We start from the raw sequence: 230686 nt of genomic DNA on the forward strand, positions 1-230686 counted from the left end.
TCCACAAGTAATCTGGCTTGGACTCGCTCCCGTTTTTATGGGATTCTTCCAGGTCGTCTGGCACGGCATTGTTGTTAATATCAAAGCAAAAACCTTATATAATCCTGGCCTGGTTACAGCGCTTCTCGTCCATGTTCCCGTCGGAATTTGGTATATTCATGAAGTGGTAAAGCACGACATGTCAACCGGAATGGACTGGATATTGGGAACGATTTACTTTGTTCTTGCTGTATATATTTTCATCATTAAAGGGAATATGTGGTTGAAGAGAGAGGACTCCCCTTACTCTTTTTCTAAACAACAATTGGGAGCTTACATTCGTAAATAGTGTCTACAATTAAGTCGTTTTCGTCACAATGACAGAAGCGACTTTTTACAATGGCGTTGCATTTTTATGAGAGGATGTTTATACTTATATCAGTAATTGATTAATCACTTATCGGAAATTCTCGATAAGTAAAAAGGATGAATAAGTCATGGCTAAAACTACGTCAACATCAATAAATCGCCCAAACGAAATCATATCCGCTGCTATTGAAGTGTTTGCAGAGATGGGCTACTATCGAGCTACAACAGCTAAAGTGGCAGAACGGGCCAATATTTCCCAGCCGTATGTTTTCCGCTTTTTTGCTACCAAGGAAGCATTACTTGTCGAGGCTCTGAAGGTTTCCTTTGCGCGCATCCAAGAATCCTTTCAGCAGGTTATTCATTCGGCCCCGTCTGAACAGCTAGAGCAGGAGCTGATTACGGCTTATTCGCAAATTATGACGGAATACCGCAATGAGATACTTTTACAAATGCAGGCGCAGACCATCGGGGAGGATGTGGTTGTGAGCGTGATGCAGCAGGGATTCCGTGATATTCATTCGATCGTATTTGGTGCATTTCGTCATGCAGGTATTGAACATGCATCGCAAAGAACGATGCTCTTTCTTGCCAGAGGGATGCTCTGTAATATCTCGATGTCTCTGGATCTACCGGAACTGATGAAAATAGACGATTAATTTTGGTTTATGCAAACTGGAGTCGCGCCTTGGCGCGGCTTTTTTTGCTTGTGAGCATAAACCGCTAAATAGGTTGACAATAGGAGTGAGCTTCGTTATCTTTATACATATAGGGGTATATGTATATACGAATTGAATCAATACCCGTTCAAAAATAGGAGGTATACACAATGTCATCAAATAGCATCCAAGCAGACTATATTCTTGATTGTAAAGGCCTGGCTTGTCCTATGCCTATTGTAAAAACAAAACGGGCTATGAATGAGCTCAATCCAGGGCAGGTTATGGAAGTTCAGGCAACTGACAAGGGTTCATTAGCCGATTTTCAGAGCTGGGCACAGAACACCGGGCATCAATATGTAGGCACGCTTCAAAAAGGAGATGTAATACATCATTATCTGCGCAAATCGAATTCTGCACAAGTGAAGGCAGAACTAATGCTTCCTTCAACAATTAGCCACGAAGAGCTGCAGACGAAATTGTCCGGAAAGCAGAACATATTACTGCTGGATGTTCGGGAATCTGCGGAATTTGAGCTTCGACATATTCCTGGATCAAAATCCATCCCTCTCGGTGAACTGGAGAACAGGCTCAACGAGCTGAATCTGGATGAAGAAATCGCAGTGATTTGCCAAGCTGGGGGACGCAGTGAAAGAGCTTGCCAGTTATTAGCAGCTAAAGGCGCTAATAACGTCAAATCTGTGCTTTTAGGCATATCCGAATGGACAGGAGAGACGAAGGGGCGCCAATCCATATGATTACAACAGGAGGAAATGTTGCGATGAATCAGGAGCATGCCCAGCAAAAAACAACGATTGTATTATTCAGTGGGGAGCTGGATAAGGCGATTGCTGCATTCATTATTGCGAACGGGGCGGCGGCATATGATCATGAAGTAACTATATTTTTTACGTTTTGGGGTCTAAACATGCTGCGTAAAGATGAACTTGTACGAACGAAAAAGGGATTGCTCGAAAAAGCCTTTGGCTGGATGATGCCCCGCGGCCCTCAAAAACTTGCATTGTCCAAAATGAATTTTGCTGGACTCGGCCCACGGATGATTAAACATGTCATGAAAAGGCATAATGCGCTATCCCTTCCACAGCTTATAGAGCTGGCGCGAGAGCAGGGGATTAAGCTCATAGCCTGTACCATGTCAATGGATCTGTTAGGACTGCAACAAGAAGAGTTAATTGACGGTTTGGAATATGCCGGAGTTGCCGCCTACCTGGGTGAGGCTTCGCAAGGGAAGGTAAATCTATTTATCTAGGGTGTGCTATTTATTTTTTTGGTTTATAATATACCTATACGTGTATATGGTAAGTCAAAAAAGGAGTTGCATTGCTTATGGATTACAATTATAGTGATGAACTGAAAACACGCCTGAGAAGGATTGAGGGTCAGGTACGTGGAGTACTTCGTTTAATGGATGAGGGAAAGTCATGCAAGGATGTAGTCAGCCAGCTATCAGCTGTACGCAATGCATCAGATAAAGCGATTGCTCAAATTGTGGCAGAGAATCTGCAGCGTTGTATTTTGGAAGAGCAAGAGGCTGGAGGGGATACGGATAAGCTGGTTAAAGAAGCCATTCAGCTACTTGTAAAAAGCCGCTAATCATAATAAAAATGTTTATTTGTTATTTAAAGTGAAAAAATTTATGCATCGTAAATGGTGTTGACAAAAAAAACCGTTGTAAATATAATGTTTACAACGGAAGGTGATCCTAATGCAAATTAGCAGCCGATTTTCAATTGCAGTTCATATGCTGTCCCTTATACACGTACGTGCTGATTATCTTACTTCTGACCAAATTGCCGATAGCGTAAATACAAACCCGGTGATTATACGGCAAATAACCCGATTACTTAAAAAATCCGGATTAATCGGTGTTCGCAGAGGAACTGGGGGCTCGTTTCTATTAAAAGAAGCGGCTGAGATCTCCTTATATAATGTGTATAAAGCAGTAGAGGCTATTGAGAATGATCAATTGTTTAATACTCATGAAAATCCTAATCCCAATTGTTGGGTTGGTGCTAATATCAATCAGGTTCTTGAGCTTATACTCATTAAAGCTCAACATGCGATGGAAAGTATATTGCAAAATGTTTCTATACAAGAAATCACTGAGCTTATCATTCAAAAAAATCATGCTTCTTAATTAGGAGGCATCTTTTTTTATAACTGTTGTAATGATTATCATTACAACGTCGACTATGATGAAGATTTTCGATCTTGGAATGTTGAAGAACATTATAGGAGGTGAGGTAAATGTGACTGTAAATAAATTAATTAAAAGAACGAATCTCAAAAATGTTCTTCATGAGGAGGATTAAACAGATGATAAATAACAGTAAAATTAAAGAAGAAGTAAAAGAGCTGCGTTGGGAAGAGGAGGTGAACTCTTACATACAATTCATTCCGAATATAGAGTTCTCCAATGCCGAAGGTAATTCATTGAAATTAAATCTGTTGATTTACCGTGACCCTATGGACGAATTATTCAACAGAGAGGGAAATCAGGAGAAATATCCCTTGATTATATATTTACAAGGTTGTGGATGGGGGTGGTCAAAACAGGATACCTTTGCTTTTGTGCCACAGCTGAGCGAATTTGCAAAAATGGGATATGTTATCGCAAGTGTGCAGTATAGAACCAGTGACAGTGCTATATTTCCGGCTCAAATTCAAGATGTAAAAGCAGCTGTACGCTTCCTGAAGGCTAATGCGTCTTTATATAATATCGATCCAGAAAGAGTAGGCGTATGGGGAGATTCATCTGGCGCCCATCTTGCACTACTGTTGGGATTAACAGAAGGTAATGAAGAGTTTACAGGAGACAGGGAATACCCAAATGAGTCCAGCAGTATTCAAGCAGTTGCAGACTGGTTTGGTCCGACGGATTTTCTGACCATGAGCCAGTATCCATCCGTTTTTGACCACGATTCACCTCATTCTCCAGAGTCCAAGCTAGTGGGAGGCGCTATTCAGGAGAACAAAGATAAAGCAAGAAAGGCTAGTCCAATGCAATATATTCACTCGGAAGCACCACCTATTTTAATTATGCACGGGGATCAGGATGACGTGGTTCCTTACGAACAAAGCTTGGAGTTCTACCGAGCACTTAAGCAAGCGGGTAATGATGTCACCATGTACAAAATTACGGGAGCTGGACACATTGCCTTTACTCAGCCACATACATTAGATGTGGTTAAGAAGTTTTTTGATAAACATCTAAAAGACTAGGATCATGTAATAGCCGTAATACAAAAGTTCGCTACCTCTAGTGGTAGCGGGCTTTTTTTACTGTTTACTTATAGAACGCATTCACTAGCATGAAAACGAAAGCATGGATGCAATATAACGAAGCCATGCTTTCGTTTTTTTTGTCGTCTCTCGCTGCAATTGCTTGCTAAGGAACTATAGGTGGGAGCTACTCTTTCTCGCTTGTTTGTAAACCATATTAAAAAGCTCATTGTAATTCCGGTCTTTAGTAGAAGAGGAGGAAGATAGAACTTTAAGCTGCCTTGCTATTCCTTCACAAATGCTCCATCTAATACGAGGGTTTTGACATTCGTCCAAAATAAAGTCGATTAACTCTTGTTCTTCAGAAGCTCGATCCGTATCTTCTTGAGCTAATAGATTTCTAATGTGTGCTACAACTACCTCTTGATCTTCAGCGTTATTTTCAATATGAAATGGAAAAAGTACATGCTTATGCTGCTTGGTTATTTCTATATTTTTTTCTAACCGAACGATATTGTAAGACAGTATATCTGAACTATTCGTGTCCAGGCTCATCTGATTGGAATATCTGAACTGGTATCCGATTCCCCCGATGAAATGAGTGGATAAATCCATAGCACTGGCTTCAATTTCAACACCATAAACCTCGATTAAACGTCTGGCTAACCAGTTTAGCTCCTTATAATGACTTGTCACTATATATTTTCTTAACGCTTCGTCATTCTCGGCCATCGAAATATTGTACAGCTCCAAAATATTTTCTCGGCTATAAATAGCGTGCTTTAGCCCCAACTGGGAATATAAAATCTCCTTGCTGTGAGGATCGCCCTCTGCCAGTAACTGTTTCTGCTGTTCTTCCACTTTTGCATCGACATTTTGAATGATATTAAGTATCAGTTGAGGTTTAGAAGAAAAATAATTATAAAAAGTGCCTTTTGAGACACCCGACTTCTCCAATATATCCTGGATGGAAGTATGATGATAACCAATGTCACGGAATAAGGACTTGGCAGCTTCAATAATTTGTTCTTTTTTGGTCATATATCTGTTTCTCCTACCAAACAATTTGACAGTAATTTTATATCGCTTTATTATAGCATTAAAATAAATAAACTCGAGTATAAAAAAATATACATAAGTACATATCTATTTATTATATACACGCAAGAAACTACTTTATGAAGAAAGAAGAGGGCATCATCGTGTATAACATGGAACAGGAATACAATAGAGCACAGCGAGGTGATCGTGAGGCATTGATTCAGCTATGTCGGAGGCTGGAGTTTGAGCTTTACGGCTTGGCAAAAGCTATTATCGAACATGACGAAGATTTTATGATTGCTTTTCAAAAAACGATTCTTCAAGTCTATAGAGGCATGCATTCTTTACGGGGAACAGATACTATTAAAGAATCACCCCACGACTTCGAAAAATCTACTCAAGCTGTGAATGTCCAACAGATGAAGTTGCGAGAGGCGGTCAACCAGCTGGAAAAGGATTTTCGGATTGTGATTCATCTTTCTTATTTTCAAAAGTTATCGATCAAACAAATCTCTTATGTACTTAATATAGATGAAGCTGAAGTTAAAATGCGATTGCACAAAGCACGTGAACTATTAACAGAATGGAGTTTAAATTCAAGGTTGATCATCAGTAGCCAAGTGCACAGCTCAATACATTGGCATAATATGTTAAATTTACTCGATAAAGCCTAACTTTCAGAGGTGAGTTGGAATGTTGGAACGTTGGAACGTTCTATGGAGAATACATGGGAATTGAACAAAGGAAAGGGAGTGATATTTTAATTTCATTTTCCTTGATCATAGGGGATTTGGAAAACCAACCAGAGCTTTAAAAGCGGAAGACTATACTTTGGATAAAGTCATCAATGATATAGAAACAGCAAGACAATGCCTTCATTTGGATCACTTTATTATATTAGGTCATTCCGGGCACGCTTTTATGGCCTTGGAATATGCCAAACAATACCCTGATCATGTTCACAAAGTAGTGTTATTAAATTCAGCACCTACGAACAGCGAAGAGAGACAGCGCCAAAGCTTTTTGTTTTTTAATGAGACAGCCTGTTCAGAAAGAAAGGCGCGTTTTGAAAAGGATATTGTTTTATTGGAGGAAGATATCAAGAGAGATCCTGATAGACGATTTGTTCATATGTGTATACGTATGGGTGCGCAAAGCTTTTATGATTATACCTTTGATGCGGCTTACATGTGGAATGATGTCTACACGAATATGCCCATAATCGATTATTTATGGGGAGAAGCATTCGGACAGCTTAATCTGATACAATCCTTGGCTGATATCCATAAACCAGTTTTTATAGGTTTAGGAAGGTATGATTATTTGGTCGCGCCTGTTTCATTATGCGATTCGATTGACTACTCCTATGAAAACGTGAAGAAAGTTATTTTTGAGCATAGTGGTCATAACCCGATGTATGGTACAAAAATGGCAGCTGGTCTCATACTACACCCGAACAAAGCATATATCGAGGTCAAGGTTCAATTGTATAACCCTTCATCAGAATCGTAAACGTCTTTGTGGTGGAGCTAGGTGGTAATGACCATACGTTACAGGCAGGACTGCGCATGTAGCCAACCATCATATTTCCCCAGGCAAAAAACAGTGGTTAACAGTCATACAACAATGGCTGGCTGGAATGAAAAGGCAGAGCAGCCCATAGCTAATATCAAGTCTGTTAGCATGTTCTCGTATATGAAATTCCCATTCGTTATATGAAATAAACGAAAAAGACTAGAGGATGGCGATTCTCAGGCTACTAAAAATGGCTATCCTCTGGTTTTTCATCATTCCGTTCTAATTCCTTGAAAGGCTGAATCCACTAATTTGTGTATATACACATCGTCCAATAGACCGCCGGTGACCAGCAATCGATAGAAAATCGGCCCATATATGAGATCAATACTTAATTCGATATCAAGATCCCCCCGTAATTCCCCACTCTGAACTCCCCGTTCCAAAAGCTGCCGGGCCTCAAGTCGGCGTGGATGGATATATCGAGTTTGGTATGCCTCAGCCAGCCCTGCATCAAATTGCCCTTCACCAATCAGCTCCGCAATGATTTTTCCCTCACGGCTAATCATAAATAGAGTTACATTGGTAGCATGGATGAGTATGTCCTGGAAAGCCGTACCCGTGTCGGGTATGGGCAGCCTGTCTGCAGCCGCAGCCAGGAAGCCGTCGATGACCACAGCGGCCTTATTAGGCCACCATTTATAAATTGTGGCTTTGCTCACTCCAGCGCGTTCCGCAATTTTTTCTACAGTGACCGCGCCAAAGCCATTTTCCAGCAACAAATCATAGGAAGCGGACAGTATAGACTTGTGCGTTTCAACATTCCGTGGCCGTCCTCTTTTGCGTTGCATAAAAATCCTCCCCTCTAATAAAAACGATACGTTCAGTATACTAAAATTCGAACGAAAATAAAATAAATTGAAATTACCTATTTACAAAACGATACGTTCAGTATATTATTTGTTTATCGAATTACTGAACTTAACGTTTAGTAAATAATTGTTGGAATGCGGCAAGGTCTAACATGTTATTCTGTCGCACATTCGTAAACAAAAGAGGAGAATGATGATCATGCAAAAAAGTTCATTCAATGAGAGTAAAGGGATTTCTAAGTGGATGATGTTCCTGTTGGCATCAGCATGCGGTCTTATCGTTGCCAATTTGTATTATGCCCAAACATTGGTCGGTCCTATTGGTGCCGCGATGGGGCTTTCTTCTGCAGTAGCTGGATTAATTGTGACCTTGACCCAAATCGGTTATGTTGCAGGATTGCTGTTTATTGTGCCACTTAGCGATATCATTGAGAATCGGCGTCTGGCGGTTGTGTCTCTAATCGTGGTGGTATGTGCTTTGCTGACAGCAACATTTGCCCCCGGCGGAGCGTTATTTCTGATTGCGTCACTGTTTATTGGACTGGGTTCAGTGGTAGCTCAAATCCTGGTACCTTATGCCACCTATTTGGCAGCCGAGGAGCAGCGCGGGCGTGTTGTAGGTAATGTGATGAGCGGACTTTTGCTCGGAATCATGTTTGCCCGGCCGGTAGCTAGTTTAATCACCAGCATCTGGGGCTGGCAGGCTGTATTTTCCTTATCAGCCATTGTTACCACACTGCTGGCGATTCTGTTGTCGCGCACTCTTCCGGAGCGTAAGCCTACGCCTACGATGAACTACGGTGAATTAATTTTCTCATTGGGAGCTCTTTTCAAACAAACACCTGTGCTGCGTCGTCGTGCTTTTTACCAAGCTTGTTTATTCGGTTCCTTTAGCCTTTTTTGGACGACAGTCCCTTTACGATTGGCAGATGACTTCGGGATGTCTCAGCAGGGTATTGCATTGTTCGCTTTAGTTGGCGTGGGTGGGGCAGTCGCAGCACCAATTGCCGGTAAACTGGCGGATAAGGGCTTGACCAGATTGTTAACTGGATTGGCTATGGTCATAGCAACGATCTCCTTTTTGATGATTTATCTTTTTCAAGACCATTCGATCGTTGCCCTCGTGATACTGTTTATATCAGCAATTACGCTGGATATGGCCGTATCGGGTAATCTTGTGCTTGGACAACGTGCCATTTATTCATTGGGAAGTGAGGCAAGAGGTCGTCTGAACGGTCTGTTCATGTCCATATTCTTTATTGGCGGAGCTGTTGGTTCCTCTTTGGGAGGATGGGCCTATGCTTATAGCGGCTGGAGTTTCACAGCACTTCTTGGGGTTGCTTTACCACTGTTATCTCTGCTGTACTTCTTCACTGAAAAAAAACATTGAGGAGGTCGATTGCAGCATGGACTGTATTGTCAGGTAATTATGAAAATATTCTGGTTCTACTGTCCGTGACTTGACGGCTCAACCAGGTTCTGTATAATAACCGGGAGATCAAACTACATTTCTAGTTTACTCCCGGTTTTTGATGCTTCCAGCTGGAACAGCTCTAAGGAACGGTAACTGAATAATATAGTAAGGATAATATAATGAGGGAATGGCATGGAGGTAATCATGAAATACGAAGTTATTTTGTTTGATGTGGACGATACACTATTTGATTTTAAAAAAGCAGAGCGTCATGCACTACAGAACACTTTTACCCAATTCGGCTTGCCGGAAGGGGCCACTGAGTATAAGGCCAGCTATGATGAAATCAATAGTGCGCTGTGGCGGGAAGCAGAGGAAGGACATATTAGCCCGGCGGATCTGCGAGTGGAGAGATTCAAGCGATTGTTTGCTGTTCATGAGCTGGATTTCAATCCGGATGCCTTTAGTGCTGCTTATTTACGTTATTTGGGTGAAGGAGCCTTTTTGATTGACGGAGCGGTTGAAATATGTGAGAAGCTGTCCGACCGTCGCTTGGCGATCATTACGAACGGAATCAAAGAGGTGCAAACCTCCCGAATTCAGCTTTCGCCACTGCGTAGTGTGTTTGAACAGGTGATTATTTCCGAGGAAGTGGGTTGCCAAAAACCACAAGCCGCTATTTTTGATTATGCATTTACCAAGCTGGCTATTTCGGATAAAAGTAAAGTTCTTATGATCGGTGATTCTCTGACTTCGGATATCCAGGGAGGGAACAATTACGGAATTGATAGCTGCTGGTTCAACCCTAGCGGGAAAACAAACACATCTGAAATTCAACCAACCTATGAGATAAAAAATCTGATGGAGCTAGAGAATATTATACTTTCAGAAGGTCATGTATTGAAGAATTTCTAATATATAGTGAAAGTCATCAGATTTGTATGTATAACACTAGAGGCTGTGATGAAAATTTTCATCACGGCCTTTTTGCGAGCAATAACCCACCACCTCGAAAGCTATGATTGGAAGTTAGAACCGCTGTATTGATGCAGATATGAATCGATATTTAAACAAGAAGCCCTTGCGGAGCTCCGCCTTTTAACGATTAAAAGTGTGATTACTCAAAACGCTCATTTTTAATCGTAGTTATTAATTGTTCCATAAAAATACGGCTGGCCGCGCTTAAATATTTGTTTCTTCGGTAAACGACACCGATTTGTGTGGTTAATGCTGGGTTCTGAATCGGAATTGTTTGAATATGCTGGTTGTCAATGTAATCGAGATATGCCTTCGGTAGAATAGTGACGCCAATACCTTTGCTGACCATATTGACGATCGACTCCATGGTTGTCATTTCCAGTACCGGTTGGGGCGTAAAATCATACGAGCTACACTTTTCATTAATCAGTTGTCTCATGAAATACGTACCCGGCAATAGGACGGAAGGAACTCGCTGGAGGATGTCAAGCGTTACAAAAGGTTGCTGGGCAACGGGATGATCGACAGGGGCCGCAAGGGCAAGGTCTTCTTTGTAGAGAGGGATCGATTCCAAGCCATCATGCTTCATCGGTAACATTACGATACCTAAATCAAGCTCATTTTGAAGCAGCGCGTTGTATATATCTCCGGTTCGTAGGCCAAAGATAGACAGCTCGATATTAGGATATTTACGGTGAAACTCAATAACTGTCGGTGGAAGCAAATAATTGACAACCGTCTGTAGAGCACCAATTTTCAACGTACCTCTTTCTAGTCCCTGTAGTTCGCTTATCGCGGTACGTGCCTGCAAAAGCTCATGAAGAATGTTATAGCCATGACGCTGCAACGTTTTTCCTGCTTCTGTTATAACGGTCTTCTTACCTATACGATCAAATAGGGGAGTTCCAATTTCGTGCTCCAGTAAACGAATTTGTTGGCTTAGAGAGGGCTGGGCAATGCCGAGTTTCTCGGCCGCGCGGGTAAAATGCAGTTCCTTGCATACGGCCATAAAGTACTCCAACTGTTTCAATTCCAAGGGTCTTCCTCCTTCACGTTCTATAACAATAGGCTATTTGAATCATTGTAAGATAAATCATTTAAAATATCTAATGGAATTGGATTACACAAATTCAATAGTGGTAGCAATTCCATAGGTAAAACCAATCATTATCAGTAAAAATATGAAATTGAACTGACTTAGGGGGGGGGAGATAAGAGAGGGAAAGACTAACTTTCCCTCGGAAGAAATGAGGAATAAAAGGGTTGATGACCATTGGAAAATTGTCGGCCAATCAAGACGAAGTAAGAAGCTGTTTTCGTTTGCTGAAATCGATTTATTAATTGTGCTAGGTGGCCGTTTGCTTGGGAGCACAGCTCATCGGGGAGGCTCTGGGAGCGAAGCATGAGCATAGTCCAGAAAAGGAAATAGGCTGCCATCTGGAGTTTAATCACGAATTGGTAGAGCTTCTAATCGGGAATTCGGAAGCTGAACTATCTGAACATAGCAACCACAGATTCATTTCCCAAAATAAAATGTCTCTTTTGTTCCTTATTATTATATTAACTTACACTTATATTATATTTAAAGGCGAAACTTAAGCAATTATAATGACATTATATTTATAGTAAGCTCTAGTTAATCCAAATGGAGGAGTGCATATGAGTGATAATTTGTTTCAACCAAAAGTAAGAGAAAAATTGAGATGGATGAACGAACCTGAGCACTGGGAGTACACCAAAGAGGATGGATTGATCATTGATGCATCGGCTAAAGTTGATTTTTTCAAGGATCCTGGTGGAAAACATGTAGCTCATTCGGCTCCTTTTCTACATCTCCAAGTTGATTCATCTTTTCAGCTTACAACACAGCTTCAGGTAGACATGCGCCATCTTTATGATTCAGGGTGCTTGATGTTGATGGCTGACGAGAACAATTGGGCTAAATTATGTTATGAGTTTAACGGTGAATATGCTACGATTGTATCTGTTGTCACCAAGAATGGCTCCTCTGATGATTGTAATTCTGAGCGTGTTGTGGTCGATAACCCACATTTGAGGATCACGAAGATTGGAAGGACTATTTCTTTTTATTATTCACCTGATGGTGAGGATTGGAAGTTAATCCGTTACTTTGGAATGGAACATTCTGCTCAGTTTATTGCTGGTGTTGTAGCCCAGTCACCGATGGGATCAGGTTGCAGTGTCAATTTCAAATATTTAAACTTAACACTTCCCGATGAGGATAGCAGGTTTTAAGCATATAAGAGGTCGCCATATCGGCGGCTTTTTTGTTTTAACAATATAAGCTTCTTCTCCAAGCCTGAGGAAAGAGCTTCATTTCATCAAAAAAACTTGACATGTAATGCGTTACACAAATTACAGTGTAATTGTAGAACATAACAACAACCATCTCATTAATACATCATTCGTTGAAACAAGGGAGACAGCACACTAATGGATAGAGCTACTCAGAAAATTGTGTTTATTGATATAGACGGAACACTTGTTGGTGATGACGGCATGGTGCCTGATTCGGCACAAAAAGCCTGCAAAATAGCACGCGAGAATGGTCATCTGCTATATCTGTGCACAGGTCGTTCGAAAGCTGAAATTTATGACGCCATTTGGGATATTGGATTTGATGGTCTCATTGGTGCAGGAGGGGGATATGTAGAATTCGGTGATGAGATTCTTTATCATAAAAAAGTCACACCTGAGGGTGTTCGATATATGGTGGATTTCTTTAATACACATGGGATTGATTTTTATCTGGAGTCCAATTCGGCACTTTATGCCAGCCAGAATTTAAAACCTCATCTGGAGAGAAGAATCTATGGAGATGTTGAGAACGACCCTGTGGCCAGAGAAAAAATGGAGCGTTCCCCTCACCCATTTATCGCGGGTTTGACATATGGAGAGGCTGATCTATATAAAGACGATGTCAATAAGGTTTGCTTTCTGGAAAGTGATGTCCCCTTTGAACGCATTAAGGCTGAATTCCAGGGAAAATTTGAGGTCATCCAGTGCACCGTTCCGATTTTTGGTAAGGACAGCGGGGAAATGATGATTCCTGGCATTCACAAGGCCATTGCCATTGCTGATTTGCTAAACTATTTGGGTCTACCTCGGGAACAGACGATTGCCATTGGAGACGGAATGAACGATGCCGAGATGCTCGAATATTGCGCTGTAGGCATTGCTATGGGCAATGCAAAACCAGGTTTGATGGAAATTGCAGATGATATTACAGACCACGTTGAGGCAGACGGACTTTATAAAAGCTTTTTAAAATATGGTTTAATATCTGTCTATCTCAAGTGATGATTGTGCAAAATTGGGGCGTGGGTAGTCGCCTTTACTCCGTAATTGCTAGTCATTTGTGATACAATCAAGATGTGGAAGGGAATGGTAAAGGAGGATCTAGCACGTGTTCAAAAACATGATAAATTGGGAGACAGGCAAGTGGATTAACCAGCCTTTGTCAGTGCGGCAAGAGGGCAACCATCTAAAGGTTGTACCGGAAAAGGGAAGAGATTTTTGGAAAAAGACATTATACGGTTTTGAATTTGAAGATGGTGCTGCTCTGTTAGCTGATTGGCAAACGGACAACGCAGTGGAGGTGTCGTTTCTGCTGACATCCTTTACAGAGCTTTATGATCAAGCGGGTATTTTATTATATCAGGGACCAGAGCAGTGGATTAAAGCAGGAATTGAAATCAACGATGGAGTTCCTCAGCTGTCTGCAGTGGTAACGGACGGTTATTCCGACTGGTCTTTGACTGCTGTACCGGAATGGAAGGGGGAAGAGGTGACCATCCGCGCTTCTATTATGAAGGATGCTGTGATTATTCGGGCACGCACGGAGAACCACGGATGGAGAACCATTCGAGTAGCCCGTTTCCCGTATAATTCCGGTAATCAAGCAGGGCCCTTTACTTGTTCACCGACTCGAGACGGCCTGGAAGTTACCTTTACCCGCTGGGTTTTCACTGAAGCAGACCAGGATTTGCATGTAAATCCTCTAATGTAAGTAGTGGAGTTGGTTACTTTGGCTGTTAATGAAAGGATTAATTAAACGCATATGTTGTTCCGTGAAGCTTGAGGGCAAGTCCTCAAGCTTTTTTCGTAGGGACTACAGCTAGCATTTTGATATTATTCTTGCAGATTACACTCGGACTATTTATAATATATGAATAAGTGCTCATATATTAATTTGAAATGTGTATCACCAAAATTTACAAAGAAGAGAGGCATGTAGATGAATAAGAAGAGTCACCCGCATAACCATAATACGGCATGCGAACATGATTCCAACCAGCATCATCAACACGATCATTCTAAAGGCAGTAAGCATTCAGATGCTCACGGACATGGGCACTCCCATAGCCACGGGCATTCTCATGGACATGGAGCGAACAAAAATGCTTTGAAGTTATCATTTTTTCTAATTGCTGGTTATATGATCATTGAATTTATTGGTGGATTACTGACTAATAGCCTGGCGCTGTTATCTGATGCGGGGCATATGCTCAGTGATGCGGGTGCATTGGGGTTAAGTTATCTGGCGATGACCTGGGGACAACGGCAAGCAAGTAAGTCAAAGACGTTTGGCTACAAGCGCTTTGAAGTACTGGCCGCTTTTATCAATGGCTTAGCGCTTGCCCTGATATCGATTTATATTTTCTGGGAAGCTTTCGAACGGCTCTCTGACCCACCTGGAATCATGACTTCAGGAATGCTGACCATCGCAGTGCTTGGCCTGCTCGTCAATATAGCTGCTGCTTTGATTCTAATGAGAGGAGATACATCTGAAAATCTCAATATTCGCAGTGCTTTTCTACATGTAATAGGGGATCTGTTAGGCTCTGTAGGTGCGATTGTAGCCGCACTGTTGATTATGTTCTTTGGCTGGAATTTGGCTGATCCGATTGCCAGTATATTGGTCGCGATTCTGGTAATTATCAGTGCTTATCGGGTGACCCGGGACTCCATTCATATTTTGATGGAAGGTACGCCGCTGAATATGAACACAGATCAAATTAAGCAATCCCTGCTTGATCTTGAGCATGTTATTGAAGTGCACGATCTTCATGTATGGGCGTTATCCTCGGATGTTCCGTTGCTGAGTTGCCATATTATCATTCAAGATCCAATCTACAGCAGTGTTGTGATGGAACAGGCACAGAGGTTGTTGAATGAACAATACGAGATCAAGCATATTACAATACAGATTGATAGACCGGGATTCCAGTGTCATATTGAACATCATTAACAAAAAAGTCAAACAGCTTCTTCGAAAGGCTTCTTGACAGCACGGTAGTATAATAGTTATCATGGATACATTAGATCTGTAATACATTTCCGTAAATAAGTCCTTAGCTTTAGAATGCTTGAGCTTACGAATCAAGCTGCATGGTCCTTGTGCTTGCAAAGGACCATGCCAAGCTTTGGTTATTTGTAGATAACATGTATCTGCAAAGTCTTTATAATATTTGTGTAAAAGGAGACTGAAACTATGTGCAGCAAACCCTCTACCAATCACTGGAATACGGGAACGAATGATGATAGGCTGCATTTAGTAGCCGGCCTGGGAGCCGGGCTCTTGTCCTTACTGCAGCCCCGAGCCGGAGAACGAATCCTGGATGTAGGCTGCGGGAATGGGGACTTGACCGCCGAGATTGCAGCCGCCGGAGCAATACCCACAGGTCTCGACCTGTCGGAGGAGATGGTGATGCGGGCTAAACAGAAGTACCCTTTTCTGAATGTCCAGGTGGAAGACGCTTGTCATTACCGGACAAATGTCCCCTTTGACGCTGTGTTCTCGAATGCAGTTTTGCACTGGATCAAGGATGCTGAAGCTGTCGCCCGCTCCATCTGGCTGGCCCTCCGGGAGGGTGGGCGATTCGTGGCCGAATTCGCGGGCAACGGCAATGTCGCCATGCTGACTACTGCCATGCAGCAGGCGCTGGAGGCGCATGGTTATACATGGGCGGGACGGAATCCGTGGTATTTTCCCACCATTGGGGAATACGCCAGCCTGCTGGAGCAGACCGGCTTCCGTGTCACGTTGGCACAACACTTCGACAGACCCACTCCGCTCAAGGCAGATACTGGGCTGCGGGACTGGCTGGACAAGTTTGCTGATTATTTCTTCTCGGACGTCACCTCCGCCGACAAAGCATCCATCTATCGCGCCATTGAGGCAAAGGTTAAGCCACAACTTGACCAGGGAGGTCAATGGATGGCCGACACCCGTCGATTGCGCATCGTAGCCATCAAACCAACAGAGGTCACCGCTTTTACTTAATGATTGCGGTCCCATTCGCTTGCTGTGAGCGGCCCTTAAGCCTGTGCGTACTCATTGCCCCTGCCGGTTGAAGAAAGATGTACGCAGCAGGTTTCGGGTTGCCATTCATGTTGGTAGCGACATCGATGAAGGGTATCCTCTCTATATGTATTAGCCAGTTCATGTAACTTGAAAAAAGGTACGATGCATTCCAAATTTGATATTATCCATAATTATATTTGCCACATCTTTTGGAGTCATATTGGGTGAATATTCGTACCACCATTTAACCGTTGTCATTGCAGATGATGCAAACAAGCGAGTTAATAGCTCCTGTTTTTCTGAAAGTTCCTTCCTCGTAATTTCTGTTCCATTGCTATTTTCACGAAGACATTCCCCGGTTCTCCTTTCAAATATACGTGCCATATCTTCATATACATATAACTCCATATTTTTATTCCACAATATGAGGTACCAGTCTTTATGATCATACATAAATTGGAGTTGTTTTCTTAACGCCTCCAAAGATTCATTCATTTTATTATTTTCCAAATTAAAAGATGCCAGATTGATATTGTTTGAAAGTTCTTCCAAGGTCGATTTTATCAGTGATTCTCTTAGTTGATATTTATCCTCGTAATATTTGTAGAATGTAGAACGATTAATTCTCGCCGCAGTAGTAATATCTTTTACGGAAATAGATGAGAAGGTTTTTTGACTAATACATTTAGTAAAGCCATGTTTTATATTTTCGAGTGTTTTCACAACACGTAAGTCTGTTATCTCATTCAATATTTGTCACACTCCAATTCATTCATTTAATTAGTATTCATTTATTTGAAAACAACAAAAGCTATTGGAACTGTTGTTTAAGCAACATTCAGGGTAAAGCTTACTGATATTCTGGGTCTTTTTTCTTTATTATAATCTTAATATAAAAAGTGTTTTGTTTAAAATGGTATCCACGTTGATCACAAGATACTGTCGACACTCTAACGCCAAAAAAGAAAAACATAGTATGAAAAGGAGAATCTTTCATGTCAAACAATCGTTTATGTAAAGTTTTAGGGATTGAAAAACCAATTATTCAAGGACCTATGGCTTGGGTTTCAACAGTACCATTAGTTGCAGCGGTTTCTGAAAGTGGAGGTCTTGGTGTATTAGGAGTAGGATTTGCTCCATTAGATTTTATAAGGGACCAGATTATTGCTACAAGAAATATGATGAATAAACCCTTTGCAATCAATGTAATTATGACTTCTGAATTATTAGATCATGTAACAAAAGTTGCTTCAGAGGAAAAGCCACCAGTCATTTATGCAGATACGCTCGTGGGCCTTGATTTAGAGTTATCCCAAAAATACTTTTCTATATGGCATGAATTAGGAATAAAAGTAATCGTTAAAGCAAGTACAATTCAAGATGCCATTACTGCGGAGAAGGCTGGTGCAGATGCAGTTATTGTAAAAGGCTGGGAAGGTGGCGGACATACTACTTATGAAGCAACAACGGTTCTTGTTCCACAAGCAGCGAACTGCTTATCTGTACCAGTGATCGCCTCTGGTGGTATTGCAGATGGAAGAGGAATGGCAGCAGCTATCGCTCTTGGTGCTGATGGCATTGAAATGGGAACCATTTTTATGTGCGCAGAGGAAACAGTAGTACATGCAAATGTAAAAGATGCCATGTTAAAAGCTGGTGATATGGAGACTGTCATAACAGGGTATTCTACTGATGAGCCATGCAGACAATTGAAGAACAAGCTTTCGGAGGAAATGACTGAAATTGAAAACAAATATAGCAAAAGAGAGGCCGCAGTAAAACTAAAAGAAGTTGCTGAAAGTTCTTTAAAAAAGGCAATGCTGGAGGGCGACGTTGAAGAGAAGGGCGCTGTTATGGTGGGGCAAATAGTACCACTAATAACTGAGATTAAGAGTGTAAAAGATATCATAAATGATGTATTAGAAGGCTACCATGAAACAATTTCTAAGATAACTAAGTTTGAAGTTTAATATTAAACATAAAGGGAATAAAGATAAAAATTATGAAGATTCCGAGTATAGGAGAGGGCCATAAATCTTTGAAATAGGAGGAGAATGATGATAAAACTATCGAAGAGATTGTGAATCATCTATATAACGTTGGTCGTATTTAGCGTGAAGTCGTGACCCAAGCCTTTTTCTAAGCTGAGGAATCAACTGAGGAACGTATTCGATTCAGTCAGACCAATTCGATGTAAAGCACGCCCCTTAGAGTACACACAGGGCAGGATAAATGATATTCTCCAGTGTGTATTCCAAGGGGCATTATTATGCCTTCTGGTGCATTTCGACTCTTGTTTTTAGCAGGCAGCTGCTCCTCGAATGGCAGGCCCTCTTTAATCGCCCACAGGTCGTCATAGCTGATAATTCGGCGATCGGCTCTGGACAGGTCCTGCTGGCCCGAGCCCGGGTTATGGAAGCCGATACAGCGCATGCCCGCACTCTTGGCTGCCTGGACACCGTTCCGTGAATCCTCAATAACGATGCAATGGGCCGGGGCAATACCAAGCTGCTCGGCGGCATGTAGGAAAATATCCGGGGCCGGCTTACCCTGCGACACTTCTTCTCCAGTGATTCGAATATTGAAGTAGCGGCCAAGCCCTGTCTTTTCCATGATGAGATCAATCAGTGCCCGCGGAGAGGAAGAGGCCACCGCGACCGGAATCCCATTCTCCTGCAGCCAGTCCAGCCACCGCTCAAGTCCGTCGATCGCCACAAGACCTTCGTGTGCAGTCATCGTCTGCATCACATTTTTCCGGTGATAGGACAGCACCTCTTCCACCGAATTGGTGAGACGATGTCTGTCCAGTACTTGACGCCACATGGATTCGAGTGTCACTCCGACATAGGTGTGGTGCTCTTCTTCCGTCATGGGCGCACCGAAATGGGCAAAGGAACTGCGCTCGATCTCAAAATAAATCGGTTCGCTGTCTACCAGCACCCCGTCCATGTCGAAAATGACTGCCTTGATCGGAACGGATGCTGATGGGCTTCTTACGGATTCGTTATTCGGCTGTGCATCATGATGAATGGTTGTCATGTCCAATATCCCCCTTGTTAGTACCCGGATTAGTTACCGGAGCCGTTCGATTGCAGCACAACCTTGATCGCCTGTGAAGAAGGCTGAAGTGTCCGCTCGTTGATATTGCATCCGAGGGTTAAAAAGGCCTCCTGGTAGTCTTCCAGCGGATAGGAGTGGGTAATGATTTTTTTGGCAGGAACGATTTGCTGCTCAATCAGGTAATGAGCAGTGGAGAACGTGCCCAGGGAGTCAATCGAACCGATGATTTTAAGGCTACGGTCAACTACCTCCTTCGGATTAAACGAGCTTGTCCCGTCTCTTAGTCCCACCAGCATCAGATATCCGCCGCTCGTAAGGCGGGATAGTACCTGGGTGCCAACTACGCCTGTGGTATCTACAATCATATCTACCTGATTCTTTAGCGGTGCCAGCTCATGAATGGCTGACTCCAGTGTGGCGTGCACGGACCACCGCTCGGGGGCAACGGAATCTGCTATGGCGAGCCGCTCCTTCGAGATGTCAACAAGGCAGCCAGTTACGCCTTTGGAAGCAAGAGCATAACTGTACAGAATCCCAATCGGTCCTGCGCCCAAAATGACGGTTGTAAAGTTTGGCAGCAGGTGAATCTGGTTGATTCCGGTTAGCATGCAGCTCAGCGGTTCGGTCAGTGTCGCTTCTTCGTAGCTGATATGATCCTTCAGCTTGTAGAGAAACCGATCCTCGGTCACATAATAATCAGTGAACGTGCCGTCGGCGCTAACTCCAGTCTCCGTTACGGATTTATGTGTACAATGGTTCTGTCTTCCTGTCCGGCACATATCGCATTGACCGCAGTAGTACGTCGGATCAATCACCACCCGGTCCCCAGGCTTCATTGAACTGACGGCTGATCCTACAGCGATCACTTCCCCCGCTGATTCGTGGCCCAGGATAGTGGATGGCACGGCATGATATTTGCCGCTGATGATGCCTAGATCCGTACCGCATACACCTGTCGCCCGAATCCGGACGAGAACATGGTTATCCTTGGTAATTTCCGGGACGGGTCTTTCCTCAAGAGCCACATCCCAGGCTGATTTGTATACCAGTGCAAGCATGAATAGTCCTCCTTTTGCCTGTTCGGCAGATAGTTAGTGAAGGGTGGCCAAAACGGCGTCAAGCCGCTTGACAATTTCGACAATCTCGTCTTCCGTAACTGTGAGAGAAGGTCTCACTTTGACCACATTGCCGTAACCATAACGGGAACCTCTGAGAATCAGCTGTTGTTCTGCAAAAGCTCGGTCGATAATCCCATTGCACTTGATTGCGTCCGGGGCATCATCCTTGTCGACAATCTCCAATCCCCACATCAGTCCGACGCCGCGAGCCTCCCCGATGCAGTCATGCTTGTCGGCCAACTCTGTCAGCAGGGTCCCGAGCAGGCTTCCTTTCGAGCGAACGGCTTCCAGAAAACCAGGCTCGGACACAACCTCCAGCGTGGATTTGGCTGCCGTGACTGAGATCAGATTGCTGCCCGAGGTGAATGAGTGCTCGTGTTTCTCCAGAACATTGAGACGAGACTGCATCAGTACTGCTGCAACCGGAACACCGATGCCGCCCAGACCCTTGGCGAGGGTAATGATATCCGGCTGGATATCAAACAGCTCACTTGCGAACATGTAGCCTGTCCGCCCAATCCCTGTCTGTACCTCGTCAGCGATCAGAATCAGCCCGTACTCGTTGCACAACTGACGGAGACGCTTGAAATATCCCGGAGGAGGGATGATATTGCCTCCATTGCCTAGGATGGGTTCAATAATCATGCAAGCCACAGAGCCTGAGCTTGCATATTCAATGGCATCCGATATGGCTTCGACGCATTGATGTCCACATTTGTCAGGTGAAGAATTAAACGGGCAGCGATAGCAGTAGGGAGCAGGCACATGGAGGGAGTTTGCTGCAGCCGAGTTGGGAAATTTCCTCCGCCGGAAGGCGTTACCGGATATGCCTGTTGCAAACTGGGTCTGCCCATGATGAGAAAGATACAGGCTGATTATATCCAGTTCTCCGGTATATTTCTGGGCGAGCTTCACAGCACATTCGTTCGCCGTGGAGCCGGTAATATCTCTCATCCATCCCGCGTCGATGCCGTTCGGCGTATACTGGATCAAATGATCCAGGACCTCCTCGACGTAAGGCTCGGTAAAGGATGAGGACATATGGGCAAGATTGGCGACTTGTTCCTGTACTTTGGTAACGACATGAGGGTGATTATAACCGAGCGACAGGTTGAAGGTGCCGGATACACCATCCAAATACTCCTTACCTGAATCGTCAATCAGAGTAATGCCATTTCCGTATCTGAAGCGTTCTTTGGTTAAGGTTTGCACAATACTTTCCCTCCATATCAGATATACATTTCTCATATAAGTACATCTTTAAAAGTACAGCCCCTGTTGCAGCGAAACGCAGCAGACATCACCTCCCCCAATAACAAAGCGATCTCAGCCTTTGTTGCAGTATGACGCGGCAGGCCTCACCTCCCCCAAAGATAAAATGATCTCATCCTTCCTTGCCCTGATGACCAAGGGATTCAACTACCCGGCTGCTCCTGCCATTCCACAGATGTGAAAGAATAACCGCAAGCAGTAGAATTAGACTAAAAGCCCCAAGAATCCAGAGGGTAGCAGTCACCGGCCATTCGCTCATGCTCCAGCCTATTACATATTGAAGCACCGAACCGCCAATTCCGCCCGAAGCAATTAGAATGCTGGTGGTTCGCTCGGTCATTCCGGGAATCAGCATGTTCGCATAGACAAGCGCGATACAGAAGAGACCGGACATGAATAACCCTGCACCAAAAACCAGAAGATATGTAGCCCACTGGTTGGTTACAAACACCATGGCAACTAAGAAGCAGAAAGTTCCGATTACGCTCCACAGCAGGAAAGGAATATATCCTGATGACTCTGCAATCCTTCCTGAGAACATACGGCCGATGATCATTGCAATCCAGAGCAGGCTGACACCCAGCGAGGCTACGGATTCCCGAAGCTGCAGCGTCTCGATCAGAATAGAGGGCAGGAAGTTCATGAGCCCCAGTTCAAGACCCATATATACAAAGAAGAATACAATGAAGATGCCCAGCAACATACGGTGCTGTCCCGAGTACCGGGCTTGTTCGACAGAACGTTCAGAGGTTCGGAGATCTGCTTGGGCAAGATGGGAAGAGGAGGAGGCAGGCATTGTAAGCCAGAACAGCGCTATGATAAGCGTTAGAAGGGAGATGGTGTAGAAGGTCAGATACCACATTCCAAGCCAGATATACAGGCTTACTACTGCCGGAATGAGCAGTGCACCAAGTGCAAAATAAACATCCAGCTTGGACATGGCCACGGCTTTCTGCTCCTCAGTGAACTCAATCGTGAATGCTCCGATGGATGATTCAATGATACCTGAGCCGAAGCCAACCCAGATGGTCATTACGATGACCCAGGTCCATGAGGGAAGTAGACCCAGGATGGCACAAGCTGTTAAGATACTGACCAGAGCAATGGACAGCACCGACTTGCGACCGATATGCAGAGCCATCAAAGGGGAGAGGAGAACGCCGACAAGGAATCCGAAAAACTGCAGAAACAGCAGTAATCCGCCATCGCTGTATCCCCGTCCATAGTGAGGCAGCAGAACCGGCAGTAATGCTCCTAGAAGCACGCTGGTGACGCCGATTAACAGATAGAAAGCACAACTTAAAGCGAATAGTCTCTTCAAGGCCTCTCCCTCCATAGTTATATTTAATGAATGCTGTCCTCTTACTAGATTATACCATTTATATGGAAAAGTATATATGTATTTATATAAAAAATGTAAAAAAAATTGTCATATTTTTATGAATACCAATTGTTTTTGCTTGATAGTAGCTGTAACTATTGTGATGGAAAAAAGAATATAAAACGCTTACAATTCAAAGGGGAGAGAATTGAGAAGAGAATTTTTTTGAATTAATTTTACGACAAAAGGAGTCTACCAAAATGAATTTGTACTTAGAGATTCCGGAGCTTGATAGACATTTTCCTTTCCGGAGTTTTATTAATAAAGGCGACGTGCTATGTGATCCTCATTGGCATAAAGAAATTGAAATTATTTATGTCACCCAGGGAACCTTGGATCTGGGAATTAACGATATTTCGATACGTATGAAACAGGGCGAAGTACAATTTATAAATGGTGGTGATGTTCATTATTTTTTGGCTTCTCCTGACAGCGAACGGGTGGTTATTCAATTTGATTTGAGCTTTTTTCAGGAGGTATCCACATTAAGGGATCAGAAGCGCTCTCTTAGATCTATATTTACGGAGATGGAACAATCGAGTTGGAAATGGTCAAAAGAAACAGCAGCTAAGATGCTTCCGCTGATTCAAAGTATTTATGATGAGAATGTCCGCCGCCGAGAAGGTTATGCCTATATGATCAAAGCCAAACTGTTTGAGATGTTGACTCTTATTTTGCGGGAAGTACCGAGAAGAGTGACAAGACTTCCCGCAATCTCTGAAAGAAACTTAACACAATCTAAGGACATGCTTTACAAACTGGAGCGTATTTTTGAATATGTGGAATGCCATTTTCATGAAACCATTTCGCTGAGGAATGTAGCTGAATATATGGGGTTCAGTCCCCATTATTTCGCTAGGCTGTTTAAGAAGAATACGGGGATGACCTTTGTATCATTTTTGAATGAATACAGGCTGAATAAGGCCAAATGGATTTTGCTGAATGAAAACAATCCGATCACCGAGGTTGCAGAGGCTGCAGGTTTCAGCAGCGTGAAGACATTTCATCATCTTTTTAAGGAAGCAACAGGCACATCACCATTGAAATACCGCAGGACAATATTCGGGAATAAAACGGCAAGAAATGAGGAAGAAAGCTTTTCATGAGATTTGTATGATAGAGCTATCCACGAAGTGAAAGGAGATCTACGATGACATAATCAAAGCTTTGCGGATTTATGGGCATATTATATTGCAATCAATCTACAATCGTTTTCGATCCGTAGCAACCGCTTGATATCTGGTGGGCTAATTCAGGAGTGAAAGGAAAATGAAAATGGAAAATCGGATATATAATGTAGTCATTATCGGTTATGGAGGCATGGGAAGCTACCATGTTCAACTGATCGAACCTGTTCAGCAACTTGCCATAGCCGGTGTGTATGATATTGTCGACTACCGTATGGAATTGGCGGCGGCTGCCGGCTATAAAACCTACGCCAGTCTGGATGCCGTTCTGACCGATCAGGCTGTGGATATTGTTTTGATAGCAACGCCTAATGACGTGCATAAAGAAATCGCAATCCAGGCACTGCAAGCCGGAAAGCATGTCATATGTGAAAAGCCGGTTACGATAACGAGCGCGGATTTTCTGGACATTGTCGAGGTGGCGAAGAAAGAAAACCGCGCGTTTACGGTTCACCAGAACCGCCGATGGGATGAAGATTTCCGGATTATCAAAGATATAATCAGCAAGAAGAACGTGGGTGAGCTTTTCCATCTGGAATCACGGGTTCAGGGGGCAAACGGTATTCCAGGGGATTGGCGGCAACTAAAGGCTTATGGAGGAGGAATGCTGCTGGATTGGGGAGTTCATCTGTTGGACCAGCTGCTTCTGATTACAGATAGCCAAATAGAGAGCGTTACTGCAACCTTAAGCTATATTTTGGGGACCGAAGTGGATGACGGCTTTACCAGCTTTATTGAGTTCAAGGACGGTCTGACAGCAGTCATTGAAGTGGGGACGACCAATTACGTAAAGCTGCCACGTTGGTATATTAAAGGAACCGAAGGGACCGCAGTGATCAGGGATTGGGATTTAAGTGGAGAAATCGTCACCCGAAATCCCGATGTTGCTCATGTGGAACCCAAACCGATTCGAGCAGGTCAAGGATTGACAAAAACGATGGCGCCACCGTCTGAGGAATCCACCCTTAAGTTCCCGATTCAAGAATTAACTGCTGCAACAGAAAGCTTTTATGAAAATTTTGTCTCCTCTATCGAAGGAAAAGCCGAGCTTGCGATCAAAAGCGAAGAAGTACACCGTGTGCTGGTGTTGATTGAGACGATTTTTGAGGCGGCAGCAACCAAAAGCGTGATTCAAAGAACGATTTAAATCAGCTCTATTTTTAGTTCTGCCACAAGAGAGATATATAGCGGATCTGAACAGAAATAAAACAAAAAGATCGATATTTTCCACCAAAGCAGATAATAACATCCTCCTTTTTTGGATTTTTTCTCTTTATAATGGAGACGCATCCATAACGATTAAAGGAGTTGATATGTTTTGACACGCAACAAACGCTTAAGAAAATTGTCCACCGCCATGTTAACGGTGCCTATGCTCATGATGTTCGCTTCAGGTGCAATGGCCGAGCAGGAAATGAACGGGCATAAGCCTCCAGTTTCTACTGGAAGCGGCGTGTTTTATGAAATTTATATTAATTCTTTTTATGATTCGAATGGAGACGGGCATGGTGACTTGAAAGGGATTACACAAAAGCTTGATTACCTAAACGACGGCAAGCCAAGCTCGGGTCAGGATCTACAGATCAGCGGTCTCTGGCTCATGCCACTCAATCCGTCCCCAAGCTACCATAAATACGATGTAACCGACTACTATCAAGTGGATCCTCAGTATGGAAATCTGAATGATTTCCGCACCTTGATGAAAGAAGCGCACCGAAAAGGCATCAAGGTGATCATGGATCTTGTTATCAATCATTCGAGTAGCGATCATCCTTGGTTCAAGGAGGCCAGCGCCAACCCGCAAAGCAAATATCGCGACTATTACGTATGGGCAGATAAGAACACTGATCTAGATGAAAAAGGCTCATGGGGACAACAGGTATGGCATAAGAATACGAATGGTGAAGGGTATTTCTACGGAACATTCTGGTCAGGAATGCCGGATTTGAACTTTGACAATCCCGAGGTTCGTGAAGAAATGATCAAGGTCGGCAAGTATTGGCTGCAGCAGGGTGCAGACGGGTTCCGGCTTGACGCAGCGATGCATATTTTTAAAGGACAGACAAAGGAGGGGGCCGATAAAAACATCGCCTGGTGGAATGAGTTCCGCTCTGAGATGGAGAAGGTAAATCCAAATGTATATCTCGCAGGGGAGGTATGGGACAAACCGGAGACGATAGCTCCTTACTTCGGACCGCTTCACTCCCTCTTTAATTTTGACCTGGGCGGAACGATGTTGAATTCCATAAAAAATGGTCGGGATCAGGGGATTGCGACATTCGCCGAGAAAACGCTGAAATTGTACAAATCGTACAATAAGGCGGCACTCGATGCTCCATTCCTGAGCAACCATGATCAGACCCGTGTCATGAGCGAACTGGGCGGGGATGTGCGAAAAGCCAAGCTGGCCGCTTCGATTCTTTTGACGTTGCCAGGGCAGCCGTTCCTTTATTACGGGGAAGAAATCGGGATGAAGGGTGAAAAGCCTGATGAGTATTTACGAGAGCCTATGCGCTGGTACAAGGGAGATGGCCCCGGTCAAACGACGTGGGAGAAACCCAAATACAACACAGGCGAGGTATCGGTTGAAGCGCAGTTTCGGAATGATGATTCTCTGCTACAAAGCTACCGCACGCTCATCCGTCTGAGGGAAGAACATGAATCTCTCCGCAGCGACAGTCTGGAAACGATCCAAACAGGAACTGCCAGCGTAACCGCATATAAACGCACTTCAGGCAAAGAAACATTACATGTATTTCATAACCTGTCCGGAGAGTCGGTTACCCTGCAGATTAAAGATTTGGTTAAGGGCAAATGGAAAGTGGTCTTCTCCACATCGGAGGATGTAAAGGTGAAGAAAGGAACGATCGAAATTCCAGCCTATAGTTCTCTGATTACCAAAGAAGATAGAAAGAGCTGAACATCCACAAAGCTGATGTAAAATACAGAAATGGATGAAGCTGGAAAAAACTATATTTTTAAAACTATCGTTACAAATGAGAACGCAAAAAAAATTTTACAGGGTATGAATATTTTTTTGCGTTCTCTTGTTTTTGTGCCTAAAACAAGGAGAAATAAAAATGGGAAAAGAAATACGATCACGTTAAGGTCAAAAGCAGTACAAAAAAGAACGAGAGATGGTTAACGGATAACTTTGGGATTGACAGAGTGATGACTGCATGAAAAAATGTACGCGCGTACATTGAATAACTGGAGGTGGGTAATATCGCATCGCGCAAGGAAGTAGCAGAGTTCGCCGGCGTGTCTGAAGCGACGGTGTCGCGGGTACTGAACGCGGCCGGTCCCATCAAGGAAGAGACGCGGAGAAGGGTTCTGGACGCAGCCAATCAGCTTGGATATGTTCCCAGTGCGCTTGCCCGCAACTTTGCCCGAAGCAAGAGTGGTCATCTTGGTGTGGTTATGCCTTATGTACCAAAGGCGCACCTGTTCTCAGCCTATTTTTTTTCCGAGATGCTGAGTGGCATCGGAAGCAAGGCCAGGGACAGCGGGCACGATCTGCTACTATTGTTCCGGAAGCCAGGGGAAGGGATGGATTACAGCGGTCTTTTCCGCCAGCAAAAGGTCGATGCCTGTATCATTCTTGGAGCCAGGGATGACCACGATGAATTGGAAGCGCTTAAGAGACTTCAGGAAGAAGGTCGTCCGTTCTGCGTCACGAATCATCATTTTACAGGACAGTCGTTCTGTGAAGTGGATGCAAACCATGTGGAGGGAAGCCGGACGGCTGTTAGTCACCTCATTGAGCAGGGGTGCAAGCGGATTGCCTTTCTCAACGGCCCGGATATCTATTCCAACAGTACTGAACGATTGAAGGGGTACCGCACCGCGCTTCAGGAGGCGGGTATTGAATATGATCACGATCTGCTTCTGGAGGGCAATTACAGCCGTCGAAGCGGGCTCGAAGCATCGGCTACAATCGCAGGCAGGCTAAATGATATTGATGCCGTATTTGCAGCGAATGACCGGATGGCGATCGGAGTGATGCAGGGTCTGCGCGAGCGCGGACTGGGAGTAGACCGATTCCCGGCGTTTGTGGGCTATGATGATTCGGATGCGGCCGAGATGGTCGTTCCGCCGCTGAGCAGTGTTCGTGTTCCCTTTTATGCGATGGGGGAGCTTGCCGCTTCGAAGCTTATACCGGATTCTCAGGACCGAATTCCAGCCCTGGCGCTGACCAGGTGCGCCTCGATAAGAGAGCTTTTGTCCACGGAGCTGATTATCAGGGCGTCATCCATTCGTCAATAACCGCACCGTCAACAATGGGTTGGAACTCAGATCCAAAAGGAGGGTATCGACATGTCTAATCGTCTTCGTATCGGAATGGTTGGCTATAAATTTATGGGCAAGGCGCACAGCAACGCTTACCGCAGTCTGCCTATGTTCTTCCCAAGTGCCCCGCTACAGCCGGAGATGTCCGTCATCTGTGGACGCAACGAACAGGGGGTTCAGGTGGCCGCTCGCCAGTTCGGCTGGAGCGAGAGTGTTACCGATTGGCGTGATCTGGTGAAACGTAACGATATTGATCTCATTGATATCAACGCACCAAGTGATGTTCATAAGGAAATTGTCGTTGAGGCTGCCCTCCATGGCAAGCATCTGTTCTGTGAGAAGCCGCTTGCACTCTCGCTGGCGGATTCCCGTGACATGCTGCAGGCAGCGGAGGAGGCGGGCGTCAGCCATATGATCGGCTTCAATTACCGCTTCTCCCCGGCTGTCCAGCTGGCGAAGCAGCTAGTCGAGAGCGGTCGCCTAGGCAAAATCTATCACTTCCGAGCCTTTTTCCTTCAGGACTGGATCATGGACCCGTCTTTCCCGCTGGTCTGGCGGTTGCAAAAGGAAGTGGCCGGTTCTGGCTCTCATGGTGATCTTGGCGCCCATCTGATTGATCTCGCCCGTTTCCTGGTCGGCGAGTTCCATGAAGTGATCGGCATGAGCGAGACGTTCATCAAGCAGCGCCCGCTGGCTTTGGAGATGACCGGATTGAGCGCCAAGGGCAGTGCCGGGGCGAATGCGCCGATGGGGGAAGTAAAGGTCGATGATGCCACGCTGTTCCTGGCACGTTTCGCCGGAGGTGCGCTAGGCAGCTTCGAGGCCACACGGTTTGCGGCCGGACACCGGAGCACAAATTCATTCGAGATTAACGGTAGTCTTGGCAGTGTGCGGTTTGACTTTGAACGGATGAACGAACTGGAAGTGTATTTCACGCAGGATGAGGAGAGTGTTCAGGGCTTCCGCCGCGTACTCGCCACCGATCCGGCACATAAGTACTCCGAGGCCTGGTGGCCTTCCGGACATACGATCGGATTCGAGCATACCTTCACCCACGAGATGCTTGAGATGTTGAATGCCATCTCCGAAGGACGGCAACCTGTACCGAACTTCCACGACGGGGTCGCATGCCAGGCCGTGCTTGAAGCAGTGGAACGATCCATAGAGGAACGCCGCTGGGTATCCATTGAAGAAATGTAAAATAACATCACATTCTGAAAGGTGAGTGGATTATAGATGAGCAAGGCGCTGATTGTATGGGGCGGTTGGGACGGACATGAGCCGGAGCAGGTGGCGGCCATTTTGGAACGGATTCTGAAGGAAGAGCAGTTCGAGGTGGAGGTGTCTGACACCCTTGAAGCCTATCAGGATGCAGAGAAGCTGCTTGGCCTGGATCTGATTGTTCCGTTGTGGACCATGGGACAGATTAAGCAGGAGCTGGTCGATAATGTTTCAGCAGCGGTTCAGAGCGGCGTAGGCCTGGCAGGCTGCCATGGCGGCATGTGTGATGCCTTCCGGAACAATGTGGACTGGCAGTTTATGACAGGCGGGCAATGGGTTGCACATCCTGGCAATGACGGGGTGGAGTATATGGTGAATATGAAGCGCGGCTCCAGCCCGTTGCTGGACCATATTGAGGATTTTCAAGTCAAAAGCGAGCAGTACTATCTCCACATAGACCCGGCAGTTGAAGTGCTGGCAACCACATGCTTCCCGGTCGTACCGGGACCGCATTCGGCCAATGGGCCGGTGGATATGCCCGTTGTATGGACGAAGCGCTGGGGGAACGGCCGCGTTTTCTATAATTCGCTGGGACACCACGCGGATATCATAGATATGCCTCAAGTGACCAAGATGATGCGTAGCGGGTTCCTGTGGGCTGCGGCAGGCAAACAAACCGCGGCTGCCCGGGGCAGCTCTCTGGCAAAGGCTTATACGGGCATGGCAGACAGCCAGCAGCGGTAGCGCGGACAGGATGGTGTCGGATGCAGTAAGGGATGTGCCATTATCCATTTTTCTGAAGATGAAGGGAGTCCAGGCATGAACAAAATGAAAGTGGGCATTATCGGTTGTGGTAAAATCAGCGGAATTTACATGGAAAATTGCCATCGCTTCGATATTCTGGAGCTATCCGCAGTAGCGGATCTGGACCAGGGCCGAGCAGAGGAGCAGGCGGCAGCATACAACGTTCCAAACGTATACTCGGTAGATGAGATTCTAGCTGATCCGGAGATCGAACTCATCATTAATTTGACCATTCCGGCTGTTCACGCCGATGTAAGCCTCAAAGCCCTTGAGGCAGGCAAGCATGTCTATGTGGAGAAGCCGCTTGCGGTCACCCGTGAGCAAGGCCAGTCTGTCTTGGAGCTGGCGCGCCGCAAGGGCCTGCTTGTCGGCTGTGCGCCGGAGACCTTCTTCGGCTCTGGCATACAGACGTCATTGAAGCTGATAGAGGACGGGATTATTGGCAGTCCGGTAGCCGCTACGGCCTTCATGATGAGCCGTGGACATGAACATTGGCATCCTGATCCTGAATTTTATTATGCTGTCGGCGGCGGCCCGATGTTTGATATGGGGCCTTATTATTTGACGGCGCTGGTGCAATTGCTTGGTCCGATTGCCACCATCTCCGGCATGACGAGCAAGGCGATGGATCAGCGAACGATTACGAGCGAGAAAAAGAGAGGCCAGACCATCCCTGTTGACATTCCAACTCATGTGGCCGGATTGCTGCGCTTCGAGCAGGGAGCTGTCGGTACGCTGATTACCAGCTTTGACATCTTTGGTGGAAGCACTTTGCCACCGATCGAGGTATATGGTACTCATGGAACGCTGCAGGTGCCTGACCCGAACACATTCGGAGGGCCAGTTCGCTACAGGCTGCTGGGCGAGCAGAAATGGACAGAGGCGCCGCTGCTGCCGGGCTACCAGGAGAACACACGGGGCATCGGGGTTGCCGATATGGCCTACGCTGTCCGTAGCGGACGGCCTCATCGCGCCAGCGGTGAATTGGCCTACCATGTGCTGGAGGCGATGTGGGCGTTCCATGATTCCTCCGATGAGCAGACATTCTATCCGATGCAGAGCACATGCCTGCGCCCGGCGGCTTTGCCGGATAACCTGCCCTTGTATACGTTGGATACGTAAAGTAATGTCAGCCTGATACTGATCCGCGGCATCAAAACTTACAAGACTGAAAGGGCTGTCCCAAAAGTCGTTTTTTGAATTTTTCACATCCCGCTTTGAATGTTCATTCCTAAGAAAAAGGAGACTCCAGCTCCACTTTGACCGTGGTTTTAGAGTCTCCTTAGTCCAACTTCTGGAACATTCTTCGTTTCGATGTACAAGGAGTGCATTCGGGCTATTTTCAAATCAAGCCTGTCTGTCGGGCGGCATCAAATGCCTGAACATAAGCCCCAGCTTTAACAGCAGCAGGTGGTCGGTATTCTTCAAATCCAGATTCAGCAGCCCCGAAATTTTCTCCAGCCTGTATAACACCGTGTTGCGATGGATAAACAGCTCACGCGGGGTTTCATTCACCTGGCCGTTGTTGACGAAATAGGTTTCAAGCGTGTGCATCATCTCGCCGGCGTACTCCCCGTCCTTGTCCAGCAGTGGACGGAATAAATAAGAGCAGTACCTGCTCATAACCTCCTGCGGAATATGCTTGAAGAGATAAATGAATTCCAGGTCGGCAAACATGACAACCGGTTCGCTTAAACCAAGCTCCGTGCTGATTCTCTCGGCCTCGGCGCACTCCCGGAAGCCGTCGATAAACTCCTCCATACGCATTCTGACTTTGCTGATATAACATGTCCCTGCTCCTGCTCCGTGCTCCCATGCATACATCAAATCCGCACACAAACGTGCGTAATTCTCATACTGCCTGCGCTCCTTGGCCTCCTCTTCCGGAATGGGAAAGAGGGAATATACGCGGTTCATCACATAGAAATGATGGGATTCCAAGGAGGCCGTCTTGGGATGGTCCTGAAGCTTATCCTGAATCTCCCTCAGTCTGCGGCGCTGACTCTCATGGTCCCATGCATCAGCTCTTGTGGAAGATACCATGCATACGTAGGGAGTGCTCCAAAATGTGCTTCCCAACGCTTCGGCAAATTCGAGCACCGTTTTTCGGGAGGCGTTTCCCTTCAAGTAACGTTCCATGGCCGTGCCAAGACGACTGCCTGCCGCAGAAGCCTCCTGATTCCGGATGACCTCCAGATGATAAGAAAGAATAACGGCAGCCTGGTGAAAAATTCCCTCCATGTCATGTACTTCCAGCAGATTTTCGGTCTGAACAAGCAAGTAACCGTATGATTTTCCATTCTTCAGCAGGGGGACCCGATACAACAGGTTGTTGGCTGCCTTATAAAACCGATGGTCCTGATGCCAGGGCCAGTCGCTCAACAGCTCCATTTCGGAACAGTGTGTCACGTTATACAAGGTCTGTCCCTAAGAGGTGACGATGGCTACAGGGCGCCCCAAAATGCTTGTGATGCTTTGAAAATAATTGGTGTACTCATCCGCCTGCATCGCAAAATCAACCAGCTTCTTCTGCGTTTCAAGCAATTCATTCAGCCTGCGGGTATCGCGTTGGAACTCAGATTGGAAGAGAGCGGTGATCTGCTCGGAGAAGGTGAATTCAAAAGGGAGCTCAATTAGGGGGAAGCCCAACCGATCGGCTTCAATCAGGGCAATCTCTGGAATTTCCACCCAGTAGCGGCCAAGCTTGATGCCAAGCCCGGAGGCTCCCCGTTCATTCAGCTTTTGCAGCAAATTGACAAATTCCTCGGGTGAATCCCTGATCGCATAAGCCGTAGTCAGCAGCAGCTCCTCTTCTTTCATCCAATTGATCACATCCGGCGCATCCATCAAATTAATGGAGCTGATTGTTCGGGAAATTCCTTTTTTACCGGCTGCCAGCTTCCCTTCCGATAACGGATAGACCGTCAAGGCATCTTCTACAGTTAAATGCATATTAAATCACTCCCATGATGCGTATATAATTCAGGTCCCGGACACGAGGTAACTTTTTAAGCAATTATATAGGCCTTTGTCGAATTTCTGCAATCCTTTTTGTCTTTTTATGTTATATAAGTTAACACAATTTACTGATAATTCTGTTTTTAAACCAATAAAAAGCCCATATCGTTAGATTAAAAGTCAAAAATGTGTAAGGGATATTTACATATATATTTTTTAGCTTTATGATAGGACACAACTTCAAAGAGAAGAGGGGGATTCAGATGCAGCTTACCCAAAATCAACAGGCTGCGGCCGAAAAGGACAGCCGCTCCATGCTTGTTATCGATGATGTCGGCAAAATCTACCCCAATGGCACTGTAGCCGTGCAGCATGCGGATCTGCATGTGGGGGAAGGGGAATTTCTCTGTTTTGTCGGCCCTTCCGGTTGCGGTAAATCGACCATTTTTAATATGATTGCCGGTTTGACGGAACCGACCTCGGGTCATCTGTCCGTGCTGGGCACCTCACCAAAGGAAGCGCGCAAGCAGAATGAGATTGCCTTTGTGTTTCAGGAGCATACCCTGCTGCCATGGGCCAAGCTGATTGATAATGTCACCATGCCTCTTACTTTGCACGGCGTATCCAGAAAGGAGCGTATTACCGAAGGGGAGCGGGTTCTTGAGCTGGTAGGCCTGAAGGATTATATGAAGGTGCTGCCCCGGGAGTTGTCAGGCGGAATGAAGATGAGGGTATCGATTGCACGAGCGTTGATATCCAGACCCAAGTTGCTGTTAATGGATGAACCGTTTGGCGCCCTTGATGAAATTACCAGGCAACGCTGCAGGATGAACTGCTGAATATTTGGGAACAGGACAAAAAGATGTCGGTCCTGTTCATTACGCATAACGTGTTTGAAAGTGTATTCCTATCGACAAAAGTAGTGGTGATGACGCCCCGTACCGGTAAAATTTCGGATTTTATCAATATTCCGTTTGCTTATCCGAGGGATGATGAATTCCGGACCCGTCCTGAATTCGGTGAATATGTACGCAGCGTGTCCGCTGTGCTGAAGCATTGATAGCCAGCAATGAGAGGAGAGGGAAGGAAAATGGAAGAGATGGCAGCTAATCCAGCCGTTGAAACGGCAGCAGGTATCCGGGCTTCCAAAAAGGGAACTGCCCGCAGCGGTTATCTGGCAGGCGAGAATCAGGTTCTGGGCCTGCTGAAGAAAATTCTGCCGCCATTAGTCGTGTTTGTCCTGTTTATCGGCGGATGGGAGATGGTCGTGCGGATGCTCGGAATGCCTCCGTATATTTTGCCCAAGCCATCCGATATTGCGGCAGCCGCTGCCGACAACAGCACGAATCTGATTACGTCGGTAAGCACAACCATTGTAGAGGCGTTGATCGGTTTTGCGATCAGTGTAGTGCTCGGTATTTCATTAGCCATTCTGCTGCGCTGTCCAAAACGGTGGAAAAAAGCGTATATCCGTACGCCATTATTCTGCAAACTATTCTGGTCGTAGCGGTAGCGCCGATCATTGTGATCTGGTTCGGAGCAGGAATCAATGCCATTGTGATCATCTCATTCTTGATCAGCTTTTTCCCGATTTTATCGAATACACTGATTGGATTGAACTCAACGGATCAGAATATGAAAAATTTATTCTATTTGTATAATGCGAGCAAACTGCAAACAATCTGGAGGCTGCGATTTCCGGCGGCACTCCCGTACATCATGGCAGGGCTGAAAATTTCATGCTCCAGTTCCGTTGTCGGAGCGATCGTGGGTGAATACATTGCAGGCATTGGTGGCGGACAGGGTGGACTCGGATACGGAATTACCGTTGCGGCAACCCGCCTGCAAACTCCTTACCTGTTCGCCTGCGGTTTAGCGGCCTTCGCATGTGAACAGGCTTGAACCGGACAAGAGAACGTTTCATACGCTGATGCCGGCGGTGGCCTGTCGCAATGGGAAGCCGTATATTTTATACGGCACCCAGGGAGGCGAAGGCCAGCCGCAGACGCAGACCGCGCTGCTGACCCGCGTGGTCGATTACGGCATGGACCCACAGACCGCCGTGCATGAACCGCGCTGGGTGTGGGGCAGAACATGGGGAGAAGAAACGCAGGAGCTGAGACTGGAAGGACGGATTAATAAAGAAGTGCAGCGGCGTTTGAAGCTGGCCGGGCACGCGGTAAAACCGGTTGAGGATTTTGCCGGAGCCATGGGGCACGCGCATGCTATTTTGATTGATGACAGCGGCTTCCGGATCGGCGGCACGGACCCCCGCTGCGATGGAGCGGCCATCGGCTGGTGAGCCAGGAACGGGACATGACCTTTTTCCACATAATACTTAACTACGTAATTGACCAACGACCAAATATGTTATAGTATGGTTAAAAATGTAATCAGGAGGTAGCTATATGTTTAATGCATCTGTTTTGGAATCAATAACTGACATAAACCTTTTGACAGACATGTTACGAGCAGAATTTTCACTAGAAGATTGGGATGCTATGGTGCATATTGCGGATAAACTCCACCACTCAATCAAAGAATTGTATGAGGAAGACCAACTTAGACAAGCAAAAGGGCAGCCAAGAGTTGATACTAGAAGACTTAAACGAAGTATTGCCTTTTATTTTGGATATGCAATGGTCATGAAAGGTATTGCATTACAGAAGATGGGCGATTACGCAGCAGCCAGAGATTGCATCGAAAAGTACACTGAGTTGGGCTGGATATACGGATTGGACGAGGAAGGGCAAGCTGATGTGGCTCATTTCAGGATGTTTGCACGAGCAAATACATACGTCCTTGACTTGTTGGAAGGAAAGATGGATACGCTTCCTGAATATGTTCAATTTATACATCAAAGTGAAGAAGAGTTGTTGCCGGGAACCATAACGATCTTGGAAGCAGCTATAAAATACGACTATAACGTTGATTGGGCATTGAAAGAATTTGAACCTACGCTGGACTCTTTAGACGGAGAGTATGAAACGGAAGCCAATATACGTTATTATATAGATCATCTCTATCTTATGGCTCTATATAACCTCAAAAATGGGAAATATTCCAATGCACTAAATATAGTGCTCAAAGCTTTGAGAATGTCTGATAAACTCAAAGATGATACGGGATTCAAAAAGATTAATGCATTATTTATTTCGTTTAGCGAACATGCATCTAAAGAACAGCTAAATGAATATAATGTATTGAACAAAACTATTCTAGAAAGGGTGTTAAAAGATGAAAAAGGCATTATGTATGATGGCAGTAGCTTTGTTTCTGCTCGGTAGCGTGAGCAACATAGGAGCGTTAGTCGCCCCGAACAATCATGGAGCGAATAGCTTTCAGCCTAACAATCATGGAGCGAATTACTAGAAATTAAATCACCTTGAAACCCCTTCCACAACGAAGGGGTTTTTATTTGGAAAAATGGTTCCAAAGAATTATTTTCCAAAATTATTATAATTTATACAAACATTTCCTTTTATTGTGGTGTAATGGTTAAGTCTAGCACATCATGAACTAACAACACACACCATTAAAAAAATGAAAAGGATGTGTGTCAATTGAAGTTCAAAAACACAGCAGTAATCCTTACAGGTGTTTTGGCTCTTACGGCAGTAGCTCCAATGGCAGCATCTGCCGCACCTATTCAACAATCGGAACAAGCAGAAGCAAACAAAGAGGTTAAACAATTGAGCGTAGACGCCGAAACCTTAAATGCTATCACGGATATTGAAAAGTTCATAAAGCTGGATGGGGATCATTATGTCTTGATCCTGCTGCAAAAGAAGTGGTAAGCGAAAGGGTATTTAATAACTATTCTAAAGCTGTCGAATCTGTAAATGATCAGCTGAAAAATGGTATTCTGCAAACAAAAAATGGGGCACTTGTCGCAAATCCTAACTACGAAGAGATTGGCACGAATATGTATGGTAGTTGGCACTGGTGGGGGTATGCGTTAACTCTCTCGGATTACGAGACGAAGCACCAAATAGCAGTGATTGAGAATACAAAAGATACCGCTAATTTTGTATTTGCAATTCTTGCCGCAATCCCCAGCTTGCAAGGAACAATCGTACCATCGGTGATACTTAGTAGTGGCATGAGTTTAGTGCTAAATCGCATGAAGGAACACGATTACGGAAGAGGTGAAACTATTAATTTTCACCCCGGATACTTCGAAATAACAAGTAACTAAGGAGCATAGTATGAATATGTATTTGCTTGTCCTTTTTGTTGCAATCATTGCTGGCAACATACTATTTAATAACTTCAAGAAAAGACAAGGAGAAGGTAGTAAAGCGCCTGATGTAGTAACAATTATAGGATTAGCTATCGGACTGGCGTTAGGCATCGCTCCTGTCTTTCTCAGTGGCATACAAGAGTGGACTTGGCACACTACAGTCCTCGTGCTTGGTTCTGCTCTCGTTATTGGACGCATCCTGTATAGCTGGAGTAAAAATAGTCAATCAAAGGGCAGCTAATGAGGAAGAAAACTGTTTTTTACTATAGTAGGTGTTATCTTAGCATTCATCCTTGTGTGCTACTTATTCACCTTATAGTCGGCTAACAACCTCCAAGTGCCACCAAATAAGGTAAGTCCATAATACTTGACTTTATGACTTACCCCATTCATAATTGGTATGAGTTGCCATACTCAGCGTCTAACAAGAGCCTTCCTTTAATGGAGGGCTTTTGTAAATTTATAAAAAATAAAATGGAGTGACAATAATAGTGCACATTAGAAGCGCCCTGATCGGGAAGGCAACTGTTTTCATTCCTTGATCAGGGTGTTTTTACTGTTTCTTTACAGCCTACGTGAATATTATGCTCTTTCGGCTCATTCCATCAGGGCAGTGACACTGTGTTTCAGTCAATCCGCATTCGCGGCAAATACGTTCTCTGATGTGAATGGGACAAAATATGAATGGGCTGCCGAATCTATCCGTTCAATGGTTGACAAGGGCGTTATCAACGGCTATGCGGATGGGACCTTCAAACCAGGCAAAACCATAACGAAAGCGGAATTTGTACATATGTTTCACAAGCTTTTTCCAAAAATCAATCATTCCTCCGGGAAATCCTCAGACTTTGTGGATGCGCGTAAGATGAACTGGACATACCCTTGTTAAGTAGACAGAACTAAAAAGATATCTTTTAATCAGCAGCCGTTTCTCGGTATTCTACTGGGGAACGGTTGTTTTGAAATCTATATAAGCAGAGACGACTTGGCAGCTACAGTTGCTCGCTGTTTTCCTTTGCGGGCTGCAATTCGTCGGTACTATGCGGATTTTTGATTTCTTTGAGTACATTACCGATGAGGCTCAGGGTAGTTGGGAAGTAATCATAGCTTAATATTAATATGTTGTGGCTATTTTTATTACAAGACTTGAGTAATCCTCGCTAAATCGGGATCGGTTATTTTCTCTTGTGAAAATCAGTTTCGTACGTTCAGTGTTAGTTGCGTTTAAGTGCAGTCTCGCTTTTAACCAGATATATCTTGGCTTTCCACTAGGCATCACTTAGAAGAGTCCAAGTATTGAACTTGATGAACCTACGACTCTTGCAATTGCCCTGACTCCCGGCGACGTCGGCTTATGAAAACCAAGGACAAAGCAATTGCCGTGAGGATAATCCCAAGCAACCGAAATCCCTCGAAGCTGAACTTACCTCCCATAACGATGCCTATCAACAATGAAGAGAGAATGGTTCCAAAGTATCTTGAAGTACTAAATAATCCGGATGCTACACCGATTATTTCTTTCGGTGAACTTTTGAATAAGGCCGCCTGCATACCGACATTGTTCAACCCGTTACTAATTCCGAAGGCAGCTAAAGCCAAACACACACTGATCACCGGCGAAGTTTGATTCAATGTCACGATCCACACTGACCCCAATGTCATTAACATTGCGGACACTAACAACGCTGGCCTGGGTCCCGATTTATCGATCCATCGTCCTGCCAATGGAGAAGCAACGAGTGAGCACAAGCCTAAACTTAGCATAAGAATCCCTGTATGGAATTCGCTGACATGACGTACCATTTGCAAGTAGGAAGGAAGCCCGAAAAAGAGCGAGTAAAAAAGAACGTTAACGAGCATAAATTCGATATTGACCCAAGTCATCGCAGGATATTTGGCGAATGTATGTAAAGGAATAAAGGGTGACGTCGTTTTTAACTCATGACGTACGAAAACCAAAAGTAGCATGAGGCCTATCAATCCGACAATGATACTTAATAATGAGACATGTCCGGATGATTTTGCTGACAGTAATCCAACGAGCAGGGCAACCAGACCCACTGTGAAAAGCAGGATGCCTGACGCGTCAATCATATTAATCCATTTACGAAAGGACATGTTGCTTGCAACGGATATTGGCGGTTCGTCCTTAGGGATCGTCCTCCAGGCTAATAGAAAGCTTGCCACCACAAATGGAATATTGACGAAAAAGATAGCATGCCAACCCCACCAATGAATCAAGACCCCGCCAATAAAAGGTCCAATTGCTGCTGCCCCAGACAGGAATATGGACAAAACAGATAGCGCAGTCGCTTGCTTCTCTGTAATATGAATTCGTACAATGGCTATTCCAACCGCAACTATCATGCTTGTTCCGATGGATTGCACAATACGGAACACGATGAGCCATCCAAAGTTTGGTGAGAGCGGAGCTAATAATGAGGCAAAGAAGGCTACCAAAAGCCCGGTAAGAAATAACTTCTTGCGACCGAATAAATCACTGGCCTTTCCCATGACTGGTTGAGCAATAGCACTTGCAATGTAGAAAGAAAAAATAATCCAAGAAACTACTGTAAAGTTAAGTTGGAACACATTTTGCAACCTTGGAATAGCAACAGAAACCATCGAAGAATTTAATGGGTTCAAGAGTATCCCCAATCCAACGGAAATCATCAACCACCAGCTACGGGCATTCATTTTTAAGTCCCTCCAAAGTATTTTAATGATATCGTACTTGAAATAAGGTATTTACTCCAACGCATTACGTGTTATGATTCCATTGACTTGAGGGAATGGATGTGAGGGTAGGAAATGGAACTTCTTCAATTGCAATATTTTATCGCGGTAGCTCGATTGGAACATGTGACCGAAGCTGCACGAAGTCTGCATGTTACTCAATCGTCACTGAGCAAAACGATTCAACGCCTGGAGGAGGATCTGGGGGCTCCTTTATTCGATCGAACAGGGAGGAAACTGCGATTGAATGAGTTCGGAAGCAGATTCCTTCGTCGTGCGGAAAAGGCTTTGTTTGAATTGGAACAGGGGAAGCAGGAGATTAGGGATCTATCTATCCTGGAACATAGCACACTCGAATTGGCGGTAACCACCGCAAGCACGTTGCCTAATATCCTTCGAGAGTTTCGGAAAAAGATGCCTAATATCCATTTTCATGTACAAATGCTTGCCACGCAGGAAATGGTTACGCTTCTTCATAGAGGAGAGGTCGATTTCTGCTTGTCGTCACCTCCGATACAAGGGGATGATATTGAATGTCAAATCGTGTGCATCGACCCGATCCTTGTCGCTGTTCCAAAGGGGCATCGCCTGGCTAACCGAAAAAGCGTATCTTTGATAGAACTAAGGGATGAATGGTTTGTCGGTGTAAAAAGAGGCTACGGTACTCGCGATTTAGTGGACTCTGTATGCAAATCGGTTGGATTTGTACCCCGATATGTGTATGAGGGAGATGAACCTGCAAGGCTAAGCGCTCTTGTGGAAGCAGAAATTGGCATAGCTTTCATACCAAGCACGGCAAGGAATTTGCGAGAATATATCCAATATATTCCGGTTGATAATCACGAATTGGCAAGAGAAATCGCTTTATTATGGCACAAGAGTCGGTACATTTCGCGGGCTGCTCTGGAATTCCGTGAGGTAGTTGTAGAATATTTCGGGGCGATATCCCAACAGACAATTTAATCGTGAGGGGCCGCAATAATACATCGTTAGGCCATTGATAATATAGAAGATTAGATTAATGATAAAGATTATTTGCCCTTACCGTTCTCTTATTTTTTCATATGATGTTAGTGAATCTAAAGGAATGGAGTGAATAGGTATGGCAATTAGTCCGCTTTGTAAACAGTTTGCCGCTATATTAAAGGCAACACCTCAAATTATTAATGGAGTCTGCACGGCATCTACGGTTAGAAATAACATCAAGCCGATTATTTTGGGGAAAAAGGCCAAGTCCTTTCTTGCAATCCCCCAAGCTTTTTCTTTTGAAAGTATTGGTCGTAACGGAAAAGGATTATGTCTTGGCGAAACCGTGATTTTGACCGCAGAAATTAATCCGTTTATCTCTCGACTCCGTAAACACGGCGTCAAAGTGACGGCACTGCACAATCACTGGCTCTTCGATAACCCCAATCTTTGGTACATTCACTTCGAAAAAGTAGAAAAGCCGCTTGTTTTCGCCACAGAAGTGCGTGATGCGCTTAATGTTTTGACAACGAAGCCCGTACGGCCGGTTAACAAAAAAAAATAAGCGATCAATAAATGCGAGAGATCCGCTTTGGCGGATTTTTTTTGTTATAGGCAGCACATGAGATAAAACAGAGTAATACTCTAAATTAGCCCATTTAACATAAGGAGGGCTTTATGTTAAATAAAATAATTTTTGATTATATTGTCGTAGGAACTGATCCTGCGGGTACTGTAATCGCGAAAAACTCTATACTTTTGGCAAAGGGAAGGCATTCCACAAAATGAAGTAGATGATCGTCATTCGAATGGACTATAGCTTCCCCCTCTCTTTGCTATAGACAACTCAATTGGGAAAACTTGGTGGAACCTCTATGAACAATGCTTGCCTCGAGATGAACGGTTTTAAAATATAAACAAAAAAATGTTTAATTGTAAACATTAATGTAACTTTATCTTGGGTAAAATTCACTGATTTTGCCTACTATTAAAAATATGTTCGATTCAGAGAATAAACAGTTCTCTATTATACTTCACTACACTACTCTCTACCTTTTTTTGTAGTATGGGGTACATAAGCAAAGAACTCTATAATATATAGGATAAATCGGTGCTCCCTTAAGAAAAGGAAGGAGCTAGATCCCTTCTGGCGAGGTTAAATTTTCATTGATTTTTGCTCTTGAAAGCGCTACACTTTACATTATATAAATTATCGTTTATATAAATAGTTATAAATGTAAATGAAAAAACAAATAAATGCACAAATATTTTGATGATGAGGCTGGAGGTAAACCAAAATGAGCTTGGTAATGCCTCCGAATCATATTGCACGGGAGATGGAAGACCTTCTATACAGGCCACCTTCTGCTTTTCAGGTAGAAGATGATTATTCGATAGAGTAGAAATGGAGGTTAATTGATGAAAAAGAAATTCAATGCTGCACTATACATCCTCATGGTGTTGGCTATGATTATGACTTCATCTGGAGTTTGTGCAGCTAGTCCCGATACCGACTGGGCTGCAGTATCGGAAGGTGGCGCAGGAAAATCGGAAAAGGAGGGTCTTTCTATTTTAAAAAACGCTATCAATGTAAATACAAATTTGACAGGATGGCAGGTAAAGGGAAAAGGCAAGTGGGGAGATACCGAAAAAGGGCTCCTGCTGACATCTGATCCACAGGAGAATGTGATGGCCATCTCGGAAACAATAGCAGATGATTTCCTGTATGAAGCCGACGTTATGATCAAGGATATGCAAGCGGATGCTTCTTTGCTCTTCCGTTCTAATGAAGATGGGTTGAATTCGTATATGCTTCAAATTTCACCGCAGTCCGGTATTATCCGTTTAAAAGATGCGGTCAGTGGGACAGGTAAATTAAATGAAGCGCATCAGGTTTCTCTCAGGGCAGGGGAGATCTATCATCTCAAGGTAAAGGCTGAAGGGACCTCGCTGAAAGTTTATTGGGGAACTCAATACAAGCCTGTGATTGATATTCAAGACAGTTTATACCGCTCCGGCCGCCTTGGACTCCACGTCTGGAATGGGTCTGCCTTGTTCCAGAACATAACCGTTAGTGATCTCAAAGGAAATCTGGGTATGGTGCTTGTAAAAAAAGGACAGTGGCAGCCTGACCTCAGCGGCCAAAAAGGAACGTCTGTGGACCAGAGAAAGGCCCAGCAAATCTATAGCAGGCAAGCTGCTGACTTTGTATATGAAGGAACAATCGCTTTCCGCTCCGATGCTGCCGCTGCCCTTGCTTTCCGCTCCTCTACCGATGGAGCCCGTGGATATGAAGCCACACTGGTAAAGGAAGGAGAGCAGGTCCGCGTATCCCTGACGAAAGCGGATGGAACGGCAATTGCAGGTTCAGAACGATCTTATCCGAGCTTAGCGGGGGCAAAGCATTATGTGGAAGTAAAGGCGATGGGCAACCGGATTCAAATTTTCGTTGACGGTTATACTCCGCCAGCAGTCGATGTAACGGATCATTCGTATTTAACAGGAAACGCTGGTCTTGTTGTGAAAGAGGGAAGTGCTTACTTTCAAGAAGCTTATATCACGGAAGCTAACAGTTATTATACTGAAACCTACCGTCCCCAGTATCACTATACACCGATCCGTGGTTACGCCAGTGATCCGAACGGGTTGGTCTATTTCGAAGGTGAGTACCATCTTTTTCATCAGGATGGAGGCACATGGGCTCATGCCGTCAGCAAGGATATGCTGAGCTGGAAACGTCTGCCGATTGCACTTCCGTGGAATGATTACGGGCATATCTGGTCCGGATCTGCTGTGGCGGATGTAACGAATACATCAGGCTTGTTCGCGGATTCGGGCGGCAAAGGTCTGATTGCCTATTATACCTCCTATAACCCGGATGGTCCAAATGGCAACCAGCGCATTGGTCTTGCTTTCAGCAAGGATCAGGGGCGTACGTGGCAATACGCCAAGGATCGTCCGATTGTGGTTGAGAACCCTGGCAAGAACGGGGAAGAACCGGGGGGATGGGATTTCCGCGATCCTAAGGTGATTCGCGACGACGAGCATAATCGTTGGGTCATGGTAGTGTCCGGTGGAGATCATATCCGGTTCTTTACATCGGTCAATTTGCTGGACTGGACGTTGACCGACAATTGGGGTTATGGAGATTATGTTCGTGGCGGTGTGTGGGAATGCCCTGACCTGTTCCCGCTGGTCGTGCAGGAAACGTCAGAGAAGAAGTGGGTTCTCATGATCAGTACAGGCGCGAATCCGGCAACAGGAGGTTCAGATTCTGAATATTTTGTGGGAAGTCTGACTGCAGAGGGGAAATTCGTAAATGACAATCCGGCAGGAAAGGTGCTGAGAACGGATTTTGGCAAGGAGTATTATGCATCCATGTCTTTCTCGGACATGACGGATGGGCGCAGAGTGATGTTGGCGTGGATGTCCAACTGGGATTATCCGTTCGCTTTCCCGACTTTGGGCTGGAAGGGGGAACTGACTGTTCCGAGAGAGGTTACTCTGGTCATGACCCCGGACGGACTCCGTCTCGCCCAGGGTCCGCTCAAGGAGATGGAGCATCTGCGCAGCAGGCTGTTCTCTGCAACTGACAAGATGATCAATCCATCTTCTCCAAACCTGCTGAAGGGACTTGTTTCTGGAGCATATGAGATTGAAGCCGAACTGGAGATTCCGGCTGGAAGTAACGTAACAGAGTTTGGTTTTAATGTACGTGAAGGTGCGAATCAGAAGACTGTGGTGGGTTATAAGCCAGGCGAAAGCAAATTGTTCGTGGACCGTTCTGCTTCTGGAGTTACGGATTTCTCCAATCTGTTTACCACAAGACATGAAACGGGGATGAAAGCCGAGAACAAGCGGATCCAGATGCGGATTTTGGTGGATGAATCCTCTGTTGAGGTTTTCGCTAATGGAGGCAAGGTGGTTTTCTCCGAGGTCATATTTCCTGATCCTGCCAGCAGGGAGATGAGCTTCTATACCCAGGGCGGCAATGTGAAGGTTGTTTCTCTCACGGTAAACAAGCTTGGATCGGTGTGGAATTCGGACAGGGATTCGGCAACACGGATTGCAATGGATACCGGTGACCGTGAACTGGGGATAGGGCAAAGCGAAACGCTGCGGGCGGTAGTGGAGAATGGGCCCGGCAACGGTGTTCACCCGCTGAAATGGAAATCCAGCAATGCCAAGGTGGTAGGCATAAAAGGAGCCAGCTCTTCCCAGGCAACCCTTATGGCCAAAAAAGAAGGCGAGTCCATCATTACTGTATCCACCCCGAATGGAAAGGCATCCACCAGCCTTCTTGTAAAAGTCTCCGGCGGCGAGTTCCATACCAGTCTCAGCGGCTGGACCCAAGATCCGTCCATGGCTTCATGGGTAGTCAGCGAGGATGGAATTCGTGGGAGGTACTCCAGCGACGCGAATTATATGGCTCAGGAGCAGGCGGGGGATTTTACTTATGAAGCTGAACTGAAGCTTGGCACATCCGGCGGGGCTGGTTCACTTCTGTTCCGTGCAAGCGAGGATGGGCACAGCGGCTACTACCTGAATTTGGATCCTAACATGAAGTCTATTCGCCTGTTCTACAAAATCAATGGACGATTCGAGGAACGGCAGGTTCTGGCCAAGGTCCCGGCCTTCATCCAGCCAGGCCAAACCTATAAAATAAAGATTCAAGCGGAAGGCCCGCATATCGTGGTGTATGTGGAAGGGCTGAAAATAATGGATCTGAAGGATGGGACCTTTGCCGAAGGTCATTTCGGACTTCATGTCTTTGGCGGCTCTGTCTCATATCAGAATGTAAATGTGACAGGAGGAGAACCGGCCAAGTTGAAGACATCAAGCCTCGTGAACGCAGCATTTTTTTAAATGGCCTTTTCGTCCGGGTACAGATATCGGTTCGTGTATGGATCGGATGCTAGGTGTAAGGTCTAAAATCTAATAGCATCTAGATGGCTTAGGCAAGTAGGTGATATTATTGAGAAATAAAATACTGCACCTAGTGGGAGAGCCAATGATGATTAAAACATTATATTTGATTTAGGGAATGTACTACTGAATTATAACCCAGAGGAATATTTAAAATTAAGAAATATTGATGCTGATAAAATTTTAGAAGTTCATGAGGAACTATTCCTAAGCAAAGAATGGCGAATGCTTGATATTGGGGCAATCACAGAAGAAGAAGCAAAAAGCATTTTAGTTAACAGGAGCAGTAAAAATGGACATTTGATAGAACTGGCCTTTGAGAATTGGTACGAACTTTTTACTCTAATTGAGGAATCAGTTGATGTACTCAAAGAGCTGAAAAATGATGGTTATAAGATTTACTATTTATCTAATTTTCATTTGCTTGCATTTGAAAATGTAACTGAGAAATATAATTTTTTTGAATTGTTCGATGGCGGAGAATTACGGTTACAGGATTTTTCTTCATGTAATTGAGTACACGATACGAAATCCAAGATCAACAATGGCGGTTGATTCAAAATCTGTTTCCACCCGAACGAAAACCACAAGGAGGACGTCCCGCTGTGGACAACCGATGGATGTTAAATGCCATGCTTTGGGTCGCTCGTTCGGGTGCCCCATGGCGGGATCTACCAGACCCCTTCCCCCATTGGAAATCGGTATATACTCGCTTTCGGCGCTGGCAGAAAGCAGGGATTTGGGATAAGGTTCTAGAGCATGTTTCGCTTGATCTCGACGAGGAAAGTATAAGGATTGATGCCACGATCGTGCCGGTCCATCAGCATGGATCAGGCGCAAAAGGGGGCAAGACAAGCAATCGGACGATCCTGAGGCGGACTAAGCACGAAAATTCATGCCGTGGTTGATGCGTTGGGCAATCCACTTCGTTTCGAATTGACGGGAGGACAGGCCCATGATTCTGTCCAGGGATACGAAATACTCCAAACCATTGAACTAACCATGAAGCAAGTCTTAGCTGACCGGGCGTATGACACCAACGCTATCCGAGCTCTTTTGAAAGAGCAAGAAGCGATCCCGGTGATCCCAGGGAAGAAAAACCGGCGGGTGAAACCGAAATACGACCGCGATCTCTACAAAGAGCGTTATTTGGTGGAATGCTTTTTTAACAAGGTGAAAAAATATCGTCGACTTGCTACTCGCCATGATAAAAAAGCCTGCACTTTCCAGGCTTTTTTAACGCTGGCTTCCATTTTCGTATGGCTTGCTTGGTTTGAAGACACGCCCTAGTAAAGTATACTTTAATCAGCCGCCGCATCCGACCTTCTATCTGTGGGGGCATCTGGCAGCCGAGCGGCTCTAGGCAATCCTGTTCAGCCCAAGTATCTCTGCATCGGTGAATGAGTCGTTGATGTGAGGGACTTGGGCTGGTTCTTTTGGCTCTTATCCAGGCGATGGTTCCTAATCCTTTATCTCATCAAGGAACGGCCGGTTGACCGTATAATAATACATGACGCCCATAAGCAGCACGCCGCCAACCAGGTTGCCGAGCGTGACCGGAACGAGATTATGAATGAAACCCTCTAGCGAGATCGTCCCCTGATGACTCAGCACGAGAGCGATGGCGAAGGTACACATATTCGCATCTATGCTCATAACCGGAAATGAAGAAGCAGAAGACGAACAACATCATAGCGAACATCTTCGCTCCGTTCTCCTTCATGAACATGGGTATGAAGAAGGCGAGACAGACGAGCCAGTTACAGAGGATGCCCGGAAGAACAGCTTCATCGCGGGGGCCTCCATCTTGTGTTCCACCACGCTGAGCAGGGCGAATGTCGCCGGCGCCGAGCAGATTGCCAACATAGCTGGTAATCCACAGTTTGGTGACCTCCAGCCAGCTCAGCTTTTTCCGCAGTGCGGCATACGTGTAATAGAATGTATTGCCAGTATAAGCTACACGGTATTTTGGGCTAGTCCTCTCACGTACAAAAAAGCACACAGATTGGCTAAAACCGCTACCGCGGCCACTGCCCAGAATAGGTTTGCATACGCATGGCTATGTTGCCATTCCAGCGCGCTAGACAACACGGCAATGCCGAATGCGCCGCTGATAATCTGCATCAGTTGAAACAACCCCGCGCCTGAGCCAATCTGGGAGGAGGGCAATATGCACGAAATTTCGTTTAAAACACTGCTGTTGATGATAGCAAAGCCCAAGTTCATCAGCATGTACACGAAAATATTCGCTACCCAATATTGGGTACCCACTCCTGCGAACAATACGGCTGCCATCAGTATGAGCATAGGAGCCGCACGCAACATACTGCTGTTTCCCCGCTTGTCGATCATCGCTCCAACCATTCTTGATAGCAGCATGGACAAAATGGCGCCCGGAAAAATAACAAAACCGGAATGACCCGCGCTCAAACCAAAATGCTTCAATAGCATTTGTGGCAATAAAAACAGCGTGGCGAAGTTGCATAAATAGGATAGAACCCCGATAAAGGCCAGCACAAGATAGGTTTTGTTGGCCAATAACAACGGCAGCACAAACGGGTGCTTCGCTCGGCGGATACGCATAACAAAGACGAGCAGCCCCAAGATTCCGATCAATAAGGCAATAGGATGATTGTTGGTCAAAAACAACAACAGACCTGCCGTACCAGCGCTCAGTGATATGGCTCCCAGCAAATCGAAAGGTCGTTTGGGCAGTGACTCTTGTGGAATATAGCGCACAAGCAGTGGAGCAATGCATAGCAGCAGGGATGTAATGGCAAAAAGATATCTCCAACCCAGATACTGCACCACCAATCCGCCTATCACCGGACCTAGCCCAAACCCCAGCGATACGGAGGACATGATGAACGTCATTGATTTTCCCCGGCGAGCCTGCGGCACGTAACGGGTCAGAAGCACGATGGACAGGGAGAGCGCTGCTCCAGCACCGGCAGCTTGCACAACGCGGGCGACAAGCAGTAGCCAGAACTGGTTGCTGAGCATGGCTATAACCGAGGCAGCTCCTGTCAAAACCAGACTAATAGCGAACAATCGGTTCAAGGGAACAGAATCAGACAACCGGCTGTAGGTGATTGAGGAGATGGCGAACATGATCGAATAACCGGTGACCGTCAACGAAATGATGGATGAAGGCAAGTTAAAAAAATGGCTTAAATCGTTTAACGCCAAATTAAACATGGCCGTATTCATAGTGACCAACACAACGGTAATGCCTAGCAACGTAATAATGACGCCTTCACGAGGAAGAAGGAGCACTTCGTTTTTTTCGATCATCGTGTGGTTGAGTGCATCTTTCACGGAGTTTTCCTTCTTTCTATCTTTTAATTTTGGAAAGTTAATTACCTAGCGATCTTAGCAAAATGCTGCAGAGTGCGAACCAATTGGGCTGTGTAAGACATTTCGTTATCGTACCAAGCTACAGTTTTCACCAGTTGCTGGTCCCCGACCGTCAGAACTTTAGTTTGAGTGGCGTCGAAGAGCGATCCGAATGTGATGCCTTTGATATCAGAAGATACGATTTCGTCTTCCGTGTATCCGTAAGTTTCTGAATCGGAAGCCTCTTTCATGGCAGCGTTGACTTCCTCAACCGTTACCGTGGTGTTCAGAACGGCAACGAGTTCAGTCACGGAACCTGTTGGTACAGGTACACGTTGAGATGCACCATCAAGTTTGCCCTTCAGTTCCGGAAGAACCAGACCAATTGCTTTTGCAGCACCGGTGGAGTAGGGAACGATGTTCTCCGCAGCGGCTCGCGCACCGCGGAAGTCGCCTTTTGGATTCGGAGCGTCAAGTGTGTTTTGGTTGCCCGTGTAAGCGTGGACTGTCGTCATTAGCCCGGATTGAATACCAAACTTGTCGTGCAAAGCTTTAGCCATGGGAGCCAAACAGTTCGTTGTGCAGGAAGCACCGGAAATGACGGTTTCCGTTCCGTCCAGCGTCTCATGGTTCACGTTGTATACGATTGTTTTCATGTCACCTGTAGCAGGGGCGGAGATGACGACTTTCTTCGCTCCGCCTTTCAAGTGAAGCTCGGCTTTTTCTTTCGTGGTGAAGAAGCCTGTACATTCGAGAACGATGTCAACGCCAAGCTCGCCCCAAGGGAGTTCTTCAGGGTTGCGGTTCGCCAGAACCTTAACCTCTTTGCCGTTTACTTTGAAGGTTCCATCATGAACTTCAATGTCACCATGAAAAGTGCCTTGTGTTGTATCATATTTGAGCAGATGAGCCAACATTTTAGCGTTCGTAAGGTCGTTAATCGCTACAACCTCGACGCCTTCCACATCTTGAATGCGGCGAAAAGCGAGTCGCCCGATCCGTCCAAAACCGTTAATGCCTACTTTTACACTCATTGAATAGTCCTCCTGCAAGTTTTATTTATTCAAAACAGACGAATGCCTGTCATGAAATCAAAAGAATGGGTTAACACCTGGAGTTCCAGGGAAGAATTCGTTCGCAATTAACTCTTCCATGATCAGGATGTCCTACGTGCCCAAATGTAAGCACTGGGCGGATGCTCGACACTATTTCCTTCTGTACCGGCTTGTTGTACAATAAAAGATACCGAATGGTATCTTTTATTGTAGCATGATTCTATTGAATAGCAAGGCCGCAATCGTAAAATTTGCTATAATAAATGATTAGAATAAGGTTCATACGGAGGAGCTCATGAAAAAAGGAGATAGAACACGGGAACACATCATTATGAAATCGGCTGAAATCTTTAACCAAAGAGGGTATGCCGGTACATCGCTAAACGATATTATTGCCGACACCGGAATTAAGAAGGGGGGCATCTATCGACATTTTGCCAGTAAAGACGAGATTGCGCTTGAAGCCTATAATTACGCAGCCAGTTTGGTTTGCGGAAAATTCTCTGAAGCGGTCGATCAAGAGCAGTCTGCGTCAGGTCGATTGATCGCGTTTTTTCTCGTTTATGAAGATGTTGTGAACAATCCCCCGTTTATCGGCGGATGCCCTATGCAGAATAACGCCGTAGAAAGTGACGATACTCACCCCGCGCTGCGTGATAGAGCCCAACAAGGGCTGCATACCATCTTGGACATGATGAAGAGTATTATTTGTGAAGGGATTCAAACGGGGGAATTCAAGGAAGATCTGAATCCAGATGCCCTAGCTTCGTTTGCATTTTCCTTGTTGGAGGGGGGCATTTTGTTGAGCAAGTTGGAAGGGAATAACAGGCACATGCAAATGAATACAGCCAGCTTCTCTTCCTTTTTACAGCAATGTTGCTTGAAGGCACATTAACCTGCAGGTTTGCTTCTTAATTAACTTTGCGTGAAGCGTTTCTTGTCCCAGTTATCTGTTTCCACCGTCACGGTAAAGAAAAATGGAACGCTGCTTTATGGTCATTAAAAAGTGGAGGTGGTTTATGTGCCGTTTCGGCCGAGTAAAGCGGATTATAACGAATTTTTCGACACTTATGTCCGCCGAGTACCCGAGGGGGATCTTCGGGATATTTTGATGCAGTCGCTGAACCGGACGACCGAATTATACGACGGTCTGACGGAAGAAGACGGAAATTATCGCTATGCGTCTGACAAATGGAGCCTGAAGGAGGTGCTGGGCCACATCACGGACAATGAGCGCATCATGGGCTATAGGCTGCTCCGAATCGCCAGAGGGGATGCTACGCCGCTGTCTAGGCTACAACGAGGATGCACTAGTGGAAAGGGCAGGTTTCTCCGGGCTGTTGGTCGATGAGCTGCTGGAGGACTATACGGCGGTACGCAGGTCCGCGCTGACGTTGCTACGGAGCATTCCGGAGGAAGCCTGGACCCGGAGAAGCACCGTGAGTGGGAACGAATTCACCGCAGCCGCGTGGGCATACATCCTGACAGGGCACGAAATTCACCATATCCATGTCATTCAAGAGAAATACGCTCCTGGGTTGCGTTCCTGATTGGAGAATGGTATCTTGACACGTCGAACCGGATACCGGGGCAGTGTATCATGCACGAAAAGGCCCCTACTTAAATGAATAACGTCAAGGAGCAATGCTGCCTTGACGTTATTTTTTCTATACCCGTAACATATGAGCGACTCTCTCTTCCGTCAACAGGTCGCCGACGTAGAAATCGCCGAAATCACCGTATCGTGCGCTAACTTCGTCGAACCGCATCTCGTAGAACAGCTTCTTGAATTCCAGTGCGTCATTCGCGAAGAGCGTTACGCCCCATTCCCAGTTGTCGAAGCTGACCGAGCCGGTAATGATCTGCTTCACTTTGCGGGCGCATTTCTGTCCGATTAATCCGTGTCTGCGCATCAGCGCACGACACTCGTCCATGTCGAGCATGTACCAGTTGTCGTTGCCTTGGCGCGACGATCGCATTCGTATAATACGCTCGGTCGGCCAACACTTGCTTCATCGTCAGTTATGGCTTGAAGAAGCTCATAACCCTGACCGGAGTCGTGAGCTTCGTCTCCGGTCAATTCGAATCGAAGTGGATTCCCTAATGCATCCTACGGCATATATTTTAGTGCTTAATCCGCCGTGGGAACGTCCGATCGTGCTTGTTTTGCTCCCTTTTGCGCCCGATCCATGCTGGTGAACGCGCACAATCGTGGCATCAATCATCACGCTTTCCTCGTCAACATCCAGGGAAACACACTTTAGCACCTCATCCTAAATACCCGCTTTCTGCCAGCGTCGAAAGCGGTGTAAACGGATTTCCAATGGGGAAAGTGGTCAGGTGGATCCCATGGGACGCCTGAACGAGCAACCCAAAGCATCGCTTTTAACATGATTCGATTGTCTATTGCGGGGCGTCCTCCTTGTGGTTTTCGTTCAGGTGGAAACAGGTCTTGAATTCGCTGTCATTGTGCCTCTTGTATTTCGTATCGTGTATTTAACCCATGTATTACCATTTAAACGGTTTGAAGACACACCCTAAAAGCGTATTACAATATTAGCTGGTGCGCCGGACCATTAATTCTGTAGAAAACACTTCTTCGGCAGGCTCGATGCGCTGCCCGTCGGACTCGATGGATTGTATCATCAACTTGGATGCAGCCTCGGCCAATTCGTTGATGGGATGCCGAATGGTCGATAAGCTCAGCAGTTCGGAGACGGTCGGCATATCGTCGACACCCAAAACGGCAAGGTCTTGCGGAACGGACAACTCTAAATCTTTGCAGGCCTTTAAGGCCCCGATGGCGGATATGTCGCTTAAACAAAACAACGCTTGCGGAAGTTGGTTAGTTTGGGCCAGATTTATCACAGTATCGTAACCAAATTTCTCCGTCATATCTCCTGTGATCACGGTCGTTAGTCTTCCGTTTTGCTGTAAGGTATCGCTAGCACCGTTTAGTCGGTCGTCAAATCCGGGCACGTGACCGTGCGGATAAGTTAAAATAACCAGTTTGTGATAACCACGGGATAATAAGTGATTTACCCCGGTCTGACCGCTTTGGTAGCCGTTGACACGCAACACGTGCGCTCCATAGGATAAATTGTGGGGCCCAATAGTAATGACCGGTACGTTGAGATCCATCAACTTGGGCATAAATTTTTTGGTCGCTTTGACGATGATCCCGTCGACCATCTGGATATTCATGAAGATTTCTTCAAAGTCCAACAGCATTATTTTATATCCCAGCATCTTTAACTGCTGCTTAATAACTTGGGCAAAATGGAGGAAGTATAAGTCCTCAAAATAACCGTCGTAGGTACTGTCGGATAAAACGAGCCCAATCGTGTACATTTTGCCGGTAATAAGGCTTTTCGCAACAGGGTTCACTTGGTAACCTAACTTTGTGATCGAGAGACTGATTTTTTCTTTCGTCTGCAAGCCCATTTTTTACCTCTACTTTTTTTATTGCGGCTTTTCCTATATTAGCGAGGACGTCTTTCCAGTACATCAGGTAATGCGGGAAACACTTGATGCGGTTCGGTCTGGTACCAATAGCATACGGAACTCACGTCGTCGCTTCTTTCAAATAACGCTTTTCCATCATGCCCGATCTGTTGAACGGTGACCCGTAAATCCTCTTCAAACAAAATGGGGTCAAGTATATGCCAACGATAGAAGCCGCGCATCGGACAAGCAGCTCCATCATAAATATGCGATCTGGTGTTGTCTGTCACCTGGAAATGCGGAAAACCTATAAAGGGAGTCGAGTACGTCTGTTCCTGCACCGGGTTCCCGTTGTCGTAATTCACGAAGCCCCAAGCACCGCCGAAGTAATCCTCCGTCCCTGTTCCGCAGATGGTTGGCCAATCCCGGTCGCCGTCGAGATAAAATTTCACTTCGCCTTCGCCGTACCAGTAACGCGATAAAGAAGTCCATGCAATATAGGTGCCAACATATTTGCCTCTTCCTTTAATCCCATCAATAATCGTATAATCCTGCTTGAGCTTGGTAGGATTTTCTCTGCGGAATTGGGCGTGAAAATATTCTGTATCCTCAGGGAGTTCATCGACCAATACGTAATCAAACTGGTAGAAGAACGCTTCGATCTCCTGGGGATGCTCATTCGTTATGGTTACTTTGGCGGCTTTTTTGAAAGGCATCGCAAAGTAACTGTTCATACCGCCGACCGGATTCACCACGATGGGCAAGGAATTGAAGATCGCTCTGGCACCGAAGCCGTTGCAGAAGAAATCGCCCAGCGGAACTTCCACGGAAGGGGGCTGTTTATCATCCCAATACATCCGCAATACCAGGTCACGCAATACGAACCATCTCATTTGGAATGATTTTATTTTTTCCAACACCTTTACGAGCGACAAGCAATATAAAACGATCGCGGTGGGGCTTCACCCTGAATGGTCAGGTGGGTGGCAGTTTGTCTGGATGTAACGACTAGTTGGTGACGTTTTGGGTAATAGTGTCGCCGACTTGCTTGGCGAATTCTTCCGGCGTCGTGGCCCTCATCGTCAATTTGATAATTAAATCACTCATGACGGAGCTCGTATTGGCATCCAGCAAGGCATCCCAAGGCTTGGCAAATTCTGAACCGTAGTTATCCATATCCTTTTTGATTCGCAGGAACAGTTTGGAGAATTGGGACTCGTCTTTAATCGTAAATTTGAGCGGTGACATCTGCTGTTTAGCTACGTAGACGTCACTGTAATTTTTCAAGACGTAACTTAGGAAGTCCCTGGTGGTTTCGTCGAATTTGCTGGTCGTGGCGGCAAGGCCGATCCCACTGTTTCCGAAAAACTCGTTATCCGGCGTTTTGGCGTTATTGATGGTTGGCAGATAGAAATAGTCGACGTTGCCTTTAAGGTTTTCCGGCAAATTTTTGTCTACGAAAGAGGGGATCTCCCAGGTACCCATGTTATACATAGCAGCTTCACCGTTGAGGAACATGTTCTTCGCTGTTGTATAATCTGTCGTGGCAAATCCCTCCTGGAAATATTGGCCGATCTCGTAGGCAAAATTCGCCGCCTTCATTCCGACCTCGTCGGTCATTTTGGCCTTACCTTGGCTCAGGTTCCGGGCAAATTCATTTCCGGTAGCTCTGAACGGAATCATGGCTGCATAGCGCAGCAAGGGCCTAACGTCAACACCGTCAACGGCGATCGGGGTGATACCCTTGTCCTTAAGCGCCTTGCTAACCGAAAGCATATCATCTATGGTTTTGGGAACGGCAAGGTTATTTTCTTTAAATATTTTCTTGTTATACCAAGTCATTTCCAGATGATACTCCAAAGGGAAAAGGTACAGGCTCCCATCAGGTAATTGCTGATATTTCAGCGCGGGTTCGTAGAACTGATCGTACAGTCCTTGTTCATTCAGGAATTTCTTCATATCAACCAGCATTCCAGCATCTGCCAACTGTTGAGCGTACGGATCGGCGTCCATATCGATGAATTCTGGAGCTTCACCGGAAGCGACAAGTGTTCTTAGCTTAGTCAAATAGGGGTTATACCAGCGTAGCTGACACCACCCGCAAACGTATGGATTAAATTGGTGATTTATTAATAACCTCGTTATATTCATTTTGAGCATCGGTAATTGACAGCTTTGAGTATACTTCCAAAGATTTTCTGCTTTCATGGCCGGAATAGGGTTGAATCAGCGCGTCATCAATGCCCTGCTTTTTTAGCCAGGTTAATAGAAAGTGACGTAGTTTATGAGGAGAAAGGTTTTGAGATAACTTGGCCTCCTCTGAATATTTAGCTAAAATCTTGCGTATTCCCCTGTCCGTGTACTTATTCTTCCATGAGGACTCAAACAGATAGGCCGCTTGCTTCTTTTTCATCGAATCAGCATGCATGGCCAGTAGCTCTTCGAAAGTCTGAGGAAATGGAACAATGCGGTCTTTGCTGCCCTTTCCTTTGTTGATCCGGATCTGACAGTAAATAAAATCGATGTCCGCCAGCTTAATGCTGATTAACTCACTGACCCGGACACCTGTATACATGAGGGTCTTCACGATCATCATGTCTTGAAAATTCTTGGCCTTCCAAACTACTTCATAGTATCTTTTTAATTCTTCCTCTGAGGGTACGTAAGGTAGCTTTTTATTTGATTTTGGAATCTCAACTTCAAGCTCCCTTCTTAAATGCTGGGGTACCGCCAACATTTCGGAAATTTTGTACGCTAAGCAGTTTTTCGTATGAAAAAAGCCGATTTCCTGTACGCTAAGGATGGTCAGCTTTTTTGATATATGTATTTTAGGGGTACGACCGAGATCATGTAAAAATGGGTTACATTATGGATAGTATCTCCAACAGCAAACCCATTCAGGTTACTACTGCAACAATATTTACGAAAACAGCGCAAAAAGCGTAACAAGGTAGCCCGATCAGACCCGCGGCAGCCAGATATTTAATGATTCAACTATCGTCTTCTTAGCACAATGACTTGCTCAGTTGAATTTCATGTTCCTCAACATAATTGCGGTAATTTTCACCACTAAAGTAATCAACAATATCTTTATTAATCTCTGGATATAGTTGAATGGAATGCAACTCCGAAATAGGGATCCATTTGACACCAATCTGGTGAGGATCTGGATTTTCAGGAAGTTTGGGAAGCGATCCTGATTTCAACTTACATCTAAATGTAACTCCTACTGAATGAGTATCTCCGTAAATGTAGTTGTTTTTCGTTGGTTGATATTCGTAAACAAAAGCAACTGGACCAACTTTTACCTCAACACAAGTCTCTTCTTTTGCTTCCCGTTGCGCAGCTTCAATCAATGTTTCACCAGGCCCAAGGCCACCTGCTGGAAGATTGTAATGTACGCCATCATCATTATCATTTTTGAACTCGACTAATAAGATTGCATCGTTTTCAATTATTAATGCACAAGCGCGAAGTCTTATCTTTTCCATCATCTATCACATCCAATTAGTATATTGCGTTATGCCAGTTATCGGAACGGGGCTAGCAGCAATGAAATCAGCGATGGATCGGCTCCATCGCCACGCTATCGTCTCCGTTAGTGGAAATATACTATTGATTCCTTTAGTTTGACCAATGAAGTATTACCGCGAATCTCTGGCCCTGATATGTGCGAGGCATGCAATCTTATTGATTTGTAAATGCTATTCTAAAGCCAAGGTCATCTATCTTGAAATTAGGCATGCTTTTCCTTCTAATCGTAGAACCGCAATTATTTTCAATTTCAGCCCAACTGCCTCCCCGGAAGACTCTATAGTTCCCATATCGTTCAGGATCATATAAATCCCAACACCATTCCCAGACGTTTCCAATCATATCGTAAAGTCCCCATGGATTAGGTAGCAGTTTCCCGACCATTTGAGCTGAACCATTGGAGTTTTCTCGATACCATGCAATCTTATTAATTTTTTCATACCGATATCCCTTGGTTCCCGCTTTGCACGCATACTGCCATTCAGCGTCTGATAGTAATCGAAAGCCATTCGCTTTTTTGTTATATACAGTGTTCTCACTTTCATCAGTGATTGTGTAGCATTCAGTCCTATCAAGTATTCTGGACAATTTGTTACAAAAGACTAGCGAATCTAACCACGAAACTTCCGTAATTGGCAGGTTATTCACTTTAGGGTCTACTTCTTGTGTATGCATGACAAAATGATACAACTCCTGTGTTACCGGATATTTCATTACATAGAAAGGTTCAATCGTTTCAGTCCATGTAATAACCTTTTTATCGCTTCCTCTTCCAGGATCCGATAAAGTGTAATCAGAACTAAGCCACTTGTTGAGATTAATATAATCGCGTAATTCGACAGTCCCACCTTCTATTGGTACCATCGAATTCATTAAATTTTCTTGAATGTCAATTCCGTACTTTCCAATTGTCATATTGACCTCTTATCTATTCAATATTTTTTTATAACTAATCTGCCCGTTAGCTCAATGACCAATTCAGTCTAACACTACAAGTTCTCAGTATACAGCTTTATTTTCTCCGTTTATCCCATAAACGAACGTTTATGGGACTTTTCGATTCGCAGTTAAAAACGATTCAAAACACACTGTTATTCCGTACCCAAACCCAGTACCTAAAACAAAGTTCTTTTATAGTATGTATAGACCTTTTATGGTACTATTTTTGTAATTATTTTATTCTACTTGGGGGGATATACTTGATTTTCGGATACGCTCGTGTAAGCACAGAAGATCAACATTTAGATATGCAGATAGATGCTCTCAATAAATATGGAGTGGAGAGAATTTTCCAAGAAAAATGACTGGGACAAAAAAAGATCGCCCACAACTCGATGAATTACATAAGCTGTTACGTAAAGGAGACAAGGTTGTTGTTTATAAGTTAGATCGCATCTCGCGTTCCACAAAGCATCTCATCGAGCTTAGTGAACATTTTGACGAAATGGAAGTCGATTTCGTCTCTATTAGCGACAGTATAGATACATCAACTGCAGTGGGGAAATTCTTTTTTCGAACTTTGGCAAGTATTGCTGAACTTGAACGAGATATTATTAGTGAACGTACGAGAGCCGGATTACAAGCTGCTAGAGCTAGAGGAAAAAAAGGAGGCAGGCCATCCAAGCAGGCAGATAAAGTTGAAATGGCGTTTAAAATGTACGATAGCAAGGATTAAAGTATTGCACAGATAATAAGTGCAACAGGTCTAGGGAAAACAACACTTTATAGATATATTAGTTCACGATAACAGAATATGGTAAAAGAATATTGCAAATACAAAGGGTTGATCATAATTGAGTGCTAAAGAGCTCCTTACCCCAGAGCAGCGGAACGAATTGCTTAATATCTCAAATATTACTGAACATGATTTAGCTACACATTATACTTTAACGGAATATGATATCGAAATTATTAACCAACATCGAAGAGACCATAACAGGCTTGGTTTTGCTATCCAATTATGTACATTACGGAATCCAGGATGCTCCGTTGTCGATTTACCAGAAGTTCCGGAGAGCTTAATAAAATATGTCGCCTTGCAGCTAGATATTGATCCGGAAACATACTTCTTATACGCTAGACGTGATCCTACCCGACGTGAACACCTTGAGGAATTGAGGCAGGTATTTGGGTATCGCAATTTTGATATGCATGCCTATCGAACAGCATCTCAGCTCCTGTTAAAACACGCCATGGAGAATGGGAATTCCATGTATCTTATACAATCAACTATTGGAATTTTGCGTGAAAAGAAAATCATTCTCCCTGTGGTTTCTACTATAGAGAGGCTTGTGTGGGAAACGCGACGTGCGGAGAAACGAGTATTTTCATCTCTTACACAAACACTTTCTAATTGGCAAAAATCGAAGCTAGAAAAACTGACTGACCCTTTTGTAGAAAATAAGAAAACTCCTCTTGCATGGCTTAGAGAAGTTCCAGGTCAATCATCACCTGAAGCATTTCTAAAGGTGATTGAACGTCTAAAGTATATTAGGCAACTTGAATTGTCTGTTAATACTGCGAATATCCACCCGAACCGTTTACTCCAACTTGCGCGAATGGGAGCCAGGTATGAACCACATTCCTTTCGTAGATTTGATGATCTGAAGAGACACGCTAAAACGAAAAAGTGATACATTATGCAGATATCGGTTCAGCTCTCATAAAAGCGAGGGAAGAAGGACTAAATCCATTTGAGACATTGGAAAAAGTTATGCCTTGGGAAAAAATCGTTGAATCGATTGAAGAAGCAAAAAGATTAGCCAGACCTATGGATTATGATTACCTTGACTTGCTAAGCACTCGGTATTCCTACCTCAGAAAGTATACTCCAGTATTAATCGAATCATTAGAATTTCGTTCTACACAAGCTGCCGAACCTTTGTTGCGCTCCATTGAGGTATTACGTGACGTCAATAAAAATGGAAAACGAAAAGTACCAGAAAATGCGCCTCTTGATTTTGTCCCAAAGCGTTGGCAAAAACATGTGTATGACGAGGATGGTAACATTAATCGGCAATATTATGAAATGGCAGCATTAACCGAATTGAAAAATCATATTCGCTCCGGTGATATATGGGTAGTTGGTAGCAGATTACATAAAGATTTTGAGGAATATCTGATTTCCAAAGAAGACTGGCTTCAAGCCAAGGCAGCCGGCACTAGGTTAGCTGTTAGTCCTTCATCAGAAGAATACTTATCTGAACGGACAGATACATTACATCATCGTCTTACATGGATTTCTAATAATATAAACTCATTGGAGGGGATAAATGCGGATAAGGAAAAGATCCGTGTGGATCGCCTTGAAAGAGATACACCTGAAGAAGCCAGGTCTTTTAGTCTGTCCCTTTATGACATGTTACCGCGTATAAAATTAACTGATTTACTGATGGAAGTAGCAAGTTGGACAGGATTTGACGAACAATTTATGCATGGTTCAACGAATCGACCGCCAAAAGGAGAAGAAAAAGCTATACTAATGGCTGCATTGATGGCGATGGGGACAAATATTGGGTTGACTAAAATGGCAGATGCCACTCCTGATATAACATACCATCAATTAGCAAATGCTGCACAATGGAGGTTATACGAAGATGCAATGACACGCGCCCAAGCTAAACTTGTAAATTTTCAGCATAGACTCACCCTGTCATCATACTGGGGTGACGGAACAACATCATCTTCGGATGGTATGCGTGTGCCAATAGGAGTTTCATCACTACACGCCGATTCTAACCCTCATTATGGCTCAGGAAAAGGTGCGACTATTTACCGATTTGTTGGCGATCAATATGCAAGTTTTTACACAAAAGTTATCAATACAAATGCTCGGGATGCTGTTCATGTGATCGATGGTCTTCTCCATCACGAATCAGATTTACGAATTGAAGAACACTATACAGATACAACCGGGTACACCGATCAAGTTTTCGGATTAAGTCACATCCTAGGTTTTCGTTTTGCACCAAGATTACGAGATCTAGCAGATAGTAAGCTCTACACAATAGATCAATCAAACAATTATCCGAAATTAGAGGCTATGCTTCGAGGGCGAATTAATACAAAATTGATCATGGACAATTACGATGATGTCTTACAATTGGCCCATTCCATACGTGAAGGAAAAGTCTCAGGATCGCTTATCATGGGAAAGTTGGGGTCGTATGCAAGACAGAATAAAGTAGCGACTGCATTACGTGAGATGGGGCGAATTGAAAAAACGATTTTCATACTGGATTATATCTCTAATGAAGCCTTGCGGCGTCGTATACAACGAGGTTTGAATAAAGGGGAAGCAATGAATGGGTTGGCCAGAGCGTTGTTTTTTTAGAAACGTGGAGAATTACGTGAACGCGGACTACAAGATCAATTGCAAAGGGCCAGTGCATTGAACATATTGATTAATGCGATTAGTGTCTGGAATACTGTTTATTTAGGAGAAGCTATTAAATTACTGCAATCAAAAAGCGGATTTCGAGAAGATCTTCTACAACATATATCGCCACTCGGTTGGGAACATATTAATTTTCTAGGAGAGTACACATTCGATCTAAAAAGGATACCTGGTAATAATTCATTACGACCACTTAACGGTAGTCTGTAAACATCAAAAAAGCCGAACAGTCCTTAGCGTGAACTGTGACCCGAAAGATGGACACTTTGAAAAAAAGTGACCTCTCTCGGGTCTCTTTGCGTTTATAATCGATATACACGAAAGGTTGGGGATACAAAATGGGGAACCGTTGGTCTACCGGTGAACAAAGGTTTAGTGAAAGTCAGATCCGCCAGATGGAGGATCATGCTAACGTATTGCATATTACAGAGCGTTCTATTGCTTACCAACCCACATTCAAGTTGGCTGCTCTAAAGGCCTATCAGGAGGGGAAAACTCCTGCAGAAATCTTCAGGGAGGCAGGATTCAACTTAGATATGATCGGACGGGAGAATCCGAATAGATGCTTAAAACGTTGGAGAAAAACCTTTGCTTCTCAAGGTGAAGCAGGTCTTCTGGAAGAGCAACGAGGAAAAGGCAGCACGGGAAGGCCCGCAGCAGAACAGTCGATGGAGAAGAAGCTTGCACAAGCTGAGGCACGTATAAAGCTTCTGGAAGCGGAGAACGACTTCCTAAAAAAGCTCGAGGCGCTCGAGAGACAAGCCCAGCAGAACCAACGCTGACACCCTCTGAACGCTTCGAACTCATCAATCGTACCCTCCGTAAGCATCAACTTGAGAAGATGACTCATCATCTTTGTAAGATGGCGAATGTCAGTAAAAGCGGGTACTACCGGTGGTTAGCCGCTGAACAAGCACGACAGCTGAGAGAAGAAGCGGACGAACAGGATCTGTTACTCATCAGGGAACATTTTGAAAAACGGAATGGGAAAGTGGGAGCACTTGTTTTAAAAATGTGCTTGGAGCATAAGAGTGGCGTCATCATGAACCATAAGAAAATTCGCCGTATCATGCGTAAATACGGGTTGGTGGCCAAGATACGCCAGGCCAATCCGTACCGTAAGCTTGCAAAGGCCACACAAGAGCACCAGACACTCCCTAATCACCTTAAACGTCAGTTTGACCAGGGCGAGCCGGAGAAAGTCTTTCTCACAGACATCACATACCTGCACTATGGTCAGGGGCAATGCGCGTATTTGTCCTGTGTAAAGGACGGTGCAAGCAAACAGATTCTTGCTCATTATGTATCCTCGTCCTTAGAAATGACGATCGTAGATCGAACCTTGGACAGGTTGATTCAACGACTGGATGGCAACATTCACCCCGAAGCCATCATCCATTCTGACCAAGGTTTTCACTACACGAATCCGAGGTTCCAAGCTCGAGTTAAAGAGATAGGCTTCCAGCAGTCCATGTCGCGAAAGAGTAACTGCTGGGACAATGCCTCCATGGAGTCTTTCTTCGGTCATATGAAGGATGAACTCGAGTATAGGGACAGCGTTACTCTCCAAGAATTACGGGCACGCATTAAGGAATACATGGATTACTACAACACCGATCGGTATCAATGGACATTAAAAAAGATGACTCCTGATGAATACAGGAACCATCTATTAACAGCATAATCTAACTCTTTTCTTTTATGTGTCCACAAATAGGGTCACAGTTCAGCGTACAGGAAATCGGCTTTTTTCTTGAAAAAACTGCTTAGCGTACAAAATTTCCGAAATGTTGGCGGTACCCCATGCCCATCAAGTTAAGGATTTAAAATATCCCCAAACAGGAGAAAATCTAATTTTCTTCCTTTTGGGGGTGCAATATTTTCTTAGGTTGAGGGACATGTGGCGGTACCCCAAGATTTAATCTATGCACCTCTCCGACACGGCAGCCAGTACAATATAAAAACCCCAGCAACGCATGCCCTTGCTCCGGTGTCCAATATAAGATGTACGCTGCTTCGTTGTGGGAAAGATTGTACATTACTAATTAACGTTATCCTGTCCAATCGTTGAATAAATCAAAAGGAGCAGCTGCCGCGCCCGCTGCTCCATTCATGCGTAACATGCCTCCGGCCTGCTGCGATCATCATTATGCCGTTTTTGAAAATTTTCGGTAAAGTACAATATACTGTCCCCCTACTTTACTTATCGAGAATTCCCTCCTAACCATTTTCGAACTAAATTCACCTAATATCCGTAACCGTTGAGGGTGTTTCAGGAGGAAATTTATATCTTTCACAAGTCTGTTTGCATGGAGAGATATCATGGAACCATGGTCGCCAAAATTATAACTTTTCATCATAGCAATGGACTCGGGTCCAACGATCCCGCAATATCCAGATACTCCAGCTGCGATAACCGGTCTGGCGCATGCCATTGCTTCAAGCGCGACACGCCCAGTTCCTACGACGATATCTGCTGCATAATAGGCATTTTGAATCGAAGTCAGTGGTCCCTTAACAAGAATAACTCTTCGTCCAAGACGTTGGTTCACTTTCTGGGCCAACTGTGAAAGCTGTCGTCGAAAAGGACCTGGACCATATAACACTGCCGCAAATTTTTTGTTGCTTCGCGCAACCTTTTCTGCAGCCAAGATGACTTTTTGGGCTATCGGATATTTATCCCTTTCGAACCTTGCGGCATAGACTAAAAGCTGAGCATCTTGTGGCAAGCCGAGGGCTTTTCTCCATCTTTTTTTAGGCTGATTGGCCTGAAACTGCATAGTATTGATTCCGTTCGAAATAAGTTGAATTTTATACGCAGGGATTCCACTCTTCCGTAACCATTGTGACAGCCCCGGTGAAACCGAAACGATTTTTTTGGAGGAAACGACTGAAGCTCTTAGATCGTTCTTTGATTCATAGGTACCATGCACTGTAACTATAAGGGGAATGCCAGGATGCGCGCGTTGAAAACGATTGGCCAATCTAAGCCTAGTATTAGCATGAATAATGCCGTACTTGTTTCGGTTAACAATCTTGTACAAGCCTTGTATCTGGTTCAACAACTTTTCTTTTTGCATGGGTAGTATATGCACGGATATCCCCATTTTTCGTGCAGCAGAGGTTAGCGGGCCTCCTATTGTTGCAATCCCAACCCGAATACCTTTAGTAAGCAAAAATTTAGACAAAGACAAGACATGTCTCTCGGTCCCACCGGTTTTAAGGCGATCAATTAACATCAAGACCTTCACTTCTTCAACCACCCCTTCCACGATTTTCATTTCTGCTTGCATAGCTTATGCTTTCGGAAAACGATATGACCGGACAAATGATGATTTATATTTATTTTGGTTAAAATGTTACACACAAAGACGATTGACGAATACAATTATCTCGATTATCTTAAAAAGCTGAGTACATCCACTACTTTGATGAAGGAGACGATTCGTAGCCTATGACGCCTATTACGTTTAAGGAGTTGCGGGGTCCCATTTTGATTGTTGCACCACATCCGGATGATGATGTTCTATCCTCCGGAGGAGTCATTCAAAAAGCCGTCCAAACCGGCAAACCAGTCCACATTGTTTATTTAACCAATGGCGATGCAAACACAGATTCCATCCGAAATTTCCTTCATGCACCATTTATTCCGGCCTCTTTTCGCAGACTTGGGCGCATTCGGCATTTGGAAGCTCTTAGAGCGGCAGCATTTTTAGGCGTGTCATCAAAAAGGTTATACTTCTTCGGTTTTCCAGATGCTCATTCACTCCCTATAGCTAAAAGTACAAATGAAAACCAAGTGTTTCGCTCTCCTGTTACGTTATGGGACCGTGCCAGATATTCATTTTCCTTTCATAGAAATGCACCTTATACAAGAAAAACAGCTATTTCTTTATTTACGGAAATTCTTAAAAAAGTAAAACCTAAAACGATCATTGTAAACCGAGCAGATGATACAAATCCAGACCATCGAGCAGCCAGAATTTTCCTAATGGACGCACTCCGCCGTACGAGAATGAAACCTCTTATCCTTAGCTACTTGATTCACTTTCCGAAATGGCCGTCATTCAAGGGAGCCTTTGTGCCGCCAGTAAGATTAAATACTCGAAATGTACGCGCCCTTTCCATATCGGCATTGAAGCAAAGAAAGAATCTGCAGGCGTTCCGATTACACCGTTCCCAGTTTCATGCTCATGATCGTCTCTTAAGACTTATACGACGAAAGGAAATATTTTGGTTGGGTTAACTTCCGATTAGGCTTAGAGGGGTTCCGCCACATGCCCATCAAGCTATGATGAAACCATGCCCCAAAATGGAAAAATAAGTTATACTTTTTATGATAGCATTTTTCCATAGAAAGGATGGTTTTCCCATGAAATCTATTTCTCTTTCTATCAGCGAAGAAATGCATTTACTAGCCCAACAGCTTCATCATCATTTTTCTCCTGCCCAGCTTGAGGAGCTTGCCAGAAAAGCTGGCTTCGTCCAACGAAAAAGCAAATATACCCCGCAGGATTTAATTTCCTTATGTGTCTTTTTAAATGATGATGTATCTGTGACTCCCCTCACGAGATTATGTAGCCAACTTGATGCCTCAAATCATCTATCGATGAGCGCAGAAGGATTGAACCAGCGTTTCAATTCTTCTGCAATTGCCTTCCTGCAATCCCTTTTTTCAACGCTTCTCCAAGAAAAAATCTCGACTTCCTTCTCACTGCCTTGTGAATGTAACTCCTATTTTCATCGAATCCGAATTCTGGATTCGACTGTGTTTCAACTTCCTGATCCCTATGCCGATCGTTACCAGGGATCCGGAGGAAGTTCTCATACGGCAGGTATGAAAATTCAACTCGAATACGAGCTAATAACCGGAGAATTTTTACAAGTAGATGTTGGGCCCGGAAAAAACAATGATGGTCTATATGGTACAAAACGAGCGAAAACTGTGGAAAAGAACGATCTTTGTATTCGAGATTTAGGATACTTTTGTTTAGATGACTTCGAAGAAATGGAGCGCCAAGGAGCTTTTTACGTTTCACGCTTAAAATTAAATATCCGTGTATATGAAAAAAATAAGGAAGTTGAACAGTCCAAAGATGGCAGGGTAAAAAAGCAATCGTTGTTCAGAGAACTCGACCTCGAAGAGATCATGGGTCGCCTTCAGCCCGGGGAGATTGTGGAACTTCCCGAAGTGTATCTCGGTCGCTATAACAAATTTCGCACACGGCTTCTCATCTATAAACTTACACCGGAACAGACTCAAAAGCGGCTCATGATACGTGCTAAACAGGAGAAAAAGAAAAACATAACCTATAAAGAGCGAACAAAGCGCTTAAGTGCCATCAATATCTACATGACGAATACGCCAGACGTATACTTGAAAAAAGAGTATATCCATGACCTTTATTCCCTCCGCTGGCAGATAGAGATTTTGTTTAAAACTTGGAAATCCATCTTCCATATCGACCAGTGCAAATCGATCAAAACCGAACGCTTCGAATGTCATGTTTACGGGCAGTTGATCGCTATATTGCTTAGTTCTTCTCTTATGTTTCAGATGCGTAGACTTTTGTTGATAAAGAAAAAACAAGAAGCCAGTGAGTTTAAAGTCATCTGTATCTTAAAAGACTACTTGCTTTCCCTACATGAGGCCATAAAAAAACAAGCGGATGATATCCAGCAAGTGCTTCTTCAACTCTTTCGGATGATTGAGAAGAATGGGCGCAAGTCACATCGATATGAGAAGAAAACCGTATTTGACATTCTGGGTGTAATCTATGAAAGTAGACAGAAATCTCGACGGGCTGCATAGAAGAAATTGATTTTTAAACGAAGTCACAAAGGCTTATTTAAGCTTGTTCAAAATCCAATTCTAACCTCAAGATTTGAATCAAATGATGAACTGTAGCATCTGATACTTTTACTTTGTTCTTAGCTTGATGGGCATGTGGCGGTACCCCAGTTATTGCGGATCCCCCCATTGATCGGAATTTCGTCGGTTAAGGGAAAATAGTGCATTCCCGTTTGAGTGCATTTCTTGATTAGTTCGAGCGCGAGGATAACTGGACGGTGAACGTCGTTATTAGAACGAAAATCAAGAATGCTAAGAATTTCAGGAACTATCCGCCGGTAATGGCTACCATAGGAGGCGCGAATGACCGTATGGATTTTTTCGCGGTATGCCGGTCTAGTATGTTTAAATTCGTTGACCAAATCTTTCAGTGTTTGTTCGTTTACAACTGGGTACAGGACATCTTTAATGATTCCCTCCGGATGCTCGATGGCCGTCTGCGCCATGTTAAATAAAATGCCATACTTGTTGCCGACTCGTCGTAGATCGTTCAGAATTTCCTTTTCGATCTTTCGTTCGGCGCGTACTCCGATACGGTGAATAATTTGAATAAGCAGATCGACCAGGTTGTCCGATATTTCCATGCAGCGAAACCAAAAGAAAGTTGACAACAGCGTATATCGAATCGAATCTGGATGTCGGCGAAGCTCACGTAGATCCTCAGTAGAAACGCGCTGCCGATACTTTTTCAACACCTTATGGGGAATGTCTCGAAATAAATCATCCGGAAGCTCCAAATTGCGAATTGTCCGCAATTTGTTAACTTCCTTCAGCACGCTATCCACCCCAGCACGACCAGGATCTGCTTTTAACTCATTAAATGATATTTGTATGCTGCTGTCGCTGGCGGTTTCTTCTTCGTCAATCTCTAAATAAGAAATGCTATCAATCAGAGAGTCTAGCTGAGTTAGAGACGTGGAAGGCAACTTTTGGTATGTCGCTTGGAAGAAGGATTCTTCATATGTATGAATGGCTGAACGGATCAAACGCTCAATGCGGTCCGGCGTGGGCGGCACGATTTTTAATTCATGGAATCGACGGTAAACGCGTTCCTTTAAATGCTCAAATTCATGATCGTAATGCAGAACATGTTGGCATAGCCATTCTGCCATTTCCTGAGCATCCTCTATCGTATCCTCGCGGAATTCGAAGAACTCCCGGATCTGTGTTCGGTGGTAGGTGATTGAACGACCGGTCCAATCGTACTGAGCATATGATTCTGGCTCAGAGAAGATTTGTTTTGCAATGTACGCGATCACCGCTTTGGGAACTTCGTACTTATGAGTTGGAAAACGGGCTTCATTTTGAAAAAACTTGAGTAGCACGGCAAATCCAATCCTGGTTTCCCCGGTCTTGTTCTCGATCAATCTCATCTCGTTCGGCAGGATCGTAAAATGCTCGATTAATTCATCCAGTTCCCAATTCCGTTTCAAGTAATCCACTCCAAAGTAAAGTTCCTATAACAGTGAGTATCGGAACTTTGGACTTGAAATAAGTATATCCAAGCTGTATATTTTAGACAATATGAGTCTCACAATTTCCGATGTTCCATTTACATAAATAGATTCGGAACTTCTTATTTTATGAAGAGGTACGAACGCGCAGGATAGTTTAAGATCATTCACTGTGAACCATATCACAAATAGAGCGAAAATTTAATTGGGAAAGTATGAAGCGTACTGTAATTATACGGAATAGAGTGATTTTTGAGATTTTGAATTCATTACTTAGGTTCCTTACCCCAATACATAATTATGCTACCACTAAAATCAGTCTCATTTTATAAGAAAAAGAGGGTGCTCCCGATGGCAAAATGGGATAATATGCTATCCATAATTTGGATGCTACAATCCGGAAGGAAGCTCACCGCTGCGCGGATTGCAGACAGTTTGGAGATTAGCATCCGTACCGTGTACCGGTATATCGACGCATTATGCGTCAGTGGTGTTCCGATCGTTACGGAATCAGGCCATGACGGAGGCATTCGCATTCTAAAAAGCTTCCAGGAGACGCCATTGTTCTTCAACTCTGTAGAGTTGAAGGCACTTGTGGACGCGTTTAAGTTTGCGCAAGGCGCTGGCTATCCGTATACGAAGGAGCTGGAAAGCGCGTTGAAGAAGGTGGAGAACGGGCTGCACGAAGAGCAGCGCGATGATCTGTCCCGCCAGACGGGAGGCTTGGATGTGATTTCTCCGGCGCGTCCGCCTTCCGTTGTTCCGTTGTTGCGGGACCTGGAGCAGGCGGTGAATGACGGGAGAACGGTGCGCATCGTTTATCGAAAAGCGAATATGGAGCAGGCCGATGAACGTGAAGTCGATCCGTACGGGTTGGCCTACGACCGAAATGAATGGTACGCTGTCGCGTTCTGTCATCGGTCGCAGGCGGTGCGGACGTTCCGTGTGGATCGTATCACTCTGCTAGAGCCGACCGAAGCGTGGTTCCAAAAGCCAGAGCGTTTCTCCGCGGCGGTCTATTTCCGAGACCAGTCCGAACGGGAACGTGAGGCGGACGGGCCGCTGACTGTCATCCGCATCGAGGGAGAGTCCGATACGTTGAATGCGGTTTGCGGCCACTGGCATATGCGCCACTATTTGATGGAACGGACCGATCGGGAAGCGCGGTTTCTGCTCGACGTCCCGACGATGAACAAGTATCTTCCGATGTATCTGATGACGTTTGGCACAGCCATTCGAATTCGTGAGCCGCTGGCGCTGAAGCGCCGGGTCCAGGAGATGTCATCGGCAATCGCACATCATTACGAAATTGATTCCGATTGAAGTTCGCTGACGATAACTGTCAGTGAAGTTGCTTTATTATTAGATATAGAATTCAAATCAAATCATGAAGGAGGAGACAAATGCCTACTTTTAAAATGAAGCATATAAACCCGGAAGGTTTATTCAAATCAAAAGCATTTAGTCAAGCGATTACCGTAACAGGGAAGGCAAAAACAATTTATATTGGCGGGCAAAATGCTATAAATTCAAAAGGTGAGCTGATTGGAGTTGGTGATTTGGAGTTGCAGACAAAACAGGCACTTCATAATATCAAAACCATTTTAGCTACTGAAAATGCAAGTTTCGCCAATCTGGTCAAACTCAATATTTATTTAGTTAGCGGAAGCGACCCGCTTATTGGTTACAAAGCATTCCAAGAGATGGCTGGTTCATTAGATAATCCCCCACTGGTCACCGTGTTATTCGTCTCGGAATTTGCATCGCGTCCATCTTGCCTTCTTGAAATAGATGGAATTGCAGTCATTGAAGATAAAGACTAAATATGTATGGTCTATACGGCTCTGCTTCGCGGGATCAATGTCGGCGGAAACAACAAAGTAGATATGAAAATACTTAAAAAATCATTTGAGCAGGCTGGTATGAAAAACGTCGTTACCTATATCAATTCGGGCAATATCATTTTCACAACCACCGGCCACTCCAAAATGGATATAGCGCAAATTCTCGAAAAAGCGATTACGGATACCTTCGGTTTGCAAATCAAGGTGCTGGTAATTAGTTTAGAAGACATGAAAAAAGTGATGTCCACGCTCCCCGAATCATGGATGAACAATGATAAATTGAGATGCGACGTCCTTTATTTATGGGAAGATATCAATGACGCTTCCGTTCTCGATAAGTTGATCTTCAAACCGGAGATCGAAACGATGAAATATGCTCCAAGCGCGATAATATGGGCGATTGATAAAATAAACGTGACTAAAGGCAGCATGACAAAGTTGATTGGTTCGGAATTGTATCGACAGATGACGATCAGGAATTTGAATACGACACGAAAAATATATCAGCTTATGATGGCGGCAGACGAAGAAAAAAAAATGATTTCACCTGCGCAGATCCCGATTAACTTCGCTGACAACGATTGTCAGTGAGCCTGTTATACGATAGAGAAAATGCTGAGGCAGTGGCAGCCAAACGATGAATAAAGGGAGAGGTGGATTCATCCAATGCGTCAACACCTGCATCAATTGTACGAAATATCATGTTTGGGCGAATGACCAGCTGTTCACCCATCTGGAGCTGCTTCCGAAGGATGCGTTTCATGCGGAAGTGACGAGCGTGATCCCGTCCGTGTCGCAAACGTTCGGGCATATGTACATGTTCGAACAGCTCTATATGTACGTGCTTGCGGAAGTTCCTAACGAGGGCATTTTCCCGAAGATCCCGGGTTGGAGGGAGGAAGCGCAAGACATAACGGTTGATCAAATGCGGAGGCTGTTCGCCGGCGGTGCTGAACAGTTTCGCGATTTGCTGAGGCGGACGCCCGACACGGACAAGGCTATGACAATCGAGCATCCGAGTTACGGCCGTCTCGATACGTATTTCTCCGACATCCTGCGTCATGTGGTCAACCACGGGACATATCACCGGGGCAATGTGACCGCGATGCTGAGGCAGCAAGGGTATGCCGGGGTCCCGACCGATTATATGTTTTATTTGATGGAACGGTAGGAAGGTCAGCGGTAAACGGATGTGAGGAGAGGCAGGCCCGGTTTTCGGGCCTGCCTCTCCTCGTATGCTCAGTCATCAGAAGGTGAAGAGTGGAGTTTCCCAATGGTCATACAAAGTGGCTGGTATTGTTGGCATTACTTACAATGATATAGAGAACAGCGTAAGCAATGATATTCCGATTCTAAGTATTGACAGGCATTTCAACAAAAAAATTACCTGTGTGACCTCGGATAATTATGAGGGAGGGCGTCTGGCTTTGAAGGAACTTGTTAAAGCAGGAGCCCAGAGACCGGCTTTTATGGGAAGTGTAACTTCCGTTTTTAGTGAAACCATGAATCGAAGAAAAGGTTTCATTGATGAGGCGAAAAAATTAGGTGTCGACTATGTTGTATACGAGAAACCAGATTGTGGACGACGATGCCTATTTTGGCGAATTTCTATCTAAGCATCAGGATGTGGACGGCATTTTCGCTATTACCGATATGTTAGCCGCCAAATATATAGAAAGAGCAGGTAGGCAGGGTATTCGCGTTCCAGAGGATGCAAAGGTCATTGGTTACGATGGCATTCAGGATCATCCTTATTTTCATCCGGTATTGTCTACCATCAGGCAGCCAGTGGAGGAAATGGCACGTATGACAATCAGACTGCTGTATAAAAAGATAGAGGGTAAAACTTTAGATCAGCAAGTGTATCGTCTCCCCGTTATTTTCAGGCAAGGCGAAACGACATGATTTTTATTGTAAAGTATTAGCTCATTCAGTTGGATCTCAGTCTGGATCTACAAACTCGACTTTTTCTTATAATAAATTGGAAACGTTTCATTTGGAAATCAAACTACTCTGTTAAAAGATCAAAGGAATAAGTTTGGATCAACAAATGCATCGTCTTCCTGTTATTTTAAGGCAAGATTGTTTTTGATTTTAGAAAAACTTCAATTTATTCGGTCGGTTCATGTATGAATCTGCCGACTGACGTTTTTCTTATAGCAAATTGGAAACGTTTCAAAAATGAAAATATCCTATGACAAGAAAGGGAGTGTAATGGTGAATTCAAGAATTAGCGAGTTAGATCATTCCACGATCAAGCCAAATCGCAAAATATGGAACCAGATCAAACGTGACTATGAACTATATCTGTTTTTGCTGCCAATCATTATTATTTATCTCGTATTTAAGTACTATCCGATGTATGGAATACAAATTGCTTTTAAGGATTTTTCACCAAGTCGGGGAATCTGGGGAAGCGAGTGGGTAGGATTTAAGCACTTTATTGATTTTTTCGATTCCTATAACTTCTGGACGATCATGACCAATACGCTTACACTCAGTGCTCTATCGCTTGTGTTTAGCTTCCCAGCTCCGATTATTATAGCGATTATGCTCAATCAGATGCTGGCCAAGAGATACAAGAAAATTGTACAGACTGTAATTTATGCCCCACACTTTATTTCTACCGTAGTGCTCGTCGGTATGCTTAATGTTTTTCTGTCTCCAAACAGCGGAATTGTGAAGAAGAGTATCCTAGTGAGGGTTTCGAAAACCAGAGCCGGGGAAAATCGAACCGTCTATGTTACTTCTGATACGATCAATTTATTCCAGGATTATATTATTGAATTTCACAGTTCACAAACCAGTATTGATCACGTTTTTTTTAATTTAAGTGGTAAAAATAAAGGTGAGCAGATGTCCTATTGGGGTTTGCAGGCGCTGATAAAGCGTTTAAATCGGAAAGCTGAGGTAGACTTCACCGCCCACATGTTTCGTCATACATGTGCAACACAATTAAACGATAAAGGTATCAGTGCTGTCTCACTGAAAAATTTATTAGGGCATGCCCACATCCAAACTACTCTCCAAATGTACGTCCATCCTTCTGACGAGACTATCCGGAAGCACTGGGAACAAGCTATTTCTCATGAAAGTAAGGAGTAATGCATGAATCAAGTTATTCAACAATTAGCTAGGGCCTGTACGCAAACTGTACAACTCATAAAAATCTAGTAAAATAAGGAATATGAGACGAAGATATGAGTTAACAGATGAAGAATGGAATATCCTTGAACCCTTGCTGCCCCCGGCCCGAAAAAAACAAGGAGGACGTCCACCTAAAGATCGGCGTCAGATGCTGAATGCCGTGCTATGGGTTGCTCGAACGGGAGCGCCATGGCGAGATTTACCGAGTACGTATGGTCCCTGGTCTTCTGCCTATAGTTTTTTCTGGCGGTTGCAAAAAGCGAATATTTGGAATGAAATCTTGAAGCATGTCGCCATCGAACCCGATTGGGAGCAAGTGATGATTGATGCTACCATCGTTCGCGTCCATCAGCATGGAGCGGGCGCAAAAGGGGGCAGGATCGGCAAGCCATCGGGCGTTCGCGCGGAGGATTAACCACCAAAATTCATGCGATGGTGGATGCGCTTGGCTATCCGCTGCGTTTCGAATTGACGCCAGGACAAGACCACGATTCGGTCACGGGCTATCGCCTTCTTCATGGACTGGACGTTTGCCCGGGAGAAGTGTTAGCGGATCGCGCCTACGATACCAATGCGATTTTAGAGCTTTTGCAAAGCCGATCCATTACTCCGGTGATCCCATGCAAACGCAATCGGCGGGTAAAGCGTCCGTTAGATTCGGAGACGTATAAAGAGCGACACTTAGTTGAATGCTTTTTCAACAAAGTTAAAAACTATCGACGCCTGGCTCCCTCGCTATGAAAAAACAGCAAACATGTTCATGGCTTTTTTGACGCTACTTTCTATTCGTTTATGGCTTAAATAGGTTTGCGTACAGGCCCTAATAAGAAGATCAATTCACTCTTGCCGCTACCGGAATATTTTACGAATGATATTTGGGAAAGCAATGCTATGGCTGAGATCCTTCACCTGAAGCATTTTCCTAACTATAATAGAAATTTTCGATTCGATATGATTGAAAATCCTAATTTTAGAGAGGAAGTAAAACGATACTTCTACACCAATTTAATAAACGGTCGCTGGTGCCTTGCAACGATGGTTGGTCAAACTTATACCTCTGCTCTCTTCTTCAGTAAGTTCATATCGGATATTTATCCTGAAGCAATAAGTATCCTGGATTGTCCTCAGGAAAAGGTCAGGAAATTATATCTCGTACATTTAAAGAACCATAAAAAGGCAAGAGTTACTTCCAGTAAACCGTCACGAATGAGCTCCTCATACAGATATTTCTACTCAGTTGTTGATCAAGTCTATAAATTTCTATTTGATTTATATGATGATCGGTCCGAAGAAGAGAAAGATATATGGAGTATTGAAAAGCTAGGCTTACCTTACAATATGTCTCGTAGAGAAACACAAATTAATTTCACAAATATACACGCTACTTACAGGGGGTTTGTAAAAAAATATTTCTATCACGTTTTGATTCTTCAACGACAAATCAGCATTGCCACTGCATTTAATATTTTGAAAAAAGTGTATCTATTTTTTAATTTTATTGCTGAGAGACATCCGGATTGGACTGATACTAGAAACCTTCAGAGAACTGACATTGAAGCATTTTTAGAGCATATATGGAAAGTTGATATGGGTGGTAACAATCATATCAAAATTAGAACGCCCAGCAGCCGGCATGTTAGCGAGTGTATAGCAAATGCTAGAAGGATATTGGAATATGCTCAGATTTATGGATGGAATGAAGCTCCTACGGAGCCTGTTCACCTATTAATAGTGAAAGAAGATATGCCAAGAAGGGAAAGAAAGAATTATTATGTCACATCAAGCACATACCTGACCATATATGGGAGCAGGTACAGAATAATCTGCATCTGCTCCATTCATCTTTAGCTCGATTGGTACTTGTAATGGAAGCCAGCGGTTTCCGAGTGTCCGATGTATGTCAATTAGATGTGGATTGCCTGGTATACAAATCTAATGGTTGGTGGCTTAAAGGTGACCAGCGTAAGGTCAATCATATAGATCACCTGGTTCCCATATCCGAAGAAATTGTATCAGTCGTAAAACCCCAGCAGGAATACCTTCAGACTGAAGAAATCTATAACCCATATCGTTTTCTATTTCCCCATGTCATTGGCAAAGCGTCTGGTAAAGCAATGTCTCAGAAAACGGTTAGTACAGCTCTTGACCGTCTAGCAGAGAAACTTGACCTTCGTGATACTGCCGGGAACATATACAATTTTAGAAACCATGCTTTCAGGCATCGTTATGGAGTGAATTTGATCAACAACGGAATGCAAATTCTACACGTTCAAAAGCTCATGGCTCAAACGAGTCCAGAAATGACTCTTACGTATGCTCGTATTCTGGATGATACCCTTCGTAAAGAGTGGGAAAAAGCTCATACCTCTATCCGCCTGAATGTAACCGGCAAACCCGTCATGGTAGATATTTCAGTACAAGCCGAGGAAAACGGGCTTGAGCTAGATTGGATACGACATCATTTGGATTCCGTCCGGATGGATCATGGATTTTGCATTAAAAGCCCCAAGTTACACTGTGATTTTCTAGAACAGACTTTGGAACCACCCTGTATTAAAAATAATTGTCGGAGCTTCCATGTGGATACTACATTCTTGGACTATTACACGAGTCAGATTGATCAATTGGAGAGCGACGTAGCTGTATATATGGCTAAAGGTAGAACACGCTCCATAGAGCTGGTACAGCTTAAAATAAAGCGTTATAAGGAGATCAGGGATTCACTTTTGGCTGACAAGCCGATTATGGGGATAGAAAAAGATAAGCGGGAATATGTCGGGAGTGAACGTCATGGCCAATAAACATCCGGATGTATCCGGGTTAAAAATAATGCAATACAAAAAAGAGAACTTGCTATAGCTCGTGGGTGGGCTGCTGTAAGATCACTGCAAGCAGAAGGTGTTCAGGTTAATTTTAGTTCAGTTTCAAATCACTCAGGTGTTTCTAAGTCATTCCTTTATGGACATTCTGAGTTACGCACAGAAATTGGACGTTTACGAGGTCTAGCGCCCGCTGATAGCCGCAATGGCGGGCGTTGAGCAACTTAAGTGACAGCTATGAAAACTTGTGATCATTTTAAAAATCAACTAAGACAGGATGTGCACCATGGAAAATTATCCGGGATCAAGGCGTGATGAACGAAAGAAATGGAACAGTGCTTTCATATTACCAGAGCATCGCAAACGCATTAATGAATTTTATTTATCCCAAAACGATGTTCCCCAGCCTGCATTAAGCTCTGATGAATTAGAAGAACTAAATTATGCGGTGCTTCAATATTTAAATGAGCGTTGTGCCGTAGAGATTACCTATTATCGGCAGAAAGCAATTCATCGTATCACAGGGTATTTGATAAAATGTGATCCAATAAGCGGTATTCTAACTCTCCAGAATCTTGGCCAAGATTTTAAACGCCTCCTCTTGAGCGAGGTGTTATCAATACGATTATCTTCTGAAGTTGAGCCCAAGTAAAATTATACAAGCTATGCTTGATTTTCTTTCCTTGTTTTGTTTGAAGAGGATATGGATGTATTATCTCGTAATATGCGAATGCCGAGAGAAGGATGCGCCACGGTTCCTTAAAGCCGGAATGCTGGAATCGTATTACAACATAAGAAGACCGTGAGCACAGCGTCCCAGTAGGGGCGTACTGGCTCTAAGGTTAGAGAGGTTCCGCCAACAAAACGCAGAGTTCGTAGGCTAAAGAGAAGAATTCAGTAAAATAGCATCTTTTCGGTACGTTAATGAATGCAGCACAAATGAAAATGATGTTTATATGAAGAAAATAAAGTTCTAGACTGGGAAATAAAAGTATTAGACGCCCATGCCGCTAACGCAGCACCATCAGATGATGAAAATGGTAGGCATGCGATATAATTTACTTACGGCTGGCGAAGGCAGGTCGGCAGTCAATGGTGCTTCGAGCCCGAGTATTAGACTGACCCTAACGACCAGGTGCACCACAGATTGTTGCTCCGAATTTGGAAGCACGCAGGATAGAATAACCATATGTGGTTGTTGCACCAGCCCCTTCAATCTTGCTGCCGTAAGGAGAAGGCTACGAATGGACGTTGTTTACAGTCATGTGTGCGGACTTGACGTTCATAAAAAGAACATCGTTGCCTGCACCATCACGCCTGAAGGTAAAGAAATCCGTACGTTTGGCACGATGACCGACGATTTAATTTTGCTTGTAGATTGGCTCAAAGCCAAGGAATGCACTCATGTAGCGATGGAAAGCACTGGAGCATATTGGAAACCAATCTACAACCTGTTGGAGCTTGAGGAGATTGAGACTCTTGTTGTGAATGCCCAGCACATCAAGAATGTTCCGGGACGCAAGACTGACGTCAAAGACGCGGAATGGATTGCTGGATTGCTCCGGCATGGTCTATTGAAGGGTAGCTTTATCCCAAATCGCGAGCAAAGAGAGCTGAGGGAATTGATTCGCTACCGCCGTAGTCTCATCGAAGAGCGAGCTCGGGAAGTCAGCCGCATTCAAAAGGTGCTGGAAGGAGCAAACATCAAGCTTTCCTCGGTTGCCAGCAATGTGCTTGGGAAATCAGGACGTGCAATGATTGAGGCGATGATTGCTGGCGAAACCAATCCTGAAGCTTTATCTGATCTTGCAAAACGAAAGTTGAAAAGCAAAAAAGCGGATTTGAAGCGAGCATTGAACGGCTTAATGGGCCCTCATCAGAAACTGATGCTGGGAGCTCAGCTCCGTCACGTCGATTATTTGGACGAAGAGATTGGCAGGTTGGATGAGGAAATTAAAAAGCGCATGCTCCCTTTTGATGAAGACTTGGAACTGCTTGACACCATCCCAGGTGTGGCACGAAGAACAGCAGAGACTATTCTAGCCGAAATTGGCTCTAATATGAATCAGTATCCTTCCGCCGCCCATTTATGTTCTTGGGCAGGGCTGTGTCCGGGTCAGAATGAAAGCGCCGGAAAACGATTGTCCGGCAAGACGCGAAAAGGAAATAAGAAACTCCGAAGTACGCTTGTAGAAGCTGCGAAGGCTGCGGCTAGAACAAAAGAAACGTATTTATCCAGCCAGTATCATCGGATTTCCGCGCGTCGGGGAGCTAACCGAGCGACGGTTGCAGTAGCACACAGTATATTATCTATGGTTTACTATATTCTTAAGCGGAAACAACCCTACATCGAGCTAGGTCCAACCTACTACGAGGAACGAAAACGGGATGTGATCATCAAGCATTCCATTAAGAAACTGGAGTCATTAGGTGTATCAATTACTGTGAATACGGCAGCTTCCTGATCGTTATGCAAACCATACATTACTAATGCCCCTGGCTATTTTTTGTTTGCCGGAGGGTCGCTTTCTTGTTGCCTTTTTTAGGTGTTCTACGGAGCGATATTTTCAGGATAGACTGACGTTTCTTCATTAAGCTAACGGGCAGTAGAGCACGATTGTGAATTTATATAGGTACAACTTGTACCTTGCGGCTAGCCACAGCCATATAAAACCGATGCGGCTAACAAGGCCAGATTTAAAGGGCAAATCTCCATGCATGATTTGAGAGCATGGAGACTTATTTTAGTTTTATTATTACAAATAGGCAAACATGACACCATCCAATTGCCAATATGAGGGAGGATGGGGTAAACGGCAAATAGCATGCATTAAGAATCCGCTATTGCTGTATTCTGATCGGGACGTCTTGCCGGAAACAGGCAGATCAGCGATGTTGTTAGTTCCAGCCTATAGGTCTATTGAACCGGAATTTCAATCCAGGATGAACGAATATCACCAGTATATATCGTTTGCTTCGCGATTTTCATCTCTTCTTGAAGCGCCCAAGATCCGGCGATGTTAGGGTGCGCATGGTAAGCCGGAAAATTGGATGAGGAGATGTCAACCCTCAATATCGAACCTTTGCGGAGCGTCCAGAGGATCGGCCACAATTCGATTTCGATCTCTACGATCTCGTTTGGCGTGTAGGGTGATGTACGGTCATTGCGAAAACGCAAGCTAGTGATGCCATCGCGAATGTTGCACGTGGTACCGTCGGCAAACTGCTCCATGATGCATACCGTGAACGAAGTATCCTCGGCATCCGAGCTTACGGTCAGATGCGTTGTAATTGGACCAGAGATCTGCAAGGGGGCCTCCAGTTCTTCCGACAAGAAAGAAATGACGTCCGTTCTTGTACCTGGCGCGTCTTGATAGACGCTGGCCGGCCTGCAAGCGTCAGGTGCCCGGGACAAATAATTCATCAAAGCGGCTCCCCCCTTCGTCGATACGGGATTGGAAGGATCGTATGCATAGGAAACGGAAGTTCCCGCAAACGGTTTTTCGAGCGTCAAGCCATGAATGGGTCCCTGCGTGCATGCCAGTTCGTATCGCGCAACGCTATTGTTTTTGATCCATCCGTCCCAGCTTTTCCAACGTCCTTCCCCGATCACATAAGTTTGAACCTTTCCCTTAAGATCAACGTTCTCGAACGGCTCGCCTTTCAAATGATGATTAAACCACTGCAAAGCGGCTCGATGCTGCTTCGGCACCCATAATTCATGATTTGTATAATCCAGGTCGCCGGCAACATCTTCTGTATGCACCCAAGGCCCGATGAGAAAACAACTTTCCGATCGGACGGATTCGGGAAGTTTGTTGTAGCTCAGGACGGACGAATTGAGATTATGGTCGAACCATCCTTCAATGATCATGACCGGAATCTTCGTCTTACAGGGAACTTCTTTCAAATCGGCCCAAAAACCGGTATTCCAAAAAGGTCTGTCGGGATCGATCTCTGTTACCCAATCCCGATACCAGGGCAGCGTATGTCCAAACAGATGTTGGTCCATCTCGATGTGGGGTTTCACGGACAGCGCTTCCCGATAAAGCGTATCTTGCGGCAAAAGCGGTTCATAGCCGGCGTTCCAAATCGCCCAAGCGGTGAAGAGGTCGTGCCGAAACATGCCGTTCATGTAAAGTTGTTTGTACCGCTCGATTCCGGCGACGGCGATAAACATCGTTTTGACTTCCGGAGGCAAGTGCTCGGCCATGCTCCACTGAAGGATCCCCGAGTAAGAGGAACCGTAAGTGCCGATGCGGTCGTTCGACCAAGATTGCTCGATCACCCAATTGAGCGTATCCAACCCATCCTCTATCTCATGGACAAAGGGAATCCATTCTCCTTCAGATTGCCCCCGGCCTCGGCATTCCTGCAGAACGAAGGCAAATCCGTGCCCAGCCCAGAACTTTGCCTGCTCCAGAAAATCCGCCTGCATGAACGGGTACGGATTACGATTGAGAATGACTGGCCAAGGGCTTCCCTCTTCCGGAAGTGTAACAATCGTGTTCAGATTGACTCCGTCTCTCATTGGTACGAATTCGGCTTTTTGATTCTTGTCATATGTTGACATTCGTCATTCCTCCATCATTTTTAAAGTTTGGTATTGCCCTCTGAGACTATAATAAGAAATAATGGTGACAGGGATTGTCATGAACTTTAATTTGAAACAAGATGGGGAATTAATATGCCAAAATCTGAATTGCCCAAGTCCAAAAGACTGATGGAACTGATGATGACCGTTAATCGAAAGCGGCAGTTCAAGGCTCGAGAGCTTGCCGATGAATTCGGGGTGTCCACACGCACCATCTTGAGAGATCTGCAGGAATTGAGCGAGCTGGGGGTTCCACTGTATTCGGAAGTAGGCCCGCATGGAGGGTATCAAGTAGTAAGAGAAAGGGTTCTGCCGCCTATCGCATTTACGGAAATGGAGGCGGTGGCGATGTTTTTTGCGGTGCATGCCTTACGTCATTATTCCTCGCTGCCGTTCGAAGCGGAGTCGGTTTCTGCGCTGAAAAAATTTTATTTGCATATGCCTGGAGATGTCAGGAATCGCATCGACAGCATGAAAGGCCGGCTCGATTTCATTGCACCGACAAGGCGGGGGGATGCTCCATACTTGGCTATTGTGCTGGAAGCCGCTGTGGAGCAAAAGGTACTCGCTATCGATTACGAATCGGATGAGAAAGGGGAAAGCAGCCGTCAGATTCAACCAGTCTTGCTCTATGCTAACCAAGGGTACTGGTATTGCTTGGCGTATTGCTTCCTGCGCCGAGGCTATCGATTGTTCCGGTGCGACCGGATTCGATCAGCTGTCTATGATACATCAGGCATAGAGCCGCTTGAGCTTGGCGGTATCCATCTTACATGGCGAGAAGAAGAGGAGCTAGTGAAAGATCCCATCCACCTTCGGGCTTATCTGAGTCGCAAAGGCGTGCAACACTGCGAGGCAGAGATTTGGCTCTCTCTGCAATTGAATGCAGACGGAAGCGGCTTTATTGACAAGGTTGTGTCCCGAGCCCATCTTTCCTTTTATGCGGAGTTTTTCATTGGATTAGGAGATGAGGTTATTCTGGATGAGCCGGAGGAATTGAAAGAAGCGATAAGGAAGAGACTTTCCGAGCTGTTAAGTCGCTACTAAGGCATGCAATGACTTTGCAATTGTAGTCTAGCTGCCAAGTGAACGAAGGCAGGATGGTAGCTATAATTGTATCTCTTACATCCCGTCGATTACGATGATCATAAAGTTGATTCACTTCACTAACGGAGAACGATAGTTAAATGAGACAGTGACAGTCTAGGAGTTTAATTTCTGTTTGATATCTGGAATATACCGAGGATGGTTCAGCCATCCTTATTTCTGTGCTGGCATTCTTTCTATGAATATATGTTCTTTGTGATTCATGCCCCTATCTTACTGGGCAATTCAAAATTAAGTCTTGATAAACACAAAAAATGGGTACTTATCATAAGCATCGGGGATAATCCCAACTGTCCGGAAGGCTCACGCACGCAATACTTTATCGGAGAGTTCGACGGAAATACGTTCATCAATGACAATCCGGCCGATCATATCCTGTGGCTGGATTATGGCCGGGACAATTATGCGGGGGTCACTTGGTCGGATATAGCTGAGCAAGACGGACGGCGCGTGATCATCGGATGGATGAGCAACTGGAAATATGCCAACCAAACGCCTACCGGAGCCTGGAGAGGCGCAATGACTCTGCCTCGCGTCTTATCATTAACCAGCCGAGACGAGGACGTAGTCCTGACCCAAATGCCTGTTCGGGAAATAGTGCAGCTGCGGAAAGGAACGCTCTGCTGGAATGAGGTCAAGGTTACGTCGGCGGTGCCGTTTACGCAAAAAATGAATGATGTTCTGCTTGAGATTGAAGCGGATATCGACATTCGTTCCGGGGGCGAGGTTCATCTCAAAATGAAGTCCTCTGGGCAAAGTGAGACTATTATCGGTTATGATCCTGTGCGTCAATGGCTATTCATCGACCGTTCGAAATCGGGCCTTAGTGATTTCCACCCATCGTTTGCGTGCAAGCACGGCGCTAGAATGGTTTCGGAGAATGGGAAGATCAAGCTGCATATCTGGCTGGATCGCAACGCGGTTGAAGTGTACGCGAATGAGGGCTTGGTTGCACTGACGGATCAAATATTCCCTGATGCTCCGATGGATCGTATTGAGATAAGTGCGAAATCAGGGGAAGTTGTACTGAACTCGTTTCATATGCATGCTCTTAACTCCATTCATATTCCCAGTGGCCCAACGGAGCAGACATCAAGGAGGGTTGAGGCATGAGCCATGCAATCGATAATCGGGGATTGATCATGTATTGGGCCTTCAATGAAGGAACCGGTACAAGCGCTTTGGAGAGCGTATCCCAAGTGAGGGATGATATCCAGTACGTATTTAACCAAGCGGAGTTTACTAAACCTTGCCCTCCACGGTGGAGACAGGGAGTAATGGGAAACGGGCTCTTGTTCGACCGTGAGTTGAAGCGTGTTGCTACGTTGCAACCCTAACAAGCAAAAAGCGCACAGCACGCTTATGAGGAACGCCGTAAGGCTTCCGTCTCTTCCGGAAAATGGTCCAGCGCTATGGCAGTTTCTTTGGAGGAAAAGCTTCAAGCGACGTGGTCTCCAGAGTAGCTCACAGAACGTTTTCGCGTAGAAGGAAAACCTGCAGTCTGCTTTAAAACCATCATGAATTATCGCGATCTAAGAAAAGCTGAAAACCAGTGGGAGTACAACCGATCATGGTTGGTGGCAAGGATATTTTTCATATAGTATTTTGGATCTACAAATTCCTGATCGACTATCAGTACCATTTACAATCAAACGGTTTCCTTCTTGGTAATGGCAAAGCAGCCCAACTATTTTCGGGTCCATGGATGTTCACGTCAGGTTAAATTATGGATTGGTGGATTAGATGGTTTTTGGATGTTTTTTTATAATCCAAAGTGAACTACAATTAAAAAGATCAATACAAAAACATATAAAGAGCAGAAAGAGGGTAGAACGTGGGGCATTTAGTCGAAGAGAATCTCAATACCGTGAGGCAACAGATGGAATTGGCATGCCTGTCATCAGGGCGTAAGGTAGAAGATGTAAAATTGCTGTTAGCGACAAAAACGGTGCCGATCGAAAAACTTTACATAGCCATGCAGGCTGGTGAAACTTTATTTGGCGAAAACAAAGCGCAAGAACTTCGGGGCAAATTTCCACTTATGGAGCAGTTCAAACAGGTAGAATGGCATTTTATCGGACATTTGCAAACGAATAAAATAAAAGATGTTGTCAAATATGTCACGCTCATTCATTCTGTGGACCGTTTGAAGTTGGGGCAAGCGTTGCATAACTATATCGTCAAAGAGAACAAGACCATGGATATACTGGTACAGATCAATACCTCCTACGAGGAAAGCAAATTTGGTGCTCCGCCAGAATTGGCATTGGAATTGGTGAAGCAATTGTCTCAGTTCGAAACGTTAAACATAAAAGGCTTGATGACAATTGGAAAATTAAATGCCACAAACGATGAGACCCGGCACTGTTTCCAATTATTAAAATCTATTCAAACACAAATTAAGGAGAAAAAGTTTCCGCGTGTAGAAATGGATATTCTTTCAATGGGAATGTCCGGGGATTTCAAGGTGGCTATTGAAGAAGGAGCTACTATCATTCGTGTAGGGACAAGTGTATTCGGCCCGCGTTATTTGCCGGACGAGTATTATTGGAACGAGAATATGCGCCAGGAGGATTAGAGGAAAGGTCATGGAAATGGTTAACCACTATTGACGTGGATGTAACCTCTAGCAGGTTGACTCTACTTGTGTTGATTCAGGGAAATCTCTTCAAAATCTTCAAGAGCAATACGAGCCAAGTCAAATACAAAAAGTCGAAAAAAAATTAGGAGGGCATAAAAAATGGAGACAGGTACAGAGCGGGTCAAAAGAGGGATGGCAGAAATGCAAAAAGGTGGTGTCATCATGGATGTGATGAACGCCGAGCAAGCAAAAATCGCGGAAGCGGCAGGGGCTACCGCCGTTATGGCGCTGGAGCGCGTTCCATCGGATATTCGAGCAGCTGGGGGCGTAGCTCGTATGGCTGATCCGACGATTGTAGAGGAAGTAATGAAGGTTGTTTCCATTCCAGTTATGGCGAAGGCTCGCATCGGCCATTACCTCGAAGCGAAAGTTCTTGAATCAATGGGTGTTGACTACATTGACGAAAGCGAAGTGCTGACGCCTGCGGACGAAGTGTTCCATATCAGCAAGAACGAGTTTACAGTTCCGTTTGTATGCGGAGCGAAAGATTTCGGGGAAGCGCTTCGCCGTATCCAAGAAGGCGCGGCAATGCTGCGTACAAAAGGCGAACCCGGGACAGGCAACATAGTAGAAGCGGTACGACACCTTCGTCTGATCAACGGTCAAATCCGCAAAGTACAAGGCTTGTCGAAGGATGAGCTGTACAACGAAGCAAAGTTGCTTGGTGTCCCGTATGATCAACTGCTGCTAGTTCATGAATCCGGCAAGCTGCCAGTGGTCAATTTTGCTGCTGGTGGGGTAGCGACACCAGCTGACGCAGCTTTGATGATGCATCTTGGTGCTGACGGCGTCTTTGTCGGATCGGGCATCTTCAAATCGGATAGTCCCGAGAAATTTGCGCGTGCGATTGTTGAAGCCACAACACATTATGAAGATTACGCATTAATTGCGCGAGTATCCAAAAATCTGGGAACCCCTATGAAAGGGATTGAAATATCCAGTCTACGGGAGCATGAACGGATGCAGGAACGCGGTCAGTAGCAGAGCTGAAGATCTTAACGTTGCTCGAGGAGCGTGAATTCGGCTTTGTTTGCAGTGGGGAAATGAAACCAAATAGAATGGGCCGATGAATTATACGCTCACATATATCAGGGATGCTTATAGTTATGTAAGCATCCTGCAAGACGATCTTCAATGATCGCCTCATCTACTTTAGCAAAGCCTAGCACCCATGATTTTTGATCGCTTTTCAAGCAATATGTGCTAAGTGGGTACACACGAATCCCTTTATCTAGCGCTTGGTCCGTCACGGCTTCGTGTCTGCATCAATATACATTACGAACTCTTCTCATGTGGAGCATTTAATGCTTGATAAAATGAGCAAGCATTAAATGCTCCATAATCGGAAGATGATATGTTAGTTCATAGATTTGGGCAAGCTGGCGAGCTGCCATGACCGTTCATTTCGGGGGGGGGGGCGCACGTGCTATTTGACTTTAATGAAGGAGGAATTTTGGATGGAATTCACTGAACTGGTTCATGAATTGAGAGGCGAAGTGCTTGAGAATGTACACTATTGAGCGATTTGCATAGTGGACGAGAGGCTAATCCTCTGAACTCGTCGTCAGGGGTCATCTTTTTAATATCCACTGGTATCGCTCAGAATTGGAGTAGCTTATGTATAATTGTTTTGAATGGTTCGATGGCAGAGTTGCTTCATATGGCGGCCAGGACTGCACAGCATGACGGTTCCGCCGTCTCTTGATATCACTGAGCATGTTATTAATATTCTGCGCCAAGAGGCTGTTTAAAAATGCAGCCAATATGCCGGTTGTTCCAACCAAACAGCTAAATAAATTACAGCCCTACTACGCGTTGACGAACAATGAGTAAAACTCTTGTGAAGTTACAATAGAATATTCAGGCGAACTTGCTGAACTGGACACATCACCACTGCCCTCTAAGTGTTTAAGCGCATACTTTCTTGCCATCTTGATGCGGGGCAAGTGAATATCGTGAATTTACAATTTATTTGTAATGTTTACCTAACGATGCCAAATTCTCTATCAACTAAAAGCGGGGTCAAGCGAGATCACGATTCGTCTAAAGACAGACATTGAAAAGAGATGAACAGCGTTTTGAGGACACCTTGTCCGAATCGTTCCTTATTCAATTGAAGTTTTTTCCCTGAAGGATATGGTTTGTTGATCTTATAGAAGGATCGGCTAGGCCTCATCAAGTATGCCGGAACCTTTGCTCGGTGATAACGGTATTAATATTCCCACGTTGCTTCAAAAGGCTTAAAGATAAAATCCAGATCCATTTATGGGAGTACAAAATTTCGATAACACTCAGCTGCCTTCACCCAGTTACATCGTTGACGAGAGACTGCTGAAGCGTAACCTGGAAGTACTGGATTCAGTGATCGGCGACTATTCTTTCGAGAAGCCGCTGCAAGCGGGCGATAAACTGGTTTTTTTGGACATGGCCCACTATACTATGGTAAAAAATCATATGTTTAACGGTGTGAATCTTCCTTCAATTGCAACATATAACGAAGAGGAAGGAATCAAGGTAGTACGTCAATTCAAATATGAGGATTACAGCAATCGTTTGTCTTAATCCTCACCTCTTGTATAGTATTGAGGATCCTCTGCCTGAGAAGGCAGAGGGGTATTTTGGCGAAATGAAAATGTATGTGGGAAGAACGATTAAGTAAAGAAGGGCCATTTAAATAATAGGAATTTCCTATCAAAACCATAATGATTATACAATTGAGTAATCAATCAGTTCCTTCTATACTATAATTTAATGTTGAATTGTATATTTTGGAGGGAAATGAAATACTAACGTATTTCTTGTTAACTCCTTCGTAAAGAAGTAAACTGGAAATTTGCTTTCTATGAAGAGAATGGAAGTGAAGGGGGATTAGAATATGAGATTCAATACCGGAAGGGAAGATTCACATTCTAAAGAAGCATTTTATAAGTCACAAGAAGTGATTCCTGGTGGGGTAAATAGTCCTGTTCGTGCCTTTTCATCTGTTGGATTAACACCTGTATTTGCATTAAGCGCACAAGGGGCTCATGTAACTGATATCGACGGTAACGAATTTATTGATTACATTGGGTCCTGGGGGCCACTTATATTGGGACATGCACACCCGGAAATCGTCCATACCATACAGAAAGTGGCAATACTGGGGACCAGCTTTGGGCTGCCTACCGAAATTGAGACCAAGTTGGCGAGACAAATATGCGATAGTATTTCAACTGTTGACATGGTGCGTATGGTTAATTCGGGTACTGAGGCCACTATGAGCGCTCTTCGGTTGGCCAGAGGATATACAAAGCGACAAAAGATTGTGAAGTTTCAAGGGGGCTACCACGGACACGCTGATGCTTTGTTGATCAAATCCGGCTCCGGCGTGGCAACATTGGGCCTACCTGACAGTCCTGGTGTGCCAGAAAGTGTTACTGCCGATACGATAACACTTCCTTATAATAATCTTGATAGCGTCCGTACTGCCTTCGAGCAGTTTGGCGATCAAATTGCTGCCATTATTGTTGAACCTGTTGCCGGCAATATGGGAGTCGTGCCACCTTTGCCTGGATTCCTCCAGGGACTGAGAGAGACTACCTCACGGTATGGAAGCCTGCTTATATTCGATGAGGTGATGACGGGTTATCGTGTAGACTATCATGGAGCTCAGGGATTATACGAAATAGAACCAGATCTGACATGTCTCGGAAAGATAATTGGGGGAGGGCTACCGGTTGGTGCTTATGGAGGTAAGCACCAAATCATGAAACAAATCGCTCCTGCTGGGCCCATCTACCAAGCGGGAACTTTAGCTGGTAATCCTCTCGCCATGTCAGCTGGATATAAGACTTTGCAATTACTTTCTGAATCAACTATCTATGATGAGTTAGAAAGGAAATCAGCCAAATTAGCTGAAGGCTTTGAAAAAAACAGCTTAAATCTGGGGGTACCGTTGAAGGTTAACAGGGTAGGTTCCATGCTTACCGCTTTCTTTTCGGAACTTGACGTTATGGACTACGAATCAGCTAAACAATCCAATAAACAACTGTTTCAAAAGTACTACGCCGCCATGTTAGATTTTGGAATATTAATGCCCCCCTCCCCTTATGAAGTCATGTTCGTGTCAGCCGCACACTCTGATGAGGATATAGAGTATACAATTCAGAGCCACTACAAAGCATTGAAAAAGATAGTTGAGAAAGAGGAATAATATGTCGCAAAACTAATTTAATCATCGAATGATATCGTGGAGGAATGAGATATGAATACAGAAGCGTGGCATGTGGCAAGAAGGAAGCAATGGCGAGGATAGGGACGATACATCTTTACACTTCTATTTTTTACAAAATGGTTCTTGAAGCAAAAGGTCGAAGTAGAGGTGATCTCTTTTGAATCATGTTTGAAATCCTTTCAATTACCATGCAGGTATAATTTAACAACGAAGAGTTCCTACGGACATTTTCAAGTCTTCTATAGGTGAACGTTTACTTTGAAGTACTATATTTTAGAGAAAATTGATATTTTTTTAGAGAAAAGGAGTTATGTTTTATTATGGCTATAATACTAGTGCTACTTGCTATATTAGCAGGGATGGCTCTTCCCACCCAATTTAGTGTTAATGCACAATTAAGAACCGTAGTTGGGTCACCAATTATAGCTTCTGTTATTTCATTTATTGTTGGAGCTGTGGCCTTAACAGTTATGTCGTTATTTTGGAAGGGTATTTACATCAAGAAGGAATGGATGAAGCTCCTTGGTGGATGTGGACAAAGGGATTATTAGGTGCTTCTTATGTGTTAGCAACGACTATACTTATGCCTAGAATAGGTGCAGCTGCCACAGTTGGGTATGTTTTGGCTGGGCAAGTATTGGCCTCCATTTTAATAGATCATTTTGGTTTGATTGGTGCAACTACACATACTTTCCCCCGCTTGTTAGGGGCGCTTTTGGTTCTAGGGGGAGTCATTATAGTTCAAAAATCCCTATAATCATCGCTTTTATCATGCTAGAATATCAAGACTCACAAAAGGTTGCTGTGAAACGGGATGATCGATTGGAGCCGCCAAAGCAAGTTCCTCCTTGTACAGAGGAATTGATTCCAGGTCATCGTGCTCCATGAGCAGCATTACAATATTCTAGACCTTGTAGTTCGTTTATTGTCGACCGAGCCTGTAAGAGTTCATGAAACACTTTGTAACCATATTGCTGCAGTATTTTACCTGCTTCTGTGATGACGGTTTTCTTACCAATCCAGTCCAAAAGTGGAGTTCCAATTTCGTTCTCCAGTAATCGGATTTGTTGGCTTAACCAAGTCTGAGCAATGCCAAGTTTTTCGGCCGCTCGAGTGAAATGTAGTTCCCTGCATACTGCCATAAAGTATTAAAGAATGATTAAAACGTAATAAATAATTCATTTTTATTATAGGCAAAGTGATTTCATAGGCTAAACCAATCATTATAAGTATAAATATGAAATTGATTTAAATTTGATAAGTAGATAAGAAGGAGTTTTATAATGCACATTCATTTTGTTGTCCATGAAGTTTTTGAAGGGCCAGGTGCTTTTCGGACGTGGGCTGAGAGCAACGGATACAGCATCGGATATTCAAAAGTGTATGCTGGTGAGGAACTTCCACATTCCGTGGAGAAAATTGATTTATTAATCGTGCTGGGTGGACCTCAAGATCCAAGTACAACCACTGAAATGTGTTCTCATTTTGATGCTGCTGCAGAAATAGCCTTAATCAACAAATGTATCGAATCAGATAAGGCTGTTATCGGAGTATGTCTGGGAGCTCAGCTCATTGGAGAAGCCTTGGGTGCGAGATATGATCATAGTCCGGAAAAGGAAATAGGTTGCTTTCCCATTACTCTTACAGATGAAGGAAAGAACAGTGAGATGTTTTCTCATTTTGGTACAACCAGTGTTGTAGGGCATTGGCATAATGATATGCCTGGATTGACAGAAAGAAGTAAAGTAATGGCTTACAGCGAAGGTTGCCCAAGACAGATTGTGGAATATCAAGACCTTGTTTACGGATTTCAGTGTCATATGGAATTCAATCGCGAATTAATAGAGCTTTTGATCAAGCATTCAGAAGCGGAACTATCTGAGAATAATAATCATCGTTTTGTACAGCAACCAGAACAGTTAAGAAATAATGATTATGTAACAATGAATAATAACCTATTTTCCTTTTTAGACAAATTGACTCATCGCTATTTACAGAAAAAGCCTCATTAACAAGGAAGGAACCGTCTCGAAAGTGAAGTGACCCCATAAAGTTAGACAGTGGATATAGTTAGGCTGCTTGAAGGGCATGAGTCCGGTACTGTACTGGGCTCATGCCCTTTAGTTGTGCTTTAATCCGTTTGTGGTTGTAATATTCGATGTATTTCTCAAGTTCGGTTTTAAACTCTTCAATATTTTCAAATTCCTGTGTATATAAAAACTCGGATTTTTAGATACCAAAGAAATTTTCAATGACTGCATTATCATAACAATTTTCTTTTCGTGACGTACTCTGCGTAATTCCGCGTTTCTTTAAGCCTGCTTGTATTGAGGTGTTTGGTAATGCCAGCCTTGATCTGAATGTATAAGAAACGTATCCTTATCATCCAAACGTTCAAATCCCCGTTAAACAAATAACATAGCTGACATGTATAGCTTCTCGCCAAATAAGTTTATCCGGTAAATAATGCTTACTCCGTGGAATCTGAGCCATTTGAAGTAGTGAAGTAATTGAAATTAGCTTAATCCAAACAGGGAGTTGTAGCGGGCTCGAGAGCCCTAAGTGCAATCCACCCATTCGATTCCGCTCCATATAGATGGTTCTGTATTAAGTATATGGATTGCCCGAATCCTTTTATTATGGATGTTTTACAACATACCATTAATTGATACACTATCGTGACAATAGTTGCGCTTATAAGAGACGACAGGAATAAACAGTTGTTTACTTAATCAGATCGAGGAAAAATCAACTCTTTTCTTTGTATTGTGAGAACTGGGCAACGAATAAGTAGATAGAAAGGAAAATTTTCATGAAGAACTTGGAACAGCAAGACAAAGTAGTGGCCGAAGCTATTCGGCAAGAGCTTATACGGCAGCGAAATAAAATAGAACTGATTGCTTCGGAAAATTTCGTAAGTCAGGCTGTGATGGAAGCTACGACTACGGTACTGGCCAATAAGTACGCTGAAGGGTATCCGGGAAGAAGATATTATGGCGGTTGTGATTATGTAGATATTGTCGAAGAACTTGCCATGAAGCGGGTCAGAGAGCTTTTTGGTGCTGAGCATGCGAATGTTCAGCCTCATTCAGGCGCGCAGTCGAATATGGCGGTTTATTTTGCAGCAGTTGAGCCCGGTGACACCATTTTGGGCATGAATTTATCCCATGGCGGCCATCTTACACACGGGAGCCCAGTGAATTTTTCAGGAAGACTCTACAACTTTGTGCCCTACGGCGTGGATGAACAAACGGGACGCATTGACTATGATCAGGTGCGCAAGCTTGCTCATAAGCATCGTCCGCGTATGATTGTTGCTGGCGCCAGTGCCTACCCACGCACGATCGAGTTTAAGTTGTTTGCCCAAATTGCAGACGAAGTCGGGGCTCTTTTCTTTGTAGATATGGCCCATATTGCAGGAATTGTCGCGGCGGGCTTGCATCCAAACCCATTGCCGCACGCTCACTTTGTCACGACGACAACACATAAAACGTTGCGAGGGCCAAGAGGTGGTATCGTTATGTGCCGTAAATCGTGGGCGCAAGCGATTGATAGAGCGATGTTCCCCGGATCACAAGGCGGCCCGTTTATGCATGTCATCGCAGCAAAAGCGGTTGCGCTAGGCGAGGCGCTGCAACCGGATTTCAAAACGTATATGGAAAAAGTGCTTGAAAACGCCAAAGTGTTTGCTGAGAGTTTGATGAATGAAGGGTTAACGGTCGTTTCGGGAGGAACAGATAATCATCTTGTACTGCTTGATTTGCGCACTATTGGGCTTACCGGTAAAGAAGCTGAAACACTACTCGATGAAGTGGGAATCACCGCTAATAAAAATTCCGTTCCTCATGATGCAGCGAGCCCACATGTAACGAGTGGCATCCGCTTCGGGACCTCAGCTATGACAACAAGAGGATTAGGACCCAAAGAAATGAAGGAAATCGCTCAGCTTATTGGACTTGCCTTTAAAAATCCCAAGAATTTGATGGTTAAAAATCACATATTAGGAAGTGTGAATGAAATCACGTCTCAATTTCCTTTATATGAAGGGCTTTAATAGTATAACAGCACGTAAATTCGCTTCATTACAGGAGTGACGATCGATGACCTACATGTATAATTTCAATGCCGGCCCGGGAGCATTGCCTTCGGAAGTATTGCAAGAAGCACAGGAAGAGCTTCAAAATATTCATGGGATCGGTGTGTCGATTCTGGAAATATCCCATCGAAGCAAACAATACGAAGCCATTCATAATGAAGCGCAGCATTTGATTAAAAATCTACTGAAGCTTTCATCTGAATACGATGTTTTATTTCTACAGGGTGGAGCCAGCGTTCAATTTTCTATGGTGCCTATAAACTTTTTGACACAAGGAAAAACAGCGGGGTATGTACACAGCGGTACTTGGTCAGGAAAGGCGTGGAAAGAAGCGCAAAAACTAGGGAAGAGCATGGTTTTAGCAAGTGGAGAAAAAGAATAATTTAAACGGTTGCCTGATCTAAATAGTCTGGATATCCAGAAGGAATTAGCGTATGTCCATCTAGCATCAAATGAAACGATTGGAGGTATCCAAACATAATTCATTAATTAATACACCGCCCGTTTTCTCAGTCTATATCATGAATCTTGTACTGAAGTGGATTGTAAAACACGGAGGATTACAGGGGATGGCTGTACGTAATCGGGAAAAAGCGGAATTGATCTATCATTTACTTGATAATAGCGGCGGTTTTTATAGAGGATTGGCTCATGATGACAGCAGATCCATGATGAACATTACGTTCGGTGCATCTAGCCTGAAACTCGAAAATAAGTTACTTGAAGAGTTGGGGCAAGAAGGTTTTATGGATTTAAAAGGACATCGAGATGCTGGACATCTTCGTGCTTCCATTTATAATGCTGTACCCTATGAGCATTGCAAAGTATTAGCGGATTTTCTTGCTGATTTTCAAAAGCGAAATGAATGAACTTTGGAAGGTAGGTGAAAAGATGTTAAGTGCACAGAAAGCGAAAGAAGAGCAAGTCTTGTTATACTTAAGTTTTAAATTACAATGTTAATCAGATTGAAAATGTAAAAACTGTTTTGAACATATACTTCCTGTGCATAATCAAATAATCGAATTCTTGAGGATAACATTATTGGTTGATTCTGATAATACTGCTGCTTAATGCTGTAATAGCAGCATAAAATGAACGCGAAGAATAGATAAACCACTTTTTCATAGCTAAGAGGAGACGAAAAAGATTGAATATCACATACAGGAATGATAAAGACGTAGAAGTTGAAGATATGATTGAGGTGTTTAGAAATAGCGGGATTGTTCGACCCATTAATCAACCCGAACGGATCCAAACGATGATAAAAAACGCGGATATCCTGCTGAGCGCCTGGCTTGGGAATAGAATGATCGGAGTGGCCCGTGCTCTAACCGATTGGAGTTTTTGTTGTTATCTATCTGATCTGGCTGTTGACAAAGAATTTCAGAATTCTGGAGTAGGACGGAAACTCATTACCAAGGTACAAGAGGAAATTGGAAAAGAAGTCGCACTAATTCTATTAGCCGCACCAAGTGCAATGACATACTATCCTAAAGTAGGCTTTGAAAAAATAGAGAATGGTTTTATGATCAAGCGTAGGATTTCCTGAATGATCTTTTTATTAATCTGGCTGCTCAGCAGCTTCTCCAATTTAGGAAAATCGGAAGGTTTCCCAATAGCGTAGAGCTTAGAATCAGCTAAGTCGCGTAAGCGAGGCGCAAAGCGAAATCCAAGCAGATGTGTTAAACCAAAGACTTGATCGGTGTAGCCGGCTGTATCCGTATAATGCTCCTCGATGGCCAAGTCCGTTTCATGGTGGAGCAAACCGTCGATGACGTGCACGACATCCCGAGCGTTCGTATTGATGACTTTCGTGTAGAACGTGGAAAATTGGTCGCTCACGAACCGATAAATCGTAGCTCCTTTTCCGGTTCCGTAGTGGGGGTTCGCATCTGCGTGAAGCGACGAAACTCCGATCTGGACGCGCATTCCATCAGATGATGATGTCGTGCCGTTCCCCCAATATGAGGGCAGCGTCAGCTTATGATGAAAATAACAAGAACAGCCTGCGCTTTATTCATTGCATCTTCGTACAGCCGCCATTGCGCTGTATTGGCCATTTGCCGATATGAAATGCTCGGCGTGGCTTCAGCCATCTTTGTAAGCCCAATGTTCGTTCCCATTGCCATTAGGGTAGCCATAAGGGTTGTCGTTTCTTCCTCGTTCGGAGCGCGGTTACTGGAAGCGTGAATAAACTGTTCATGAAATGCGTCCAGTTGGCTACTTCCATGAGTAGATCCGTTAGCTTGATTCTTGGCAGCAGCTCATAGAGGGAAAGGCTGAAATTCGGGGATTCATCGGGAACATCTTTCTCCAATCGCTCTATGTGCAATTTTCCATTCTCCAAATTAACGCCGTCCAGCTCGTCGATGTGGTCCGAAACCCAGTTTAATCTTTGAAGAAGTGATTCTGTCCGTTCTTCAAGATATTCCTTCGCGGACAAGCTAACGGCAAGCTTTGTAGCGTTAGGATCGATACCATTCCAATCAGATTTCGGTACAAGGTATTCCTCGAAGTCCTTATGCTGACGGCTTCGGACAATGGATACGTCCCCGGAACGAACGTAATTCCGCAGCTCTGTCAGGACAGCCATTTCGTAGTAATGCCGGTTGATGGTTCCATCATCGTCGTAAACGTGCTTTTTTGCCAGCGGTTCGAAACGAAGTTCAACCGTGCTCCTTCCGGAACCTTTCGCTTTCCGGTTTCATTCATATCCCGGATGATATCGACTGCCTTCATTAGCGGCTCTGCCGACTTGGTTGACCGAAACTCCAACGATTTTAACAACGTTGGCGTGTATTTCCGGAGTGCATAGAATTTCTTTTCCAGCAAGTCCAAATAGTCGTAATCTACGGGCCGCGCTAGTCGTTTAGCTTCTTCGATAATACGAACGGGCAGGATAACGTAAAATTCATCGAAGCCTTCTTTGTGATATAATCGATTACACGTTGAAATCATTTGCATTGCGAGGAATGAATTAATTATGGATTCAAATCAAAATAATGTGTCTGGGGCCCGTGGTCGGCCGCGAAGTAATGAGGTTCACCGGAATATTTTGGATACCACATTATATTTGCTTGCTGAGGTAGGTGTGGAGAAACTAAGCATAGAAATGGTGGCGCAACGGGCAGGAGTCGGTAAAGCTTCCATATATCGAAGATGGGCAAATAAAGAAGCTTTAATTGTTGATGCACTTGAACAAATAAAACCTGAATTTAATATGCCATCACAAGGGAACCTGAACGGAGATTTATATGAGCTGGCAAGTCATTTTGTTCAGCGAATGAATACACCGCTGGGTAAGCAAATGCTCTCGTTATTGATCTCCACTTTAGCCGGCAGCTCACAGATCTCTGAAGCTTTTTGGGAGAACCATTCCTTACCAAAGACGAAGGAAATTTCGAGTATTATTGATCGTTACCGCCAAAATGAACGCCTAAGTGAAGATGCGAATGTTGATCTGGCTGCTGATCTTATGATTGGTTTTATTATGTATCAGCTGCTATTTAAACCGCCCACTGAAGACTTGGATTCATCCCTAAAACAAGGGATTGAAATGATTGTAAAAGGGATAAGAAAACCTGATTAGGTCTTGTAGAGTATTGCTACAAGACCTAATTTATTTGACATATACGATACGATGACGTATCGTATCGTATAGATATTATAATTCAAGTGGGAGTGGATACTGTGAACAAGGCCACGAAAACAGTTATTATTACAGGTGGTAATACAGGATTGGGGTTTGAGGCTGCAAAAGTCATAGCAAGTACATCAAAGGAATGGCACATTGTCATAGCATCGCGAAGTGAACAAAGAGGGAAAGAGGCTGTTCAAGAACTGATTCATAACTCAAACAATCCAAACATCTCCGAGATAGTTTTAGATTTATCTTCGATTTCCTCCATTAAAAGCTTTGTTGAACAATTTACTAGCGCAGGTCTCCCCTCTCTTCATGGAGTAGTCTGTAATGCGGGAGCTCAATTTGTCCAAGGCACGCAAATGACTGCCGATGGTATTGAAGCGGCCTTTGGCGTGAATCATCTTGGTCATTTCTTGCTTGTTCGTCTTCTGCTTAACCAATTAAACGAAAACGGACGAATTGTTGTTGTAAGCAGTGATACCCATGATCCAAGTAAGAAAACCGGAATGCCAGCTCCCCGTTACGCGATACCACAAACACTCGCTGATCCTAATGCATCAGACCAGCTTTTAAAAGATCTGAACGACTTAGCCAAAGGCCAGGTTCGATATACAACTTCAAAGCTATGCAACTTATACTTTACCTACGAACTGTCTCGTAGAATTAATAAAACAAAACGTTCAATTGCGGTTGTAGCGTTTAACCCCGGGATGATGCCGGGCAAAGGTTCTGCTCTAGCCAGAGATTATAAACCGTTCCTTCGGTTTATGTGGAACAATGTAATGCCGTTATTACGATTCGTTCGTTCGAGCATCCGGACAACCAAACAATCCGGAAATGATCTTGCAAAGCTTATACTCGCTAACTCCATAAAAAGTGGGTCTTACTGGGATGGTCCAAAGCCAATCAATTCTTCAGAGGAATCTTACAATCAGAATCGTGCCATCGAGTTGTGGGACTGGAGTTCCGAAAGTCTTAAATTACAAAAGGATCTCTAAGAAAGAGTAAAATAATTCAACTAACGGAGAACGATAGTTTATTGAAAGGGGAGCCCGCCATTAAAGACTAAACCCATCCGTTTCTAGTTGAAACTAGAGCTAAAGACGACGGGAGGGTGATTTTATGAAATTGACTGAATTATGGGTTTTGTATGATGCTGACAAGCGTATTCAGGGATTCAGTACCCACACTTTGAATGCGTACGCGCTGCAGCTAAAGATGTTGATCGGTGGTATCGGTGATCTAGAAATTGAAGTGATCACATTAGATTTGCTTAAAGGCTACTTGTCCAAGCAATCGGACCGGCTAAAACCGAGCAGCTTAGGGCATCGGATTCGTTTTGTAAGATCTCTTTTTCGGTTTGCATTTGAAGAAGGCCACATTTCACGGAATCCGGCTCTAAAAATTATAATGTGCTTGTATCAAGTAAAAAACGAAAAGGAGCTCACTATGAAAGCACTCGTCACTGGCGCAAATAAAGGAATCGGTTTCGAAATCGCTCGAAGTCTTGGTAAGCGTGGCTATGACATTCTCGTTGGAGCGCGTGATGAAGACCGTGGGCAGGCAGCAGTCGAAAAACTTGCCGCAGAAGACATATCAGCGACGTTCATCAAGATTGATTTGAATAATCTTGACAGCTTGCTCGCAGCGGCTAAAATGGTTAATTCGCTCGATATTTTGGTCAATAATGCTGGAATTCCTGATAGTGTCAAGCCTGGGCGCGCGGCGCTCGACCTCGCAAAGCGCACATTTGACTATACAACTGAGGATTTACGCACGACGATGGAAACGAATTTTCTCGGCACACATGAACTCATCAAAAGTCTGCTGTCATCTCTGACAGACAACGCGAAAATCGTCAACATCACCGTTCCGATTTCGCCGACCGACTTTTGGCACCCGCTCGCTTACATTACGAGCAAAGCAGCACTCAACGTGATGACACTGACTTACGCTTACGAGTTTGAAAAAATGGGCAGCCATCGCCAGATTTTCGGCATCATGCCTGGCGCTGTCGCAACCGACTTGAACGGCATGGAAGCTGGTGCACACGGCGGATTCGTCAAGTCTACCGAAGCCGCTGGGCAGATGAGTACCGACATTATCCTGTCTGATAAGAATCAAAATGGCCAAATTATTCAGTACGATGGAAAGATTGTTACAGATTATGAGATTCAGTTGAGAGGCTAGAAACATCAAGCTCTGTCAGTGGTACTACTTCGACTGGTACTTTAGTTACATAGGGCTAGCTTAATGATTTACACAGCCTCTCCGATAGGACAAAATTTCGTTACAATCGTCACGTTCGAGCACTTCAATAGAGGTTACAAGTTTATCCCAGGCATCACGGCCTCTAGCGCCACGAAGGGATCAATCCCTTCGTGGCGCACTTTTATGAATGCCTTCCCTAGATAGGCGAACTGAACGACTTTTTCATTGATGGATATACCATTTTGTTTCTGGATTTCTTCTTGGGCCTTCCGACTCTTAGATAAAAGTGACATGGTAGTTTTATTCATGATGGTGTCATTTCAATTCCCTCTTCAATGTATAACTAGACAGTCATTAACTGATTATAAATTTCAAAAGAGCATTCGCCAAAAAGCTTCGAATCCAGCCATACAATGTTTGTCAGCGTTGGCCGAGTCACGGATCATGAAGTCGGTCGTTGCCTCCGCTAACGGACACGTTAGTTCAATACCAACAACGAGAGGCTGCCGCGGGATTGATCAAACGGCGGCTTGGACGAGTCAATTTAAGCAATGTAGTCTGTGGAGCATGGGAAAGTTATACACTGGGCTATTTCCTGGATGAGCAGTATAACGGGCAAGGATTTACCACGGAGGCTGTTCGCTTGGCACTAAAATTCGCTTTTGGACCCCTGGAGGTTTACGTAGGGTACAAGCTAGGGTTATGCCTCGAAACAAGGGCTCTATTCGAGTTTTGGAGAAAGTAGGGTTTCGATATGACGGTTTTGCGGAATACTATCTTAAAATCAATGGTGTTTGGGAACATCATAATCTATACAGTATCACACAAGAATATTGGCAAGCATAAAAGCTACTTATTAACGGGCACGTTCGCGTAGGAGCCGCATGTCGCGACTCTTTGAACGGATACGATAGCTCGGCGATGGAACAGCGTTTTTTCACTTTTGCGAGATCCACTCGACAAACGAGTTTTGATTTTAGCAATTTGTTACCTTCCACATCTGTTAACAGTTTAGCATTGTCATGTTATACAGAATGATAATCGAAGGTGAACTATAAATGAACAATATTATTAATGTCTCATTGCATATTTCCAACACCTGATATAAAAATACTACACCTCGAGGCTGTCGCGGGACCAAACGGCAGCTTTGCTGCGCTAACTGGCAGCAGGAAAGTTGAAGATTATTCGCAGTGAACCGTATCATCGCTAGTGGTAAAGCAGAGAGTCGAATTGAAGGTTGAAGCTACGATGTTAAGTCTGCAGTTGGAAGCATAATATTATTGTCAGCATGTCAAGGAGGAGGTCAAATTTGCTCTCCCCCATCACGAGTAGCCCGACCGCATAAGGTCGGGCATTTGCATGTTACGAGCAGAAGTGTAGACAATACGGTTTTTATTCCGATTCATACTTCATGCTCACGTTTTTGTATTTTTCAATTGCCTCCAAAATGCGTGTGTCCTGCATCCACTTTTCCGCTTTTTTCTTGGCTTGCTCGACCGTACCATTGTCGCCTGCGCAGCCACAACGTTTGGATCAGGTTTTTTTCCGTTGATTGAACCAATTACATAGCCTTTGACGAACGACTTCTCCTCCAAAGACAATCCAGCTAACGCTTCGTCAATTTGCTTTTGAACGTTCATAGACGCAGCTTCCGACTTCGGCTTCCACTCTGCGATGTATTGGTCAAGTTGCTGTTGAGTCAAAACTCCCTCAATTGGCTTTGCAAATTGGATATACGAGTACTTTGTTATTGGGTTGTTATCTGCCGTGAGCATAAAAACGGTGTAATCGTACACACTGCGTTCTGTTCGATATAGACCCGAGTCCGCATTTTTGAAATGTTCGAAATCCAGCAAGACAGCGTTCTTTGCTTTCTCATATTCTTTATTTTTCAAAAATACCAAAGCTTCTTCCAATCGTTGCTGTGATTGTTCCCCTGTTTCTTCAACTCGTATGCAAAGAGATTGTTTTCCGTTGGGTCATAGTGGTGAAATAATGCGAAGTATATAACAAAACAAACCACAACAATGCCAAGCGCACTTAAAGTAGCACGGTAAATCATGCGAACGATTCCTCCAGTTCTCCCTCTCTAATAAAACCATTATTTTCCTAGATATATGAGATCGTCAATCTATTTTTTGACTCGGGTCAAATGCATCGCAATGAGAATATAGCCCTCGTGTAGTGAATCGTCCATCACGAGAAGCCCGACCGCATGAGGTCGGGCTTTTGCTTGTGTACGCCCAGCATGGGCGTCATCTTTAGGGTGTGAGTCCCGAACGGGGGCTGGCGAGCGCCTACCGTAGCCAAGGGCAAGGGTGTCCGTCGCGAGGCGGAATCTGAAGGAAGCCGGAGGCAAATGCACGGGCCAAGGTATACGAACCCAATTCGAGGCTGTTGCAGCCGGATGAGTCTCCACACCAAGACGAAATCTCAAGCCGCCAAGGGCTGCAGCAGTAAACTTGGGTGGTCGCGGGCAGACAGATGACGCTCTTATCTGGGGAGGCCTGTGGGAGGAAAAAAAATGCGAAGTTACTTCGTAACCGTAACCGGAAGGTTACGCTGAACCCGCAGGAGTCAGCAGAGGCCATAGTACGCGAGTACGGGACGCTGAAAAGCGGAAGGGCCAAACCGAAAGGAGAGAGGAAACCGATGCGTTCGAGTGAAGAGCAGAGACAGCCGAATATCCCGAAAGGGAACTGTCAGCAAAGAGAAGCGGTGAAGCCGCCAGGGTATGCTGGAGTGCCGAGCCCTTCGCCGGCACAAGTCGCCCCTTCCTCTCGCGAAGACCAGAACGACTTGCTGGAGCGCATGCTCGAAGGAGATAACCTTCGGCTCGCTTACAAGCGGGTGGTCCAAAATGGAGGAGCACCTGGTATGGACGGTGTAGCGGTAGCAGAGCTACAGGCTTACCTGAAAATGCACTGGGAAATGGTGAAAACCGAACTCCTGACGGGAACCTACAAACCGATGCCAGTCAAACGGGTGGAAATCCCAAACCCGGAGGCGGAGTACGGCTACTGGGCATCCCGACCGTGATGGATCGCTTTCTCCAGCAAGCGCTTCTGCAAGTGATGAACCCGATTTTTGATGCTCACTTTTCATGGAATAGCTACGGTTTTAGACCCGGAAAGAGAGCGCACGATGCAGTGAAACAAGCCCAACGATATATCCAAAGCGGCTTGAGATGGGGAGTGGATATGGACCTTGAGAAGTTCTTTGACCGAGTAAACCACGACATGCTCATGGCAAGGGTAGCACGAAAGGTGACGGACAAGCGTGTCCTGAAACTTATTCGCTCCTACCTGAATGTTGGAGCTGTTGTAGAGGGGACGCGGGAGAGAACGGAAGAAGGCACGCCGCAAGGCGGTCCCTTAAGTCCGCTCCTTGCAAACATTTTGCTGGACGATTTGGATAGGGAACTAACCAAACGCGGGTTGCGGTTTGTCCGCTACGCGGATGACTGCAACATATTCGTCGCGAGCAAACGCGCTGGAAAACGTGTCATGGAGTCAGTGATTCGCTTTGTAGAAGGAAAGCTGAAACTGAAAGTGAATCGGGTGAAGAGTGCAGTCGACCGGCCGTGGAATCGCAAGTTCCTTGGCTTTAGCTTCCTGCCCAACAAACAGGCGACAATTCGGCTGGCCCTGAAGACTCTCACTCGATTCAAAGAGAAAGTCCGAGAATTAACGGACCGCACCAAGACTATGCCAAGGGAGGAACGCATTCAACGTCTAAACCGATTTGTCCTAGGCTGGATTGGATATTTCCGGCTAGCTGCAGCAAAGAACCATTGCCGAACCCTTGACCAATGGATTCGAAGAAGACTTCGAATGTGTCTATGGAAGCAGTGGAAAGCCCCCAAGGCAAGACTACGCAACCTCCGTGCCCTAGGAGTGCCCGAATGGGCGGCACGAATTATGGCAAACTCGCGTCGCGGCCCCTGGGAAATGTCTAGGAACACAAATAATGCCCTTCCTACTGGGAAGCAAGAGGGCTGAAAAGTTTGCTTTCTCGATATCTGGAACTTTGTTAACCTTTTGGAACCGCCGTATGCGGACCCGCATGTACGGTGGTGTGAGAGGACGGGGGTTAGCCGCCCCCTCCTACTCGATTTATAGACAAAAATATCTACAAGATCGTTGCCAAAGGAAGCCCACACAAGTTATAACATCAAGTAACTTGTTGTTGACTTGGGAGGGATTTACATTGCACGTTACTACTTATTCTTGTGATCAGCAACACCGTTCTACAACGAATGCTGGATGCCGAAGCAGCTCTTTGATCGGTCTTGAACTGGATGACACGCAGGAGCAGATGCTTTTGTCCATCACGAGACTTCATTGCAGGCTCGGCGTGGAGCATGGCAGAGCCAGTACCACGGTAGAGCGGCGGAGGCAGATCATCGAAGAAATTCAGAGCTTAAAAACAATGCGCGATGACCTTATCGCGGAATGGCGTAACAACTCAAATTCATGATCTGGCTGCGTAGTATGCGGAAAGACTTTTTTTATACTCGGGAACCAAGCATACGTTCCTATATTAATGTTAAAATATTACAGAAGAGGAGGTTCAACTTGTCTCGTGCGACATGGCCAAATTGGATACGAAGGGCTTATGATGATCATTTCAACGTAATTGCTAAGTTGGCTTCGGAACATGCTGAGGTCTAAGCCCTACATGCGGCTATACTAAACAATACTGGGTGATATTCCAACGGATCATAAATAAGTGAGTTCTTAAAATATATAAGAGGAGGTCGTTCATTTGAAAGCACTTGTATTTAATAAATTCGGAGGACCGGAAGTACTAGAATATCTTGAAATTTCGGATCCGGTTATCGGGCCTGACGAAATATTAGTAAGGATGAAAGCAATTGGATTGAATTTTGCAGATATTTATAGAAGGAAAGGGAACTATCATCTTACTGGAAATTCCCCGTTTATTTTAGGTTATGAAGGGGCGGGAGTCGTTGAAAAGACCGGGGCTAATGTCCAAGGAATCAGTGTTGGCGACCCTGTTGCATTTGCCGATGTCCCCCATGCTAACGCGGAAAAAGTGGCTGTTCCTATAGAAAAGGCAATTCCTCTTCCAGAGACCATTTCATTTGAAAAGGCGGCTTCTGGTTTACTGCAAGGCTTGACTGCCCACTATTTAACAAAAGATAGTTATGCGGTTAAGGAGAATGATGTAATTCTAGTTCATGCGGCAGCAGGGGGCGTTGGACAGCTGCTTGTCCAAATTGCCCAGCTCCTCGGTGGGAGGGTCATTGGTTTAACCTCCTCTATGGAGAAGGCGTCGGCAGTTAAGAATGCTGGAGTGAATCAGGTTTTTTTGTACTCGGATGATTGGAAGAGAAAAGTTATGGAGGAAACAAACGGAAAAGGTGTGGATGTTGTCTATGACTCAGTAGGCTCCACGCTCGAAGATAGTTTTGCAGCAACTCGCATTGGGGGAACGGTCGTATTTTTTGGAATGGCAGGGGGAGACCCTGCTCCAGTTAACCCAAGGATGTTGATGGATACGTCAAAGACTTTGACTGGTGGGGATCTTTGGAATTTCCTTACTTCCCACGAGGAACGGGCAGCCCGTTCAGCCGAGTTGTTCCGCTGGATAGAAGATGGGAAAATAACGGTATCTGAGCCTACGGTATTTGCACTACGAGATGGCCGAAAAGCGCATCAATTTCTGGAAAGCCGCAAAAGCACAGGGAAAATTTTATTAAGACCATAAAAATCGTATGAATCGAATGTCAAAGCACCGGTCATTGTGCCGCAAAAGGTCCCGCAGACGTACTGTGAGCTTCGAAGGACACCCGATCGGATGTCGGCTATCCCGCCAGGATAGCCTTCAAACTTGCCGTTATAGATAGCACGATGAACCGTATCGCACATACTGGTAAAGCAGAGATTTGAAATACGAGTGGAATCGGTAGCTTTGAACCATCAGATTTGAGCATAATACTATAGTGGAAGGAAGGCTATCGGACGACCGTCTGGAACCGATCAGCCGTTAAGCTGATGCGCTTGTGGCTCAGGGAGCGGTGGTCGCGTGAGCATGGTAACCGAAGCGATTGAGGCTAGTCCGCTAGTGGTGATCTGCGTGCTGAGAGTTAAAGAAATGCGATCGTGTCGCCTTTCGAAATCCGACCTTCCCTCTCCACGGAACAAACGATACCTCTCAACTTTTTAGCAGCAGGCACAAATTTCTGACTAAGCCCGCTCTCATTATAAATTTTTTCAATCACCCTTCCGGGTCCAATGCAGGGCAGGTTTTCTCCTTCACAAATCAATCCTGTACCATCTGGGAAAATCAACCTGGCCCCTTGATGCAGTTCTGTAAGCTTGTCAAATCCGCTAATGATAATGTTGGCCCCTAGCCATTCCGGCTTTATTTCAGGGAGATCCAGTCTATTGGCGATGCACTCACATTCCTCTTTCGAAACGATACTGATTTGACGTCTGTTGGCAATCAGCACACCACGAGGATAAATTTTTTGCCTGGAATCCGCAGGACGTAACAAGCCGTAATGACGATCTCCCGGAATCCCTCCTAATTCAATCTGAATATAGGGCACGGAGCGAGTAACGAATGTTGTCGGCTCTTCAGCCACCATTACCCTTTCAACTGTAGCGCTACTTTCGCTCATGATTCATTTCCCTCCTTTTCCTGCGAAGATTGCAGCTCTTTATAGATCAAGCCAAAAGAACGTGTCAGAATCTCTACTTCCTCATCGGATAAAGAGGCGGCAAAATACTGCTTGATCCCCCTTGCATATACAGGCCAAGCTTTACGCAGCTGGTTTTCCCCTTCATCCGTGAGAACAGCATATGCTCCCCGTCGGTCCTCTTCGCTTTTTTCTCTTTGAATCAATCCTTCGCGCTCCAGTCGGTCGATCATCCTTGTTAAGCCGCTTTTACTCAAGACCACCTTCCGATTTAATTCTGAAAAGCGAAGCCTGCGATCGGGTGCCTCAAACAAAGCGATCAAAACATCGTATGTGGTTAGCGGGACTTTCTTCTGTGCTGCCAAATCCCGCTCAATGAATTCCATGATTTTGGCATGTGCTTTTATAAACAACCGCCAAGCAGTCAACTCTTTTTCCGATACCCTTTCCATAGCCCATCCTCCATTCGTTAATAACAATATAAATCATTTTTGTTGCGCAATCAACGAAATATTTGTTGACCGAACAACTAAACGATGCTATATTTAGTTGCGCAATCAATTGTTGATTTTGAAACAATTTATGAAAGGAGGTACGATGTTCCAATGCACAGCATGAGTTTTTACGCCAATACCGTTCTGCGCATATTGACGGGAGTCATTTTTTTCATGCATGGGAAATTCAAATTAGAATGGGGTTATTCTAATTTGTCGGAATGGTTGCATAGTCAGGGATTTCCACTGGCAGCATTTTTCGCTCATGTACTGCCATGGATTGAACTGCTTGGAGGCATCATCATGATTATTGGAATCGGTACGCGTTATCTAGCCATCTTATTTAGTCTTATTCTTCTGGTCGCTTTATTTAAGGTGAAGATCGCCACCGGTTTCATCTCGAATACGAACACTGGCTATGAGTTCGACCTACTGCTGATGATCGTCTGTTTACATGTAACCGTGACTAGCCCGAATTCGCTTAAGCAAGTTTGGATGACTTCTGGAAAAGGAGGTGAAACGAAACATGTCTAAAGTAAAAATTACAAAGTACGATGAAGGACCTTTTGTCATTCAAGGAAACTTCGAACTGGTTGACGGAAGTGGAAATGCTTTTCAAACCAGCGATACGATTGCCGTTTGCCGCTGCGGACAATCAAAGACACAGCCATTTTGCGATGCTACTCATAAAACATGCGGATTCAGAGAAGCTTCTTCGGCCCAATAATCATCACTCTCTGCCTGGAGATGAACCGAACCTCATCGTACAAAATAACGTGATGATCCCTTCATAAAGTTAGGGAATCATCACGTTTTTATTCGTTGCCGGCTGGCAACACAAGCGGACCTCAATGAAGCTATCGTGCCACAAAAAGCTCCTTCTAACTTTTCGCCAATAAATCTGTTAAGCTGAACCGTATCATAAGTAGGGCGAAGAATTGGGTATTTGCTCGAATCTTTTTGGGGAAATCAACTGTAACGTAGGGAATAAATTAAACTTAAGGTAGCAGGGAATACTGATGAATATCGAAATTAAGTATTAATGTTTATCACCCGGTTGGGTGAGGAGGAATATTGTGACTACGAATGATATCGGGGCAGTTTGAACCATGTCCCACAAGTCTTGAGTGATGATCGGCTCATGCTCACTTACCGCAATGATCGGATCGGGACATGAGTTAGCAGTATGAGCCGGCCGAGACCGATTACGAACCTTGTGATGTCGTCACTGAAACTGGTCAACGTCACCTGGGGAAGTCCAATCTGCTTCTCAAAATCGCAATTGTACCGTGATCCTGCAAAATCGTCTTCAGCCTAGCTAACGAGCAGCCGATGCCTTGAAATAAGCGATGGTTATTTGTTGTGAGCCGCGAAAAGCTCTTTGTGACGGAATTTACGTCCATAGAGCTTTTTCACGTGTATACAGCTAGATGCTAATTCTAAGGCGTAATTCCGCCATCATAGCCTCAGCTTGCTGGGGATCTTCATTCAGCAGCTTCCTGTATGTCAGCATCCAATTCAGCGTTACAAGCATATGATCGTATTCGTCCTTCTTGCGCTCGATCTCATTGATCTTCTGAAGAATCCATTCTATTACTTCTTGGTTCGTGCGTGCGTTCGTATCGTGATCCTGCAAAATCGTCTTCAGTTCAGCTAACGAGCAGCCGATGCCTTGAAATTTCTTAATCAGCTTTAACCGCCCAATTGCTTCGTCTGAGTAGTTGCGGTAATTATTCTTCTCTCGCTGAATATGCCTGCTGTCAAGCAAGCCTTCCTTCTCATAAAAACGTATGGTGTGGGGTGTTAGACCCATCAAGTCTGCTAATTCTTGAATTTTCATATGAAATCATACCTCCAAACGCTTGCCTTAGAGTTTACTTCATAGTTTAAACTGGAGTCATATCTTCGTCAAATGCTTAAGGAGGCGTAAAACGATTATGCGTATATTCGTTACAGGTGCAGCAGGTTATATTGGTACAGCTGTTGTCCACGAACTCATCGGTGCGGGCCATCAGGTAGTTGGTCTGACCCGTTCAGAGAGTGGTGCTCACGTATTAGAAAGCTTGGGAGCTGAGGTGACTCGTGGTGTTTTGGAGGATCTGGATTTACTGCGCAGCAGTGCAGCCAATTCAGACGGTGTTATTCATCTGGCATTTAACCACGATTTCTCTAATTTCGCCGCATCATTAGAAACTGATCTTCGTGCCATCAAAGCATTAGGAGAGGGGCTTGCAGGCTCTGGTAAACCACTTGTTATCACAGCTCATGCTAATGGCAAAGCATCGGAGGATGCAGCACTTGCGTTTATAGAACAAGGCGTGAGAGCATCGATCGTCTCGCTTGCACCTTCCGTTCATGGAGAAGGAGATAAAGGCTTCGTACCACAATTAATCCGGATCGCTCAGGAAAGAGGCTCTTCGGCTTACATTGGAGACGGCACCAACCGTTGGCCAGCGATTCATCGCTTGGATGCGGCAGTTTTGTTCCGCCTTGCTGTAGAATCTGCGCCTGCAGGCTCACGACTGGATGGCGTGGACGACGAAGGCATTCCGTTCAGCGACATTGCCGGCGTCATCGGTCGTCACTTGGATGTGCCGGTTGTCAGCATCCCGCGTGAAGAAGCACAAGCAATCTTCGGTTTTCTAGGCATGGTCGCGTCGCTTGACTTAGCAAGATCAAGTGAAGGGACGAAGGAACTGCTCGGCTGGAAGCCTGTCCAACAGGGGCTTCTCGCAGATCTGGAGCAAGGACATTATTTCTCAAAATAGCGTTAGTTAAATGAAGAAGGTCACAAAAGAACCTGTTATTGCTTAGTCCCTCTATCCGAGCGGGGCCTTTACTGATCTCGGACATCGAGCGGTCGCAGTAATTTCAAACCTTCCCCCATATATGCATTAAGATTGTCAATAAAGATAAGGGAGTGAAAGAGTATAAATACTTTTGTAATTACGGGAGGGAATAGCGGTGTTGGCCTGCAGTCGGCTCACGAACTTATTGACGGGGGCAATCGCGTGATTATTTTGGGGCGTGATAAACAAAAAGGTGAGAACGCAATGGCATCTTTTGGAGTAGCCCGCAATCGAGCGATTTTTCTCTCGGTGGACCTCGCGACTCACGATGGAGTCAAAGATGCGGCACGACAGATCAATGAAATAACCGACAAGATCGACGGACTGTTACACTCGGCGGGTATTTTTGATCCGAGAGACATCAGAACAAAGGACGGTCTCCCACTTTTTTTCGCGTTGGCTTACTTAAGCCGTTATCACCTAACTCAGCTCCTGCTGCCGAAACTTCTTAAGGCAGACCATCCTCGGGTAATAATGATGGTGGGCACAGTGAGTAAGGTTCCCAAATTCGACATCAAGAAGTTCCAATCCTTCGAAAAATTCAATTTCTGGACGATGACGCTTCCGATCGTTGGCGCATGCATGTATTATGCAGACTATCTTGCCAAGACTCAACCTAAGATTTTCACGGGATGTACAACCCCAGGAGTTGCTCGAACGGATATCTTTAAAAATGCGCCATGGTATTTCAGAGCTTGCGTCGCAGTGGCACGACCTTTTCTCAACTCAGTCGAATTAGCGGCTCGTAACCCTGTTCAGGCACTCCTGAAGGGCAAAGGGACATCGGCTTACATGTGGAACAAGCCTGGTAATTTTCAACGCAAGTTTGCCATCGAAGTGAATAAAGAGGATCAAAAGGCTCTTATTGATATGTCGCACAAACTCACGGGAGCATGAAGCCTCTTGTCTGATTGCTGTTGTCATGGGCTTTATACGAATGGAAAGTTAGTTGACGGTTCACTGGGGCAAATTTGAGCGTGTGATGGCTTCAGCCTTCAAGGGAACAAATAAGCCGTACATTCTGAATCTCTTTTTGAAGGGATCATTATCAATGAAAAATTCGAATTCAACATTCTTAGTATTTGGTGCAACTGGTAGAACTGGCCAACACTTTGTTTCCATAGCGCTTAAAGAGGGTCATAAAGTAAAAGCCTTAGTTAGAAATCCAGAAAAAATTAAAATACAAAATATAAATTTAGAGCTAATCAAAGGTTCCATCACAAATTATGAAAATATTGACGAATTATTAGATGGAGTCGACTTTGTAATTTGTATGCTTGGAAATGCTCAGGAACAAAATAAGGCGCCGATCAATACTATCTTTATTAAGAAGCTTATCCCAGCTATGCGGCGACAAGGTGTAAAACGTTTCCTATATCAGGCCGGAGGACTCACGCGTCGATATAAAGAAAGACTCCCTTTTGTGACTTGGATTCTTAGAAATACTGTAGCTAGATATAACGGTCTTCTCGGTCAGCATAAAGATAATGAAACTGTAATTGAATATTTAGTTGAAGAAGCACAAGATGTGGATTGGATTGTGCATAGGGCAGGCATAATCTCAGACGGTCCTTCGAAAGGAATATTAAAAAGAGATCGAACAAAGTTTAGTCTTGCAACTCATGTAGATATTGCTAATTATAACTTTCAGGTCATTAATGATGATTCTGCAATTCATACTTGCGATTTGAGCTACTACAAAAAATAAACTTAAGTCCAACGGGGTAGCAGTACTGTCCTTGAGCCATCAGATGGGGGGTATATGCCTATATCCATAGGTGTGGCAAGAAGCCCGAAGTAGAGCGGTCGTAAGATTGCCCAAGGAAGGTTCTTAAGAGAGACGTTATAAATTAATTCATTGCGCTCCCTCGAAATACCTTAGAGTCCATTAACGTGTAAACAACGTTTATGTCCATTGGTCAAGTCCTTGATATTCAAGGGCTTTTTTGTTTTGGAAGCATAAGTTTGCCACAGTTATTGGAGATATTTGCGGACATCTCAAGGTGGATTCATTATAATGATCCGATAAATTCAACGGTAATTTTGTATTCTTGGCAAACTTATATCCTAAAACTGAGAGAGCCAACAACAGATAAGCGCATTCCCAAATTCTTAAATTGAAGAAGATGTTATTCTTCTGAAAATTTCTTGTGAGTCTCCACGGGAATATGCAATGCTTGAATTTCTTTATAGTACGGGTTGCCGTGTTGACGAAGTGCAGAAACAAGATATTGAAGACATCAACTTGGAAGACTGTTCAGTCATTGTGAATGGAAAAGGGGCAAAACAAAGGGAGATTTATTTTACGACCGAATGCAAAATATGGATAAAAAGATATTTGGAGAGCCGTGATGATTCCTGTACAGCTCTATTTGTTACGGAAACTCAGCCTGCTCGCCGTATGTCGATACCTACGATTCGTCACTCATTAAAAAAGCTGGCAAGCCGGACTAATGTTGCTGTTAACGTCTACCCGCATCGTTTTCGTCACACTTACGCCTGCCAGTTACTAGATAACGGTGCACCGCTGGAGTTTATCCAGGGAATGCTTGGGCATGAAAAAGCATCCACCACACAAATTTATGCTCAGCTTCGTTGAGAACGGCGAAGAGAATTGTACCGGCGGTATTTTTAGGCGCTAGTACTTATCACCAACTATTGGGTCATCAGAAATCGTGGATTGCTTTTGCTAAGAGTAAGAAAAAACGCTGAGCCGGTCGCTTCCGAAGGCTTAGCGTATATTTTCGTTAAAATGTTGGCGGGACCCCTAACAGCAGATATTCGAATACCAGGCGCAGTCAACTTAGAAAAACACTCATTAAGTAGAGATAATTTTGTGGTAGCTGGCTATATAAAGTAGGCACCGGATCTCCGCGATATCGAAATTCGCTGTCATAATCATCTTCGATAATCCAGGCTCGTTGCTGTGCGGCTTTAAGTAAAAGTTGCTGCCTGCGCGGTATTGATAACATCACACCTACGGCGCATTGATGAGCGGGGGTAACGAAAATAAGTTTGGCTTCAGACGGCACCCTTTCTACCACAAGGCCGTACTCATCAACAGGAATTGGAGCAATCTTCATTTCTCGGTATTTCATCGTCATCCAAGCGACAGGATAACCAGGATCTTCGACCGACACAGTGTCTCCTTTGGTCAAAAGCGCTTGGGCGATAAGATCAATGCTTTGCTGGGCTCCGGAAGTCAACAAAATTTGATTCGTCTGAACGTGAATACCACGTTCAAGCGATAAATAACGTTGGATCTGTTTGCACAAAGGTTCGAAACCATAAGCATCGCCGTATGACCAAGTGGATAAGTCTAATTCCGAGGAGACATTCAAATACGATTTGCGCCACATTTTTTGAAACTGCACATCCAAATAAGGTTGATAGGGACTAAAATCGATGACCGAATTCCGATTATCTTTACTTCTGAACCACTGTTGCGACCGATCAACAAATCGAGGCAGCTCAGGGAGTTGCGGCGGAACAGGGAGAGCAGTACCATCTTTCTGTTTACCCGCAAACAGATTCCAATCATTGATACGCGTTCCCCCGCGGCGTGATGTTACTGTATAACCACGGCTGAGTAGCTCTTCATAAACAATTTGCACGGTTGAACGAGATACTCCTAGCTGCTGAGCGAGCTCCCGAGAAGGTGTCAGAAGCTCACCTGGCTTCCAAACGCCATTCGTAATATGATCGATGGCTTGATCGAGCAATTGTTGCCATATGGGTCTTTAGTCAGTGCGATCTACTTTCATCAATTCGCATCCTTGCCTGTTAATATGTTGAAATGAAATTATCCGTACCATGCAATGTTATACAAGCTGAGTAGATCATTGAAAATGCAGACCTGTTATTCGAACTGCTGTAACTTTTCACATAAATAAGGAGGGAGCGATGTTCAAAATTTTGGTATCGGACCCCATTAGTGATTTTGGATTGCAAAAAATGACTCGTGCAGTGGATGTGGAGGTCGCAAAAATAACGGGACTGAGCGAGGAGGAACTCATATCAATCATCCGTCCATATGATGCGTTGCTCAGGCGCAGCTTTCGATGCTATTTGAAAATGAACCGCCAGCACCAGATCACCCATTCCTAAGGCATCCCAAAATAATTGTTACCCCGCATTTGGGCGCGTCCACTTTGGAAGCGCAAGATAATGTAGCCACCGATGTTTCTGAGCAAGTCATCGTATCTTAAGGAATGAACCGTTTAAAAATGCAGTCAATATCCCGGCGATTCCGAACGATTTGCTGAACAAATTACAACCCTACTTTACATTGTGCGAACAACTTGGAAAATCGCTTGCCCAAATGACCGATGGGGCCGTGCAAACTCAATCCGGACGTATTTTTTATCGCAGAGGTGTTAGATCCATACAGCAGGTATGCATACAAGTGCGGGCTCATTGGCTTTAGCTGACTCGTATGCGACGCAAGACGATGTATTTGTAATTAAAATGTTAAGAGCGCAGGGCGCCGTTATTAGGGGGAAAACCAACATGACGGAATTCGGAAATTTTATGACCATAAGAATGCCACAGGCTATAGCTCCCAAGGGGGTCAGGTTTCTCAATCCACCGCTCCTTTTCAACGGGTGGATCAAGCTTTGGCTCCGCTGCTGCAGTGGCGGTCAATTTTTGTGCGGCAGTAATCGGAACGGAGACATCGGGTTCTATTTTAAATCCTTCAAATGAAATTCTGATCGAGGACCGATTGTTTGAACGAGCTGAAAAAGTTTATACCATGCTTACTAACGATAAAATAGATAATGCCATTGATATAATGGGTCATGTTTGAGGGAAGTACAAGGTCCTCCTTTCCAGAAGAAAGACCTGCATAATAGATCAATCTGGGGCGGGGATGCTTGTGTTATAAAAGCATCTCCGCAAGCCGATAAATACCTTCCTCAATGGCTGCTTCATCTACTTTGGAAAAACCCAGCACCCATCCTTTTCGATCGCTTTCCAAGCAGTACGTGCTAAGCGGATACACACGGATGCCTTTTTCGAGCGCTTGGTACGTCAAGACTTCTTCGTCGAACGGCTTTTCAGCTTCAAGAAACATATGCAATCCTGTTTCTACGCCGCTTAGTGTGAATCGTTCGCCCAGACCTGTCGCGGTGATGGCTTTCGTCATGGCTTCGTGTCTACGTCGGTATACATTTCGAATTCTTCTCATATGTCGTGTGAAATGACCATTTTCGATAAAATGAGCAAGCGTTAATTGCTCCATAATCGGAAGGTGGCGATAGGTTAATTCATGGACATGGCTAAGTTGGCGAATGGCTTCATTGGGACCCACGATCGCCGATATCCGTATACCCGGAGCAACCATCTTGGAAAAACTCATCATATACAATATGTTCTGAGGTTGCTGGCTGAATAAAGTTGGAAGCGGGTCGCCGCGATATCGAAATTCGCTATCGTAATCGTCCTCAACAATCCAAAATGGATGTTGAGCGGCCATGTGCAACAATTGTTGCCTGCGGAGTTCCGACATAATGACTCCAACCGCACACTGGTGCGAAGGTGTGACAAAAACAAGCTTGGATTGCGGGTGGATACGATCTACTTGTAGACCGGATTCGTCAACAGGAACGGGAACAACATGCATACGTCGATATTTCATTGCCATCCAGGCAGCAGGAAAGCCAGGATCTTCAACAGAAACCGTTTCTCCTTCATTTAAAAGGGCCTGGGCGATCAAATCGATGCTATGCTGTGCACCCGAGGTTAGTAGTATTTGATCGAGATGCACGTGGACGCCTCGTTCAAGGGACAAGTATCGTTGAATCTGTTCACGCAGCGGCACGAACCCGTAGGGATTGCCGTAAGCCCAACTGTCCAGATCTATTTCTGTGGAGGCTTGTAAAAACGATTGTCTCCAATTTTTTTGAAAATGTTCATCCAAATACGGTTCATGAGGGCTGAAATCAATTTCTACATTTTGATTTTCTTTGCCTCTGATCCAATTGTGCAAATGACCGACCGAAACGTTTAATAAAGGCAATTCGGGGAGCACGGGCCCTTGAGGTGATACTTCCTCTAAAGAATGGGGCTTGTACGCCCATTCACTAACTCTTGTACCGCCACGACGAGATGTCACAGTGTACCCTCGGCTGAATAATTCCTCATAAACGATCTGTATGGTTGAACGCGAAACACCAACCAATTGAGCGAGTTCACGAGAAGGGAGCAGCAACTCGCCGGGAGGCCATTTCCCGGTTGTGATATTATGGATTGATTGATCCAGAAGTTGTTGCCAAATGGGGCGTCCGTCGTCTCGGTTAACTATTAACATCAGATTCACCTCGGGTGTTATTAAATACTAAAATATGGACTGTTCAAACCGTTTCTTTATGGGTGAATTGACCATTCCATTAATTGATATACTACATGATGAAAGTTCCCTTTGCAATAATCGGTTTAGTAAATTAAAGATAGTGGGCCGGGAATGATTGTTTATGGAAAAGGGGATAAACTTTGTGACACTGGACAATTTGTGTCGGGTGACAAGAGCATTATCTCTTTAAGGGCCGCGTAATTGCGGCTTTTTTTATTATATGAGATCAAGTTCTTGTCAAAGCCAAATTACAAGAACTTGATCTCATTTCCGACGAATCAATCCGGGTTATGGGAATCATTTCACGAGCGAGCAGTCACTATCACAGGAGCAATCCTTAAATCACAGGCTTGATCGTTCACGGCAGAAAGTGAACGATCTATAATCTCAGGATCATCATCGGAAGTATTGAGAAGCGGATAGACGAATTGAAGATTTCATACATTTATACAATAAGAAACGTCTCTGTTGTCTTCCATATCTTCAGTCTTTTTAACCGCTGGCACAGGGTTCCGCAGCTAAGTTACGTACGATATACACTTCGCCGCTTGATATACCTTGTACGGGCCGTTTGAATAAAGCTATCATCTGTCTGTGCTGCAAGCTAAACAACCATGAAGTAAGAGTGATCCGAGTCTAGGCATGATAACATAGGATTCATGTTTATTGTCGTTCAATTATTTATATTTGAGAGTTATCAACTCTTTGTTTGTGGAATTCATCATATTTTGTATAATAAGGTACCTTTGAGATTATAGGTGAAAAAACTATTGTTGAACGAAAGGCATTTTCATCAAATGTAACGATTACAGAACTGAAACGCTAAAATATCATCTCGAAGAGAAAGCGGTAATAGGTAATACCAATCAGACCTCCATTGTCGGGATTCTCCCAAAGGAGATAACAATTCCTCTATTTCCATAACCGTTTACTAGGAGTGAGAAAATGAAAGTAGATAAAATTCATCATTTTTCTGATAAAGGTAACTCTTGTATTATTAATACGCCACGGCCTCCGAGGCATTGGTACAATTATTTGTGGAGCGAGCAAGGATATTGCACACAAGTTTCCCAAATTGGGCATGGCCGAAGCTATTATATCAATTCAAAAGTAGACATGTGTATGATCAATAATCAGGATGCCAAATACCTGTACTTGCGCGATGATGACGCCAATGTGTACTGGAATATAGGGGAAGGCCCATTAAATGAAGAAGTCGAGGATTTCTCATGTGAGCACAATATTGGATATTCCATTCTCCAATCACAAAAGAACGGCGTCCATGCTTCCTGGAAGCTTTTGGTCCCGCATGAAGGCTATAACGAGGTATGGTAGTCAAGGTCAGGAATAATACGGATAAAGTTAAGAATATCAGCGTATTTTCTACCGTGAGCTTTGAGCTTGAAGGCTTTAATTACCCGCGGTATTACGAAATGTACAGGAGCTGTGAAACCTTCTTTGATGAGAGGCTGAACGGTATTTACTGCCAGTCCAAACATCCCTTCGCGCCCCATAACAGATACAACAGTTATATCGCCTGCTCGGAAACCGTCCACGCCTTTGATGGCAATCTGGGAGAGTTTTTGGGAGATCTGGGGTCATATACTAGGTTGGAGCCATGCCAGCACCGTTGTTCCAGCGGCCGGACGTTGTAGTGAAGGGGAAAGATTGTACGAATTCTTTAACTACGCTTGTTAACCTCGGTGGGGTCTTGCAGAACAAGCTGGTACTGGCAGCTGGTGAAGAGAAGGAGCTGTATTATGTGCTGGGGGTCAGTGAATCGTTGGAAGAAGCGGTTCAAACGATGGAGCAATACAGCAACAGGGACCGTATCGAACAAGCATTACTGGAAACAAAGGAGTACCAGAAGTGCAAATACGCTGGCCTCCATATTGTTACGCCTCATGAGAAGCTGAACGTGCTTATGAACGAATGGGTGAAAAAACAGATTGACTTCTGCATTGTTGGCAAGAAGGGGGTTCGGGACAATCTCCAGATTGCAGTAGCTCTTCTAAATTACAGGCAGGATAGGGCAAAAGAGGAAATCATTGAATGCTTACGGCATCAGTTTAAGGCAGGACATGCTGTGCTGACTTGGTATCCATATGATGCTATCCGTTATTCGGACCAGCCGTTCTGGATTATCTGGGCGGTGTGTGAGTTGATTAAAGAAACCGGGGATTATTCTCTTCTGGATATGGAGATCGAATATCAGGATGAAGGCTCGGCAACGATGCTGGAGCATGTAAAGGCTGCAGTCAACCGGTTGATTGAAGACAAAGGGAAGCATGGCCTGGTGCGGATTTTCTTCGCGGATTGGAACGATGCCTTGAATATTACAACGGACCCGGATGCGGAATCTGTCATGCTATCCCAGCAGTTCTGTTATGCACTGAAAGAGTTGTCAGCGTTGATCCGGCGATTGGTCGACACAGGTTATGCTGGGTACTTGGATGAACAGTACCATATCCTCCGCAATGCGATTAACGAAATGGCTTGGGACGGAAGCTGGTATATGCGCGCTCTTAGCAAAGAAGAGAATATCGGCTCCAAAGACAGCAAGGGGAGCAAAATCTATATTAACGCACAATCGTGGGCCGTACTAGCTGATATTCCGGATGAAGAGAAGCTGCCCAAGGTGCTGGATTCCATGGTCAGCATGGAGCATGATTTTGGTTTCCCGATCAATATGCCTCCCTATACGGAATATTCTCCCCATGTAGGCAGAATGGCCGGCATGCTTCCCGGGCTATTCGAGAACGGCGGAGTTTACTGCCACGCAACCGGTTTCAAATTTATGGCGGATTGCAAGGCAGGCAGGGGAGTAGAAGCCCTACGCACTTTGCTGAAGATCATTCCAGACAGTGAAGCAAATCCATCCACACAATCTGGAGCGGAGCCGTATGTCTTCACTAATTGTTATTCAGTTCACCCCAAATATTATGGGAAGTCCTACCAATCATGGACAACCGGAACCTCGGCATGGGGACTCATGTCCCTCTTGGACGGAATTATGGGGATAAAGCGGGACTATGATGGCCTCCGGATTGACCCGTGCTTCCCGGCAGATTGGGAAGAAGCCCAGGTGTTTAGGGAATTCCGTGGCACGCGTTATGAAATCACCATCCGGAACCCATCACGGTTGTCCATAGGACAACCGGAGATACAGGTGGACGGAAGCCACATCAGTGGAAATCTGTTGCCTCTCTTTCCAGATGACCGGATCCATCGTGTGGAAGTTGTTCTTAAGCCTATCAGCCAGTAGTTCGCAACTAGAAGAGGATTGAAAAACGATTGGACATGTGGTGCATCCCCCTACGTCCAATCGTTTTTCTTAGCCATTAATAAGATATTCGGGAGGTGTGACTCCCGTATACCTTTGAACACGAAAGTCGTCATATGAATAACGGGAAGTCGTTATGGGAGCAGTGCCGAGGTTTCGGCTAAAGTAAACTGTAGTTACCCGCTAATTGTTAGCTTTTGATAACGGTTTCGCAAGTGGGAAGTCTAATGTAAATGTGGGATAACCATGAAGAAAAGGCTGAAGTTGTTTAGTGCATTGCTCATCATCTTCATGTTACTATTGTCGGCTTGTAGTAATAATAAAGAAGAGACGATGGTAAATTCATCCGAAAAACCTGCAAAAAATATGACTGCCTCAATGGCTTGATTTACATCACGAATCCTAAACTACTCAGCTTGCAAAACGTGATGAATCAACTGATGAGCAACATTCAATTTTTGGCCAACAATAGTTCTGTAAGTTCACTGGCCTCCGAGTCAATGAAGCAGATTCCCAGCGAAGCCTTCCGTATGGCGATTGCTGTGATCAGCATCGCTCCGATCATGATGGCTTACCCTTTCTTCCAAAAGTATTTCGTGAAAGGTTTGGCTATCGGCGCGGTGAAAGGTTGATTTTAAAAAATGAGAGAGAGTTGAATTGTATGATTGGTACTTGGAGTTTTCTGCATCAAACGCCACAATCCACTATTAAAATGCAGTTTGTCATAGAAAAGAAAGAAACTTATGTCTTATCGGTCGTCCTGGAACCGTTTCCGTTCCCCATCGATATCACTGAGTTGACTGTAGAAGGCAACACGCTGCAGGCTAAGGGGACATCATCATTTGTGCCAAATGAAACGCTTGAATTTGAACTGACTTTTAAAGATGAAGAGTTCCAGGGTAGGATCAAGCTTCCCTTCCAGGAAGCATTCTTCGTAAAAGGTGCGAAAGGGCCTGGTCCATCGCTCGCGGATACGCTCATTTCCGAAATAGCTCCTTATCGGAAGCATGATGTAAAGCAACGCGACGATAAAGAGATTTATCTAGCCGTTGAAGCTCTTCTCAGCAAGATGTCCATTACTGATAAGATTGGTCAATTGAGTCAGTGTATGTCTACAAACCTCTCGCTTGGATCAGAGCTTGCGTCTGACTCACCGGAGAAACTGGTTGCGGAAGGCCGGGCTGGTTCGGTTCTGTCGGCCGTAACCGGTCGCCGCGTGTACGAACTCCAAAAAATAGCGGTAGAGCAATCCCCGCATGGTATTCCGTTGCTGTTTAATTTTGACGTTATACATGGGTTTCAGACAGTATTTCCCGTGCCGCTTGCTTGGTCCTGCAGTTGGGACTTGGAATCTATCAAGGAAGCTTGTGCGATTGCCGCCAAAGAGGCTACTGCCAGCGGTATCACGTATAACCACGGCCCGATGGTCGATGTTACGAGGGATCCTAGATGGGGCCGCGTTGTAGAAGGGGCAGGCGAAGATCCTTACCTGGGAAGTCTAATCGCCAAAGCTCAAGTAGAAGGCTACCAAGGTAACAGCTTACACGACCCTGAGACACTTATTGCTTATTTAAAGCATTCCATCGCATACGGAGTTGCCGAAGCTGGAAGGGATTACAATACGGTAAATATTTCGGAAGGCACCCTGCGGAATGTCTACTTACCGCCCTTCAAAGCGGGGATTGAATCGGGCGCCGGGTCGGTGATGAATGCCTTTAATACTTACCAGGGTGTTCCAGTGGCCGGAAACCGCTACCTCCTTAACGATTTGCTGAGAGGAGAACTAGGCTTTGACGGTATACTGATTTCCGACTACGGCTCCATTGACGAAATCGTCGCTCACGGGAACGCAAGGGACAGTAAAGAAGCAGCAAAAAAGGCTCTTGATGCAACGTTGGATATTGAAATGGTGACTCGTTCTTATGATCATTTGCATGAATTGATCGAACAGGGACTCGTTACGGAAGAGCAATTGGACCAAGCGGTACGTCGGATTTTGACCTTTAAGTATAAGATCGGCATTATAGACGACCCGTTCCGTTATGTACGCCCGGAAATGGAAGAGGAATATCACTTCCATCCAAGTCATTTAGCAGCGAGTCGTAGTCTGGCGCAGAAATCCATCGTTATGTTGAAAAATAACGGTTTGCTCCCGATTACAAGCAAGGAACGGAAAATAGCCTGTGATTGGTCCATTCGGTGACAGCAAGGATCTGCTGGGACCGTGGCAGTGGTCCCGATATGCGAATGAAACCGTTACGTTCCGGCAAGGGATTGAAGAACAGGGAGTACCGGCGGCAAATCTTTTGCTCGAAGAAGGATGCAAGGTTGAAGAGCCGATTGTAGGAGGACTGGAGCGGGCAGTTTCTGCGGCGGAACAAGCCGACATCGTTATTCTTGCCCTTGGTGAGAACAGTGAAATGTCTGGCGAGGCTGCATCCCGTATGGATATTACATTACCGAAGGTTCAACAGAAACTGGCGGAAGCAGTTGTTAAGGCAGGCAAACCGACCGTATTGGTTCTAACAAATGGACGTCCTCTTGTGCTGGATTGGTTTGAGCATCATATGGACGCCATCGTGGAGACATGGTTCCTGAGATCTCAAGCCGGGTATGCCATAGCAGATGTGCTCTTTGGCAATTATAATCCGTCCGGCAAACTGACGATGAGTTTCCCCGCTCATATCGGACAAGTACCGGTATACTACAATTACTTTAGCACCGGAAGACCTGTAACGGAAAGTAATAAGCATTTAAAGTTCTTTTCCAAGTATATCGATGGTTCCAATGACCCGTTGTATCCTTTCGGTTACGGGCTAAGCTATACTACGTTCGAGTATTCGGAAATTCGGTTATCTCAATTGCAGATGAATGTTTCAGAGATAAATACTGCCAACGTGACGGTTACCAATACAGGTTCGGTACAGGGAGAGGAAATCGTCCAGTTGTACATTCAGGACCTTTATGGCAGTGTAGTTCGTCCGGTGAAAGAGCTTAAGGGGTTCAAAAAGGTGACATTAGCCGCAGGCGAAGCACAAGAAATCAGCTTCACCATTACCGAGTCCGATTTGGCTTTTTGGAATTTGGATCGAAAATATGAGGCCGAACCGGGGAAGTTCAAGGTTTATATCGGATCGAGTTCCCGCGATGTGAAAGAAGCGTCGTTCGAACATCTGCCTTAAACGACTTGCTGGTGCCGGAATGTTACTTTTCTTTGCTACTGGGTTCGATCCTGCTGCAGAAGGACCGGCGAAGAATGGCATTTTCTGAAAACTCAACATAGGCGAACTACTTTCCAACAAAATAGCAGCTGAAGTTTTGGAGAAGCAATAGAGGGGGACTTTTTCATTCTGGGATCCACATCTGTTCGAAGATGAGGATGGTAAAATTTATTTCTATTGGGGATGTTCCAACCAAACCCCCATCTTTGGAGTCGAACTTCATCCGGAGGATATGAAACCTAAAGGGGAGCCGGTCGCTCTCATTTATGGAAATATTAAAGAACATGGCTTTGAAAGAAACTTTGAAAATCATATCGCCAAATCGCCGGAACAGCTTGAAGAAATCGTTCAGGTCCGTTACCCCGGTATTCCGGAAGATATCTTCAAATATTGAGAAAGCGCTATCAGCAACAATCCCTTTACAGAGGGAGCATGGATGAATAAGCACAATGGTAAATACTATCTTCAGTACGCCAGTCCTGGAACGGAATACAACGTTTACTCGGATGGGGTTTACGTATCGGACAAACCACTCGGACCGTATACCCTGGCCCTAAATAATCCTTATTCTTATAAACCAAGGGGCTTTATTTCAGGTGCCGGTCATGGGTCTACCGTGGAAGATTGTCACGGTAACCTTTGGCATGCAGCGACCATGAGAATTAGTGTTAACCACGCATTCGAAAGACGGTTGGGGCTATGGCCGGCGGGTTTCGATCAAGATGGGGAATTATTTTGCAATCAGCGATATGGAGACTGGCCCTTCAATATCGAACAGGCAAACATAAATCCATGGAAGAATCCCGAATGGATGCTGCTTTTTTATGGGAAGCCGGCTAAGGCATCTTCCTATGAAGAGGGAGGAGATGCAACGAGGGCCACGGATGAGAATGTTCAAACATGGTGGAGAGCAGCTTCTAATTTTATCGACTTCCAATTTGTCACATGATCTTATCGTAAAAGAGGATGGAATTAAGGCAAGGTATATCAGGTGCCCAGTTAAAGAACTCCCTTATAGCCAAAACGCATGTATTTCCGGGCTAAGAGTGTTTGGGGGGCGGAACAGGTTCACTGCCTAAACAAACTAGCGGAATCCAAACTACTCTAATAAGCGAGCTTGATCTTCCGGTTACATGGGAAGAGGATGATGCTATTGTTCATAACGTAATTTGGGGTTTTGCACCGGATAAACTGTATCACAGTTATCTGATTTCCGGCTGTAATCGGGTTACATTAAGTTCTTTAATCAAAGGTCAGCCGATTTATGTTAGAGTAGATGCTTTTAATGAAACAGGGATCACCGAAGGCGAAGTGCTTAAAGTGAACGAAGGTGATGAAATCCTTGGACAAGATAAAGGACATCGTATCCCAAATGACGCTTGAGAAAAAAGAGACACTTACCATCCGGTTTTGATTGAAGTTGATATGATAAAGCCGTTTTGTCTAAAGCACATATTCCGACACTTTTAATAAGAATCGTACGATAAAACTCGCGATATAAGGATTAAAATGGTTTATCATCTCCTGATGTTCGGCGAAAATAAAGTATTAGACGCCCATGCCGCTAACGCAGCACCATCAGATGATGAAAATGGTAGGCATGCGATATAATTTACTTACGGCTGGCGAAGGCAGGTCGGCAGTCAATGGTGCTTCGAGCCCGAGTATTAGACTGACCCTAACGACCAGGTGCACCACAGATTGTTGCTCCGAATTTGGAAGCACGCAGGATAGAATAACCATATGTGGTTGTTGCACCAGCCCCTTCAATCTTGCTGCCGTAAGGAGAAGGCTACGAATGGACGTTGTTTACAGTCATGTGTGCGGACTTGACGTTCATAAAAAGAACATCGTTGCCTGCGCCATCACGCCTGAAGGTAAAGAAATCCGTACGTTTGGCACGATGACCGACGATTTAATTTTGCTTGTAGATTGGCTCAAAGTCAAGGAATGCACTCATGTAGCGATGGAAAGCACTGGAGCATATTGGAAACCAATCTACAACCTGTTGGAGCTTGAGGAGATTGAGACTCTTGTTGTGAATGCCCAGCACATCAAGAATGTTCCGGGACGCAAGACTGACGTCAAAGACACGGAATGGATTGCTGGATTGCTCCGGCATGGTCTATTGAAGGGTAGCTTTATCCCAAATCGCGAGCAAAGAGAGCTGAGGGAATTGATTCGCTACCGCCGTAGTCTCATCGAAGAGCGAGCTCGGGAAGTCAGCCGCATTCAAAAGGTGCTGGAAGGAGCAAACATCAAGCTTTCCTCGGTTGCCAGCAATGTGCTTGGGAAATCAGGACGTGCAATGATTGAGGCGATGATTGCTGGCGAAACCGATCCTGAAGCTTTATCTGATCTGGCAAAACGAAAGTTGAAAAGCAAAAAAGCGGATTTGAAGCGAGCATTGAACGGCTTAATGGGCCCTCATCAGAAACTGATGCTGGGAGCTCAGCTCCGTCACGTCGATTATTTGGACGAAGAGATTGGCAGGTTGGATGAGGAAATTAAAAAGCGCATGCTCCCTTTTGATGAAGACTTGGAACTGCTTGACACCATCCCAGGTGTGGCACGAAGAACAGCAGAGACTATTCTAGCCGAAATTGGCTCTAATATGAATCAGTATCCTTCCGCCGCCCATTTATGTTCTTGGGCAGGGCTGTGTCCGGGTCAGAATGAAAGCGCCGGAAAACGATTGTCCGGCAAGACGCGAAAAGGAAATAAGAAACTCCGAAGTACGCTTGTAGAAGCTGCGAAGGCTGCGGCTAGAACAAAAGAAACGTATTTATCCAGCCAGTATCACCGGATTTCCGCGCGTCGGGGAGCTAACCGAGCGACCGTTGCAGTAGCACACAGTATATTATCTATGGTTTACTATATTCTTAAGCGGAAACAACCCTACATCGAGCTAGGTCCAACCTACTACGAGAAACGAAAACGGGATGTGATCATCAAGCATTCCATTAAGAAACTGGAGTCATTAGGTGTATCAATTACTGTGAATACGGCAGCTTCCTGATCGTTATGCAAACCATACATTACTAATGCCCCTGGCTATTTTTTTGTTTGCCGGAGGGTCGCTTTCTTGTTGCCTTTTTTAGGTGTTCTACGGAGCGATATTTTCAGGATAGACTGCCGCAGTTGTCGTTCAACTAACGTTCCTCGTTAGTTGAAAGCTGTAGCTCTTTTATAATACCTTTCCACTCGACAGTAACATTGATTATTTCGTCGCTCCACTCTCAAGTGCTGGAATAAGCTTTTCAAGTACGCGTAGTCTGGCCGCTCGCTGAGCAAATACTTTGCCAGTTCCGCCTTCAACAACGCGGTTCCTCTTAGGCCATATCTTTTGCATTTATTCCCTACATTACGAACGGGAAAGCATATTTTACCCGGGTAATATTGATTTTTTATTTTTACCCGGGTATAATTGAGACGAGCAGAAAGGAGGTCTACATGAGTAATGCCCTAACACGCTTTTACTGCACGGCATTTTTGGGTGTAGGAGTCGTCGCCAGTGGTTCCTTACAGCACGTTGTTACTACAGTGAAGGATGCTCTGAGTGACAGAGAACTCACACAGCTGCTTATATTTGACGATTCCACGGGGAAGCCAATAGATGTTGATTTTCGTGGGAAGACAGATGAGGTGCTTAAACGATTAGGAGAACAGTTTGGTGACTCATCCGGTACAGAAGTGAATCACCAGACTACACGCCGGGTCGGTCGACCCAAGCTGGGTGTTGTATCCGGTGAGGTTACGTTATTGCCTCGGCATTGGGAATGGCTCAAGAGTCAACCTGGAGGGGCGTCGGTAACATTACGAAAACTCATTGATGAAGCTCGTCGTGCTGGAGATCAACAGAGCACAATACGAGAGTCACAAGAAGCAACATATAACTTTATGACAGCTATGGCCGGGGACTTCAATCAATACGAAGAAGCTCTGCGGGCACTGTATGCCGGTGATTTGGATCGTTTTTACCACTTCATCGATGACTGGGTACCTGATATCAGAAACCATGTCAAGAGATTAGCCGCCAATGCATTCCCTGAAGAGAACTTATGAATGAAACATATGGGGGCTTAAAGAATTAAAAAGGAATTGCGAAAGGAGTCACTATGACTGAGTTAGAATCTATTCGTTACATTGAACCAACGCAACGCGCTGGCATGAGGTTCATGCAACGAGGCATTGAGGGCAGCATCGTCATGTTGAACCTACTGCGTTTTCGCGATGTTGCTGATTACACAGCCAATCCTGAACTAACACCGGAAGTCCCTATTAGCGGTGCCGAAGCTTTCAACCGCTATATTGAGCACACCCTCCCATATCTCCGTGAAAGCGGAGGTGAAATCGTGTTTCTTGGCGATGGCGGAGAGTTTCTTATTGGACCCGAAGACGAGAAATGGGATCTTGTCATGCTGATCCGCCAGAGTAGCACGCAGTCATTTCTAGCTTTTTCAAGTCATCAAGACTACCTGGCCGGTATCGGTCACCGGACTGCAGCGATAGAAGATTCACGCCTTCTGCCTATGGCAGAACTTCCGAAACCGAATTAATTAAAGGAGAGCATGACCATGAACATTCTAAAAGTTAACGGTGTTGAGTTGGCCTATGATAGTTTCGGTAACGAAAATGACGAGGCTATTATCCTAATCGCCGGGCTTGGAACCCAGATGATCCGCTGGACGGTTCCGTTTTGTGAACTATTGGCAGCGCGGGGCTTTCGGGTGATCCGCTTTGACAATCGCGACGTAGGTTGCTCAACACACTTCAGCCATTATCGGGCACTGGATTTTGACGCATTAGCGACCGCTCTCATGTCGGGACAGCGACCGGACATCCCTTACACTCTCGATGACATGTCCAACGACGCTATCGGACTGCTCGACGCCCTTTCAATTGACCGGGCACATTTCGTTGGCAGGTCAATGGGCGGAATGATCGCCCAGATTGCAGCCAGTGAGTACCCTGAACGGGTTTTATCACTCACCTCCATTATGTCTAGTTCCGGTAATCCCACTCTTCCGCAAGCTTCCCCGGATGTCATGGGGATGATGACTAAACCGGCGCCGAGCCCATTTGAGGATGAAGCAGGATTTTTGGCGCACAGCCTCTCTTTTGCCAAACGCATCGCCGGCGCTGGCTATCCGTTTGAAGAAGACGCTTATCGGGCACTCATTCTGGAGGAAGTCCAGCGAGCCTACGATCCAGGCAGTGTCGGACGACAAATTGCTGCGATCGCTGTCTCCGGTGACCGTCGTCCGCGGCTGGCGACCATAAAAGTACCAGCACTTGTCATTCATGGGATGGACGATCCCCTGTTCGTCCCGGCGTGTGGTGAGGACACGGCTTCTTCCATCCCGGGAGCCGAGCTAATGTTGGTTGACGGCATGGGACACGACCTGCCGCACCAACTGTACAAAGTAACTGCTGATGGCATAGAGCGAACGGCTCATCGCAATTGACACGCGCTTCCTGAATAGCAACCAGCCGGAGTCCCGCAGTGCCCAATGGGACGAGTAGGCCCAGGGGCGCAGCGCTGATCAGTTTGCACCCTTGGGGGTGGAAGCGGCGGTGCTCTTGGAACGGTTGTTAGCAGCTCTATTTGAACGTATATATGGAAACAATCGAATAAGCGCCAGTTCCATGATATCATCGTGAGCCGGCGCTTTTTTTTGTAGTCGTAAGGCCACACGATTAATCGTCAGCTTTAACTATCCTGCCCGTTCGTATTATGAAGCATTGTCGGTCTATCCTGAAAATATCGCTCCGTAGAACACCTAAAAAAGGCAACAAGAAAGCGACCCTCCGGCAAACAAAAAAATAGCCAGGGGCATTAGTAATGTATGGTTTGCATAACGATCAGGAAGCTGCCGTATTCACAGTAATTGATACACCTAATGACTCCAGTTTCTTAATGGAATGCTTGATGATCACGTCCCGTTTTCGTTTCTCGTAGTAGGTTGGACCTAGCTCGATGTAGGGTTGTTTCCGCTTAAGGATATAGTAAACCATAGATAATATACTGTGTGCTACTGCAACCGTCGCTCGGTTAGCTCCCCGACGCGCGGAAATCCGATGATACTGGCTGGATAAATACGTTTCTTTTGTTCTAGCCGCAGCCTTCGCAGCTTCTACAAGCGTACTTCGGAGTTTCTTATTTCCTTTTCGCGTCTTGCCGGACAATCGTTCCGGCGCTTTCATTCTGACCCGGACACAGCCCTGCCCAAGAACATAAATGGGCGGCGGAAGGATACTGATTCATATTAGAGCCAATTTCGGCTAGAATAGTCTCTGCTGTTCTTCGTGCCACACCTAAATTGCTCAGATGTTGGATGAAGTTTGTTCATTCATGAGGAACTGGAGTATGATGGGGGAAGGCGATGCTGATATCACCACATAAATAATTTTATTTTTATTGTTAACCATACAGGTGAAGAGGTATCAAAAACCTAATGTTTTTCCCTTTAGATATTTTTCGAATTGGAAATCCGTTAAAATCAATGCTGAATTGTAGGTTGAATAAAGCTTTTGGACCCGCTGTACATCACCATACTTCCTTTAAGGGGGACATCTGTTTTGGATGAGCAGTTTCTAGATTTATTGGCCGAGAAATATGATACGGAAGAAAAAGTCATAACAGAGATCATCAACCTTGAAGCGATCTCCAATCTTCCCAAGGGAACTGAGCATTATGTCAGTGATTTGCATGGGGAGTTCCATGCTTTTCAGCATGTACTAAGAAACGGTTCGGGTAATGTAAAGGAGAAAATCAAGGATTTATTCCGTGAGGTTTGGACAGATAATGAAATCAATGATTTTGCGGCGTTAGTTTATTATCCGGAAGAAAAAATACAGCTGGTTAAAGCGGATCTGTGCAATAAACAAGCCTTGAACCGGTGGCATAGACAAACGATTGAACAAATGCTTAAGCTCATTTCTTATGCCTCTTCCAAATATACGCGCTCGAAATTGCGTAAAGCTCTGCCGGAGCAGTTTGTATATATTGTAGAAGAGCTTCTATACAAGACGGATTTGACCAACAATAAGGATTCTTATTATGAGGAGATATACCAGCAAATTATCTCCTTGGGCCAGGCGGACAAGCTCATTATCGGCCTTGCTTATACGACCCAGTCCCTAGTGGTTGACCATCTTCATGTGGTCGGAGATATCTATGACCGCGGGCCTGACCCAGACAAAATTATGGACACGCTGATCAACTACCATTCTGTAGACATTCAGTGGGGGAACCATGATGTCCTGTGGATAGGCGCCTATGCGGGTTCCCTGGTCTGCCTTGCGAATATTATCCGGATCTGCGCCAGATACGACAATTTGGACATCGTTGAAGACGTATACGGAATCAATCTTCGCCCACTTCTGAACTTGGCGGAGAAATACTATGACGACAATCCGGCCTTCAGACCGAAGCTGCAGGTCGACCATAACGCATCGGAGCAGGAAATCCTGCAGATTACCAAAATTCATCAAGCCATTGCCTTGATCCAGTTTAAGCTTGAAATCCCGATTATCAAGAGACGCCCATACTTTAATATGTCTGAAAGGCTTTTGCTTGAGCAGATCGATTACGACAAAAATGAAATCAAGATCGGCGGAAAAACTTACCCGCTGGAAAACACCTGTTTCGCAACCGTAAATCCGCAGCAGCCTGGACAATTGCTGGAAGAAGAACAGCAGGTGATGGAAAAGCTGCTGTTCTCCGTTCAGCATTCCGAAAAGCTGGCCAGACATATGAATTTTCTTATGAAAAAGGGCAGCCTTTATTTAAAATACAACGGGAATCTGTTAATTCACGGCTGTATTCCTCTGGATGAAGAAGGAAACATGCAAGAAATGCAGATTAATGACAAGACGTATTCGGGCCGTCAGTTGCTCGATGTTTTTGAAGATTATTTACGTTACGCCTTTGCGCATCCGGAAGAGACAGATGATCTAGCGACGGATATGGTATGGTACATCTGGACAGGGGAATGTTCCTCGCTCTTTGGAAAGAGAGAAATGACCACTTTTGAACGGTACTTTATCCAAGATAAAGAAACCCATAAGGAGAGAAAGAACCCTTACTACCATTTGCGTGAAAATGAAGAGATCTGTCGGAAAATCCTGCTGGAGTTTGATTTGAATCCGGATCATGGACATGTCATTAACGGCCACACGCCAGTTAAAGAAATTCGTGGAGAGAACCCCGTTAAAGCAAACGGGAAAATGGTCGTCATTGACGGCGGTTTTTCCAAAGCCTATCAATCCACAACGGGCATCGCCGGATATACCTTGTTGTATAATTCCTTTGGCATGCAGCTCGTCGCCCATAAGAAATTTAATTCAAAAGAAGATGTGTTATGTAACGGAACGGACGTATTATCTGTAAAAAGACTGGTGGACAAAGAACTGGAGCGGAAGCTGGTGAGGGAAACCAATGTCGGGGAGAAGCTGCTGCAGAAAATCTCAAATTTGAAGAATCTCCTGGAATATCGCTACATGAAATGAAACAATTGCTAAAGGTACCAAGAGCCCTCACCCGAGGGCGGCTTTTAAGTATATCTGGTAAGTTTTCCCAGGTGTACGTCAGTCAACTTATTCGGATGTCATCGACACTTGTACATCGACACAAAGTTACCTAATATCTCTGGTACTGCCGCCCGCTCAAGGGTAATCGCAACCGGGCGGCAGCTAGAATCTACTTATGAATGCCGATGGACCGTTATCTATCAGTTTGAAAAATTTGGTTCTATAGTGCTTTTTAACATCTCCAAACCGATTCTTAATTCTTCCAAAGAATGAGTCGAGGATAGGGCTACTCTGAGGAAATTGGCTCCAGTATGGGTTCCACTCAAAAACCGATTGGAATGAAACACACGCACTCCTTTGTTTAGAAAAAACGTTTCGGAATAGTTTTCGTCTATGTGCTTAGTTAAAGGAAGCCATCGAAAAAAGCTAAGTGGATGCCCCGTTTGAGGAGCACTGTGAAATAATTCAGCAAACATCTCATTGGCTGTCTGAGCCAATCTTTTTTCTTTGCAACGATTGCATTTGCGCTTCCAGACAGATTCAATTCGGTGATGATTTCTACATCTAATGAGGATGTCTTAACATTAACGTTGTATACGGCTTTCAACATTTTATCTTTGAAAGCTTCATTAAATACGACATAGGCGACCCGGAGTCCAGAACATATGGATTTGGCAGTGCTACAAATTTATGAATGCAAAGATTATCTTTTCACAGTCATAGGCAGGCTTATACCCAAATTAGAAAATCGAACGTGGGGTTACCGAGAAGAACTTTATGAACAATCCTATATGTCAACATAGCCGGAACACGAAGAGCTTGATAAATATATGAATAGCGATGATTGCATTGCTTTCTTATGTTATTCCGAAGGAAAATGCTTGGGACACATCAGATTAAGCATAGGTTACGAATATAAATTTGCTTCTATTGACAGACTTATTGTATTCGAAGGTAGCAGAGGAAAAGGAATAGGAATAGGAATAGGAATAGGAATAGGAATAGGAATAGGAACTGCCTTACTGAACAAGGCAAAGGAATGGGTTTTACAAAAAGAAATGAAAGGATTTTCGCTTGAGACGCAGGATGTTAATTTACTCGCTTGCCGATTTTATTTAAAGAATGGGTTTGAAATTGGCGGTGTGGATACTATGATGTATTCAAACTCAAGTTACAAGGATGAAAATGAAATATCCTTCTATTTAAAATTCTAATTTTACATTAGCTCCTAACGTTTTTCCACCATATCGAAACACAAAGTGAAGTCATTGCACTAACGAAGAATGTTAATTCAATTAAAATAGCGGTAGTCTAGGACTTTGTTTTCTCGTCCAAAACTTACCGCTTTTTTTATTTTTAGAGAGACTAATCCTTTATTTTCTTCAACACTTACTCGTATCGATATCTGCTACTTTTAGTACACGAAGGTCGGGTTCAACCACTAGCGTCTTTTACTTTGTTTTTTTATTACATGCATGCAGTACTTAAATAAAATAAATTATTTAAAGCGGAATTAACAAACGAACATCACCACTCAAATCGCCAAATCGGGTAATACACAGTAAGATCAACTCAAGGTGGCGATAAAAATGAAGAACGAAGAAATCGAGCGATTGCATACAGCCATGAAAGAAACAACGGATAAACGGCTTTACGAAAGGTACCTGGCCGTACGTCTTCGTTTGGAAGGACACTCGTTTGCAGAGATCGGTGATTTGCTCGGTCGCATTCGTCAAACCATCAGTATCTATTGGCAAAGCTACTAAGCTCACAAAAGAGCAACGCAACCAATTAGCCGCTATGCTGGAGCAGCAACAACCAGCCGATGTGGGCTTTGACGCTCGCTATACCTGGACCCTACCGCTCGTAGCAGAATGGATCAAGCGAGAGTTTGGCATCACGATGAGTGTGCGCGGAATCAGCGCAATGCTCAAACGAATGAACTTCAGTTTCACAAAAGCAACCTATACGCTGGCCAAAGCCGATGAGGAGGCCCAGGCATTAATTATTCCTGGAGTTCCGATACACCCAGAGCAGTACATTAGCCATCTGATTCGAGAAGTCGTACACCATTGTATCAATACATCTTCTCCCAACTTATCGGCCATATGACCTCGGCGTTGCCAATATTTTCCATATCGCTTAGCCGCCTTTTAGTAGCACTAAACCAAAACATGGTGAAGGTGGAAACATCCAAGTCATTTACAGTGCTTGAGCGCCAAACACTTGCGTTTATGTATCGCTTGGTGTACAGCCGTTGTGAATCTTTTTACACCGAACATGGGCAAAATCTACCAAGCACGTTGGGGGTTGTGACTTCGGGAGGACGCTGTCCAACTTGACTGCCTTGTGGATTGCACGCAACGTGGCGTTGCATAACCAAGATACCGACGTGGAACGGGATGGTTACGCCCTCGCATTACATAAAAATGGGTACCAGCGGGGCGTGAAGGTTATGGCTATTTGTTGGATGAAGGTATCCGAAAAAATCACTGGATGGTTAAGCTGCTGGCTAGTCATCCTGCCTTCGAGCTGATTGGCGAGCCAGAAATCAATATTTTAACTTATCGTTACATTCCTGCATCCCTTCGCGAGGCTGTTCGAAGCTGTACCCTGCGTCCTGAAGAGCACGACCGAATTAATCACTTCAATGAGCTCCTTCAAGAAATGCAAAGCCAGCAGGGAGATTCGTTCGTTTCCCGGACAACGCTGTGCGGAATTGAAGGGATGCCGAACTCTGTTGTCGTACTAAGGGTTATTTTGGCGAATCCGTTAACAACGAAAGCTCATATTCAGAGTGTTTTGAAAATTCAGCAGGAAATTGCCAGAGATCTTGAGCTTTCGTTCGAATACAATACAGACAGTTAGGAAATTTGTGTACTGAGTAAGGACGTGGAACACTTGTGGTCACGTCTCACAAAGGAGTGAAACATATGGTATTGAGAATGCCTAAATCTCTTCAGACCTTTCCTAAAGGAGCCATCAAGAATGCTCAGATCCATCAACGTTTTCCAGCCATAGGGATTACTGAGTTTCGTATTGATGTCCATACACTCGAAAATATGTTGATTTGTTTTGATGCAGAGAAAGAGATTAGCTTTGTGGCTTCCGGCGAAAAACATCTGCTCCTCAACGAATTTGCTCTGGCGGCACATTCCTGCTCCAGGGAAGTAACTTGAGATCATATTGGAAACAGGGAGAGAATCAAAAAATCTTCATAGAGGTTCATGTACCTCTAGAAACGAATGTACAAGCTAAATTCACGGCCGGAGTTCTAGTTTTAGATGGAGGACGAGGCACTATCAATGTTGAGGGTACATCCGGAGAGGTGGCTGGGATTACAGAGTCCTCTAACGTACAGATAAAGTTAAGTACTGGAGATGTCTCAATGAATGAGCTTCGTGGTGATGCGGATATCCGGCTGACGGCAGGAAGCGCTACATTGGGCTGGACTGAACTAACAGGTAGGGAGCGAATTAATGTTCATTGCGGGACCGGAGGGATTGACATACTCTTACCTGCTATAGAAACCACAGTTCTTGATCAAGGATTTCTCCCACGCGCCAAGCGGATAACAACACATACAGGGTCAGAAATCTCGGGAGTTATCGGTATAGGTACGTTTGACATAAAACATTGGCAGTAGGGTATGAATTATTGAAGGAGCTTGCAAAACGGCAAGCTCCTTCAATAATTATACGCCTTTAATCCGACCATGTGGGTACCACAAGCAAAAATTTCGAGATATATTCTGTTGAAGTACGGAACTGGACAAAAACGTAGGAAGATGATGAAATGCTTCAAACGGTTTGATATGGAATATTGGTGGAGCATGAGTCGATAAACATCAGAGGATGAAACTGTCTTAGAGGGGAAAATCAACCTTATGAATCGACCCTTTGGTTGATTTATTATATTGGCTTGCGCGGTAAGATGAGAACATAAAATAAGAGGAGTGGTGCTGTTATGATCTCTAATTCACCTATCATCGAAGTAAGCGAGCTAAGCAAAAGCTTTGGTAGCCGCACATCGCTGAACAATGTAACGTTCGATGTGCATCAAGGTGAAATTTTATGTTTTCTTGGCCCTAATGGGGCAGGAAAGACTACAACAATCAATATTTTGTCTACCTCGCTGCGCGGGGACCAGGGAAATATCCGATACTGTGGAGAGCCAGTGGAACGGCTAATGAGCCAATACAAACGTGAACTTGGAATTGTTCCACAGGATTTAGCGGTGTATGAGGACATATCAGCCGAAGCTAACGTTCGTTTTTTTGCTTCGCTATATGGTATGACGGGTACGGAACTAGAGCAAGGTACAAATGAAGCGCTTGAAATCGTCGGATTGACGGACCGCCGTAAAGATAAACCGAAGACATTCTCTGGAGGAATGAAGCGGAGGCTCAACATGGCTTGTGCCATCGCGCATCGTCCTAAAATGATTATTATGGACGAACCGACGGTAGGTATTGATCCCCAGTCTCGAAATCATATTCTTGGATCAATCCGCAAGCTGAGAGACGAGGGAGCAACGATCATCTATACGACACACTACATGGAAGAAGTGGAGGAAATATCTACTCGAATATTGATTATTGATCACGGCGAGGTTATCGCTTCCGGTACCAAAGAAGAATTAAAGGAACGGCTTGCCGATGAGAAACGTTACGAAGTAGAGGTTGAAGAAATAAATGAAATGCCTGATATTGATCTATACCGAATCGACGGCGTTAAGAAAGTAGACATCGTCGGAAACCGGATTCACATCTCAACTCTAAAAGGGATTGAAAATCTGGACCAAATCATTGTGAACATAACCTCAAATGGACTTAAAATTATTAATCTGACAGGCTTTTCGCCCAGTCTGGAAATGGTTTTTCTCAATTTGACTGGTCGTACGCTTCGGGATTAGGAGGAAAAGACAATGACCGATTCGAGAAAAAAAACGGGGCTGCTATTTCCATTTTCCATTATTCTTAAGCGGGATTTTATCAACTTGGCTACGAATGTCTCACTTATCTTGAGTAACACTATTTTTCCACTACTTTTAATCTTTGTGCTTGGTTATTTGGGTGGAGGGCTATATGGTGGAAGTGACGTTACCTCTTACGATTACTATGGCGTGACGATTCTAATTTACAGCGCTTTAAACGTATCCATGACGGCAGCAAATAGTTTTATGGATCAAAATGTGAAACGTAGCAATCTTCGCATATTGTACGCACCGATCCCAAAGTCGTTCATTTACTTGTCCAAAACTGCGGCCACGTTCCTATTTACAGGCCTTTGCTCCATTGTACTTGTAGCACTACTTCAACTCGTGTTTAACATTCGGCTAGGTGGAACCTCCGCAGTTTACACAGCTGTTGTACTTCTTTGTTTCGATTTGTTTTCATCTGCACTCGGTGTCCTATTCTGTTGTCTCTTTAAAGGTGAGGAATTAACAAACAAAATTCTTTCGATAATAAACAGCGTGCTCGCAATACTGGGTGGTTTGTTTTTCCAATTAGACGGCCTCGGTAGGACGGCGGAAGTCATATCCTTTTTCTCCCCAGTCAAATGGGTCGTTGAAACTGTGTTACGTATCGTTTACGACGGAGATTTCAGCTTGTTTCTACCAACACTGTTAAGCTTTGTTATAGCGTCCCTACTACTCTTATGGGGCTGTAAACGAACTTTCAAAACGGAGGACTATATATGAAAGCGACCTTTCGAATTTTTTGCAATCATTCCCTTCGTATGTGGAACCGCAGGAATGTTATTGTGATTACCCTAATAATGACGTTGGCATCAATGGCGCTGGCAATCTATTTTACAGCTCAATCAGAATTGAAAGGCACCTTAGCAGTGGTAACAAGCCAAAAAGTGAGTTTGACCCTCAGCTCAGAGCAGTATCGGATTCAATATTTGCAGCAGCCGCCACCTAAATCTGAGCTGGTAAAAAATAGATATGATGCAGTGGTTACTTTCAATAGCGACGGCTCTCATCGTATTGAATCATTGAAATCAGATGAATTTAAGCAGCAGCTAGAGCAAGCGATTGTCCACCCGCATGCGCCGTTGCCTGTAATGCCTCAAAGAGGAATTGGGACCAACATATTGGGTTACCTTACCATGTTCCTGCTTATTCAAGCTTTGTTCTATTTACAGTTGTTTTCGGATGACAAAAAAACGGGCACGTTTCGACGGACTGCCGTATCTCCTGCAGGAATTGTTCCCTATTTGTCAGCACAATGTCTATTTGGATTTATGGCTGTTTATGTGCCGACATGGCTAGTGTTAGCCCTAGCGAAAGCTGTAGGAATCAATATCGGATTTGGTCTTGGCACATACTCTTTACTTCTTGTCTTGCCTGCGCTGTTAGCAGTATCTTTTGCTCTGTTTATGGCAGCGTGGATCGAGAATTCTGATAATGGGCTATCATTATCTTCAGCCATTATTCTTTTAAGTTCAGTGCTTTCGGGCAGCTTTTACACAATTGCTCATGAGAACGGTATTATGAAGGTTATTACAAGTGTTTTCCCACAACAGCATTTTATAACGCTCGTTCAAGAAATGGAGTTAAAAGGAGCAGTAGGGTTGTATTGGGAGCACGCACTTTATGTGATTGTAGCGTCCGCAGTGTTGGCGGCGGCAGGGTGGCTCATTTGTAAGAATCGTTTTCGCAAAGGATTCTACGGGTAACTTCGGAATTTCGTGTTATAGTAGAATTAGATATTTTCACACGAACTAAGGCAGGTGAAAAGAAAAGATGGGTAGTTTTCAGCTGCTTTCCGCCAAATTGAAAGCACCCGCATTACGTAAGCAATATGTCCCGCGTCCTGAATTGTATCGGAAACTTGATAGACTCTCCGATCACAAGGTTTTGGTCGTGCAGGGCTCAGCAGGAAGTGGAAAAACCACACTTATGACATCCTACATGAGCGAGCGGCCAGATCTTGGATGGTATTGGATTACGCTTGACGAAGCGAATAACGATGCGCGTTCTTTTTGGTATTACGTTTTAGAAGCGTTAAAGGGACTGTTTGGACAAGAGCCAGAGCACTTGCGTACAATGTTTGACGCACTATCCCAAAAGCCTAATTTGGATCACCTGCTTGTGCTACTAGTCAATCGGTTAGAGGAATGCAGAGCAGTAGGAACGCTGGTATTAGATGATTTTCACTTTATTGATGACACGACCTTACTTCAAAGTCTGACATTTTTTCTTCGCTTCAGTCCCGAAACAATCCGCATTGTTCTACTGACCAGAGAAACTCCAAAGTTATATTTGGGGGAGCTTGCCATGTCGGGACAATACCTGGAGGTTAACGAACGCGAATTAGCATTTACCCACGAAGAAGCGAATTTATTTCTGACTCAAACGCTTGGTTTAACACTCGAACCTTCAACTGTTCACAAGTTGTATCAATGGGCTGAAGGGTGGGTGGGCGGCTTACAACTGTCTGCTCTTGCGGTTGTTCACCATACGCATACTTTGACGGAGCCAGTCGGAACCTTGAACAGATACATGGTTGATTATTTATCTAATGAGATTTTGCGGTCGGTATCAGATTGGGAGCAACAGTTCATGCTTCAGACATCTGTGCTTGCATATTTCAATGAAAAGATATGTAATTGGATGCTCGACATTAATGATGCGGCGGTGATTATCACAAAGTTGGTAGAAAAGCATTTGTTTGTGATCACCGTGGATGAGGAAGAAGGTTTATATCGTTATCATCAGGTATTTGGGGATTTTTTAAGGGCAAAGCTTCGCGAGCAAGGAGAAGATACAGTACGATCGCTCCATCTTAGAGCAGCAGAAGTTTATGAACGAATGGGAAGTAGTGAAGAGAGCCTCCAGCATTATTTGTGGGCTGAGGCCTATGAAGAAGCTATACGTTTATTATTAGCAACAGGACATCACTTCCCAAATTGGTCGTACCTTCGGCAAATTCCGCTGGACATTTTATCTTCCAGTCGCCCACTTATGTTTCAGCGGTTGTTTTATCACTTTTGTAACTTAGAAATTGAAGATATGAGGCAAATCATAAATTTAACACCACAGCAAGAGGAAGATGGATTAGGGAGCTTGTTTCAGTTGTGTCGTTTTATGCTAGGAGATGAAGTTTTTGATCTACCTGTTGGAATGGAATGGCTAGAAAACTGGGAATCTTTTGAAATGGATGCAGTTACGCGTGCCATTATTTTGGTAACTGGTGGAACAATGTTGTCGCTTAAAGATCAATTTGCGACAGCCATGAATTGGCTCAATCAAGCAAAACGGTTGGAAAAATTGTCGCCAAATCCTTTTTTGCGCTTTTCTATCTTGAGCAGCCAAGCCCAAGTGCTGGAAACGTTAGGTGAATTTTCGGCATGTCTGTCACTGTATGAAATCATGTTTGATCTTTGTGAGAATTATCCTATGCTACATCCAATGAAAGTTATCAACTGGATCGGGCTAACTGGCATCCAATTAAAGATGATGAAGCTTGAATTGGCTGAAGAGTCAATTGCTACGGCTAAACAAATATTTTTCGACGATGACAGTCAATTAAAAAGTGCATATTTATATAACGAAATGGAACTTCGAGTACTTCACGGCGATAACACACGCGCGATTGAATTACTGGAGGAACTTAAGAAATTTCCCCTTTATCAAAGTCCTACCTATTTTACGTCTATTTTAAAATACATGCTCAGGTATGGATTGAGTAACATTGAAATGGAAAATGAACTATTGAATAGAGTCGAAGAACCACACTCCAAAGCTTTTATACGCTTGGAAGATCGTTTGGCGTGTGCTCGGATTCGCGTAGCAAGAGGAGAAAAAGAGCTTGCCTATCAGCACCTTGACGTATTACTGCCTCATGCAAGAAAACATGGAATTCGAACCATTCTGGTAGAAGGGTTATTATTAAAGATGACTCTGATAGCTTCTGCATCAAGCGTGCCGGGAAAAGAATTGTTTCAAGTACTCCGAGAAGCTGTTCATTACGGATATGAAAACGAGTACCTGTCTCCTTTTTGTTTGGAGATGGAAAGACTTCGCCCTTATTTCGGTCTATTTTTGAAAGATCCGGATCAGGAATTAAATTCCAAAGAAAAATGCTTTGCACAGCTTATACAGACACTCTTGGAACAATCAAAAATGCAAGTATCTTTGCCCGTATCACCTAAGGAGCGTGAAAAAGCCATTCTCAGTGAGCGTGAGCTTGAGGTACTTCAAGTGTTAGCCACGGGATGTAGTAACAAAGAGATAGGAGTTATGCTGTGTATTTCATTAGCTACAGTTAAATCTCACGTCATCAATATTTACGCGAAACTCCAGGTATCTAACCGAGTAGAGGCTGTAGAGCGGGGGAGAGAGCTTGGATTACTTTATTAAATAGAGTATTGGACTCTATTCACTTCTTAAAATACTTGTATGACCTAATTTATGAATCAATCACTGATTATTTTTTTGCTTGTTCTTTGTTCTCATTGAATCGGTGAGGTTACCAGTTTAAGCAAAAGATACGGTACCACATTTCGGTAAGTTTGAGGCGTGTACTGGTTTCCTTAGTTGTAATGAATAATCGGTCCAGTCACGTCTTTATTACTGATGTTTCATATATATTAAAACTCAAGGCTTTTCATTTGTTAATTGATAAATCTATAAACGATTAACTGAAAGCTTTCTGTGTTAAAACTGCCTTTTAGTTATTTACAAAGCCGAGTCTCACGATATAAATCCATATTTACTATGTAATGTTATAGTTAATATAGAATTTAATACCGTCATCAAAGATTTCTCCTATATAAGACGCAAATAAGAAATTAACGATGTCAATCAAGTCGCTAAATCGGGTAATGAATAGTAACTTCAACCTAAGGTGGCGATGAACATGAAAAGCGAAGAAATCGAGCGATTGAATACAGCCATGAAAGAAACATCAGATAAACGCCTTTACGAAAGGTACCTGGCTGTCCGTCTTCGTCTGGAAGGTCACTCGTTTGCTGAGATCGGCGATCTGCTCGGTCGCGTTCGTCAAACGATCAGTCTCTATTGGCAGAACTACCAAAAGCATGGTCTTGCTGGCCTGGAGATGGATCACTCTCCCGGGCAACCGACTAAGCTCACGGAGGAGCAGCGTAGTCAGTTAGCCACGATGCTCGAACGGATGAACTTCAGCTTTACCAAAGCAACCTATACATTAGCCCAAGCCGACGAGGACGCCCAAGAGCTTTTTCGCAAACACAACATTTGCTAAGCTCAAGAAGCAGGTGGAAGCGGAAGATATCGATCATCTGCTTTTTGAAGACGAATCGATGATTCGCTCCTATCAGGCGTTGCAATACAACTGGTTCCCGCGCGGTAGACAACGCTAAGTGCCGACGTACGGCAAACACGAAGGAGCGAAGTTGTTCGGAGCGATAAACTATGAAACGGGACAAGTGCATCATCGAGAAGAAGAAAAAGCCGTTGTGGCGTCTTTTATCCGATTTTTGCAAGATCTTCTCTTGGCGTACCCCAACGGAAAGATCGCTATGATTCTGGACAATAGCCAGATCCACCATGCTACCGAGTTACAGCCCTTTTTAAAGGAGCATCCACGTCTGCAACTGGTTTTTCTGCCGCCTTACAGCCCCAACCTCAATCCGGTCGAAGGATTATGGCTGTGGCTCAAAGCCGATGTAGTTAACAACGTCTTTTTCGAGAAATTCTATAAAATTAAGCTTCATGTCAGCCAATTTATGAAGCGAATCAATAAGCATCCGATGGAAACGATAGATCGCCTGCTTGTCAGGTTATGATCTTAATTGCGGTTTATATAGTAGAATGCTTCAAGAACTTAGGAAGAATGAAAATGAAGAGTTTCCTCCCATTTGTCCATATGCATATGCCTTATGTATTTTGGAAGCAAAGTTTATTAGGGAGAGAGCAATTTTACAAAAATCGTAACAGGCGAACTCTTTGCCTCGATCTGCAGTCGCTGTTTGAAACACCCCAACAGGGTACTGAGAAGCCGCTATGCCAAAGGCAATCTCCATCGACAATGCCGTTCGATCGGGCATTTGAATCGCGGTGTACAAACGGGTTTTCCGTTCAATGAAGGTTGCCACACAGCCTTTGTTTTTCCCACGACCAGACACCACCGTATCTAGCTCCCAGTGTCCAAAGGTGTCCCGGGAACGGATCTCCTTGGGGCGTTCGGAAATCGACTTACCCACGGCAAACTTCCCTCGTTTTTCAGCAGGCTGTTGCCGTTTACCTTTGTGCCGTAGCACCTTCACGTCCGCTTGGGCAAGGCGGCCTGCATAGAGCCAGCGATAAGATGGTTTTGTAGCACACGGTGGGCTGGCCTTCTGCTCTAAAATGCTCCACGATCTGCTCAGGTGACCATGTCGCATGCAACTTCTCTTCGAGCTCTACCGCTTGTTCCTCTGTCCATTTGCCTTGGAGTACAGAGGCTCTACGGCGCTGCTCGTAAGCATGTTGGGAGCGCTGTGCATCGTAGGGCTCTAGCTCAGCATTCCGACGAATTTCCCGGCAAATGGTCGCATGATGTCGCCCCAGCTCCTCAGCGATGGTTCTTGAACTTTTCCCCTGCTGATGCAGGATTTCAAGCTTGCTTCGTTCGATTATGCTAAGATGTGAGTAGCTCATGGTGGATTCTCCTTGTGTGAATGTGGGTGTAGGAACTTTCATTCTACACGAATCCGGCCATGGGCCCTTTTTTATTTATTTCCAGCAGGTGTCGCACTTCATATTACAATCCGTCATATGGTTATTACTCCATATTTACAAAACTTGTCGTTTTCCGAAAGAAACGGAGTCAAATATTTTGAACTTGTAGCCGAGCATGTAAAACAAGAACTGTTACCTGGTTCATTCATAAATGCTTTGGGTTATAACGGGAGCTCTCCAGGACCCACAATCATAGTTCATCCTGGCGATTATGTACAAATCCGAGTGCACAATCAACTTTCGGAACCAACAAGTACACACTGGCATTGGTTTAGATGTTCCTAATGTTTTGGATGGAGTACCAGAAGCGGAAACCGTCTCCTAAAATTCAACCGGGCTCCTATTTCGACTGCTGTGTGTTGCTGTGAGATAGTACCTGATAAGTATCACATTTACCTTTGTGGATTAAATAAAACGCAGACTCAACCTTCACAGGATGGAAGCACGACGTTAATTGGCTTCAATTTCAAGAAGGCTAAAACTCCAGATTCACACAATTTAATTGAAGGGGCATAAAATCAGTTTGATTTTTTACTGGCGCACGAATTTCATGTTTCAATCCACACACTCATATAGAGTGCGACAGACGATTATACCACAAAGCTAGTTTTGGAAAGCGTTTCAATCCACACACTCATATAGAGTGCGACTCTATTCACCGGCGGATGCCGCGCATGTTGGAGCTGTTTCAATCCACACACTCATATAGAGTGCGACTATGTTCTATAAAACTGGTGCCGAAATTGGTGCCGTTTCAATCCACACACTCATATAGAGTGCGACAGCAAAAAACTACGTATCAAGTGCCTTTATCTCTATTGTAGCGTACACCAGTAAATATGGTAACTAGGGCCTGTACGCAAACCTATTTAAGCCATAAACGAATAGAAAGTAGCGTCAAAAAAGCCATGAACATGTTTGCTGTTTTTTCATAGCGAGTAGCCAGGCGTCGATAGTTTTTAACTTTGTTGAAAAAGCATTCAACTAAGTGTCGCTCTTTATACGTCTCCGAATCTAACGGACGCTTTACCCGCCGATTGCGTTTGCATGGGATCACCGGAGTAATGGATCGGCTTTGCAAAAGCTCTAAAATCGCATTGGTATCGTAGGCGCGATCCGCTAACACTTCTCCCGGGCAAACGTCCAGTCCATGAAGAAGGCGATAGCCCGTGACCGAATCGTGGTCTTGTCCTGGCGTCAATTCGAAACGCAGCGGATAGCCAAGCGCATCCACCATCGCATGAATTTTGGTGGTTAATCCTCCGCGCGAACGCCCGATGGCTTGCCGATCCTGCCCCCTTTTGCGCCCGCTCCATGCTGATGGACGCGAACGATGGTAGCATCAATCATCACTTGCTCCCAATCGGGTTCGATGGCGACATGCTTCAAGATTTCATTCCAAATATTCGCTTTTTGCAACCGCCAGAAAAAACTATAGGCAGAAGACCAGGGACCATACGTACTCGGTAAATCTCGCCATGGCGCTCCCGTTCGAGCAACCCATAGCACGGCATTCAGCATCTGACGCCGATCTTTAGGTGGACGTCCTCCTTGTTTTTTTCGGGCCGGGGGCAGCAAGGGTTCAAGGATATTCCATTCTTCATCTGTTAACTCATATCTTCGTCTCATATTCCTTATTTTACTAGATTTTTATGAGTTGTACAGTTTGCGTACAGGCCCTAGATTATACTAAAATCACTGATTAAAGTTCAGGTGTTGTTCACATTCAATGCGATTTCGACAAAATCTGAGGTGCGAATAACTCGGGGAAATCATGTGAGCTTGGCATTCGCACCAGGTATAGCTGCTAATCTATAATCAAGAAAAAAACAGCTAACCGAGTGGATGCAGAAGGAGCAATAAGGTTTAATGCATGATAAGTATAAGTCTATAAAATCCAGTAATAAGTTGGTATCCTATTATAGGTTACCCTAAGTGAAGAAAGCGAACGTCATGATTTTTAATGGTGAGAATGGGAGATATTAATTAATAGATACAAGGAGGGGGGTGATATCTTCTAATGCATTCTAGAATTAGGATATCGTCTCTCTACGTAACGCAATATAATTTTTTTGTTTTTTTTGGGCTACAACGTGATTTCAAGAAACGTCTAAGTAGACTAGATCAGGGGGAGTAGCCTGGCCTAGTAGCTCTACATTCCGAGCCTCGTAATAACGAGAAGCTGTGGGACAGAATTGATGGAGGCAAGCCGCATCATGAACCGGTTCGCTAATGTCATTTTGCCGGATGGAAGGATGTCTGTAACCCGAAAAAAGAGGAAGGCCAGTTCATTTGGATAGATCGTGCTGGTGGATACCAGACAACATTTGGCCATTTGTCGGCTATTGAGGTTGTTCGTACGCTAATGGAAAACTTTTGTTTTTGTGACTATTTTATTTTAAGGTGAGGGTATGAGAATGGCTATTTGTTTAAACTACGAATTAGTTAAAATAAGAGGAACCGTTGCTGAGTATAGATTTGGAAATTGCTTGAGTGATTTAGATGGAATCTTTGAGATTGATCTACCTAAGTTGATAGGTGGGGAAATATCGATGGAAGCGCCCATCAATGAAGTAGTTAGACTAAAGAATAACAGCCAATCTCAAGCTATGGTCAACAGAGTATTTGGAAAAATATATAAGCACTATCTTGAAAATAACGAATATCCTTCTAAGGATGGATATTACGCATAAATTTATTGATTTAATGGGACACAATAGCTCAAATAATGTATAAGACTTCCGCATGATTAGGCAGTATATTCAGCTAATGGGCGGGTTAGTTTCAATATGTTGTAGTATGCAGGTATACAGCTCATCGAATGATTTCTTAACTAAGGAGGTTATCAAGAATGCCTTATCCGATGGTCCATTTTGCGATAGATTTAGAACTTTGCTCGCGAACTCCATCTTCTAGTTTCTTAATAGGGAGTATTGCTCCAGATGCTGTCCATGTAAGGGGAGATGTGACAAGAAGCGAAAAGGTATCTCTTAAGCCCCGAAATTGGATTTGAGTCTAGGTTACTTAACGTAGTAAGCTAGATGAAGAACCAGTGGAGGGGATTTTTTATGCAACGGAGACGTTTTACGATGGAGTTCAAACAGCAAGTGATTCAAGAAGCCAGAGAAGTTGGGAATGCTTCACAAGTAGCGCGCCGCCATAACATAAATCCAAAGATGTTATACCGTTGGATGGATCAAGCGGAGCATACGGATTGGAAAACAACCGATATCTCTGCTAAAGCGATTAGTGCCTATGCACCATCCCCACAAGAGTTTCGCGCACTTGAAGGTGAAAACAAACAACTGAAGGAGATCTTGGGTGAGAAGGATCTGGAGATTGCTGTTCTTCGTGACTTATTAAAAAAGCAGAACCCAGCTTATCGGACAAAATTGAAATAGCCGACAAATGGATTAAGCTGGGGCATGCAGTGAGCCGCATTCTGCGGATCGTCGGTGTGAGCGAACAGATTTATTATTACCGTAAGAAACAGCCAAGCAACCAGACCTCTGTGAAACACAAAGGCGGTCGTCCTGTGCCTGGTTTCTCCATGACCAAGACTGGCGTACCGATGAGTGACGGCCAGATCCAGGAATGGCTCTGTGAGCTGCTAAACGACGAAACGGAGGTCTATGGTTATCGCAAGCTGACGATCTGCTTACAGCGTGAGCATCACTTGGTCATTAACAAGAAGAAAGTATACCGGTTGCTTGCTAAAATGAAGATGCTTCAGCCACAACGAAGAAAGCGCCTGAAACATCCGCGCAAACTGGCGAATAACCGCGAGATTAAGACCTCAAACGAGCTCTGGGAAATGGACATTAAGTATGGCTACATCGCAGGAGAGCAGCGCTTCTTCTACTTACTGTGCGTCATAGATGTCTTAGACCGTGAGGTCATCGATTTCTACATGGGACTGTCCTGTGAAGGTAAACATGCAGCAGGTTTGATTCAGCGCACCTTGTGGCAGCGACAGCTCTTTGAGACCGAACAGCGCCCCGTGATTCGTACCGACAACGGACCGCAATTCATTTCCCACGTCTTTGAGGAGGCGTGTGTAACACATGACGTGACACACGAGAGAATCCCTCCAAAGACGCCTAACAAGAATGCACATATTGAACCCTTCCACAGTTTGTTGGAAGCGGAATGTCTGCAGCGGTACGAGTTCAGTAGCTACCGAGAGGCATACGAAACGGTGACGAGCTATATTCGATTTTACAATGAGCGGCGAATGCACGGAAGCCTCTATGATTTAGCACCGAAGCAGTTCCGCCAAGCCATAGCTATGCAGCAAGTGCAGGCTAAGACCGTTAAAGTGTGAGAAAACCATGAAAAACTAAGCCATCGCTATATTAAGTGACTTAGACTCAAAAGTTCGGGTGTTTAACCGGTATTACATGGATCGGCTACACTCTTGTAGACAGAAAAATTGTGGTCTAATATAGTAGACTACAGATCAACCTAGAAGGTGCAAACGGATCATGACTAAAAAAGAAAGACGTACTTTCAGCGCTGAATTTAAGGCGCAGATGGTTCAGCTCTATCAGAGTGGCAAACCCCGAAAAGATATCATTCAGGAATATGATTTAAATCCTTCATCGTTGGATAAATGGGTGAAACAGAGTGCCACATCAGGATCCTTCAAAGAGAAAGACAACCGGACTCCAGAGGAATTAGAGCTGATCGAACTTCGAAAACAGAACAAGCAACTGCTCATGGAGAATGACATTTTAAAGCAAGCCGCGCTGATCATGGGACGAAAGTAAATGTCATTCGCCAGAATAAACATAAATACTCGGTATCAGCAATGTGCGACGTCCTAAAAATCCCAAGAAGCACCTACTATTATGAAGAGGGCAAGGACGAGGCTACATCGGAGGATGAGACTTCCTCTATCGTTATAGACATTTTTCAAACCAGTCGTCAAAACTACGGTACGCGTAAGATCAAAAAAGCGTTGCACCAGCAAGGCTTTACGGTATCCAGGCGGAGAATTGGACGAATCATGAAGGAATACGGAATGGTTTCGTCGTATACGGTCGCTCAGTACAAGCCTCATTCCACGAGATGCAATGAAGCCAAGCAAGCGAATGTATTGGACCGGAAATTTGAACAAGAGCAGGAGTTATCTGTCGTCGTAAGCGATCTGACGTACGTCCGAGTGGGTTCATATGGGAACTACGTATGCTTATTTGTAGATCTGTTTAATCGCGAGATAATCAGCTACAGTGCAGGCCCCCACAAGGATGCCAAGTTAGTTTACCGTGCTTTGGCTTCAATTAAGGGCAACCTGAATGACATCCAGCTCTTCCATACCGACCGAGGTAATGAATTCAAGAATAAGCTCATCGACGATGCTCTGGAGGCTTTTCAGATTGAGCGTTCTTTGAGCATGAAAGGCTGTCTCTATGACAATGCTGTTGCAGAAGCCACTTTTAAAATTTTCAAAACAGAGTTTGTGAAGAAACGTCATTTTGAAAGTCTAGCTGATTATTAAAGATGATTTATCTGTATTAATGTATGTCTCAACAATTGGTTGTACAACACTACTATAATCATTAAACTGTCTTGATACGCTTCTTCTGCTTATCTATTCATTCTACTAGCCCTTGTATTTTCTATCCAAATTAGTGTAACCGTTTGTTAGATTAAAAAAGGAGCAACGATACATATGGATCTAAACTAGCATCACATAATGACCTACATACTAAACTGTGGAAGGCAATCTATCCAGAAAGTAATACAGGAATTGATAGAATCATATCGTGTAGGCAGTAAATATGTGACTACAGTAGGCAAAGAGCATTTTGGATTGAATCCTGAGCTTGTAGCAGATTTAAGGTACATAATGATTCTGAGCAGAGGGAATATGTAGCAGTGATACAGCAGCCTACAGCAGCAAGCAAAGTCAATGAACAGTTAGCAGAAGCATATAACCAACATAAGATATTGATTCAGGTAGAATGTAAATGTGGAGCTTCATATATAGAAGAGTCAGCGTACAAAAGGAATAAATGGGGATGTAAAGAATGTGGTGAGATTGTGTTCTTGGATAGCAAGAAAGGCATGGTGGATACAGTAAAGGGTAAGGCTTGGTATATGACCAATAGGTATTTTGTGGAGAGGTGAACATTTAACATAGCGTTAAACTCAGTGATATCAAGGGTTATGGCATAATGTAGAAAGCCTGAGTTCCAGCTTCAGCTATTCTCATATTAACAGTTACGGGTAAGATACTCACGCAAAGCCCAGACACAGCGATAGGTGTTACCACAGATAAAATGGTCGGTATTGAATTTGATGATAGAGAGTGCAGTCATGTAATTCTTGGGTACTAACATCCTCCTGTGGGGCTATTTGCGGTTTGGTTTTTCTTACCATTGTAATATCATATGGTATAGCACTCAATTAAAAAATTCGGAATCGGGTGAAAGTATGGTACTGACAGACAAGACAGCTCCTAAAAGTTAAAAACACATACTACTACTTTTAGGAGGATAATCATGAATTCTAACAAAATAAATTTGGAGCAGTGGAATCGCAAAGAACATTTTGAACAGGGAGACAACATACAACTGGCTGTTTTAAGCGAGGATAAAGTAATGATAAAACAAGAATTGAAAATAGAGGGTATCCCGGCAATTTTGTGGGGTGGTAAATCAGATAAGATATTTATAGCTATCCACGGTAATATGTCAAACAAGGCAGATGATGTGATCGTTATATTTGCTGAAGAAGCAACGGTACAAGGGTATCAAGTCATTAGTTTTGATTTGCCTGAACATGGTGACCGCAAAGAAGAAGCATACGCCTGTAAAGTTCAAAATTGTGTTCATGATCTTGACATAATCATGCGTTACACACAAAAGCAATCGGATGACATCAGTATCTTCGCTTGTAGCATGGGTGCGTATTTTAGTTTGCTTGCTTATAATAATTTCCCACTTAAACAATGCCTGTTTCTTTCTCCAGTGCTAGATATGGAGAGAATAATCAAAAATATGATGACATGGTTCAGTGTAAGTGAGGATAGATTAAAAGTTGAAAGAGAAATATCTACACCCATTGGACAAACACTTTATTGGGATTATTACTGCTATGTTAAATCACATCCGGTTGATACATGGAATAAGCCAACTGCCATTCTTTATGGTTCTGAAGATGACTTATGTGAATATGATGTAATATCTACATTTGCAAGCCGATTTCATTGCCATCTAAAAGTGATGAAGCATGGAAAACATTATTTTCACACCAAGGAGCAACTGCAGTTTTATAGGCAGTGGTTGAAAGAACATTTATTCGCAAATTAAGCATAATGGGAAGCAAGGAGTTTTATCTCACTGCTCCCCATTTTGCATACCATCCAGCGCTGTTTTCATCTTCTATAAGCTACAAGCAAATTGCTGGGCAGTCGTTATTTAAGATTGGGCGACGAGTGAAGCATGTGAAAGAGAATGACTTGGTACATGGTGAGTGGTTAAAGACAGTCGATTTTACTCCCAGAACAGCACAAAGAATGATTAAAGCATTTGAACAATTTCGGAAAAGCGACGACGTCGTCGCTTTTGGCAAACAGTAAAATATTTGAAATGCTATCTTTGCCTGAATCTGTAGACCGTTTAGAGTTTATCACGCAGGGACACACTGTCCCATCGACTGGTGAGACGAAAACCGTTGAAGAAATGACTGTGCGTGAGTTGTAGCGTGTATGACTCAACGCTGAGACAAATTGTATTATGTTCAGGAGTGTAAGTGTGATAGAATGTCTGGATTAATTTCCCTGTTGATATATTCGAAATGACAATTAACACTTCCACTCCGCTCCTCTTCTTATTCCTACGATTCGATTGAGCTACGATACAAAAGCTAGATAAATGAACAATTTTTCAATTTTATGTTTTTCGCAATTTAATTTATAAAACTTAAAAATCCCTTGATACATCAAGCTTTTTTACGCATTACTTCTCTTACCTACGATTGATACCACGATGCAAAGCAATTCTTTATAAATCCCTTTATTTATCTATACTTTCACTATTTCTTCGATACGGTACGATGTAAATATATCTCTTTAGCCCCTTAGTGAACTTGGACACTAAGAGTGTATATGGATTACACTACTAGTGATAAGGGGCTGAGGAAATGACACGAAATAAACATTCTAGAGAATTTAAATGCCAAATCGTCAAGGAAGCCATCGAAACCGGGAATAAGGCAGCTGTAGCCCGGAGATATGAAATTGCCGTCAATATGCTTCACCGTTGGGTAAAGGAATTTGAAGAAGGTAAATATGGTGAAACTTCACTGGAAACCATACATGGACTAGATTCCAAAGTGCTTTCCCAAGAAAATGATCAATTGAAGAAACTACTGGGTGAACAGGCACTAGAGATTGCGATACTGCGTGACTTGATAAAAAAGAAAAACCCTCATTTGCTGAAAAAGTGGAAGTAGCAGAACACTACATTTGTGAAGGATATGCCGTCACGCTTGTGCTACGACTGGCCAACATCCCGAGATCTAGTTACTACTACCATAAAAATAGAAAATTGATCGAGAAAACAGCAAGTGGGGGACGACAAAAGCCAGGATATTCGCTGCGTTCGGACGGCGTAAAAGTACCGGATGCTCAGATTATGGAACGGATTATGGAGTTGATTTCTGCAGACGGCCATGCGTATGGATACCGAAAATTAACCGTCGCTTTACGCCGAGATGATGGCCTAATTATTAACAAAAAGAAGGTCTACCGATTGTGCAGAGAATTGAGCATCCTGCGACCACAGCGAAAAGTGAACTCATCTTACCCACGGAAACTGGTACGAAATCGGATGATTACGAATTCGAACCAACGGTTTGAGACGGACATTAAGTACGGTTATATTGCAGGAGAAGACCGATTCTTCTTCATTCAGTCTTGCCTTGATGTTTACGACCGTTCTGTGGTCGCTTACCATATAGGATTGCGGTGCGAGGCCAAAGATGTGATCCGAACGCTACAAATGGCCTTGTTTAAGAGACAATTATTTGAGGTGCAAACCAAACCTGTGATTCGTTCAGACAATGGCCCTCAGTTTATTTCTCATGGGTTTGAAGCTGCCTGTAAAAGCTTTGGAGTGGAGCATGAACGCATTCCTCCACGAACACCGAATATGAACGCACATATTGAATCTTTTCATAGGTTATTGCAGGATGAATGCTTGGCTCGCTACGACTTTGAAACGTACAGCGAAGCTTATGAAGCCGTCACGGAATTCATTCATTTTTATAATGAACGAAGAATTCATTCCAGCATTTGCGATTTGTCGCCGTCTCAGTTTTATGAGAAAAACAAGACAAAACCGATTCCGATCCGAGAAGTTCGTGTATAATTTCAAAAACGAAGTCTGGATGAGCAAGAGAGAGTTAATGTCCAAACTTAGGGGGTTAATCCGATTGGAGATGTCTGACAAGCTTAAGGAGGTTGAAGAAGAGGGGAACAAGCTGTTCCCTTCTTTTCAGCCATTAATGGGTGACCTCTGGGCCGGATTGTTTAAAATGAAGCCTGAGCTGCTAGAAGATGTCGGTGAAAAACTGACGATGAATCGTCAGCTCATGGAGAAGGTGATGGCAGATGACGGATATACCGATTTTCGTGAATTCACTTGTTTGGATGACTTGGCCGCAGCTCTTGGAACAACGAAATATAGCGAGACAGTTCTGGGCTGGGTGAAGGAACAAACCAAACAGGATCAGGATTTAGCAGAAGCATTGCAGCAGCTCATGGATGGAGAACAGGGCGCTTCTCAGCAGGCAGCAGATGCTCTGTCCACAGCCCTGAGTCAGAATGGTAAATCCTTATCCCGTATGCTCTCCAGAGCAGCACAGGAAGCTGTGGAAGCCAAAGAGAATGTGAAATCCCTCTTGGGAGGTATACAGGCTGGAAGTGGTGACGGGGAGATGAAAAAGGTTCCATTAAAAGACCAACTGTTTCTAGCTGAAAAATTGAGCACTGATAGAAGGCTTCGGGAGATTGCAGCATGGGCCGGACGTATGAAGGTGATTGCAAACCGCAAGCAACGTTCGAAGCATAAGGATGCGATCAGTCGAAACGGTATTCGGCAAGGAAATGATATTGAGCAATTGCTGCCAATGGAACTTGGGAGTTACGCCAGCCCTATTAGTAAAATGGATTTTCTACGCCGATATGCCGAAGGTCAAACTCTTCAGTATGATACGAATGGAAATGAGCAGCTTGGGAAAGGGCCGATTATTCTTTGCTTGGACCAATCAGGAAGTATGAGGGATCAGGACACGATCTCTAAGGGATTTGCTCTTGCCCTCATGAGTATCGCTCGGAAGCAGCGTAGAGATTTTGCCTGGATTCCTTTCTCCTCACATGCTTCAGATCCTCTGATCTATGAGCGAGGGAAAATTAGTGTTAAGAATATGATTCAGCTTGCTACAGTCTTTTTGGACGGTGGAACAAAATTCGTAGCACCGTTGACGAAAGCGGCCGAAGTGATTAAGCAGAGCCGATTCCACCAAGCAGACATTATCTTTGTTACAGATGGTGAAGCTCATGTGAATGATCAATTTATTGATTATTGGAATGAGTTAAAAAAGGAGAAGGGCTTCTCAGTCCTTTCCATGTTGCTTGGCACGGAGTCAATCCAAGGAGTGCAGGGGTTCTCAGACCGAATTGTTAAAGCTTCTTCTTTTGAAGATGAATCTGTATATCAAGCTTTTGAAATTTAATGATGAACAGGACAGAATCTTGCTGTCCTGTTTCTTTATTTTAAGGAGGATTTATTCATGAAAAGATCAAGTATTCAGCGTACAACAAAAAGCCTTTTGAATATGCGGGAGCGTATTCGTTTTGATCTTCCTTTTCAGCGCAACAGCGTGTGGAAAAATGATCGTCGTTCGTATCTCGTAGATTCAGTCATTCGAGATCGTTATATCCCCAACATTCTCGTTTGGGACAATGGGGATGGGTATATCTGGGTCATTGATGGAAGGCAGCGCTAGGAGTCTATTTTCTTTTTTAACGATGGCAACGCAACTATAAGTTGAGCAAGGGTACTGCGGATTTCAATGGTGAAGCCATTGCTGGCAAGCGATACGATGAATTGTCTTCTGAAGCACAATTTGAATTCCTCACCTACAACTTCACAGTGACGGAATTTCGTGAATGTAGCTTTGAAGAAGTGGAGGAAATGTTCTACAGGGTAAATCAATCCGTACCGTTGACTTCCACGGAGAAGACGAGAGTCAAAGTAAGTCCTGCTGTCCGTGAAACGGTGCAGGAGTTAGGACAGCATTTGTTCTTTGAAAAGATCGCCTTTACCAATGCGGACCGCAATCGCTATGTGGATGAGCAACTGATCTGGCAGTTTATTGCTTCAGCTTCCAATCAGGACATTGATTTTCGGGGAGCTAGTTTGAATCAGTTCATCTCGAACTTGGATGAGGTCCCAGCCTCGGTAACAGAGTTAATTGAACACAAGATTGACTTTATGGATACTGCATTCCGTAATTGGGATCAGACCCAGAGAAAGGTGCTAAAGAAGGTCCATGTTGGAAGCCTCTTTCAAGTGGTGGATTATGCGCTTGAAAACTCCTGGTCTGAGTCGTTCCTGATTGGTCGCTACTCTGTTGATAGCCCATATGGTCAGCTTTACCAGAAAGGGGCTACTAGTAAAGGATTTGTTGCTAAGCGATTTGGTTTGATGTTGAAGGATATGGAGCAGTTTCCGTTACAGATGGAATTTCCGAATCCATGATTCAGGGAAAAAGTGAATGGAAGAGAGGAGAGTTGTAACATGGAGACGTGTACGACTCTATTTTCCTAAAGCATGAATTTCTGTTAGTTGGGGAACAGTTTCAAATCTAAAGATGAACACCAATTAATAGGCAAAAGTCTAAATAGTATTCCAGAAAATAATAGATTGTCTGCATCTATTCACTATATTGATGCAGATGATAATAATATATAAAATTTCCTGACACGTCAAAATACGAAAAAATAAACCGAGTCCATCTCGGTTTATCAGAGTGTCGAGAAGGTCCGGCGGACTTTCCGACACTTTTTTTATTTGGGGAGCCACTCAACTTTTAAAACAGAAATCGATTTAAAACGATCTGAGACCCACTTTTAATTGGAGAAAAATGAGTTAATTTCAGAAATATACATTGAAAATAACGCATGGGATGGTTCTTTCTGTAAACAAAATCTCTATTCTGACCGATACATACATAAGATGGGCTATTGTTAAATATCCCTCTTAATTTCAAATTTTGAAAATAAACTTTCATGTTTTTAAGAAGAAAGGGACTAACCCAATGAATTATATGGACGAGCATATTCTAAGTCTCAAACACAAGCTTAATCATGATGTTGCATCTAATAGCGTAAATACGAACCTATCTCAAACCGCTGTACCTAACCAGGCCAACTCCGTTGCTGAAAAAGACACGGTGTTGCGGATAGGTGATGAGCTGATCCCGTTGGAATGGAGAGCGATTCTGGACGGTCAAATGGAGGTTAGCGTTCCGAAATCTTTTAGCCTGATGCCGCTGGAGCAAGCCAAATTTAAATATCCTTCGCAACATCGCCCTGAGGTGATTTATACCTCTTTGGACGGGACGGTGAATATCACCTTTAATCGGACGGAAACTTTTTTAGCTGTGGACGAGCTTTCCGAGTTTGTGGAGCAAATGGCAGATGTTTTGCGGTCTGTACAACCGATTCGTAACTGGATGGGTACTGAAATGATCGTGAATCGTTCCGGTCTGCCCATCGGGCTGATCCGTTTTGTAGCCGCAGGCGTGGATACGAATTTGTACAACGAAATGTTGCTGTTTGTCTATGAGGGACAGGTGGCGATGGGTACGTTTAATTGTATGGAATCGGATAGGGAAGAATGGCTGTCTGTGGCAGAAAATACAGTGCAATCGCTCCATATCGTTCCGTTTTCTTCAGATTCCCCATTTGAGAAAGGAGTAGGTTCGCGATGAGTCTAGGATACGATCAAATTCAAATCTATCCATATGTCATGGTCGATCTGGAACAGCTTGTCCTCACGAAGAAAATCAATGAGCATACCCGGCTTTATTTTACAGGTGTGATTCCGGAGGACCTGCAAGACAGCTATGTGGAAACGACGGAAAAGAACACCGTCATCCAGGTGAGCCAACGGGACGAATCTGGTGAAAGCAAGCCGCTGTTCAGCGGGATTGCCCTATCGGTCGAAGTAAAGGTCGTACGGGACGTGTACTATCTGGAAGTGGAGGCGATTTCCCATACTTACCGGATGGACATCAAGCAGCGCACCCGTTCTTTTCAATATACGAAAATGACGATTCCTCAAATGCTGGAGCAGATTGGCAAGGACTACGAAGGGCTGGATGTTACAAGAGAACAACTGAATGAAGCTATTGGTCTGTCTGCTGTGGAAATGCCTTCTCCCTCCCCATCTTCCCTGATAGCTTCACAGGCAACAGATACCGTAAGTAAAGGAGGCGGGATGTAATGAGATATTTTCGGCTTATGGTGGACGAGCGCATCAAGCATCGGGTGGAGCCTGCTTCCCTGTCTCCGTTGCAGGTGGAAGATATCCTTTCGGATCACAACAACAATATGCAGACGGAAGACACTCCCCTGTTTTTAGCTGTACATACGGATTCACGAACCGTCTATCCGGATTTCCTCGAGTTCCCTTTGCCGCTGGTTTCCGATGCAATGAAAGCATTGCTGGAAAAATATATGCCGGGATTGGAATGGAAAGCTGCTATACTTACCGATTTTCAGCAAGCCAGGCAGGATGTGTATTGGGTGCTGCGTCCTCTGGCGGTAGATTGTCTATCTGCACAAACCGAGTGGTATCCCGATCATACCTTGAAGCATTTGGTTCTCAGGCGCGAGAAAATCGAATCGCCTATCTTTCGGATCGCCGGCTTATTGGAAGCCCATATCTATATTGATCTGGCTGTGGCGGAAAGTCTGCTACGCCGTCCATTCACGGGTGTTCGAGTGCAAAAGGTGGAAATGGCAACGAAGGAGGAATAATGCGGATGAAAGAAGCTAGTGTGCAGCCTGGAACAGGCTCGAAAAAAAGCTACGTGGTGGCAGGTGCGATTTTAAGCTGTAGTTATGGTACACAGCCTACCCGTTTGAAGCGCCCTTTTAGCCACGGCGTGTATGTCAAAAATAAAGCACAGATGAATATCGGGGATTATATACCTGGAGTAAATATTAAATCTTTTGGAAATTGCTCCAGTCCGCTGAATCCGGCTGTACAAGCCAGTCAGATGGTTGATATTTATGGAGTGAAAAAAGCTCCATGTATTCCTGCCCTTACGATGCCTTGGCTGAACGGGAAAAGCGACATGAGGATCGAAGGTCAGCCCGCTTTAACCCAAAACTGTACACATCAGTGTCTATATTGTGGACATATTCAAATCGAAAATGACGGACAGGAACTGGATTAACGCTTAGGGGTTGGAACTGCCATCACATCTGGAAAGGAGACATGAACTCACTTGAGCATATTAACAGACGGGATCAGCTATGAAAGCCTACGCTTTTATGGTCCCTTTCAGCCACAACACATCGAACAACTTCAAATAACACGTACCATTAATGATCATGCCTATTTACATATCAGTGGGTTGCTCTCCGAAGAACAAGGAGCAGCCTGTATCGGTCAAAATATGGAGCAAGAGCCGATTGTGATTCGTCAGTTGGATGATCAGGGACAATCGCTAAGACGGCTGTTCCATGGGGTTGTAACGAGTATGTCCGTACAATGTGTGCGAGGCGTATATACATTTGAACTAGAGGCCGCTTCCCATTCGTACCAGATGGATATCAAGGTAAAAAGACGCTCCTATCAGGATATTCACCGCACTTATGATGATCTGGTCACTACGATGATACGGAAGTATCAGTACGGAGATGCCATTGATACCGTAACGAATTATGCCAAACTGGACACTTTTGTTTTACAATATGAGGAGACCGATTGGGCGTTTTTAAAGCGTCTCGCTTCTCGCTTTGGTTCCGTACTTGTGCCAGAGGTAACCGCAGCTTCGCCCAAAGTCTTCTTCGGGATGCCAGAAGGCAAGCAGCATAAGGTGGAACGGGATGTATTCTATCGAGTACGGAAAACGTTTCATGAACTGGATGCGGAAAAGCCGGGAGAACATGCTGGATCGTATGTCACCTATATGATCGAAAGTCTGCAATACTATGCGCTGGGTGATCTCATCACGTTACCGATCGGACAAGGTAAAGAACTGGTCGTGGTTCGGGCAGTGACCACACTAGCAGATGGCTTACTGCGTACTCGTTATGATCTCCAAGTCGAGCAGGATATCCGTTATGCCCGGTATGAGAACGATCAGGCCACCGGAATTTCACTGACAGGAACGGTACTCAAGGTACAGCAGGACTTTGTGCAGCTTCAACTGGATATTGATCCGAAGCAAGATCCTGCCAAAGCCTGCTGGTTCCCTGTGGCGACTAGATATGTCGCCGAAGAACACAGTGGCTGGTACGATATGCCTGAAATCGGGGAACAGGTGGAATTGTATCTGCCTACCCACCGCGAACAAGATGCCTATGTGACAGATTCGCTACGACAACAACGCCACGCGAATGGACAGCCGAATGTGAAGGTATGGCAACATGTGCAAGGTAGCGGCGTAGAAATGTCTGAGCAAGAACTAACCCTGTCCACCTCTGGGGAATTTTCGATTACACTGCATGAAGTTAACGGCATCACCATCAACAGTCCGGGGAATGTGCAGATTCAGGGTGGTCACGTGAAGCTTGATGCAGGTGAGGAACTTTCGCTCGAAGCTGGAACGGCGCTGTATCTGAAAGGCGGAGCCAGCAGCATGGTACTGGATGGTGAGACGGATACCAAAGCTCCAGTGATTTATCAGGAAGGAACGGTGAAAGCTCCTGTTTTCGTAGCTGGCCTCCCTCCTGTACCTGAGCCGCCACTCATGAGCATCAAAGCGTATGAAGCAGCTCAATCAGCAGCCAAAGATTCATCTAGCAGCCAAGCCTCTACCCCTAAAGCAAAAGTCACCAGTCCAGCAAAGCTTCAACAAGCGAATGCTATGATGGGGACAGTATCCAAGCTATTAGGCTCCATTCCAGTGATGGGAAAAGTGGGTGGCGTTGTTGCAGGAGCGCTAAGTGGACCTGCAGGAGGTGTGATTCTGAGAGCAACCGCAGCGATCCCTGTTCGGAGCAAGGGAACCCCTACCGTTGGAGGCAGAAAGGGGAACGGCATTCATCCGTTGAAACACTTGGCTGGTCTAGCATTACAAGGGTTAATTACTCAGTATGAACATGAGCAAGCGAGACATGCCTACTATAGCAAATGGATTCTGGGGAAAGTGTATACAAGCGCACGTCAAATAGTACATTCCGGCAGCCGATTAGAGCTGATCCAAAACTTGCTGACAACATCGAAAACCATGGTTCATGCCTATCAACAGGTACCTAAAAGTGTTAAAGATAGAATGCTGAGGGAATATAAAGAACAAGAAAAAGCAAGAGCTAAAGCTGCCCTTAAAGCAAAAAAAGAAGCTGCACCACCAGAGCTTACAGAGGAAGAATACGAAAAGATCTGGCAGGATTATCAAAGGGACATATATACCGAAGACCGTAGGCCCAAACTTAAACCGGGGAGTTATCGAGGAGAAGATGGTGTTGTACGTACTCGTGACGGTAAACCCGATGTCCAATACTATAGTGAATGGAAACATAATTATCCCGGCGATGGCGATTTGTTCTTCATGCAAACTAGGAAGCAAGGTATAACCGAAGAAGAAAAAAGGTGGATGTTCTATGCTATTACCATAGAAAACCCTCTTATAATTGAAGGTCGAGGGGGTGTGGAAAATACTGAGGAATTAGAGGGGATACTTTCACAACTAGGTAGAGGAAAAGGGCTCTTTAGTATTTCTTCTGGAGTAAGTGCAAAAGCAAGAGTCCAGGAAATGTTAGCGAGACAAGAAATAGAAGCTACAACAACGAAAAACCAATATAAACAACAGGATCAGCAGGCAAGGGAGATTAGTATTTCTTCTGGAGCAAGTGCAAAAGCAAGAGTCAAGGAGATATTAGCGAGACAAGAAATAGAAGCTAGAGAAAACATAGCTACACAAACTCCCGAATCCAAAGGCTACAAACCACAACCAAATGAAAGAACAACAACTGAGGGGACGGGACAAGCTGGAACGTCAAGTACTGATTTGAGTCAGAATTTAGTTGACCACATTGTTAATAGGCATTCTGTAAATAGCACAAAGAAACAGCTCCCATATCTTCAAAAGAAAATGTCGGATAAGCAAATTGATGAAATTTTAAGTAAAAAATCTTTTTTTAATAAAGAGTGGTCGGATGAACAAATTATTGATGCTTCTACAAGGGCCGTCAACCAAATAAAACAGCAGGGAGTAAGCGACGGATTGCATACAGTTACTGTTTTCGGTGAAAAGATTAAAGTGTTTATTAGAAATGGAAATGTTGATTCTGTTTATGGAACAAATATTTATAAAATGAGTGATTTATTAGATTAGGGGTGACGAGATATTTTTACTATTTATTTCAAAGCATATGATAACTTTGACGATCTTAAACAAATGTCTGCTGAACAGTTTGATCAAACAAAACAAGATATAGAAGGGATAATTGAGTTGAATTTTAATGGCAGTAAATACGGTGTCTTCTTTGATGATTGCCCATTTGGTGAGGAAAGGCTCATTAGATGGTTTGTCGATTTATTAACTATTGCAAAGAAAATAAAAGCGCATAATTATGTTGCGTATAGAATTCCAGATAGTGCAAATCTGTGGCTTGAGTTTATTTTGCAGGATAAAGAGTTATGTGTGAGCCTAGTAGAAGATGTGGATAGAGAATTATTAATGGATTTATTTGTTTATAAACCATATAACGAGTTTAGATATTCACATTGGAAGGGAAGCATGGTAAGCGCAGCTTCTTTTAATGAGGAAATAATAATAAATGCACAGAAACTATTAAATTTCATTTCTGTGTTAAACCCTCAATTATTAAAAAGTAAAAATATACAAATATTAGAAAATGAAGTTCGTGAACTAAGCTTATAATCTTTTTTGCTTAGAATTTACAAACCCCACAACAAGATCGTACAATACAACCAACAAACCAAACACTAAATGATTCAAACACTTGATAAACTTTCAAAAGCTCTTTCCCACTTGAACCATGAGTAGGAATGAGCTTTTTTTGCCCGTGCGATACAAAGATATAGCTTCTTATGTCCGACGTATGGCCCAGTCTGCTAGTGAGTTAGAGCGGGCATACCATCAGATTCCATCCGAACTGAGGAAACGCTGGAGGGCGAACTACGATCGTTACATGGCAGAGCAGCCGAAGCCGAAGCAAGAACAATCCCGGTCGTGGGTGGCTATTCTGGGTGAAGCCCAGCTTCAGAATGCGGAAGCCCAAGTCGCGGCGGGAAAGTATGTCGCAGATGTAGTCGGAGAAGTTATATCAGGAGCGGGAACAGCAGTTGTAGAAGATTATACGTTTGGAATCATGAGTAAGGAATACGCATCAAAACATCCGAAGGCGCGCAAAACAGGTGAAGTGATCGGACATTGTTTGACAACTGTAACCGGAGCCGTAGAAACGGCTGGTGCTGTGACGGAAGGAATCTCAGGTGCTGTGGTAACAGCTACAGGAGTAGGAGCACCTGTAGGCGTTCTTGCTATAGCAGAATCTGTCCTTGAAGGGAGCACTGGGGGCAGCGGTAACGTATACCGGAGCATCCAATAGTGTGAAAAGTACAAAGGATCTTTATCGAATGTTTGAAAGCGAGGGGCCAAGTCCTAATAGCTCAACGCCGTCTAAACCTTCCAGTGTAAAGTCAGGCAAGAGCGAAGGAACACCTGCCTCACAGAAACCAAGCAAACCGAACGAGAAGCTTCCTGAAACTGAGGGGACGGGTGAAGTTACAAGGCTTCCTGAAACTGAAGTTAAGTTTAAATATAATCCAAAGCATAATTCTGCTGAATTTACAAGGCAACTGAAAGCTCAGGAAGAGGGCATGAACAAACTTACAGTTGACGAGTATTTGAAAAATAGACAAAAATATATAGACGAGGGTAGAGCTATAGAAGGTGATTTAGCTCAACAAGCTGCTAGAGAACAAGCATATACTGATAAAGTTATAGAATTAAGAGAAAAGGGACTCTCTTCTGAAGCAGCTGAGAAAGAAGCGTCGAAATGGATGGATACTCAAGCCGCTCTTCACAATCCTGATCAAATAGCAGGCGGAAATGCTTCGTCAATTGGTGGAATGGGTGACAGAAGAGTAAACTCGTCATTGGGCGCACAATGGAGATATAGGATTGATGCTGTTGATGAGCAAATTGAAAAAGCGGCTGAGGGAATGTCCGAGGCAGAGAAGCAAAGCACATATTTAAATATAAAACTAACACAATGAACTGGAGGTTATATGTATGATGGATATATTTTCAAGTGATTTTATACCATATGATAAAATTGAAGGAAAAACTATAACAAAATATCGTGGTAAAGTTCCGGATGAACTGTTAAATATCTGGGAAAAATTTGGAGCTGGTAGTATTAAAAAAGGATATCTAAAATTAATAAACCCAGATGATTTTATTGATGTGTTAAATACTTCCTATTTCAGAAGTGAAATTTCTGTTCCGATATTTACTACATCGATGTGTGATATTATCACGTTTGAGGAAAATAAATATTTAAGGTTAGTGAAATATAGAAGAGGCAATTTTTCAATAATACCTACAAGTTTTAATTTGTTTCTTTCTGATTTGTTGGATGAGGCTTTTTGTAACAGACATCTGGACTGGGGTCAATATGAGGGGGCTGTAGAAAAATTAGGCGTTCCTACATATACTGATGGTTTTGGTTATGTTCCTTTATTGGGCTTGGGCGGCGCGGAAAAAGTGGAAAATCTACAAAAAGTAAGGGTTTTGGAACACATCCAATTAATTACTGAAATGATGGGTGCTATTGAGTAACAACAACAGGATTTATAATTTTGTATTATTTGGACAACCCAGTGCTGAATGAACCCATCATTCAACCAATAACACATATAACGATGTAATACCCGTATAAAGATTTCGTCATTTTGGTTGTACGTACGAAAAGCTTGAATTTTATACCCTAAATAATGCTATTTCGTTACATTGAACAGGTCGATTATGGTCAGATACTACCATGATTGACCTGTTTTTTGTTATGATCGCTTTCTCACAGGATTTTCAAAATGCTGCGCAACTGTAGAATACGCCGCCCCGATAGGGAGGATGAAAGGCAAAGCATCTTTTGAGATAGATAGTCCGACCATTAATATTGTCAGGGTGTATCTGAACAATATCCGCAATAAATCTGGAAGTTGTAGCGATTGTTATTGTGTAAGCAAGGAATCTGGTGACACAGTATCAGGCACACGTTGGACTGCACAAATAAAAATAGGTAATAGACAATTAAAAACAGATGGAACTTGGACTAAAAATCAATCCTTAAATGAAGTTCACATTCCAATAGAGGGGAAATAAAAAAATGAATCTTAAAGAAATTGAGAATTTACCTGATGTATTACCAACAGAAACGTTAGCATTGATTTTTCAAAACGTATTGAATGAATTTTATGAAGGGAAAATTGAGGAAAAGGATTTTTTAATAATTCTTAGCCAATTAACAGATAGACAAGTTATGACCTATGAGTTATTGGAAAGTGAAGTAAGAAATAGTATAGATAAGGTTCTTTACAAGTTATGGAATACTGATCCTTATGATGATGTAGATATCATTCTTTCAATCGTTGTAAACCTTGGACTAAAAAATTGCTTTCAAAAAATTAAAGATTCAATAAATCAAAATAGGGATATAGATGAATTAATATTAAAAGAAATAATAGAAACAATTGATGAAGTTGGTGAAAATATTTCGAATCCATATCATGGTTTAGAAAGATTCAAATAAGCCAAGTAAATGGTATGTCAATAATTTCGAGTAAATTCAAGGCTCTACACCAAACATAGTGCTTGAAATTTATGCTTAACTATGCATAGGTCTAAAATATAGAAAAACATCTGTACATTCCCTAAGATGGTTGTGCTACCAATCCAACTTTAGGGAATGACAGATGCACAATCAGTATATCGATCTTTTGCTTGATTTGTCAGAATTAAATATATTACAAGTGTTGGAAATAGACGCTCAAACGATTCAGATTGAGGGCACGCCTACAACTCATCAGCAGGATTGCCCGGTTTGTGGAACTAGCCTTGCTGTGATTGGAAAGGGAAAAACTAGCCACGGAAAATCCGTCATTGTGATGCTTTCGAGAAAACCATTTATATCTTAGCCCCGGCTATTCGCTTGTTTTGCAACGACTGCCAGTGCGGCTTTGTTTGGCAATATGGTTTTGTAGCTCCAGGTAAACGATATAGCAGCGCATTTGAAAAGCAAGCGCTCCGTACAGCAACAGTAGTTACCGTCAAACAAAGCTGGAAGAGCTTAGGGCCTATGCCCGTCAGCATCCATTGTTTTTATCCCTTCGCCCGAAAGTGGTCGTGATGGATTTAGCGCCATATTATTACACCTGGATTGCGGAGTGCTTTCTCACAGCCCTTCGAAATGCAGATCGGTTTCATGTTCATCGCTATGTGGTAGAGGCCGTTCAAGCGGTCCGAAAAACCGTATCGCAGACGCTGTCTTCCCGAGCAAAAGCGAATCTGAAAGCCAGGCATCGACTGTTCAATACTCAGCAGGCTTCTTTACCGGCTGAACAGCAGCATGAGCTGAGAGAGATTCTGAAAATCTCGCCCTTACTCCAGCAAGCTTATGAATGGAAGGAAGCATTCGGTGAATGGTATGACCGCTCTCCAGATGTAAAAACGGCACAAATTCGATTAGAGCACTGGCTTGAGCAAGGGGAACGTTTCCAGCATCCCGCTATTTCGGAGTGTCTGAAGACCATTCGAAACTGGCGAGAGGAAATCATTAATTACCACCTCTGTCGATGGACCAACGCCGTAGTTGAAGGCAGAAACAACCGAATGAAAGCCTTTCAACGTAGGCACTATTTTACTCGGAATCGCGAGCATTATGTTTATGGACTTTTAGTAGAATGTAATCAGGCGCGCTATAGTCCTTAACAAAAAGGGCTCGATGCCGCAAGCACTGACTTTGGTGTTGAGCCATAATATTCGTTCTTAAATAAAGGGGATCCTAAAAGTAGCCGAAAACAATTCTGTGGCTTAATCTTAGATGTTTTACAGGATATTAAAACCCCGGATTTCTCGGGGATTTCTAGTATCTAGGGAATTGTCTGGCTTGTTTTACCGCTCTAATAAGTTCCTCGTTTCGAGGATCAGCATTATAATTGTTCACTACTACCACTGCATGAATTACTGCAGGAACCCAGCCAATACAGCACAAAATGACATTTAAAAATGCCTGCCAAGGCTTTCCGCATAGAATGATAGCTAGTGGGGGAATAAAAATAGAAAAGAAGTACTTCATAATAACACTCCTAATATAATTAAGATAATAATCAATATTATATCACGCCTGTTGAATAACCAAAATAAGTAACTCAATTCATGAAACAAGAGGTGCACTGAAGAAGAACGCGCTGAATCTGAATCAGCCATTCAACAGGTAAGTTTTGAAGAAGAAATAGACGAGAAAATCGCGCAAAGGAAAGAACGGCATGTTGGGGCCATGAAGTCTGAGCAGCAACAAATAGCCAATTGAGCAGGACATAGACGATTAGAGCACAGAATAATTGCCCATAGACCGCATTTTCAGTCGTACCAAACAGCGTTGGGATATTCAAATGTTGCTTGATCCAACGAAAGAAGACTTCAATCTGCCATCGAGCCTTATAGATCTGTGCGATTTGTTCTGCGGTCACCTGCATTAAATCGGTAACCACCCGAATTTCCCGACCTTCAAAATCCCGAAACATCACCACACGATGACGTTGTGTGGAACGACACGGAGGGGTTCCCAACTGGCAAGTGATATCCCGAATGACGGATGAATCTGGCTTCGTAAGGCGACGTAGCGCATGAGGCTTTTCCAAATGGACGTTATCGCGAAGCCGAATGACAAACGATTGTCCATGGGTTTTGAAGTGATCCAGACGCTCCAGTTTCCCATAAGCACGATCCATCACCAAAATGTAGTCCGGTTGAGCCAACGCTTCACTCATGGGGCCATCATGCTTGGAGCCCAGCGTTTCGACCACCTGAAGGGGTTGCCCATTTTCTGCTCGTAAAGCGACATGAAGTTTAATACCTGCACGCTCCCCGTGATAAGGAGCCCAAGGCAAACGCGTTTTTCCCACCGTCATCGTGGTTGAATCGATGAGTAATAATTCTTTGGGGAAAGTCAGTTTCCGACGTGCTTCCCGGTTACATTTGCAAACAAGTAGATGGAAAAGTTCCTTAAATACGGAAAACGGGACTTCGGCGGCTTTGGTTGAAAAGCGTGAGTAGTGGACGACAGGCAAGCCACAGAGAGCCGCATAATCTACGCTGGATCGATAGCTACCCCATTGTTCCAACGCAGCCATGCACCAGTATTGGAGTAAATGGTACACCGTAAACTTGCGGGCTTTGTCTTCATAACCTATTAACTTCACAACCCTTTGAACTTCTTCAGGAGTCAGCAGGGATTGAAGGATAGATGTAATCGTGATAGAATTTTTCATGAGATCGTCTTCTTTCGGATTCGTTTGGATGGTACCAACGATTCTACAGAAAAGACGATCTTTTTTCTACCATTTTGTGGTTATTCAACAGGCGTGATATTTTAATTAAATAAGTCATATTTGTTAATAAAAACCCGATGAGTAAGTATCATCGGGTTTTTAATTCTTGTTGTTTTTCTTACTTTGGAAGGACTCGCGTAGCTGACCATCGAATGAATTTTAACGATATTTGCAATTACCTAGACCTTTCATATCAGCGTCTTTCCTGATATCGCTGATAAAACCAAATTGAAATGGCCAGCCAACTTCCACTAGCTAAGAGTCCCCCAAGAACATCACTCGGATAGTGAACTCCCAAATAAATTCGACTAACCCCAATCATAAGGATCATCGCTGAACTACATACAATCAATATGCCTCGCCCCGTGGATGTTGAAATATGCCGCCACAGTAAAAAAGCAATCACTCCATACAAACTAAAAGCGGCCATAGAATGTCCACTGGGAAAACTAAACCCATTTGCATTAACAATACGGTGTAGAGTTGGTCTTGCACGATGAAAAACGAGCTTTAGCGTTCCGTTCAAGAGAGCTGACCCGGTGACGACCCAGATAAATAAGATCAATTCTCTTCGGTGGTGTAGAATTTTATACAGAATGAAGAAAATAGCAATCGAAATAACCGCGACCGGTATTCCACTCCCGATGAAAGTAAAGAATTTCATGATGGTCGTCAAAGCTGGTGATTCCAGCCCTTGAACAAAGGAAATGATCACGTTGTCAAATTGAACTATTTTTTTATCCGATACGAGGAGAGCTATTCCCCCGAACCCAATAGCACACAAAAAGCTTATGAATAAAGCGCGAGTAAGCTGCAATTTCAGATTCATTTACATGGGTCAATCCTTTCCTTAAATGCGGAAGACCATCATAAACATGGCAGCTAATACAGCAATCACACTGCTTGTGCCAAATGCAACTACAGGGCCATATGTCTGCCACAAAAATCCTGCGAGGATACTGGCTGGTAATGCGGCGATGCCGGTCATCGCATTGTATGTGCCCATAGCGATACCTCGCTGCCCTTCAGGTACAATGTCGGCAATATAAGCCTTCTGTATACCTTCCGTAAACGCATAATAAAGCCCGTACAAGATGAACAGTATCCATACCCATGTGACGTTCTTCGCAATGCCAAATCCAAAATAAATGAGAGCAAAGATCACAAATCCCGAGATCAGTACCGGCCGACGGCCAATGCGATCCGACAGCATGCCTACTGGCATGGAGAAAATACTACTGCTTAAATTAAACGTGAAAAAAGCAAGTGGAATAAGAGCAGGAAGCATTCCCGCGTCTTGTGCCCGCAAAGCCAGAAACGCATCAGAGAAATTGCCGACCGTAAACAGGGTTGAAATCAAGGAGAACCATACAAACCGACGGTTTAAGTTCCTAAACCCGATTTGAGGGAGTTTAGCCTGTTTTCCGGTGCCATGTGATTCTTTTTCCTTTAAGAAAAAGAGGATCAAGACAATCGCGATAAGACCTGGGATCACGGATAGCCAAAATACAAGGCGATAATTGTTTGTGAATATGGCAAGCACACCAAAAGCCACTAATGGACCTAAAGCAGCTCCTAATGCATCCATAGCGCGGCGAAACCCAAATGCCTTCCCGCGTTCTTCTTTTGTCGTGGAATCGGCGACTAAGGCATCACGCGGCGACGTACGAATCCCTTTTCCGAAACGGTCGGAAAATCGAATCAGAAGCACCTGTCCCCAAGAGGCGCTTAACGCAAAGAAGGGTTTTGTTAAATTAGACAACCCATAACCAATTAACATCAAAAGCTTATATTTGCGGGTGCGGTCGGTAATCCATCCGGAGAATAATTTTAATATGCTCGCGGTGCTTTCGGCTATTCCTTCAATGATGCCAATCGATTCAACCTGAACATGCAGGACTGAAGTTAGGTATAGCGGCAAAACAGGTACGATCATGTTGCTGGAAAGATCGGTAAATAAACTCACAAGACCAAGAACCACGATGACCGGATTCATGGCGAAAAGCCTTCTTTTTTTCGGTTTGGACACTGGTTCCACGTCATCACCTCATGTTTTGGGTACGCATTCTCCTTTAATTATAGAGCTTGCCGAACTGACTTTGAACCCTTTCTTCAAGTGTATATCCCTTGCACTCCATGGTTTAAACAGCAGCGATTATTTAGCCGTCATCTTCTTAGCTTTGGCCGATCTTATGTACCAAAAAGCGAGCCCCGCAACAATTAAAATAACGACCATTATCAAGAGATACCGATGGATCGTCTCGGTCACGATGCGCCAATGCTCGCCTACATATGTGCCTAATGTAATAAATGTAACCACCCAGAGCATGGCTCCGGGCACTGCAAACAAACTAAAACTTCGATAAGACCACTTGCTGATTCCAGCGCTGTAAGCCGTTAAATGGCGGACCCCCGGAATGAAGTACCCGATCGTGAGCGCGAATTTCCCAAAACGCTTAAACCAAATTTGGGTGTGGTCCAACCTCTCTTTTGTGATGTGAAGTTTTTGACCGTATTTTTCTAAAAGTGGATACCCGAATTTGTGTCCGACAAAATAACTGACCGACATGCCGATAAAGCTACCCAATACCGAAACCAACACAGTAGGGATATAATAAAGCCTCCCCTTCGATATTAAGTATCCCGAGAACGTCATTAAAATCTCGTCCGGTACCGGCAACCCTACAATTCCAAGCACCAAGGCACCGAAGATACCTAAATAGCCATAGTGTGCAATGAACCATAAAAGCTTATGCTGAAACATGAGATATTTCACCTCTAGGTTGTGGTTTTTCTCTTTAGCTTTTCCAATATCCACAAAGTCATGACCCCAGTAGAGAAAATTACGATTCCTAACAAAAGTAGTCCCCCAACAAACGGAACATTCAACAGGGAAACCAACACAATTGAGCCTGTTAATGCGATACTCCAGTCAGACCGACCCATTGCCACCTGAATTCGTTCTCCAACTAACATACTTAGCACAGCTAAACCAAAAACAGATGCCAGACCCACGAATAACATGATGAGCAGCGCAATCGGAATGCCGATAACGGTAATTAACAACAGAACCGATAGAGCAACTAAGATGAGTGTGCTAAAGAAGCCGATGTAAATGAAATGCCCTGGAGTCCGCCGCGCTCGTTCTACAAAGAGATGAATACGTCCCTTGCTAAGGAAAACGGCTATAACAGGTAAGATAACAAGCAGTACGCTTACAGCGAGCTGCAGAAGCCAAGTTCCGATGACTAACCCTCCGCCGATCATCAAACTGTTCAGTGTCGCATGGTCAAAAGAAAGATTAATGATTTCGTCCCTTATAAATGATCCAGGTTCCTGCAAAACTTGTCCGCCTACCACCACAACAAAACCATTGATTTTAGCGGATGCTTTCAAATCCAGATCACCATTGAACACGATAACGGAATTTTTCACTGTTCCTAAAATGGTCGCATCGCCACCGACAACGACAACATCATCGGTCGTCTGATTCACCGGAACGGTGGTATTTTGATGTTCAAATATTCCTTTTGCCATTGCATTTGCAGGTACCCAAAAAAATAATGTCATGATCAAAAGAGCCACATATATCATTGAATGGCGTCGTTTCAAATTTGATTCCTCCTGAACTGATTTTGTTTGAGTAGAAGTGTTAGTGAAAATCCTGAACCAATCATAAGCATCAGCGAGAATCCAATTAAACCTGCTGTCAAATAGGGGTCAGAAGCGAGCAGGCTGCCAACTGCAAACATCAAATTCATGAAGACTTTCCATCCAACGGAAGCTAATTTGAATGTGAACGAACCTACTAATGTAAAAACGATCACAAAGATCAGCAGCGAAATTAACAATGGCACGAAAATCCAGTAGCGCTCCCTTGAAGGATTGGAAGGGACCGGGTTTCGGATCGCTTGAAGCACCGTTTCTTCGACCGTTTCCGGCGCTTCGATCGAACGGAACGTTTGTAAAACATCATTCTTTAACATCATAAAATCGTTAAAGATGGCAAAACACTCCGGGCAATTGTATAAATGCTCTTCTACCTGTTGTCGTTCATGCTTAGTCAATTCGTTATCCATATAAGCGGAGATAAGGTCTACAATGTGATCAGACATGCTATTCTTCCACTCCCTTTTTCAATTCTTTTCGCAACTGGACCCTCGCCGCATTAATACGGGATTTCACGGTACCTAAAGGAATATGGAGCATACCGGCAATCTCGTCATACGTATAACCTTCCACGTCTCGAAGTAAGATGGCTTCTCTGTGTTCGGGGCTTAATGTTTTCATGGCTTCTTCGATGGTCAAATGAAGATCCCTCCGTTCGATTCCCTGGGTGGAAATGCCGGCTTCAATCTGATCACTCGATACGATGTTTTCTTTTTTTCGCTTTTGAATGCGATCATAGCAGAGATTGGAAACAATTCGTGTCAACCAAGAGGAGAAAGCATAGCTATTCTCGAGATTTGATAACGAATAATAGGCTTTAATAAATGCTTCTTGAGAAACGTCTTCTGCTTCCATGCGGTCTGAAAGCATACCGAAGGCAAAGCGAAAAACCCGATCTTTATATTGCTTTACAAGCAAGGCAAATGCTTCTGTCTCGCCGCTTTTAGCCTTGCCTATTAATCTAAACAGTTCCTGGTCCACGCATAATCTTCCCCCCGAAGTATCTCAATCAAAAAGACTTCCGATTACGTTGAAAAGTTCAACTTGTTGTGTTTCATAAGTCGAAGTACCTCTAACAACACGACATTAAGGCTAAGCCAAACTCCTCCAAATACATAACCTGCAACAACGTCGCTGGGATATTGAATGTTGAAATAAATACGGCTGATTCCAACCAGAAAGGCAACAGTAAGAACAAGCAGAGAGGCGCCCGTTTGGACCCCAGCCATTTTCACATGCCGTACGATGAGATACGCCGCGAAACCCAAGAAGATAACGGTAATCAAGGTCTGCTCGCTTGGAAACGTATTGATCAGGCTAGAAGGCCCTATGCGATGAAAAAGTCTTCGCAATCCCTCGTCCCAAAGTTCGCCGCCGACAAAGACAAACAATAAGAATGTCCATTCCAGCAGTCGATCTTCTCCCTTTATCAAAATCATGATCAGAGCCAAGACAGCGACAGTGAAAAGCACCTGAAACGATGCTAAATATGCAAAGAGATTCATCCAAAATGCCCAGCTTTCATCGAATAGGGCATGGACGATATAGGAGGTGACCACATCAAAATCGGCAAATTCATTGGCGAGCAAGTCTTGAATCAGGCTTGCCATTACCATAAAAAGTATCAGAAACACTCCGAAAGAGGTGAGAAGCAAAAAACGGACCCTTCCTAACGTATGAAATATTTTAACTCCTTTACGAAGCCCCGCTAAAGTCGCGTCATATATTTGGTCTCGGTACTTTTTGTATACGTACACACAAGCGAAAACCACCGCAGCGATAAGTCCTGCAATAATCAAATATTTGGTGATTGTATGATGGAACAGTTCCCATTTTGGACCGAGAATTTTTCCAAGCGATATAAACATGCTTGTCCATAAAAATGCCCCGGTATAAGCAAATATCATATAGGTTCGAAACGGCAGGCGTGTGATTCCCGAAAAATAACCAGTCAAGTGCCGAACTCCAGGAATGAAATAGGCAAAGAGGAGCAGCTTGTTTCCATAACGCTCAAACCATAGTGAAGTCTTCTCTAACTTTTCGGGGCCAAGATGGAATTTGGAGCCATGCTTTTGAAAAAACGGCTTGCCTAGTTTATATCCGATCCAATAAGAAATGGTCATACCCATCGAAGTGCCTAGACCTGCTGTAAGGATACTTACCATCCAATTTAAATGTCCTTGGAAAACCAAAAGCCCTGTATATGTCATGAGAACTTCTCCTGGCAAGGGGAGAGCGAGAAGCTCGAGCGTCAGGGCAATTCCTAAAACCAAGTACCCATGCTGATCCATTAGTTGCTGTATGAAATGTGTCACGTCTTACCTCCACGAAAGGAAATCATTTATAAATAAAAAGACTTATTATTTTTCGATAAAGTTCAGATCATGCAAAGGTAGTTTGTACTTTCTTTAGATAAAAATACCCTTGAGTATCTATAGCTCAAGGGTATAGCGGAATATTACATTTGCGGCTGAATGTGTATAGTACCGGACGACCAGGAAACTGTTTAGAAAATGGTGCGTTCTACTCCTTATCATCAAAATAAAAGGACAGGGGCTAGTTTATCAACGTGTTTTCCCTTGCGGGCTTTGCATTTTAGCCCAAATCTTTTGTTCGATTTTCTCATACATTTCAAGCCCGTAACTCATGCATTTATCGGCAAAATACCAACGGGTAAATAAGCGGTGCACGAAAATGGCAGATACCATCCCAATGATGGCCCCAGTTACTACGTCGCTTGGATAATGAACACCAGTCCAAATCCGTGAAATCGAAATACTAGCCGCCAATATTAACCAAACCAGTCCATCTTTTTTCCGGAACATCCAAATCGCAGCTGCAATAACAAAAGCTCCGGTTGCATGGTCACTTGGAAAAGACGCATTTGCTGGATGATTGATTAATTGAATGACGTGATGGGCTACAAAGGGACGATCGCGGTAAAACAGGAGCGCTAAAATTCCGCCGAAGCCTAGAGCCAGACACGCGGAAGCAAAGGCTTCAATAACCATTCTTCGATTTCGATTCGTGCGTGTAAACCAATAAATAATGACCCCCCCATAAAACAGATACTGTGCATCCTCGGCTAAAAATTTCATTAGTGGGTTTAAAAACGTATATATGCCCGCCAGACGATTTATCATTTGAAACAACGTATAGTCCATTGCTGATTTCTCCTTATTCATCGATGTTGTCTCTTCTTTCGAACCATAATTGTTTCCCTTTAGATGGAAATGATTCAACGATAAAAGAAGAGGTACAGAACAATACTCACTGCTATGCCAAACAATCCGCCGATGGCGGCTTCGATTGGGCGATGATCAAGTAATTCTTTTAACACTTTGATTTTCCGAATCCCTGGTGTTCCATGAATGTTTAGTCACGAAATTAATAGGGACTTTAATCAATTGTGCTAGTAGTATAGATGCCAAGGCCATGATAAAAGGATAATTCATGAAGTGCCCAAAAGATCATGCTCCTTTCTCTTTTACTTGGATTACCGAAAGTTGCTTAACTTTGGTGATCATCTAAATTAAAAAGACTGTGGATTTGTTATAAAAGTTCAGATATGCCCAAAATCCAAAATTTACCGATGATCCATAATTTGAATTTCCTAAAGCCATCATTTCATACATTGCCAAGCAAATTGATGTATCGGCAGTGCTGTATGCGCAGTACGATTTGAACAGCCCAATGATTAAATACCATCGAGCTTAAATCCGAGAATTTTTCGGGCTTTGAGTGGATACCTTTCAAGATGTACAAGAGATGTCGGATTTCACGTATGGTGTGAGCTCATTCACTTTCACACTCTGTATCTTTATTACAAGCCTTTCTGTTCAATACAGCAATGTAGACAAGTGAAAGAAGAAATGGCAGCGGACAAAAGTCAGCGGATTCAAATGATAGCTGGAGTAATGGCTAGCATCATTCGTATCCATAAAGTTCTGAAAATTTGCCCATTATGTTTACAAGCGGATCTAGATCAATTTGGTGAAGCTTACTGGCACAGAACGCATCAATTGCCGGGAGTTTTAGTGTGTCCTATTCATAACTGCTTATTGTTAGAAAAATGCCACCAATGTAACGAGGATTTTATGGATCAGCGCATACAGTATCCTGCTTTACCTACTGCATTCTGTAGAAATCATCATGCTTTAAGTGAGATGGTTCGTATTGTCGAAGACCTGCGTTTGATTGGGCTATCAGATTTTAGCAACTATATCTTGAAAGGTGGATATAGTGAATATAACAAGGAACAAATGTATGATAAATATATACAACGCTTGATCCGGCTTGGTTACTGTACAGCGACAGGAAGAGTCAAGCAAAGAGAAGTAAGGGAGTTTTTTTTGAGCCAATATAATCCTCAATTTTTAACCCAGATCGCTGTGAAACTTCCGGAAGATAACGATTTCAATTGGTTGTCAACCATCCTCCGTAAATCAAGAAGATCTCAACATCCGCTTCTGCACATATTAATCATTCAATTACTGTGGGATTCACCAGAAAGCATAAAGTTAGAAGGAGCAAGCTCACCCTTTGGCTTCGGGCCGTGGCCATGCTTAAATCCAATTTCTGATCATCACCACGTGAATGTCATTCCCCATGTAAAAATAAAAAGATGTTCGAATACCCGGAGACCAGTTGGAACTTTCGAATGTCCAAGCTGTGGATTTACCTATTCAAGAAGGGGCCCGGATCAAGACAGAAGTGCTATCTATACAATAGGCAGGATAAAAAAATTTGGACCAATTTGGATAAGTCAGTTAGAACAATTGTCTAAGGATCATGCGCTAGGTCTGAGAGAACTGAGCAGGTTGATGAAATGTGACCCAAAAACGATAAAACGTTACTTAATCGGATCTATAAGCCTTAAGAACGAAGTGAATAATTTAACTAACTTTCAACAAAGGAAGAAAAAAAGAAAAGCTACTCCCACTACTAAAAAATCGAACGTAACCCCCGTAAGGGTGGATTGGGCAATACGAGATCAGGAAATAAACATGCTTATTAAGGATGCTATAAAAAAATTAAACAACAAGAGGGTAAGCCTATAAAGATTACTAAAGCCCGAATAGGTCGTACAATAGGTCAATTAGCTATTTTAGAAAAAAAGCTGGATCTACTTCCATTGTGCAAGGAAACACTCCAAAGGCATGTGGAAACTTTGGAGCAGCACCAGAAAAGAAGAATCGATTGGATCATTAAACAATGCACATTGCAGAAGCTGCCTTTAAGAAAAGGGTTCATAATAAGGAAAGCTGGTATAGGCCAAAAATATTCGAAGGAAATGGAGTGCTATATTACGGAAAGGCTAAAAGACGCCGTGTAAACTGGGGATGTAACAATTGAAGATAAACGAATTATTGGATATGGAAGAATTTCATAGAATGAAATTGAGGTTATACCCAGATGAATCTGTCTACAGTATTTGCGCGCGCTATTACTTGTATTCAGGCCATTTTACACGTTTGGCAAAAATAAAACGGAACAACAAGTTGTATTTAAGTTTGCAGAATGCTTTTTATCGACAGTGGCAGGTTTTAGTAATCCAAGCTCATCGTAAAATCGCAAGGTTTTTACCGATACTCTGCTAAGCTTAGAAAAAACGCTGATCTTTAACATTTCGCGTCCGGTTCCTTTCAATAGGATGAAAACCTGACAGTATGCACTCATCGGCGACCTCGGAAAGTTCGGCGCAAGTCCTGGGCCCACTTGTCCGAAATTTCCCAAGGGATAAAGTGTCCACCTTCTGCGTGAGCTGTGATGTTGACATGGTTATACCAAGGAGCGCGGTCGCTGTCGAGAAAATTCCGTGCGCGATTTTCGGTCGTGATACCCGGCGGATTTTCGTAGCCCACGAAGGTTATTCCGGTTGATGCCTCAACGACAGGCCAGCGATGATGAGAGGGTGTCCATGGATAGCGGTTGGCGTTCGCATAGACGCGCATCGAGGTTTCGATGACGTTGTTGACCCAGAAGATTGTTGCGTGTGTAAGGATGTCGTCCTTCGAAAAGACATTCTTCGACATTACCATATTGTCGCTCCAGCTGGCCCATCGTTCCAAGATCCATGCGAGCATTCCCACCGGAGAGTCGCTCAGGCCGTAGGCGAGTGCCGGAATCAAGTACGTGAACGGCGAGATGCGATGCAAAACAGCGATCAAACTTCAACATCTCCGACCTGATTCTCTCAGGGATATTGTCTGGAAGAGGGCGGCCTCCGGCGAGATCCCAAGCGCGATCCCCGTTAAACAAGCTCAGTTTTTGAGCAGACCCGATATGAATGGCGTAGAGTTCGTCACTATATTTATGTCCCAGTTGACCGGTTACGAGAGCACCTACATCGCATCCCGCTGCAGCGTATTTATCATAGCCGAGTATATCGGTCATGAGTGTTTGCCAGAGATCGGCGATTTTCCAAAAGTTCATGTCCGGGTGGTTTAGCAGCGTCGTCGAAAATCCGAAGCCTGGAAGAGAGGGCACGATTACGTCAAAGGCTTCAGCTGGATCGCCTCTGAATGCACCAGGGTCCGCCAGGGGATCGATCACCTTGGACCAATGCTAGAATGTCCATGGCCAACCGTTGGACAGGATCAATGGTTTAGGGGGCCCTATGCCCGGTTTACGCATAAAGTGCACAGAAACTCCGTCAACATTTACTTTATAGTACTCGTAGGCGTTGCCTTCTCGGATTTGCGCCAGTCAAACTTGTTAATCCAGTAATCGACGAGACACTCCAGATAGTTCCGGCTAACGCTGTAAAAACAGTCATCATTACCGGCATCGAGAGGCCATCTGGTAGACTTCAAACGAATTTGAAGATCAGTTAGTTTCTCATCCGATACGTGGATCGGACTCGGTTCAAGCACGAACGGAGCTGTTGTCATAAGTGTTCCTCCTTGTACGAAAGGAATGTACTAACCTATCCAATCCATTTGATTTCAATATCGAAGGAAGGGATTAGGCATCGTTTCCCAGTTCGACCAGATGCCTCAATGCGGATAATGCGGATGCAATTGCCTGTTTTTCCCAAGTTGAGTTCTTCAACGAATTTCGAGAGCTGTGCGGTGCGATCCATGCGACGCGAATTGATAACATTTGCGCCAAGAGCGGTAATATGCACTTGAACTACCCGGCCATCATTCGGAGCTGGCCCGCGCTCGACGAGTCCGTCTCGTTCAAGTCGGGTCACCAATTGTATGATTGCCGACTGTGTAACTTGCTTAGTGGCTGTCAACTCAGTCAGCCGCATGGGGCTATTGTGAGACAATGTGTGCAGGACAGACAGCGTTGTAAAGCTTAGTTTTTCAATTGATGGTAACCGAATGAGTATCCTCGTCAAGTCTTCGATCACCACGGCGACATCGGCGACATTGAGGTTAGTAGTATGAGTTTTAGGTCTCATGACAAAGTTATATCATTAATTTATATAAGTATCTAATGTAAACGGGTATAATTTAAGTTCCCCAATATTCATGCTGCCTCTATATACTGGATGAAAAAAGAATTTCTAATTACAAAAGATTCTTTTGACGGAGGAAAACGGAATTGACTGAGGCTTTAAAAGACATGTATAATGAGACATTCAAATGGGACTTCACCAAAATTTTATTAGATAAAGTTCTTGTCAAATGCTCACGACAAGAACTTTATCTTATTCCCGATTGAATTCGAATCTAAAGTATCGTCTGTTTATATCCTCAAAGTAAAACTGAGGATAAGGAAGGAGACGAAAGAGGATCAGCACGTCTCCTGACATAGTATGTTCATCTGTTTCCTTCGAAAGGCCTAGGTCTCATGACTCGTTATTCATTTCAAGAGCAAAGGTTTCTTCTGAGACAAATTGAACAGTAGGGTCGATAGACGCATAATGACAGTCTGCCGCTTCTTTTGGAGCGGTTTTTCTTTTGTTGTTAACCCTCCATATTCACCCGATTAACCTCAAAATCGTAAGCGATTTCAATTACACCTTACTCCAGTTTCCCACCAACCCACTTATGAGTATCACCCCGATCGGTGAAAAAATCAGTCAAGTTTTCAGGAAATTTATCCAAAAAGTTTTCATTTTGTCCATTGTTCTTTCTTACACTGTCCCCTATAATATGGGTGGATTTGTCATAAAAAGAAAGTGTTCCATGGATAGGAGACTCCCAAACCGCGAAAAGGAGAGATTTGATGAGAATCAACAGGAGAGATTTTCTCAAGTGGTCGGCGGCGGCTGTGGCAGCGCTGAAGTTGGAGATGGATATGGACAAGCTCAACATGGTTATGGCGGCGGAGACGGACCCTCCAGTCATTTGGCTGCTCGGGTCAGGTTGTTCAGGATGCAGCATATCTACGCTTAACGTGACGAACCCGACCACCATCGAGGATGTGCTTCAGAACAAAATCAGTATGAAGTATGACAGCACGATCATGGCGGCGTCAGGTGAAAGTGCGATGCAGGCGCTTGAAAATGCGGCGAACCAGTATAACGGACAATTCATTCTCGTGATCGAGGGTGCCATTCCCGGGGGAGCCTCCAAGAACTACTGTATTATCGGTGAGCAGAACGGGGTTCCGCTCACTATGTATGATGCAGTGCTCAAATATGGACCGAAAGCAAAATATGTCGTGGCGTCAGGCACCTGCGCCTCCTTTGGCGGCGTGGCGGCCGCAGCTCCCAACAGCACAGGTTGCGTATCCGTGAAGTCGCTGCTGAGCGGCAAAACCCCGAACCCGGTCGTCAATTTGGCGGGGTGTCCGGTGAATGCGACAGTAATGGTGCAGACGCTGCTTGATTTAATCTTAACTGGCCTACCTTCTCTTGACAGTAACAGCCGCCCGAGTAAATTTTTCGGCACAACTATACATAGTGTGTGTCCGAGAAAAGGGCAAACCCAGGTTTCCCAGCCCGGAATTTACGGCTGCTATAAGAATATCGGCTGTAAAGGCCCTGGAAACCAATCGCCGTGCCCGTCGCTCATGTGGAACAACAAACAAGGCTGGTGCATCCAATCGGATTATCCGTGTATCGGTTGTACAGCACCTGTATTTCCTCTAAATCCGATCATTACCGTTTAAGCGGCGACTAAGAAAGGGTGAATAATGATGAGCACGATCAAGCTGGATCCGGTAACTCGTCTGGAAGGACATTTGAAGGTTGAAGTCACGCTGGACGCCAATAATAAGGTGGTTTCCGCCGCCGTCGCCGGTATGCTGTTCCGGGATTTCGAGAACATGCTGCTGAATCGGCCTCCAAGGGATGCTGCTTTCCTGACTCAGCGGATTTGCGGGGTATGCCCGGTTCCCCAGGCCGTTGCTTCCGTAAAGGCGGTTGAGAAAATAAAGGGCTTTAAACCAAATCTCCAGGGGCTGATGCTTCGGAATCTGATTCAAGGAGCGAATTTCCTGGACAGCGGAATCACTCATTTTTACCATTTATCGTTACTAGACTATATTCAAGGTCCGCAGATAAGTCCATGGGTAGGAGGCTACACGCAGGATCTAAGGTTCAGTGCCGCCGATACCCAAACGCTGACGGATCACTATATTTCGGCGCTGCAAATCCGCAGAAAGGCCAACGAAATGGCGGCCATCTTCAGCGGTAAGCTTCCCCATGCCGCGAATATTGTTCCAGGCGGTGTAACGGCCTTGCCTTCGGCAACGGAAATAAATAATTTCCGGAACTATTTGAACGATATTCAGTCCTTCATTTCGAGTACTTATCAAGCTGACGTCAACATGCTGGCTTCGGCTTATAGCGATTACTATAGCATGGGCACAGGTTACGGCAACCTAATCACCTTCGGCGCCTTTGACACGAATACTTCAGGGGGCTTGTTATTCCCGGCAGGCACTGTCACAGGCGGAACCGTTGGCGCATTTAACGAAACGAACATTAAGGAATTCAATAAATATTCTTACTACTCCTCTCCAAGCGGACAAGCCCCGGCAAGCGGCACCACAACGGCGAGCTACGGAAAGAGCGGAGCTTACACCTGGTTGAAATCTCCCCGGTACAACAACACGCCATTTGAAGCGGGACCGCTGGCCAGAGCATGGGTTAGCGGCGACTACCGCAGGGGCGTATCCGTTATGGACCGGCATATGGCACGTTACGTGGAAATGGCCAAACTCGTAAGCAATATGCAAACTTGGCTGGATCAATTAACACCAGGAGCCAGCGGCTTTACGAATATCGGCGATCCGGTTTCGGGCAGCGCCTCCGGCTTAACGGAAGCTCCACGGGGCGCGATTGGCCACTGGCTATCGGTATCCAGCTCCCAAATTTCCAAGTACCAAATTATTACGCCAACCTGCTGGAACGCCTCTCCGATGGACGACTCCGGCAATCCGGGTCCTGTCGAAAAAGCTCTGATTGGCACCCAGCTGGCGGATCCGGCCCAGCCTGTGGAACTGCTCCGCATTGTGCATTCCTTTGACCCCTGCACAGGTTGTTCCGTGCATGTCATGTCTCCGGAAGGCGGGGAAATGTCCAAATTTATCGTCCAGCCTCTTGGCAAATAACGATGAAGGACACGGTGGTCATTGGAATCGGCAACATTCTCTTGAAGGATGACGGCATCGGCGTCCATACGATCCGCGAATTGGAGAACGAAGACCTCCCGTCCACAGTTGAACTGGTGGATGGGGGGACTTCTACCCTGGCTATGCTGAGCTATTTTCTGGAGTCCCGGAGAATTATCGTTATCGATGCGTTGAAGGCCGGCTTGGATCCGGGAACGATTTACCGGATCAGCCCGGAGGATATTGCGGGCTACGAGAAGGGGAACTTATCCATTCACGATACTCAAATTTTAGATGTGGTCCAAATGGCCCGCATGCTCGGCGCCGCTCCGAACGTCATTATATTCGGCATTGAGCCGCAGGAGATCGGTTTTGAACTCGAAATGTCGGATCTCATGAGGAGCAAAATTCCCGAGATTATCGGGCTCATCAAGCAAGAATTGGGCTTCGCAAGTCAGGAGGAGAAGAACTTTGCATGAAGCGGCCATTGTAGAAAGCGCCTTGGAATTAATCCTCGTCAAAGCCGAAGAGCACCATTTGACAAAAATCAGGCGCATCACGGCCAAGGTGGGAGAACTGTCGGGTGCCCTTCCGGAAGCCATGCAATTCGTTTTTCAGAACGCGTCGCAAGGCACGATTGCGGAAGGGTCGGATTTCATCATCGAACATGTGGAAGCAACAGCCTCATGCGGGAGCTGCGACATTACGTTTCCCATCCGTTATTACCATCCCGTGTGCCCTTCGTGCGGCGGGCTGGACAACCAGGTCCTCACAGGTTATGAGCTGTATATCGATACGATGGAGGGTGATTAAATGAGCAGCATTAAAGTGGTTACTAGCATCCTGAAGGTGAATGACGAGCTAACCCAGCAGAACAAGAAGCTGATGAATGAGAAGGGGCTGTATGTCATCAATTTGATGAGCTCCCCGGGGTCGGGCAAAACTTCCATTCTGGAGAAAGTGATTGCCAAGCTGAAGGATGAAGTGAAAATTGCGGTGATCGAGGGTGACCTCTATACGACAAAGGATGCTGAAAGAATCGAGGCCCACGGAGTGCAGGTCGTGCAAATCAACACCGAGGGAGGATGTCACCTGGATGGGCAGATGATCCGGAACGCCTTAACTCATTTGAACTTGGACGAAACGAACCTGCTGATTATCGAGAATGTCGGCAACCTGATTTGTCCTGCATCCTTCGAGCTGGGGGAGGATCTGATCATCACCGTATTAAGTACGACGGAAGGAAACGACAAGCCGCAGAAATATCCGCGCATGTTTGAAAAGTCCGGCATCGTCATTTTGAATAAAATCGATTTGGTGCCCCATACGAACTTTGACAAGGATGAATTTCACAAAGATATCCGGGAAATCAATCCTAAGGCGAAGGTTATTGAAACTTCCTGCATGACCGGCCAGGGGATTGATGAGCTGTGCGCCTGGTTGAAGAAAACGATCTCGATCTCGAATCCAGTATAAAAAAGGAGAGTTAAACTATGCCTCATATTGGTTTTGGCGAACTTGTTGTTATTTTGGTCATCGCGTTAATTGTGTTCGGTCCCGGTAAGCTTCCCTCCGTGGGCGGAGCCATCGGTAAAGCCTTCTCTGAATTTCGGAAAGCATCTAAGGAATTAACCGGCGAGGGTGCTAATTCTTCCGCTGCTAACGAGCCATCTAAGGAGTTAACCGGCGAGGGTGCCAATTCTTCCGCTGCTAACGAGCCTGTTCCGGTTCAAGCAGCCGTTTCTCAAGAAACCAATGAAGTTAAATCGTAATCCGCTCATCGGTGAATATTGATGTGGGAGAGCGAAAATATCGTTAGCGCCGTTCGCTGGCTGGGCAAATTTCGCGCCCGCATCCTCGCCGGAGTGCTGGTTGTCATTGCCGCAGCGACGGCCGTATATGCGGTGTCGGACCCGCTTCTGAAGCTTTTGTGCCGGCCGCTTCAGGATCAGCCGCTGTTCTTTATGACGCCTGTGGATGGAGTGATGACGAAGCTGTGGGTGGCGATGTTCGGAGGAGTTCTGGCGTCGTTTCCCGTTCTGGCCTGCCTGCTCGTGTCCATGTTCGCCTCCTTGCTGGACCGCAGCATTCGTCTCAAAATTTATTTTTTGACCATTCCGTTAGCTGTCGTTCTTTTTGCGGGGGGGATCGCATTTGCCTACGAGTTTATTTTGCCGAACACCGTCGACTTCCTGATCCAGAGCGGAGAAGGAGTTCTGAAGCCGATGATTTCCGGGAGTGCTTATGTGTCGTTTATAGCATTCTTTTTGATCTCGGTGGCACTGGTTTTTGAACTGCCGATCGTGATGGTTGCGCTGTCGAGAATTGGCCTGATTCATTCCAAGATGCTGATGAGAAAACGGAAATTCGCCGTGCTGGGAATCGTGATCATACTGGCGCTTTTGTCTCCAACTCCTGATGCGTTCTCGCTTCTGGCGGAATCGATACCGGTGGTGGCACTGTACGAAATCAGCATTTGGACGATTTACCTTCTGGAGCGAAAGGGCATGTCAAGGATGAAGCGTGTGACTACCGATGATTAATCAAAACCGTTTGCAGCAAGATACAGATCGACCGGTGGTGGAGCATTTGGCGGAGCTGCGTAGAAGATTGATTGTGACAGTGGCTTCCGTCATCGTTCTGACTGCTGTCATTTATTCAAAAGCGTTCCTGATCGTGGAGGTTCTAAAAAGATCCGTCGGGAACGAGTGGCTGGATCTGGCCTTTTTTTCGTTAACTGGAGCTTTTGTCCTAAGGGTCAAGCTGTCTTTTATTGCGTCCCTCATCGCGCTGTCCCCGCTTATCGGTTACCAGCTGTTTGCATTTATCGGTCCCGGCCTAACTGCCAAGGAACGAAAAGTGTTGCTTTCGGCGGTGTTTTATATGGTTCCCTGTTTCGTTTTGGGCGTCGTTCTAAGTTATGTAGTGGTCGTTCCTTCTGTGTTGCACGCACTTCTCACATACGGAAACTCTTATATGAAGGCGGCCTTGTCGGGCGAGGAATACATCAGCTTCATTGCCATGCTGTGCGTCGTTTTCGGTCTTGTATTCACTCTTCCTTTTCCGCTCATCGCGCTTGGGAAGCTGGGACTTCTGCGTTCCTCCTGGATGAAAAAAGTAAGGGTCTCCATTGTACTCTCCGTGTTGATCGGAGAAGGTTTGTTTGCGGCTGACATTACCTCGGTAATCCTGCTTGCCATTCCTCTGATTCTTATTTACGAAATTAGCCTGAGAGTCGTCATACGGATGGAGAAACGCAGGGAGGCAGCGTCACTATAACATCTAGGAATGGAATGGAGGCGAAAAGCTATGTTGAGTGAGGTCATCCGGGTGGATGTCCAAGTGAAGGGCATTGTGCAGGGAGTAGGGTTCCGCCCTTTTGTATATCGGCTTGCGCATCAGCATGATCTCAAAGGGTGGGTCACTAATGACGCAAGCGGCGTCAGACTGGAGGCGGAGGGCCGCAGTCCAGATATCGACGCTTTTTTGCTTTCATTGCGAGCGTCCCCTCCGCCTCTCTCCCATATCGAGGAACTGACCGCGGAAGTGCACTCACCGATTGGATACGCGGAATTCCGTATAAAAGAAAGCGCCGGCGCCAGCTCTCATGAGGTGTACCTCTCGCCGGACATTTGCGTGTGTGAAGATTGTCTTGCAGAGTTGAAGGATCCTGATAACCGGAGGTTCCGCTACCCGTACATCAACTGTACCAACTGCGGGCCCCGGTTTACCATTACGGTTCAAGTCCCATACGACCGGAAGCATACGACAATGCGGGATTTCCAGTTATGCCCGGATTGTGCGAAGGAATACCATGATCCGACGGATCGGCGATTTCATGCCCAGCCAGTAGCTTGTCCAGTATGCGGTCCGTCGGTTTCGCTGCTGGACGCTTCCGGGAAAAGGGTGGATTTGGCTGACGCGGCCGCGTGTGCCGCCGAACGTTTGAAGTCGGGCGCCATTCTGGCAGTCAAGGGCCTCGGCGGCTATCATCTGGCTTGCGATGCGACGCAGGAGACGGCGGTACGAGAGCTGCGGTCGCGAAAGCGCAGGGACGGCAAACCGTTCGCAGTTATGGCGGATACGCTCGAGACGGTTCTTCGCATCTGCGCCGTAACGGAGAAAGAGCGGGAGCTTCTCACTAGCCCCAAGCGGCCGATCGTCCTGCTTCCCTTGAAGACAGAGGCACGCAAGCTTCTTCCGGCAGATACCCTTTCCCCCGACAATAATATGCTAGGCGTGATGCTGCCGTATACGCCGCTGCAGCATCTTTTGTTTCAGGACGGTTTGGAGCTTATGGTCATGACGAGCGGCAACCGTTCCGGCGAGCCTATTGTGTACCGTGACAAGGAGGTGACATCGGCTCTTCAAGGAATCGCCGACTATTACCTGGTTGGGGACCTGCCTATCCATATGAGGACGGATGATACGGTAACCAGTGTGTTTCGGGAACGGGAGTACATCATCCGCAGATCACGGGGCTATGTCCCTTATCCCTTTGACTTGACTGCTGTCGTTCAATCGGCGGAAGTGAAGCCGTACAAGTCCGGGAATTCTCCCATATTGGCGTTGGGGGGAGAATTAAAGAATACGTTTTGTTTGGTCAAGGACCGCAAAGCCTTTGTCAGCCATCATATCGGTGATCTGGATAACCTGGAAACGCTGGATTCCCTTATAGACGGAGTGGCGCATTTTGGGCGCATTTTCGCAGCGGAAGCCGGGGTTTTGGCCTACGATATGCATCCTGGATACCGTTCCTCCCAATATGCGTCCGTACACAAGAACATCGTCAAGATCCCTGTTCAGCATCATCACGCCCATATCGCTTCCTGTATGGCGGAGAACGGCATTTCCGGTCCAGTGATCGGAGTCGCCTTCGACGGAACGGGACTGGGCGAAGACGGACACGTCTGGGGCGGAGAATTTTTCGCTGGGGACTATGGCGGATTTGAGCGCATGGCCCACTTTGGGTATGTCCCGCTTCCCGGTGGGGATGCGGCCGTCAAGGAGCCTTGGAGGATGGCTTTAAGCTATCTTCTGAATGACGAAGGGACTGAGCTGCCGGCCCATTGGCTGAGTACCATCGAGCCGTACAAAAGGGACATCGTCAATCGCCAAATTCTGCAGCGCATCAACACGCCGCTCACCAGCAGCGTCGGCAGGCTGTTTGACGCCGTGTCGTCTCTGACCGGTTTATGTCATTATGCTGAGTACGAAGGCCAGGCGGCCATTCGTTTGGAAAGAGCGGCAGATCGGGAGACGTCACGGATTTATCCGTACGAAGTGAAGGCTGTGCAAGGCAGGCTTGAGATTGGCGCTGCGCCTCTAATCCGGGAACTGGTTCTCGAGATTCGGGACGGAAGGAGTATTTCCGGAATTTCCGGAGCGTTTCACCGGACATTGGCTGCAATTGTAGGGGATATCTGCATACGGATTCGATCCGAACGGGGTCTGAATGAGGTGGCACTCAGCGGCGGTGTGTTTCAAAACCGCTTGCTGCTTGCCTTTACGGTCGACGAATTGGAGCGGAATGGGTTTCGCGTATGGCTCCACAGCAAGGTGCCTGCCAATGATGGGGGGCTTTCACTGGGCCAGGCGGCAATAGCGCTGGGCAAATATCTCACACAGGAAGGGATGCGGGAATCATGTGTTTGGCAATACCCGGAGAAGTAGAAAGCGTATGTGGCGACAAGGCGGTAATCGATATTACCGGTATCCGGAGGCAAGTGTCCATTGCCCTGGTCGACCGGGTGAATGTGGGGGATTACCTGCTCGTTCATGCGGGCTGTGCGATTGCGATCATCGATAAGCAGGAAGCCATGGAGACGATGGAACTGCTCCATCAGTTGGCGGGGAATATCCATGATTAGCGAATTGGAAAAAATTCAAAACCAAACGTTGGTTGAAGGCCTGGTGAAGGCAATCCAGCGCTATGACGGAAAGCCCGTTTCGATCATGGAGGTATGCGGCACCCATACGATGGCGATCTCCCGTCATGGGATTCGGGAATTGCTTCCGCCGAACGTTAGGCTTATTTCGGGGCCGGGCTGTCCGGTCTGCGTAACCCCGAGCTTTTACCTGAAATCGGCTTTGGAGCTCGGCAGGAGAGAGGATACCATCCTGGCCACTTTCGGCGACATGATGCGGATTCCGTATAAGGGCGTCAGCTTGCTGACCGAGAAGGCGCTGGGCAGGGATATCCGTATGGTATACTCCCCGCTGGACAGTCTGGATATCGCTCGTCAGCATCCGGACAAGAAGGTCATTTTTCTGTCAGTCGGGTTTGAGACGACGGTACCGGTCACAGCCATTGCCGTTCTGGAAGCGGCGCAGCAGGGGCTTGAGAATTTCATGATTTTATCGGCTAATAAAACGATTCCGGCAGCGATGCACCTGCTGTCTTCGGACCCTGAAGTTTCCGTTGACGGGTTCATGTATCCCGGCCATGTCAGTGCTGTGATTGGCTCCGGCCTGTACGAGGAACTGGCTAAGGCGTATGGGATTCCGGGAGCTATCACCGGGTTCGACCCGGCGGATATTCTGGGCTCGATCCTATACGTTCTGGAGCAAATCCGGGGCAATAAAGCCACAGTCGCCAACTTGTATTCCAAGGTGGTTCAGCCGGGAGGGAATCCGATTGCCCGGGAGAAAATGGACGAGGTATTCGAGCCTTCGGATGCCGTATGGCGGGGACTCGGACAGATCCCAGGCTCAGGCCTACGGCTTCGCGAGAAATACAGGGCCTTTGATGCATGGGGCCTGATCAACGGCTCCGTGGAGGAGTGGGACGAGGAAGCGCGCGGCTGCCGCTGTGGCGATATTCTGAAGGGAAAATGCCTCCCATCCGATTGTAAATTGTTTGGAAAGGCGTGCACGCCCGAAACCCCGGTCGGTTCCTGTATGGTATCGAGCGAGGGTACTTGCACGGCATATTACCGATACCAATAGGGGGAGGGAGACCAGTGAGCGAAATCATTACTTTAGCCCACGGCAGCGGAGGGAAACTGACCCATCAACTGATCCATGGGATATTTCAGAAGCACTTCCGAAATGATTGGCTCCTTGAGGGCGGCGATTCGGCAGTACTGGAAACTCTTCCGGGACAATTGGCGTTCACGACGGATTCCTATGTGATTCATCCGCTTTTTTTCCGCGGAGGGAACATTGGGAAGTTGGCCATTTGCGGGACCGTTAACGATCTGGCCGTATGTGGAGCAATTCCCAGGTATATTAGTTGCGCTTGGATCATTGAAGAAGGGTTTGCTCTTGGGGAACTGGAGGAGATTGCGGAGTCCATGGCGGCGACCGCAAAGGAAGCCGGAGTAGTGATAGTAACCGGCGACACAAAGGTCGTTCCGAGAGGCTGTGTGGACAAGCTATTCATTAACACCTCCGGAGTGGGTTTTATTCCGGAAGGTCTTCGGCTGTCCCCCGCTTTAATCCGGCCTGGGGATCGTGTGATCGTCACCGGTACGATCGGGGATCACGGCACAGCGATTCTGATTGAGCGGGAACAGCTGCAGGTGGAAACCGGACTTGGAAGCGACTGTGCGCCGCTCAACGGAATGCTGGAGCTGGTAACGGCTTCAATGGGCGGTGCTGTAAGACTTATGCGGGACCCGACCCGGGGCGGCGTAGCCACTACGCTGAACGAATTTACGGAAGGGCAGAGCTTTGGCATCCGGCTGGAGGAGAATGCACTTCCCGTAAAAGGGGAAGTGCGCGGTCTATGCGGCATGCTGGGGATGGACCCGTTGTACATAGCCAACGAGGGCAAAGCCATTCTGGTGGTTGACGGGGCCCAGGCGGACCGAGTGATTGAACGGCTACGCAGTCACCCCTGCGGGCGGGACGCCGCCGTGATCGGCGAAGTTGTCGCAGATCATCCGGGAAAGGTATATATGCGCACGCTGGCCGGAGGCCACCGCATCATCGATATGTTGGTAGGCGACCAACTGCCCCGAATTTGTTAAACGGCGGGATAACCCTATTTTAAAGAAGGGCCTTATCCCCGGTTGCGCAATTCGATCAACGGTCCGAGACTGCAGGAATATTTGTAAAAATGAAGCGCGAGGCGCTGTTACCAGGAGAAGGTGTATTAATGAGGAGAATTTCCGCCAGTAACGGCTACGTCTACTTTCTTGTTGTATTGGCGCTGCATGTGTTGGGGGGAGCCGGATTTCTCATGGCAACGGCCCGCGAACCGAAGTTGTGGGGGCTTGGCCTTTTGGCTTATACGTTCGGCCTGCGTCACGCTTTTGACGCCGATCATATTTCGGCCATTGACAATACGATCCGGAAGCTGATCGAACGGAAGAGAAACCCTTTAGGGGTTGGCATGTATTTTTCCCTCGGCCACTCGACGGTCGTCTTTCTCATGGTGCTGGGGATCGCGCTCTCAATGAACACATTTGTGCTCGATAATCCAAAAGTACGTGAAATCGGCGGCCTGATCGGGACGTTGGTATCCGGTTTCTTCCTGATCTTCGTTGGACTGATTAATGTGTTTACACTTGTGAATCTTTGGGGCAGAGCCCGGGGAGCGGCGAACCGAACAGGCAGGAATTTCGAAACGGGTCATATGCATGGACCCAGGGGGATGTTTACCCGATTTTTGGCTCCTGCATTTCGAATGATCAACAAAAGCTGGCATATGTATCCGCTCGGATTTCTGTTCGGGCTTGGCTTTGATACGGCGACGGAAGTGAGTCTGCTTGCTATTTCGGCAAGTACCGCGAACGAATCGTCCTCCTTTATCAGCATCTTGTCCCTGCCGCTGTTGTTTGCTGCCGGAATGAGCTTGATGGACACAATCGACGGCGCGATCATGACAAGAGCTTACCGGTGGGCATTCATTTCCTACAAGAAAAAAACAGCCTATAACCTGATCGTTACCGGTGTCTCGGTTGTATCCGCGTTTTTTATCGGCGCCGTTCAGCTCGTTCATTTAATTGAAGCGAAATGGCCGCAGCCTGCCCAGTGGATCAATAGGCTCGGAATCGATCACCTTGGCTACGCTCTGGCAGGATTTCTGATTTTGATCTGGATCGTCTCTATGATTATTTGGAGAGGGATGAGAGGCCGACATGCCGTTGACGGAACGTGAAAAGGAAAGCTTTGCGCTCGTTACATTAGACGTTATCCATGGTTGGCCATTAATTCCTCTCCTGATCCACACTCCACGATAGGGGCTGCCCATCAGCAGTCCCGTTGAATTCACCAGTGAGAATAGAGACCTGGCATGCTTCGGCATGGCCAGGTCTCTATTCTTTTCTTACAATGACAAGTTGCAAATAAGGGTGTCGGTGGACAAGAACATAGTCCCATAAGTGCCCGCGCCCAGCGCGGTTTTTTTATTTTAAGGGACCAAGTTCTAGTCCTTTGCTCAGGACAAGAACTTGGTACTATTGCCGATTTGACATGTATCTAATTATTAAAAATACAGCCATGTATCCCTGTAAAGGTAAGATCAATGAAAGAACAGGCAATCAAGCAGGAAGTCCTTACATTTATAAAAGTAAGCAATTAGTAAGGGTAAGCGCATTAAATTGTTTTATATTCTACATTGATTGCAATGATTATCTCGGTTCAATTATTACAACTTATATTTTACAAATTATCTTTTATCAATTCTTAGAATTTTTTAAAATCTACCCTCAAATCGCATGCTTTTTGAGACAGCGGAATGGCTGGTCATTAGTTCGTTTCAAAAAGTCATAAAATCAATTGGGGTTCCATTGAAGATTGCATACGGAAGAGTATCGACCAAGGAGCAAAATATAGAGCGGCAGCTTTTAAAGTTCCGGGAATTAGGGATTGAAGAACGGTTTGTTTTTGTTGATAAGCAGAGCGGCAAAGATTTTGATCGTCCACGCTATCAGGCGATGCGGCTCATGCTGCGTGTACAGTGACAACAAGTTTACCCCTACTAAGTCCTGATATTATCAGGATTTTTTTATATTTAGGGGAGACTTGTTGTCACTAAATTGCGACAACAAGTTTACCTCTTTCGAGGAGTTTGTAATATTTAAAGCGGCGGCTATAGTTAGAGTTACTTTGTGGAAAGACATAATTATTTTTTGTTCCAATCTACAATACATATCGATGCTTTGTATCTGCTACATTTAATTTTTCTGTCCAATTAAAGTGAAGAAGATACATGTTCTATCATCCACTACTATGAAAGTATAAAAAAATTCGGTCTACCGTAACTTTTATACTATTTGTCCTAAAATGAAGATTAAAGGCATCAAAATGCCGCGTAAATACCTGCTTATTCGAATGAATCCATATCATCAACCGTATGATGTTGCTCGTCGTTTCTAATATGGGTGTAAAGTGTGGTTGTTTTGGGATCAGAATGACCGAGTATATCTTGGACAAGTCTCAGATTCTTTTTCTTTTATACAGTTGAGTTCCAAAAGTGTGCCTTAGTATATGGACACTCAAAGGTTTTCCATAGGCACGAGAATATTTATTCACCATTTTTTGCATTGCGTTTTTCGTCATAGGTTTACCGCCTTTAGTTAGAAACAGGGCCGTTTCCGAAACCGTCGGTTGGTATCTAGAATTGCGGATCCTCAGGTATTCTTCAAGATCCAGCTTTGAACGCATCAAGAAGGGGACTGATTGCATTTTTTTTCCTTTGCGGGTCACAAGGACGCATCTCGCTTCCCAATCGATGTCTTTAAGGATTAAGTTAACTACTTCATTTACGCGAAGTCCTGAGCCTAATATGAGGCTTACAATGGCAGTGTCCCGTTCGCGGTTATCTTCGTACCAAGATAGATGTCTTTTATTGAGTTCAGGTTGCTTGCCATAATCGTAAGCTACAAAACGGAGAAATTCTTCTACGGCTTCTTCGGAAACAAGTATTTTATGATGTTTCTTACGGTAATAATAAATCTGTTCGCTCACACCGACGATCCGCAGAATGCGGCTCACTGCATGCCCCAGCTTAATCCATTTGTCGGCTATTTCAATTTTGTCCGATAAGCTGGGTTCTGCTTTTTTAATAAGTCACGAAGAACAGCAATCTCCAGATCCTTCTCACCCAAGATCTCCTTCAGTTGTTTGTTTTCACCTTCAAGTGCGCGAAACTCTTGTGGGGATGGTGCATAGGCACTAATCGCTTTAGCAGAGATATCGGTTGTTTTCCAATCCGTATGCTCCGCTTGATCCATCCAACGGTATAACATCTTTGGATTTATGTTATGGCGGCGCGCTACTTGTGAAGCATTCCCAACTTCTCTGGCTTCTTGAATCACTTGCTGTTTGAACTCCATCGTAAAACGTCTCCGTTGCATAAAAAATCCCCTCCACTGGTTCTTCATCTAGCTTACTACGTTAAGTAACCTAGACTCAAATCCAATTTCGGGGCTTAAGAGATAACATAAAAAAGACTAAATGCTGAAATACATACACTTAGTCTTTTTCTACTATTTTATTCTACGATTTGAAAAGGTTTTGTTTGCGTGACTTTCATCATTTTCATACGAGCAAATCGCTCATCCAAATTATTTTCAAGTATCCATTCATGATGTGTTTCGGCAATCATAGGCTTATTTTCACTAGAAATACCTTCCCATTCAAAATCTACAGAAACAGAAAGTGTATGATCCGTATTTTCTGTCACTGTGAAGTTTTTTGGGACATGCCCGCTTTGTTTGACTTGATTAGGAATAGTTGCCAACCATTCATAGAATCTTTCGTGATTAGTAATTTTTGAACCCGTGCTCAAATTCAACTCGAATTGCTCAGCTAAAAGTTCTTTGAATTTTCCGCTGTTCACTGATACTGTTTCCATTGCATATAACCAATAGTGCATAAATGATTTTGCTCGATTTTCAGCATAGGCACTTTGAAATTGCGGGTTTTCAATACTTCCTGTTGGTTCCATATGAACCTTTGTAAATAGAGGCAATTCGTTGTCACGAAGCTTCAAAATTGTTGAATAATGAATGGTATAACTGTATCTGCTGAGATCTGGACGTATGTTTTGATAAAGGATATCCGCCTCTAATGAAAGCTCTTCATCACTTATTTGTTTGATGGATGTATGTTTAACATGATGTGCATTTTGCCATCCTTCAAACACTTTTAATCGCTCTGCGATTCCATTTTTCCCTTTAGACGAACCAACTTGCGATAATATTTCGACGTCCTCTGCTAAAATATCTAATTGATTGTCAATACGTGCTTTGTTAAAAGGGACTTCATAGACTTGATACCAACGATAGTATTGTGTTAAAGCTAAATGACTATTCTGAATTGATTTAAATTTATCCATCTCATTATACTCCTATTATTTACTTGTTTTCATCGTATGAGGATATAATGCATCTTTTAATTGGAACTCATACGTTTCAGGATTCACAAGACCCACAATTTTGTCGCTATCATACAGTTTTAACATAAATCCAGCCATTTCTTTTGCAGTATGATATTTAGGAATTGCGCCTTCATATTGAATATCTTCCAAATCTAAAGCACGTTTAGCAAATCCCGTTTCAGTTGCACCAGGTGCTAAAACTTTGGCTTTTAAAGGTGAACCATTTCCTCTCAATTCATGTGCTAGACCTTCCGTGAAGGCACTGACATAGAACTTAGAGGCACAGTAGGTCACGGCATTGGCAACGATCAAGTACCCCCCTCCAGATGAAACATTAATGATTTGCGTTCCGGCCACCTGTGAGTAATCACGGACATAAAGGGAGGAGAGTATCGTTAAAGCCTCTATATTTAAGTGAAGCATCGTCTCGATTTTATTTAAATTTTGCTCTCCAACAGAAGCAAAGTTTCCAAAACCGGCATTATTAATCCAAGTTTCGATCTGATATTGCTGTAGACTTTCGTAAAATTCATAAACATTCGCTGAGATCGATAAATCGACCGTTCGTATGACAACATCGAGATCCGGGTTAATTTCCATCACTTTTGATTTTAAATTCTCTAATTCTTCTGTTCTTCGGGCTGCCAGGATCAAATTTTTTCCGCGAGCCGCCAAAGCAAGAGCTGATTCATACCCAATTCCTGAACTCGCACCTGTAATAACCGTATATTTCATATAAATTCCTCCTGAATTTTTATTCATGTTGTTTCTTGTGGATGAACAATGAGTTGATTATACTGGTTAGAGTAAACTCTAAGTCAAGTGATAAATTCAATTGGAGGTTTCTCATGTACACGATTGGGGAAGTGGCCGAAATATTAAAGATTAGTACGCATACCTTGCGCTATTACGAAAAAGAAAAAATTATTATTCCCGATCGGGATTCAACCGGCGATAGGCGATACGATGATTCACATCTCAGATGGCTACAATTCGTGATCAAATTAAAAGAAACACAAATGCCAATCGCAACGATTAAGAAATATGCTTCATTAGCTTTAGAAGGGGAGTATACCACGCAAGAGCGATTAGACCTATTAGAAGAACATAAACGATCGATTAAGAAACAAATTTATACATTACAAGCTGCGGATAAAATGCTTGAACATAAAATTACAGTTTATAAGGATTTTATAAATAAAGGAATTGAAATTTCTTGATTTGATGTAGGAGAGAGGTAATTATTATCGATTAAAGAATGGAACTGATCCATTGCTTGTTTTGGTGTAGGCAAAATCGCTTAACTAATGGGCGGTTTAATGGTAAGAGGAGAGAACCCTTCTACAGGCGTTATTTATGAATCTGACCGTGAGTTGTTACACTTATTGACTAAACTAACGGATACGTTAGTTCAATGACGCATCGACAGTCTAGGACTTTATTTTCTCGTCCTTGATTGTCACTGTTTCAATTGGGAAAGGTCAACGAGCATATTTATCCACGATTAAGGATGGTTCCACAAACGAAATTCTAGATTACCATGTGTCTGAGCGAATCACCATGGATCTGGCGATAGAAACGTTGCTCAAATTAAAGAAGAATCGAAGTTTTAAGAAGACTTCAGAAGCTTTGATTCATTCCGATCAAGGGACTCACTACACGCATCCGGATTATAGACAACTGGACCAATTGCAATCATTCGGTTGTGAGCGTTTTTATCAAGAAAAAATAACAGGCTCAAAAAAAGAACGTCCTGAGTTAGAAAAAATGTTAGATCATCTGAGATCAGGTGATACGGTTGTCATTTGCGAGCTTACTAGACTAAGCAGATCTACGAAGGACTTATTTCAGTTGGTTGAACTAATCGAGAAAAATGGAGCAAACATTAAAAGCCTGAAAGAGACTTGGTTAGATACGACTACACCACAGGGAAAATTAATGTTCACCATATTTGCAGGGATAAGCCAGTTTGAAAGAGACTTAATTAGTCAAAGGACCAAGGAAGGCTTAGATAGCGCTCGTGCCAGAGGAAGAAAAGGTGGAAGGCCTCCAAAAAATAGTAATGACATTGAAAAAGCAATCAAGCTCTATCGGTCAAAAGACTATTCATTGAAAGAAATTAATGAAATGACAGGAATCAGTAAAACTTCTTTATATAGATACTTAGAATTACAAGCACGTGAATTTAAACAAAAAAGTTAGAAGAAATGGAAGCAGTACCAGTGCCTGCGAAGCTGCCACGAAGTGCCATCCTCATAATATTTGAGTTCGGACAGGAAAAACAACAGTACATTCCAATATCAACATGACTCCACTCTACACGAAACCCGGATAAGGTCAAGCTGAAACGCAAAATTGAGCTTTAATAACGGAAGGTGTTTTTCGATGAGAGGAAAAGAGTTACTAACGTTAGATCAGCGACTAGAATGGATGAGTACTCCCACCACCGAGTGGGAGCTTGCTACATACTACACCTTCACACAACATGATTTGGACACAATTAATCGTCACCGTCGAGACTACAACCGGTTAGGTTTTGCCGTCCAATTAGCATTACTCCGATATCCAGGATGGAGCATAACTGATATAAAAGGGGTCACGTTACCAAAAGTGAAAAATTGTACGTTTAGACACAATTTAGACACATTTTATCCAGTTACCTGTACGGTAAGACAAGATATAAAATACGTAAGATTATAATAAATGATGAAAATATATCTTGGTAGAGCTGGCTAGGCCACGTCTATACGCAACCTGCCAAGGATTTTAAGAGGCATTTTAGTGTGTAGATGTAGGTATATTTTCTTTCTGTTTCTTATATTCTCTCCATCGACGATAAAAGGTAGCTTCGCTTATATTGGTGATCTTACAGATCTCTTTTATGGGTTTATTCGTGGTTTCATGTAATTCGATTGCATGTTTGACACCGTCATGCCTTAAGGTAAACTTCTGTTTCTTCCCTTTGTATGTCCCTTTCCTTTTTGCAATTGCAATGCCAGCTTGTTGTTTTTCTTTGATCATCGTGCGATCGAGTTCACTAAACGCCGACATAACCGTTAAAATGAATTTTCCTGAAGGAGTTCTCGTATCAATCCCCAGATTCAATATGACCAAATGAATGCCACGTCCTTCTAACTCTTCAATGAGCTCTAACAACTGCTTTGTATTTCTTCCCAGACGATCCATCCTTGTAACAATGAGTGTATCCCCTTTAACTAATCGATTCAGTAGTTGTTGCAATTCCTCTTTCTGATTTTGTACACCTGATACTTTTTCCTGAACAATTCGATCTACGTTTGCATTTCGCAATTGTTCAATTTGTGAATCCAAGTTCTGATCAAACGAAGAAACACGCGCATACCCAAAAATCATAAAATCCCTCCCAAAAACACGTAATCAAAGACAGGTGTATATGATAGTTAGATTGTACAAGAAAATCAACACTTGAGCATCTATCAATAGAGTATACCCTATTGATAGATTAATAGTAATTAGTCACTCAGTCCCTTACATGGATCTGCGCAACTATTCGTGTCAAAAGTGCGCAAAATAAAATGTAAAGTTACAAGCTGAAAGAATTGGTACGAACCAGCGTAACAGAAACGTTCGTTTTTGTTGCGTAATTTAATAGTAAAGGCTACTTTAAAATGGCGAAAAAGATTTGAAATTTAACATGAGTTTCATTAAAGGAAATACTTACTCATGCCATTTTTAAATATAGGCAGGGTCTTAGTCACTAGCTCTTCTGGTGAAATAGGTCTTCCATCCTTATTCCATGTGTATGCAGCTCCGTATATACTCCAACTTAGCATAGTAGATAGGGTTGTTACCAATTGTTTATCCTCTAATTCAATGGTATTTTTAGTTCCTTTTAGCACAAGATCAGCTATTAGCTTCTGTAACTCTTCTTTAATTTTACTTTCTATAATAGTTCCTAAAGAATTATAACCTTTAGGACATAGGTCGCTTAACTCTTTATGGTGATCACACATGGCTAGAAAAATATTTGCAATGACTTTTTCATTGAATCCCTCGTGATCATTTAGTCTTTTTTTCAATTTGTCTGTAAAAGTATTGGTGATTGTAGAATGTAATAAATCAAATTTATCGTCAAAGTGCGCATAAAATGTAGCGCGGTTAATAGTAGCCATTTCTGTGATATCACGTACCGTTATATTGTTGAAATCTTTTTCACTAGCTAACGAAAGAAAAGAGTCTACAATCAATTGTCTCGTACGAAGTATTCTCGGATCTTTTTTTGGCATAATCAATTTTTTCTTCTCCTTTTTAGGGTACATAATGGTGTTTAAAAACCCACAATACTATAGAAGTGTTGTGTAAACAACATATTAGCCATTTTGGTGGTTGTTAATAGTTCTTTTTCATCTTATCATCAATTATACAACGAGCGTTGCTTAAATAACACATGTTTTTGTGGAAGAGTTTTGATCAAGCAAATAGTTGTGATCATTCAGAATCATACTCAAAAGATTGAAAAGGCGATTGGTTCTTAATAAATAAAGCAGTACCTATCGTAACAAATGAGCTCTATAAAAAAATATTTAGCTAAGAAGTTATGGAGGGAATTATATTATGAAAAATATTGTAATTGTTGGGGCAGGACCAGGATTAGGAATGTCTATTGCGAAGAAGTTCGGAAAAAACGGATTTCGTGTAGCACTTATAGCCCGTAATGAAGAAAAGTTGAACCAACTAGTTAGTGAACTAGAACAATTAGGCATTGAAGCAGCATCATTTCAAGCAGATATATTAAATAAAGCCCAAATTAGTTTAGCTTTCGCAGCGATCAAGGAGAAATACGGATTTATTGATGTGGTTGAATACAGTCCAACTCCAAGTATCGATACAGTAGCAACCGCATTAGATGTAACAGAAGAAAATGCGCTATACCAATTTCAATTCAACGTTTTAGGTGCGATATCGAGTATTCGAGAAGTGCTTCCGGATATGCTGGATAAACAAAGCGGAGCTTTGTTATTTACGACGGGTGGTGCCGCAATCGATCCAGTACCAATGATGGGCAATGTCGGAATAGCTGTTTCTGGTCTTCGTAATTATATCATCAATTTGAACAGCGAATTAAAGGACAAGGGTATTTATGCCGGGCATGTTTCGATTGGAATCTGGATGCAGCCGAATTCGGGAGTTCAAGACAAAATCGCCGACATTTGGTATGACATGTACACCAAAAGAGATCGAGTCGAAGAATTTATTACGGAAGATAAAGTGTGAATCGGAGGATTTTATTCAGGACACTATAACACAAGGAGGTAGAAGACCGTGAACATAACTATTTTTGGGGCAACTGGTGCAATCGGTCAACTTCTAACGCGGTTTGCATTAGAAAACGGAGATTTCGTTACGGTATATGTTAGAAACCCTGAGAAAATCAAGCTAAAGCATTCCAATTTACGCATTGTAACGGGGGAACTATCGAACACTTCAGCCATTGAAACGGCAGTTTCAGAAGCAGATGTCGTGTTAAGCACCTTAGGCCCCGGGGTTGATATGTCGCGAAAACTAAAAGGCACACCGATCGCCGACGGACATTACCGGATTGTCAAAGCGATGAAGAAGTTCACCAAAAAAAGGTTGATTACACTCGCGACACCAGCCTTGCAATCTGACGACGATAAGAAAAGCTTATCGACGATATTGCCGAGAATATTGCCTAAACTTTTAATGCCAAATGGTTATGCCGAAATGAAGAAGATAGGAGAAATTATTAAACAATCGAACCTGGATTGGACAGTCGTTCGAATCATTAATCCTAATGTCAAATACAAAGGGCAATCTTATGATTATTCATTCGGCGATCAGCCAGCTAAAATGTCCGTCTCTAGGGAAAATGTGGCTAAACTCATGTATGCCGCCGCTCGGCAAAGCCAATTAATCGGAAAAATGCCCATTGTCTATAATAATTAAATCAGCTTTAAAGGGAGCATTCAAAATGAAAATTGAGATATAGGTCGGATTTGGTGTTTAAAAACAACAATACAATATAAGTGTTGTGTAAACAACATATAAGCCATTTTGGTGGTTGTTAATAGATAAACAACACTAGTCGTTTAAATAACACACGTTTTTGTGTGAGGGTGTTGATTCAGCAAAAATTGTAGGGATCATTTAGAATCATACCGAAAATATTGTTCAGATGAAACGTGTAAATTCTTTTAATGAGTATTCAAAAAATGTTTGGGAATAAAAAACATTCATCAAAATCATAAAGGAGACAATTATCATGTCAAAAGTATTATTTGTTAAAGGAACACCTCAAAGTGAGGAGCAATCAAGAAGTACGCAAGTTGCAAGAGCATTTATCAATGAATATAAGGAAGTAAATCCAACGGATGAAATAATTGAGGTGGATGTCTATTATGCAAATGTGCCATTAATTGATGCTGATTTTTTAACTGGACAAAAGAAGTTAAGAAGTGGGGAAGCGCTAACAGATGTTGAAGCACAGAAAGTAGAAGCAGTTAATGCATTCACAAAGCAATTTATGGAAGTAGATAAATACATCATTCAGTCTTCAATGTGGAATTAGGAATCCAACCGTTATTAAAAGCCTATATTGATACAATCATGAGTGCTGGAAAAACGTTTAAATATACACCAGAAGGTCCAGAAGGATTGATGAAAGGGAAAAAAGCAATCCATATTCATGGAATGGGAGGGTTTTATTCGCAGGCAATTGGAATGGAGCATTCCGATTCTTACGTGAAAGGTGCGCTAAAGTTTGTTGGGATTGAAGTGGTTCCAACGATTTTTGTTGAAGGTATTGACTATGATCCAACTAAAGAAGAAGAAATTGTTGCTGCAGCAATTGAAAAGGCAAAAGTGGTAGCACGAACTTTTTAAAAAGAGCATTGGTGGGATTAGTTAAAAAGATTTTTATTAACATAATCCCCTCACAGTAGACTAGTACAAAAAGAACGTTAAATTGTACATAATAATGGAGAGGATTTTTCTATAGAATCAAGAGGACAAAAATTTAAAAACTATTCTTGCTAAGTAATATCAAATTACGTTATACAATTAAAACTGTCAAGCGTAATAGGGAATAGATAAAACACATTCATCAAAATAATAAAGGGGGAACATATGATGAAAGTAGAAATTTGGTCTGATTTTGTTTGCCCGTTTTGTTATATTGGCAAACGTCAATTTGAAATAGGGTTAGAACAGTTTAAACATAAAGAAGAGGTAGAAGTCTTATTTCGTAATTTTCAATTAGATCCATATGCGAAAAAAAATACAGGAATGGATATCCATCAAGTATTATCTTCCAAGCATGGTATCCCATATGAAAAAGCAAAAGCACTGAACAATCAATTGAAACAGAAAGCAAAAGAGGTTGGGTTAGATTATCAATTTGATACAATGATTCCTACGAATTCATATGATGCACTTCGTCTTTCTTATTATGCAAAAGAGAAAGGGAAGATACAGGAGTTTATGGAGCGTATTATGAAAGCTCATTTCACGGATTCACTAGATATCGGTGACCATGCAACACTTGCTCAACTTACAAGTGAGATAGGTCTTGATGGCAACGAAGCTTTGGATGTTTTAGCAAATGATAAATATAGCGAGAATATTGCAGCTGATAGAGCCGAGGGATCAAAAATTGGGATTCAGGGCGTGCCCTTTTACGTAGTGAATGATAAATATGTCATCTCAGGAGCACAACCTAGCAAAGTATTTTTAGAAACATTACAACGGGTTTGGAAAGAAGAGTACGCGAATGCTAAGGTTGAAGAGCATAAATTAGAGCCGTCGCTCGATGATTATTGTTCAGATGGAACATGTGAATTTTAATGAATATTCAAAAAAAGATACAGAAATCTCAAAAGAATAATATAGTATTTCAAGGCTCAGGTATTGTTGTTCTAAATCTTGAAGTAGTGCCAACATCATTTTGGAATTTTTTATCCTATGCAGATTTTAAGAAGGTAATGGACTGTTTTTGAGTCCGCTAAAGACTTTTCAAAAAGGTTTTAGATTTGTTTTGATGGAACTTTGTTTATGGGGAATAAGTTTCGGAACTAAAAACTATCGATTTTCGGTACATTTTAAACTAACTAGTTTTTAGTTCCAAAACACTTGTATTGAACCTAATCGGTGCTTGTGTTATATGACTACATTAAATACCACTTTATAATGAATCGTTTATTTCCAAATAAAAAATCAAAGGGGTTTCGCGATATGAAAAACACAATTTTTCAAGGCACAATAGAGCATTCAGGATTTGTAGTACCAATATCGAAGTAGCAGTTGAATTCTTCACTAACATTTTGGGTTTTGAAGTCTTGTTCCGGCCAAGACGGATGCAGTTTGAAGACGATAGTTTAAAAAGGTACTTTGGGGTTCACGATAATTCAGTTGTAGAAGGGGCGGCATTTTTGCAATACGGCGGTAGAAAGATCGAACTGGTTCAATGGTCGACGCCAGATCAACAGAATGTTCACCTAAAACCCAGTGATATCGGTGTAGCTCATCTAGCTATTACAGTTACCAATTTAGAAGAGGCTTTGAAATATTTTGCAGAACAGTCTGATGTTAAAGTTAGAGAGCTGAGCCCTCTTGGATTTTTCTATATAACAACTTCATGGGGGATGGAGATTCAAATAATGAAACAGAAGTTTTAACTAAAAAGAATACAAGAAAGAATGTTCCTAAGTAACAAAGACGCTGAACTCAGCCTAAAAATTAGAGGAGTGATTTATTTGGCACGCCAAACGGGCAAAAGCGGAGAAATCGGTCACACAGGATTTACGGATGCCAATGTACCTGACCAGTCGGGCAAATGCATCATCGTCACCGGGGCCAATACTGGAATTGGCTTCGAAGTGTCGCAAGTGCTGGCAGCGCGGGGTGCGCGGGTGCTGCTGGCCTGCCGCAACCAAGCGAAGGCGAAAGCCGCCATGGATCGGATTCGGAGGAAGACCCCCGGAGCTGACCTCGCTTTCCTGCCGCTCGACCTGGCGGATCTGGCGAGTGTGCGGAGCGCAGCCGAATTGGCCGCCAAGGAGCCGCGCATCGATGTATTGATCAACAATGCCGGCGTGCAGGGTTCGAAGCTGAGGCACACTGTGCAAGGCTTCGAGCTGACGTTCGGCGTCAATCACCTTGGCTGCTTCGCGTTCACCGCGCTGTTGCTGCCCAAGCTCATGGAAACGCCTGGGTCGCGCATCGTCGTCACGAGCAGCGGTCAACACAAAGACGCGAAGATCGAATGGGAAGACCTTAACGCAGAAAAGAGCTACAAATGGCTCCCGCGCTATAGCGCCAGCAAGCTCGCGAATTTGCTCTTCGTCTTCGAGCTGGACCGGCGGCTGCGGGCGGCGGGAGCGCCAGTAACAGTCGTGGCCTGCCACCCGGGCCTTGTGGGAACGGACCTCGGACGCGATAGCATGGCTGGCAAAGTACTGATGCCGTTGATCGGCCTGTTCTTTGCCACGCCGGCCATGGGTGCCTGGGGCGCGTTGCACGCAGCCACCGGGAAGATAAAGCCAAGCGGCTATTACGGGCCGTCAGGATTACGCGAGTTGCGGGGACCTTCCCGCGAATGCTCCTGCTCCGAGCAGGCGCGAGATCCGAAGCTTGCCAAGCGACTGTGGGATGTATCCGTCGACATGACAGGGATCGACCCCGGCTTGCCTCCCGTAATTTGAAACTGCTGTCAAAACAAAATAAAGTATTAGACGCCCATGCCGCTAACGCAGCACCATCAGATGATGAAAATGGTAGGCATGCGATATAATTTACTTACGGCTGGCGAAGGCAGGTCGGCAGTCAATGGTGCTTCGAGCCCGAGTATTAGACTGACCCTAACGACCAGGTGCACCACAGATTGTTGCTCCGAATTTGGAAGCACGCAGGATAGAATAACCATATGTGGTTGTTGCACCAGCCCCTTCAATCTTGCTGCCGTAAGGAGAAGGCTACGAATGGACGTTGTTTACAGTCATGTGTGCGGACTTGACGTTCATAAAAAGAACATCGTTGCCTGCACCATCACGCCTGAAGGTAAAGAAATCCGTACGTTTGGCACGATGACCGACGATTTAATTTTGCTTGTAGATTGGCTCAAAGTCAAGGAATGCACTCATGTAGCGATGGAAAGCACTGGAGCATATTGGAAACCAATCTACAACCTGTTGGAGCTTGAGGAGATTGAGACTCTTGTTGTGAATGCCCAGCACATCAAGAATGTTCCGGGACGCAAGACTGACGTCAAAGACGCGGAATGGATTGCTGGATTGCTCCGGCATGGTCTATTGAAGGGTAGCTTTATCCCAAATCGCGAGCAAAGAGAGCTGAGGGAATTGATTCGCTACCGCCGTAGTCTCATCGAAGAGCGAGCTCGGGAAGTCAGCCGCATTCAAAAGGTGCTGGAAGGAGCAAACATCAAGCTTTCCTCGGTTGCCAGCAATGTGCTTGGGAAATCAGGACGTGCAATGATTGAGGCGATGATTGCTGGCGAAACCAATCCTGAAGCTTTATCTGATCTTGCAAAACGAAAGTTGAAAAGCAAAAAAGCGGATTTGAAGCGAGCATTGAACGGCTTAATGGGCCCTCATCAGAAACTGATGCTGGGAGCTCAGCTCCGTCACGTCGATTATTTGGACGAAGAGATTGGCAGGTTGGATGAGGAAATTAAAAAGCGCATGCTCCCTTTTGATGAAGACTTGGAACTGCTTGACACCATCCCAGGTGTGGCACGAAGAACAGCAGAGACTATTCTAGCCGAAATTGGCTCTAATATGAATCAGTATCCTTCCGCCGCCCATTTATGTTCTTGGGCAGGGCTGTGTCCGGGTCAGAATGAAAGCGCCGGAAAACGATTGTCCGGCAAGACGCGAAAAGGAAATAAGAAACTCCGAAGTACGCTTGTAGAAGCTGCGAAGGCTGCGGCTAGAACAAAAGAAACGTATTTATCCAGCCAGTATCATCGGATTTCCGCGCGTCGGGGAGCTAACCGAGCGACGGTTGCAGTAGCACACAGTATATTATCTATGGTTTACTATATTCTTAAGCGGAAACAACCCTACATCGAGCTAGGTCCAACCTACTACGAGGAACGAAAACGGGATGTGATCATCAAGCATTCCATTAAGAAACTGGAGTCATTAGGTGTATCAATTACTGTGAATACGGCAGCTTCCTGATCGTTATGCAAACCATACATTACTAATGCCCCTGGCTATTTTTTGTTTGCCGGAGGGTCGCTTTCTTGTTGCCTTTTTTAGGTGTTCTACGGAGCGATATTTTCAGGATAGACTGCCGGGGCATTAAGCCAGTGCTACAGAATTAGGATACCGCAACGGTTCCACTTTATTTCTTAATTTTCATCGGACAGCAGCTCGCGCGGCAAGCGTACCTGGCGATCGATTCTGCAGCCTGGCCGCGACATAGGCGTTCGACCTTGACATGCAGCATTCATGCGAGATCCGGCACGCAAGAAGACTCTTGTTCGCTGCCGGTTTCGGATTGCCGAGACTACCGGATGTTCAAATTGGAACCTCCGCAAATTACATCTCGTGACCATCTTGACAATACAGAATTAGAGGTAGTATGATTATTCTGTACCGATCGACACAGAAAGGAGGAAGGTATATCGATGGCCAGAACCAAGGAATTCGACGAACGGAAGGCATTAGACGCAGCCATGCAGTTGTTTTGGGAAAAAGGGTACGAAGCGACGTCTCTGAGCGCTTTGACGGAGAGAATGGGGCTTCAACGATCCAGCTTCTACGCGACGTATGGCGACAAGAGGTCGTTGTTTACGACCGCGCTCCAAAAATATTCGGAAACCAGGATCGCTTATTTGAAGGCCAAACTTCAAGGCCATGCGTCGGTGCGAGAATCCATCAAATCGTGTTTCAAAGACATCATCGATATTGCCTATCAAACGAATCCGTCCTTCGGATGTTTCTGCGTCAATACCATTGTGGAACTCGCACCTCACGATTCTCAATTCTCCCAGATAACGAGCCGTTATCAAGAGCAGTTGCAAATTCTTGTTCGGCAGGCGCTTGAAAAGGGAATTCTAGCTGGAGAATTCTCGCGCGACCTGGATGCTTTAGCCGTCTCGCATTCGCTCATCATCTTTATGAACGGTCTCTTGGTCACTTTGAAGACAAAGCCTGAGCGGCAATTCATCGATGAGTCATTGTCCATGATGTTTCAATTACTAAAGTAACGAAATCAACGCTTGGTCTGCGGCATTAGCTGCAACGAGCATATAAAAAGGAGATAAAAACAATGACTGAATTGAAATATGAAACGCTTGTTATCAAGCGTCAAGGTATGACTCGTAATTTGCCTGCTGGAATCGACGAATCGCTGCAATGGGTAGCAAATACGGCAACATTGATTTATGGTGAAAATGATGCTGTTCTCGTCGATACGTTCACAACCGTTGAACAAAATCAAGCGTTGGTGGATTGGGTTGTAGCGAGTGGCAAAAACTTAACGACGATCTATATCACGCATGGTCATGGCGATCACTTCTTCGGCATCAATATGCTGCAGGAACGTTTCCCGAATGCAAGAGCCATCGCGACACCGGAAGCTGTAAGTACGATGCCATATCAGTTTTCTCAGGTAGCGCTTGACACATTCTGGAACAAACTTTTCCCAGGTCAAATACCAGATAAACTTGTATCAGCAGAGGCACTGGAAGGCAATGAGTTCGAGCTGGAAGGACACAAACTGGTGGTAGTTGATACAGGGTTTACAGATACAGTCAGCACAACGGCGCTGCATGTACCATCAATCGGTTTGGTTGTCGCAGGTGATGCGGTGTATAACGACATTCATCCTTTACTGTCCGAGACGAACGAACAAACCAGACTCGATTGGCTCGCGGCACTAGATAGAATAGAAGCACTGAAACCAACAGCGGTTATCGCCGGGCATAAAAAACCAGAGAACGACGACAGTCCAGACAATATCGGTAAGACACGTCAATATATCATGGATTTCATACGATTAAACGAGGTCACGACGACTGCTGAGGATCTTTTTAACAGAATGATGGAGATTTACCCGAACAGGGCTAATCCTGGATCGCTTTGGGGAGCGTCTAACGCGGCTAAAGCCTGAGTTTACCGGCTATTTTTATGACTTTTTTGTACTGATCGGTCCCAATACGAGACAGACCTGTCTATATTGTCATAATATGAATTCACAAAAATGAAAAGAGGTAATTATCATGAAAACATTGCTTTATATCACAGCACATCCGATTAACAGCTATTCGAACAGCGTTACAGTTGGAAACAAATTTATTGAAACATATCGTGAAGCAAATCCTGAAGATGAAATCGTACATCTAGATTTGTATAAGGAAGATATTCCTGAAATTGATTTCGATCTATTGAGACGTTGGGGACAACCGCCAAGCGGAGAGTCATTTGATGGATTGAGCGACGAATCCAAAGTAAAAGCTGTACGTATGAGAGAATTGGTCGAGCAGTATGAGAGAATTGGTCGAGCAATTTGTTGCTGCTGATAAAATTATAATCGCTAATCCAGTTTGGAACTTGATGTTTCCTCCTGTTCTGAAATCTTATATCGATACTATTTTCGTTCCAGGTATAACTATTAAGCCAGCTAATAACGGTCTGAGAGGTTTAGGCGGTCTAGTAGGAACAGCACAAGGTAAGAAGGTTGTTCATATTCAAGCTTCTGGGACCATTTTATCATATGGTGAGTTTGAAAAATTAAACTTCGGTGATAGTTACCTAAGAGCAGTACTTACAATGCTAGGCATTGAAGACTTCCAAACTATTTATGTAGAAGGTATGGCACAGTATAAAGACCAAGCTGATGAAATAAAAAGTAAAGCATTGTCGGAAGCTACTGAATTGGCAAAGAAATTCTAACATTTGTGTCTAAGAAATAATTTACAAATTGCATTCTTAGACATATTAAAAAATGGGAGAGTGTTTAGTAGTGAAGAAAGCAAGCAAAGTAGCTGTAGTTTTGGCGGCAACCTGATTTCTAATGCTGTATCCAGTATTCTGGAGAACCCTGGTGTTTATGAGGAACTTCGAAATGATCATTAAGGTATTGTATGATTGCCGTAAGTGTCTGTCATTTCGCAGAATGACCAGACATGGCTCGTTGAGGATTGGTATGCAAGGTCTATCGAGGAAGGGCTCAAATATTCTGCGATCATAAAATCTGAAAAAGCGGTAGCCAAATCGAGCATAAGCAGAGTATCTGCAGCAGCAGAAAGCCAGAATCCAACGAGGAATTTGATAACATGGACGAGAAGCTATTCAATGGCTCTCTGAAGTTAATTATTTTTTTGCTTTAAGGGATGTGCCTGAAGCCATTCCTCAAAAAATAAGGAGCGTGACCCATCTTGATTTATTATGAATCTCCTCAAGCAACTGTTTCATGGAACGAATCGATTAAAGCAGTTATCTTCGAGTGAAAAGGCTTTGCCCAAGGCGAACAATATCGAACTCCCTTAAACAAGTTTTTAGAATTATTAGTGCAAAAGAAGGGCAAGAAGGTATTGTTTGATTGTCGCAAAATGTCAGTCATTTCGCTGGATGACTAGACATGGCTCGTCGAAGATTTGAATGCAAAGTCAATCAAAGCGGGACTGAAATATTCGGCGATTGTAACCCCCGAAAAAGCAGTAGCTAAATCGAGTGCAAAGAGAGTGGTTACTGAAATAGATAACACAAATCCTTCAGAGGAATTTGATAACATGGATGAGGCGATTCAATGGCTGTCGGAAGTTGATTAAATTCTTTACGGTAAAGGAAAAAATGCTTACGAAAAATAAACAAGCGGACTAAATCCGGTTGTTTATTTTTGTGCGCTTGGCAGTGCATCGTTCAAACGGGTGAGAGTTCCGAGCGCTCCGCGAAGTGGCGGAAGCGCATAGTCGATCAGTAGTGCTCTGACCGCGAGGAAGGGGGCGGAGGACTGGAAGACAAATCCCGGAACAGGCGGCATAATACCATGTTGGCTGGCGAAGCATGGACCTCATTCAAATAGTAGACACGGAGTTTAGTGATTTACCGTGCTAAAGTAGTATTTCCGTTCAAAATCAACTTGTTAAGGACATAGCCAAAATACGGCGTGATTTGAGCAGAGAAGTGTTGATTAAGGACTTCCCCACTTAGCGAAAGAAAGCTCCAGACAAAGAAGCATTCGATATGGAATTCGCAAAAAGATTTCATGCCATCAAAGAACAAGAAGAACTCTTCGAAAATACGACCGCAGAAGAAATCATTGACGAGAACTATAAGCAGGAGAAGCGAAAACAGGCGGTTCCCACTTATTTAAATATGGATGTTTTGCCGAGACCAACTGGATGCGGATCTTCGATTTCGGTACCGGAACGAGCAACTACATGTACCTGTCGCCGCAAAACGGGATCAACGGCAAAATCCGCTTCGCGATGAAGGAGAATGGTTCAAGCGAAAAAGACCTCGACGGGACCGCGGCGCTGCCGACGGGCGGATGGCATCATGTGGCGATAACCTTGAACGGTTACACGGCAACGCTTTACGTCGATGGCGTACAGGTAGGCAGCAATACCGCCATGTATAAAGCGTCCGATCTCGCTTTCACCTCGCAGAATTGGATCGGCCGATCCCAATGGTCCGCCGATCCCTATTTGAACGGACTGATGGATAACTTCCGCATCTATACGCGTGCTTTAACCGCTTCGGAAGTCACGCAGGACATGAATCAGTAATATATAATATCCTTCAAAAACGCAACCGAACAGAGGAAACGGCATTATTTATTTCCGAAAAACGAGGCCAAAGATTAACAAGAAGAGCCGTCGAATTAATAATTGAGGGGATTGCTAAGGCTGCAGGTGTACGAGCAAATAATTACAAAGTTACGCCCCATAAATTGCGACATACATGTGCAACGGTATTGTATAATGATGGTGAAGGGGCGGACTTACTGGCTATCGCCGAACTTTTGGGACATGCGGATCCAAAAACAACGACGATCTATACAAAAGTAAATATAGAAAAGATGCGAAAAATTGTAACATCAAATCCGTTAGAATCAATATAAAGAATACACAGCTAAAATGAAACCCAAGTTATGTTGGAGGGAGACAGCATGAACTATTACATAACGAAAAAACTAGTCGAAAAATTTCTATTAGATGATCGTTACAGATATTCTTGTATTGCAGCTCCAAATCGCGCAGGTAAGACTTCTTTTATGGATCGTTACTGTACTGAGAATCACTTTTCTTTGAAGATATACTTCCCATTATCTTTAGCAACGAATACGGCAACACTTATTAAGCAAATGAACAACTCGATCCTTAGAACATTTGATTATTATCAGAATCCATTAAAAAGAGTAGGGTTAGATGAAATAATAACAAAGGTCGAAAACCTGATCCGAGTAAGAGGTATTAAGTTGATTATGATTGACGATCTGAGGTCACTTAATAATAGTGAATCACATAAATTTTTCGAGTATTTTCATATGCTTGGAGATAACCTCAACGTAAAATTTTTTTTCATGCACTGATAGAAGCTATATCCCTGAGTGGGTTAGGTTTCAAACAAAAATGATAAAAGTATTTGACATTGAATGAATGCAATATGTTTTGCTTCAATAAAAATCGATACTGTTAGTTATGCAATGGGTTTTGCTTCATTCACTGTATATTTAAATAAATCCATTGAAGCAAATCCCATTGCAAGAAAATTGATCACTGTTAATACTGATATGATATTGCAATGTGTTTTGCTTCAACAGAAGTGAATGCAATGGCATTTGTTTCATTAATGCAATGTGTTTTGCTTCAACGTTTTACAAGTGGGGATGACAAGAGACAAATGATTTAGCCATCCATATATAATTACGTAAAATATGATTTTGACGAATATTTATAACTGAAGTATAATAATTTACTATGGATAAACAAATGAAAATGCATTACATGAATCGAATCGATGAAAAATTGTCTGATCTTCCGTGGTTTGTTATGGAATTTATTGATAGCAGAAAACGAAAACTTTCTCCCACAACGCTTCTGAACTATTGCCATGACTATATTATATTTTTTGATTGGTTAGTTGCAGAAAACTTTAATGAAGAAAGCCGTAAAAACATTAATTTAGCTGCTTTGGAGAAACTAACGATTCGTGAAGTGGAAAATTTCCTATCTTTTTTGGAGTATCAACTTGGCAATACCAAGCTAACCATTAACCGTAAATTGTCCTCGCTAAAATCCTTATTTGATTACTTACAGAACAAAGCTGAAACAAGTGACTTAAAGCCATATATCCAGCGCAATGTTATGGCCAAAATGGATTTAAATGTGGTTAAAGAAAGCCAAGAAACCATTGCCAATCGTATTGATGGGAAAATTCTTAGGGAGGACGATTTTGAGTCATTTAGGCAGTTTATAGCTTATGATTTCGGAGAAATGAATAAAGAAAATAAACGTATTTACAATTTCCATCAATTTAACCGTGAACGAGATACAGCTATTGTTTCCCTCATTTTAGGATCAGGCCTTAGACTATCTGAGGTTGCAGGCATTAACGTCGAGGATCTGGATATGAATAAAGCTTTAGTTCGTGTTATACGAAAAGGTAATAAAGAGCAATATGTATATTTCAGCAAGCAAGCGTTACTAGATTTAGAAAATTATCTGCAGATTAGAGAATCCAGATATATCCCAGAAAAAAACGAAAGCTTTTTATTTATTGCAGCTCCTGTTGGTCGCAAGGGAAAAAGCCGACGCTTAACGCAGAGATCCATTGAAAAACTGATTGAAAAGTATGCTTCAGCTTTTGGAAAACCGGCTTTAACCGTGCATTCTCTGAGACATTCATTTGCAACGCGTTATCACTTAGAGAACAATGATGTTCCTAGGTTGAAAAACCAATTAGGACATTCCTCAATACAAACAACAATGATCTATACACATTTAACTGATGAAGAAATGAGGGAAGCAGTTAACAATATGGATAAGTGATGTAAACCTTGATAGAAAACAAAAGTAATTTATAGCTACTTATAATAATAATTTTTTTGGAAATGTGACAACAAGTTTATACCTTCCGAGGAGAATGACAACAAGTTTATGCCTCTCGAAGAAAATGATAACAAGTTTACCCCTCACGAGGAAAGTGACAACAAGTTTATACCTTTCAAGAAGGATGATACCAGAAATATGAAGTTCAAAAATATTTTTTAGCTTGTTCCAACAAAAATCATATAGGAAAAGGGATAAACTTGTTGTCATAATCTCTAATACGGCAAACTTGTTGTCAATAAAGGAGTAAACTTGTTGTCACTGGACACTGCGGGAAGGTGATTTGGTTTACATAGATGCCCTGGACCGGTTGGGCCGGGACTAATTCACAAAACTCGTATTTTGTACATTAGTATAACATATTCGTTATAAGAAGCAAAACCTGCCCGTCCCGTATAAATAATAAGAGCCTCTTCTCTGAACATCAGGATTCAAAAGGAAACCGAGTTTCTCTTTTCAGAATATTTTTGCTTATTTGGAAGAACATTAACCAGTACATTTTTAAATTCATTTCCTTTTGCTTGATGAATTGTTCGGTCGAACCATGATTTTCTTGGTTCTGAATCAATAAAGCAAGTTCTGAATATTTTTTGCTTTTATAAAAGATCTCTATTTGGGTTGGTTTTTTCCTTATTGCGATTACTGGTATATCTATATTTAGGCTCACAATCTTCACATACAATTTTTGGATAGGTTCATCCTTGTACGTAGGATATTCAGATAGCATCTGCTGAATGATTTCTAATGCTCTTCTTTTTCACTTATTCCAACGACGCTTCTGCTTATTTCCTGAATAGCTTTTTAAAATTTAATAAACGTGCATATTCTATTGCTTTAAAAGAAATCATGATTTTTCTCCGGTCACTAGTTGAATCATTTTCAGTAAAAATTCGTGTGTCTCGAATGTAATATAGCCATCATAATCAATTTTATCTCTCATAGAGTTAGCCTTAATGTTAGAAAATGAGAGTGTGTAAATATCTTCAGTAATAAGTAAATTATGAATGTATCTAACGGCGTTCAAAGGGTGATCTATTAAAATAGGTACCCGCCCCCCCCTGCTACCAAATTTATTTTATCCATGATCGCCAGGTCTACATGGGCGACAAACACCCTCTTCATAATCATAACAGCCAAAATAGCATGGCATAAAATGAATAGCTACAGCAGCATTTATGCCTCCATTCGAATCATTTTTCTTTTTTATGGTAAAAATATCAGCATTTTGATTTTCATATTCCTTATATTCCTTACCAAGAGTTCGCGCCATTATTAGACATTTCTTCAAGTTGCACTGATATTTCTTCATATAATTTGGACATTTTATCTCGATCAGCTTGAGAAAGTGAAATTCCTTTCGAAGCGTCTTCTTTAAACATTACTGTGAATACGGCAGCTTCCTGATCGTTATGCAAACCATACATTACTAATGCCCCTGGCTATTTTTTTGTTTGCCGGAGGGTCGCTTTCTTGTTGCCTTTTTTAGGTGTTCTACGGAGCGATATTTTCAGGATAGACTGGAGTCATTGATTTAACGCGATTTTTGAATTGAAGAATCGTCAACTTTTAAAAAATAAGTTATAGACTAACCCCATAACAAAAGCAGCGGCGGACCAAGACCTGGTTAATAAAGAATTAGACTGCCGCTGCTATTCAACTAACGTTCCCAGTTAGCTCAATAACTTTTCCGTTACTTATAATGCGCTTCTGCATATCACTCTGAAGGCGAAATCACTAGGGCCTGTACGCAAACCTATTTGAGCCATAAACGAATGGAAAGCAGCACCAAAAAAGCCATGAACATGTTCGCTGTTTTTTCATAGCGAGTAGCCAGGCGTCGATAGTTTTTAACTTTGTTGAAAAAGCATTCAACTAAGTGTCGCTCTTTATACGTCTCCGAATCTAGCGGACGCTTTACCCGCCGATTGCGTTTGCATGGGATCACCGGAGTAATGGATCGGCTTTGCAAAAGTTCTAAAATGGCATTAGTATCGTAGGCGCGATCCGCTAACACTTCTCCCGGGCAAACGTCCAGTCCATGAAGAAAGCGATAGCCCGTGACCGAATCGTGGTCTTGTCCTGGCGTCAATTCGAAACGCAGCGGATAGCCAAGCGCATCCACCATCGCATGAATTTTGGTGGTTAATCCTCCGCGCGAACGCCCGATGGCTTGTCGATCCTGCCCCCTTTTGCGCCCGCTCCATGCTGATGGACGCGAACGATGGTAGCATCAATCATCACTTGCTCCCAATCGGGTTCGATGGCGACATGCTTCAAGATTTCATTCCAAATATTCGCTTTTTGCAACCGCCAGAAAAAACTATAGGCAGAAGACCAAGGACCATACGTACTCGGTAAATCTCGCCATGGCGCTCCCGTTCGAGCAACCCATAGCACGGCATTTAGCATCTGACGCCGATCTTTAGGTGGACGTCCTCCTTGTTTTTTTCGGGCCGGGGGCAGCAAGGGTTCAAGGATATTCCATTCTTCATCTGTTAACTCATATCTTCGTCTCATATTCCTTATTTTACTAGATTTTTATGGGTTGTACAGTTTGCGTACAGGCCCTAATTCGAATCCCTATGCAACCTCAGAAAGTATTCGATTACGGTTTCCCGGAATTCCAGAGCGGCCTGTGAGAAGTAACGGCTTTTGTGCCATGTCAGGCCAATTTCCCGCACCGATTTTAAATGGTCAACCTTAAGAATTTTAATATTCTCCTCCTTTGAAGAGTTCCATGTTGAGGTCTCCGGAACAAAGGTTATGCCAATTTCAGCTTCCACAAGTGAACGCAGCCGAGCAGGTTCATCCCCCTCGTATACGTAAACAGATGTAAAGTCAACGGATTGGCAAATGCGGTCGGTCAAATCACGCGTTGGATAACCTTGTTTTAAGCCCACGAACCACTCATCCTTCAGTTCGGAAAGACAGACGCTGATTCGGTCTGCTAAACGGTGCCTTTTGGGAACAGCCACCAAGATGGAATCAAGCCCCATCCTTTTACTTACGATTTCCTCACCCTGCAGAAGCGGCGAAGATAAACAGAAGTCGACCTCACCTCGATGGAGAAGCTGGACCATTTCCTCCGGCTTAACCATTTGGACAGTAAAGCGCACGTGAGGTTGCTTGGCACGGAAATTTCGCAAAATTTTTGACAATGTACTGGACATCGTGACGGCTAATTCCACCGAGCCGCTTTCAGGACTGAATAAATCTCTAATCTCCTGCCGCCCCTGCTCCAATTCAAAAAGAGCCTTGTCCACGCGGTTAAGGAACGTGCGGCCAAACTTGTTCAGCTGAAGGGTTCGTCCGCTCCGTTCAAAAAGAGGAACGCCCAGATTCTTCGAGACGTTGGATGGTTTTGCTTAGGGAGGACTGCGTGACGTGCAGACGCTGAGCGGATGCAGTCATATGCTCCAGTCTGGCTACCATTTGAAAATATTGCAGTTGAAGAAGCTCCATTCTGTCACACCATCCATTCCTTGTAGTACATATATTGATGATTATGAATGCGTTGGACTCTATTTTAAAATCGATTTACGATGGATTCAAGCGATTTAAGGAGGCATACGCATGCTTAATAAACCGAGTTTCATAGCGATTGAAGAGCACTGGACAACAACCGAACTGACCGCAGCGCTCAAGAGGCTGCCGGAGGGGCGCCGCGACGAGAGTCTCGCGCTCAATGAAATGGGCGACAAACTCGCCAAACTGGAGGATATCGGCGACGCACGGATCGCGGCGATGGATGAGCAGGGCATCGACATGCACATCATTTCGCTAGCCCCGCCAGCGACAGGCCCGCTCTCTCCCGCGGAGGCGGTCGCGCTCAGCCGGGAGACGAACGACATCGCAGCAGAAGCGGTACGCCGCCATCCATCTCGTCTTCGTGCCATGTCCACGTTGCCGATGGCCGAGCCGACAGCCGTTGCGGCCGAGCTCGAACGTTCGGCCGGGATCGGCTTTGTCGGGGCTATGGTTTATGGACGAACGGGCGAAACGCCGCTAGACGACCCTTGCTACGACGACCTGTTCGCAGCTGCAGCGGCGCTCGGCCAGCCGATCTTTATTCACCCTCAGATCCCTTCGAACACTATCCGTCAGGCGCACTATTCGGGATTAGGTACGATGACCGACCTGGCGCTTTCTACCTTCTCATGGGGATGGCATCTCGAAGCTGCGATCGCCGTGCTGCGCTTAATCGCCCGAGGCATCTTTGACCGGCACCTCGATCTCAAGATTATTCTCGGTCACTGGGGGGAACTGCTACTATTCTGGCAGGACCGGACAGACAGCCTGTCGCGCATCGCCAACTTGGAGCGGAAGGTATCGGACTATACGCGATCGAACATCTTCATTACAAGTTCCGGCATGTTCAACCCGGCACTGCTCCAACATGCTCTCGCAGCGACTGCGATCGACCAGTTGCTCTTCTCAACGGACTATCCCTTCCAAAGCCCGGACCCGAATCAACTTCAACGGTTCCTGACCGGTTTTGCCAACGATGAAGACCGTAACAAGTTCTGTCACGGCAATGCCCGCCGCCTCTTCGGTATCGGCAACTAATTCTTATGACTCTCAGCATGAACCAGGGCGGATAAGTATCACGTTGCATTTAGATCAAGTTATTGGCTCCAAACCTGAACCCGCACAACCGCTCTGTACAGACAACTTTTCGACAGGTGGCATTCTCCCACCTGCCCCCTCGGGGGAAAGTATTCGCGTCCCATAAGCGGACAAGGCAAAGATTTTCGCCTCACTTATGGGACGGCTCACTGTGCTTGATCTTCAACAATCCTGCCCATTAGCGTAATGAAGCACCCGCCAGTCTAATTCTTTATTTTCTCAGTCTACAACTTTATTTTCCGAGTCTAACACTTTATTTTTCAGTCTAATACTTTATTTTCTTCTGACACCCGAATCCTTTCAAGTAGAATCGCTAGCCCTTCTACTGTATGTGTAAAGCAGAAGCCCCTTCCATGAGGCTTACCACGATCTAAAAAAGCCTGTCCATGACTTTCCGCTTTTGAAATATCTAGGCCGATAACTGGTTTCATAAATCTCTCCCTTTACTTAATTGGCCGACAGCCCCTAGACCTTCTTGTGTTCCATAGCATCGCTTGTTATACGGGATCTGAGTCCCAACCAGCCTCAAACATGGTAGTAACAAGTAGGGGGTGAACATTATAGCTGACGGGATCGAATCCCACTGGCAGGTACGTTCGACCCGGCTACCTACAATCGTTGACCCAATATAAAAAAGGATCAACCAGTAAAAACTGGTTGACCTCATAATACGAACTGGCAGGATAGTTAAAGAACATACACGGTGAACCATACCATAAGTGACGGCGAAAAATTTTGTTGTGGAAAGTGACCTAACAATACGATCAACAGGAATAGTCCAATGCAAACGAAGAAAGCAACACGTAGTGCGATATGCACTCGTGTTGCTTTCCATGTTTTAATATCCATACTTTTATATAACATATATGTTGTTGCTAGATAGGCTTGCCCGGCTATTAAAGATGCGAACCGCCGCTTGCGTCGATCAACTGACCCGTTACCCAGCGGCTGTCCGGAGAAGCGAGGAAGGCGGCGATATCCGCAACGTCTCCGGGTTCTCCCCAACGGTTGAAAACGGACAGGCCTGCCGCATATTTTTGTCCGTCTGGATCACTCAAAGTTCCTTCATTCATCTCGGTGTTGATGATGCCGGGTTGGATAGAGTTGACCGTAATATTTCTGCTCCCCAACTGCTTGGCCAGCAGCAGTGTAAAGGTATTGATCGCTCCTTTTGTCATGCTGTAGGTGAAGACACCCGGGGAAGCTACCCGTGTCACGAAGGAAGAAATGTTGATGATGCGCCCGCCGTCCTTCAACCGCGGCAAAGCTTGCTGCATTACAAAAAACGGCGCTTTGACGTTAATCGTCATCACTTCGTCAAAAGTAGCTTCCGTCGCTTCTTCGAAAGTAAGAATTTGCCCGATTCCCGCGTTGTTGACCAAAATATCGAATCCGCCGCCGTCCCCGTGCTCTCGAATTGCTTCGTCCAGCGCCGCGATCAACTCGCGAATGCCGTCAGGCATGCTCAAATTGGCGCCAATTGCACAGGCGTTTCCTCCGTTTTGGGCGATTTGTTGCACGACCGCTTCCGCTTCATGGCGGCGTTGACCGTAATGTACGGCGACAAAAGCGCCCTCCTGCGCCAGACGTAACGCGACGCTGCGCCCGATCCCCCGGCTGGCCCCCGTTACTAACGCTATTTTTCCTGTCAATTTGCTCATCAGTACTCAGCTCCTTATTCTCTGTTTCTCTATAGTTTTAACATAGGAGCCGTTTTGAAATGTTGCTCTCTTATTGCTTCGGGTGACCGCACTGCCGTTCGCGTTAGCGTCGATCATGTTCGCGTTGTCCGTATCGACGACTGCTGCTGAAGAAGCGGAGCGTTCGTCTTTGTTCCCCGACTTCGACCTCCCTCCTTTACTGTCTTTCAGCCTGAATGCTGTACCGGCTAATTTTGACCATATAGGCCCGACGGGAATTACCCTTGGAAGCTCGAAAGGCGACCAAGATAGGGTCGCCTTCTTGCATAAGTTATGGGGTTAGTCCGCAAGATGCAGACTTCTTAACGATAGGAATCCACACTTCCATTTCATACATATTGTTGCCACGATCGTAAGTCATTTCAAATTCGGGCTGGGACAAGCGAGGTGATTGAAATTCTTGGCTTGCACATAAACGCGGAGACGTTAAGCTCCCTCAGAGAATAAGGATTTTCTCACAAATGCTCGCTCATTCGCAGGATTTCATGTGTTGTTTTAAATAGGAATTTAAATGAGTGGATAGTGTGGGCTAGACAGTTCCGTTTGAGCGCATGCGGGAACAGAAGGTGCTGACCAATTTTACAACATATTCCATAAAAAGTTATGTAGCACGCCTCTCTCCACAAAGTCCTTGGGGATTCACTCTCCCAAATCTCGACGGGTCTATGCCCTCACATTCCTTCGTCCTATCTATCCAAGGTGTGGAGTCCGATCAACGTTAACGGAACGGGTCTAAGCCCTAAAGCGTAAAAATCTCGGTACTCCGTGCTTTCTTTGTAAAATCGCGAATGGTGGCTGGGCCTTATCCGTGGAGAATGTTTGTCCTTCTCTCGCCATGGCTACAAGGATTCGAGCCAGTTTCCCAATCAGCTTCATCATTTCGTCATTCGTTTCACTTCAATATTGTGTGCATGCATGGCTTGGAATGCCCCATTGAAAGATAACAGGTGAAACACCGTGAAGTACAAATGCTTACGCAGTAATGAGTTGCCTCGTTTGGTGAGCTTAATTTGTCCCTTATACTTGCCAGAACTTCGTTCTGCTAAGTTCAATCCTGCTTTTCGTAATAACTGTTTTCCGTGAGACAGCTTACGTAAGTCCCCTCCAAATGCTAATATGGCAGCCGTTTTAGCAAGATCGGTGATATGTCACTGCCTCCCCTCTGCCGACATTACTCGGTTTCATCGGTAGTACGCAGTGATCCGACTCCCTGTCCATCATTTGACATTCTCCCTTGTGATCGGTTGTTTGTCATACTTCTTTTCCAAAGAATGGGCAGGGTCTCCCAAGTTACTGTGAAGTCATTGGTTACTGTGAAGTCATTGTATAGCATGCCTGGCTCTTCGACCCCGGGAGAGCTCATTCATCCTCACCTTTAACGCATAAATGAGTGCTGTCTTCCGTACTTTCGAAAACGTCGACCTCTCCGTTTTACTCTTTTCGAGGCTCAATCACTTTCAGGCCTACTACCTAACTGTCTACGCTTAACGTCTGAAATTACTTCCAGCCGTCCAAGGCTCGCTATTGGTGGCTTGGCTTTAGCCTTTCCAAGCAGGGTTTCCACCTGCTAAACTTCACAACCTAGGCTTGGTCGCACCGAAAGTTGAGTTATTCATAATATCCTTCAGTAGATTTTCTCAAAGTTCTGAACTGATTCGCATCATGCCCGAACCACACTTGGGATTTCGTGCGGGTAGCCAAAGTGCGAATTTTCTCCACTGCGTTTCGGTAGCCGATCAAATCATAAATAATACCAGGCGGCTTGACCGGAGGACCAAAACTTTCCGCGGTATAGATGGCATCGGAAGCTAGAATTATTCCGCCTGTTTCTGGCATTTCGATCTGGAGACCTAACATTCCCCATGCATGACCGCTTCCCAAATTCAAGATTTTGATACCATCCACCAGATCCAAGTTGTCTTCGCCCGGTTTGATTGTTTTCCAATGCAGCTGGTTTTTGATCCATGCATCGATATCAGCCCAAACATAGGCTCCTTCTTTTTCATTGCGGGCGTAGGTCTGCAGTGCTCCATTAAACTCATCCTCATGGACGATAATGGTCGCGTTCGTGAACATTTCGAGGCATCCTGCATGGTCCAGATGCAAGTGTGAGGCAACGACATACTTGATTTCCTCGGGTCTAACTTTAAGCTGCTCCAGCCGATTATGCAGGTAACATTCCTCGCTCGCCACCCATGGAGACGACAGTTGGGTCGATTGTGCCCAACGCCCTCCAATGCCCATTGAGTTTGGGTTGCAGGCTGTATCAAACAAGATTTTTCCCTCAGGATGATCAATCAATACCGTATAAATTGGAAATTCCACAAATTGTGTCGGGGCATTCGGATTATTAATTGTAGCTGGATTATGCATGGAGATTATCCAATTTTTATCCATGCTCATTCGACCGTTATCCAATACATACAGCTTGGGATGCATTTTAACAATATTTGTCATGTTTATACCTACCCATCGAAGAATCCAGTACAAGGTAACCCCTTTTCGGGGGCGCATTTTCTTGCTCTTGGAACATCCGGATCGCCCTTAAGCGGTGTCTTTGCTATGGCAGATCTTGCGCAAGCTGCTACAGTACTGGTATAGACATACTGTAATATAAAAAATAGAATGATATAAGTAGGCACTTTAAAGTGTCCTGGGAACTTCGTAGTGCATAGGAGGGGAACTATTTGGCACATTCATCCACAACTAAACAATCTGATATTTCGTTATCCAATTGCGGTTATAGCAAAGTTCTTGACATTATCTCTAACAAGTGGACTGCACTTATTATATATGCCATGGAAAACGGTAAAATCCGATATGGAGAAATGCTCAAGAGGGTTGAGGGTATATCCAAAAAAATGCTTACCCAGACGGTACGCAAGTTGGAACGTGATGGATTGGTCCAACGACACATAACTCCTACAGTACCTCCAAGCGTCGAGTATTCACTAACAACATTAGGGGAAACATTGCTTCAGCCGATGAAAGAGCTAAGGCAGTGGGGAAGAGTAAATTATACTCAAGTTGTAGATGCGCGGGTTAAGTATGACTTTGCTTATACTACTGATTCACATGAAGCAGACAGCATAAATAGGTGACTTTTACTATACATGAAATATCGCGTCGTTTATATTGCAATTTTGGTTATCCTTGTGCTGCTCGGTTTTATTGCCGTTAAGCCATTGAACATGCCCCTAATCTTATCAAAAAAGCGAAATCAAGCGTGAAAGTACGTTTTCTTTTCGTTGAACTTGGAGGCAATTCACTGTTCTTGCAGCCGATGAAAAACGACGGATTGTAATTGTCGAGCTTGATGTCCTTTTTAATTGCCTGGACTCCTTGAAAAGGTTAAATACCGTATTCACCGCAAATTCGCCATTAATAAGGAGCTGGCCCAGAAGTATAGATGATACGGTGAGCCGTATCATTGTTAGAATTACGGATCATTAAGCACTCTCCTTTTATATGAAATTGCCGGTACCCCTAAGCACAGCTCATAGTTCCATAACATCGCTTGTTATGTGAGATCTATTCGTCTCAACCAGCTCAAACATGGTCTACGAGTAGGGGGTGATCAGTTTTAGCGTCGGGTTATGGACCCAGGGGAACGACCGATCTGCCCCGGCTACTCACAGATACACCACAAAAACAAAAGAGGTCAACCAGTAAAAACTGGCTGACCTCATAATACGACGGGGAACGATTACTCAAACATGGCTGCCGGCAATCGGCAGCCTTTCGCTTAATATCTTTGCAATTTATACAAAAGACATGACAAATTGGTACAATAATAATTGTTGAAATTGGTTCTTCCACCAGTCCGCTCTTTTGCTTATTTTTTATTAAAAGATAAAATTTTTGAGAGGAGAAAATCATATGTATATACCTACGCATTTTAAAATTACGGATATATCAACTGCCTACAAGATTATGAGAGAAAATAGTTTTGCTACTTTGTTTTCTCAACATGATGGGACACCATATGCTACCCATTTGCCATTAATTCTCGATAAAAATCATATGTACCTATTCGGGCATTTTGCTCGTCCAAATCCTCAATGGAAAGATATTAGGAATCAAATTGTGTTAGCAGTTTTTCATGGTCCTCATTGTTATATCTCTCCTTCTTGGTATGAGACGGATAAGGCAGCTCCAACATGGAACTATGTGACCGTTCACGTATACGGGGAAGTCGAACTTATAGAAGACGAAAATGAGTTAATGGTTTCCTTTAATGATATGGTATTGAAGTATGAAACCCCTAATAGTTCCTACAGGTTGCAGGATGTAGACCCTGACTTTCTAAGTGATTTGAATAAAGGAGTTCAGGGCTTTAAAATGAAAATAAACAGAATAGAAGGGAAAGCAAAGTTAAGCCAAAATCATCCAATACAACGACAGGAATTGATTATTCAACAGCTAGAGAAAATCGAAAATACAGACGAGCAAAAAATCTCCTTTCTTATGAAACAAAATCTTAGGTCATTAAGCTAACGCGCACGATAGTTCAATCTCCAACTAAGACTAGGCTGCCGATCAATGTCGGCAGCCTAGCTCTGTCTTTGGCCATTAACGTAAACAACCCAACAAGATAAATGTAGGTTTATTCCATACGTTTGAGACGCTGGTATTTCTCCAATCATAGCGAAATTCCCAGCACTTATATTTAACATATTTATCCATCTACTTTGCCCCTGGTGACAGCGACGCTGGTACTACCCCTTCACATAGACGTCTAGCTTGCTTGTTCCATTCGGCAGGGCATAGCGAATTTTCACATTTTTCGTTCCTGTACTGCCGATGAGAATTGTATTGAATTGGACAGCAGAATTGGTTGTATTTTGAAACTTGACATACCCGGTACCTGTGTAGCCCGAATTCGTACGCTCCTCTCTTGCATTGGTGAGTGTGGTACCTGTTTCCGCTTCATATGTAGTGCCTGTACCTGAGTTTGTTCCGAGCGTAAAGGTCTCAACCATGTCGCTTGGAGGATTCCAAGGCGTAGCAAAAACGATTGCACCGTTTTCAATCGCCTTTTTTGCTGTTGCGACTTCCCTTTTCCAATTATTTTTATTTTCGTCAATAGGAATTCTTAGTACAGTAAGCCCCAACTGATTATTGCCATTGCCAAAAGCGGTTTCTCTTTGAGCTGGTGTCAAATCTCCAGCCCAACCGGAATGGTTCATGCTTACTTTACGCATCCAACATATACAAGGACAGGTTCTCCGGCAAAGCCGCTGGGCGCAAGCATTTGCTCTGCATCAGATAGAACGTCTGCTCATTGGAGGAACCATAAAAGCCAACATTGCCCCCCAAACATGGTAGGCCATATCAGCAACGCCGATGTCCCGTGTGTTCTCTCGGTAGCCTGCAGGGCTCCTACTCAACCGGAGATGGTGGGAAAACAAGCCGTTCCCCTAGCTTTGCATCGGAACTCCCGGCCAGGCACATTTTGCTGCTTGCTGTCACTTACAGCATATAGCGGGCAATGAGCGGATTGCCCGTGTTTATGGCTGGAGGAAAGAAGACCATCGTTCAGTTTGTAATTATCACTGTCGGCATCGCTGTAATTAGGCGTGATCTCCAGACTATCCCCGTGGAATGCACTTTCCGGTTTATCGGTCGTAGCCGACGTTTTTGTCTCTTGGGGATTTTGCGAAGTAATCTGCCCTTCCTTGATCCATTTCTCGCCACTTACAGCATATCCAGGCATTTGCGATCCGGGCACCTGATTTCCGTTTGAGTTGAATATGACCTTTGCCTGTTTCCAGCCCGGAGCTCTATATACATACCAGCCGTAACCTTCATCCTGCATGGCCACACCCGGCCAAGCAGAGCCTTCCCTGAGCGGAGTTACGGAATCATCGTAGTAGTAGATGTTTGGTGCTCCCCAGCCAGAAGGCTTGTAGAAATGAACGGTTACACCCGAGCTCGGTTCCTCCTTCGTATACCTAAAAGTCTTCTCTGTTTGACCGGACAAATTCGCGGCGACAATCTTCAGAACAAACGTTGATCCGATTGGAGTCCCAGCGCCAATGCTGACCATATCCCCTGATTTGAACGGAATTGCCGGCCCCCCGTTCAAAGTGTAGGTTGCCGAGTTTGCATTGGAATAGTTTATTCTCACGTTAACAGAATCTGTATAGAAAGGGCCTTCTCCGGGAACGACGGATACTGTCGGAGTTTGCTGCGCCACATTATACAGTACGGCGATCTTGCCTCCGTCCAGATGACCAGTAATTCTGCCGTTCGATACCGTAAACGATCCACCGCCGCTGGCCTTGTTCTGGTAAACGCCCTCCTCCAGTCTGGTAGGGGAGTTGATTTGAGCATTGCCTCCAAGATTTACAATCGTCATACCTTTGGTTCCGCGTTCAACCTGCATAATTTGATTCCCTTGAGTCCTAAGGTATTCGTCTTGACCTACCATTGCATTGTGAAACTTGTTAACGGCAACGATGTCCGGGTCCTTCCAAAGCGTATTCCCCGCGTCGCCGAGTCGGTTCGCAAACTTTCCACTTCCTGCAGGTCTGTTGAAGAATAGAGAGGTCGTCTCCGCCCGGGAGGCGATAATTGCCCAGCCCATTTTGATCTGCCAATCGTTCAACCCCGTCGATTCGCTGTTGTCGTTTGCATAAGTGTCATGCGATTCCACCCAGGTAACCAATTTGGAAGGGCTTACATTATTAGCGTTAAAAGATTTGGCGCATCAACATTGATGCCACCGTGATAGCCAACAGCGCTTCTGACACTGCTCCAGTAGCTGGAGGCGCTCAAACTGAGGTAATTGGCATAGCCAGCAAAGTTGTCAGCTCCGCCTTGAAGCACTTCCCCGTAATCAAACAGTTTGTCTTTATTGTTCAACGAGCCCAGTACCCGGGGCCAGAAGTTGGAGCCCCCTGGATCGTTAGGCAGCTCAATATGCTTAGCGGCGTCAAATCTGAAGCCGTCGGCGCCCAAGGAAATGGCGTCATTTAGGAAGCCGATAATGATATCTTGCAATTCCTGATTAGACGTGTTGAGGTCGGGCAGACCAATTCCCCACTGCGTGACTTGCCAACGGTCATTCCAGTTTTCCACGCCTCTGGCCTCATGCCAGAAATTGCGGTTATTCTTGATCACCGGATCAACATTATGCGCAGGCTGATACTGCTGATTTCCACCACCCGCATTCCCCGTATGATTAGCGACAACATCAACGATAACACTTATGCCGTACTTATGCGCTTCCTGGCAAAGCTGTCTGAAATCCTCCCTGCTTCCCAATTGAGAGTTACCGATATTAAAGTTGATGGGTTGGTATAAAATCCACCACTTGCTGCCTTCTGTCAACCCTTCCTTGTTGGCTTGGATTGGTGAAGTTTGCATCGCTTTAAATCCCGCCTGGGCCAGTTCAGGAAGGTTCCTGGTGATGTTGTCAAAAGACCAGTTCCAAGCATGAAAAATAAGACCATCCTTCGTCCTTTCCGGAAGTTCGTAGTTTGTGGCAGCTGTTAGCTTCGAGTCTGAACCGCCTAACTGCTGAACATCAGCATTCGCCTGTGCTACGGGAGTAAACCCAATCGTTTGTAACAACAATACGACAAAGAGAACAATACTCCAGGTACGTCTCAAAACGGGGCTTGTCTTCCTCCTCATGCTAAATTTTCAATAAATACTATAAAGACCGCACATGAAGCATTCAATATGAGAAGTGGCGACCAATACTATAATGATGCTACGTGGAATGTAACCTATGTCGACTCGCATGACTATGCGCCTGACCAGGCTCCAGAAAATCAAAGATTCGCGGGTACACAGGATACTTGGGCTGAGAATCTCGATCTGATGTTCACCTTCCGCGGAATACCCGCTATTTTCTATGGTTCCGAAATTGAATTTCAAAAGGGGGCAGTCATTGATCCGGGTCCAAACGCACCACTAAGCAAAACGGGACGGGCTTATTACGGCGATCATATAGAAGGCAATGTTACGGTACAAGATTACGGCAAATACACCAATGCTACCGGAACACTTGCGGAATCGCTCAACCATCCTCTGGCGAAACATATCAGACAGCTTAATTTAATCAGAAGAGCTGTTCCCGCCTTGCAAAAAGGCCAGTATTCCACAGAGAATGTAACAGGCAATCTGGCATTTAAGAGAAGATATACCGACGCTGACAAAGGCATTGACAGCTTTGCATTGGTCACGATTTCCGGAAACGCTACGTTTACTGGCATTCCCAACGGAACCTATGTGGATGCGGTGACCGGTGATTCCAAAACTGTTACTGATGGCAAGATTACCCTGACATGCTCCGGCAAAGGTAATGCAAGGGTATATGTATTGAATGGCAGAGGCGGAATTGGAGAAACGGGAACCTATCTGAAGTAAATGGCAATATGTTTTAGTTAACTGAAGCAACCTCAGTTCGGTATTCCACCGTGCTAAGGTTGCTTCCAATTAAAAAGTAGATTCAAGAGAGAGTCAGGATATTGCTCTGGACTAAATTTTTAATGGTTGGGAGGATCTTGAGTCAGATTTGCTATTTACCAAAGCAGTTTTTTTATGCATCATTGTTGCAATTGTATGATTAAAACCATTTGATGGCTTATTCCTGATGCTCTGTTTTGGTCATTATGAAATCAATTTGTTCTTCATCACCCATATAAAAAGAGTGTGCTCCAGTTTGAACAAACCCCATTTTCTTATAAAAAGCAATAGCGTTTTCATTTTTTTCCCATACGCCGAGCCAGATTTTGTTTTTATTTTGTTCCATTGCAATTTCGATAGCTTTATTTAGCAGATACTTACCAAGTCCATGTTTTTGAAATTTGTTCTTTATATAGATTCTCTCAATTTCGAGTGACTCATCACCCATATTTTCGGATTGGGCATCATTCATATTTACTTTTAAATATCCAGCAAGTTCTTCATTGAAATAGATGAAAAAGATTTCTGAAGAGACATTGGACAATTCCTCCTCCAACTGTTTAGAGTTAAATGCTCTTTCCAGATAGGCTTTCATATTTTCATGTGAATTCTGATCTTTAAAAGTATCGTTGAATGTTTCAATACTTATTTCTTGGAGTATTTGTAAATCTTCACGGCTGCACTTTATTATTTTTACAGTCATTTTTAGGTATCGCTCCTTATATAAATCAATAATTTCTTTTGTTCCCCTTTTTCACAAATTCCCAGTTTTTTCCTATATTTTCTCTTATTCTTTGAAGAAGATTGAAAATGGTTTCTACTTCTCTTTCCGAAAATCCCTCTAATGCAACGTTATTGGAATAATCATTTTCTCTTTTTATAAAAGGATAAACATTGTCCCCTTTCTCTGTTGGAAAGAGTTTTTTGATTTTTTTGTTATGGTTATCCTCTTTCTTTTCAATAAATCCATTAATTACAAGTTTCTTTATGGCACGAGATGCTGTTGTTCGATCTACTTTTATCATCTCAGCTAACTTTTCTTGAATGATTCCTGGGTTTTCGCATATTCGCACAAGATACAAATACTGCCCTTTTGTAAGGTCATATTCCTTAAATTCGATATTACTTATAGAATCTAATGCCCTTGCTATCATTCCAATTTCACGAAGTACTTCCTTCATAATTAACTCCTTTGTCCCTATTTTGTTGTAAATGCAATAAAAATGGTTTGTATTTAATTTACTCTAATTTTGTTGCATTTGCAATATGGAGATAGGCATAGGTAACTTTACAGCCCTTGCAGTAGCAACTTTATCCCAAAATAGCATGTTCGATAGTTCTTCTTGGTTAATTCCCTCATTATCATAGATTGGCTGGATGGTTGTTATCAAATCCAGTAGCAGTATTTGGGCCATTATGCTCTCGCACCATGAAATAGCAATTCGCCCTTTCCGGTAGTGGAAAGATTATTACAATAAAGAAGACTGCCGATAAATTTCACCGACAGTCCTTCTCTTCCAAGTAGTATACTCCTCAATCCTATTCGCTGGATAATTCCTTGAGCGATTTGATTTTACCATGGGGATGCTGTTCTTGCTTTCGTGACTTCCAGGCAGCTTCTTTCCTTCTCTTCTGGTGAGCCATAACAGATATCCTCCTTTGGAAATTGTGATGTATACCACTACCTTAAGTTGTCATTTCTCGGCTCTGTTCATTCATAAAACTAAATTTGTTGGATTTTTGTTATAACTTTAGGGTGATACCTGCCCCGCTTTTACAATTCCAAAGTAGCTGGAACTGCCGTTAGCTTCCAGAAAATATGAAAACTGCTGCTTTCCGATGTTCGACTCATCTGCGAATTTCTACTTCGGATTCCAGTTATCGCTCCCCATTTCTTATTTGGACGAAAATCTATATCCTCAGACTCTCCATAAAAAAGCTCAATGCGTTGGACACCCACTTTTTGGGATGAAGAACAAGCTGGATCTCCAGCTTGAGCTCGGTATGCTCAAAGGGTAACACCTTTAGCTCTTCCCGTTCAATCTCCTCCAGCGCGGCCATTAGCGGTAGAATGGATATACCTTCTCCGGTCTTGATGCTCCGCTTGATCGCTTCCGGATTACCCAACTCCAGGCCCACTCGATAGGCGATTCCATTTGCGCGAAGCACCCTCTCCAGCAGCTGCCTGTAGTTGCACGTATGCTCGGGCATGATCCACTCCGCATCCACCAGATCGTCCAGCCTGATTCGCTCTTTAGCGGTAAGCGGATGGTTCGGATGGACAATCAGCACAAGCGGTTCTTCGCGGATCCTAATCCACTGTAAGGCCGGATCGCATGAATCGTCCGCGAGGATCAGCCCGACATCAGCCTCCCCTTCCCTGACCTGGTGCAAAATCATCTCTTCGCGATCCGTATGCAACCGTATGTTCAGATCAGGATATTCTTTGCGGGTCGCCTGCATATACGGCGGCAGAAAATACGAAGCAATGGAATCCATGGTACCGATCATCATGGAACCCCCACCCTGCTTGGCCAATTTTTCTTTAGATTGCTCGAAGAGCTCCAGCATTTGTCCGGCAAGCTTGAACAGCTCTTCCCCGGCGGAGGTAAGACGAATCTTGTTGTTGCTGTAGCGATCGAACAATTTGACTTGATACGCTTTCTCCAGCTTCTGAATCTGGGTCGTGACACTGGATTGTGCGTAACCGAGCACTTCTGCTGCTCTCGTAAAGCTTTCACGAATGGCAACTTCCCGAAATGTCTGAAGATAGATGAAATCCAAGCTGATCACTCCATCGAAATTATTGATGAGAATTATCATTTATTATAGATAACTCTGATACTATCTCCTATGTTACATTAGATTTAATTCAACGGGAAGGGATAACTGATGATGATGAACGAACAACATATTCATGGGATTTTTATACCGCTGATTACACCTTTTTCGCGTGACTATAAGCTGGACATCAATTCGTACCGGAAGTATGTTACCTATCTTGCAGGCCATGACATCCAGGGTCTGGTGGTTAACGGTACGACGGGAGAATCGCCGACCGTATCCTGGGATGAAGTCAAGCAGATGGTACAGGTGACGCAGGATGTTCTGAAGAGCATGAACAAAACTATTCCGATCATCATTGGCACGGGAACGAACGATACCTATTCAACGGTGCATCGGACGGAAATGGCAGCTGATTTAGGAGCGGATGCAGCCATGGTGGTCACTCCGTATTACAATCGGCCGACTCAGGAAGGAATCTTGGAGCATTTCCGCGTCGTATCTCGTGTAGGCCTGCCTGTGCTTGTATACGAGATTCCGGTTCGCACTGGCAGTCGCATGACAATAGATACAATACGCAAAGTACTCGACCTGGATGGCGTAATTGGGCTCAAGGACAGCACGGGCGATCTTGATCTGCTCTTGAAATTGACCCAGTACGAGACTAAGCCTATCCTCTGCGGAGAGGATGCCTATTTTCATGCCATGCTATGTCAGGGGGCTGCTGGCGGTATGCTTGCATCCGCTCATATCAACATCCAGAAGTATGTGGAGATATACCAACGTTTTGTGACTGGTGACATGAACGGGGCGCGAGACAGTTTCATGCTACTGGAGCCGATGATCCAGCATGTATTTGCAGAGCCAGCCCCGGCCGCGATCAAGTGGTGGCTTGCCCAGCAAGAGATTATTGCCGCCGAGCAATTGCGTCTGCCACTTATGCCGCTGTCGGATCAGGTGAAGCAGGGTCTCCTGAATTCGATCGTATCCTGATAAATCAACTTGTCTCAGACTTCCCAATCATAACGTAGAAGAAGGGGCTGTCCCAAAAGCAGCTTTTTCATTAAATAAGGACAGTCTCCTAAATGAAAAAAACACCAAACCGGGCAAGGAGGTCATCCTTGTCTGGTTCGGTTGTTTTTTTCGTCCATTTTGTGCTTTTTTAGCAGATTATGGGCAAGGGAAACAGTGTTGCCCTCATCTTCCGTTTATACTGGAAGTACAGTAGACTGACCTGGATTTTGCGGTTACCGGCCGCCTTGGTACAAAAATGCTTTATAGATTGTTTTCGAAGAGTAGGCAGGCTTTTCATTAGCTATTTGTCATCATCCTCTTATCGAGCTGCTCAAGTACAAACGGCCATGCCTGTTCATGCTGATTTCTCGAATTCTCATCTGGAAAACCTGCGTGGGTTAATCGAAGTAACGTGCCATTTCCACTAAGTTCAAGCTCAACGGTAAGCACCGTTTCATATCCCTTGGTGCCTCCTTCCCCGGTAACCCAGGTCAGTTCGATAAGGCGATCTTGTTCTAGTCTCAGAAATCGTCCGTAGTGCGGATGGCGTTCCCCCTCAAAATGTGTTTCGAAAAAGAAAGCCGTATTCACTCGGGCCTCCATGATTACAGACCCTGGGGCTGCAAACCAATGGTCAAACCGTTTGGTCCACGCTTGA

At 44.3% G+C, this 230686-nt stretch carries 214 protein-coding genes and 42 pseudogenes (2 of these 256 only partly in view); 177 read left to right on the forward strand and 79 right to left on the reverse strand.

The window, feature by feature from the left end; translation table 11 throughout:
- The 7 genes from GCU48_RS23025 to GCU48_RS23055 form a co-directional block, all read left to right on the forward strand.
- Window positions 1–328, forward strand: the 3' portion of a protein-coding gene (locus GCU48_RS23025) for an HXXEE domain-containing protein (protein ID WP_025716589.1). 299 nt of this gene lie to the left of the window's left edge; 328 of the gene's 627 nt are visible here — the last part of the coding sequence; its start codon lies off the left edge, out of view; the stop codon is at window positions 326–328.
- 148 nt (window positions 329–476) lie between these two features.
- Window positions 477–1004 (forward strand): TetR/AcrR family transcriptional regulator, encoded by a 528-nt coding sequence (locus tag GCU48_RS23030; protein ID WP_152381584.1) that lies wholly within the window; start codon window positions 477–479, stop codon window positions 1002–1004.
- A gap of 170 nt (window positions 1005–1174) precedes the next feature.
- Window positions 1175–1762 (forward strand): sulfurtransferase TusA family protein, encoded by a 588-nt coding sequence (locus GCU48_RS23035; protein WP_152381585.1) that lies wholly within the window; start codon window positions 1175–1177, stop codon window positions 1760–1762.
- Between the two features lie 23 nt (window positions 1763–1785).
- Complete coding sequence (locus tag GCU48_RS23040) at window positions 1786–2274, forward strand: DsrE/DsrF/DrsH-like family protein (protein ID WP_152381586.1); 489 nt, start codon at window positions 1786–1788, stop codon at window positions 2272–2274.
- A 77-nt stretch (window positions 2275–2351) separates the two neighbouring features.
- Window positions 2352–2618, forward strand: coding sequence for a metal-sensitive transcriptional regulator (locus GCU48_RS23045; RefSeq protein ID WP_013310304.1), 267 nt, complete (start codon window positions 2352–2354; stop codon window positions 2616–2618).
- Between the two features lie 112 nt (window positions 2619–2730).
- On the forward strand, window positions 2731–3162 hold the full coding sequence (locus GCU48_RS23050; RefSeq protein WP_152381587.1) for an Rrf2 family transcriptional regulator: 432 nt from the start codon (window positions 2731–2733) through the stop codon (window positions 3160–3162).
- Between the two features lie 179 nt (window positions 3163–3341).
- Window positions 3342–4247 (forward strand): prolyl oligopeptidase family serine peptidase, encoded by a 906-nt coding sequence (locus GCU48_RS23055; RefSeq protein ID WP_244315873.1) that lies wholly within the window; start codon window positions 3342–3344, stop codon window positions 4245–4247.
- Between the two features lie 174 nt (window positions 4248–4421).
- Here the strand turns inward: GCU48_RS23055 and GCU48_RS23060 are convergent, their stop codons facing one another.
- Window positions 4422–5288: a TetR/AcrR family transcriptional regulator gene (locus GCU48_RS23060; protein WP_152381588.1), complete on the reverse strand. Its 867-nt coding sequence runs from the start codon at window positions 5286–5288 to the stop codon at window positions 4422–4424.
- 137 nt (window positions 5289–5425) lie between these two features.
- Between GCU48_RS23060 and GCU48_RS23065 the strand changes: the two genes are divergently transcribed.
- From GCU48_RS23065 to GCU48_RS29385, 3 genes and pseudogenes are all read left to right on the forward strand, one after another.
- Entirely contained in the window at window positions 5426–5962 is a 537-nt protein-coding gene (locus GCU48_RS23065; protein WP_244315875.1) for an RNA polymerase sigma factor, read from the forward strand.
- Between the two features lie 85 nt (window positions 5963–6047).
- Window positions 6048–6707 (forward strand): annotated as a pseudogene (locus GCU48_RS23070) (alpha/beta fold hydrolase); the annotation flags it as partial.
- Window positions 6702–6897, forward strand: a pseudogene (locus GCU48_RS29385) (hypothetical protein); the annotation flags it as partial. The pseudogenes GCU48_RS23070 and GCU48_RS29385, both read left to right, overlap by 6 nt.
- A 178-nt stretch (window positions 6898–7075) precedes the next feature.
- Here the strand turns inward: GCU48_RS29385 and GCU48_RS23075 are convergent.
- Complete coding sequence (locus GCU48_RS23075; protein ID WP_152381590.1) at window positions 7076–7654, reverse strand: TetR/AcrR family transcriptional regulator; 579 nt, start codon at window positions 7652–7654, stop codon at window positions 7076–7078.
- A gap of 220 nt (window positions 7655–7874) precedes the next feature.
- Here GCU48_RS23075 and GCU48_RS23080 point away from each other — a divergent pair, with 220 nt between their 5' ends.
- A complete protein-coding gene (locus tag GCU48_RS23080) occupies window positions 7875–9065 on the forward strand; it encodes an MFS transporter (protein WP_152381591.1) in 1191 nt (396 codons plus the stop codon).
- Between the two features lie 228 nt (window positions 9066–9293).
- Window positions 9294–10004 carry a YjjG family noncanonical pyrimidine nucleotidase gene (locus GCU48_RS23085; RefSeq protein ID WP_152381592.1) on the forward strand — a complete coding sequence of 237 codons (711 nt, stop codon included), beginning with the start codon at window positions 9294–9296 and terminating at the stop codon, window positions 10002–10004.
- 202 nt (window positions 10005–10206) lie between these two features.
- Here GCU48_RS23085 and GCU48_RS23090 read toward each other — a convergent pair whose 3' ends face one another.
- A complete protein-coding gene (locus GCU48_RS23090; RefSeq protein ID WP_152381593.1) occupies window positions 10207–11103 on the reverse strand; it encodes a LysR family transcriptional regulator in 897 nt (298 codons plus the stop codon).
- Window positions 11104–11726: 623 nt separating this feature from the next.
- Here GCU48_RS23090 and GCU48_RS23105 point away from each other — a divergent pair.
- The 5 genes from GCU48_RS23105 (at window position 11727) to GCU48_RS23125 (ending at window position 16374) form a co-directional block, all read left to right on the forward strand.
- Window positions 11727–12323 (forward strand): DUF1349 domain-containing protein, encoded by a 597-nt coding sequence (locus GCU48_RS23105; protein WP_152381594.1) that lies wholly within the window; start codon window positions 11727–11729, stop codon window positions 12321–12323.
- Between the two features lie 198 nt (window positions 12324–12521).
- Window positions 12522–13388, forward strand: coding sequence for a Cof-type HAD-IIB family hydrolase (locus tag GCU48_RS23110; RefSeq protein ID WP_152381595.1), 867 nt, complete (start codon window positions 12522–12524; stop codon window positions 13386–13388).
- A gap of 118 nt (window positions 13389–13506) precedes the next feature.
- Window positions 13507–14097 (forward strand): DUF1349 domain-containing protein, encoded by a 591-nt coding sequence (locus GCU48_RS23115; RefSeq protein ID WP_370881024.1) that lies wholly within the window; start codon window positions 13507–13509, stop codon window positions 14095–14097.
- A gap of 228 nt (window positions 14098–14325) precedes the next feature.
- The gene (locus tag GCU48_RS23120; RefSeq protein ID WP_152381597.1) at window positions 14326–15339 is read left to right on the forward strand and encodes a cation diffusion facilitator family transporter; all 1014 of its coding nucleotides are present in this window, start codon (window positions 14326–14328) and stop codon (window positions 15337–15339) included.
- Window positions 15340–15582: 243 nt separating this feature from the next.
- Window positions 15583–16374 carry a class I SAM-dependent methyltransferase gene (locus GCU48_RS23125; RefSeq protein ID WP_152381598.1) on the forward strand — a complete coding sequence of 264 codons (792 nt, stop codon included), beginning with the start codon at window positions 15583–15585 and terminating at the stop codon, window positions 16372–16374.
- A gap of 159 nt (window positions 16375–16533) precedes the next feature.
- Here the strand turns inward: GCU48_RS23125 and GCU48_RS23130 are convergent, their stop codons facing one another.
- Window positions 16534–17145, reverse strand: coding sequence for a TetR/AcrR family transcriptional regulator C-terminal domain-containing protein (locus GCU48_RS23130; protein ID WP_167518749.1), 612 nt, complete (start codon window positions 17143–17145; stop codon window positions 16534–16536).
- Between the two features lie 245 nt (window positions 17146–17390).
- Between GCU48_RS23130 and GCU48_RS23135 the strand changes: the two genes are divergently transcribed.
- On the forward strand, window positions 17391–18365 hold the full coding sequence (locus GCU48_RS23135) for a nitronate monooxygenase (RefSeq protein ID WP_152381600.1): 975 nt from the start codon (window positions 17391–17393) through the stop codon (window positions 18363–18365).
- 343 nt (window positions 18366–18708) lie between these two features.
- Here the strand turns inward: GCU48_RS23135 and GCU48_RS23140 are convergent.
- The 4 genes and pseudogenes from GCU48_RS23140 to GCU48_RS23155 all read right to left on the reverse strand — a co-directional run.
- A pseudogene (locus GCU48_RS23140) lies at window positions 18709–19434 on the reverse strand (HAD family hydrolase); the annotation flags it as partial.
- Window positions 19435–19463: 29 nt separating this feature from the next.
- Window positions 19464–20513, reverse strand: a complete 1050-nt coding sequence (locus GCU48_RS23145) for a zinc-dependent alcohol dehydrogenase (protein WP_025717630.1) — start codon at window positions 20511–20513, stop codon at window positions 19464–19466.
- Between the two features lie 33 nt (window positions 20514–20546).
- Window positions 20547–21785, reverse strand: coding sequence for an aspartate aminotransferase family protein (locus tag GCU48_RS23150; RefSeq protein WP_152381602.1), 1239 nt, complete (start codon window positions 21783–21785; stop codon window positions 20547–20549).
- A 172-nt stretch (window positions 21786–21957) separates the two neighbouring features.
- Window positions 21958–23166 carry an MFS transporter gene (locus tag GCU48_RS23155; RefSeq protein ID WP_152381603.1) on the reverse strand — a complete coding sequence of 403 codons (1209 nt, stop codon included), beginning with the start codon at window positions 23164–23166 and terminating at the stop codon, window positions 21958–21960.
- 260 nt (window positions 23167–23426) lie between these two features.
- Here GCU48_RS23155 and GCU48_RS23160 point away from each other — a divergent pair, with 260 nt between their 5' ends.
- The 7 genes from GCU48_RS23160 (at window position 23427) to GCU48_RS23190 (ending at window position 31850) form a co-directional block, all read left to right on the forward strand.
- Window positions 23427–24332: an AraC family transcriptional regulator gene (locus tag GCU48_RS23160; RefSeq protein WP_152381604.1), complete on the forward strand. Its 906-nt coding sequence runs from the start codon at window positions 23427–23429 to the stop codon at window positions 24330–24332.
- A gap of 163 nt (window positions 24333–24495) precedes the next feature.
- Entirely contained in the window at window positions 24496–25560 is a 1065-nt protein-coding gene (locus GCU48_RS23165; RefSeq protein ID WP_152381605.1) for a Gfo/Idh/MocA family oxidoreductase, read from the forward strand.
- Window positions 25561–25731: 171 nt separating this feature from the next.
- Window positions 25732–27333, forward strand: a complete 1602-nt coding sequence (locus tag GCU48_RS23170) for an alpha-amylase family glycosyl hydrolase (protein WP_152381606.1) — start codon at window positions 25732–25734, stop codon at window positions 27331–27333.
- Between the two features lie 290 nt (window positions 27334–27623).
- The gene (locus GCU48_RS23175; protein ID WP_208812040.1) at window positions 27624–28679 is read left to right on the forward strand and encodes a LacI family DNA-binding transcriptional regulator; all 1056 of its coding nucleotides are present in this window, start codon (window positions 27624–27626) and stop codon (window positions 28677–28679) included.
- A 51-nt stretch (window positions 28680–28730) separates the two neighbouring features.
- The gene (locus GCU48_RS23180; protein WP_152381608.1) at window positions 28731–29903 is read left to right on the forward strand and encodes a Gfo/Idh/MocA family protein; all 1173 of its coding nucleotides are present in this window, start codon (window positions 28731–28733) and stop codon (window positions 29901–29903) included.
- 36 nt (window positions 29904–29939) lie between these two features.
- Window positions 29940–30668 carry a ThuA domain-containing protein gene (locus tag GCU48_RS23185; protein ID WP_152381609.1) on the forward strand — a complete coding sequence of 243 codons (729 nt, stop codon included), beginning with the start codon at window positions 29940–29942 and terminating at the stop codon, window positions 30666–30668.
- A 75-nt stretch (window positions 30669–30743) separates the two neighbouring features.
- A complete protein-coding gene (locus tag GCU48_RS23190; protein ID WP_152381610.1) occupies window positions 30744–31850 on the forward strand; it encodes a Gfo/Idh/MocA family protein in 1107 nt (368 codons plus the stop codon).
- A gap of 225 nt (window positions 31851–32075) precedes the next feature.
- Here the strand turns inward: GCU48_RS23190 and GCU48_RS23195 are convergent, their stop codons facing one another.
- Complete coding sequence (locus tag GCU48_RS23195; RefSeq protein WP_244316343.1) at window positions 32076–33137, reverse strand: PucR family transcriptional regulator; 1062 nt, start codon at window positions 33135–33137, stop codon at window positions 32076–32078.
- Between the two features lie 18 nt (window positions 33138–33155).
- Entirely contained in the window at window positions 33156–33680 is a 525-nt protein-coding gene (locus GCU48_RS23200) for a PucR family transcriptional regulator ligand-binding domain-containing protein (protein ID WP_152381612.1), read from the reverse strand.
- A 320-nt stretch (window positions 33681–34000) separates the two neighbouring features.
- On the opposite strand from GCU48_RS23200, the pseudogene GCU48_RS23205 reads away from it, so the two are divergent.
- The 8 genes and pseudogenes from GCU48_RS23205 to GCU48_RS29390 form a co-directional block, all read left to right on the forward strand.
- Window positions 34001–34746, forward strand: a pseudogene (locus GCU48_RS23205) (ABC transporter ATP-binding protein).
- A gap of 30 nt (window positions 34747–34776) precedes the next feature.
- Window positions 34777–35567: pseudogene (locus tag GCU48_RS23210) on the forward strand (ABC transporter permease); the annotation flags it as partial.
- Window positions 35566–35988: pseudogene (locus tag GCU48_RS23215) on the forward strand (gamma-glutamyltransferase); the annotation flags it as partial. The pseudogenes GCU48_RS23210 and GCU48_RS23215, both read left to right, overlap by 2 nt.
- A 106-nt stretch (window positions 35989–36094) precedes the next feature.
- Complete coding sequence (locus tag GCU48_RS23220; protein ID WP_152381613.1) at window positions 36095–36973, forward strand: DNA-binding protein; 879 nt, start codon at window positions 36095–36097, stop codon at window positions 36971–36973.
- A 276-nt stretch (window positions 36974–37249) separates the two neighbouring features.
- Window positions 37250–37483, forward strand: coding sequence for a hypothetical protein (locus GCU48_RS23225; protein ID WP_152381614.1), 234 nt, complete (start codon window positions 37250–37252; stop codon window positions 37481–37483).
- Window positions 37477–37884 carry a hypothetical protein gene (locus tag GCU48_RS23230; RefSeq protein WP_152381615.1) on the forward strand — a complete coding sequence of 136 codons (408 nt, stop codon included), beginning with the start codon at window positions 37477–37479 and terminating at the stop codon, window positions 37882–37884. Before GCU48_RS23225 ends, GCU48_RS23230 begins: the two co-directional genes overlap by 7 nt.
- A 10-nt stretch (window positions 37885–37894) precedes the next feature.
- A complete protein-coding gene (locus tag GCU48_RS23235) occupies window positions 37895–38170 on the forward strand; it encodes a hypothetical protein (protein WP_025717640.1) in 276 nt (91 codons plus the stop codon).
- A gap of 315 nt (window positions 38171–38485) precedes the next feature.
- Window positions 38486–38794 (forward strand): annotated as a pseudogene (locus GCU48_RS29390) (S-layer homology domain-containing protein); the annotation flags it as partial.
- A 446-nt stretch (window positions 38795–39240) separates the two neighbouring features.
- On the opposite strand, the gene GCU48_RS23245 reads toward GCU48_RS29390, so the two are convergent.
- The gene (locus GCU48_RS23245) at window positions 39241–40626 is read right to left on the reverse strand and encodes an MFS transporter (protein ID WP_152381616.1); all 1386 of its coding nucleotides are present in this window, start codon (window positions 40624–40626) and stop codon (window positions 39241–39243) included.
- 114 nt (window positions 40627–40740) lie between these two features.
- Here GCU48_RS23245 and GCU48_RS23250 point away from each other — a divergent pair, with 114 nt between their 5' ends.
- From GCU48_RS23250 to GCU48_RS23265, 5 genes and pseudogenes are all read left to right on the forward strand, one after another.
- A complete protein-coding gene (locus tag GCU48_RS23250; RefSeq protein ID WP_152381617.1) occupies window positions 40741–41628 on the forward strand; it encodes a LysR family transcriptional regulator in 888 nt (295 codons plus the stop codon).
- A gap of 139 nt (window positions 41629–41767) precedes the next feature.
- Window positions 41768–42196 carry a DUF1259 domain-containing protein gene (locus GCU48_RS23255; protein WP_025719346.1) on the forward strand — a complete coding sequence of 143 codons (429 nt, stop codon included), beginning with the start codon at window positions 41768–41770 and terminating at the stop codon, window positions 42194–42196.
- 854 nt (window positions 42197–43050) lie between these two features.
- Window positions 43051–46497: a GH32 C-terminal domain-containing protein gene (locus GCU48_RS23260; RefSeq protein WP_244315877.1), complete on the forward strand. Its 3447-nt coding sequence runs from the start codon at window positions 43051–43053 to the stop codon at window positions 46495–46497.
- Window positions 46498–46782: 285 nt separating this feature from the next.
- Window positions 46783–47073, forward strand: a complete 291-nt coding sequence (locus tag GCU48_RS27140; protein ID WP_167518612.1) for an HAD family hydrolase — start codon at window positions 46783–46785, stop codon at window positions 47071–47073.
- A 35-nt stretch (window positions 47074–47108) separates the two neighbouring features.
- Window positions 47109–47847: pseudogene (locus GCU48_RS23265) on the forward strand (IS5 family transposase).
- A 171-nt stretch (window positions 47848–48018) separates the two neighbouring features.
- On the opposite strand, the pseudogene GCU48_RS23270 reads toward GCU48_RS23265, so the two are convergent.
- From GCU48_RS23270 to gap, 3 genes and pseudogenes are all read right to left on the reverse strand, one after another.
- Window positions 48019–48511 (reverse strand): annotated as a pseudogene (locus tag GCU48_RS23270) (formate/nitrite transporter family protein); the annotation flags it as partial.
- A gap of 2 nt (window positions 48512–48513) precedes the next feature.
- On the reverse strand, window positions 48514–49875 hold the full coding sequence (locus tag GCU48_RS23275; RefSeq protein ID WP_244315879.1) for an MFS transporter: 1362 nt from the start codon (window positions 49873–49875) through the stop codon (window positions 48514–48516).
- A gap of 41 nt (window positions 49876–49916) precedes the next feature.
- Complete coding sequence (gene gap / locus GCU48_RS23280; protein WP_025719354.1) at window positions 49917–50927, reverse strand: type I glyceraldehyde-3-phosphate dehydrogenase; 1011 nt, start codon at window positions 50925–50927, stop codon at window positions 49917–49919.
- A 316-nt stretch (window positions 50928–51243) separates the two neighbouring features.
- Between gap and GCU48_RS23285 the strand changes: the two genes are divergently transcribed.
- The 3 genes from GCU48_RS23285 to GCU48_RS28685 all read left to right on the forward strand — a co-directional run bounded on the left by GCU48_RS23285 (window position 51244) and on the right by GCU48_RS28685 (window position 52498).
- The gene (locus GCU48_RS23285; protein WP_152381618.1) at window positions 51244–51843 is read left to right on the forward strand and encodes a TetR/AcrR family transcriptional regulator; all 600 of its coding nucleotides are present in this window, start codon (window positions 51244–51246) and stop codon (window positions 51841–51843) included.
- Window positions 51844–51969: 126 nt separating this feature from the next.
- Window positions 51970–52299, forward strand: a complete 330-nt coding sequence (locus tag GCU48_RS28680; protein ID WP_280116409.1) for a DinB family protein — start codon at window positions 51970–51972, stop codon at window positions 52297–52299.
- The gene (locus GCU48_RS28685; protein ID WP_280116410.1) at window positions 52262–52498 is read left to right on the forward strand and encodes a DinB family protein; all 237 of its coding nucleotides are present in this window, start codon (window positions 52262–52264) and stop codon (window positions 52496–52498) included. The genes GCU48_RS28680 and GCU48_RS28685 overlap by 38 nt, the downstream gene beginning before the upstream one ends.
- A gap of 117 nt (window positions 52499–52615) precedes the next feature.
- Here the strand turns inward: GCU48_RS28685 and GCU48_RS23295 are convergent.
- The 9 genes and pseudogenes from GCU48_RS23295 to GCU48_RS23340 form a co-directional block, all read right to left on the reverse strand.
- A pseudogene (locus tag GCU48_RS23295) lies at window positions 52616–52927 on the reverse strand (chlorite dismutase family protein); the annotation flags it as partial.
- Window positions 52928–52987: 60 nt separating this feature from the next.
- On the reverse strand, window positions 52988–53173 hold the full coding sequence (locus GCU48_RS23300) for a hypothetical protein (protein WP_152381620.1): 186 nt from the start codon (window positions 53171–53173) through the stop codon (window positions 52988–52990).
- A 35-nt stretch (window positions 53174–53208) separates the two neighbouring features.
- Window positions 53209–53406 carry a transposase gene (locus GCU48_RS29395; protein WP_152382242.1) on the reverse strand — a complete coding sequence of 66 codons (198 nt, stop codon included), beginning with the start codon at window positions 53404–53406 and terminating at the stop codon, window positions 53209–53211.
- Window positions 53407–53504: 98 nt separating this feature from the next.
- Entirely contained in the window at window positions 53505–54392 is an 888-nt protein-coding gene (locus GCU48_RS23310; protein ID WP_152381621.1) for a LacI family DNA-binding transcriptional regulator, read from the reverse strand.
- 38 nt (window positions 54393–54430) lie between these two features.
- On the reverse strand, window positions 54431–55270 hold the full coding sequence (locus tag GCU48_RS23315; protein ID WP_244315880.1) for a glycoside hydrolase family 172 protein: 840 nt from the start codon (window positions 55268–55270) through the stop codon (window positions 54431–54433).
- A 130-nt stretch (window positions 55271–55400) separates the two neighbouring features.
- The gene (locus tag GCU48_RS23325) at window positions 55401–56459 is read right to left on the reverse strand and encodes an ABC transporter substrate-binding protein (protein WP_244315882.1); all 1059 of its coding nucleotides are present in this window, start codon (window positions 56457–56459) and stop codon (window positions 55401–55403) included.
- Window positions 56460–56505: 46 nt separating this feature from the next.
- Window positions 56506–57129 (reverse strand): tyrosine-type recombinase/integrase, encoded by a 624-nt coding sequence (locus GCU48_RS23330; protein WP_152381623.1) that lies wholly within the window; start codon window positions 57127–57129, stop codon window positions 56506–56508.
- Window positions 57130–57397: 268 nt separating this feature from the next.
- Complete coding sequence (locus tag GCU48_RS23335) at window positions 57398–57883, reverse strand: NUDIX domain-containing protein (protein ID WP_152382243.1); 486 nt, start codon at window positions 57881–57883, stop codon at window positions 57398–57400.
- A gap of 196 nt (window positions 57884–58079) precedes the next feature.
- Window positions 58080–58841 (reverse strand): formylglycine-generating enzyme family protein, encoded by a 762-nt coding sequence (locus tag GCU48_RS23340; protein WP_152381624.1) that lies wholly within the window; start codon window positions 58839–58841, stop codon window positions 58080–58082.
- Between the two features lie 284 nt (window positions 58842–59125).
- On the opposite strand from GCU48_RS23340, the pseudogene GCU48_RS23345 reads away from it, so the two are divergent.
- The 3 genes and pseudogenes from GCU48_RS23345 (at window position 59126) to GCU48_RS23355 (ending at window position 64006) form a co-directional block, all read left to right on the forward strand.
- Window positions 59126–59673: pseudogene (locus tag GCU48_RS23345) on the forward strand (recombinase family protein).
- A gap of 46 nt (window positions 59674–59719) precedes the next feature.
- Window positions 59720–62532 (forward strand): annotated as a pseudogene (locus GCU48_RS23350) (Tn3 family transposase).
- A 128-nt stretch (window positions 62533–62660) separates the two neighbouring features.
- Window positions 62661–64006 (forward strand): IS3 family transposase gene (locus GCU48_RS23355; protein ID WP_152381625.1). Its coding sequence is split into 2 segments (ribosomal slippage): window positions 62661–63045 and window positions 63045–64006, totalling 1347 coding nucleotides; the frame shifts between segments, so codons are not numbered across the junction.
- 463 nt (window positions 64007–64469) lie between these two features.
- Here GCU48_RS23355 and GCU48_RS23360 read toward each other — a convergent pair.
- Window positions 64470–65615, reverse strand: a complete 1146-nt coding sequence (locus GCU48_RS23360; RefSeq protein ID WP_152381626.1) for a glycosyltransferase — start codon at window positions 65613–65615, stop codon at window positions 64470–64472.
- A 161-nt stretch (window positions 65616–65776) separates the two neighbouring features.
- Here GCU48_RS23360 and GCU48_RS23365 point away from each other — a divergent pair, with 161 nt between their 5' ends.
- Both GCU48_RS23365 and GCU48_RS23370 read left to right on the forward strand, forming a co-directional pair.
- Complete coding sequence (locus GCU48_RS23365; protein WP_152381627.1) at window positions 65777–66568, forward strand: PIG-L deacetylase family protein; 792 nt, start codon at window positions 65777–65779, stop codon at window positions 66566–66568.
- Between the two features lie 135 nt (window positions 66569–66703).
- The gene (locus GCU48_RS23370; RefSeq protein ID WP_152382244.1) at window positions 66704–68134 is read left to right on the forward strand and encodes an IS4 family transposase; all 1431 of its coding nucleotides are present in this window, start codon (window positions 66704–66706) and stop codon (window positions 68132–68134) included.
- A 119-nt stretch (window positions 68135–68253) separates the two neighbouring features.
- Here GCU48_RS23370 and GCU48_RS23375 read toward each other — a convergent pair whose 3' ends face one another.
- Window positions 68254–69606 carry a DUF4158 domain-containing protein gene (locus tag GCU48_RS23375; protein WP_152381628.1) on the reverse strand — a complete coding sequence of 451 codons (1353 nt, stop codon included), beginning with the start codon at window positions 69604–69606 and terminating at the stop codon, window positions 68254–68256.
- A gap of 372 nt (window positions 69607–69978) precedes the next feature.
- On the opposite strand from GCU48_RS23375, the gene GCU48_RS23380 reads away from it, so the two are divergent.
- The 11 genes and pseudogenes from GCU48_RS23380 to GCU48_RS23425 all read left to right on the forward strand — a co-directional run bounded on the left by GCU48_RS23380 (window position 69979) and on the right by GCU48_RS23425 (window position 79902).
- Window positions 69979–70950 (forward strand): helix-turn-helix transcriptional regulator, encoded by a 972-nt coding sequence (locus GCU48_RS23380; protein WP_152381629.1) that lies wholly within the window; start codon window positions 69979–69981, stop codon window positions 70948–70950.
- Between the two features lie 80 nt (window positions 70951–71030).
- The gene (locus GCU48_RS23385) at window positions 71031–71450 is read left to right on the forward strand and encodes a RidA family protein (RefSeq protein ID WP_152381630.1); all 420 of its coding nucleotides are present in this window, start codon (window positions 71031–71033) and stop codon (window positions 71448–71450) included.
- A gap of 6 nt (window positions 71451–71456) precedes the next feature.
- The gene (locus GCU48_RS23390) at window positions 71457–72062 is read left to right on the forward strand and encodes a DUF1697 domain-containing protein (protein WP_152381631.1); all 606 of its coding nucleotides are present in this window, start codon (window positions 71457–71459) and stop codon (window positions 72060–72062) included.
- Between the two features lie 46 nt (window positions 72063–72108).
- Window positions 72109–72642 carry a DinB family protein gene (locus tag GCU48_RS23395; protein ID WP_152381632.1) on the forward strand — a complete coding sequence of 178 codons (534 nt, stop codon included), beginning with the start codon at window positions 72109–72111 and terminating at the stop codon, window positions 72640–72642.
- Between the two features lie 112 nt (window positions 72643–72754).
- A pseudogene (locus GCU48_RS28920) lies at window positions 72755–73376 on the forward strand (substrate-binding domain-containing protein); the annotation flags it as partial.
- Between the two features lie 309 nt (window positions 73377–73685).
- Window positions 73686–74576 carry a tyrosine-type recombinase/integrase gene (locus GCU48_RS27145; protein WP_244315888.1) on the forward strand — a complete coding sequence of 297 codons (891 nt, stop codon included), beginning with the start codon at window positions 73686–73688 and terminating at the stop codon, window positions 74574–74576.
- Between the two features lie 82 nt (window positions 74577–74658).
- Window positions 74659–75359, forward strand: a pseudogene (locus tag GCU48_RS23410) (IS5 family transposase).
- Between the two features lie 150 nt (window positions 75360–75509).
- On the forward strand, window positions 75510–76466 hold the full coding sequence (locus GCU48_RS28340) for a hypothetical protein (protein WP_244315890.1): 957 nt from the start codon (window positions 75510–75512) through the stop codon (window positions 76464–76466).
- Between the two features lie 38 nt (window positions 76467–76504).
- Window positions 76505–77419 (forward strand): tyrosine-type recombinase/integrase, encoded by a 915-nt coding sequence (locus tag GCU48_RS28345; protein ID WP_244315892.1) that lies wholly within the window; start codon window positions 76505–76507, stop codon window positions 77417–77419.
- A gap of 304 nt (window positions 77420–77723) precedes the next feature.
- Window positions 77724–78089 (forward strand): YolD-like family protein, encoded by a 366-nt coding sequence (locus GCU48_RS23420; protein WP_167518753.1) that lies wholly within the window; start codon window positions 77724–77726, stop codon window positions 78087–78089.
- A gap of 592 nt (window positions 78090–78681) precedes the next feature.
- Window positions 78682–79902, forward strand: coding sequence for an IS110 family RNA-guided transposase (locus tag GCU48_RS23425; protein ID WP_152381634.1), 1221 nt, complete (start codon window positions 78682–78684; stop codon window positions 79900–79902).
- Window positions 79903–80354: 452 nt separating this feature from the next.
- Here the strand turns inward: GCU48_RS23425 and GCU48_RS23430 are convergent, their stop codons facing one another.
- A complete protein-coding gene (locus tag GCU48_RS23430; protein WP_152381635.1) occupies window positions 80355–82010 on the reverse strand; it encodes a CocE/NonD family hydrolase in 1656 nt (551 codons plus the stop codon).
- A 129-nt stretch (window positions 82011–82139) separates the two neighbouring features.
- Here GCU48_RS23430 and GCU48_RS23435 point away from each other — a divergent pair, with 129 nt between their 5' ends.
- The 5 genes and pseudogenes from GCU48_RS23435 to pdxS all read left to right on the forward strand — a co-directional run bounded on the left by GCU48_RS23435 (window position 82140) and on the right by pdxS (window position 86760).
- A complete protein-coding gene (locus tag GCU48_RS23435; protein WP_152382245.1) occupies window positions 82140–83078 on the forward strand; it encodes a helix-turn-helix transcriptional regulator in 939 nt (312 codons plus the stop codon).
- A 198-nt stretch (window positions 83079–83276) separates the two neighbouring features.
- The gene (locus GCU48_RS23440; protein WP_244315894.1) at window positions 83277–84251 is read left to right on the forward strand and encodes a glycoside hydrolase family 32 protein; all 975 of its coding nucleotides are present in this window, start codon (window positions 83277–83279) and stop codon (window positions 84249–84251) included.
- Window positions 84248–84439: pseudogene (locus GCU48_RS23445) on the forward strand (hypothetical protein); the annotation flags it as partial. The gene GCU48_RS23440 and the pseudogene GCU48_RS23445, both read left to right, overlap by 4 nt.
- A gap of 533 nt (window positions 84440–84972) precedes the next feature.
- On the forward strand, window positions 84973–85716 hold the full coding sequence (locus tag GCU48_RS23450; protein WP_152381636.1) for a YggS family pyridoxal phosphate-dependent enzyme: 744 nt from the start codon (window positions 84973–84975) through the stop codon (window positions 85714–85716).
- 162 nt (window positions 85717–85878) lie between these two features.
- Window positions 85879–86760 (forward strand): pyridoxal 5'-phosphate synthase lyase subunit PdxS, encoded by an 882-nt coding sequence (pdxS, locus tag GCU48_RS23455; RefSeq protein ID WP_152381637.1) that lies wholly within the window; start codon window positions 85879–85881, stop codon window positions 86758–86760.
- 107 nt (window positions 86761–86867) lie between these two features.
- Here pdxS and GCU48_RS28350 read toward each other — a convergent pair.
- Window positions 86868–87170: pseudogene (locus GCU48_RS28350) on the reverse strand (MocR-like pyridoxine biosynthesis transcription factor PdxR); the annotation flags it as partial.
- Between the two features lie 970 nt (window positions 87171–88140).
- Here GCU48_RS28350 and GCU48_RS23465 point away from each other — a divergent pair.
- The 4 genes and pseudogenes from GCU48_RS23465 to GCU48_RS28690 all read left to right on the forward strand — a co-directional run.
- Window positions 88141–88341: pseudogene (locus GCU48_RS23465) on the forward strand (carboxynorspermidine decarboxylase); the annotation flags it as partial.
- A 313-nt stretch (window positions 88342–88654) separates the two neighbouring features.
- Window positions 88655–89971, forward strand: coding sequence for a glutamate-1-semialdehyde 2,1-aminomutase (gene hemL / locus GCU48_RS23470; protein ID WP_152381638.1), 1317 nt, complete (start codon window positions 88655–88657; stop codon window positions 89969–89971).
- Between the two features lie 341 nt (window positions 89972–90312).
- Complete coding sequence (locus GCU48_RS28355; protein WP_244315897.1) at window positions 90313–90543, forward strand: DMT family transporter; 231 nt, start codon at window positions 90313–90315, stop codon at window positions 90541–90543.
- The gene (locus tag GCU48_RS28690) at window positions 90522–90749 is read left to right on the forward strand and encodes a DMT family transporter (RefSeq protein WP_280116428.1); all 228 of its coding nucleotides are present in this window, start codon (window positions 90522–90524) and stop codon (window positions 90747–90749) included. The genes GCU48_RS28355 and GCU48_RS28690 overlap by 22 nt, the downstream gene beginning before the upstream one ends.
- An 18-nt stretch (window positions 90750–90767) precedes the next feature.
- Here GCU48_RS28690 and GCU48_RS28695 read toward each other — a convergent pair.
- Window positions 90768–91134 (reverse strand): annotated as a pseudogene (locus tag GCU48_RS28695) (LysR family transcriptional regulator); the annotation flags it as partial.
- A gap of 141 nt (window positions 91135–91275) precedes the next feature.
- On the opposite strand from GCU48_RS28695, the gene GCU48_RS23485 reads away from it, so the two are divergent.
- Window positions 91276–92004: a type 1 glutamine amidotransferase gene (locus GCU48_RS23485; protein WP_152381639.1), complete on the forward strand. Its 729-nt coding sequence runs from the start codon at window positions 91276–91278 to the stop codon at window positions 92002–92004.
- Between the two features lie 58 nt (window positions 92005–92062).
- Here GCU48_RS23485 and GCU48_RS23490 read toward each other — a convergent pair.
- A pseudogene (locus GCU48_RS23490) lies at window positions 92063–92370 on the reverse strand (transposase); the annotation flags it as partial.
- A gap of 434 nt (window positions 92371–92804) precedes the next feature.
- Here GCU48_RS23490 and GCU48_RS23495 point away from each other — a divergent pair.
- The 4 genes from GCU48_RS23495 to GCU48_RS23505 all read left to right on the forward strand — a co-directional run bounded on the left by GCU48_RS23495 (window position 92805) and on the right by GCU48_RS23505 (window position 95637).
- Window positions 92805–94046 (forward strand): serine hydroxymethyltransferase, encoded by a 1242-nt coding sequence (locus GCU48_RS23495; protein ID WP_152381640.1) that lies wholly within the window; start codon window positions 92805–92807, stop codon window positions 94044–94046.
- Window positions 94047–94092: 46 nt separating this feature from the next.
- Window positions 94093–94470: an aminotransferase class V-fold PLP-dependent enzyme gene (locus tag GCU48_RS29400; RefSeq protein ID WP_425280857.1), complete on the forward strand. Its 378-nt coding sequence runs from the start codon at window positions 94093–94095 to the stop codon at window positions 94468–94470.
- A gap of 139 nt (window positions 94471–94609) precedes the next feature.
- Entirely contained in the window at window positions 94610–94957 is a 348-nt protein-coding gene (locus GCU48_RS29405) for a PLP-dependent aminotransferase family protein (protein ID WP_425280880.1), read from the forward strand.
- Between the two features lie 278 nt (window positions 94958–95235).
- Window positions 95236–95637, forward strand: a complete 402-nt coding sequence (locus GCU48_RS23505) for a GNAT family N-acetyltransferase (RefSeq protein ID WP_152381641.1) — start codon at window positions 95236–95238, stop codon at window positions 95635–95637.
- On the opposite strand, the pseudogene GCU48_RS23510 reads toward GCU48_RS23505, so the two are convergent.
- Window positions 95619–96980, reverse strand: a pseudogene (locus GCU48_RS23510) (Tn3 family transposase); the annotation flags it as partial. The gene GCU48_RS23505 and the pseudogene GCU48_RS23510 overlap by 19 nt on opposite strands.
- Before the next feature lie 91 nt (window positions 96981–97071).
- On the opposite strand from GCU48_RS23510, the gene GCU48_RS23515 reads away from it, so the two are divergent.
- From GCU48_RS23515 to GCU48_RS23525, 3 genes are all read left to right on the forward strand, one after another.
- Window positions 97072–97677, forward strand: a complete 606-nt coding sequence (locus GCU48_RS23515) for a TetR/AcrR family transcriptional regulator (protein WP_152381642.1) — start codon at window positions 97072–97074, stop codon at window positions 97675–97677.
- A gap of 101 nt (window positions 97678–97778) precedes the next feature.
- Window positions 97779–98729 (forward strand): SDR family NAD(P)-dependent oxidoreductase, encoded by a 951-nt coding sequence (locus tag GCU48_RS23520; protein WP_152381643.1) that lies wholly within the window; start codon window positions 97779–97781, stop codon window positions 98727–98729.
- Between the two features lie 124 nt (window positions 98730–98853).
- Window positions 98854–99921 carry an SDR family NAD(P)-dependent oxidoreductase gene (locus GCU48_RS23525; RefSeq protein WP_152381644.1) on the forward strand — a complete coding sequence of 356 codons (1068 nt, stop codon included), beginning with the start codon at window positions 98854–98856 and terminating at the stop codon, window positions 99919–99921.
- Window positions 99922–100032: 111 nt separating this feature from the next.
- On the opposite strand, the pseudogene GCU48_RS29410 reads toward GCU48_RS23525, so the two are convergent.
- Window positions 100033–100235, reverse strand: a pseudogene (locus tag GCU48_RS29410) (hypothetical protein); the annotation flags it as partial.
- A gap of 164 nt (window positions 100236–100399) precedes the next feature.
- Here GCU48_RS29410 and GCU48_RS23535 point away from each other — a divergent pair.
- Entirely contained in the window at window positions 100400–100687 is a 288-nt protein-coding gene (locus tag GCU48_RS23535; protein ID WP_152381645.1) for a GNAT family N-acetyltransferase, read from the forward strand.
- 673 nt (window positions 100688–101360) lie between these two features.
- On the opposite strand, the gene GCU48_RS23545 is transcribed toward GCU48_RS23535, so the two are convergent.
- Both GCU48_RS23545 and GCU48_RS23550 read right to left on the reverse strand, forming a co-directional pair.
- Entirely contained in the window at window positions 101361–101840 is a 480-nt protein-coding gene (locus GCU48_RS23545) for a hypothetical protein (protein WP_152381647.1), read from the reverse strand.
- Between the two features lie 236 nt (window positions 101841–102076).
- Entirely contained in the window at window positions 102077–102382 is a 306-nt protein-coding gene (locus tag GCU48_RS23550; protein WP_152381648.1) for a hypothetical protein, read from the reverse strand.
- A gap of 215 nt (window positions 102383–102597) precedes the next feature.
- Here GCU48_RS23550 and ltrA point away from each other — a divergent pair.
- The 3 genes and pseudogenes from ltrA (at window position 102598) to GCU48_RS23565 (ending at window position 105678) form a co-directional block, all read left to right on the forward strand.
- Window positions 102598–103981: pseudogene (gene ltrA, locus GCU48_RS23555) on the forward strand (group II intron reverse transcriptase/maturase).
- 173 nt (window positions 103982–104154) lie between these two features.
- The gene (locus tag GCU48_RS23560) at window positions 104155–104424 is read left to right on the forward strand and encodes a hypothetical protein (protein WP_244315899.1); all 270 of its coding nucleotides are present in this window, start codon (window positions 104155–104157) and stop codon (window positions 104422–104424) included.
- 288 nt (window positions 104425–104712) lie between these two features.
- Window positions 104713–105678 (forward strand): quinone oxidoreductase family protein, encoded by a 966-nt coding sequence (locus tag GCU48_RS23565; protein WP_152381649.1) that lies wholly within the window; start codon window positions 104713–104715, stop codon window positions 105676–105678.
- A 379-nt stretch (window positions 105679–106057) separates the two neighbouring features.
- Here GCU48_RS23565 and GCU48_RS23570 read toward each other — a convergent pair whose 3' ends face one another.
- Window positions 106058–106594 (reverse strand): MOSC domain-containing protein, encoded by a 537-nt coding sequence (locus GCU48_RS23570; protein WP_152381650.1) that lies wholly within the window; start codon window positions 106592–106594, stop codon window positions 106058–106060.
- Window positions 106591–107064 (reverse strand): MarR family winged helix-turn-helix transcriptional regulator, encoded by a 474-nt coding sequence (locus GCU48_RS23575; RefSeq protein WP_152381651.1) that lies wholly within the window; start codon window positions 107062–107064, stop codon window positions 106591–106593. Before GCU48_RS23575 ends, GCU48_RS23570 begins: the two co-directional genes overlap by 4 nt.
- 153 nt (window positions 107065–107217) lie before the next feature.
- Here GCU48_RS23575 and GCU48_RS23580 point away from each other — a divergent pair, with 153 nt between their 5' ends.
- Together GCU48_RS23580 and GCU48_RS23585 are read left to right on the forward strand one after the other, a co-directional pair.
- The gene (locus tag GCU48_RS23580) at window positions 107218–107640 is read left to right on the forward strand and encodes a DoxX family protein (protein ID WP_167518755.1); all 423 of its coding nucleotides are present in this window, start codon (window positions 107218–107220) and stop codon (window positions 107638–107640) included.
- Complete coding sequence (locus GCU48_RS23585; RefSeq protein WP_010499730.1) at window positions 107633–107833, forward strand: CDGSH iron-sulfur domain-containing protein; 201 nt, start codon at window positions 107633–107635, stop codon at window positions 107831–107833. The genes GCU48_RS23580 and GCU48_RS23585 overlap by 8 nt, the downstream gene beginning before the upstream one ends.
- Before the next feature lie 699 nt (window positions 107834–108532).
- Here the strand turns inward: GCU48_RS23585 and GCU48_RS23590 are convergent.
- Entirely contained in the window at window positions 108533–108946 is a 414-nt protein-coding gene (locus GCU48_RS23590; protein WP_014281736.1) for a MerR family transcriptional regulator, read from the reverse strand.
- A gap of 97 nt (window positions 108947–109043) precedes the next feature.
- Between GCU48_RS23590 and GCU48_RS23595 the strand changes: the two genes are divergently transcribed.
- The 4 genes from GCU48_RS23595 (at window position 109044) to GCU48_RS28365 (ending at window position 112554) form a co-directional block, all read left to right on the forward strand.
- Window positions 109044–109874 (forward strand): SDR family oxidoreductase, encoded by an 831-nt coding sequence (locus GCU48_RS23595; protein ID WP_152381653.1) that lies wholly within the window; start codon window positions 109044–109046, stop codon window positions 109872–109874.
- A 204-nt stretch (window positions 109875–110078) separates the two neighbouring features.
- Complete coding sequence (locus GCU48_RS23600) at window positions 110079–110852, forward strand: SDR family NAD(P)-dependent oxidoreductase (RefSeq protein ID WP_244316346.1); 774 nt, start codon at window positions 110079–110081, stop codon at window positions 110850–110852.
- A gap of 154 nt (window positions 110853–111006) precedes the next feature.
- On the forward strand, window positions 111007–111663 hold the full coding sequence (locus tag GCU48_RS23605; RefSeq protein ID WP_014281734.1) for an NAD(P)-dependent oxidoreductase: 657 nt from the start codon (window positions 111007–111009) through the stop codon (window positions 111661–111663).
- A gap of 465 nt (window positions 111664–112128) precedes the next feature.
- Window positions 112129–112554 (forward strand): tyrosine-type recombinase/integrase, encoded by a 426-nt coding sequence (locus GCU48_RS28365; RefSeq protein ID WP_244315901.1) that lies wholly within the window; start codon window positions 112129–112131, stop codon window positions 112552–112554.
- 140 nt (window positions 112555–112694) lie between these two features.
- On the opposite strand, the pseudogene GCU48_RS23615 reads toward GCU48_RS28365, so the two are convergent.
- Window positions 112695–113689, reverse strand: a pseudogene (locus tag GCU48_RS23615) (aminotransferase-like domain-containing protein); the annotation flags it as partial.
- 311 nt (window positions 113690–114000) lie between these two features.
- Between GCU48_RS23615 and GCU48_RS28370 the strand changes: the two are divergent.
- Both GCU48_RS28370 and GCU48_RS28700 read left to right on the forward strand, forming a co-directional pair.
- Window positions 114001–114297, forward strand: a pseudogene (locus GCU48_RS28370) (NAD(P)-dependent oxidoreductase); the annotation flags it as partial.
- 53 nt (window positions 114298–114350) lie between these two features.
- Window positions 114351–114654 (forward strand): annotated as a pseudogene (locus GCU48_RS28700) (amidase family protein); the annotation flags it as partial.
- Window positions 114655–114834: 180 nt separating this feature from the next.
- Here GCU48_RS28700 and pdxR read toward each other — a convergent pair.
- Window positions 114835–116265 carry a MocR-like pyridoxine biosynthesis transcription factor PdxR gene (gene pdxR, locus GCU48_RS23640; RefSeq protein ID WP_152381657.1) on the reverse strand — a complete coding sequence of 477 codons (1431 nt, stop codon included), beginning with the start codon at window positions 116263–116265 and terminating at the stop codon, window positions 114835–114837.
- A gap of 987 nt (window positions 116266–117252) precedes the next feature.
- Here pdxR and GCU48_RS29515 point away from each other — a divergent pair.
- The 12 genes from GCU48_RS29515 to GCU48_RS23685 all read left to right on the forward strand — a co-directional run bounded on the left by GCU48_RS29515 (window position 117253) and on the right by GCU48_RS23685 (window position 128279).
- Complete coding sequence (locus tag GCU48_RS29515; protein ID WP_208811900.1) at window positions 117253–117642, forward strand: hypothetical protein; 390 nt, start codon at window positions 117253–117255, stop codon at window positions 117640–117642.
- A gap of 283 nt (window positions 117643–117925) precedes the next feature.
- Window positions 117926–119572, forward strand: coding sequence for a GH36-type glycosyl hydrolase domain-containing protein (locus tag GCU48_RS23645; RefSeq protein WP_208811904.1), 1647 nt, complete (start codon window positions 117926–117928; stop codon window positions 119570–119572).
- 458 nt (window positions 119573–120030) lie between these two features.
- Window positions 120031–120222 (forward strand): hypothetical protein, encoded by a 192-nt coding sequence (locus GCU48_RS23650; protein WP_244315903.1) that lies wholly within the window; start codon window positions 120031–120033, stop codon window positions 120220–120222.
- 29 nt (window positions 120223–120251) lie between these two features.
- Window positions 120252–121793, forward strand: a complete 1542-nt coding sequence (locus GCU48_RS28380) for a glycoside hydrolase family 3 protein (protein ID WP_244315905.1) — start codon at window positions 120252–120254, stop codon at window positions 121791–121793.
- Window positions 121774–122772 carry a glycoside hydrolase family 3 C-terminal domain-containing protein gene (locus GCU48_RS28385; protein WP_244315907.1) on the forward strand — a complete coding sequence of 333 codons (999 nt, stop codon included), beginning with the start codon at window positions 121774–121776 and terminating at the stop codon, window positions 122770–122772. Before GCU48_RS28380 ends, GCU48_RS28385 begins: the two co-directional genes overlap by 20 nt.
- Window positions 122773–123043: 271 nt before the next feature.
- On the forward strand, window positions 123044–123205 hold the full coding sequence (locus GCU48_RS27155; RefSeq protein ID WP_167518756.1) for a hypothetical protein: 162 nt from the start codon (window positions 123044–123046) through the stop codon (window positions 123203–123205).
- Between the two features lie 42 nt (window positions 123206–123247).
- The gene (locus GCU48_RS23660; RefSeq protein ID WP_152381658.1) at window positions 123248–123760 is read left to right on the forward strand and encodes a family 43 glycosylhydrolase; all 513 of its coding nucleotides are present in this window, start codon (window positions 123248–123250) and stop codon (window positions 123758–123760) included.
- Window positions 123761–123861: 101 nt separating this feature from the next.
- Window positions 123862–124194, forward strand: a complete 333-nt coding sequence (locus GCU48_RS23665; protein ID WP_152381659.1) for a hypothetical protein — start codon at window positions 123862–123864, stop codon at window positions 124192–124194.
- Window positions 124195–124609: 415 nt separating this feature from the next.
- Entirely contained in the window at window positions 124610–125830 is a 1221-nt protein-coding gene (locus GCU48_RS23670; RefSeq protein ID WP_152381660.1) for an IS110 family RNA-guided transposase, read from the forward strand.
- A 434-nt stretch (window positions 125831–126264) separates the two neighbouring features.
- Window positions 126265–126876 carry a DUF2239 family protein gene (locus GCU48_RS23675; RefSeq protein WP_152381661.1) on the forward strand — a complete coding sequence of 204 codons (612 nt, stop codon included), beginning with the start codon at window positions 126265–126267 and terminating at the stop codon, window positions 126874–126876.
- A 53-nt stretch (window positions 126877–126929) separates the two neighbouring features.
- On the forward strand, window positions 126930–127370 hold the full coding sequence (locus GCU48_RS23680) for a DUF1330 domain-containing protein (protein WP_152381662.1): 441 nt from the start codon (window positions 126930–126932) through the stop codon (window positions 127368–127370).
- A 117-nt stretch (window positions 127371–127487) separates the two neighbouring features.
- On the forward strand, window positions 127488–128279 hold the full coding sequence (locus GCU48_RS23685; RefSeq protein ID WP_244316348.1) for an alpha/beta fold hydrolase: 792 nt from the start codon (window positions 127488–127490) through the stop codon (window positions 128277–128279).
- Between the two features lie 397 nt (window positions 128280–128676).
- On the opposite strand, the pseudogene GCU48_RS23690 reads toward GCU48_RS23685, so the two are convergent.
- Window positions 128677–129130 (reverse strand): annotated as a pseudogene (locus tag GCU48_RS23690) (transposase); the annotation flags it as partial.
- A 263-nt stretch (window positions 129131–129393) separates the two neighbouring features.
- On the opposite strand from GCU48_RS23690, the gene GCU48_RS23695 reads away from it, so the two are divergent.
- From GCU48_RS23695 to GCU48_RS23750, 12 genes and pseudogenes are all read left to right on the forward strand, one after another.
- Window positions 129394–131325 (forward strand): fructose-1,6-bisphosphatase, encoded by a 1932-nt coding sequence (locus GCU48_RS23695; protein ID WP_152381664.1) that lies wholly within the window; start codon window positions 129394–129396, stop codon window positions 131323–131325.
- 851 nt (window positions 131326–132176) lie between these two features.
- Window positions 132177–132560, forward strand: a complete 384-nt coding sequence (locus tag GCU48_RS23705) for a GNAT family N-acetyltransferase (RefSeq protein WP_244315909.1) — start codon at window positions 132177–132179, stop codon at window positions 132558–132560.
- A gap of 375 nt (window positions 132561–132935) precedes the next feature.
- On the forward strand, window positions 132936–133112 hold the full coding sequence (locus tag GCU48_RS27160) for a helix-turn-helix domain-containing protein (RefSeq protein WP_167518757.1): 177 nt from the start codon (window positions 132936–132938) through the stop codon (window positions 133110–133112).
- The gene (locus GCU48_RS23710; RefSeq protein WP_152381665.1) at window positions 133045–133458 is read left to right on the forward strand and encodes a helix-turn-helix domain-containing protein; all 414 of its coding nucleotides are present in this window, start codon (window positions 133045–133047) and stop codon (window positions 133456–133458) included. Before GCU48_RS27160 ends, GCU48_RS23710 begins: the two co-directional genes overlap by 68 nt.
- A gap of 351 nt (window positions 133459–133809) precedes the next feature.
- Window positions 133810–134214 (forward strand): hypothetical protein, encoded by a 405-nt coding sequence (locus tag GCU48_RS23715; RefSeq protein WP_152381666.1) that lies wholly within the window; start codon window positions 133810–133812, stop codon window positions 134212–134214.
- A 65-nt stretch (window positions 134215–134279) separates the two neighbouring features.
- Window positions 134280–134525 carry a hypothetical protein gene (locus GCU48_RS23720; protein WP_152381667.1) on the forward strand — a complete coding sequence of 82 codons (246 nt, stop codon included), beginning with the start codon at window positions 134280–134282 and terminating at the stop codon, window positions 134523–134525.
- Between the two features lie 209 nt (window positions 134526–134734).
- Window positions 134735–134992 (forward strand): hypothetical protein, encoded by a 258-nt coding sequence (locus tag GCU48_RS23725; RefSeq protein WP_152381668.1) that lies wholly within the window; start codon window positions 134735–134737, stop codon window positions 134990–134992.
- A 320-nt stretch (window positions 134993–135312) separates the two neighbouring features.
- On the forward strand, window positions 135313–136260 hold the full coding sequence (locus GCU48_RS23730; RefSeq protein ID WP_152381669.1) for an ABC transporter ATP-binding protein: 948 nt from the start codon (window positions 135313–135315) through the stop codon (window positions 136258–136260).
- A 12-nt stretch (window positions 136261–136272) separates the two neighbouring features.
- Window positions 136273–137049, forward strand: a complete 777-nt coding sequence (locus GCU48_RS23735; RefSeq protein ID WP_025718058.1) for an ABC transporter permease — start codon at window positions 136273–136275, stop codon at window positions 137047–137049.
- A complete protein-coding gene (locus tag GCU48_RS23740) occupies window positions 137046–138032 on the forward strand; it encodes an ABC transporter permease (protein ID WP_152381670.1) in 987 nt (328 codons plus the stop codon). The genes GCU48_RS23735 and GCU48_RS23740 overlap by 4 nt, the downstream gene beginning before the upstream one ends.
- A 67-nt stretch (window positions 138033–138099) precedes the next feature.
- On the forward strand, window positions 138100–140718 hold the full coding sequence (locus GCU48_RS23745) for a helix-turn-helix transcriptional regulator (RefSeq protein WP_152381671.1): 2619 nt from the start codon (window positions 138100–138102) through the stop codon (window positions 140716–140718).
- A gap of 493 nt (window positions 140719–141211) precedes the next feature.
- Window positions 141212–142127 (forward strand): annotated as a pseudogene (locus GCU48_RS23750) (IS630 family transposase).
- A 144-nt stretch (window positions 142128–142271) separates the two neighbouring features.
- Here GCU48_RS23750 and GCU48_RS29420 read toward each other — a convergent pair.
- A pseudogene (locus GCU48_RS29420) lies at window positions 142272–142980 on the reverse strand (IS30 family transposase); the annotation flags it as partial.
- Window positions 142981–143097: 117 nt separating this feature from the next.
- Between GCU48_RS29420 and GCU48_RS23760 the strand changes: the two are divergent.
- Complete coding sequence (locus GCU48_RS23760; RefSeq protein ID WP_244316352.1) at window positions 143098–143346, forward strand: multicopper oxidase domain-containing protein; 249 nt, start codon at window positions 143098–143100, stop codon at window positions 143344–143346.
- Window positions 143347–143926: 580 nt separating this feature from the next.
- On the opposite strand, the gene GCU48_RS23765 is transcribed toward GCU48_RS23760, so the two are convergent.
- Window positions 143927–144690 (reverse strand): IS5 family transposase gene (locus GCU48_RS23765; protein WP_152381672.1). Its coding sequence is split into 2 segments (ribosomal slippage): window positions 143927–144354 and window positions 144354–144690, totalling 765 coding nucleotides; the frame shifts between segments, so codons are not numbered across the junction.
- A gap of 788 nt (window positions 144691–145478) precedes the next feature.
- Here GCU48_RS23765 and GCU48_RS23770 point away from each other — a divergent pair.
- The 26 genes and pseudogenes from GCU48_RS23770 (at window position 145479) to GCU48_RS28415 (ending at window position 165270) form a co-directional block, all read left to right on the forward strand.
- Complete coding sequence (locus GCU48_RS23770; RefSeq protein WP_152381673.1) at window positions 145479–145754, forward strand: hypothetical protein; 276 nt, start codon at window positions 145479–145481, stop codon at window positions 145752–145754.
- A 375-nt stretch (window positions 145755–146129) separates the two neighbouring features.
- Entirely contained in the window at window positions 146130–146462 is a 333-nt protein-coding gene (locus tag GCU48_RS23775) for a transposase (RefSeq protein WP_152381674.1), read from the forward strand.
- A gap of 56 nt (window positions 146463–146518) precedes the next feature.
- Window positions 146519–147385 carry an IS3 family transposase gene (locus GCU48_RS23780; RefSeq protein ID WP_244316354.1) on the forward strand — a complete coding sequence of 289 codons (867 nt, stop codon included), beginning with the start codon at window positions 146519–146521 and terminating at the stop codon, window positions 147383–147385.
- A gap of 160 nt (window positions 147386–147545) precedes the next feature.
- A pseudogene (locus GCU48_RS23790) lies at window positions 147546–148555 on the forward strand (IS3 family transposase); the annotation flags it as partial.
- 204 nt (window positions 148556–148759) lie between these two features.
- Window positions 148760–149193: pseudogene (locus GCU48_RS28400) on the forward strand (hypothetical protein).
- Window positions 149194–149666: 473 nt separating this feature from the next.
- Entirely contained in the window at window positions 149667–150377 is a 711-nt protein-coding gene (locus GCU48_RS23800; RefSeq protein WP_152382248.1) for an alpha/beta hydrolase, read from the forward strand.
- A gap of 5 nt (window positions 150378–150382) precedes the next feature.
- The gene (locus tag GCU48_RS23805) at window positions 150383–150646 is read left to right on the forward strand and encodes a DUF3102 domain-containing protein (RefSeq protein WP_244316356.1); all 264 of its coding nucleotides are present in this window, start codon (window positions 150383–150385) and stop codon (window positions 150644–150646) included.
- Window positions 150597–150770: a hypothetical protein gene (locus GCU48_RS28405; protein ID WP_244316376.1), complete on the forward strand. Its 174-nt coding sequence runs from the start codon at window positions 150597–150599 to the stop codon at window positions 150768–150770. Before GCU48_RS23805 ends, GCU48_RS28405 begins: the two co-directional genes overlap by 50 nt.
- A gap of 439 nt (window positions 150771–151209) precedes the next feature.
- Window positions 151210–151521, forward strand: a complete 312-nt coding sequence (locus tag GCU48_RS23810; protein WP_152380558.1) for a transposase — start codon at window positions 151210–151212, stop codon at window positions 151519–151521.
- A 38-nt stretch (window positions 151522–151559) separates the two neighbouring features.
- A complete protein-coding gene (locus GCU48_RS23815) occupies window positions 151560–152438 on the forward strand; it encodes an IS3 family transposase (RefSeq protein WP_208811906.1) in 879 nt (292 codons plus the stop codon).
- A 70-nt stretch (window positions 152439–152508) separates the two neighbouring features.
- The gene (locus tag GCU48_RS23820) at window positions 152509–153804 is read left to right on the forward strand and encodes a vWA domain-containing protein (protein WP_341874667.1); all 1296 of its coding nucleotides are present in this window, start codon (window positions 152509–152511) and stop codon (window positions 153802–153804) included.
- Window positions 153805–153861: 57 nt separating this feature from the next.
- Window positions 153862–154077, forward strand: a complete 216-nt coding sequence (locus GCU48_RS23825; protein WP_152381680.1) for a DUF262 domain-containing protein — start codon at window positions 153862–153864, stop codon at window positions 154075–154077.
- Window positions 154078–154118: 41 nt separating this feature from the next.
- On the forward strand, window positions 154119–154832 hold the full coding sequence (locus GCU48_RS23830) for a hypothetical protein (protein WP_152381681.1): 714 nt from the start codon (window positions 154119–154121) through the stop codon (window positions 154830–154832).
- 559 nt (window positions 154833–155391) lie between these two features.
- Window positions 155392–156066 (forward strand): hypothetical protein, encoded by a 675-nt coding sequence (locus GCU48_RS23835; protein WP_152381682.1) that lies wholly within the window; start codon window positions 155392–155394, stop codon window positions 156064–156066.
- Window positions 156063–156461, forward strand: a pseudogene (locus GCU48_RS23840) (hypothetical protein); the annotation flags it as partial. The gene GCU48_RS23835 and the pseudogene GCU48_RS23840, both read left to right, overlap by 4 nt.
- Window positions 156462–156580: 119 nt before the next feature.
- Window positions 156581–157117, forward strand: a complete 537-nt coding sequence (locus GCU48_RS23845; protein WP_208811908.1) for a hypothetical protein — start codon at window positions 156581–156583, stop codon at window positions 157115–157117.
- A 5-nt stretch (window positions 157118–157122) separates the two neighbouring features.
- Window positions 157123–157539 carry a DUF4280 domain-containing protein gene (locus GCU48_RS23850; protein ID WP_152381683.1) on the forward strand — a complete coding sequence of 139 codons (417 nt, stop codon included), beginning with the start codon at window positions 157123–157125 and terminating at the stop codon, window positions 157537–157539.
- 51 nt (window positions 157540–157590) lie between these two features.
- Window positions 157591–160647, forward strand: coding sequence for a contractile injection system protein, VgrG/Pvc8 family (locus GCU48_RS23855; protein WP_152381684.1), 3057 nt, complete (start codon window positions 157591–157593; stop codon window positions 160645–160647).
- Window positions 160648–160710: 63 nt separating this feature from the next.
- Window positions 160711–161196 carry a hypothetical protein gene (locus GCU48_RS23860; protein ID WP_152381685.1) on the forward strand — a complete coding sequence of 162 codons (486 nt, stop codon included), beginning with the start codon at window positions 160711–160713 and terminating at the stop codon, window positions 161194–161196.
- Window positions 161197–161335: 139 nt separating this feature from the next.
- Complete coding sequence (locus GCU48_RS23865; protein ID WP_152381686.1) at window positions 161336–161887, forward strand: hypothetical protein; 552 nt, start codon at window positions 161336–161338, stop codon at window positions 161885–161887.
- 1 nt (window position 161888) lies between these two features.
- Window positions 161889–162557, forward strand: a complete 669-nt coding sequence (locus GCU48_RS23870; protein WP_244315913.1) for a polymorphic toxin type 15 domain-containing protein — start codon at window positions 161889–161891, stop codon at window positions 162555–162557.
- Between the two features lie 16 nt (window positions 162558–162573).
- Complete coding sequence (locus GCU48_RS23875) at window positions 162574–163122, forward strand: T6SS immunity protein Tdi1 domain-containing protein (RefSeq protein ID WP_152381687.1); 549 nt, start codon at window positions 162574–162576, stop codon at window positions 163120–163122.
- 291 nt (window positions 163123–163413) lie between these two features.
- Window positions 163414–163665: a hypothetical protein gene (locus GCU48_RS23880; RefSeq protein WP_152381688.1), complete on the forward strand. Its 252-nt coding sequence runs from the start codon at window positions 163414–163416 to the stop codon at window positions 163663–163665.
- Between the two features lie 4 nt (window positions 163666–163669).
- Window positions 163670–164092 (forward strand): hypothetical protein, encoded by a 423-nt coding sequence (locus tag GCU48_RS23885; protein ID WP_152381689.1) that lies wholly within the window; start codon window positions 163670–163672, stop codon window positions 164090–164092.
- Between the two features lie 163 nt (window positions 164093–164255).
- Complete coding sequence (locus GCU48_RS28410; protein ID WP_244315915.1) at window positions 164256–164477, forward strand: hypothetical protein; 222 nt, start codon at window positions 164256–164258, stop codon at window positions 164475–164477.
- Between the two features lie 202 nt (window positions 164478–164679).
- Entirely contained in the window at window positions 164680–165270 is a 591-nt protein-coding gene (locus GCU48_RS28415; protein ID WP_244316358.1) for a transposase, read from the forward strand.
- 154 nt (window positions 165271–165424) lie between these two features.
- Here the strand turns inward: GCU48_RS28415 and GCU48_RS23895 are convergent, their stop codons facing one another.
- From GCU48_RS23895 to GCU48_RS23940, 10 genes are all read right to left on the reverse strand, one after another.
- Window positions 165425–165637, reverse strand: a complete 213-nt coding sequence (locus GCU48_RS23895; RefSeq protein ID WP_152381690.1) for a YqaE/Pmp3 family membrane protein — start codon at window positions 165635–165637, stop codon at window positions 165425–165427.
- 73 nt (window positions 165638–165710) lie between these two features.
- Window positions 165711–166832: an IS4 family transposase gene (locus GCU48_RS23900; protein ID WP_152381691.1), complete on the reverse strand. Its 1122-nt coding sequence runs from the start codon at window positions 166830–166832 to the stop codon at window positions 165711–165713.
- Between the two features lie 253 nt (window positions 166833–167085).
- Window positions 167086–167721 carry a phosphatase PAP2 family protein gene (locus tag GCU48_RS23905; protein ID WP_152381692.1) on the reverse strand — a complete coding sequence of 212 codons (636 nt, stop codon included), beginning with the start codon at window positions 167719–167721 and terminating at the stop codon, window positions 167086–167088.
- 21 nt (window positions 167722–167742) lie between these two features.
- Window positions 167743–168888, reverse strand: coding sequence for an MFS transporter (locus GCU48_RS23910; protein WP_152381693.1), 1146 nt, complete (start codon window positions 168886–168888; stop codon window positions 167743–167745).
- A 159-nt stretch (window positions 168889–169047) separates the two neighbouring features.
- Complete coding sequence (locus GCU48_RS23915; protein ID WP_152381694.1) at window positions 169048–169710, reverse strand: DedA family protein; 663 nt, start codon at window positions 169708–169710, stop codon at window positions 169048–169050.
- On the reverse strand, window positions 169671–170504 hold the full coding sequence (locus tag GCU48_RS23920; RefSeq protein ID WP_152381695.1) for a hypothetical protein: 834 nt from the start codon (window positions 170502–170504) through the stop codon (window positions 169671–169673). Before GCU48_RS23920 ends, GCU48_RS23915 begins: the two co-directional genes overlap by 40 nt.
- On the reverse strand, window positions 170501–171007 hold the full coding sequence (locus GCU48_RS23925; protein WP_152381696.1) for a zf-HC2 domain-containing protein: 507 nt from the start codon (window positions 171005–171007) through the stop codon (window positions 170501–170503). Before GCU48_RS23925 ends, GCU48_RS23920 begins: the two co-directional genes overlap by 4 nt.
- Before the next feature lies 1 nt (window position 171008).
- Window positions 171009–171542: an RNA polymerase sigma factor gene (locus tag GCU48_RS23930; protein WP_152381697.1), complete on the reverse strand. Its 534-nt coding sequence runs from the start codon at window positions 171540–171542 to the stop codon at window positions 171009–171011.
- A 44-nt stretch (window positions 171543–171586) separates the two neighbouring features.
- Window positions 171587–172771 (reverse strand): VTT domain-containing protein, encoded by a 1185-nt coding sequence (locus tag GCU48_RS23935; RefSeq protein WP_244315917.1) that lies wholly within the window; start codon window positions 172769–172771, stop codon window positions 171587–171589.
- A gap of 354 nt (window positions 172772–173125) precedes the next feature.
- Window positions 173126–173725 carry an undecaprenyl-diphosphatase gene (locus GCU48_RS23940; protein ID WP_244315919.1) on the reverse strand — a complete coding sequence of 200 codons (600 nt, stop codon included), beginning with the start codon at window positions 173723–173725 and terminating at the stop codon, window positions 173126–173128.
- A gap of 573 nt (window positions 173726–174298) precedes the next feature.
- On the opposite strand from GCU48_RS23940, the gene GCU48_RS23945 reads away from it, so the two are divergent.
- Window positions 174299–175621: a TnsD family Tn7-like transposition protein gene (locus GCU48_RS23945; protein WP_167518763.1), complete on the forward strand. Its 1323-nt coding sequence runs from the start codon at window positions 174299–174301 to the stop codon at window positions 175619–175621.
- Window positions 175622–176090: 469 nt separating this feature from the next.
- Here the strand turns inward: GCU48_RS23945 and GCU48_RS27445 are convergent.
- The 5 genes and pseudogenes from GCU48_RS27445 to GCU48_RS23960 all read right to left on the reverse strand — a co-directional run.
- Window positions 176091–176189: pseudogene (locus tag GCU48_RS27445) on the reverse strand (MerR family DNA-binding transcriptional regulator); the annotation flags it as partial.
- A gap of 47 nt (window positions 176190–176236) precedes the next feature.
- Entirely contained in the window at window positions 176237–176731 is a 495-nt protein-coding gene (locus GCU48_RS28420; RefSeq protein WP_244316378.1) for a hypothetical protein, read from the reverse strand.
- A 175-nt stretch (window positions 176732–176906) separates the two neighbouring features.
- A pseudogene (locus GCU48_RS28425) lies at window positions 176907–177116 on the reverse strand (alpha/beta fold hydrolase); the annotation flags it as partial.
- Between the two features lie 12 nt (window positions 177117–177128).
- Window positions 177129–177454: pseudogene (locus GCU48_RS28435) on the reverse strand (epoxide hydrolase N-terminal domain-containing protein).
- Window positions 177455–177489: 35 nt separating this feature from the next.
- Window positions 177490–177909, reverse strand: a complete 420-nt coding sequence (locus GCU48_RS23960; protein WP_244315923.1) for a MarR family winged helix-turn-helix transcriptional regulator — start codon at window positions 177907–177909, stop codon at window positions 177490–177492.
- An 833-nt stretch (window positions 177910–178742) separates the two neighbouring features.
- Here GCU48_RS23960 and GCU48_RS23965 point away from each other — a divergent pair.
- From GCU48_RS23965 to GCU48_RS24030, 14 genes and pseudogenes are all read left to right on the forward strand, one after another.
- Window positions 178743–179630, forward strand: a complete 888-nt coding sequence (locus GCU48_RS23965) for a hydrogenase small subunit (RefSeq protein WP_152381702.1) — start codon at window positions 178743–178745, stop codon at window positions 179628–179630.
- Window positions 179631–179654: 24 nt separating this feature from the next.
- A complete protein-coding gene (locus GCU48_RS23970; RefSeq protein WP_208811910.1) occupies window positions 179655–181076 on the forward strand; it encodes a nickel-dependent hydrogenase large subunit in 1422 nt (473 codons plus the stop codon).
- Window positions 181077–181078: 2 nt separating this feature from the next.
- A complete protein-coding gene (locus GCU48_RS23975) occupies window positions 181079–181555 on the forward strand; it encodes a HyaD/HybD family hydrogenase maturation endopeptidase (RefSeq protein WP_152381703.1) in 477 nt (158 codons plus the stop codon).
- Entirely contained in the window at window positions 181548–181889 is a 342-nt protein-coding gene (locus GCU48_RS23980; protein WP_152381704.1) for a hydrogenase maturation nickel metallochaperone HypA/HybF, read from the forward strand. The genes GCU48_RS23975 and GCU48_RS23980 overlap by 8 nt, the downstream gene beginning before the upstream one ends.
- The gene (hypB, locus tag GCU48_RS23985) at window positions 181890–182552 is read left to right on the forward strand and encodes a hydrogenase nickel incorporation protein HypB (protein ID WP_152381705.1); all 663 of its coding nucleotides are present in this window, start codon (window positions 181890–181892) and stop codon (window positions 182550–182552) included. It abuts the gene before it with no gap.
- A gap of 17 nt (window positions 182553–182569) precedes the next feature.
- Window positions 182570–182848 carry a Sec-independent protein translocase subunit TatA/TatB gene (locus GCU48_RS23990; RefSeq protein ID WP_152381706.1) on the forward strand — a complete coding sequence of 93 codons (279 nt, stop codon included), beginning with the start codon at window positions 182570–182572 and terminating at the stop codon, window positions 182846–182848.
- 21 nt (window positions 182849–182869) lie between these two features.
- A complete protein-coding gene (gene tatC / locus GCU48_RS23995; RefSeq protein WP_152381707.1) occupies window positions 182870–183619 on the forward strand; it encodes a twin-arginine translocase subunit TatC in 750 nt (249 codons plus the stop codon).
- The gene (tatC, locus tag GCU48_RS24000) at window positions 183612–184355 is read left to right on the forward strand and encodes a twin-arginine translocase subunit TatC (RefSeq protein ID WP_152381708.1); all 744 of its coding nucleotides are present in this window, start codon (window positions 183612–183614) and stop codon (window positions 184353–184355) included. Before tatC (GCU48_RS23995) ends, tatC (GCU48_RS24000) begins: the two co-directional genes overlap by 8 nt.
- Before the next feature lie 30 nt (window positions 184356–184385).
- Window positions 184386–186749, forward strand: coding sequence for a carbamoyltransferase HypF (gene hypF / locus GCU48_RS24005; RefSeq protein WP_152381709.1), 2364 nt, complete (start codon window positions 184386–184388; stop codon window positions 186747–186749).
- Window positions 186722–186946 carry a HypC/HybG/HupF family hydrogenase formation chaperone gene (locus GCU48_RS24010; RefSeq protein WP_152381710.1) on the forward strand — a complete coding sequence of 75 codons (225 nt, stop codon included), beginning with the start codon at window positions 186722–186724 and terminating at the stop codon, window positions 186944–186946. The genes hypF and GCU48_RS24010 overlap by 28 nt, the downstream gene beginning before the upstream one ends.
- Window positions 186939–188024 carry a hydrogenase formation protein HypD gene (hypD, locus tag GCU48_RS24015; protein ID WP_208811912.1) on the forward strand — a complete coding sequence of 362 codons (1086 nt, stop codon included), beginning with the start codon at window positions 186939–186941 and terminating at the stop codon, window positions 188022–188024. Before GCU48_RS24010 ends, hypD begins: the two co-directional genes overlap by 8 nt.
- Window positions 188025–188038: 14 nt before the next feature.
- Window positions 188039–189049, forward strand: coding sequence for a hydrogenase expression/formation protein HypE (hypE, locus tag GCU48_RS24020; RefSeq protein WP_152381711.1), 1011 nt, complete (start codon window positions 188039–188041; stop codon window positions 189047–189049).
- A gap of 128 nt (window positions 189050–189177) precedes the next feature.
- Window positions 189178–190182 carry a HoxN/HupN/NixA family nickel/cobalt transporter gene (locus tag GCU48_RS24025; protein ID WP_152381712.1) on the forward strand — a complete coding sequence of 335 codons (1005 nt, stop codon included), beginning with the start codon at window positions 189178–189180 and terminating at the stop codon, window positions 190180–190182.
- Between the two features lie 631 nt (window positions 190183–190813).
- A pseudogene (locus GCU48_RS24030) lies at window positions 190814–190978 on the forward strand (recombinase family protein); the annotation flags it as partial.
- Window positions 190979–191462: 484 nt separating this feature from the next.
- Here GCU48_RS24030 and GCU48_RS24035 read toward each other — a convergent pair.
- The 4 genes from GCU48_RS24035 to GCU48_RS24050 all read right to left on the reverse strand — a co-directional run bounded on the left by GCU48_RS24035 (window position 191463) and on the right by GCU48_RS24050 (window position 194142).
- A complete protein-coding gene (locus tag GCU48_RS24035) occupies window positions 191463–192020 on the reverse strand; it encodes a tyrosine-type recombinase/integrase (RefSeq protein WP_167518764.1) in 558 nt (185 codons plus the stop codon).
- Window positions 192021–192049: 29 nt separating this feature from the next.
- Window positions 192050–192382: a transposase gene (locus GCU48_RS24040; protein WP_152381674.1), complete on the reverse strand. Its 333-nt coding sequence runs from the start codon at window positions 192380–192382 to the stop codon at window positions 192050–192052.
- Between the two features lie 137 nt (window positions 192383–192519).
- Window positions 192520–193365, reverse strand: a complete 846-nt coding sequence (locus tag GCU48_RS24045; RefSeq protein WP_152381715.1) for a hypothetical protein — start codon at window positions 193363–193365, stop codon at window positions 192520–192522.
- Window positions 193366–193380: 15 nt separating this feature from the next.
- Window positions 193381–194142 carry an SDR family NAD(P)-dependent oxidoreductase gene (locus tag GCU48_RS24050; RefSeq protein ID WP_152381716.1) on the reverse strand — a complete coding sequence of 254 codons (762 nt, stop codon included), beginning with the start codon at window positions 194140–194142 and terminating at the stop codon, window positions 193381–193383.
- A 113-nt stretch (window positions 194143–194255) separates the two neighbouring features.
- On the opposite strand from GCU48_RS24050, the gene GCU48_RS24055 reads away from it, so the two are divergent.
- From GCU48_RS24055 to GCU48_RS24065, 5 genes and pseudogenes are all read left to right on the forward strand, one after another.
- On the forward strand, window positions 194256–194627 hold the full coding sequence (locus tag GCU48_RS24055) for a MerR family transcriptional regulator (RefSeq protein WP_152381717.1): 372 nt from the start codon (window positions 194256–194258) through the stop codon (window positions 194625–194627).
- 235 nt (window positions 194628–194862) lie between these two features.
- Window positions 194863–195079: pseudogene (locus GCU48_RS28440) on the forward strand (DDE-type integrase/transposase/recombinase); the annotation flags it as partial.
- Window positions 195080–195141: 62 nt separating this feature from the next.
- Window positions 195142–195381, forward strand: a pseudogene (locus GCU48_RS28925) (recombinase family protein); the annotation flags it as partial.
- 105 nt (window positions 195382–195486) lie between these two features.
- A complete protein-coding gene (locus GCU48_RS28930) occupies window positions 195487–195609 on the forward strand; it encodes a helix-turn-helix domain-containing protein (protein WP_341874668.1) in 123 nt (40 codons plus the stop codon).
- A gap of 183 nt (window positions 195610–195792) precedes the next feature.
- Window positions 195793–196005 (forward strand): annotated as a pseudogene (locus GCU48_RS24065) (DUF4158 domain-containing protein); the annotation flags it as partial.
- Between the two features lie 180 nt (window positions 196006–196185).
- Here GCU48_RS24065 and GCU48_RS24070 read toward each other — a convergent pair.
- Window positions 196186–196779, reverse strand: a complete 594-nt coding sequence (locus GCU48_RS24070) for a recombinase family protein (RefSeq protein ID WP_152381718.1) — start codon at window positions 196777–196779, stop codon at window positions 196186–196188.
- A gap of 311 nt (window positions 196780–197090) precedes the next feature.
- Window positions 197091–197672 (reverse strand): TetR/AcrR family transcriptional regulator, encoded by a 582-nt coding sequence (locus GCU48_RS24075; RefSeq protein ID WP_152382254.1) that lies wholly within the window; start codon window positions 197670–197672, stop codon window positions 197091–197093.
- A gap of 328 nt (window positions 197673–198000) precedes the next feature.
- Between GCU48_RS24075 and GCU48_RS24080 the strand changes: the two genes are divergently transcribed.
- The 15 genes and pseudogenes from GCU48_RS24080 (at window position 198001) to xerS (ending at window position 211426) form a co-directional block, all read left to right on the forward strand.
- The gene (locus GCU48_RS24080) at window positions 198001–198660 is read left to right on the forward strand and encodes an SDR family NAD(P)-dependent oxidoreductase (protein WP_152381719.1); all 660 of its coding nucleotides are present in this window, start codon (window positions 198001–198003) and stop codon (window positions 198658–198660) included.
- Between the two features lie 48 nt (window positions 198661–198708).
- Entirely contained in the window at window positions 198709–199353 is a 645-nt protein-coding gene (locus GCU48_RS24085) for an NAD(P)-dependent oxidoreductase (RefSeq protein WP_152381720.1), read from the forward strand.
- A 316-nt stretch (window positions 199354–199669) separates the two neighbouring features.
- Window positions 199670–200289: pseudogene (locus GCU48_RS24090) on the forward strand (FMN-dependent NADH-azoreductase).
- Between the two features lie 246 nt (window positions 200290–200535).
- Window positions 200536–201249: a DsbA family oxidoreductase gene (locus tag GCU48_RS24095; protein WP_152382255.1), complete on the forward strand. Its 714-nt coding sequence runs from the start codon at window positions 200536–200538 to the stop codon at window positions 201247–201249.
- 476 nt (window positions 201250–201725) lie between these two features.
- The gene (locus GCU48_RS24100; protein ID WP_244315927.1) at window positions 201726–202079 is read left to right on the forward strand and encodes a VOC family protein; all 354 of its coding nucleotides are present in this window, start codon (window positions 201726–201728) and stop codon (window positions 202077–202079) included.
- Window positions 202080–202157: 78 nt separating this feature from the next.
- A complete protein-coding gene (locus tag GCU48_RS24105) occupies window positions 202158–203105 on the forward strand; it encodes an oxidoreductase (RefSeq protein ID WP_208811916.1) in 948 nt (315 codons plus the stop codon).
- A gap of 276 nt (window positions 203106–203381) precedes the next feature.
- Window positions 203382–204602, forward strand: coding sequence for an IS110 family RNA-guided transposase (locus GCU48_RS24110; RefSeq protein WP_152379390.1), 1221 nt, complete (start codon window positions 203382–203384; stop codon window positions 204600–204602).
- A 452-nt stretch (window positions 204603–205054) separates the two neighbouring features.
- Window positions 205055–205636 carry a TetR/AcrR family transcriptional regulator gene (locus GCU48_RS24115; RefSeq protein WP_152381721.1) on the forward strand — a complete coding sequence of 194 codons (582 nt, stop codon included), beginning with the start codon at window positions 205055–205057 and terminating at the stop codon, window positions 205634–205636.
- Window positions 205637–205698: 62 nt separating this feature from the next.
- Entirely contained in the window at window positions 205699–206541 is an 843-nt protein-coding gene (locus GCU48_RS24120; RefSeq protein ID WP_152381722.1) for an MBL fold metallo-hydrolase, read from the forward strand.
- Window positions 206542–206650: 109 nt separating this feature from the next.
- Window positions 206651–206950: an NAD(P)H-dependent oxidoreductase gene (locus GCU48_RS28720; RefSeq protein WP_280116412.1), complete on the forward strand. Its 300-nt coding sequence runs from the start codon at window positions 206651–206653 to the stop codon at window positions 206948–206950.
- The gene (locus GCU48_RS28725; RefSeq protein ID WP_280116413.1) at window positions 206925–207323 is read left to right on the forward strand and encodes an NAD(P)H-dependent oxidoreductase; all 399 of its coding nucleotides are present in this window, start codon (window positions 206925–206927) and stop codon (window positions 207321–207323) included. Before GCU48_RS28720 ends, GCU48_RS28725 begins: the two co-directional genes overlap by 26 nt.
- Before the next feature lie 1451 nt (window positions 207324–208774).
- Window positions 208775–209161 carry a LamG domain-containing protein gene (locus tag GCU48_RS24130; protein WP_152381723.1) on the forward strand — a complete coding sequence of 129 codons (387 nt, stop codon included), beginning with the start codon at window positions 208775–208777 and terminating at the stop codon, window positions 209159–209161.
- 50 nt (window positions 209162–209211) lie between these two features.
- On the forward strand, window positions 209212–209496 hold the full coding sequence (locus GCU48_RS24135; RefSeq protein WP_244316363.1) for a tyrosine-type recombinase/integrase: 285 nt from the start codon (window positions 209212–209214) through the stop codon (window positions 209494–209496).
- A 48-nt stretch (window positions 209497–209544) separates the two neighbouring features.
- Entirely contained in the window at window positions 209545–209967 is a 423-nt protein-coding gene (locus tag GCU48_RS24140; protein ID WP_152381724.1) for a hypothetical protein, read from the forward strand.
- A 388-nt stretch (window positions 209968–210355) separates the two neighbouring features.
- On the forward strand, window positions 210356–211426 hold the full coding sequence (gene xerS / locus GCU48_RS24145; RefSeq protein WP_152381725.1) for a tyrosine recombinase XerS: 1071 nt from the start codon (window positions 210356–210358) through the stop codon (window positions 211424–211426).
- Between the two features lie 1135 nt (window positions 211427–212561).
- Here the strand turns inward: xerS and GCU48_RS27180 are convergent.
- The 4 genes and pseudogenes from GCU48_RS27180 to GCU48_RS24155 all read right to left on the reverse strand — a co-directional run bounded on the left by GCU48_RS27180 (window position 212562) and on the right by GCU48_RS24155 (window position 214948).
- Window positions 212562–212756: a hypothetical protein gene (locus GCU48_RS27180; protein WP_167518768.1), complete on the reverse strand. Its 195-nt coding sequence runs from the start codon at window positions 212754–212756 to the stop codon at window positions 212562–212564.
- A complete protein-coding gene (locus tag GCU48_RS27185) occupies window positions 212737–212910 on the reverse strand; it encodes a hypothetical protein (RefSeq protein WP_167518769.1) in 174 nt (57 codons plus the stop codon). The genes GCU48_RS27180 and GCU48_RS27185 overlap by 20 nt, the downstream gene beginning before the upstream one ends.
- Before the next feature lie 329 nt (window positions 212911–213239).
- Window positions 213240–214003 (reverse strand): IS5 family transposase gene (locus tag GCU48_RS24150; protein ID WP_152380265.1). Its coding sequence is split into 2 segments (ribosomal slippage): window positions 213240–213667 and window positions 213667–214003, totalling 765 coding nucleotides; the frame shifts between segments, so codons are not numbered across the junction.
- 50 nt (window positions 214004–214053) lie between these two features.
- Window positions 214054–214948: pseudogene (locus GCU48_RS24155) on the reverse strand (LysR family transcriptional regulator).
- A 111-nt stretch (window positions 214949–215059) separates the two neighbouring features.
- Between GCU48_RS24155 and GCU48_RS24160 the strand changes: the two are divergent.
- A complete protein-coding gene (locus GCU48_RS24160) occupies window positions 215060–216052 on the forward strand; it encodes an amidohydrolase family protein (RefSeq protein WP_152381726.1) in 993 nt (330 codons plus the stop codon).
- Between the two features lie 320 nt (window positions 216053–216372).
- Here the strand turns inward: GCU48_RS24160 and GCU48_RS27190 are convergent, their stop codons facing one another.
- The 4 genes from GCU48_RS27190 to ahlS form a co-directional block, all read right to left on the reverse strand.
- A complete protein-coding gene (locus GCU48_RS27190; RefSeq protein WP_167518770.1) occupies window positions 216373–216543 on the reverse strand; it encodes an IS110 family transposase in 171 nt (56 codons plus the stop codon).
- A gap of 465 nt (window positions 216544–217008) precedes the next feature.
- Window positions 217009–217773 (reverse strand): SDR family oxidoreductase, encoded by a 765-nt coding sequence (locus tag GCU48_RS24165; RefSeq protein WP_152381727.1) that lies wholly within the window; start codon window positions 217771–217773, stop codon window positions 217009–217011.
- 914 nt (window positions 217774–218687) lie between these two features.
- A complete protein-coding gene (locus GCU48_RS28445) occupies window positions 218688–218957 on the reverse strand; it encodes a transposase (RefSeq protein WP_307500494.1) in 270 nt (89 codons plus the stop codon).
- Between the two features lie 463 nt (window positions 218958–219420).
- Window positions 219421–220269: an AhlS family quorum-quenching N-acyl homoserine lactonase gene (gene ahlS / locus GCU48_RS24175; RefSeq protein ID WP_025718493.1), complete on the reverse strand. Its 849-nt coding sequence runs from the start codon at window positions 220267–220269 to the stop codon at window positions 219421–219423.
- 230 nt (window positions 220270–220499) lie between these two features.
- Between ahlS and GCU48_RS24180 the strand changes: the two genes are divergently transcribed.
- Window positions 220500–220913 (forward strand): winged helix-turn-helix transcriptional regulator, encoded by a 414-nt coding sequence (locus tag GCU48_RS24180; protein ID WP_223275651.1) that lies wholly within the window; start codon window positions 220500–220502, stop codon window positions 220911–220913.
- 778 nt (window positions 220914–221691) lie between these two features.
- The gene (locus GCU48_RS24185; RefSeq protein WP_108532607.1) at window positions 221692–222309 is read left to right on the forward strand and encodes an FMN-binding negative transcriptional regulator; all 618 of its coding nucleotides are present in this window, start codon (window positions 221692–221694) and stop codon (window positions 222307–222309) included.
- Between the two features lie 221 nt (window positions 222310–222530).
- On the opposite strand, the gene GCU48_RS29425 is transcribed toward GCU48_RS24185, so the two are convergent.
- The 4 genes and pseudogenes from GCU48_RS29425 to GCU48_RS28460 all read right to left on the reverse strand — a co-directional run bounded on the left by GCU48_RS29425 (window position 222531) and on the right by GCU48_RS28460 (window position 225429).
- Window positions 222531–222794 (reverse strand): CBM35 domain-containing protein, encoded by a 264-nt coding sequence (locus GCU48_RS29425; RefSeq protein WP_370881046.1) that lies wholly within the window; start codon window positions 222792–222794, stop codon window positions 222531–222533.
- Window positions 222780–223001 (reverse strand): annotated as a pseudogene (locus tag GCU48_RS24190) (carbohydrate-binding protein); the annotation flags it as partial. The pseudogene GCU48_RS24190 and the gene GCU48_RS29425, both read right to left, overlap by 15 nt.
- Window positions 223002–223198: 197 nt before the next feature.
- Window positions 223199–224470: a starch-binding protein gene (locus GCU48_RS28455; protein ID WP_244315929.1), complete on the reverse strand. Its 1272-nt coding sequence runs from the start codon at window positions 224468–224470 to the stop codon at window positions 223199–223201.
- A gap of 23 nt (window positions 224471–224493) precedes the next feature.
- Window positions 224494–225429 (reverse strand): alpha-amylase family glycosyl hydrolase, encoded by a 936-nt coding sequence (locus GCU48_RS28460; RefSeq protein WP_244315931.1) that lies wholly within the window; start codon window positions 225427–225429, stop codon window positions 224494–224496.
- 48 nt (window positions 225430–225477) lie between these two features.
- On the opposite strand from GCU48_RS28460, the pseudogene GCU48_RS24205 reads away from it, so the two are divergent.
- Window positions 225478–226191, forward strand: a pseudogene (locus tag GCU48_RS24205) (alpha-amylase family glycosyl hydrolase); the annotation flags it as partial.
- Window positions 226192–226408: 217 nt separating this feature from the next.
- Here GCU48_RS24205 and paiA read toward each other — a convergent pair.
- From paiA to GCU48_RS24225, 4 genes are all read right to left on the reverse strand, one after another.
- Window positions 226409–226933, reverse strand: a complete 525-nt coding sequence (gene paiA / locus GCU48_RS24210) for a spermidine/spermine N(1)-acetyltransferase (RefSeq protein WP_152381728.1) — start codon at window positions 226931–226933, stop codon at window positions 226409–226411.
- A gap of 25 nt (window positions 226934–226958) precedes the next feature.
- Entirely contained in the window at window positions 226959–227411 is a 453-nt protein-coding gene (locus GCU48_RS24215) for a MarR family winged helix-turn-helix transcriptional regulator (protein ID WP_152381729.1), read from the reverse strand.
- A 358-nt stretch (window positions 227412–227769) separates the two neighbouring features.
- Complete coding sequence (locus GCU48_RS28465; RefSeq protein WP_015735743.1) at window positions 227770–227874, reverse strand: DUF6254 family protein; 105 nt, start codon at window positions 227872–227874, stop codon at window positions 227770–227772.
- 267 nt (window positions 227875–228141) lie between these two features.
- A complete protein-coding gene (locus GCU48_RS24225; RefSeq protein ID WP_152381730.1) occupies window positions 228142–229014 on the reverse strand; it encodes a LysR family transcriptional regulator in 873 nt (290 codons plus the stop codon).
- Window positions 229015–229125: 111 nt separating this feature from the next.
- Between GCU48_RS24225 and dapA the strand changes: the two genes are divergently transcribed.
- Window positions 229126–230007 carry a 4-hydroxy-tetrahydrodipicolinate synthase gene (dapA, locus tag GCU48_RS24230; protein WP_152382258.1) on the forward strand — a complete coding sequence of 294 codons (882 nt, stop codon included), beginning with the start codon at window positions 229126–229128 and terminating at the stop codon, window positions 230005–230007.
- Between the two features lie 318 nt (window positions 230008–230325).
- On the opposite strand, the gene GCU48_RS24235 is transcribed toward dapA, so the two are convergent.
- Window positions 230326–230686: the 3' portion of an SRPBCC family protein gene (locus GCU48_RS24235; protein ID WP_025718507.1), read on the reverse strand. The gene runs 92 nt beyond the window's last position; 361 of the gene's 453 nt are visible here — the last part of the coding sequence; the start codon falls outside the window, past its right edge; its stop codon occupies window positions 230326–230328.

It is taken from the genome of Paenibacillus brasilensis (assembly GCF_009363115.1).
In the GTDB taxonomy this organism is placed as follows: Bacteria; Bacillota; Bacilli; order Paenibacillales; family Paenibacillaceae; genus Paenibacillus; species Paenibacillus brasilensis.

Coding starts and splice junctions, on each gene's coding strand:
- GCU48_RS23515 (WP_152381642.1), top strand. CDS start 97,072: ATGGATTCAAATCAAAATAATGTGTCTGGGGCCCGTGGTCGGCCGCGA.
- GCU48_RS23080 (WP_152381591.1), top strand. CDS start 7,875: ATGCAAAAAAGTTCATTCAATGAGAGTAAAGGGATTTCTAAGTGGATG.
- GCU48_RS23760 (WP_244316352.1), top strand. CDS start 143,098: ATGGTTATTACTCCATATTTACAAAACTTGTCGTTTTCCGAAAGAAAC.
- GCU48_RS23075 (WP_152381590.1), bottom strand. CDS start 7,654: ATGCAACGCAAAAGAGGACGGCCACGGAATGTTGAAACGCACAAGTCT.
- GCU48_RS23900 (WP_152381691.1), bottom strand. CDS start 166,832: ATGAAAAATTCTATCACGATTACATCTATCCTTCAATCCCTGCTGACT.
- GCU48_RS24130 (WP_152381723.1), top strand. CDS start 208,775: ATGCGGATCTTCGATTTCGGTACCGGAACGAGCAACTACATGTACCTG.
- GCU48_RS23685 (WP_244316348.1), top strand. CDS start 127,488: ATGATCCGCTGGACGGTTCCGTTTTGTGAACTATTGGCAGCGCGGGGC.
- GCU48_RS24050 (WP_152381716.1), bottom strand. CDS start 194,142: ATGAAATATACGGTTATTACAGGTGCGAGTTCAGGAATTGGGTATGAA.
- GCU48_RS23250 (WP_152381617.1), top strand. CDS start 40,741: ATGGAACTTCTTCAATTGCAATATTTTATCGCGGTAGCTCGATTGGAA.
- GCU48_RS23385 (WP_152381630.1), top strand. CDS start 71,031: ATGCCTACTTTTAAAATGAAGCATATAAACCCGGAAGGTTTATTCAAA.
- GCU48_RS28690 (WP_280116428.1), top strand. CDS start 90,522: ATGTGGACAAAGGGATTATTAGGTGCTTCTTATGTGTTAGCAACGACT.
- GCU48_RS27140 (WP_167518612.1), top strand. CDS start 46,783: ATGCTTGATATTGGGGCAATCACAGAAGAAGAAGCAAAAAGCATTTTA.
- GCU48_RS23495 (WP_152381640.1), top strand. CDS start 92,805: ATGAAGAACTTGGAACAGCAAGACAAAGTAGTGGCCGAAGCTATTCGG.
- GCU48_RS23825 (WP_152381680.1), top strand. CDS start 153,862: ATGAAAAGATCAAGTATTCAGCGTACAACAAAAAGCCTTTTGAATATG.
- GCU48_RS28380 (WP_244315905.1), top strand. CDS start 120,252: ATGATTGGTACTTGGAGTTTTCTGCATCAAACGCCACAATCCACTATT.
- GCU48_RS23365 (WP_152381627.1), top strand. CDS start 65,777: ATGACGCCTATTACGTTTAAGGAGTTGCGGGGTCCCATTTTGATTGTT.
- GCU48_RS23885 (WP_152381689.1), top strand. CDS start 163,670: ATGAATCTTAAAGAAATTGAGAATTTACCTGATGTATTACCAACAGAA.
- GCU48_RS23245 (WP_152381616.1), bottom strand. CDS start 40,626: ATGAATGCCCGTAGCTGGTGGTTGATGATTTCCGTTGGATTGGGGATA.
- GCU48_RS23935 (WP_244315917.1), bottom strand. CDS start 172,771: ATGACATATACAGGGCTTTTGGTTTTCCAAGGACATTTAAATTGGATG.
- GCU48_RS23065 (WP_244315875.1), top strand. CDS start 5,426: ATGAAGAAAGAAGAGGGCATCATCGTGTATAACATGGAACAGGAATAC.
- GCU48_RS23420 (WP_167518753.1), top strand. CDS start 77,724: ATGGAAAATTATCCGGGATCAAGGCGTGATGAACGAAAGAAATGGAAC.
- GCU48_RS23705 (WP_244315909.1), top strand. CDS start 132,177: ATGAATAGCGATGATTGCATTGCTTTCTTATGTTATTCCGAAGGAAAA.
- GCU48_RS23110 (WP_152381595.1), top strand. CDS start 12,522: ATGGATAGAGCTACTCAGAAAATTGTGTTTATTGATATAGACGGAACA.
- GCU48_RS27155 (WP_167518756.1), top strand. CDS start 123,044: ATGAAACCTAAAGGGGAGCCGGTCGCTCTCATTTATGGAAATATTAAA.
- GCU48_RS24055 (WP_152381717.1), top strand. CDS start 194,256: ATGTACACGATTGGGGAAGTGGCCGAAATATTAAAGATTAGTACGCAT.
- GCU48_RS23340 (WP_152381624.1), bottom strand. CDS start 58,841: ATGACAATTGGAAAGTACGGAATTGACATTCAAGAAAATTTAATGAAT.
- GCU48_RS23260 (WP_244315877.1), top strand. CDS start 43,051: ATGAAAAAGAAATTCAATGCTGCACTATACATCCTCATGGTGTTGGCT.
- GCU48_RS27185 (WP_167518769.1), bottom strand. CDS start 212,910: ATGTATGGTTTGCATAACGATCAGGAAGCTGCCGTATTCACAGTAATG.
- GCU48_RS28365 (WP_244315901.1), top strand. CDS start 112,129: ATGCTTGAATTTCTTTATAGTACGGGTTGCCGTGTTGACGAAGTGCAG.
- GCU48_RS23145 (WP_025717630.1), bottom strand. CDS start 20,513: ATGCTTGCACTGGTATACAAATCAGCCTGGGATGTGGCTCTTGAGGAA.
- GCU48_RS23905 (WP_152381692.1), bottom strand. CDS start 167,721: ATGAATCTGAAATTGCAGCTTACTCGCGCTTTATTCATAAGCTTTTTG.
- GCU48_RS23040 (WP_152381586.1), top strand. CDS start 1,786: ATGAATCAGGAGCATGCCCAGCAAAAAACAACGATTGTATTATTCAGT.
- GCU48_RS23730 (WP_152381669.1), top strand. CDS start 135,313: ATGATCTCTAATTCACCTATCATCGAAGTAAGCGAGCTAAGCAAAAGC.
- GCU48_RS23485 (WP_152381639.1), top strand. CDS start 91,276: ATGCACATTCATTTTGTTGTCCATGAAGTTTTTGAAGGGCCAGGTGCT.
- GCU48_RS23035 (WP_152381585.1), top strand. CDS start 1,175: ATGTCATCAAATAGCATCCAAGCAGACTATATTCTTGATTGTAAAGGC.
- GCU48_RS23675 (WP_152381661.1), top strand. CDS start 126,265: ATGAGTAATGCCCTAACACGCTTTTACTGCACGGCATTTTTGGGTGTA.
- GCU48_RS23965 (WP_152381702.1), top strand. CDS start 178,743: ATGAGAATCAACAGGAGAGATTTTCTCAAGTGGTCGGCGGCGGCTGTG.
- GCU48_RS23395 (WP_152381632.1), top strand. CDS start 72,109: ATGAATAAAGGGAGAGGTGGATTCATCCAATGCGTCAACACCTGCATC.
- gap (WP_025719354.1), bottom strand. CDS start 50,927: ATGAGTGTAAAAGTAGGCATTAACGGTTTTGGACGGATCGGGCGACTC.
- GCU48_RS23850 (WP_152381683.1), top strand. CDS start 157,123: ATGAAAGAAGCTAGTGTGCAGCCTGGAACAGGCTCGAAAAAAAGCTAC.
- GCU48_RS23910 (WP_152381693.1), bottom strand. CDS start 168,888: ATGAATCCGGTCATCGTGGTTCTTGGTCTTGTGAGTTTATTTACCGAT.
- GCU48_RS24140 (WP_152381724.1), top strand. CDS start 209,545: ATGAACTATTACATAACGAAAAAACTAGTCGAAAAATTTCTATTAGAT.
- GCU48_RS23380 (WP_152381629.1), top strand. CDS start 69,979: ATGGCAAAATGGGATAATATGCTATCCATAATTTGGATGCTACAATCC.
- GCU48_RS23645 (WP_208811904.1), top strand. CDS start 117,926: ATGCCAGCACCGTTGTTCCAGCGGCCGGACGTTGTAGTGAAGGGGAAA.
- GCU48_RS28340 (WP_244315890.1), top strand. CDS start 75,510: ATGGCTGAGATCCTTCACCTGAAGCATTTTCCTAACTATAATAGAAAT.
- xerS (WP_152381725.1), top strand. CDS start 210,356: ATGGATAAACAAATGAAAATGCATTACATGAATCGAATCGATGAAAAA.
- GCU48_RS23060 (WP_152381588.1), bottom strand. CDS start 5,288: ATGACCAAAAAAGAACAAATTATTGAAGCTGCCAAGTCCTTATTCCGT.
- GCU48_RS23190 (WP_152381610.1), top strand. CDS start 30,744: ATGAACAAAATGAAAGTGGGCATTATCGGTTGTGGTAAAATCAGCGGA.
- GCU48_RS23235 (WP_025717640.1), top strand. CDS start 37,895: ATGAATATGTATTTGCTTGTCCTTTTTGTTGCAATCATTGCTGGCAAC.
- GCU48_RS23220 (WP_152381613.1), top strand. CDS start 36,095: ATGTTTAATGCATCTGTTTTGGAATCAATAACTGACATAAACCTTTTG.
- GCU48_RS29515 (WP_208811900.1), top strand. CDS start 117,253: ATGAAAGTAGATAAAATTCATCATTTTTCTGATAAAGGTAACTCTTGT.
- GCU48_RS29425 (WP_370881046.1), bottom strand. CDS start 222,794: ATGGTTGAGACCTTTACGCTCGGAACAAACTCAGGTACAGGCACTACA.
- GCU48_RS23605 (WP_014281734.1), top strand. CDS start 111,007: ATGAAAAATTCGAATTCAACATTCTTAGTATTTGGTGCAACTGGTAGA.
- GCU48_RS23805 (WP_244316356.1), top strand. CDS start 150,383: ATGGGAAGCAAGGAGTTTTATCTCACTGCTCCCCATTTTGCATACCAT.
- GCU48_RS23200 (WP_152381612.1), bottom strand. CDS start 33,680: ATGCATTTAACTGTAGAAGATGCCTTGACGGTCTATCCGTTATCGGAA.
- GCU48_RS23055 (WP_244315873.1), top strand. CDS start 3,342: ATGATAAATAACAGTAAAATTAAAGAAGAAGTAAAAGAGCTGCGTTGG.
- GCU48_RS23425 (WP_152381634.1), top strand. CDS start 78,682: ATGGACGTTGTTTACAGTCATGTGTGCGGACTTGACGTTCATAAAAAG.
- GCU48_RS23430 (WP_152381635.1), bottom strand. CDS start 82,010: ATGTCAACATATGACAAGAATCAAAAAGCCGAATTCGTACCAATGAGA.
- GCU48_RS24215 (WP_152381729.1), bottom strand. CDS start 227,411: ATGAAGGAAGTACTTCGTGAAATTGGAATGATAGCAAGGGCATTAGAT.
- GCU48_RS23105 (WP_152381594.1), top strand. CDS start 11,727: ATGAGTGATAATTTGTTTCAACCAAAAGTAAGAGAAAAATTGAGATGG.
- tatC (WP_152381707.1), top strand. CDS start 182,870: ATGTGGGAGAGCGAAAATATCGTTAGCGCCGTTCGCTGGCTGGGCAAA.
- GCU48_RS23185 (WP_152381609.1), top strand. CDS start 29,940: ATGAGCAAGGCGCTGATTGTATGGGGCGGTTGGGACGGACATGAGCCG.
- GCU48_RS23820 (WP_341874667.1), top strand. CDS start 152,509: ATGTCTGACAAGCTTAAGGAGGTTGAAGAAGAGGGGAACAAGCTGTTC.
- GCU48_RS23800 (WP_152382248.1), top strand. CDS start 149,667: ATGATAAAACAAGAATTGAAAATAGAGGGTATCCCGGCAATTTTGTGG.
- GCU48_RS23975 (WP_152381703.1), top strand. CDS start 181,079: ATGAAGGACACGGTGGTCATTGGAATCGGCAACATTCTCTTGAAGGAT.
- GCU48_RS23680 (WP_152381662.1), top strand. CDS start 126,930: ATGACTGAGTTAGAATCTATTCGTTACATTGAACCAACGCAACGCGCT.
- GCU48_RS23030 (WP_152381584.1), top strand. CDS start 477: ATGGCTAAAACTACGTCAACATCAATAAATCGCCCAAACGAAATCATA.
- GCU48_RS24045 (WP_152381715.1), bottom strand. CDS start 193,365: ATGGATAAATTTAAATCAATTCAGAATAGTCATTTAGCTTTAACACAA.
- GCU48_RS23835 (WP_152381682.1), top strand. CDS start 155,392: ATGAATTATATGGACGAGCATATTCTAAGTCTCAAACACAAGCTTAAT.
- GCU48_RS23740 (WP_152381670.1), top strand. CDS start 137,046: ATGAAAGCGACCTTTCGAATTTTTTGCAATCATTCCCTTCGTATGTGG.
- GCU48_RS23720 (WP_152381667.1), top strand. CDS start 134,280: ATGGTATTGAGAATGCCTAAATCTCTTCAGACCTTTCCTAAAGGAGCC.
- GCU48_RS23335 (WP_152382243.1), bottom strand. CDS start 57,883: ATGGAAAAGATAAGACTTCGCGCTTGTGCATTAATAATTGAAAACGAT.
- pdxS (WP_152381637.1), top strand. CDS start 85,879: ATGGAGACAGGTACAGAGCGGGTCAAAAGAGGGATGGCAGAAATGCAA.
- GCU48_RS23570 (WP_152381650.1), bottom strand. CDS start 106,594: ATGAGCGAAAGTAGCGCTACAGTTGAAAGGGTAATGGTGGCTGAAGAG.
- GCU48_RS24185 (WP_108532607.1), top strand. CDS start 221,692: ATGTATATACCTACGCATTTTAAAATTACGGATATATCAACTGCCTAC.
- GCU48_RS23310 (WP_152381621.1), bottom strand. CDS start 54,392: ATGGGCTTGCAGACGAAAGAAAAAATCAGTCTCTCGATCACAAAGTTA.
- GCU48_RS23735 (WP_025718058.1), top strand. CDS start 136,273: ATGACCGATTCGAGAAAAAAAACGGGGCTGCTATTTCCATTTTCCATT.
- tatC (WP_152381708.1), top strand. CDS start 183,612: ATGATTAATCAAAACCGTTTGCAGCAAGATACAGATCGACCGGTGGTG.
- GCU48_RS23990 (WP_152381706.1), top strand. CDS start 182,570: ATGCCTCATATTGGTTTTGGCGAACTTGTTGTTATTTTGGTCATCGCG.
- GCU48_RS23285 (WP_152381618.1), top strand. CDS start 51,244: ATGAAAAAAGGAGATAGAACACGGGAACACATCATTATGAAATCGGCT.
- GCU48_RS23875 (WP_152381687.1), top strand. CDS start 162,574: ATGATGGATATATTTTCAAGTGATTTTATACCATATGATAAAATTGAA.
- paiA (WP_152381728.1), bottom strand. CDS start 226,933: ATGACTGTAAAAATAATAAAGTGCAGCCGTGAAGATTTACAAATACTC.
- GCU48_RS29405 (WP_425280880.1), top strand. CDS start 94,610: ATGAATCTTGTACTGAAGTGGATTGTAAAACACGGAGGATTACAGGGG.
- GCU48_RS27160 (WP_167518757.1), top strand. CDS start 132,936: ATGAAGAACGAAGAAATCGAGCGATTGCATACAGCCATGAAAGAAACA.
- GCU48_RS23595 (WP_152381653.1), top strand. CDS start 109,044: ATGCGTATATTCGTTACAGGTGCAGCAGGTTATATTGGTACAGCTGTT.
- GCU48_RS23180 (WP_152381608.1), top strand. CDS start 28,731: ATGTCTAATCGTCTTCGTATCGGAATGGTTGGCTATAAATTTATGGGC.
- GCU48_RS28720 (WP_280116412.1), top strand. CDS start 206,651: ATGAAAACATTGCTTTATATCACAGCACATCCGATTAACAGCTATTCG.
- GCU48_RS23925 (WP_152381696.1), bottom strand. CDS start 171,007: ATGTCTGATCACATTGTAGACCTTATCTCCGCTTATATGGATAACGAA.
- pdxR (WP_152381657.1), bottom strand. CDS start 116,265: ATGTTAATAGTTAACCGAGACGACGGACGCCCCATTTGGCAACAACTT.
- hypB (WP_152381705.1), top strand. CDS start 181,890: ATGAGCAGCATTAAAGTGGTTACTAGCATCCTGAAGGTGAATGACGAG.
- GCU48_RS23085 (WP_152381592.1), top strand. CDS start 9,294: ATGAAATACGAAGTTATTTTGTTTGATGTGGACGATACACTATTTGAT.
- GCU48_RS23050 (WP_152381587.1), top strand. CDS start 2,731: ATGCAAATTAGCAGCCGATTTTCAATTGCAGTTCATATGCTGTCCCTT.
- GCU48_RS24115 (WP_152381721.1), top strand. CDS start 205,055: ATGGCCAGAACCAAGGAATTCGACGAACGGAAGGCATTAGACGCAGCC.
- GCU48_RS23160 (WP_152381604.1), top strand. CDS start 23,427: ATGAATTTGTACTTAGAGATTCCGGAGCTTGATAGACATTTTCCTTTC.
- hypF (WP_152381709.1), top strand. CDS start 184,386: ATGTTGAGTGAGGTCATCCGGGTGGATGTCCAAGTGAAGGGCATTGTG.
- hypD (WP_208811912.1), top strand. CDS start 186,939: ATGATTAGCGAATTGGAAAAAATTCAAAACCAAACGTTGGTTGAAGGC.
- GCU48_RS23135 (WP_152381600.1), top strand. CDS start 17,391: ATGTCAAACAATCGTTTATGTAAAGTTTTAGGGATTGAAAAACCAATT.
- GCU48_RS23660 (WP_152381658.1), top strand. CDS start 123,248: ATGAATAAGCACAATGGTAAATACTATCTTCAGTACGCCAGTCCTGGA.
- GCU48_RS28410 (WP_244315915.1), top strand. CDS start 164,256: ATGCACAATCAGTATATCGATCTTTTGCTTGATTTGTCAGAATTAAAT.
- GCU48_RS23940 (WP_244315919.1), bottom strand. CDS start 173,725: ATGGACTATACGTTGTTTCAAATGATAAATCGTCTGGCGGGCATATAT.
- GCU48_RS23580 (WP_167518755.1), top strand. CDS start 107,218: ATGCACAGCATGAGTTTTTACGCCAATACCGTTCTGCGCATATTGACG.
- GCU48_RS23590 (WP_014281736.1), bottom strand. CDS start 108,946: ATGAAAATTCAAGAATTAGCAGACTTGATGGGTCTAACACCCCACACC.
- GCU48_RS23770 (WP_152381673.1), top strand. CDS start 145,479: ATGGCTATTTGTTTAAACTACGAATTAGTTAAAATAAGAGGAACCGTT.
- GCU48_RS23255 (WP_025719346.1), top strand. CDS start 41,768: ATGGCAATTAGTCCGCTTTGTAAACAGTTTGCCGCTATATTAAAGGCA.
- GCU48_RS24095 (WP_152382255.1), top strand. CDS start 200,536: ATGAAAGTAGAAATTTGGTCTGATTTTGTTTGCCCGTTTTGTTATATT.
- GCU48_RS27190 (WP_167518770.1), bottom strand. CDS start 216,543: ATGAAACCAGTTATCGGCCTAGATATTTCAAAAGCGGAAAGTCATGGA.
- GCU48_RS23330 (WP_152381623.1), bottom strand. CDS start 57,129: ATGTTGGCGGTACCCCAGCATTTAAGAAGGGAGCTTGAAGTTGAGATT.
- GCU48_RS27180 (WP_167518768.1), bottom strand. CDS start 212,756: ATGGCGCGAACTCTTGGTAAGGAATATAAGGAATATGAAAATCAAAAT.
- GCU48_RS24075 (WP_152382254.1), bottom strand. CDS start 197,672: ATGCCAAAAAAAGATCCGAGAATACTTCGTACGAGACAATTGATTGTA.
- GCU48_RS23670 (WP_152381660.1), top strand. CDS start 124,610: ATGGACGTTGTTTACAGTCATGTGTGCGGACTTGACGTTCATAAAAAG.
- GCU48_RS23360 (WP_152381626.1), bottom strand. CDS start 65,615: ATGCAAGCAGAAATGAAAATCGTGGAAGGGGTGGTTGAAGAAGTGAAG.
- GCU48_RS24010 (WP_152381710.1), top strand. CDS start 186,722: ATGTGTTTGGCAATACCCGGAGAAGTAGAAAGCGTATGTGGCGACAAG.
- GCU48_RS23120 (WP_152381597.1), top strand. CDS start 14,326: ATGAATAAGAAGAGTCACCCGCATAACCATAATACGGCATGCGAACAT.
- GCU48_RS23970 (WP_208811910.1), top strand. CDS start 179,655: ATGATGAGCACGATCAAGCTGGATCCGGTAACTCGTCTGGAAGGACAT.
- GCU48_RS28465 (WP_015735743.1), bottom strand. CDS start 227,874: ATGGCTCACCAGAAGAGAAGGAAAGAAGCTGCCTGGAAGTCACGAAAG.
- GCU48_RS23810 (WP_152380558.1), top strand. CDS start 151,210: ATGACACGAAATAAACATTCTAGAGAATTTAAATGCCAAATCGTCAAG.
- GCU48_RS27145 (WP_244315888.1), top strand. CDS start 73,686: ATGGTGAATTCAAGAATTAGCGAGTTAGATCATTCCACGATCAAGCCA.
- GCU48_RS23585 (WP_010499730.1), top strand. CDS start 107,633: ATGTCTAAAGTAAAAATTACAAAGTACGATGAAGGACCTTTTGTCATT.
- GCU48_RS23300 (WP_152381620.1), bottom strand. CDS start 53,173: ATGATTGATGCCACGATTGTGCGCGTTCACCAGCATGGATCGGGCGCA.
- GCU48_RS28355 (WP_244315897.1), top strand. CDS start 90,313: ATGGCTATAATACTAGTGCTACTTGCTATATTAGCAGGGATGGCTCTT.
- hemL (WP_152381638.1), top strand. CDS start 88,655: ATGAGATTCAATACCGGAAGGGAAGATTCACATTCTAAAGAAGCATTT.
- GCU48_RS23525 (WP_152381644.1), top strand. CDS start 98,854: ATGAAATTGACTGAATTATGGGTTTTGTATGATGCTGACAAGCGTATT.
- ahlS (WP_025718493.1), bottom strand. CDS start 220,269: ATGACAAATATTGTTAAAATGCATCCCAAGCTGTATGTATTGGATAAC.
- GCU48_RS23045 (WP_013310304.1), top strand. CDS start 2,352: ATGGATTACAATTATAGTGATGAACTGAAAACACGCCTGAGAAGGATT.
- GCU48_RS24040 (WP_152381674.1), bottom strand. CDS start 192,382: ATGCAACGGAGACGTTTTACGATGGAGTTCAAACAGCAAGTGATTCAA.
- GCU48_RS24070 (WP_152381718.1), bottom strand. CDS start 196,779: ATGATTTTTGGGTATGCGCGTGTTTCTTCGTTTGATCAGAACTTGGAT.
- GCU48_RS24160 (WP_152381726.1), top strand. CDS start 215,060: ATGCTTAATAAACCGAGTTTCATAGCGATTGAAGAGCACTGGACAACA.
- GCU48_RS24025 (WP_152381712.1), top strand. CDS start 189,178: ATGAGGAGAATTTCCGCCAGTAACGGCTACGTCTACTTTCTTGTTGTA.
- GCU48_RS24110 (WP_152379390.1), top strand. CDS start 203,382: ATGGACGTTGTTTACAGTCATGTGTGCGGACTTGACGTTCATAAAAAG.
- dapA (WP_152382258.1), top strand. CDS start 229,126: ATGATGAACGAACAACATATTCATGGGATTTTTATACCGCTGATTACA.
- GCU48_RS23115 (WP_370881024.1), top strand. CDS start 13,507: ATGATAAATTGGGAGACAGGCAAGTGGATTAACCAGCCTTTGTCAGTG.
- GCU48_RS24120 (WP_152381722.1), top strand. CDS start 205,699: ATGACTGAATTGAAATATGAAACGCTTGTTATCAAGCGTCAAGGTATG.
- GCU48_RS24165 (WP_152381727.1), bottom strand. CDS start 217,773: ATGAGCAAATTGACAGGAAAAATAGCGTTAGTAACGGGGGCCAGCCGG.
- GCU48_RS23860 (WP_152381685.1), top strand. CDS start 160,711: ATGTCTGCTGAACAGTTTGATCAAACAAAACAAGATATAGAAGGGATA.
- GCU48_RS23775 (WP_152381674.1), top strand. CDS start 146,130: ATGCAACGGAGACGTTTTACGATGGAGTTCAAACAGCAAGTGATTCAA.
- GCU48_RS23440 (WP_244315894.1), top strand. CDS start 83,277: ATGGTTCAGCCATCCTTATTTCTGTGCTGGCATTCTTTCTATGAATAT.
- GCU48_RS23745 (WP_152381671.1), top strand. CDS start 138,100: ATGGGTAGTTTTCAGCTGCTTTCCGCCAAATTGAAAGCACCCGCATTA.
- GCU48_RS23725 (WP_152381668.1), top strand. CDS start 134,735: ATGAATGAGCTTCGTGGTGATGCGGATATCCGGCTGACGGCAGGAAGC.
- GCU48_RS23880 (WP_152381688.1), top strand. CDS start 163,414: ATGAAAGGCAAAGCATCTTTTGAGATAGATAGTCCGACCATTAATATT.
- GCU48_RS24080 (WP_152381719.1), top strand. CDS start 198,001: ATGAAAAATATTGTAATTGTTGGGGCAGGACCAGGATTAGGAATGTCT.
- GCU48_RS23125 (WP_152381598.1), top strand. CDS start 15,583: ATGTGCAGCAAACCCTCTACCAATCACTGGAATACGGGAACGAATGAT.
- GCU48_RS23895 (WP_152381690.1), bottom strand. CDS start 165,637: ATGAAGTACTTCTTTTCTATTTTTATTCCCCCACTAGCTATCATTCTA.
- GCU48_RS23165 (WP_152381605.1), top strand. CDS start 24,496: ATGAAAATGGAAAATCGGATATATAATGTAGTCATTATCGGTTATGGA.
- GCU48_RS23650 (WP_244315903.1), top strand. CDS start 120,031: ATGAGCAACATTCAATTTTTGGCCAACAATAGTTCTGTAAGTTCACTG.
- GCU48_RS23390 (WP_152381631.1), top strand. CDS start 71,457: ATGGTCTATACGGCTCTGCTTCGCGGGATCAATGTCGGCGGAAACAAC.
- GCU48_RS29400 (WP_425280857.1), top strand. CDS start 94,093: ATGACCTACATGTATAATTTCAATGCCGGCCCGGGAGCATTGCCTTCG.
- GCU48_RS23845 (WP_208811908.1), top strand. CDS start 156,581: ATGAGATATTTTCGGCTTATGGTGGACGAGCGCATCAAGCATCGGGTG.
- GCU48_RS23575 (WP_152381651.1), bottom strand. CDS start 107,064: ATGGAAAGGGTATCGGAAAAAGAGTTGACTGCTTGGCGGTTGTTTATA.